At 51.7% G+C, this 172,292-nt stretch carries 136 protein-coding genes and 2 pseudogenes; 108 read left to right on the top strand and 30 right to left on the bottom strand.

What is annotated here, in order from left to right; genetic code table 11:
* Positions 1-17 precede the first annotated feature (17 nt).
* The 5 genes from CF651_RS33355 to CF651_RS05260 all read left to right on the top strand — a co-directional run bounded on the left by CF651_RS33355 (position 18) and on the right by CF651_RS05260 (position 4,578).
* Positions 18-167, top strand: a complete 150-nt coding sequence (locus tag CF651_RS33355; protein ID WP_425436207.1) for an FCD domain-containing protein — start codon at positions 18-20, stop codon at positions 165-167.
* Between the two features lie 125 nt (positions 168-292).
* Positions 293-1,369 (top strand): mannonate dehydratase, encoded by a 1,077-nt coding sequence (uxuA, locus tag CF651_RS05275; protein ID WP_094013808.1) that lies wholly within the window; start codon positions 293-295, stop codon positions 1,367-1,369.
* Positions 1,366-2,214: an SDR family oxidoreductase gene (locus tag CF651_RS05270; protein ID WP_094013807.1), complete on the top strand. Its 849-nt coding sequence runs from the start codon at positions 1,366-1,368 to the stop codon at positions 2,212-2,214. The genes uxuA and CF651_RS05270 overlap by 4 nt, the downstream gene beginning before the upstream one ends.
* 64 nt (positions 2,215-2,278) lie before the next feature.
* Complete coding sequence (locus CF651_RS05265; protein WP_094013806.1) at positions 2,279-3,439, top strand: Gfo/Idh/MocA family protein; 1,161 nt, start codon at positions 2,279-2,281, stop codon at positions 3,437-3,439.
* A 53-nt stretch (positions 3,440-3,492) separates the two neighbouring features.
* Positions 3,493-4,578 (top strand): Gfo/Idh/MocA family protein, encoded by a 1,086-nt coding sequence (locus CF651_RS05260; RefSeq protein WP_094013805.1) that lies wholly within the window; start codon positions 3,493-3,495, stop codon positions 4,576-4,578.
* A 34-nt stretch (positions 4,579-4,612) separates the two neighbouring features.
* On the opposite strand, the gene CF651_RS05255 is transcribed toward CF651_RS05260, so the two are convergent.
* A complete protein-coding gene (locus CF651_RS05255; RefSeq protein ID WP_094013804.1) occupies positions 4,613-5,494 on the bottom strand; it encodes an AraC family transcriptional regulator in 882 nt (293 codons plus the stop codon).
* 165 nt (positions 5,495-5,659) lie between these two features.
* On the opposite strand from CF651_RS05255, the gene CF651_RS05250 reads away from it, so the two are divergent.
* On the top strand, positions 5,660-5,989 hold the full coding sequence (locus tag CF651_RS05250; protein ID WP_094013803.1) for a hypothetical protein: 330 nt from the start codon (positions 5,660-5,662) through the stop codon (positions 5,987-5,989).
* Between the two features lie 264 nt (positions 5,990-6,253).
* On the opposite strand, the gene CF651_RS05245 is transcribed toward CF651_RS05250, so the two are convergent.
* On the bottom strand, positions 6,254-7,786 hold the full coding sequence (locus tag CF651_RS05245; RefSeq protein ID WP_094013802.1) for an MFS transporter: 1,533 nt from the start codon (positions 7,784-7,786) through the stop codon (positions 6,254-6,256).
* Between the two features lie 505 nt (positions 7,787-8,291).
* Here CF651_RS05245 and CF651_RS05235 point away from each other — a divergent pair.
* Complete coding sequence (locus CF651_RS05235; protein WP_094013823.1) at positions 8,292-8,753, top strand: GNAT family N-acetyltransferase; 462 nt, start codon at positions 8,292-8,294, stop codon at positions 8,751-8,753.
* An 11-nt stretch (positions 8,754-8,764) separates the two neighbouring features.
* Positions 8,765-9,940, top strand: a complete 1,176-nt coding sequence (locus CF651_RS05230) for a DUF4272 domain-containing protein (RefSeq protein WP_094013800.1) — start codon at positions 8,765-8,767, stop codon at positions 9,938-9,940.
* A 200-nt stretch (positions 9,941-10,140) separates the two neighbouring features.
* Here the strand turns inward: CF651_RS05230 and CF651_RS05225 are convergent, their stop codons facing one another.
* The 4 genes from CF651_RS05225 to CF651_RS05210 all read right to left on the bottom strand — a co-directional run bounded on the left by CF651_RS05225 (position 10,141) and on the right by CF651_RS05210 (position 14,106).
* Entirely contained in the window at positions 10,141-11,046 is a 906-nt protein-coding gene (locus tag CF651_RS05225) for an RraA family protein (protein WP_094013799.1), read from the bottom strand.
* 83 nt (positions 11,047-11,129) lie between these two features.
* Entirely contained in the window at positions 11,130-12,515 is a 1,386-nt protein-coding gene (locus CF651_RS05220; RefSeq protein ID WP_094013798.1) for a mandelate racemase/muconate lactonizing enzyme family protein, read from the bottom strand.
* A 40-nt stretch (positions 12,516-12,555) separates the two neighbouring features.
* On the bottom strand, positions 12,556-13,278 hold the full coding sequence (locus tag CF651_RS05215; protein WP_245855705.1) for an SDR family NAD(P)-dependent oxidoreductase: 723 nt from the start codon (positions 13,276-13,278) through the stop codon (positions 12,556-12,558).
* Between the two features lie 39 nt (positions 13,279-13,317).
* Complete coding sequence (locus tag CF651_RS05210) at positions 13,318-14,106, bottom strand: SDR family NAD(P)-dependent oxidoreductase (protein WP_094013796.1); 789 nt, start codon at positions 14,104-14,106, stop codon at positions 13,318-13,320.
* Positions 14,107-14,467: 361 nt separating this feature from the next.
* On the opposite strand from CF651_RS05210, the gene CF651_RS05205 reads away from it, so the two are divergent.
* The 14 genes from CF651_RS05205 (at position 14,468) to CF651_RS05140 (ending at position 29,404) form a co-directional block, all read left to right on the top strand.
* Positions 14,468-15,244: an ABC transporter permease subunit gene (locus CF651_RS05205; protein ID WP_094013795.1), complete on the top strand. Its 777-nt coding sequence runs from the start codon at positions 14,468-14,470 to the stop codon at positions 15,242-15,244.
* An 18-nt stretch (positions 15,245-15,262) separates the two neighbouring features.
* On the top strand, positions 15,263-16,033 hold the full coding sequence (locus tag CF651_RS05200) for an ABC transporter ATP-binding protein (protein WP_094013794.1): 771 nt from the start codon (positions 15,263-15,265) through the stop codon (positions 16,031-16,033).
* Positions 16,034-16,066: 33 nt separating this feature from the next.
* The gene (locus CF651_RS05195) at positions 16,067-17,701 is read left to right on the top strand and encodes an FAD-dependent oxidoreductase (RefSeq protein ID WP_094013793.1); all 1,635 of its coding nucleotides are present in this window, start codon (positions 16,067-16,069) and stop codon (positions 17,699-17,701) included.
* On the top strand, positions 17,701-18,042 hold the full coding sequence (locus CF651_RS05190; RefSeq protein ID WP_094013792.1) for a 4Fe-4S dicluster domain-containing protein: 342 nt from the start codon (positions 17,701-17,703) through the stop codon (positions 18,040-18,042). The genes CF651_RS05195 and CF651_RS05190 overlap by 1 nt, the downstream gene beginning before the upstream one ends.
* Positions 18,043-18,157: 115 nt before the next feature.
* Positions 18,158-19,201: an ABC transporter substrate-binding protein gene (locus CF651_RS05185; RefSeq protein WP_094013791.1), complete on the top strand. Its 1,044-nt coding sequence runs from the start codon at positions 18,158-18,160 to the stop codon at positions 19,199-19,201.
* A gap of 176 nt (positions 19,202-19,377) precedes the next feature.
* Complete coding sequence (locus tag CF651_RS05180; protein ID WP_179232693.1) at positions 19,378-20,112, top strand: HAD family hydrolase; 735 nt, start codon at positions 19,378-19,380, stop codon at positions 20,110-20,112.
* A gap of 49 nt (positions 20,113-20,161) precedes the next feature.
* The gene (locus CF651_RS05175) at positions 20,162-20,596 is read left to right on the top strand and encodes a VOC family protein (RefSeq protein WP_094013789.1); all 435 of its coding nucleotides are present in this window, start codon (positions 20,162-20,164) and stop codon (positions 20,594-20,596) included.
* 438 nt (positions 20,597-21,034) lie between these two features.
* On the top strand, positions 21,035-21,811 hold the full coding sequence (locus CF651_RS05170) for a DeoR/GlpR family DNA-binding transcription regulator (protein WP_094013788.1): 777 nt from the start codon (positions 21,035-21,037) through the stop codon (positions 21,809-21,811).
* A gap of 53 nt (positions 21,812-21,864) precedes the next feature.
* Positions 21,865-23,352, top strand: coding sequence for a sugar ABC transporter ATP-binding protein (locus CF651_RS05165; RefSeq protein ID WP_094013787.1), 1,488 nt, complete (start codon positions 21,865-21,867; stop codon positions 23,350-23,352).
* Between the two features lie 226 nt (positions 23,353-23,578).
* Positions 23,579-25,102 (top strand): sugar ABC transporter ATP-binding protein, encoded by a 1,524-nt coding sequence (locus tag CF651_RS05160; RefSeq protein ID WP_094013786.1) that lies wholly within the window; start codon positions 23,579-23,581, stop codon positions 25,100-25,102.
* Positions 25,103-25,119: 17 nt separating this feature from the next.
* Positions 25,120-26,154: an ABC transporter permease gene (locus CF651_RS05155; RefSeq protein ID WP_094013785.1), complete on the top strand. Its 1,035-nt coding sequence runs from the start codon at positions 25,120-25,122 to the stop codon at positions 26,152-26,154.
* Between the two features lie 3 nt (positions 26,155-26,157).
* Complete coding sequence (locus CF651_RS05150; protein WP_094013784.1) at positions 26,158-27,150, top strand: ABC transporter permease; 993 nt, start codon at positions 26,158-26,160, stop codon at positions 27,148-27,150.
* A 120-nt stretch (positions 27,151-27,270) separates the two neighbouring features.
* Positions 27,271-28,353, top strand: a complete 1,083-nt coding sequence (gene rhaS, locus CF651_RS05145; protein WP_094013783.1) for a rhamnose ABC transporter substrate-binding protein — start codon at positions 27,271-27,273, stop codon at positions 28,351-28,353.
* 172 nt (positions 28,354-28,525) lie between these two features.
* Positions 28,526-29,404, top strand: coding sequence for a radical SAM/SPASM domain-containing protein (locus tag CF651_RS05140; RefSeq protein ID WP_094013822.1), 879 nt, complete (start codon positions 28,526-28,528; stop codon positions 29,402-29,404).
* Positions 29,405-29,725: 321 nt separating this feature from the next.
* On the opposite strand, the gene CF651_RS05135 is transcribed toward CF651_RS05140, so the two are convergent.
* Together CF651_RS05135 and CF651_RS05130 are read right to left on the bottom strand one after the other, a co-directional pair.
* Positions 29,726-31,405: an ABC1 kinase family protein gene (locus CF651_RS05135; RefSeq protein ID WP_094013782.1), complete on the bottom strand. Its 1,680-nt coding sequence runs from the start codon at positions 31,403-31,405 to the stop codon at positions 29,726-29,728.
* Entirely contained in the window at positions 31,402-31,746 is a 345-nt protein-coding gene (locus CF651_RS05130) for a phasin family protein (RefSeq protein ID WP_094013781.1), read from the bottom strand. Before CF651_RS05130 ends, CF651_RS05135 begins: the two co-directional genes overlap by 4 nt.
* Before the next feature lie 365 nt (positions 31,747-32,111).
* On the opposite strand from CF651_RS05130, the gene CF651_RS05125 reads away from it, so the two are divergent.
* Entirely contained in the window at positions 32,112-33,311 is a 1,200-nt protein-coding gene (locus CF651_RS05125; RefSeq protein WP_094013780.1) for an MFS transporter, read from the top strand.
* A 192-nt stretch (positions 33,312-33,503) separates the two neighbouring features.
* On the opposite strand, the gene CF651_RS05120 is transcribed toward CF651_RS05125, so the two are convergent.
* Complete coding sequence (locus CF651_RS05120; RefSeq protein WP_094013779.1) at positions 33,504-33,947, bottom strand: Lrp/AsnC family transcriptional regulator; 444 nt, start codon at positions 33,945-33,947, stop codon at positions 33,504-33,506.
* 169 nt (positions 33,948-34,116) lie between these two features.
* On the opposite strand from CF651_RS05120, the gene CF651_RS05115 reads away from it, so the two are divergent.
* Positions 34,117-35,283, top strand: a complete 1,167-nt coding sequence (locus CF651_RS05115; RefSeq protein ID WP_094013778.1) for a serine hydrolase domain-containing protein — start codon at positions 34,117-34,119, stop codon at positions 35,281-35,283.
* Between the two features lie 212 nt (positions 35,284-35,495).
* Here CF651_RS05115 and CF651_RS05110 read toward each other — a convergent pair whose 3' ends face one another.
* Positions 35,496-36,212: a DUF977 family protein gene (locus CF651_RS05110; RefSeq protein ID WP_094013777.1), complete on the bottom strand. Its 717-nt coding sequence runs from the start codon at positions 36,210-36,212 to the stop codon at positions 35,496-35,498.
* A gap of 2 nt (positions 36,213-36,214) precedes the next feature.
* Positions 36,215-37,819, bottom strand: a complete 1,605-nt coding sequence (locus tag CF651_RS05105; protein ID WP_094013776.1) for an ATP-binding protein — start codon at positions 37,817-37,819, stop codon at positions 36,215-36,217.
* A gap of 263 nt (positions 37,820-38,082) precedes the next feature.
* Between CF651_RS05105 and CF651_RS05100 the strand changes: the two genes are divergently transcribed.
* The 5 genes from CF651_RS05100 (at position 38,083) to CF651_RS05080 (ending at position 42,242) form a co-directional block, all read left to right on the top strand.
* On the top strand, positions 38,083-39,153 hold the full coding sequence (locus CF651_RS05100; protein WP_094013775.1) for a Bug family tripartite tricarboxylate transporter substrate binding protein: 1,071 nt from the start codon (positions 38,083-38,085) through the stop codon (positions 39,151-39,153).
* A 14-nt stretch (positions 39,154-39,167) separates the two neighbouring features.
* On the top strand, positions 39,168-39,644 hold the full coding sequence (locus tag CF651_RS05095) for a tripartite tricarboxylate transporter TctB family protein (protein WP_094013774.1): 477 nt from the start codon (positions 39,168-39,170) through the stop codon (positions 39,642-39,644).
* Between the two features lie 57 nt (positions 39,645-39,701).
* Positions 39,702-41,228 (top strand): tripartite tricarboxylate transporter permease, encoded by a 1,527-nt coding sequence (locus tag CF651_RS05090; RefSeq protein ID WP_094013773.1) that lies wholly within the window; start codon positions 39,702-39,704, stop codon positions 41,226-41,228.
* 3 nt (positions 41,229-41,231) lie between these two features.
* Positions 41,232-41,933, top strand: a complete 702-nt coding sequence (locus tag CF651_RS05085; protein WP_094013772.1) for a TerC family protein — start codon at positions 41,232-41,234, stop codon at positions 41,931-41,933.
* Positions 41,934-41,999: 66 nt separating this feature from the next.
* Entirely contained in the window at positions 42,000-42,242 is a 243-nt protein-coding gene (locus CF651_RS05080; RefSeq protein WP_094013771.1) for an HPr family phosphocarrier protein, read from the top strand.
* A 146-nt stretch (positions 42,243-42,388) separates the two neighbouring features.
* Here CF651_RS05080 and CF651_RS05075 read toward each other — a convergent pair whose 3' ends face one another.
* On the bottom strand, positions 42,389-44,257 hold the full coding sequence (locus tag CF651_RS05075; RefSeq protein WP_094013770.1) for a DUF2264 domain-containing protein: 1,869 nt from the start codon (positions 44,255-44,257) through the stop codon (positions 42,389-42,391).
* Positions 44,258-44,444: 187 nt separating this feature from the next.
* On the opposite strand from CF651_RS05075, the gene CF651_RS05070 reads away from it, so the two are divergent.
* The 6 genes from CF651_RS05070 to trxB all read left to right on the top strand — a co-directional run bounded on the left by CF651_RS05070 (position 44,445) and on the right by trxB (position 52,534).
* On the top strand, positions 44,445-45,995 hold the full coding sequence (locus tag CF651_RS05070; RefSeq protein ID WP_094013821.1) for an FAD-dependent oxidoreductase: 1,551 nt from the start codon (positions 44,445-44,447) through the stop codon (positions 45,993-45,995).
* 231 nt (positions 45,996-46,226) lie between these two features.
* Entirely contained in the window at positions 46,227-47,387 is a 1,161-nt protein-coding gene (locus CF651_RS05065; RefSeq protein WP_094013769.1) for a type III polyketide synthase, read from the top strand.
* Entirely contained in the window at positions 47,380-48,105 is a 726-nt protein-coding gene (locus CF651_RS05060) for a methyltransferase domain-containing protein (RefSeq protein ID WP_094013768.1), read from the top strand. Before CF651_RS05065 ends, CF651_RS05060 begins: the two co-directional genes overlap by 8 nt.
* Complete coding sequence (locus CF651_RS05055) at positions 48,092-49,255, top strand: NAD(P)/FAD-dependent oxidoreductase (protein ID WP_094013767.1); 1,164 nt, start codon at positions 48,092-48,094, stop codon at positions 49,253-49,255. The genes CF651_RS05060 and CF651_RS05055 overlap by 14 nt, the downstream gene beginning before the upstream one ends.
* Before the next feature lie 21 nt (positions 49,256-49,276).
* Positions 49,277-51,418, top strand: coding sequence for an MMPL family transporter (locus CF651_RS05050; RefSeq protein ID WP_094013766.1), 2,142 nt, complete (start codon positions 49,277-49,279; stop codon positions 51,416-51,418).
* Between the two features lie 165 nt (positions 51,419-51,583).
* Entirely contained in the window at positions 51,584-52,534 is a 951-nt protein-coding gene (gene trxB, locus CF651_RS05045; protein ID WP_094013765.1) for a thioredoxin-disulfide reductase, read from the top strand.
* Positions 52,535-52,697: 163 nt separating this feature from the next.
* On the opposite strand, the gene CF651_RS05040 is transcribed toward trxB, so the two are convergent.
* The 5 genes from CF651_RS05040 to CF651_RS05020 all read right to left on the bottom strand — a co-directional run bounded on the left by CF651_RS05040 (position 52,698) and on the right by CF651_RS05020 (position 57,960).
* The gene (locus tag CF651_RS05040; protein ID WP_094013764.1) at positions 52,698-53,636 is read right to left on the bottom strand and encodes a LysR family transcriptional regulator; all 939 of its coding nucleotides are present in this window, start codon (positions 53,634-53,636) and stop codon (positions 52,698-52,700) included.
* A 35-nt stretch (positions 53,637-53,671) separates the two neighbouring features.
* Positions 53,672-54,652: a nucleoside hydrolase gene (locus tag CF651_RS05035; RefSeq protein WP_094013763.1), complete on the bottom strand. Its 981-nt coding sequence runs from the start codon at positions 54,650-54,652 to the stop codon at positions 53,672-53,674.
* Between the two features lie 21 nt (positions 54,653-54,673).
* Positions 54,674-55,411, bottom strand: a complete 738-nt coding sequence (locus tag CF651_RS05030; RefSeq protein WP_094013762.1) for a GntR family transcriptional regulator — start codon at positions 55,409-55,411, stop codon at positions 54,674-54,676.
* Between the two features lie 165 nt (positions 55,412-55,576).
* Positions 55,577-56,941 (bottom strand): amidohydrolase family protein, encoded by a 1,365-nt coding sequence (locus CF651_RS05025; protein WP_094013761.1) that lies wholly within the window; start codon positions 56,939-56,941, stop codon positions 55,577-55,579.
* 11 nt (positions 56,942-56,952) lie between these two features.
* The gene (locus tag CF651_RS05020) at positions 56,953-57,960 is read right to left on the bottom strand and encodes an ABC transporter substrate-binding protein (protein ID WP_094013760.1); all 1,008 of its coding nucleotides are present in this window, start codon (positions 57,958-57,960) and stop codon (positions 56,953-56,955) included.
* A gap of 710 nt (positions 57,961-58,670) precedes the next feature.
* On the opposite strand from CF651_RS05020, the pseudogene CF651_RS32620 reads away from it, so the two are divergent.
* From CF651_RS32620 to CF651_RS04975, 9 genes and pseudogenes are all read left to right on the top strand, one after another.
* A pseudogene (locus tag CF651_RS32620) lies at positions 58,671-59,264 on the top strand (3-keto-alpha-glucoside-1,2-lyase-like domain-containing protein); the annotation flags it as partial.
* A gap of 126 nt (positions 59,265-59,390) precedes the next feature.
* A pseudogene (locus CF651_RS32615) lies at positions 59,391-60,578 on the top strand (right-handed parallel beta-helix repeat-containing protein); the annotation flags it as partial.
* A gap of 155 nt (positions 60,579-60,733) precedes the next feature.
* Entirely contained in the window at positions 60,734-63,952 is a 3,219-nt protein-coding gene (locus tag CF651_RS05010; RefSeq protein ID WP_094013759.1) for a phospholipid carrier-dependent glycosyltransferase, read from the top strand.
* 18 nt (positions 63,953-63,970) lie between these two features.
* On the top strand, positions 63,971-65,044 hold the full coding sequence (locus CF651_RS05005) for a glycosyltransferase family 2 protein (RefSeq protein WP_094013758.1): 1,074 nt from the start codon (positions 63,971-63,973) through the stop codon (positions 65,042-65,044).
* The gene (locus CF651_RS05000; RefSeq protein ID WP_179232691.1) at positions 65,028-65,447 is read left to right on the top strand and encodes a GtrA family protein; all 420 of its coding nucleotides are present in this window, start codon (positions 65,028-65,030) and stop codon (positions 65,445-65,447) included. Before CF651_RS05005 ends, CF651_RS05000 begins: the two co-directional genes overlap by 17 nt.
* 111 nt (positions 65,448-65,558) lie before the next feature.
* The gene (locus CF651_RS04995) at positions 65,559-67,646 is read left to right on the top strand and encodes a pectate lyase family protein (protein ID WP_245855704.1); all 2,088 of its coding nucleotides are present in this window, start codon (positions 65,559-65,561) and stop codon (positions 67,644-67,646) included.
* A 232-nt stretch (positions 67,647-67,878) separates the two neighbouring features.
* The gene (locus CF651_RS04985; protein WP_094013755.1) at positions 67,879-68,355 is read left to right on the top strand and encodes a hypothetical protein; all 477 of its coding nucleotides are present in this window, start codon (positions 67,879-67,881) and stop codon (positions 68,353-68,355) included.
* Positions 68,356-69,065: 710 nt separating this feature from the next.
* Positions 69,066-70,064: a phosphotransferase enzyme family protein gene (locus CF651_RS04980; RefSeq protein WP_179232690.1), complete on the top strand. Its 999-nt coding sequence runs from the start codon at positions 69,066-69,068 to the stop codon at positions 70,062-70,064.
* A gap of 187 nt (positions 70,065-70,251) precedes the next feature.
* Positions 70,252-71,580 carry an MFS transporter gene (locus tag CF651_RS04975; protein WP_094013753.1) on the top strand — a complete coding sequence of 443 codons (1,329 nt, stop codon included), beginning with the start codon at positions 70,252-70,254 and terminating at the stop codon, positions 71,578-71,580.
* A gap of 145 nt (positions 71,581-71,725) precedes the next feature.
* Here the strand turns inward: CF651_RS04975 and gcvPB are convergent, their stop codons facing one another.
* The 3 genes from gcvPB to gcvT form a co-directional block, all read right to left on the bottom strand.
* On the bottom strand, positions 71,726-73,186 hold the full coding sequence (gene gcvPB, locus CF651_RS04970; RefSeq protein ID WP_094013752.1) for an aminomethyl-transferring glycine dehydrogenase subunit GcvPB: 1,461 nt from the start codon (positions 73,184-73,186) through the stop codon (positions 71,726-71,728).
* Positions 73,183-74,547: an aminomethyl-transferring glycine dehydrogenase subunit GcvPA gene (gene gcvPA, locus CF651_RS04965; RefSeq protein ID WP_094013751.1), complete on the bottom strand. Its 1,365-nt coding sequence runs from the start codon at positions 74,545-74,547 to the stop codon at positions 73,183-73,185. Before gcvPA ends, gcvPB begins: the two co-directional genes overlap by 4 nt.
* 111 nt (positions 74,548-74,658) lie before the next feature.
* Complete coding sequence (gcvT, locus tag CF651_RS04960) at positions 74,659-75,768, bottom strand: glycine cleavage system aminomethyltransferase GcvT (RefSeq protein ID WP_094013750.1); 1,110 nt, start codon at positions 75,766-75,768, stop codon at positions 74,659-74,661.
* A gap of 165 nt (positions 75,769-75,933) precedes the next feature.
* Here gcvT and gcvH point away from each other — a divergent pair, with 165 nt between their 5' ends.
* Positions 75,934-76,332: a glycine cleavage system protein GcvH gene (gene gcvH, locus CF651_RS04955; protein ID WP_094013749.1), complete on the top strand. Its 399-nt coding sequence runs from the start codon at positions 75,934-75,936 to the stop codon at positions 76,330-76,332.
* A gap of 213 nt (positions 76,333-76,545) precedes the next feature.
* Here the strand turns inward: gcvH and CF651_RS04950 are convergent, their stop codons facing one another.
* Entirely contained in the window at positions 76,546-77,598 is a 1,053-nt protein-coding gene (locus CF651_RS04950; protein WP_094013748.1) for a LacI family DNA-binding transcriptional regulator, read from the bottom strand.
* 482 nt (positions 77,599-78,080) lie between these two features.
* On the opposite strand from CF651_RS04950, the gene CF651_RS04945 reads away from it, so the two are divergent.
* The 20 genes from CF651_RS04945 (at position 78,081) to CF651_RS04850 (ending at position 104,497) form a co-directional block, all read left to right on the top strand.
* On the top strand, positions 78,081-79,397 hold the full coding sequence (locus tag CF651_RS04945) for an ABC transporter substrate-binding protein (RefSeq protein WP_094013747.1): 1,317 nt from the start codon (positions 78,081-78,083) through the stop codon (positions 79,395-79,397).
* A gap of 56 nt (positions 79,398-79,453) precedes the next feature.
* Positions 79,454-80,404 carry a carbohydrate ABC transporter permease gene (locus tag CF651_RS04940; RefSeq protein WP_094013746.1) on the top strand — a complete coding sequence of 317 codons (951 nt, stop codon included), beginning with the start codon at positions 79,454-79,456 and terminating at the stop codon, positions 80,402-80,404.
* A gap of 1 nt (position 80,405) precedes the next feature.
* Positions 80,406-81,248: a carbohydrate ABC transporter permease gene (locus CF651_RS04935; protein WP_094013745.1), complete on the top strand. Its 843-nt coding sequence runs from the start codon at positions 80,406-80,408 to the stop codon at positions 81,246-81,248.
* A gap of 29 nt (positions 81,249-81,277) precedes the next feature.
* Positions 81,278-82,768: a DUF5060 domain-containing protein gene (locus CF651_RS04930; RefSeq protein ID WP_094013744.1), complete on the top strand. Its 1,491-nt coding sequence runs from the start codon at positions 81,278-81,280 to the stop codon at positions 82,766-82,768.
* A gap of 17 nt (positions 82,769-82,785) precedes the next feature.
* Positions 82,786-84,222 (top strand): L-fucose/L-arabinose isomerase family protein, encoded by a 1,437-nt coding sequence (locus tag CF651_RS04925; protein ID WP_094013743.1) that lies wholly within the window; start codon positions 82,786-82,788, stop codon positions 84,220-84,222.
* Between the two features lie 20 nt (positions 84,223-84,242).
* Entirely contained in the window at positions 84,243-85,076 is an 834-nt protein-coding gene (locus CF651_RS04920) for a transketolase (RefSeq protein WP_094013742.1), read from the top strand.
* Positions 85,069-86,010, top strand: a complete 942-nt coding sequence (locus CF651_RS04915) for a transketolase family protein (RefSeq protein ID WP_094013741.1) — start codon at positions 85,069-85,071, stop codon at positions 86,008-86,010. Before CF651_RS04920 ends, CF651_RS04915 begins: the two co-directional genes overlap by 8 nt.
* 18 nt (positions 86,011-86,028) lie before the next feature.
* Positions 86,029-87,534 carry a glycerol kinase GlpK gene (gene glpK / locus CF651_RS04910; RefSeq protein ID WP_179232689.1) on the top strand — a complete coding sequence of 502 codons (1,506 nt, stop codon included), beginning with the start codon at positions 86,029-86,031 and terminating at the stop codon, positions 87,532-87,534.
* Positions 87,535-87,580: 46 nt separating this feature from the next.
* Positions 87,581-89,050 carry a DUF5605 domain-containing protein gene (locus CF651_RS04905; RefSeq protein ID WP_094013739.1) on the top strand — a complete coding sequence of 490 codons (1,470 nt, stop codon included), beginning with the start codon at positions 87,581-87,583 and terminating at the stop codon, positions 89,048-89,050.
* A gap of 26 nt (positions 89,051-89,076) precedes the next feature.
* On the top strand, positions 89,077-90,513 hold the full coding sequence (locus CF651_RS04900) for a DUF5060 domain-containing protein (RefSeq protein ID WP_094013738.1): 1,437 nt from the start codon (positions 89,077-89,079) through the stop codon (positions 90,511-90,513).
* A 26-nt stretch (positions 90,514-90,539) separates the two neighbouring features.
* On the top strand, positions 90,540-93,209 hold the full coding sequence (locus tag CF651_RS04895; protein ID WP_094013737.1) for a glycoside hydrolase family 78 protein: 2,670 nt from the start codon (positions 90,540-90,542) through the stop codon (positions 93,207-93,209).
* A gap of 69 nt (positions 93,210-93,278) precedes the next feature.
* Positions 93,279-95,099, top strand: a complete 1,821-nt coding sequence (locus CF651_RS04890; protein ID WP_094013736.1) for a cache domain-containing sensor histidine kinase — start codon at positions 93,279-93,281, stop codon at positions 95,097-95,099.
* Between the two features lie 122 nt (positions 95,100-95,221).
* Positions 95,222-96,559 (top strand): ABC transporter substrate-binding protein, encoded by a 1,338-nt coding sequence (locus CF651_RS04885; protein ID WP_179232688.1) that lies wholly within the window; start codon positions 95,222-95,224, stop codon positions 96,557-96,559.
* 23 nt (positions 96,560-96,582) lie between these two features.
* On the top strand, positions 96,583-97,455 hold the full coding sequence (locus CF651_RS04880) for a carbohydrate ABC transporter permease (protein WP_094013734.1): 873 nt from the start codon (positions 96,583-96,585) through the stop codon (positions 97,453-97,455).
* Positions 97,452-98,273, top strand: a complete 822-nt coding sequence (locus CF651_RS04875) for a carbohydrate ABC transporter permease (RefSeq protein ID WP_094013733.1) — start codon at positions 97,452-97,454, stop codon at positions 98,271-98,273. The genes CF651_RS04880 and CF651_RS04875 overlap by 4 nt, the downstream gene beginning before the upstream one ends.
* 24 nt (positions 98,274-98,297) lie before the next feature.
* Positions 98,298-99,095 carry a response regulator transcription factor gene (locus tag CF651_RS04870; RefSeq protein WP_094013732.1) on the top strand — a complete coding sequence of 266 codons (798 nt, stop codon included), beginning with the start codon at positions 98,298-98,300 and terminating at the stop codon, positions 99,093-99,095.
* 101 nt (positions 99,096-99,196) lie between these two features.
* Entirely contained in the window at positions 99,197-100,930 is a 1,734-nt protein-coding gene (locus tag CF651_RS04865) for a glycoside hydrolase family protein (RefSeq protein WP_245855702.1), read from the top strand.
* A 30-nt stretch (positions 100,931-100,960) separates the two neighbouring features.
* Positions 100,961-101,668 (top strand): aspartate/glutamate racemase family protein, encoded by a 708-nt coding sequence (locus CF651_RS04860; RefSeq protein WP_245855701.1) that lies wholly within the window; start codon positions 100,961-100,963, stop codon positions 101,666-101,668.
* A complete protein-coding gene (locus CF651_RS04855; protein WP_094013730.1) occupies positions 101,665-102,993 on the top strand; it encodes a ribulose-bisphosphate carboxylase large subunit family protein in 1,329 nt (442 codons plus the stop codon). Before CF651_RS04860 ends, CF651_RS04855 begins: the two co-directional genes overlap by 4 nt.
* Complete coding sequence (locus CF651_RS04850; RefSeq protein WP_245855700.1) at positions 102,980-104,497, top strand: four-carbon acid sugar kinase family protein; 1,518 nt, start codon at positions 102,980-102,982, stop codon at positions 104,495-104,497. Before CF651_RS04855 ends, CF651_RS04850 begins: the two co-directional genes overlap by 14 nt.
* A gap of 98 nt (positions 104,498-104,595) precedes the next feature.
* Here CF651_RS04850 and CF651_RS04845 read toward each other — a convergent pair whose 3' ends face one another.
* The 4 genes from CF651_RS04845 to CF651_RS04830 form a co-directional block, all read right to left on the bottom strand.
* Complete coding sequence (locus CF651_RS04845) at positions 104,596-105,486, bottom strand: family 43 glycosylhydrolase (protein ID WP_179232687.1); 891 nt, start codon at positions 105,484-105,486, stop codon at positions 104,596-104,598.
* A gap of 81 nt (positions 105,487-105,567) precedes the next feature.
* On the bottom strand, positions 105,568-107,082 hold the full coding sequence (locus tag CF651_RS04840; protein ID WP_094013728.1) for an extracellular solute-binding protein: 1,515 nt from the start codon (positions 107,080-107,082) through the stop codon (positions 105,568-105,570).
* 36 nt (positions 107,083-107,118) lie between these two features.
* Positions 107,119-107,958 carry a carbohydrate ABC transporter permease gene (locus CF651_RS04835; protein WP_094013816.1) on the bottom strand — a complete coding sequence of 280 codons (840 nt, stop codon included), beginning with the start codon at positions 107,956-107,958 and terminating at the stop codon, positions 107,119-107,121.
* Positions 107,959-108,012: 54 nt separating this feature from the next.
* Positions 108,013-108,870 carry an ABC transporter permease gene (locus CF651_RS04830; protein ID WP_094013815.1) on the bottom strand — a complete coding sequence of 286 codons (858 nt, stop codon included), beginning with the start codon at positions 108,868-108,870 and terminating at the stop codon, positions 108,013-108,015.
* A 410-nt stretch (positions 108,871-109,280) separates the two neighbouring features.
* Between CF651_RS04830 and CF651_RS04825 the strand changes: the two genes are divergently transcribed.
* From CF651_RS04825 to CF651_RS04785, 11 genes are all read left to right on the top strand, one after another.
* Positions 109,281-111,593: a helix-turn-helix domain-containing protein gene (locus CF651_RS04825; RefSeq protein ID WP_094013727.1), complete on the top strand. Its 2,313-nt coding sequence runs from the start codon at positions 109,281-109,283 to the stop codon at positions 111,591-111,593.
* A 206-nt stretch (positions 111,594-111,799) separates the two neighbouring features.
* Positions 111,800-111,937, top strand: coding sequence for a hypothetical protein (locus CF651_RS32175; protein WP_179232686.1), 138 nt, complete (start codon positions 111,800-111,802; stop codon positions 111,935-111,937).
* Positions 111,938-111,965: 28 nt separating this feature from the next.
* The gene (locus CF651_RS04820) at positions 111,966-112,241 is read left to right on the top strand and encodes a hypothetical protein (RefSeq protein ID WP_094013726.1); all 276 of its coding nucleotides are present in this window, start codon (positions 111,966-111,968) and stop codon (positions 112,239-112,241) included.
* On the top strand, positions 112,124-112,384 hold the full coding sequence (locus CF651_RS32170) for a hypothetical protein (protein WP_179232694.1): 261 nt from the start codon (positions 112,124-112,126) through the stop codon (positions 112,382-112,384). The genes CF651_RS04820 and CF651_RS32170 overlap by 118 nt, the downstream gene beginning before the upstream one ends.
* 308 nt (positions 112,385-112,692) lie before the next feature.
* Entirely contained in the window at positions 112,693-114,948 is a 2,256-nt protein-coding gene (locus tag CF651_RS04815) for an ArnT family glycosyltransferase (RefSeq protein WP_245855698.1), read from the top strand.
* An 18-nt stretch (positions 114,949-114,966) separates the two neighbouring features.
* A complete protein-coding gene (locus CF651_RS04810) occupies positions 114,967-115,959 on the top strand; it encodes a glycosyltransferase family 2 protein (RefSeq protein ID WP_094013725.1) in 993 nt (330 codons plus the stop codon).
* Positions 115,959-116,375, top strand: a complete 417-nt coding sequence (locus tag CF651_RS04805) for a GtrA family protein (RefSeq protein ID WP_245855697.1) — start codon at positions 115,959-115,961, stop codon at positions 116,373-116,375. Before CF651_RS04810 ends, CF651_RS04805 begins: the two co-directional genes overlap by 1 nt.
* 16 nt (positions 116,376-116,391) lie before the next feature.
* Positions 116,392-117,300 carry a UTP--glucose-1-phosphate uridylyltransferase GalU gene (gene galU / locus CF651_RS04800; RefSeq protein WP_281254443.1) on the top strand — a complete coding sequence of 303 codons (909 nt, stop codon included), beginning with the start codon at positions 116,392-116,394 and terminating at the stop codon, positions 117,298-117,300.
* A gap of 165 nt (positions 117,301-117,465) precedes the next feature.
* Positions 117,466-118,128, top strand: a complete 663-nt coding sequence (locus CF651_RS04795; RefSeq protein WP_094013723.1) for an SGNH/GDSL hydrolase family protein — start codon at positions 117,466-117,468, stop codon at positions 118,126-118,128.
* Complete coding sequence (locus CF651_RS04790) at positions 118,125-118,811, top strand: DUF1961 family protein (protein WP_094013722.1); 687 nt, start codon at positions 118,125-118,127, stop codon at positions 118,809-118,811. Before CF651_RS04795 ends, CF651_RS04790 begins: the two co-directional genes overlap by 4 nt.
* A gap of 178 nt (positions 118,812-118,989) precedes the next feature.
* A complete protein-coding gene (locus tag CF651_RS04785) occupies positions 118,990-119,481 on the top strand; it encodes a DinB family protein (protein ID WP_245855696.1) in 492 nt (163 codons plus the stop codon).
* Positions 119,482-119,656: 175 nt separating this feature from the next.
* Here CF651_RS04785 and CF651_RS04780 read toward each other — a convergent pair whose 3' ends face one another.
* Entirely contained in the window at positions 119,657-120,547 is an 891-nt protein-coding gene (locus tag CF651_RS04780) for a helix-turn-helix transcriptional regulator (RefSeq protein WP_094013720.1), read from the bottom strand.
* Positions 120,548-120,926: 379 nt separating this feature from the next.
* On the opposite strand from CF651_RS04780, the gene CF651_RS04775 reads away from it, so the two are divergent.
* From CF651_RS04775 to CF651_RS04760, 4 genes are read left to right on the top strand one after another with little or no spacing between them, the layout of a single operon-like run.
* Complete coding sequence (locus tag CF651_RS04775) at positions 120,927-122,114, top strand: LLM class flavin-dependent oxidoreductase (RefSeq protein WP_094013719.1); 1,188 nt, start codon at positions 120,927-120,929, stop codon at positions 122,112-122,114.
* Between the two features lie 31 nt (positions 122,115-122,145).
* The gene (locus CF651_RS04770; RefSeq protein WP_094013718.1) at positions 122,146-123,450 is read left to right on the top strand and encodes an ABC transporter substrate-binding protein; all 1,305 of its coding nucleotides are present in this window, start codon (positions 122,146-122,148) and stop codon (positions 123,448-123,450) included.
* Between the two features lies 1 nt (position 123,451).
* Complete coding sequence (locus CF651_RS04765) at positions 123,452-124,324, top strand: carbohydrate ABC transporter permease (protein WP_179232685.1); 873 nt, start codon at positions 123,452-123,454, stop codon at positions 124,322-124,324.
* Positions 124,325-124,345: 21 nt separating this feature from the next.
* Entirely contained in the window at positions 124,346-125,161 is an 816-nt protein-coding gene (locus CF651_RS04760; RefSeq protein WP_094013717.1) for a carbohydrate ABC transporter permease, read from the top strand.
* 233 nt (positions 125,162-125,394) lie between these two features.
* Here CF651_RS04760 and CF651_RS04755 read toward each other — a convergent pair whose 3' ends face one another.
* A complete protein-coding gene (locus tag CF651_RS04755) occupies positions 125,395-126,270 on the bottom strand; it encodes an AraC family transcriptional regulator (protein WP_144029017.1) in 876 nt (291 codons plus the stop codon).
* A gap of 126 nt (positions 126,271-126,396) precedes the next feature.
* Here CF651_RS04755 and CF651_RS04750 point away from each other — a divergent pair, with 126 nt between their 5' ends.
* From CF651_RS04750 to CF651_RS04680, 14 genes are all read left to right on the top strand, one after another.
* A complete protein-coding gene (locus CF651_RS04750; RefSeq protein WP_094013715.1) occupies positions 126,397-127,899 on the top strand; it encodes an L-fucose/L-arabinose isomerase family protein in 1,503 nt (500 codons plus the stop codon).
* A gap of 133 nt (positions 127,900-128,032) precedes the next feature.
* Positions 128,033-128,986 carry a D-2-hydroxyacid dehydrogenase gene (locus CF651_RS04745; protein ID WP_094013714.1) on the top strand — a complete coding sequence of 318 codons (954 nt, stop codon included), beginning with the start codon at positions 128,033-128,035 and terminating at the stop codon, positions 128,984-128,986.
* Positions 128,987-129,216: 230 nt separating this feature from the next.
* The gene (locus tag CF651_RS04740; RefSeq protein WP_094013713.1) at positions 129,217-129,507 is read left to right on the top strand and encodes a hypothetical protein; all 291 of its coding nucleotides are present in this window, start codon (positions 129,217-129,219) and stop codon (positions 129,505-129,507) included.
* 226 nt (positions 129,508-129,733) lie between these two features.
* Positions 129,734-130,501 carry an IclR family transcriptional regulator gene (locus CF651_RS04735; protein ID WP_094013712.1) on the top strand — a complete coding sequence of 256 codons (768 nt, stop codon included), beginning with the start codon at positions 129,734-129,736 and terminating at the stop codon, positions 130,499-130,501.
* 264 nt (positions 130,502-130,765) lie between these two features.
* Positions 130,766-131,647 (top strand): fumarylacetoacetate hydrolase family protein, encoded by an 882-nt coding sequence (locus tag CF651_RS04730; protein WP_094013711.1) that lies wholly within the window; start codon positions 130,766-130,768, stop codon positions 131,645-131,647.
* Positions 131,648-131,681: 34 nt separating this feature from the next.
* A complete protein-coding gene (gene gucD, locus CF651_RS04725; protein WP_245855695.1) occupies positions 131,682-133,160 on the top strand; it encodes an alpha-ketoglutaric semialdehyde dehydrogenase GucD in 1,479 nt (492 codons plus the stop codon).
* 24 nt (positions 133,161-133,184) lie between these two features.
* Entirely contained in the window at positions 133,185-135,203 is a 2,019-nt protein-coding gene (locus CF651_RS04720; protein ID WP_094013710.1) for a YjhG/YagF family D-xylonate dehydratase, read from the top strand.
* A gap of 899 nt (positions 135,204-136,102) precedes the next feature.
* A complete protein-coding gene (locus tag CF651_RS04710; RefSeq protein ID WP_094013708.1) occupies positions 136,103-136,750 on the top strand; it encodes a lysoplasmalogenase in 648 nt (215 codons plus the stop codon).
* Between the two features lie 279 nt (positions 136,751-137,029).
* Entirely contained in the window at positions 137,030-137,383 is a 354-nt protein-coding gene (locus tag CF651_RS04705; RefSeq protein ID WP_094013707.1) for a VOC family protein, read from the top strand.
* Positions 137,384-137,718: 335 nt separating this feature from the next.
* Entirely contained in the window at positions 137,719-138,846 is a 1,128-nt protein-coding gene (locus CF651_RS04700; protein ID WP_245855694.1) for a helix-turn-helix domain-containing protein, read from the top strand.
* A gap of 254 nt (positions 138,847-139,100) precedes the next feature.
* The gene (locus CF651_RS04695) at positions 139,101-141,389 is read left to right on the top strand and encodes a helix-turn-helix domain-containing protein (RefSeq protein ID WP_094013706.1); all 2,289 of its coding nucleotides are present in this window, start codon (positions 139,101-139,103) and stop codon (positions 141,387-141,389) included.
* A 425-nt stretch (positions 141,390-141,814) separates the two neighbouring features.
* On the top strand, positions 141,815-142,657 hold the full coding sequence (locus CF651_RS04690) for an ABC transporter permease (RefSeq protein ID WP_245855709.1): 843 nt from the start codon (positions 141,815-141,817) through the stop codon (positions 142,655-142,657).
* Positions 142,658-142,671: 14 nt separating this feature from the next.
* Entirely contained in the window at positions 142,672-143,544 is an 873-nt protein-coding gene (locus tag CF651_RS04685; protein ID WP_094013704.1) for a carbohydrate ABC transporter permease, read from the top strand.
* Between the two features lie 55 nt (positions 143,545-143,599).
* Entirely contained in the window at positions 143,600-145,168 is a 1,569-nt protein-coding gene (locus CF651_RS04680; RefSeq protein ID WP_094013703.1) for an extracellular solute-binding protein, read from the top strand.
* 3 nt (positions 145,169-145,171) lie between these two features.
* Here the strand turns inward: CF651_RS04680 and CF651_RS04675 are convergent, their stop codons facing one another.
* Positions 145,172-146,056: an AraC family transcriptional regulator gene (locus CF651_RS04675; RefSeq protein ID WP_094013702.1), complete on the bottom strand. Its 885-nt coding sequence runs from the start codon at positions 146,054-146,056 to the stop codon at positions 145,172-145,174.
* A 150-nt stretch (positions 146,057-146,206) separates the two neighbouring features.
* Here CF651_RS04675 and CF651_RS04670 point away from each other — a divergent pair, with 150 nt between their 5' ends.
* From CF651_RS04670 to CF651_RS04630, 8 genes are all read left to right on the top strand, one after another.
* On the top strand, positions 146,207-147,595 hold the full coding sequence (locus CF651_RS04670) for a family 4 glycosyl hydrolase (RefSeq protein ID WP_245855707.1): 1,389 nt from the start codon (positions 146,207-146,209) through the stop codon (positions 147,593-147,595).
* A 42-nt stretch (positions 147,596-147,637) separates the two neighbouring features.
* A complete protein-coding gene (locus tag CF651_RS04665) occupies positions 147,638-148,867 on the top strand; it encodes an oligogalacturonate lyase family protein (RefSeq protein WP_094013700.1) in 1,230 nt (409 codons plus the stop codon).
* 1,119 nt (positions 148,868-149,986) lie between these two features.
* Positions 149,987-150,430: a reverse transcriptase domain-containing protein gene (locus tag CF651_RS32755; RefSeq protein WP_094013698.1), complete on the top strand. Its 444-nt coding sequence runs from the start codon at positions 149,987-149,989 to the stop codon at positions 150,428-150,430.
* Positions 150,431-150,928: 498 nt separating this feature from the next.
* On the top strand, positions 150,929-156,166 hold the full coding sequence (locus CF651_RS04650) for an RCC1 domain-containing protein (RefSeq protein WP_094013697.1): 5,238 nt from the start codon (positions 150,929-150,931) through the stop codon (positions 156,164-156,166).
* Between the two features lie 26 nt (positions 156,167-156,192).
* Positions 156,193-157,863, top strand: coding sequence for an NBR1-Ig-like domain-containing protein (locus CF651_RS04645; RefSeq protein WP_094013696.1), 1,671 nt, complete (start codon positions 156,193-156,195; stop codon positions 157,861-157,863).
* A 20-nt stretch (positions 157,864-157,883) separates the two neighbouring features.
* On the top strand, positions 157,884-164,042 hold the full coding sequence (locus CF651_RS04640) for a S8 family serine peptidase (protein WP_094013695.1): 6,159 nt from the start codon (positions 157,884-157,886) through the stop codon (positions 164,040-164,042).
* Positions 164,043-164,074: 32 nt separating this feature from the next.
* Positions 164,075-164,587 carry a hypothetical protein gene (locus tag CF651_RS04635; protein WP_094013694.1) on the top strand — a complete coding sequence of 171 codons (513 nt, stop codon included), beginning with the start codon at positions 164,075-164,077 and terminating at the stop codon, positions 164,585-164,587.
* A gap of 568 nt (positions 164,588-165,155) precedes the next feature.
* Positions 165,156-165,896, top strand: coding sequence for a helix-turn-helix domain-containing protein (locus CF651_RS04630; RefSeq protein WP_094013693.1), 741 nt, complete (start codon positions 165,156-165,158; stop codon positions 165,894-165,896).
* A gap of 399 nt (positions 165,897-166,295) precedes the next feature.
* On the opposite strand, the gene CF651_RS04625 is transcribed toward CF651_RS04630, so the two are convergent.
* Positions 166,296-166,502: a helix-turn-helix domain-containing protein gene (locus CF651_RS04625; RefSeq protein WP_094013692.1), complete on the bottom strand. Its 207-nt coding sequence runs from the start codon at positions 166,500-166,502 to the stop codon at positions 166,296-166,298.
* 150 nt (positions 166,503-166,652) lie between these two features.
* Here CF651_RS04625 and CF651_RS04620 point away from each other — a divergent pair, with 150 nt between their 5' ends.
* The 6 genes from CF651_RS04620 (at position 166,653) to CF651_RS04595 (ending at position 171,906) form a co-directional block, all read left to right on the top strand.
* Positions 166,653-167,429, top strand: coding sequence for a recombinase family protein (locus tag CF651_RS04620; RefSeq protein ID WP_094013691.1), 777 nt, complete (start codon positions 166,653-166,655; stop codon positions 167,427-167,429).
* Between the two features lie 16 nt (positions 167,430-167,445).
* On the top strand, positions 167,446-167,691 hold the full coding sequence (locus CF651_RS04615; protein WP_094013690.1) for a hypothetical protein: 246 nt from the start codon (positions 167,446-167,448) through the stop codon (positions 167,689-167,691).
* Positions 167,692-167,928: 237 nt separating this feature from the next.
* A complete protein-coding gene (locus tag CF651_RS04610) occupies positions 167,929-169,164 on the top strand; it encodes an IS110 family RNA-guided transposase (RefSeq protein WP_094013689.1) in 1,236 nt (411 codons plus the stop codon).
* Positions 169,165-169,280: 116 nt separating this feature from the next.
* Positions 169,281-170,015, top strand: coding sequence for an RHS repeat-associated core domain-containing protein (locus CF651_RS32610; protein ID WP_218827831.1), 735 nt, complete (start codon positions 169,281-169,283; stop codon positions 170,013-170,015).
* Between the two features lie 18 nt (positions 170,016-170,033).
* Complete coding sequence (locus CF651_RS04600; protein ID WP_094013688.1) at positions 170,034-170,660, top strand: hypothetical protein; 627 nt, start codon at positions 170,034-170,036, stop codon at positions 170,658-170,660.
* A 631-nt stretch (positions 170,661-171,291) separates the two neighbouring features.
* The gene (locus tag CF651_RS04595; RefSeq protein WP_094013687.1) at positions 171,292-171,906 is read left to right on the top strand and encodes a helix-turn-helix domain-containing protein; all 615 of its coding nucleotides are present in this window, start codon (positions 171,292-171,294) and stop codon (positions 171,904-171,906) included.
* 201 nt (positions 171,907-172,107) lie between these two features.
* Here the strand turns inward: CF651_RS04595 and CF651_RS32605 are convergent.
* The coding region (locus CF651_RS32605) for a hypothetical protein (protein WP_218827830.1) at positions 172,108-172,292 on the bottom strand (185 nt) is incomplete at its 5' end.

The following is a 172,292-nucleotide window of genomic DNA, read 5'->3' as shown; positions in this document are numbered from 1 at the left end:
CCAATCATGATTGGCAGATCATTCTTGCCCAGCATCAGGAGATCGTGCATGCAATCAAAGAGAAGGATCCGGACAAGGCCGAAAGGGTGCTAAGGGAGCACTTGGAGAGGGTAATCATGGAGAAGGAGCAGCTGCTGCAAACCCATGCATCCTATTTTAAGGCTTAGCATGCCTTAACGTTAAATTGATCCGAAATAACGCAAGCCGTCCTGTGGAAGGGCGGTGAAGTCGTTAAACCTTAACTGGTATACTAGTTATACTAATCAAATAAGTAAGGTGGGGAGATTAGCTTATGAAAATGGTGTTCCGCTGGTATGGGGAGGGCAACGACACCGTCACCCTGCAGCAAATTAAACAGATTCCCGGAGTGGAAGGGATCGTATGGGCGCTTCATGATGTGCCTGCAGGCGAGGAATGGCCGATGGATAAAATCCTTGACTACAAGAGCAAGGCCGATGCTCACGGCTTTCATCTCGAAGTGGTCGAGAGTGTAAATATTCACGAGGACATTAAGCTGGGCCTGCCTTCCCGGGATAAGTACATCGAGAACTACAAGAAGACGATCGAGAAGGTAGCCAAGGTTGGAGCGAAAGTCATCTGCTACAATTTTATGCCGGTTTTCGATTGGATCCGGACTGATTTATTCCATCGGCTGGAAGACGGCTCCACGGCACTCTTTTATGAGAAAGCGAAAGTCGATGACATGGATCCGATGGAGCTCGTCCGGAAAATAAGCGATAATCCCGACTTTACGATGCCGGGGTGGGAGCCGGAGCGGCTAAAGCATTTGTCCTCCTTGTTTGAGGCTTATAAGAACGTTACGGAAGAGGATTTATGGAGCAATCTCCAATATTTCCTGGAGCAGGTCATCCCGGTTGCAGAAGCCAATGACATCAAGCTGGCCATCCACCCGGATGATCCGCCTTGGCCGATCTTCGGGCTGCCGCGCATCATGACGAGTCAGGAGAACCTTCGCAGATTATTGAAGCTGGTGGATAGTCCATCCAATGGAATAACGTTGTGCAGCGGCTCCCTTGGCGCCAACCCCCGCAATGACATCGTGGGAATGGTTCGGGAGTTTGCGGACCGGATTCCGTTTGCCCATATCCGGAATGTCCGGGTATACGAGAACGGGGATTTCATCGAAACCTCGCACCGCGCAGCCGACGGGACGGTAGATATATGCGGCATTGTTCAGGCTTATCACGAAAGCGGTTTTCAAGGCTATGCAAGACCGGATCACGGAAGGCATATTTGGGATGAACAATGCCGGGCGGGCTACGGTCTGTACGACCGGGCACTCGGGATCATGTACTTATGGGGCATATGGGATTCGCTGGAAAGAAACAAACAGGAGGTCGGAGCATGATTACTCTTAACGACAATTTAAAAGGAAAGGTAGCTGTGATCACCGGCGGAAGCGGGGTTCTCTGCTCGGCGATGGCCAAGGAATTGGGCAGACACGGCGTCAAGGTGGCGATTCTGAACCGGACGGCCGAGAAGGGCGAGCAGGTGGCCCGCGAAATTAACGAGGCCGGAGGCACCGCTATCGCCGTAGCCTGCAACGTTCTGGATGCACAGAGCGTGAAGGCCGCCGAGAAGGAAGTGACGGAGCAGCTTGGCATCTGCGATATTCTGATCAACGGGGCAGGCGGGAACCATCCTCAGGGAAGCACGACGAACGAGACGTTCCGGCTCGAGGATCTCGACAACAAGGAGATCAAGACGTTTTACGACCTCACCGAGGAAGGCTTCGGTTATGTGTTCAATTTGAATTTCTTGGGCACGCTGATTCCTACGCAGGTGTTCTCCAAGGGGATGATTCAGAGGCCAGGGGCGGTAGTCATCAACATGTCCTCCATGAGCGCTCCGAGTCCGATGACCAAGGTGCCCGCCTACAGCGCTGCGAAAGCGGCTATTGAGAATTTCACGCAATGGCTTGCGGTGCATATGGCAGACGCGGGCATCCGGGTCAATGCGATTGCCCCCGGCTTCTTTTTGACAGAGCAGAACAGAAGGCTGTTGACGAATGAAGACGGCTCGTTAACGGAACGTTCCAACAAAATATTAACCCATACCCCTATGCGCCGCTTCGGCAAACCTAGCGATCTTCTTGGTACGCTGCTATGGCTGGCCGACGAGAACTTATCAGGCTTCGTGACTGGCATTACGGTTCCGGTCGACGGCGGCTTCATGGCGTACTCGGGCGTATAAAGGTATAATAAATTTGTTTGTCTTGTATACAAGTGTGACCAGACCAAGTTAGGGAGCTGATGACATGATTCGAGCAGCCGTAATCGGTACAGGGAAAATTTCCGAGTCTCACCTGCAAGCTTATCGTTCATTTGGGGAACGCTGCCAGGTTGTTGCATTATCTGATATTTATCCGGACAAATGCGAGGAGCTACAGGAAAAGTTTCAATTGAACTGCAAGATTGTGAGCGATTACAAAATATTGCTTGACGATCCTGAAATCGAACTGGTTTCTATCTGTACACCGCCTTACATGCATGCCGAAATGGCTATTGCCTTTTTGCTGGCGGGCAAGCATGTGCTGGTGGAGAAGCCGATGGCTTCCTCGCTTGAGGAGTGCGACCGCATGCTGGAAGCCGCGAGGCAATCGGGACGCATCTTATCGGTCATCAGCCAGAACCGTTTCCGCGACCCTACGATGAGGCTGAAGAAGGTACTCGAATCCAACCTCCTCGGCAAGGTGGTTCATGCACAGGTCGAATCGTTCTGGTGGAGAGGGTATGTGTATTACGATCTATGGTGGAGAGGCACCTGGGAAAAAGAAGGCGGCGGCTGCACGCTGAACCATGCCGTTCATCACATCGATATGTTCCAATGGATGATGGGCATGCCGGATCAAATCCAGGCCGTCATGACGAACATCTCCCATGACAATGCGGAGGTCGAGGACTTATCCATCGCGATATTATCTTATCCTAACGGCGCTTTGGCTCAAATTACAAGCTCAGTCGTTCATCACGGGCAAGAACAGCAGCTCATCTTTCAGACAGAAAAAGCGAGAGTGTCCGCCCCGTGGAAAGTGTACGCCTCCGTATCCAGGGAGAACGGCTTCCCGATCCGTAATGAGTCGCTGGAGGCGGAGCTGGAAGCTTATTATACATCGCTTCCTGGACTCGAGTATACCGAGCATGCCGGTCAAATTGACGATGTGCTGAAAGCCATCGAGAACGGGCATCAGGATATTTTGGTGGATGGCCATGAAGGCAGGAAAACATTGGAGCTCATTACCGCAATCTATCAGGCCTCAACAACGGGCGTCTCAGTTAAGCTGCCTCTGCAGCCGGATAGCCCTTTCTACACAACGGAAGGTATTTTGGCGAACGCTCCGCGCTTTTATGAGAAGAAAAACTCTTTAATCGGCTTTGCAAATAATGAAATTACATTAGGAAGCGACTACAAGAAGTGAATGCTTGTGGAGCAACAAGAACAGCAGCGAAAAGCGGAAGGGCGGTACGTGGAATGAAAAAGCCTGCAACATTCAGCATCATTGGCGGCGGCGGATACCGCGCGCAATATTTCCTTCGCATTGCTCAAGCGCTTCCCGGGCATTTCCGCGTAAGCGGGATGGTAGTAAGGGACGAGGCCAAGGGCCGGGCCATGGAAGAACAGTGGGGTACGGCCTGCTACAGGAGTCTGGATGAGCTCCTGGCCAACGAGCAGCCTGATTTTGTCGTATTGTCCGTCAACGTTTCCGCAGCTGCGGAATATATGCTGCAGCTGGCGGAACGGGGCATTCCGGTACTGGCCGAAACCCCTCCGGCTGCGGACCTGGACGGCTTGCTGATGCTGCATGACAAGCTGACCCTGCAGGGGGCACGGATTCAAGTCGCGGAGCAATACCAATATCATCCGATTCAGGCCGCCCGGCTGGAAGTGATCCGCTCAGGGCAGCTAGGACGTGTGACCGAGGCCACCGTTTCGATCTCGCAAACGTATCATGCCGTCAGCCTGATTCGGCGGATGCTTGGTCTGCGCTTCGAGGATGTATCCATCCGGGGCATGCGCTTTGAAGCGCAGTGGGCTGCGGGACCTAACCGGAGCGGCCCGCCGACGGAGGACCGGTTGATTCCGCTGCAGCGGGATATCGCCTGGCTGGATTTCGGCGGACAGCTTGGCATCTACGATTTTACCAAAGATCAGCACCGCTCCTGGACGCGTTCGAATCATTTGTCCGTGAGAGGGGAACGCGGTGAAATTTTCGACAACCGGATCAGCCTTCAGCTGCCGGATTGCACTCCGGTTCATTCGGAATTGAAGCGGATTAACAAAGGCGAATATGAGAATCAGGAGGGACATTTTCTCAGAGGCATCATGGCGGGGGAACGATGGGTTTATGACAATCCGTTCGTACCCGGAAGGTTATATGACGATGAGATCGCTATTGCCGCCTGCTTGCAGAAGATGGCGGCATATGCTGCTGGCGGACCGGAGTTTTATGGCCTGCCTGACGCTTCGCAGGACCACTACCTTGGCCTGCTGATCGAGCAGGCGATCCGTTCGGGAGAGACCGTACGGTCGGTTCGTCAGCCGTGGGCGGACGTGTAACTGTTGTTTTGTATTGCTGTGAAGCAGCTCCAGGTTACCGGGAGCTGCTTCTGTATTGTTTGGGCGTGACGCCGGTTATTTTCTTGAATAAACGGCAGAAGTAGGCGAAATGGGGGATGCCGACCTTTGCACCAATTTGTTCAATGGAAAGCGGCTCAACTCTTAGCAGCCAGCAGGCCTGCCGGATTCTTCGTGCAATCAGATAGTCGGTAATGGTCCCCCCTGTTTCTCTACGGAATAGGTGGGAGACATGGTGTCGTGACAGATGGAGCTCTTTGGCCAGCTCATCCAGATCGAAGGGCTCGGTATAGTGCTTTTCAATCCACTGCATAATTTTCTCGGCATGGCGTTCCGTCCGGGGGGAGCCTTGGGGGAGCCCGGCCACGTTTAACGATTGGATATAATCAACGATTTGAATGATCATGAGCGCTGCGCTTTCCAGCTGCTCCTCCTCATCTCTCTCCGTAAGATAGTCATGGAAGCGTTCAAGTACAGCGTCAATAAAGACCGTTTGTGTGCCCATCTGAAACATTTGGCTGGCGAGATCCTCTTTCCACATATGCTCAAAAAATCGATGGACCGTTGGGAACATTCGGAAAAAAGGCTCGAATGAGGATGGCTCGAACGTGATAATCGTTCGCTCATACGGGGATTGCTCATTCACATCAAAATGAAGACGGTGCAGCTGGTACGGCTGAAAAAAAAGAATGCTGCCCGATGCAATCGAATGCATTCTGCGGTTTAAAACAAGGTGGCCTGTGCCCCGGTGTACGATGAGGATTTCAATCCCCCGGTGATAGTGGTAAAAGCCGGGATAATCTTCTGTCGTCAGATTACGGAATCGGTAATTCAACGCTTCATTTTGCCTTAATGCATTGAACAAGGACGGCACGGTAACAGCCCCTTTCCTTTCCAAGCCTGTTTATTCCATTATAACAATACAGTGCTATTTTTTCACAATAAAATAGAACTGTTTCGTCACCCTTTTTGATATGATGGAGGAAAATAAGCTGTTGGTATGACCGTATTGTGATGTGTTGAATGCTCCGTTTCATATCACTTTCGCAGTGGGGGGAAGGCCATGACGTTAAATGACCTTGTAACGGAAGCTGAGTATGGTGACGTCCTGAATGGCGTAAAGGATTTGTTGAAGGAAACGTACTGTATTACCGAGCATGAGGCCGATTCAGTGGTGAACAGAACATTGGACAATGTAGATGTATTTCTGGATGACTATATTCCCTATATTCAATCGCTCAAAACAATTCAAGGCGATTTGCGGGAGACGCTTGACGAGCATTTAAAGCAGGCGGTAGATAATGAGCATACATTGCAGCTGAAAATGACGAATGATGCAGCCATTTGGCTGGCCTACGAATGTATCCGGCGCTTTTGCAAGCGCAACTTCTAGCTTTCGGCACAACTTGGTTAACATGAAGCAGCACAAAAAACAGCCCCGCAGGTATGCGAGGCCACTGAAAAACGGGCGGAGTGGACGGAATCGTTCTGTAGAAGCGTAAGCGTTCGCCTTTGCCCCCGGATTTTGACCGCTATAAGCGGGTTGAAATTGAGGAAATTCGGGGACAACAGCGGTCGGAAGAACGATCCGTCCATGCAGCCGTAGCTTTTTCAGTGGCCTCCAGGTATGCAGGGTTTTTTTTGTGCTGCTCCGCGATTAATGAGCGGCGGCGTGCTGCTCCGCTTCGGCGGCAGGATCCAGCTTTTCCTTTCCCATCAGAAACGCGGCACCCAAGGCGAGAACAGCCGGAATGAGGCCAAAGGCGAAGGTGAACACAATGGAGGAGGAGAGGCCCTCCGTAATCGGACCCAGAGCCTGCTCCGGAATGGAAGAGCGGGCAGAGGGATCCATCAGCGCATGCGGATCGCTAAAATTCAGGCCGGCGGGTATGGCCGCCATTTCTTTTCCGGAGAAGGCAGCGCTCAGCTTGCTTGTCAGCGAATGGCTCTGGATGATGCCGAAGATGGTGATGCCGAGCGTCATGCCAAGCGATCTCAGGAACGACAGTGTGGAATTCGCTGCTCCCCGTTGGCGCATCGGAATGCCGTGGATGGCGGCATTGCTCAGTACCGAGAAGGATGCACCGATGCCGAGGCCAATCAGGATCATATACATGGTGACGATGAGACGCGACGAATGCGGTGTTAAGGTCGTCAACAGAGCCAACCCACCGACAAGAAGAACCAAGGTTGAGATCATGATCATCCGGTAAGGCAGCCTCGTCATCAGAGAACCTCCGACCGTCGCGGTCACGACAGAGGCGAGCATCATAGGGAGCAGCACCATCCCGGCATTGGTGGCACTACCTCCAAGCACGCCTTGGATAAATATCGGAATGTAGACGGAGGCCGTAATGAAGGCGGCACCGCTCAAGAACGCCAATGCATTGCTGGTAGCGAACAAACGGGTTTGAAACAGGGAGAACGAAATAATCGGTTCCTCCGCACGCTTTTCCACCATGAGAAACAGCAGGGCGAACACGACGAAACCTGCGAACATGCTAAGAATCGGCAGCGAACCCCAGGCGTATTGTTTACCCCCCAGCTCCATGGCGAACATGAAGCAGACGACGGCTCCGACAAGTGAGATGGCCCCCCACCAATCGATGCGTTGTTTGGCATGCTCCAGTGACTCCTTGTAAAAGAAGGCGATGAAGGCAAGCGAAAGCATACCGAGCGGCAGGTTGATATAAAAGATCCATGCCCAATGGATGTGATCGGTAATGTAAGCCCCGAGCAGAGGACCGAAAATGCTGGACATCCCGAAGACGGCTCCGAACAACCCGCCAAGCTTGCCTCTGTCCTTCGGTTCAACCGCATCGAACATAATGGTAAATGTGATCGGGACCAGCGCCCCGGCTCCGATGCCTTGAATCGCCCGGTACAGGCTCAGCTGAACAATGGAGTGGGCGGTACCGCATAGGATCGAGCCGAACATAAAGAGCACGATCCCGAAGACGAAGAAGCGCTTGCGTCCGTACATATCGGACAGCTTGCCGAAGATAGGCATCCCCGCCATTTCCGCTACCATGTAGGCTGAGGTAACCCATATAAATTTATCCAGCCCTCCCAGCTCGCCGATAATGGTCCCCATGGCTGTAGCCATGATCGTGTTATCCATGGATGCCATGAGCAGCGCCAGCAGCAGCCCTGCGATGACGAATCCTGTTTTTTGTTGAGCTTTGTGCATGTGTAGTTTCCTCCAAATTTATCTCTTGTTTATAGACTTATTATAGAGGGGGATAACTGACAGCAGTGTGTCAGTGTTGCAAAATGAAAAAGTTCTCATGACATGGGAACTTTTGTATAATTGGTTCGTCTAATGTAAGGGGAGGCAGGGATTATGGCACTACTCAAGGATAGTGAACAAGTTGCAAATATCCAACTAATACATAGTGAGATTTGGACAAAGCTTCAGGATCAAGATGAGTTGTACGCAAAGACTTTTCTTACCTATTGTTTAAAAATGCACGATAAAAAACAAGTTAAATACTCTTTAATAGAGTCAATAAAACATTACATGAAAAGTCGAATGATGTGGATCTCGATCCTAGTTGGACTTGTATCAGTCCCTACGTTTTGGGCAGCAATCATTTGGGTCTCATTGATTCTTGAATGAGCAGACGTTTCATTCGGTAGCTCAAAACCGATGCTTTATGGCTTGTCCATTTTATGAGGAAAGGGTTGAATAATTGGTGATTCACTCAATTGGTCCATATCAAGAAGAACATCATCAACAATTAGTTGATATCTGGTTCCGTGCCGTGAAACTTACCCATACTTTTTTGAATGAAAGGGATATTCAGTTTTATCACAATATCGTTCAAAATGGAGCATTGAAGGAAGTGGAGGTATGGGTCTATTTTAATGCAAATGAGAACCCAATTGGGTTTATCGGACTTGAGGGAGCTAAGGTAGAAATGCTCTTTGTCGATCCTAATTATCATGGACAGGGTGTAGGTACAAGCCTGCTTCAATATGCAGAGACAATAAAAGGCAGTCATCTCGAAGTGGATGTTAATGAGCAAAATGAAGCGGCACACAAATTTTATAAACGGTACGGCTTTGTTCAAGAAGGACGGTCGGAATTAGACTCTGCAGGCAGGCCATTTCCATTGCTTCATTTGACGCTAAAGAGTAAAAACGAAGGACTATAGGGGGGAATAAATTGAGGTTCTTTACAATATTTGCATCCAGAAATGATATCAATGATATAGATGGCTTTATTACACAAATTTTTCATCACGGATTCCATGTCGTGCGCAACAAAAATGAGTATACCATTAAATCGAAGAGGCTTTTTGGTAAAAATAATATGATCGTTCGGGTGGAGTCCGAAGATACGGCTCCCGATTATTTCTCCAAAAATATTCCCGGAATGATGCGTATGTACGATCAGGTGCCTTTTCAAGATGAACACCTCAAGACGCTGGTTTTGACACAGATTTCCGTAATCAATACGATGATCGCTATAGAGACTGGGAAAGATTATGGTGACGATTACGTCGACTTATTCCATAAGCTGCTCAATCAGGTGGACGGCATCGGCTTTATTCCTAACGGCACCCTCATCGGCAGAGACGGGCAAGTGATCGTTTTTCCTGATGGAACCTCCGGACCGTCGAAATTCACTCCCGTTTCTTGCACGAAGAAAATAAGGGGCCAGGATATAGATTCTTCTGAAGGGGAAGCAAGAAAGCGGAAAACGATAACCATCCTGCAGCATATGGGGATTCCCTATATCGAAGGGCTGCCTCAACTGCCTCCTTTATCCAATATTCAGTTGAGAAGCCGGGAGGAGGCGGCAAAGAGAGCGGTTGCGTTGCTGATTGTCATTCAATATGCCTGTGATGTTGCCCAAGAAGAAGATTTGAAAGCATCCAAGGAGTTCTTCTTGAAGCTGCTGAACAAATATGGTGTAGAAGATGTATTAACGGAGCAGGAGAGGGAGTTTCTACATGCAGAGGAGCCAGAGAAGCAAGAAGCCGTCCAAATAACATGGCAGTATGAGGCTCATTGGGTTTTACTTTGGGCATTAGGTCTGGTGAACACCTTGGAATTTCCAACAGAAGTCTGCAATAGCAGCTATGTAATTGAACTTGTTTCCAATTGCAGTTCTTTTGATGATTTTTATCAAAAGACAGCATTGCGTAGCGGGGAAGAGATTTTGGATGAGGCTGATCTTATTTATCGGCTCCATTGGGCTTGCGTGAACGATAGAGTACATGGCAGGGAAGTGGCAGCCGGGATGCAGGAAAGTATTGTTATAGAAAGGCGCAGAGGCTTGTTCTGGCTCATCGGCCACAGGAGAGAAAATTGGGATTGCGTCTCCATGGACACATAGCCTAGACAGAATAATCCAGCATAAATAACGACAGCGGCAAACCGGGATTTTTCATCTCGCCCCCGGGCTTGCCGCTGTTTTATTTTACCACATAAGAAATTATAAGTTTTGCGAAGCAAACGACATCCATTTCTTATTGGCGATAAAACCAACCGCTTAACGCGGTCGCTCATCTGTGAAAGGCATCGATAAAGGTTTTCTCACAACCGGACGTCGTTCGACGGTCCGCTTCCTTCAAGTTTACGGGCTTCCTCCAGCTCCTCGGACCATTCCAAATGACGGTATTCGGCGGCCTCTGAAGCACTTTCGAACCAGTGAATGAAATCCTGCCACAGCGCTGTATTCCAGGAAGCATCGATTTGCGCGGTCGTGTAGACGCCTTCCTTCAAACGGATGAAGCCGAACACATCGCGCACTTGCGATTTTTCGGCTCTGACCACGGTCAGCTCCGCAAGGTGCGGCGGAATAAAGATGACGCCCGCCGGTGTGCCGAGGACGACATCACCGGGAAGGCAGACGGCGCGCCCGATTCGGGTAGGGCCGTTCATGCTGATCATCGTGCAGTCCGCTATGGCTGTAGGGTCGCTGCCACGGTAATAGACGTTAATGTTCTCGATTTCAACAACCTGCTGATTATCGCGGATACCACCCCAAATCACGGCTCCGCCTCTTTGGGTCCGGGTGGAGATAGCGGTGGAGAGGTTGCCGCCTACATAAGTGCCTTGATAAATTTTGTCGTACATGTCGACCACAACGACATCGTCTTCCTCCAGGGAATCGATAACCCACTGGTTAAAAAAGCCTTTTCTGCCTTCCTGCTCATGCCCATAGCTTAACAAGGTGTCGTGCAGGTCGGGACGCTTCGGCACCATAACGGCGGTGACGGCGCGGCCGACCATCGTTTTGGCCGGATGAATGATTTTGAATTCACCCTCGAACTGGTTCGTGTACCCTCGGTTCCACAAAGGTCCCCACGCTTCCTCCAGCGTTATTTTGCGCATACGGCGGAGCAGTCCTTCAGATACCTTGGGACGTCCGTTCGGATAACGCTCGCCTTCCCACAACGGGGTCAGTTGGAGGATGTCTTCCGGATTATCGAATTTCATAGCTAACACCTCTTTTCAAAAGTAGGAGAGTCCGAGGCACCCATGCCTGCTGCACGGGGGCACGGGCGGATTATTTTTCTAGCCTAGCTCCACAGCCTGTCATTGCCGTAAAAATGGTTCCACGAATCGGTGCTTTCCCACAGACCGGGAATTTGCGGGTGCAGGTGCTGTGCGATCACCTCATCGTTCAGATCTTCAATCCCGAGACCGGGGGCATCCGGTACGGTAATAAAGCCGTTTTGCAGCAAAGGCTTCGGCAGCTTGCTGATAATAATATCGTCCCACCAATCGACATCATTGGAATGGTACTCCAGAGCAAGGAAGTTCTCTGTCGCTGCGGCGGCATGTACGGCGGCCAGACAAGCGATTGGGCTTTCGGCCATATGGATAGCCATCGCTACTCCATATTCTTGAGCCATGTCGCCGATTTTTTTGGTCTCCAGAATACCGCCGGTGCTCAGCACATCCGGGTGAATGACCGATACCCCGCCGGAAGTAATCAACGGCTTGAAGTTTTCCTTCAAATAAATGTCTTCTCCGGTACATATCGGGGTGGATACCGAGCGCGCCAAGCGGACATATTGCTCCGTATACTGCCATGGAATCAGATCCTCCATCCAGGCCAGATTGTATTTATCAATCCGGCGGCCGAGCTTAATGCAATCCTCCACGCCGATATGACCGAAATGGTCAATGGCAATCGGCACCTCGTACCCGACGACGGCACGGACATCGGCGACATACTGCTCCAGTACGTCTAATCCTTTTTCCGTAATATGAATGCCGGTAAAAGGATGGGCGATGTTGTGCAGGTCATAGACGCGGCTGCGCAGCTCACGAAGCTCCTGCTCGGTTTGCTGCGAGCTTTTGCGGTTGTACCATTCCCTGGCAACCGCCCGCATTTCATCCATGAAGCCGAGCGGAGCGCTGACCGTACCGGGCTCGTTGGCCAATATGCCGAGGCCCAGGTCCATTTTGAGGAAGGTGAAGCCCTTCTCCATTCTTCTTTTTAAAGCCTGCCCCATGGCTGTGCCGGTATTTTTGCCGTCCACGTCGGTATCGCAGTACATTCGGATTTTGTCACGGAATTTGCCGCCGAGCATTTGATAAATCGGAATATGATAAGCCTTGCCGGCCAAATCCCACAGCGCAATCTCAATGCCGCTGACCCCGCCGCCTTGTCTCGCGTGCCCGCCGAACTGCTTGATTCTGCGGAACAGCTTGTCGATGTTGCAGGGGTTCTCGCCAATCAATCGGCTTTTCAGCTGCAGGGCGTACAGCTTGTCGGCGCCGTCCCGAACCTCTCCGAACCCGACCAGCCCTTGGTTGGTGTACACCTTGATCAGGCTGCAGTGCATCGGTGCCCCGACGATATCGGCAAAACGAATATCCGTGATGCGAAGCTCGGACGGCTTGGAATACGTATTGACATGAGCCAGGGTAGCTTCGTACGATTCTTTATTCAACATGAACCAGGTCTCCTTCAGGGTTCTCCCGTTTATGGTTTGTTTACAGCAGCATGCTGGCGCCGTCCATCCGAATGGACGCTCCGCTCAAAAACTGCGCCTCATCGGAGGCGATAAAGCAGACAAGGCTTCCGATATCATGGGGACGACCCGTCCGGCCCAGAGGGAATTTTCGGATGAGCTCGGCGCCGGACGATTCCTCAGGCTCAGGCCGGATTCGGACCGCGCCCGGCTCAATGGAATTGACTGTAATGCCGTATTGGCCCAATTCGATGGCACTTTCCCTGACGAGCATTTTGACAGCGCCTTTGGTCATGGAATAAACGGTATCGAAATCGGTAGGGCGTTTACCGTGGACGGAACAAATATTGATGATTCGGCCCGCTCCGTTCCTTCGCATATGCGGAACAACGGCCTGAATACACTGCCAATACCCTTTGACATTAATGTTCATCATCCGGTCGTACGTTTCTTCGTTATGCTGAAATAACGTGTAGTTTAGCTGTAATGCGGCGTTGTTGACGAGAATGTCGATGCTGCCCCACCGCTCGGTGACTTCCTGGATCATTGCCTCGATCTCGGGCCTCAACGATACATCGGCTTTCACGAGCATCCCTTCGCCACCGAGGTCTTCCAGCTGGCGCAGCGTTTCCTTGGCTCCGTTGTCGCTGTCCTTGGAGTTATAGTTCACAGCGACCTTCACGCCGTGCTTCGCCAGCGCGAGCGTTGTTCCACGTCCGATTCCGGAGCCTGCTCCGGTGACCACAGCTATTTTTCCAGTAAGGCTCAGCGGGTCCGCCTCCCTTCAGGTTGATGCAGGCTTGTTCATTTTATGGTTCATGTAATGAAGCAGGAAGCCGCCGTCGAGTCGAAGGTCTGCGCCGTTTACATAGCGGGACGCATCCGTTGCCAGATACAGGATGGCTTCCGCCAAATCGTTGTACGTCCCCATGACCGTACTCGGTATTTTATACTGCACATCCTCATACAGCGTAGAAAGGGTGCTTCTGAATCTGTCCTCATCGCCCTCGACGGGACCCAGCTCGATGGTGTTAACCTGAATCCCATACCGGCCCAGCTCCAGAGCAGCTTCCTTGGACAGCATTTTTACGGCGCTTCGCGACAGGCTGTACATGAAGGAGGAGCCCGTAGGCTTTTCCGCATGGATGGAGCTGATAAAGATGATTTTACCGGCACGCCGTTTCGCCATGCGGCTGCCGACGCTCTGGGTGCATACAAAAGCCGACTTGGCGTTGTCATCCATGACTTGAACAAATAAGTCCTCCGCACATGTTTCCACATTGGCCGTTTCGACGCGATTGTTATTGTGAATGAGGATGTCTACCGGACCGATGTGCTGCTCAGCCTCATCCAGCATAGCCATCACTTCGGCGCTATGGCACAAATCGAGACGAACGACCTTGAGGTTGGAGCCTGCGTTCAGGCAGTAAACCCGTTGCGCTTCAATATCGACACCCCCAGACGTGCTGTTCACAAGGAGATGGGCCCCTTCCCCGGCAAGATGCTGCATCAGTGCTTTTCCGGACGGGCTGTCGGAATCTGTAATGAAGATCGTCTTATGAAGTAATCTCAATACCGGCCCTCCTTTCCTGCAAAATACGATGTTTAATGCATTACCATCATACAAAGGGAACCCTTCCGGGTTCGATGCCGTAAATTTATGATTTTGTTTAATTTTTTTGGCAACCGCTTTTTTTCATTTAGACAAAATGCTAAATCTGTATTGACGAGTCTCTTCACGGGATGTTATAGTGAGTTCACTTTATTAATCCGAGTAAGTTCATAAGAATTGTTGTTATTACAGTATGGGCAAGTCTACCCTACGAAGAGGAGACTTCCACCTTTTTTCGTTTCATTTGGAAAAGGCAGGAGTCTCTTTGTGTTTTCATTCATGCATTCATCAACTCCACTTCACCAAAAGAGAGGGATAACACATGTCCAAACAAAAAATTGCAACATCCTGGCAGCCCTGGGTTCTACCTGTATTGGTGCTCGCCGCCTGGCAGGCGTTTGGCGCAGCCGGGCTCTTATCCGGGCGAATCCTTCCGACGCCAATCGAAGTCGTGCAAGCACTCGTCGAGGTCGTTAAGGATGGTACGCTCCTAGAATATGTAGGGGCAAGCACGCAGCGGGCTTTTCTGGGCTTTCTGATCGGAGGAAGCATTGCTTTTTTCATCGGGTTATTGAACGGGATTTTCCCGGTAGCGGAAAGGTATATCGACACATCGGTACAGATGCTGCGCACCATCCCGCACTTGGCGCTGATTCCGCTCGTCATACTCTGGTTCGGGATCGGAGAAACCTCCAAGCTGTTTCTGGTTGCTCTCGGAGTCGCCTTCCCGATTTATCTGAATACGTTCCACGGCATCCGCTCCGTTGATCCCGGATTGATCGAAATGGGACGGGTTTACGGGTTAAAGGGCATTTCCTTATTCACGCAGGTCATTTTGCCTGGGGCGCTTTCGAATATTTTGCTCGGCGTCCGTTTCTCGCTTGGCATCATGTGGATTACGCTGATCGTTGCGGAAACGATTGCCGCCGATTCCGGCATCGGTTATATGGCCTCTCACGCAAGGGAATATATGCGAATGGACGTTGTCGTGCTGTGTGTCATCTTGTATGCGCTGCTGGGCAAGCTGTCCGATCTGGCGGCCAAATTCCTCGAGCAGCGTTGGCTGCAGTGGCACCATAACTACATTCAGAAAGCCTAAAAGAAGGGGGAACATGAAATGACAATGAAAGAAGACGGCGTCAGGCTTCATACTCGTAATCTGGGCATTTCCTTCGGAGGGTCGGATGTGCTGAAGGACATTCATTTTCAAGCGGAGCCGGGTGAATTCGTTGCGATCGTAGGTCGAAGCGGCTGCGGTAAAAGCACGCTGCTCCGGCTGGTCGCAGGCCTCGAGAAGCCGTCGGACGGCTTGATCATGATCGACGGTCATGCGACCAAGGGAATCCATCCGGATACGCGGGTGCTGTTCCAGGATTCCAGACTGCTTCCATGGCGCAAAGCGGTCGATAATGTCCGCATCGGCGTGAAATCCAGGGATAAGCAGCTCGCATTCGACGCATTGAAGCAGGTGGGGCTGGAGGAGAAAGCGAACGCCTGGCCTGCCGTGCTGTCCGGGGGGCAAAGGCAGCGGGTTGCGCTGGCCCGGGCGCTGGCGGGCAGTCCGCGATTGCTGCTGCTGGATGAGCCGCTTGGAGCATTGGATGCGTTGACGCGCATCGAAATGCAGCAGCTGATCGAACGCTTGTGGAGCGAGCAGCGGTTTACCGTACTGCTCGTGACGCATGATGTCAGCGAAGCGGTCGCACTGGCCGATCGCGTAGTGCTTATTGAAGGCGGGAATATTGCGATGGATGTCAAAATCACGCTGCCCCGTCCACGGGAGCGGGACAGCGGTTTTGCTTACTTTGAGAAAATCATTTTGGACCGTCTTCTTTTGAAGGAGCCAGGGGCGTTACAGGATCAGCGAGAGCTTTCCTACTCAATATGACAGTTGAATTCATGGACAAAGGCGGGGGCATAGATGACTCAATATGATGTGAGATTGACTGCGGATGTACTGGTAATTGGCGGAGGTCCTTCCGGCACGTGGGCAGCCGTTACGGCAGCTCAAGAGGGCGCAAAGGTCGTGCTGGTGGATAAAGGCTATTGCGGAACGAGCGGAGCTACGGCACCGTCCGGCACAGGCGTCTGGTACGTGAACCCGACACCTGAGGAGCGGGAGCAGGCGATGAAAAGCCGTGAAGCGCTGGGCGGTTATTTGGCCGACCGGGGCTGGATGCAGCGGGTGCTGGACCGCACCTTTGCCAATACGAATCAGATTGCGGATTGGGGCTATGTATTTCCTGTCGATGAGCAGGGCATTTCGCAGCGTAAAAGCCTTCAGGGACCGGAATATATGAAGCTGATGCGCCGGCAGGTGCAGAAGGCGGGCGTCAAAATTCTCGATCATAGCCCGGCGTTGGAGCTTCTCGCGGATGAGCACGGTGTTGCCGGTGCAACGGGAACGAATATTCAAACGAAGGAAACCTGGCGTGTGGATGCATCTGCGGTTGTCATCGCAACAGGGGGCTGCGCTTTTCTGAGCAAGGCACTCGGGACCAATGTGTTGACAGGTGACGGGTACTTGCTGGCCGCTGAGGCCGGGGCCGATTTCTCCGGCATGGAATTTTCCACGGCCTACTCGTTGTGCCCGGCGTTCTCTCCGGTGACGAAATCGGCCTTCTATTCCTGGGCCACCTTCTATTACGAGGACGGCAGGGTCATCGAGGGGGCCGGATCGCAACGGGGCCGCTCCATTATTGCGCGGACACTGCTGACGCAGCCTGTCTACGCTCAGCTGGATAAAGCCGATGATGAGCTGAAAAGGGCTATGCGTAAGGCGCAGCCGAACTTTTTCCTCTCGTTCGACCGTCTGGGCATCGACCCGTTCACGCAAAAGTTTCCGGTAACGCTTCGGTTTGAAGGTACGGTTCGCGGCACCGGCGGTATTCATATTATCGATGAAAGCTGCGCGACGAAGGTGCCCGGACTCTATGCCGCAGGCGATGCGGCGACCCGTGAGCTGATCTGCGGAGGCTTTACCGGCGGGGGAAGCCATAACGCGGCCTGGGCGATGTCCTCAGGCTACTGGTCCGGCGAGGGGGCGGCCCGCTACGCGTTGAAGCTGGGCGTCCATGCTGCAAGCCGGAATGCCCAGGGGTTATCCGAGCGAACGGGGATTGCTACCCAGCCGACGGAGCGGAAGGGGAGCACGGATACAAGCGAGATCGTGAAGGCGGTTCAGGACGAAGTCTTCCCGTACGACCGCAACTGGTTCCGTACGGGAGCCGGTCTGGAGAGCGGTCTGCAGCGGCTCGACCGGGTGTGGAACGAAGTGAAGGGCGGACTGCAGGCTGCCGACGGCAACGCAGTCCGGGTTCGGGAAGCCGCGGCGATGACGGCTACGGCCCGCTGGATGTTTACGAGCGGTGCCGCACGCCAGGAGACGAGAGGCATGCACCGCCGCGAGGATTTCCCCGGGGCGGATGCGGGCCAGCATTACCGGCTGCTGAGCGGGGGGCTCGATCAGACGTGGGCCAGGCCGATCACCGCTTCGGAGGCGGCTGCAGCTTCTGCGTCAACGGAATTTATCATCCAGAGGGAGGCTGTCATCTAATGATTGAAATCATAAGTCAAGACCGCTGCGTCAACTGCAATCAATGCGTATCCGTATGCCCGACCAACGTATTTGATCCGGCAACGGAGGAGGGCGGCATTCCCAGCATTGCGAGGAAATCCGATTGCCAGAGCTGCTTCATGTGCGAGCTGTACTGCCCAACGGACGCTTTGTTCGTAGCGCCGCTTGCCGAGCAGGAGGCGGAATTTCAAGAATCCGAGCTGATTGAAGCCGGGCTGCTCGGCAGCTACCGCGCCAATTTGGGCTGGACCCGGGGCAGCAAATCGACAGCAGCGGACGATGGCTCGTACATCGTGTTCCGCCGCATGCACGGACACTAACCATACAAGGAGCTGTCATGTGACGCCTTATTGACGGCCAGGGCAGTTTAACCTATAGAGCGGCGCGGGGGATCCCGGCAGCCACACACATACTAGACAGACAGGGGTTCTGACGATGAAAACTTTTCGCAAGCATTGGACGTTTACCGCACTTCTTCTTACTTCCGTATTCTCGCTGGCTCTCTCCGGCTGCGGCACAGCAGGCTCGAAGCCGTCTGCTTCAAGCGCAGCGGCGCCAGCTCCCGTGCAAGCCTCGGGCCAAGCCGCAGAGACCAAGCTGGAGCCCAAGCTGCGTATCGGCTATATCGCTCCTAACAATAAGGGAACCATTACCGGCGTAGAAGGCTGGGCACAGAAAAAAGGGTATTTGGAGTCCGAGCTGAAAAAATACGGCGTGACCGACATTAGCATCAAATCGTTCCCTAATGGGCCCAATCTGAATGAAGCGTTGGCGTCCGGTGCGTTGGACGTGGGCATTTACGGCGACACACCGGCCATTAACGCCAGATCCGTCGGATTAAAAACAAAAGTGATTAATATTACCCAATCCGGGATGAACGCTTGGCTTGTAGCCAAGGCCGACGGACCTCAGAAGATCGAGGATTTGAAAGGGAAAAAAATCGCCACAGCCGACGGCTCTTACATGAGCCGCTACTTGAAGGGTCTGCTGCTGGAAAAAGGACTGGATAAGGACGTGAAGGTCGTTCACCTGCTGCCGGCAGATGGTGAGGCCGCACTGGCCCGGGGAGATATCGAAGCCTACGCTTATCCGACCGGTTTCGGTCCGCTGGTCATCGGCAAGGGCTATAAGGCGATTGACGAAGCCAAGCAGCATCCTGATCTGCGCGGCTCCAGCGTAACCGTGGCGAGCGAGGATTATTTGGCCAAAAATGCCGGGTTCGTGAAGGTATGGAACAGCATTCGTCAAAAAGCGGCCCAGGAAATTCAAGTGAATGCCGATGAGTTTTACAAGCTGTACGCGGAGTCCTCCGAATTCCCGGTTGACGTGGTCAAGGCTTCCTTCGATATTAAGCAATGGCAGGTGGAGGACTTCTCCGCGGACAGCTTGAAGCTCCTGGAGGGCACCAAAAAATATTTGTTTGACAATGGCGTCATCAAAAAGGATTTTAATTTGAACGACTGGATTTATAAGCCATAATTTTGAATGAAAATTTCACTCTTCCGGTCTACTGGAGACATGCTTCCCCGATCATTTCAAGGGGCATGTCTTTTTTGTTACAGCTGCGGAACTACAGTTTATCCGGGGTTGTATATGCAAGCCGTGTAATATAGATGAGGACGGGGCACTGTGATAAACTGGAAGCAGGCATCAAGATGGGAGTAACGGCAGACTCTTTAAGCTGCTTGGGCTTCTTGGGGATTGACCGAAGGATAGGGGAATCGGAAGACGTGAATGGAATTCAATGGATCTTTTTTGATTTGGGGGATACGCTGGTGGATGAGTCGCCTCCCTTCGAGGACAGCATTCAACAGCTGGTCGATGCCGCCAAGGGGTTAGGTTATTCGTTCGGGGTCGCTGAGCTTAGGGCGGAGCTGCTTCGCGCTTATGAGGAGATGCATGTGCAGCCGATGAGGGAGGCGTTAGCCCGGCTTGTTCCATCGGAGGACGACAGCAAAACAATCCGGCAAAGCATGAAATACCGAAAGGACAAAGAACGGCCATTCCCTGAGGCGGCACAGATCGTGCACCAATTGTCGGAACGTTACCGGCTTGGTGTCATTGCCAATCAAAGCCTGGGTACGGCCGAACGGCTGGAGCGTTATGGCATGCGCTCCTGCTTTCAGGTGATCTGCTCCTCCGCGGAGCTGGGGGTGGCTAAGCCGGACCCCCGCATCTTCGAGCAGGCATTGGCTGAGGCCGGCTGCTTGCCGGGGGAAGCAACTATGATCGGAGACCGGATCGATAACGATGTGATTCCGGCAAAACAGATGGGGATGAAAGCCGTATGGATCCGACAGGGCTTTGCCCGCAACCAGCCTGTGCCGGCGGGTGGGCTTGAGCCTGATGCCGTGATTTGGCGGCTGGAGGAGCTGCTGCAAATCTTTTAATCGTATCTTGCTTCGGAGATAACCCAATTGGAAATGGAGGTGAGTACGGATGAGCGAGCAGTTCCTGTTTACGCGCGTAGGTTATGTTTATATACCGACCTCCGACCTCGACGGCTCCATCGCATGGTACACGCGCCACCTTAGCTTTAAGCTGGTCAATAAATTCGAGGACCGCGGCTCATTCCTTGCCGTGCTGCATCATCCGCATCAGCATGCCATCGCGTTGCTCCTTATCGAGACGGTGGATAAGAACCGCTTGGAAATTACCCGCAACGGGAAGCCATTTCCCATCATGGCTTTGAATTGCCCAAATATCGAAACAACACACCGTATCCTGATGGACAGCGGTGTGGAAGTGGAGAACCTGCATACCTTGGGCACAGGCGAAGCCAAATATTTTTATTTCCGCGATAACGAAGGTAACCTGCTGGAAGCCGCGTGGTCTCGATGGGATCGGGAAGACACGATTAAACGGGATTGGTGAATTTTACATTGGACGATGGAGACCCGGAAGTTCCGCCGCAGTTTGCATGCGAGGCAGGTGGGGGTGAATGTACCCGGAATATGACAAGGGCATTCACGGATGGGAATACCTGCTTTCATACCTGACTGGGAGTAAAGAAGTAGCACAAAGCACAGAGTAGAACGGAGGGAGTCAGGTGTGGGGTGGAGGAGCGGAGCGTCCGCCTTTGAAACTTGTGTTCTACCGCTGCTTGGTTGGATTCAAGGAACACGAGTTTCAACAGCGGCCGGAGCCCCACACCTGACTCCCTCCCCACGCACAAACGTATAGGGTTCACTCAACGACGCCGCAAGGCGTCTTTCTTGTGTGTAAACATCGAACACAATCGAAACAAAACATGGTATAATACAGCCAAATGACGATAATGGTATTTCGATAAGCTATAAGGAGTTTTTTATTATGTTTGCACTGGAACGTTTGAATAAAATAAAAGAGCTGGTTCTGAAGCAGAAGCGCGTTGACGTCTTCGAGCTGAGCGAAATGTTCTCCGTCACGGAGGTGACGATTCGCAGAGATTTGGACAAGCTGGAGCAAAGCGGCTTTCTGGTGAAGACCTACGGCGGCGCGGTGCTCAACGAGATTGTCGCTGCCCCTGCCGCGGCCGTTCAAGCAGAAGGGGATGCCAAGCAAGCCGAGGAGAAGCGGATGATCGGCAAAATTGCTTCCCAGATGGTGGAGGACGGGGAGGCCATTTTTCTTGGAGCGGGCAGCACTTGTATGGAAATTGCGAAAAATATTAAGGACAAGAAGATTACCGTGCTCACGAACGATCTGGCCACCGGACTGGAGCTTAAGGATGCGACGGGGCTGAAGACCATCGTGATCGGCGGAGATTTGGTACCTTCCACCTCGATGCTTGTCGGCGGCTTTGCATTGCAGATGCTGAAGGGCATATATATCAATAAAGCGTTTTTGGGTGTCAAAGGGGCTCAGTTCGATTCCGGCTACACGGTCAGCAATTACGAGGAAGCGATGATTTTGCAGGAGGTCAGTAAAATTTCCAGCGAGATCATCATTGCCGCGGACTATACGAAGTTCAATGCAAAGGGCTTTGCCCGCTTGGGTGATTTGACGATGGCGAAGAAAGTGATCACGAACAAACAGGTGCCGGGCGAGTACAAGAAATATTATTTCGAGCAAGCGGTGAAGCTGTATACGACCTTTGAATTTCAGTAGGCTACCCTGTTTTCTAACCGATCATTCTATAGAGAAGAAGAGGGGCATCAACAGTGAATCATTTTTTGGAAATGAGAGGAATTACAAAGCGGTTCCATGATCATGTAGTGCTGAACCGCGTTCATTTTAACGCCGACGCAGGGCAGGTGCACGCGTTGATCGGGGAGAACGGAGCGGGGAAATCTACGCTGATGAAGGTGCTGGCAGGCTTGTTCGAGCCGGATGAGGGGACGATTTATTTAAACGGCGAGCCGGTATCGATCCAGAGCCCGAAGCAGTCCCAAGAGCTTGGCATTGCAATGATCTATCAGGAGATCAGGCTGTTTCAAGATTTGGACATTACTGAAAACGTCTTCATGCGCAGGGAGCCCGTCAAGAAATGGAGCCGGCTCATTGATTGGGATAAAGCCTATAAGGAGACGCGCAAATATTTGGACGATTTCGGACTTGCGTTTCATGCCCGGACGCCTGTGAAGTCGCTTAGCAGCGGCCAGCAAAAGTTTGTCGAGATCATCAAGGCGCTGTCGCAGAACGCCAAGATCATCATTATGGATGAGCCTACCGCGGCTTTGACGGAGCAGGAAATTGAAACCTTGTTTAAAGTCATCCGGGATTTGAAAAAATGGGGCGTTGCCGTCATTTACATTTCCCATCGGATCGAAGAAATTATTCAGATTGCCGATCAGATGACCGTGATCCGCGATGGCGAAGCGGTGCAAACGTGCAACGTGAATGAAGTGGAGCTCCACGATATTGTGAAGGCGATGGCAGGCAAGGAGCTGGACGACCGGTTCCCGAAGCTGAAGGTGAAGCTCGGCAAGGAAGTGCTGCGGCTCGACAATGTCTCGTATTACGGCCGCATACGCAATATTCAATTGGGTGTTCGAAGAGGGGAAATCATAGGACTCACCGGCTTGACCGGCTCCGGCAGGCGGACGCTCGCGAAGGTGCTGTTCGGCATCAACGGCCCTTTTGAAGGGACGATCAAGCTGCAGGGCAAAACATTTACCTCAATGACGCCGAACCTGGCCAAAAAGAACGGGCTGTGCTATGTAACCGGCATTAACACGGAGGAAAGCCTGCTCCCGAACTCCCCGATCCGGGAAAATATTACGCTGACGAATCTTGAACGGATTTCGAGCTTCGGCTTTCTGAATGCGGAGAAGGAAAGAAAAGCGGCGCAGGATATGATCAACCGGCTCGAAATCGAAATCGACGAGGGCGAATCGGCGGGCAATTTGAGCGGCGGGAAGCAGAAGAAGGTCAATTTTGCAAAATGGCTGTTCGCTAACGCGCAGGTGCTTATTATTGAGGAGCCGACGGCCGGCATCGATATCGGCTCGAAGATTGACATTTACAACATGATGAACGAGCTCGTGCTGTCCGGAGCCTCCATCATTATAATTTCGTCGGATTTATCGGAAATTTTGGGCATGTCGGACCGGATTGCAGTTATGTATAACGGGGAAATCCGTAAAGTGTTCGAGCGCGAGGAGGCTACGCAGGAAAGCATCCTGTATTACGCCTCAGGCGGCAAATAAACCGGGCGAGAGGGCTGAAAGCTGTATAGAGGGGAACTTATCTATACGGCTTTTTTTGATGGACTCCGTGGCGGGAGCATGTTTATAAAAAACAGCTTGTTTTATTGAAAAGGACACAAACGAACATAAAGGATACAAAATGAAATAAAAAAGTGTGGTATTTTCTGAACGGTCGTGTTATATTGTTACTCAGAGAAACATACAACAACAGCGGGCAGGGGATAAAATGAGCGAGTTTGTTCTTGAATTGAGAGCGATTACAAAGACGTTCCCGGGAGTCAAAGCTCTTGACCGTGTGCATTTCCAGCTGAAGGCGGGGGAAATTCATGCGTTGATGGGAGAGAACGGTGCGGGAAAGTCCACATTCATAAAGGTCATTACAGGTGTCCATCAGCCGGATGAGGGTGAAATGCTTATCCGCGGGGAGAAGGTTTCGTTTCAGGGACCGAATGATGCCAAGAAGTACGGAATCGCCGCGATTTACCAGCATGTAACATGCTACCCGGACCTTAGCGTAACGGAAAACATTTTTATGGGGCACGAGAAAATACACAAAGGAACCAAACGCATTCTTTGGAACGACATGCATGCCGAGGCGGAGAAGCTGCTGCAATCCTTGGGCGCATCCTTCGGTCCCAAAACAATTATGGGAACCTTGAGCGTAGCGGAGCAGCAAATCGTCGAAATTGCGAAAGCGCTCTCAACGAATGCGAAGATCATTATTATGGATGAGCCGACAGCTGCGCTGACGCAAAGAGAGAGCGAGGAGCTGTACCGGATTACCGAGCAGCTTCGGGACAACGGCGTTGCCATCATTTTCATCTCGCACCGGTTTGAGGATATGTACCGTTTGGCGAGCAAGGTAACCGTGTTCCGGGATGCCCGTTATATCGGGACTTGGGGCGTCGATGAGATTGCCAACGAGGACCTCATCGTAGCTATGGTCGGCCGGGAGATCACCCAGTTGTACCCGAAAAAAGAAGCTGTCGTGGGGGAGGAAATCCTGCGGATCGAGGGACTGGGGCGCACCGGATATTTCGCCGACATCTCCTTGCAGCTGCGCAGGGGAGAAGTGCTGGGGCTTACGGGGCTCGTCGGCGCAGGCCGGACGGAAATATGCCAAACGCTGTTCGGGATCGAGCAGGCGGATCAAGGCGATATTTACGTGAAGCAAAATAAAACGGTCATCCGCAGTCCGCAGGATGCGATCCGGCTGGGCATCGGCTATTTGCCCGAGGATCGGCAGAAGCAGGGTCTGGTTCTGGACTGGGATATCGGGCGCAACATTACGCTCGCCGAGATCGATACGTACGCGACAGGCGGATGGCTTAACGAAGCCCGCGAAACGAAAGTATCGAAGTCATTGGCGGAGAAGGTCAGCGTCAAGGCTCAGAGCATTTACGATCTGGTCAGCTCCTTATCCGGCGGCAATCAGCAAAAGGTTGTATTCGCCAAGCTGCTGACAGCCAAGCTGGATGTGCTCATTCTGGATGAGCCGACCAAAGGTGTCGATGTAGGCGCCAAATATGCCATTTATGAAATTATTAACGACTTGGCCGCCCAAGGCTACGGTATCATTCTCGTTTCCTCGGATATGCCGGAGGTCATCGGGATGAGCGACCGGATCATGGTCATGCGCGAAGGCAGAATTACGGCACATCTGACCAAAGACGAGGTCACCCAGGAAGCGATTCTGGAAGCATCCATGAGCGACCGGCCCGCCGCCTTGCATGGCATGGGATCAAGATAGAGAGGAAGAATCCGGACATGAGTAATGAGGCTGTTACAAAAAGCTTAGCTGCCCCGGCTGCAGACAAAAGGACACTTGGCGCAAGCATTGCGAAGTTTCGCGAATTAGGACTATTGGTTTTTATTATTGTATTATCCGTGCTGGTACAGCTGAACAATTCCAGCTTCCTGACGCTGGAAAATATGAACGATCTGATCACGAACACCGCCATTCTCAGCATACTGAGCGTGGGGATGATGCTCGTAATTATTACCCGCGGGATCGATCTCTCGATCGGTGCCACGCTGGCCTTGTCGGGCATGATCTCGGCGATGACTGTAAGCGCTTATCCGAATTTGAATCCGGTTGCCGTCCTGATTCTGGGCACGCTGGTCGGTCTCGTCAGCGGGATTGTGATCGGGCTCTTGATCGCTAAAACCGGCGTCCTGCCTATCATTGCCACACTTGGGATGATGAATGTGATCCGGGGGCTCACCTTTACCGTAAGCGGCGGCAAATGGGTAAGCGCCCATCAAATGCCGGACAGCTTTAAAGCGATTGCAACCGGTTCGGTGCTGGGGATTAACAATTTAATTTTTATTGCCATAATCATCTATATCATGTTCTACTACTTCATCAATCATACGCGGACCGGACGTCAAATATATGCGGTCGGCAGCAACCCGGAATCGGCTAAAATCAGCGGGATCAACAATGAGAAAATTTTGTGGATGGTGTACTCCATCATGGGGGGCTTGTCCGGCTTGGCGGGTGTCCTCTGGGTATCCAAATTCGCCTCGGCTCAAGGGGATACGGCTTCCGGCTACGAACTGAGTGTCATCGCGGCTTGTGTGCTGGGCGGGGTAAGCATTGCCGGCGGTTCAGGGAAAATATCCGGAATCTTGCTGGGCTCCATCCTTCTCGGGATCTTGAACAATGCGCTTCCGCTCATTAATGTGTCCCCCTTCTGGCAAATGGCGATTCAGGGGACGATTATTTTGATCGCCGTACTCGTCAATGCCTTGGTGAAGCGCGGCGTGGACCGCAATCATCTCATGAGGAGGAAAGTGTAACGTATGGAACTCAGAACAATTCAGGACAAGAAGCCCTTCAGCTATCGTACGTTTTTCTTTCAATGGGAATGGATGCTGATTGTTATTTTTATCGCAGTGAATGTAATGAATGCAAACTTGTCTCCTTACTATATGAATTTGGATAGCTTGCGGGACGCCACGATGGGATTTCTGGACAAAGCGTTTATCGTTCTGCCGATGGTACTGATCATGATCTTGGGGGAAATCGACATTTCCGTCGCTTCCACCGTGGCCTTATCCAGCGTCATTATGGCCGATCTGTACAGTAAGGGCGTTCCGATGGGGCTGGCAATGGTCATTTGCCTTCTGGTCGGTACCGTATGCGGATTGATCAACGGCTTGCTTATTGTAAAATTCAAGGAGCTGTCCTCCGTTATCATCACACTGGCCACCATGATTATATATCGCGGTATTGCCTACATGCTTCTCGAGGATCAGGCCAAGGGCCAGTTCCCGGACTGGTTCAGCTTTTTCGGCTGGGAATATGTTGCAGGGATCCCGTTCATTCTTATCGTGTTTGCCGTTTTCGCGGTCATTTATACACTGCTGCTGCATAAAACAACCTTCGGCCGACGCATCTATGCGATGGGGAACAACCTTACCGCAAGCCGATTCTCCGGAATCCAGGTCGATAAGATCAAAGTGATTGTGTTCGCACTCGCCGGGTTGATGGCCGCAGTAACCGCAATCTTCCTGACCTCCCGCATGGGCAGCACCAGACCTAACGTAGCTACAGGCTATGAGCTGGATGTCATTGCGATGGTCGTGCTTGGCGGTATCAGTACTGCCGGCGGGAGGGGCAAAATGGTTGGAGCGATTATCGCCGTGTTCTTAATCGGCCTGCTCAGCTATGGACTCGGCCTGGTCAATGTACCGGCCCAGGTGCTGATGATCATTATCGGTCTGCTGCTGATCTTCGCGGTCGCGCTGCCGAAGCTGAAGATGAATAAGAAGAAGCTGCGAAAGGCTTCGTAAGCAGGTGTACTGCGGCACCGTTCGGCGGTAGCGCGGGACGTTCTTGGTTGAAATCGTTTTCGTCGAACGGCTGCCGATAGGTATAGATGAGTTTTCCAACAAAAAGGGAGGATGTTCCAAATGAGAAAAATGTGGACTACATGCTTGACTGCTGTGCTAAGTTTATCGCTTCTATCCGCCTGCGGCCAATCGTCGGCACCGGCCGGTTCCGGCAAAGCGGAGACACCGAAGCAATCGGAAGCCGCGAAGCCGGCGGACAGCGGATCGGGGGGCAAGAAGAAATTTGCCATCATCTTCAAAAATACAGGCAACCCGTACGGCGAGAAGCAGATGGAAGGCTTTAAAAATGCGATTACGGAGCTGGGCGGGGAGCCGATTCTGAAAGCCCCGGATCAGCCGACAGCTGAAGCGCAGATCAAAATGATCGAGGAGCTGATTTCCCAGAAGGTCGATTCCATCGCCGTTGTAGCGAACGATCCAGACGCGCTGCAGCCTGCTTTGAAAAAAGCGATGAATGCCGGCATCAAAGTACTGTCCTTGGACTCGGCTGTTAACTCGAAGAGCCGTCTGGTGCACATTAACCAGGCAGACCCGGAACGCATCGGCCGCGTACAGATCCAGGCGATCTCCGACATGATCGGCGGCAAAGGGGAAATTGCAGTACTGAGCGCGACAAGTCAGGCAACGAATCAAAATACATGGATCGAGTGGATGAAAAAAGAGCTGACGGATCCGAAGTATAAAGATATCAAGCTGGTCAAAGTCGCTTACGGTGACGATCTCCGTGATAAAAGCGTTTCGGAAACCGAAGCTTTGTTGAAATCGTATCCGAACCTGAAAGGGATCATCGCTCCGACAACGGTAGGTATCGCAGCTGCCGGTAAAGTATTGACGGATAAAGGCTTGAAGGATAAAGTACAGCTGACCGGACTTGGCCTGCCAAGCGAGATGGCGCAATATATCGAAAGCGGCGTCAGCCAATGGATGTACCTGTGGAACCCGATTGATGTAGGCTACCTGGCTGGCTATGCAGCCGATGCTTTGGTCAAGGGCACGATCACAGGCAAAGATGGAGATAAGTTCAAGGCTGGAAGACTGGGCGACAAAACGATTGTAAAAGACGGGGAAGGCACGCAAATCATGCTTGGAGATCCGTTCAAATTCGATGCGAAAAATATCGCAGAGTGGAAAAAGGTTTACTAAGGTCATAGCGCAGCTGCCTCGATGCGGAATCGGGGCGGCTGTTTTTTTGTTCGATTAAGGAGTTACCATGAGATGCAGCTAGATAATAGCTTGATTTTATGACATTATAGGATAAGGAAACCCTAGCGGATGACACTTTAGAAAATAGAAGGAACCTGATTATCCTATGACGATGAAAAAATTTAAAAAATTCTATATCGAAATTACGAGCGTGTGCAACTTGGCATGCACCTTTTGCCCCCCGACGAAGCGGAGCTCTACTTTTATTAAGGTGGAGGATTTCACCCGGATTTTGGATGAGGTGAGACCGCACACGGATTATATTTATTATCACGTCAAAGGCGAGCCGCTGCTTCATCCGAAGATCGACCAGCTGCTGGACTTAAGCCATGAGAAAGGCTTTAAGGTGAACCTGACGACGAACGGCACGCTGCTGCCGAAAAACAAGCATAAGCTGCTGGGCAAGCCGGCGCTGCGCCAGATGAATATTTCGCTGCACAGCTTTGACGGGCACCAAGGCTCAACGGATAAAGAAGGCTATGTCAGCCAAGTGCTTGCTTTCGCCAGAGAGGCGTCGGAGCAGCATAACATCATAATATCGCTGCGGCTGTGGAACTTGACGAAGGACAACGCTACGAATGCCGAGCGGATGCGGAACCGGGAAATCTTGTCGATGATCGAGAAGGAGTTCGGTCTTGATTATTTCATTGAGGAGCAGGTCGTGCGCGGCAGCGGCACGAGAATTGCGGACCGGATTTATATTAACCAGGATCATGAATTTCAGTGGCCGGATCTGAAGGAAGAGGAAGACGACGGCAAAGGCTTCTGCCATGCGCTGCGCAATCAGGCTGCGATTTTGTCCAACGGCACGGTCGTTCCGTGCTGCCTCGACGGGGAGGGCGTCATTAATCTGGGTAATATTCATGATAAGCCCTTTGCGGAAATTATCGAAGGGGAACGGGCCACCCGACTGTATGACGGCTTTTCCCGCCGGGAGGTTGTGGAGGAGCTGTGCCGGAAGTGCGATTACAGGAGAAGATTCAGTGTGTAGACACGATTCGGCTGCATAAGAAAAAAGCATAGTGGACGTGTGGAAGCCCCTTGAAAGCTTGAGGCCACTGAAAAACTGGCGGAGTGGACGGAATCGTTCTGTAGAAGCGTAAGCGTTCGCCTTTATCCCCGGATTTTGACCGCGATAAGCGGGCTGAAATTGAGAAAATTTGGGGACAACAGCGTATCAGAAGAATGATCCGTCCATGCAGCCGTAGTTTTTTTAGTGGCCTCGGAAGCTGGAGGGGCTTTTGAACGTGTAGAACAATGATAAGGAGCACTGTACGCGGAAGTGGAAGGCAGCATCCGAATCAGCCGAAGCTTAAAACCGTCCCGATCTAAAGATCGAGTACAGTAAAAACAGAAACATCAGTGTCGCCACGCAAAACCCGATTTCAATGACCGGGAAATCCCACAGCAGGGTCGACTGTCTTCCGAGCGAGGAGCCGATGATCAGCCCGACCATAATGATGCTGAACGCCAGCAGAACGATACTGAACGAGAGCTGGTTGCTGATCCGGTCCATTTTCTTCATCATGGCATCCAGCTCGGTGACAGAGATGTCGAGATGCAGCTTGCCCTTCTTGATGATGCCGAACAGCTCGCGCAGCTTGGACGGCATTTCCGTCAACAGCTCGGCATACTCGCTCAACTGCTGCCAGAGATTGTCCGCGACATGACGCGGATGGAACCGTTCGGCGAACAGCTTGCGTCCGAAGGGCTCTGCAATCTGCACGATGCTGAATGTGGGATCGAGTGCCGTCACGACGCCTTCAAGCGTTAGCAGTGTCTTGGCGAGCAGCGTTAAATCCGAGGGCACTCGAATTTGATGCTCGTACGCGACGTTCAACAAATCGTTCACGGACGCACCCAGACTAATGCGGCTGAGCGGCACGTCATAATATTTGTCCCGCAGCTCGTCGAGATCGCCGCGCAGGGCGTCCATGTCGACGTCCTCCGGGATGATGCCGAGCCCGTCGATGGCTTTAATCAATCCCTCCGTATGGTTGCGGCGAAGCGCAATGACCAGGGAGCCGAAATGATATTTCATCATCGGGGTCAGCCTGCCGATCATGCCGAAATCGATCAGTCCGACCGTTCCATCGGGGAGGATTAGAATATTCCCGGGATGCGGATCGGCATGAAACAGCCCGTCTACAAAAACTTGCTTGAATACGATCTGAGCGATGGTTTCCGCGAGCTGCTTCCTGTCGACGCCGAGTTCTTCCAGCCGGTCGAGCTCGTTTGTCTTCACACCGCCCAGGAAGCCCATCGTCAGTACGGTTTTGCTGGTATAGTCCCAGTAAATCGCCGGAAACCGGATACGGTTATCCTGCTCGAACGCTTTGGCGATCCGCTGTGCATTACGGCCTTCATTCGTATAATCGAGCTCGGAGCGAAGCGATTGGGACAGCTCATATACCATGTCCCTTACCTGGTACTTGGCAGCCCATTCAAGCCGATGTTCGGCAAGGCGGGCCAGGTTGTCCAATATCTCAAGATCCGTCTCCACGACGGAGCGGATGTTTGGGCGCTGAATTTTCACAGCGACCTGCTCACCTGAATGGAGCCGTGCGAGATGGACCTGCCCGATCGAGGCGGCAGCCATCGGGGAGGGCTCGAATTCGGCGAACAGCTGCTCCAGCGGCTCGCCGAATTCATGCTCCAGCACCTCGCAAACCTGCTCAAAGGGGAAAGCGGGCACTTGGTCCTGCAGCTTCACGAGCTCGTCGATAATGTGAGCGGGGAGCAGGTCCGGCCGGGTGCTGGCGATTTGACCGATTTTGACAAAAGTCGGTCCAAGCTCCTCCAGGAACAGGCGGATTCGCTCCCCGAGGGTGCGCGACCGGGCTTCCCGCCGCTCCTGCAGCCCGATACGGGAGCCGGACAGGAGCTCGGGCAGCCCGAGCTCTTTTACCAAAAACCCAAAGCCGTTACGTCCGAACGCTCTTGCAATCTCATGGTACCTCTGAAGGTGCCGGATTCTTCTTCCAAGGCTCATGATTCGCCGGGAGGTAAGCTATCTTGCGCCGCAGGCGATCCTTCCAGCTGCGCCACACGGAGCTCCAGCTCGGCGACGCGATTTTTTAACCGGACGTAGTCCTCCTTGGTGGTGAGATTCATCTCGTGCACCGCTTTATGCAGGTATTCGCGTACCTTGACCTCAAGCGCAGACTGCGCTTCCTGGCCCTTCTTGACCAGCTCGTCGACAAATTGCTGCGATTCCGCTTTGTTCAATTCGCCCTTCTTGATCAACTCATCTACAAACTTCTCGGCTTGCTCCTTGCTGGCAACGGCAAATCCCAATCCAAGCGATACGGCTTTGTCCAGAAAATCTCTCATCACGTCATCACTCCTTGTAAATGGATGTATAGGGCGATTTTACCATATGGCAGGCGAAACACCAAAATGGGCGTTCATGAAGATCCGCTTGCCGATAGTTCCAGGCCATCCATCCTCACAGCGGCAGCTGGATCTCCACCGCACGTCTCAAGCCCGTCGATTACGATTTATCATTAGGCAGCATCTTACGATACTGTCTTTTTTGCCTTTAAAATCATGGAATTTCTATGAAAATAAAAGTATTTTCCTCTTAATTTAATCCATCCTCCTTTAATCATCCATGTAAAGAAGTGTTTTATTTATATAAGCTTATACGGAAGCGAAAGCTTTTTTAAGCGAAAAAAATAAATAAAGGAGATTGTGTCGTGAACTCAAATACTGCTCTTATAGGAAAAGACGGTGCAAATGTGTCGTCTTCCAAACGTCTTCCGTGGTTCGGGCTGCTGGCCTTAGCTATGGCGGGATTCATCTGCATTCTTACGGAAAGCCTGCCTGCTGGTTTACTGCCGCAAATTGCTCGGGATCTTGGGGTCACAGAAGCTCTAGCTGGACAATTGGTCACTCTCTATGCGGTTGGATCTCTTCTGGCAGCCATTCCTTTGACAACGGCTACCCGCGGGTGGAGGCGCCGGCCGCTTCTGCTGCTGTGCATCATCGGCTTTCTTGTATTTAACACCATCACCGCGTTATCTTCGGTTTATGTGCTGACGCTTGTTGCGCGTTTCTTCGCAGGTGTCTCGGCAGGTGTTCTGTGGGGGATAACGGCTGGTTATGCGCGGCGCATGGTGCCTGATTCACTGAAAGGAAGAGCGATGGCCGTAGCCATGGTTGGCACCCCGTTGGCATTGGCACTGGGCGTTCCGCTTGGCACTTTTTTCGGTACCTATACAGGGTGGCGTCTCATTTTCGGAGCTGTATCATTACTGGCTGCAGCCCTTATTGGCTGGGTGCTCTGGAAGGTGCCGGATTATGCTGGCGAGCCTGCCGGTGATCAGCTCCCTTTTCACAAGGTTTTCCTGATTCCCGGTGTACGGCCGATTCTGTTCGTCGTTCTGTCATGGGTACTAGCTCATAATATTTTGTACACTTATATTGCGCCGTATCTTGCGGAAACCGCGTTTGCTCAGCGAGTAGATTTGGTTCTTCTTATTTTCGGAATTACCTCGGTTGTCGGCATTTGGGTGATCGGCATGCTGATTGACCGTTTTCTAAGAATGCTGGTTTTAATCAGCATCACAGGATTTGCTTTGGCTTCTGCAGCCTTGGGAATCGGAATGAATCAACCTGTAATCATCATACTTGGTGTTACGGCGTGGGGGCTTACGTTTGGCGGGGCGGCCACTTTACTGCAAACAGCAATAGCACAAGCTGGGGGAAAAAGCGCAGATATAGCCCAATCGATGCTGGTTACCGCGTGGAATGTGGCCATCGGCGGCGGAGGCATTATCGGCGGGTTTCTTCTCGAACTGCTTGGAGCCAGATTCCTTCCCGGCTCATTAATCATCCTGCTGCTTCCCTCCTTGCTTGCAGCTTGGCTAGCTAAAAAGCATGGCTTTCCTTCCTAAGGAATCCATGAGTATGTTCTGTAGAAGCGTAAGCGTTCGCCTTTGTCCCGGGATTTTGACCGCGATAAGCGGGTTGTAATTGATAAAATCCGGGGACAACAGCGATCGGAAGAAGGATCCGTCCATGCAGCCGTAACTTTTTCAGTGGCCTTCTGCAAGGAGGATTCATTTTTTGGATTATAGAATTACATCTTATGCGAGCAAATTCGTTTCTCCAATGAGATTTTTATATGCAATCGGTGAAGACATTACGATCAGAGTCGTATAGGTTCCGTATTGATCGCACCGGTTTTCAAACTCCTCCAGCTCCTGGGTTGTTTCCGTGAGGACCTTCAATAAATAATTATGCTCTCCGCTTATCCGATAACATTCCGTGACCTCCGGTGATGAACGACAAAAATCAAGGAAAGGATAGCAATTCCGGGTCCGAACAAGCATATAGGCTGTGCATTGCTTACCCACTTTTTGCGAAGAAATGACGGTTCGGTATTCCTCGATAACCCCCTTTTCTTCCATGCATTTTACACGTTCAGTTACGGCTGGCTGAGACAGTCCCACCAGCTTTCCTAAATCTGTCATTGACAATCTCGCCTGGTTCTGCAAATGGAGCAGGATGTTTTTATCGATTTCGTCCAAAAAAATCACTCCTTTAATTTAAAAGTCATTTTCTTTAAATACCTTTATAATCACCGAAAATTTCTTCGAATGACTTGATTGTTTTATGTAAGGATGCAGAAAATATTTATATAATAAACACACTTGCTTTAAATAATCAAGTAAATTACAGCAGGAGAGGATGAGAAGCATGAAAAAAATTGATCTGGAATGGCTGCATAAAAGCGTCGATGAGGTAATTGACCGCACACTTGAGGAAAAAAGGATCGTGGGTACCGTCGTCCAAATTGCATTAGGCGGAAACCTCGTTTACAGCAGGCCTGCTGGTTGGGCCGATCGTGAGCAGAAACGGGCGATGCAGGAAAATGCTTTGTTCAGATATGCTTCGGTAACCAAGCCGGTCGTGTCAACGGCAGCTTTAGTATTAATTTCGCAAGGGAGATTGCAGTTACACGATCGGGTAGAAAAATGGTTGCCCGCCTTTCGTCCCAAACTGCCAAACGGACAGTATGTTCCCATGACCGTTCACCATCTGATGACGCATACCGCAGGCTTAACTTACCGTTTCTTCCAGGAAGAAAAGGGAACTTATGAGCTTGCAGGGGTATCGGACGGCATGGATTTGGCGGGAATTACACTTGAAGAGAATCTGCAAAGACTCGCTTCTGTACCGCTTCTATATGAGCCGGGGAAAATGTGGAGGTATTCCATAGCAACAGACGTGCTCGGAGCGGTCATTGAAAAGGTTACTGAAATGCCGCTTAGTGAAGCTGTACGGATGCTTGTAACTCATCCGCTTTCCATGATGGACACGGATTTCAAGGCCGTGGACATGGATAGATTGACCACAGCTTACGCGGACAGTGCTGGAGAGCCCCGGCGTTTGCACGATTTGGATACCGTTCCTTTCGTGGAGGGGACGGCAGGATTCCTACTTTCACCCAACAGGTTTGCCGATAAGACAGCTTATCCTTCCGGGGGAGCCGGCATGATTGGCAGCGCAGAAGACTTTCTTAAACTGCTGGAAGCTTTGAGACAGGGAGGAAATCCGATTCTGCCAAGGGCTCTTGTCACGGAAATGACAACCAATCAAATTGGTGACCTTGTGATGCCCTATTGGCCGGGGAGAGGCTTTGGACTTGGTTTCACGCTGCTTAAAGACCCAGTGGCTGCCAATACACCGGAATCGCCGGGAACGTGGCGGATGGGCGGCACCTATGGTCACTCCTGGTTTGTTGATCCGAGTGAGGAGCTTAGTGTTGTAGCGTTCACCAATACGGCGCTTGAAGGAATGTCAGGCAGGTTTACAACGGAGCTGTGCGAATCTGTCTACAAGGGTATTCGAGGAGTGAAGTAAAGAGTAAGAACGTTATCTTGAACAAATATTCGGAGTATGCAGACCCATGATGGATATCAGATTACACTAATAAATCAGCCGCAGTCTAGGACTTTATTTTTCCGGTCCAAGGCTGCGGCTGGTTTTACCATATAAGAATTTATAAGTTTCCGATGAATCGGAAAGTCAGTCTATAAACTATATTTTCTTCGGACATCAGCTGCCGGTCAGGGCTATTTCTTATGCCGGTATACCCGCTCGGGCCGTCCCACCACACCGTAGGACAAATCGGCGTAGACGTCTCCAAGGCTGACCAAATGCTCAAGGTAGCGGCGGCCCGTCGAACGGCTGACACCGATAATTTTGGCGATTTGATCCGCCGTCAGTCCGTCCGTTGCATTGGAGATGGCCTGGACAATTTTGACGAGCGTGAGCTTGTCGATACCTTTGGGCAAGTAGGAGGCCTCGCTGTTGGTCTCTTTTTTGGCGGTTCCGGCGAGAAGCCGGTCCACATCGCTTTGGTTAATCGTGCCGCTCTCGTTCAGGCGCGTCAGCTCGCGGTGAAACTCCAGATAACGCAGCAGCGTTTCCTGCAGTCTGTCAAAAATAAGCGGCTTCATGATGTAGTCGAACGCGCCGCTGCGCACCGCTTCGCGAATCGCATCGACCTCCTTGGCTGCCGTAATCATGATCACATCGGTTTCACGGTAATGCTGACGTATGAATTGCAGCAATTCCAAGCCGCTCGCGTTCGGCAAATAAATGTCGAGCAGCACGAGATGCGGTTTCAAAATATCCAGCTGCTCTTTGGCCTGGGCCTCATCCGTCGCAATGCCCACGACTTGGAAGCCGTCCACCTTTTCGACAAACCGCCGGTTGATTTCGGCAATTCTCACATCGTCTTCTACGATCAAGACTTCAACGGTCGGTGCCTTGTTCGATATTCCCATGCTTATTGCTCCTTCTCCATGTGATGCTGATTTTTCGGTATGGCCACGGTGAAGATCGTGCCTCCGCTCGGATTTTTATGAAACGTAATGTAGCCGTTCAGCTTCCCCACGGCGTGCTGGACGAGCGATAGTCCGATGCCACGGTGCTCACCTTCCTTGGTCGAGAACCCTTTGGTAAACACGACGCTGCCCGCCTCGTCCGGAATGCCGATGCCGTTGTCCTCGCATTCAATGATCAAATCCTCCCCCAGATCCGTCAGGAACAGCTTGACGTGGCGATCCGGTGCGGGATCGCAGGCCAGGACGGCATCCATCGCATTATCGATCAGATTCCCGATGATGGTTATGAGCAGGTTGCGGTCAACTTGCTCGGGAATGTCCCGGAACGAGCTTTCGGGATCGATTTCGAACTGCAGCTTTAATTCCTGCGCATGATTATACTTGCCGATGAGCAGACCGCCAAGCATCGGGTCCGGAATTTCACGCATAATGAACTGCACGAAATTTTGATGCACGTCGGCCTCGCGTGAGATCAGCTCGACGGCCTCCTGATACGATTCCAGCTGAATCAAGCCGGAAATGACGTACAGCTTGTTTGAAAATTCATGAGTTTGCGCCCGCAGGGCATCGGCGAACCGTTTCACTTGAGACAATTCCTCGGCCAGGCGAAACAATTCCGATTTGTTGCGGAAGCTGGATACGGCCCCCGTCACCTGAGTATTCATATCCGTTATCGGTACCCGGTTGACGATGACCTCATGGTCGCCAATCAGCATTTCGTGATCGAATTCCGCTTTCCCCGTACGAACGACCTCCAGCAGCCGTGTGTTCGGAATGACTTCTTCAATATGGCGCCCTGTAATGCTCTCATGCTCCGGCAAGCCCAACAGCTGCAGCGCATAGCGGTTGGCCATCGTGATGGTGCCTTTGCGGCTGACGGCGATAATGCCTTCCCGGATCGATTCCAGAATGGCCTGCTTCTCGGTATACAGGGCACCGATTTCTTCGGGCTCCAGGCCATGGATGGAGCGGCGGACGTTCCGGGCGATCAGCACCGCTCCGACCAAACCGACGGCCAGGACGATGAGCGTAATCCATTCGATATTGGACTGATAGCTGTCTGTAATCTGATTGATATCTTCAAGCAAGAATCCGACGGAGATGATACCGACCACCTCGCCGTTGCTTCCGAAGACAGGCGCCTTCCCGCGCAAGGAGGGTCCCATCGAGCCGACGGCCCGGGAAATAATCGATTGCCCCTCAAGGACGGGACCGTTATCCCCGCCGACCATCTCTTTGCCGATCCGATCCGGAATCGGGTGGGAATACCGGATGCCCTCCTTGTTGCCGACAACGATGTATTCGGCGTCGATCTTTTCGCGGATGTGCTCTGCAATAGGCTGGATGATGGCGGACGGATTCGGATCGTCGAACGCCTGCCGGATTTCGGGCATAATGGCCATGGTCTCGGCGACCTTGAGCGCCCGCGTGCCGATTTGATCCTCCAGAACGGACGTGGTGACGTAATAAAATATGCCTCCAAGGCTGACGATGACTAGCGAAAGTAAGGAACAAATGATGAGAATGAGCTTGGTCTGCAGCCGCATTGTCTAGGGCACCCCGCTTATGTGAATCAGTTTGCTGCGGCAAAAGCCGCATGAAGGAATTCATCAAGATTGTAACATAAAGCGCTATCATTATGAGCGGAAGGAGGAGGCATATGCCGTGAACAATATGAACAAAATGCCCACAACCGTTTTAATCCAACTAATTTTGTTAAACTTCTATAAATTTTATTCAGGTGGTATTCTGAAAGCGCTCTAAAGAAAGCGGATACAAAAATAACAGATTATAGATGGAGGGGTTCTCATTGTTTACTCATTTGTTAACTAAGTCCTTGAAAGTGACTTCTATTGGTGTTTTGGCTATCAGCTTGGCAGCCTGTGGCAGTGCCGGCGGCGGCTCCAAGCCTGCTGCATCCGGCGGAGATAAAGGAAAGGAAGCGGGAACAGCCGCATCCGCGAGCAAGTATCCGGAGAAAGCGCTGACGCTCGTAGCTCCTTCAGGCGCCGGCGGCGGATGGGATATGACGGCCCGTACGATTGCCAAAGTGCTGTCTGAAACGAAGGCGGTCGATAAGCCAATGACGGTAGAGAACAAGCCGGGCGGCGGCGGTACGGTGTTCATGGCCGAATATGCGACCAAGGATTCCAAGGACAATTACAAGCTGTTCGTCAACTCGCCGCCGATTTTGATCAATAACTTGAAAAAAGAAGGCAACACGCCTTTCGGCTACAAAGATACGACGCCGCTGGCGCAATTGACCAAAGATTATGGAGCTATCGCGGTGGCCGCTAACTCCAAGTACAACGACTTGAAGTCGCTGCTGAACGACATGAAGGCGGATCCTTCGAAAATTACGGTAGCCGGCGGTTCTGCTCCGGGCTCGATGGATCATCTGGTTTCGATTCTTCCTGCCTTCAAATTCGGCATTGATCCGAAGAAGGTGAAATATTTGTCCTATGATGGAGGCGGCGAAGCGATCACTGCTTTGCTGGGCGGAAATGCCGATGTACTCGGTACGGACGCTTCCTCGTTGGATCAATATTTGAAGGCCGGCAAAATCAAAGTGTTGGCGGTAGCGGCTCCGCAACGTCTCGGCGGAAGCATGAAGGATGTTCCGACGATGAAGGAACAGGGTGTGGATGCAGAGTTCCTGATCTGGCGCGGTGTGTTTGGTCCGAAGGAAATGAGTGCGGATGCGAAAAAGTACTGGGATGAAACCTTGAAGAAAATGGTCGAGTCCGATCAATGGAAGAAAGAAGTTCAAGCGAATAACTGGGAGACTGAATACAAAAAATCGGATGATTTCAAAACGTACCTCGCTTCCCAAGAAACGCAAGTGAAAGACATCTTGACAGCTTTGGGGATGCAGAAATAAGGAGAGGGTCTTCCATGAATAAAACGTTTGACCGTTATGCCGGCATCGTGTTCCTGGCTATTGGCGCAGCGTTCGTGGTCGGGAGCCGAAGCATCTCGACCAGCGCCTACGGCAGCAATGTCGGGGCCAACATTTTTCCGATGGTCCTAGGCGTGTTCCTGGCCTTGATGAGCCTTCGGCTCATTTACGAGACGTTCCGCAAGCAGCAGCAACAGCAGCAGGCCGAAGGCCGCAAGAAGGAAGCGCTGGATTACAAGCGGTTCGGTATCATTTTCGTATCCGCCGTCTTGTACGCTTATTTTCTTGAAGATATCGGCTTTGTCCTTTCGACCTTTTTATTTTTGCTGATCGGCTTTCAAACGATGCAAAGAGGGCGCGTGGGAGCGTCCCTCTTGATCTCGGCCTGCTTCTCCGGGGGCGTATATTATTTGTACGTTTATGTGCTGGATGGTTCTCTTCCGGGCTTCCCGGCTTGGCTCGGCTTATCGTAAGCCCACGTTGTACGAAGTAAGTTTTGCTACCGGCAAGACTCTCAGGAGGTTTAGAAATTGAGCACGTTCGAATATTTACTTCATGGTTTAGGCACAGCGATGCAATGGCACAACTTAGTGTTCGTTTTCTTCGGCGTCTTGATCGGAACGGTTGTCGGTGTCCTGCCGGGCATCGGTCCGATGAGCGGGGTTGCGCTGCTGATTCCGATCACGGCGACAATGACCAGCGGATTAAGCCCCGAAGAAGCGGCCACAAGCTCTATTATTTTGTTGGCCGGGGTTTATTACGGCGCGATGTACGGAGGTTCGACGACCTCTATCCTGCTGAACACGCCGGGTGAATCTTCTTCCGTCGTCACTACATTGGACGGCTACCAAATGGCGAAGCAGGGCAGAGCCGGAGCGGCGCTGGCGATTTCGGCCATCGGGTCGTTCGCGGCGGGGATTGTCTCTTTGATCGGACTCATTTTCCTGGCGCGTCCGTTATCCGCTATTGCGATCAAATTCGGACCTGCGGAATATTTTTCACTGATGGTGCTTGGACTGCTCGCGATCAGCGGCTTGGCCGGCAAATCGATGGTCAAGGCATTGATGATGACGGCGTTCGGCTTGCTGCTCGCCACCATCGGGATCGATAGCGTATCGGGTGTAGGAAGATTTACCTTCGATATTCCTGAGTTGTACCAGGGTCTCGAGTTTTTGACGGTCGCTGTCGGAACCTTCGCGGTAGGCGAAGTGTTCAAGACCATTTTGGAAAAAGAAAGCAATGACGGCGAGATTGCCAAGATCCATCGCATTCTCCCGACGAAGAAGGATTTGAAGGACAGCGCAGCGCCGATCGCCCGCGGTTCCGTGCTTGGATTTTTTATTGGGCTTTTGCCTGGCGCAGGTGCCATTCTTGCTTCCTTCTTTGCATATATTGTGGAGAAGAAGCTGAGCAAAAATCCGGAAAAGTTCGGTAAAGGCGCTATTGAAGGCGTGGCTTCGCCCGAATCGGCGAACAACGCGGCTTCCGGCGGAGCGATGATTCCGCTGCTCAGTCTCGGTATTCCGTCCTCCGGGACAACGGCGATTCTGATGGGGGCTTTCATTATGTACAATGTGCAGCCGGGTCCATTGCTGTTCCAGGATCACCCGCAGCTGGCCTGGGGAGTTATCGCGAGTATGTTCGTCGGCAACCTGATGCTGCTTATTCTCAACATGCCGCTGGTCAAAGTGTTCGCCAAGGTCATCGAGACACCGACAAAATATTTGATTCCGCTCATTATCGTGTTCTCGGTATTCGGTGTATATGCCGTGCAGTATTCAACCTTTGACCTGCTGCTGATTATGGGCTGCGGCATCGTCGGCTACGTTCTCGCCAAAAACGATTTCCCGCTGGCACCGCTTGTCTTGGGACTAATTCTCGGTCCGATGATGGAGAACAACATGCGCCGAGCTCTGACGATCTCCAACGGCGATTTCATGATTTTCCTGCAAAAGCCCGTTTCGCTCGTGTTCCTGATCATCGGCGTATTGTGGATTACGATCCCGCTCATTCTCAAAATGAGAGGCAAAAACGTGCTGGTTAACGAGGAAGGATAAACGATGGACATCGAATGGCTGTTCGTAGGACTTGTCAAAATTATACTCATTAATATTGTACTGAGCGGTGACAACGCAGTTGTCATCGCTCTGGCCTGCCGCAACCTGCCTCAAGAGCAGCAGAAAAAGGCGATCTTTTTCGGCAGCTTCGGTGCGATCGTGCTGCGTGTTGTCTTAACCTTTGCAGCCGTATGGCTGCTGCAGATTCCTTTTGTTCAGTTCGCCGGAGGGATTCTGCTTCTGTGGATTGCCTTCAAGCTGATGAAGAACGAGGAGGACGAGGGCAAGCTGGAATCGAGCTCTCATCTGGGTGCGGCGATCAAGACGATTATGATTGCCGACCTGGTCATGAGCCTGGATAATGTACTGGCTGTAGCGGGTGCGGCCGGAGGCAATTATGTATTGATCGGTCTGGGCCTTGCCTTCAGTATTCCGCTGATCATCTGGGGCAGCAAGCTGCTGATGACCTTGATGAACCGGTTTCGCTTTATCATCCTGCTTGGCGTAGGCTTGCTCGGCTACACGGCCGGGGAAATGATCCTGGGCGACAGTCAAATTTCGCAGCTGACGGAATCGATGCATCCGGTGCTTCATACCGGAATCCCGGTGGTGCTGGGTGTGATGGTAATGATTCTCGGGAAAATCATCGAGAAGAAGCAGAGGGAGCAGCAGGTACAGGGCGAATGGGAGCATTCGTCTTTATAAAAAAATGGGCGTTTCCGTCCGGTGAGGAATGAGGAAAGGGAAAGCCTGATATAAGGAGATAGAAGCATGAGCGGATTGCCGACAAGAGTCATCGTAGAAATTAATCAGGCAGCCAACCAATTTCAATCGAGCATTGTTTTGAAGGTGGACAACCGGCACATTGATGTGAAAAGTATACTGGGCCTAAGTATTACGCTGCTCAGTAATCAGCAATACGAGCTGCAAATCCATGGTCCGGACGAGGCGGAGGCCCGTTCCGTGATGGTGGAGCTGTTCCGTAAGCATGAGCTTTCGGTCACCCTGATATGAAGAAAAAAAGCTTAGCTGGCGCAAGTGCCTGCTAAGCTTTTTTGTGCGTTGATATGAAAGTATAAGGTTCTCAACCCTCGTCTGCCTTGTCAAACGCATGCCACCTTGAACGACGGCGAAGCCGCGTATCCTTATTGGAAAATGAATTACAGCTTGATCCTGAAGGCAGGCTCGTCAGTTAGTCCAGCCGTAATAACCAGCTCCTCGCCGTCCTTGCGGAGCTGAGGGCAGTCGTTCCAACGGTTTTGCTCTGTGCTGCCTTCTCCGGCAGGCTCGCCATACACCGCTGTCACGAGCCAGTGCGAGCCCGGCTCAAACTGCGTGGTAACGGTCGGAATGACCGTACGGGGATGCATCAGATTCGTATTGGAATGAGGCTGGATCGACTCGATCCGTCCCGCACCGTACAATAATCGGATCCCGCTGGATCCGAGCAGATTGGAGACCCGCAGAGCCTCGTCCGCCTGCTCCATGTGTAATTCACCGGTGCCGGCTCGGCCTTGGTCCACACCTAGAGCGAAGCCGCCATCTGCAGCCTGCAGGCGACGATGGGATTGGATGTGATGAATCCGCACATGCCATGGCGTACCCGGAAGCAGCCAGGTGCGAACCTCGACATCATGCCAGGGCTTCCAGCAGGTGTACAGGCATCCGTTTTCGTCGATGGACGTCTCCTCGCACCGACGCTTCACCCGATACAGATTGTCCCCTTCGGAAAGCGCGAGCATGGAATCGAAGGCTCCCTGCGCGAGTCCCCATTCAGCCCGAGGCACACTAAAGCCGAACAACGTCGAGTAAACGAATTTCTCATATTTGGCCGACGTATGCGTGTGCTCATTTGAAGACGCGTGACCGGTATTAAACGCAAGCACATGGGCGCTTGCCTCATCCCGGCACAGCACCAGATGGGCGGGCCGCTGAATATTCAGCTTGTCCAACTGCGGAAGAGGAAGCTCCTCTGCCTGCCAAAACGGGTGCTCATCCGGGAGGGCGAGCGGAAGGAACGTTTTCATCGCCCAGTAGGGCGAGCCTGGGGCATTGTAATTTTCGGCCATAATCAGATTCGGATAGGCGTACCCGATCGTCAGCGTCCCATCTGCTTGAAAGATCGGCTGCTGGAACCACCAGCGAAGGTTGCGCAGAATCAATCCTTTCATGACGCCGGGAGGGAAGGGCTCTACGCCGGCATACACAAGGGCGCTCCAGAAAGCAGATTGGGAAAAGCGGTAAGCCAGGCTCCGCCCGTAAGGCAGAGCCGAGCCGTCCTCGGCGAACCAGTGAATGAACGAGCCGGCAAACGAAGCGGCGCGTTCTTTATACAAGCTGGAGCGATGCGGATCCTCCGTCTCCATGAGCTTCGCATACAGCAATCCGTAATAGTGCAGCGCGAAAGGAACGTAGTAATCGCTGTGCCCGTTGATGCCGTCGGCATACCAGCCATCGGCCAGATAGAAGCGTTCGATTTCGTCGAGCGTCTGCTCGGTGGCTTCCCGGTCATAGGGCAGCCCTGCCTTTTTGAAGCCCATTTGAACCATCACCCGGAAAAACAGCCAATTGCAATCCCAAAGCTTGCGGCTTGTAATTTGATTCAGCCATGCAAAAAGACGCTGAAATTCCGCTTCCGTAAGCTCCTCCTTCAGCTTGTCCGAAAGCAGCGCCAAAGCAAAGCCGAAGGCGGCCATTTCCACAGCTTTCTGATCGTAATCGATGACCTCTCCCCAATATTCGTCGTGCTCAGGGTTCGTCCCATTTCTGATCCCCTGTACGTACAGCGGCCATAAATCGGAGGAGCCTCCTCCGGCAAGCGCCGGAATCAGTCCCCACAGCACGCGGGAGAAGCCTTCCATCCCGGCCGTTTTGTCCGGGTAGCTCGCTCCTGTCCAGCCGACATAGAGATGTGCGCGGCCCTCGCTGTAATAAGGCAGTAAAGGCTCGCTAAGCTGCTGAAATGCAAGGAGCAGCTCTTGTTTGGTTTGAAGCAAGTTGTGAGTTACAGGCAAATTCCACTGATTCATGATGTAAAGCCTCCATTGGGCAAAATGATTTTTTCATTATACATCGTTTGGCATGGAAAAAACGGATTTCGGTACAACAAGTCAAAATAGGATGAAAGGAAATCAAAATAGCGTTAAAGCTTTGGATAAACGGAGCGAGCGCTGGTTATATTATGCAAATCATGAAATGAATGAAGGAGAAAGCAAGATGACACAACCACAGAATACTACGTCCGAGCTTCCTGTTGTTCCGCAATCATACTGGCTGGCTTCGACTGAAATTTCGGACTTTCCGGCACTTTCGGAGGATATCCATACGGAGGTGGCCGTGGTCGGTGCCGGCATGACCGGTATTGTCACCGCTTATCTATTGGCCAAACGCGGGGTTCAGGTTGCGCTGCTGGAAGCGGGGCATCTGCTGACCGGTACGACAGGGCATACGACAGCCAAAATTACGGCCCAGCACGATTTGATCTATGATGAATTCCTGTCCCATTTCGGCGAGGAGCAGACCCGGTTTTATTACGAGGCCAACATCGAAGCGCTTGAGTGGATCAAGGGCACGATCCGGGAGCACGGCATTTCGTGCGAGCTTTCCGAGGAGGACGCCTACATTTATGCGGCTTCAGAGGCGGATCAGGCGAAGATTGTCAAGGAGGCCGAAGCCTACCGAAGGCTAGGGATTCCCGGCTCCTACGTTGAGCAAATCCAGCTGCCTTATCCGACCAAAGGCGCCGTCGTGATGCATCATCAGGCGCAGTATCACCCGCTAGCTTTTCTTACGGTACTGGTGGAGGAGCTCAAGCGAAGAGGGGTTCGCATCTATGAGCAGACGGAAGCGATGACCGTAGAGGAAGGAAGCCATCCGGTCGTGGTCACCCGTCAGGGACATAAGGTTCATGCCAAGCATGTCGTTTCGAGTACACATTATCCGTTCTACGGGGCAGGCGGGTTTTATTTTGCAAGAATGCATCCGGAACGGTCGTATGCCATAGCCGTGAAAGCGAGTGCGGCCCTGCCCAAAGGGATGTATCTCAGCGCTGGAGACCCGAAGCGATCTTTGCGGACGGTCAAGGTGAACGGCGAAGATTTCCTGATCCTTGGCGGGGAGAATCACCAGACAGGCCAAGGGATCTGTACGATCAAGCACTATGAGGCGCTGCAATCGTTCGGGGAGCAGCATTTTGGCATTCGGGAAATCGGTTACCGTTGGTCGGCGCAGGATTTGATCACGTTGGACAAGCTTCCTTATATCGGTCCCGCGGCTTCGGACACTCCGAACATTTTTATTGCAACGGGGTACAAAAAGTGGGGGATGACGACGAGCGTTGCGGCGGCCTTGCTGCTCGATAAACAAATCTCCGGGATCGCAAGCCCATATACCGACCTGTTTCGTCCGTCCCGGTTTCATGCCGACCCGAGCCTGCGCAACTTTGCAGTTGAGAACGCGGATGTGGCCAAGCATTTGATCCAGGGAAAGCTGGAGATGGTGAGCCGAGACCCGGCAGAGCTGGGCAAAGACGAGGGGGCCGTCGTGAGGGTGAACGGGAAAAGAGCGGGGGCTTACCGGGACTCGCACGGGCAGCTGCATTTGGTCGATACGACATGCACCCATATGGGCTGCGAGGTGGAATGGAACGACGGGGAGAGGACCTGGGATTGCCCGTGTCACGGATCGAGATACTCGTATCAGGGGGAAGTACTGGAGGGACCCGCCAAAAAGCCTCTGGCCACGATACGGGAAGCCAGCAAGGTATAAAAGAAGAAACTTGAGAAGCAGCTCTTTTGCCTACCTTCAGGGAAAGAGCTGTTTTTTTTCAGCGAGTCCCGCTGTTCCTTGGAATGAATGATATGCTGCTGCATGCACAGGGGAGGCCGCTGCTCCTTGTATTCATATCCTGACAGGACAAGGAATACACTTGTCTTAACCGCCATTCTTTTGTTGTGTCTCAAGAGGAAGGCCAGTTGGATGAAGAGGGGGGAGCTAACCATGGAAATTGGAGCCGGAAGAGCGGCTATAATAGGAATAGGTACGGCCTTACCGCCTTTCCGTATGGATCAGGGCGAAACGGCGGCACGAATCGCCGAAGCGCTGCAGGAGCACCCGGATTCGATGCGGTGGGCCAAACGGATCTTCAAGCAGTGCGGGGTCGACTCCCGCTATACCTGCTTGCCGGAGCTTTTGGAGCCGGCGGCGGGCTGCCGCTACTCACCCGGTACGCCGGCAGATGCCGTGCCGACGACGGCCGAGCGCATGGCCGTATACCGCCGCGAAGCCGTGCCGCTGGGCCTGGAAGCGGCACGCAGCGCCTTGGCGGATGCGGGCGTGGAGCCAGCCGGCATCACCCATTTGATCACGGTGAGCTGCACGGGGCAGTTTCTTCCCGGGCTGGACGCCGTGATCACCGAGAGCTTGGGACTGTCTCGCCGTGTGCAGCGTATCCCGTTTAATTTTCTCGGATGCGCTGCAGGGCTGAAGGGGGTCTGCCTGGCGCAGCACTTGATAAGGCTGGATTCCGCTGCCAGGGTGCTTGTTGTCTGTGTGGAATTATGTACGCTGCATATGCAATCGTCCGCGAAGCGGGAGGATCTGTATGCCGCTTCCTTTTTCGGGGACGGGGCATCCGCATGCGTCGTAGCCGGCTCCAGCGGCAGCAAGGCTGACCGAAGCATGTTTCTGCTAGGGGACGACCGTTCCGTTCTGATGCCCGAGTATGCCGAGGAGATGGTATGGGAGGTCGGCAACCATGGCTTTAACTTGTATTTGTCACCGTCAATTCCCCGTCGGATCGAAGAGCTGATTCCGCCTCAAATTGAGGGTTGGTTCGCGGACGAGCCGCTGCCGAAGCTGTGGGCCATCCATCCGGGAGGCAAAGGCATCGTCGATGCCGTTCAGGCGAGCTTCGGGCTGTCGGATGAACAGGTGGATCCGAGCCGAACCGTGCTGATGCGGTACGGTAATTTGTCCTCAGCCACGATCCTCTTCGTGCTGCAGCAAATGCGCAGTCAGTTGATAGAGAGAGACATTCGGGCGGAAGAAGGGATCGCAATGGCGTTCGGGCCGGGGCTTACAGCGGAGCTGCTCCGGTTTCGCTACGTATCCGGCGAAGCCGTGGTGCCGGAAGAGAGGGTCGAGGACGCCTATGTTTGAATCGGCGCTGAAGGATAGATCGGTACGTCCCGAGCTGATGGACGATTTCTCGTCAGGGGGGCCGGAGCTGACGGAGGCGCTGCGTCAGCTTCGGAGATTAAACAGGCTATTCGCTGCGGCCGCACCGACACTGCATGGAGTCAGACTGCTGTGGGCAAGGGCCGGCAAGCCCCGGAAGCTGACCGTTCTCGATGTCGGCTCCGGCTCCGGGGACGTGAACCGCAAGCTGCTCCGGTGGGCGGACGGCTTAGGTTTTGACCTCACCATCGTATTGGTAGATAAAACGAAGGAAGCTTGTGCAGAGGCGAAGCTGTATTACGCGGACGAACCGCGGGTGCAGGTGGCCTGCGGCGATTTGTATGCGTTGGACGCCGGTTCGGCGGACATCGTTACAGCAACGCAGCTTGCGCATCATTTCGAGGCGGGGGAGCTGGTCGGTGCCGTCGAAGCTATGCGCAGAGCCTCCCGGCTCGGCGTCGTGCTCGGCGATATTCACCGCCATTGGCTGGCGTGGTCCGCAGTCTGGGTCGTGACGCACTTGATGTCCAGAAACCGGTATATCCGTCACGACGGACCGTTGTCTGTAGCCAAAGGATTTACCGGAGCCGACTGGCAGCAGCTTCGGGATGCTTTGCAGGCCGATTTTTTTTATTGGTCCTGGAGACCGATGTTTCGATATTCGGTCGTGATCGGAGCTGAAGACGATGCGCATACATGACATCGCGGTCATCGGCGCAGGGCTGGCCGGCAGCAGTCTGGCAAAAGCGATGGCCGATCTGGGGTGGCGGACCGTGCTTGTCGATCGTCAGACGTTCCCCCGCCATAAAGTATGCGGGGAGTTTTTGTCCCCGGAATCTCAAGGGATACTGGACGAGCTGGGTCTGCTTGAAGCGGTGCAAGAGCTTCAACCGCGAAGCGTTGAGCAAGCCAGTCTCGTCCTGCGTGGAGGCACACGTTTGGATATTCCACTGCCGGGCGCCGGGCTTGGCGTAAGCCGCCTCGTTCTGGACACCGCGCTGCACCGGGCGGCCTCGCAGGCGGGGGTCGAGGTGCTGACGGGAACGACCGTCACCTCGATGACCCCCCTGCATGGCGTGGGGGTTGAGCTGGAAACAAGACAGGGAGGCCAAACGAGGAGAATGCAGGCGAGGGCCGTGGTTGCCGCCTGGGGGACGAATCCGCGGATGGGATCCTCGTCTTTATCTTCTTCGCGGAGCATGAATTCAAGACAGGGTGCTGTCTATGTCGGTGTCAAATCCCATTTTACCGGAACGGCGGCAGACCCTGCTGTGGAGCTGTATTTTGTCCCTGGCGGCTATGTAGGCATCTCTCCTGTTGCGGAAGGGAAGCTGAACGTATGCGCGCTGTTGAAGCAGGATAGGCTCCCGGAGGAGGACAAGGACAAGTCCATCCTCGGCATATTGATGCACGCGGGAAGATACAGTCCTCCGCTTAAGGAGAGGCTCTTCGGCGCGGTTCCGGTTCCAGGCACCCAGGCTGCGGTCGCCCCGATCCGCCTCAGCCGCAGGCCGGTCCCATGGGGGGATTGCGCTCACGTAGGGGATGCTGCACTGATGGTGCCGCCGCTTTGCGGTGACGGCATGTCGATGGCGCTGCGCTCCGCTTTGCTTTGCGCCAAGCTTGCCGATGGGTATCTGGGCGGACGGCTCACCCTGGATGAATGGAGGCAAATGTATACCCTGTCGATGAAGCGGGAATGCAGCGGTCCTCTGCGATGGGGACGCATTCTTCATACGGTGGGAGATATGCCGCTGCTGTCGGGCTGGTTGATGCGGACGGCGAAATGGGCGCCGCAGCTGGTGCAGCGTCTGGTTCATGCAACCCGTCTGAAAGATACCGGCCGTTAGGCGGCGGAGTGGAGGATGAGCATGGGGTTCCGGTGGTTAACCTTCATTTCCCTTCGCTATCCAAGAACGATCCTGTTGTTATGGATCGCTTTTTTCATTGGGTTCGGTTTCCATGCATGGAAGCTTCCTGACGTCTTGAAAGACCATGGCTTAACCCCAACAGGTGGGGATTATGCCTATGTAGAGAAGACGATGTCGGCGGATTTTCGAATGTCCCATAGCCCGGTTATCGTCATGTTCGAGAAAAAGCGGACCGTCTCCGATGCGGTCTTCCGGCAGCACATTGCACAGACATTGACCCAAGCTGCAGACATCAAGGGATTGTCTGCCATTCAATCTCCGCTTGAGCAGCAGGGCATGCTGGCCGGCCGTTACGCCTACGCGCTGCTTTCCTTTGAGCAGAAGCCGTATCAAATGAAGCCGGTGCTCAAAGCGTTGCAGCAAAAACTGCCCCCGTCGCCGGACATAGCCGTGACCCTGACAGGCCAAGCTGTCGTTCAGGAGGAAGTGAACCGGTCCAGCGAGCATGATTTAAAGCAAGCGGAGCTGATCGGGCTTCCGGTGGCATTTTTGATATTATGGTTCGCTTTCGGGGGGCTGCGGGCTGCTGCGATTCCTGTCGTTACAGGGGTTGCAGCCGTTGCGGGAACGATGGGGATCATGTATGGAATAGGGACCCGGGTGGAGCTTTCTCATTTTGTCCTGAACGTTATACCGATGGCAGGGCTGGCGCTCGGTATTGATTTCGCTTTGATGATGGTCAGCCGGTTTCGTGAGGAGCTGCGCCGTGCGCCGGCCATGGTGAACCAAGCGATGGCCATGACGATGCGGACGGCAGGCAAGGCGGTAGCGGTGTCCGCCTGCTGTGTTATGCTGGGGCTGGTCGGCCTGCTATGGATACCGCTGCCTATCTTTACAACGGTTGCGTTAGGGGCTATGGTTGTGACCGCCCTGTCTGCGCTGATCGCGCTGACCCTTCTTCCTTCGCTGCTGGTGCTGCTCGGCCCGGTGCTTGAAGCAGAGCTGCGCCGGCGGCCCGTGGAGCGGAGCAAGAAGCATTGGGCGATCTGGGCCGACTTCGTCATGCGGCGCCCCAAATGCATATTGGCGATGGCCTGCCTGCTGCTGCTCGCTTGCTTGCTTCCCTTGGCCCGGATGGAGCTGGCTATTCCCGATGCCTCATCCTTACCTGACAGGAGCGTATCCCGACAGGCGATGGAGGCCTTTCAAAAGAACTTTCAGCCCCCGGAATCGTCTCGGGTCTATGTGCTTGCAGAGACGGCTTCAGGGCAGGCCTTGGAGCCGCGGCATTGGCGGGAGGCTTACGCTTTCGTGCAGCGGCTGGAGCGAGACCCCGGGGTGCTCCGGGTGGACTCGGTGTTCTCATCCCTCGGCATGCTGAAGTCGAAGCAGCTTGCAGTGCTTGCCTCCGGTCCGCAGCACCAGCAGGCCATTGCGCCTTATGTTCCGCCTCACCGGATGCTCATTCAAGTAACGCTGCAGGGAAAGCCGGATTCCAAGGCAGCAATGGCGTGGGTGCGAGACGGGCCCTATGAGATGAACGGCTCCGCGTTGACTTACCGATTGGGCGGAGAGGTTAAATACCAGCAGGAAATATTCGATGCGATAACAGGTCATGCGGGCAGTGTGCTTTTATTTATCATCATCGGCAATTATATGGTTCTGTTCCTCGCTTTTCGTTCGGTCCTTCTCCCGATCAAAGCCTTAATGATGAATTTTCTCAGCCTGGGAGCCGCCTTCGGCGTGCTGACATGGATTTTTCAGCAGGAGCTGCCCGGCCTGGAGCCCGGTAGAATCGCCGTGATGATTCCTATATTTATATTCGGCCTGGTATTCGGAATCAGCATGGATTACGGTGTGTTTTTGCTGGCGCGCATGGCGGAGGCTTACCGGCAAACCGGCGATAATGACCTCGCAGTCCGCGAGGGCCTTGTATCGACCAGCCGGATCATCACATCGGCGGCGGCCATGATGATAGCTGTTACCGTCCCTTTTGCCTTCGGCGACGTGATCGGTGTGAGGCAGCTGGGGATCGGCATTGCCACTGCCATCATGATCGACGCTACGCTGATCCGGCTGATGGTGGTGCCGTCTTTGATGAAGCTGCTCGGGCAATGGAACTGGTGGGTGCCGAAAGGTTAAGGCTGTTTGTTGGGCGCAATAGGGCATGGCAGCCTGGAATTCTCTATTCTTCATCAGACCTTCATCATAATTTCATCGGATCTTCATTCAAACTTTGCGCTGAAGCGTTATGATACTCCTATAAGAAATCATATCAATTGAGCGATAAGTAAGGAGTGGATTCGAATGTATAAATCCGTTATTATCGGAACCGGGCCTGCGGGCCTGACAGCAGCTATTTATTTGGCAAGAGCTAACCTAAACCCACTGATCATCGAGGGTCCGGAACCAGGCGGCCAGTTGACCACAACGACCGAGGTCGAAAATTTCCCGGGCTTTCCACAGGGCATTATGGGGCCGGAATTAATGGATAACATGCGCAAGCAGGCCGAACGGTTCGGCGCCGAATTCAAAACCGGCTGGGTGAACAAAGCGGACTTATCGAAACGTCCTTTTACACTAACGGTCGAAGGGCTTGGCGAAATTCAAACGGAAACGGTTATCGTTTCCACTGGGGCGTCCGCGAAATATTTGGGCATCCCGGGGGAAAAAGAAAATGTCGGCCGCGGGGTCAGCACCTGTGCGACATGCGACGGCTTCTTTTTCCGCAACAAAAAGATCATCGTCATCGGTGGAGGCGACTCCGCCATGGAGGAAGCGAATTTCTTGACCCGCTTTGCGTCCGAGGTCGTTCTGGTGAACCGCCGCAGCGAGCTGCGCGCCTCGAAAATTATGCAGGACCGCGCACGCGGCAATGCCAAAATCAGCTGGAGCCTAAACCGGACTCCACTGGAGGTCGTCAGCGGTGAGCGCGGCGTAACCGGGCTGAAGGTAAGAAATAATGAAACCGGGGAAGAGGAAATCATCGAAACGGACGGGATCTTCGTAGCGATCGGACATAGACCGAATACGGGGTTTCTCGAAGGTCAATTGACGACCGACGAGAATGGCTATCTGGTCGTCAATCCCGGTACGACAGAAACGAACGTTCCCGGTGTGTTCGCCTGCGGCGACGTGCAGGACAACCGCTACCGTCAAGCGATTAGCGCAGCGGGAACCGGTTGTATGGCTGCCCTCGACAGCGAGCGCTACCTGGAATCCGTAGAGCACCATGAAGCTTCCACAACGACAGTGTAATCCTATTCCCATCAATAAAGGTATGTCAGGTCGATGGACCCGGCATACCTTTATTTTTTCAACAATTTGGATGGCAGGGCTTTGATACGTATCGCGGCACTTTGAGCTATGCGTCATCTTCTTGCAGGTCGGCACAGCCGCTGCTTTCCGGCAGCATCCATCATTAGCCTGAGCCCGCGGCATAGCTTGCGTGCTTTAATGGGACTTCCTGTGCAGCCCGATTTTTATGAAAATAATCAATGACGTATTGAAGAAAATGTAAGGTTGAAGGGGACAGGGATCTTCCCTCGATCCAGGCAATGCCTATTTGTCTAGTGCATACGGGCCATGTGATGGGAAGCAGAGCAAGCTTTTTCTTGTCCAGCCCGCGCAACCCCGGTACGATAGCTACGCCAAGACCGGAAGAGACCAGACTTATAACGGTTTGCAGCTCATCCCCTTCGAATACAACCTGAGGGGCGACGCCTGCTTCCGATAGCACCCGATCCGCTTCTGTGCGAAGATCGTGCCCTGCCTTGAATGCAATCCATTGCTCTTCGGCGATCTCCTCCAGCCGGACGGCGGATTTTTTGGCCAGTCTATGGTCAATAGGTACAGCGATATACATAGGTTCACTCCACAGCCTCACCCATTGCAAGGAAGGGGAAGGGACGGATGGCTTCTCCACCATACATAAGTCAATTTCCTTGCGCCTCAGCTGCTCAAGCAAGGCCGCAGCATCATTCTGGTAAAATTGAAACCGCGGATCCGGGCTTTCCATCCGGTAAGCCTGCAATAGCTCAGGCAGGGTATGGGGGCTGATTGCCTGCAGGAAGCCGACCGCGATTTCATCTGACTCCGGCCTCGTCATCCACTGCAGCTCCTGCTGCGCAGCCTCAAATTCTCTCATCATACTGTCGACATGCTTCAAAAATAACCGGCCGTACCGGTTCAGCTTGATGGAACGGCCGTGTCTGTCGAATAAGGGAACGCCCAACTCCTTCTCCAGACGGGATATCGAACGGCTAAGCGCAGATTGGGTCACGGATAAATGCTTGGCTGCAGCCGTCATATGCTCCAAATGCCCGGCAAGACAAAAGTACTCCAATTGCTGCCATTCCATGCCGATTCCCCCTAGTATAATTAGGATCCCTTTCGTTACTCAAATTGTCCATAGCTGCCGCTTAGCATGGCCTCAAGCATGCGCACGAATCGCTTGTAGTCCACCTCCAGGCATACCTCCGCATTCGGCGGCCCGCCTTTCCAGAATGGGTTGGGCTCCGGATGCGGGCGGGTATCCATCGCGACATATCCGCGATTTTGCTCGCTATGACATTCCACCTCGACGTAGTATCGCGCCGACTTGGTCATTAATTCAGGGCGGATGCAGATCGCCGTCGTGATCGAATCCGGGTGCGTAATGCCGTCCAGACCGCCGAACTCCCGATTGAACTGCAGCGCGGATCGGTTAATTTGATGATAAAAATGGGAGGCCGGCGTATCGATCTGCTGCAGCATGTCCAAATCCTCCCCGCCAACCAGGCTGTATAGGCACGTAATATCCCAGCCCACCGTCGTAACCGGGAATCCCGCCTGGAGCACGATTTGTGCCGCATCCGGGTCCGCATAAAAATTAAATTCCGCCGAAGGCGTTATATTTCCCTGGAAATGCCTCGTTCCTCCCATGATCCATACATGCTTGACCTTGTGGACGATGGTCGGGTCGAGCTTGTAAGCTACCGCCAGATTCGTCAGCGGGCCGTGAGCGACGATTTCCAGCTCGCCGGGATACCGGTTGACCAGCCTCACGATCGCATTCGCACCATGCTCCGCCTCGGGCTGCAGTGTAGGATCGGGAAAATGGCTTTCTCCCATTCCATCGGATCCATGCACGAAGGAAGCGAGCAGCTGAGGGCGAAGCAGCGGCTTGTCGCAGCCCGGATAGACGGGGACAGGCGTGCCTTCCGCGAATTTCTCAACGGTCAACAGTGCGTTCCGCGTGCACAAATCAAGGGGGACGTTCCCTGCCACGGTAGTAATGGCCTCCAGCTTGACGCCGGGCCAGCGGAGAGCAAATAACAAGGAGGTGGCGTCATCTCCCGCCGTGTCGGTATCTATAAGCAATCGTTTCATTGTCATCGCAGATCCAGCTCCGTTTCATTAATATAGGTGGCGGCGCATAATGCCGAAATCGATAAGGCCGGGACAATACAGCTCGCTGGACAAAAATAACGGCGAATCGCTAGGGGCATAGCCTACGTTCTCCAATGCGAGAAGAGGCGTGCCCGCAGGAATCCGGAGCAGGTCGGCTAATGCGGCATCGGCACATCTGGCAATGAGATGAGCGACGCCGTAGGATACGGGACCGAGCCCGTTCTTGGCGAGAAAATGGAACGTATCCGACGTTTCCAGCAAGGCTGCATTGCAATCGGGAGGGAGCAGTGCCAACGGAATCGTATCCTGGCATAAAATAGCCGGCTGTCCGTCTGCCGTAAACAGCTTGCGAACTGTGACGGCGGGCTCGCCCGGCGAGCTTCCCAGTTTTTTCGCCTCGTCCGGGGAGAGGGGGCCTTTATGCAGCCCCAAAAGCTGTATGTCCGCTTCAAAGCCGGATTGCTCGATTAGCTTTTTGAATTCGATCCAGGCATCGAGCCGCGCGTGAATTTGGGAGGCAATCGGATTGACGAACGTACCTAATCCGTGCTTGCGGTGGATGAAGCCGCTGGACTCCAATTCCCCTAACGCTGCTCTCACGGTGGAGCGGCTGACACCGAACATTTCGGCAATACGCTCTTCGGATGGCAGTCTGCCTTCCTCCTTCGCCCATTGCTCCCTGATCATATGGACAATGAGTCTCCGGGTCTCCGAAACTCGGGAGGAGGCGGTTTTTATTTTCATCGCGATACCCTCCTGATTCAAGGTTTTGTACGATCCCTCTGTCCGCGATCGTTCCTGTTCGACGGATTCGATAGACGCTTTCTAAGCTGCATTGGTCAGACGTCCTACCTCTTAGAAGCCGGAAAACCCTGCTTGCTTGGCGTCTGACCGTTGAATGGAACGAAACTATAGACGGGAGCTTGGGAAAATGAAATCCTTCGGAATGAATGCTTCGCGACGAAGCAGTAATTGTTCCACGGCCTGCTGCGCATGGTCCATAATCCGATCCGTGTCTCCGCTAAGCAGCTGCTTTCCCCGGACCAGCACTTTGCCGTCCACAAGCACCGTATCCACATCGCTTCCCGATGCCGAATACACCAGATTGCTAACAACATTGTCATATTTCCCGGTCAGGAAAGGGGTTAAATGCGGTTTGCGGTAATCCAGGATCGTGATGTCGGCTTTCTTGCCTGCCTCAAGCGATCCAATTTCCCGATCAAGACCCAGCGCTTTGGCTCCTCCGATCGTTGCCATTCGCAATACCTCCTCCGCTTTCATGACTGTGGCATCCAGATGGCGTACCTTTTGCAGCAAAGGAACGAATTTCATTTCCTCCAGCATATCAAGGCTATTGTTTTCTTTGACTCCATCGGTACCGATGCCGACGTTGATCCCCCGTTCCAGCATGGACGTAATAGGGGAGATACCGGATGCGAGCTTCAAATTGCTGATAGGGCAATGAGCTGCGGAAGTGCCTGTTCGTGCCATCAATTCCAACTCGACCTCCTCCATCCATACACAGTGGGCCAGGACGGTACGGGGGCCTAGTATACCACGCTGATGAAACAGCTCCACCGGCCATACGCCAAACTTCTCATGCAGGTCTCGGGCCATTTGCTGCGATTCCTCGCCATGCGTATGGATGCCAACGTTATACCGTTCGGCGTAATCGGCGGCTTGCCGATAAGCTTCGGGCGTGCAGTAAGCGAGATGCTCCAAGCCTATCCATACTTGAATCCTTCCGTTCGCAGTATTGTTGCGTTCTTCAATGAGCCTTACGTTGTTCTCCAGCGTTTCGAAGTACAAGTAGGGCGGGGCATCCGCTACATAGGGGGACAATACGGCTCTCATGCCCAGCTGCTCGGCAGCGTCCGCGCTCCGGTGCATGTACCGGTACATATCAAGCACAGTGGTTGTACCGGAGAGCAGCGATTCCGCGTAGCAGAGCATGGATGCGGCATACGCCTCTTCCTCTGTCAAAGCGCGGTGCTTCGGATCCACATGCTTCGCCAGCCATTCGAACACGGGCATATCCTCGGCGGTCCCGCGGATTAAGCCGGAATGGAGGTGCAAATTGACGATTCCCGGCAGGACGACTTTTCCTTTCGCATCGATAACGGGCATGCCCGAATATTTGGCTTCCAGCTCGGCAGACGGTCCGACCTCCCGGATGCGTCCGTTTTCTACGACGACAGCTCCGTCATGCCAAATTTCATTTGTGCTATTGACGGTAAGCACGGTTCCGCCTGTAATCAAATAGTTGTTGTCCATGAACTCACCCCTTATTTAGTCGGTAAAAACTTGGTTGTATATGCTTTTTTTACATCTAATGAAGCATCGATCAAGCCTATGCTTACAAGCTGGTCTTTTAGAGTGCTCCAGCGCTCCTCGCTCATGTAGCCGAAGCCGTGCTCAGCTGCGTCCCCGCCATAAATGTAGTCCTTGGAGGCTTCGGCGCTGTATTGAAACATCTCAAGCGGAGAATCCGGATTAAAGGTATGGATATACTCATTGAGCTCCCGATAATGATCCTTGTAGTAATTCCAGCCTTTAACGGAAGCCTCCACATATGCTTTTACGGTGTCCGGCTGATCGGCGATATATTTTTCCGTCGTTACCAGCAGCATCGTGTAAGGATTAAATCCTGTCAGCTTGGAGATGGGGACGGCTTCAAATTCGAACCCGGCGGATTTCAGGCTATAGCCCTCGCTTGTAATATAGCCCTGATTGACGGAGCCGGGATTGGCCATGAAGGCTGCCATGGAGCCGGTATAAGCAAGTTCTTTGACATTTTGCGGGGCATATTTCTTCTTCATGTACTCCCAGTAAGGAATTCCCGGCGTAACGTAAAAGGTTCGATTGTTCAGCTTGTCTACGGAACTGATCGGATCTCCTTTATGGCTGAAGATCGTCAGCGGTCCTTGCTGGAACACGGAAGCTACGGCAACAATCGGCAAGCCTTGTTTCCTGGCGATGAGCAATTCGTCTGCGCTGGCCATTGCAAACTGATATTTGCCCGATGCAACCAGCTGCAAGCCCGAAACCTGAGGCCCCCCGGGATCCAGCGTCATATCGAGGCCGGCTTCCTTGTAATACCCCATTTTCATTGCGGTGTATTGTCCGCCATGCTCCGCTTCGGCAAACCAGTTCGTGACCTGGGATACCTTGGTCAATGGTTTGGTCCCGGCTTCCTTAGCAGTGCTTTTCACTGCGTCTGCGTCACTCTTGCCGCACGCAGAGAGGAACAGCAAGCTAAGTACCACGATGCACTGCCCTACAGCCTTCTTCATGCAATCACTCCTTTTCAGAATTAATGGATACCGTTTTTTTTACAAACGATCCCTCGTTTACGTAAGTATTAGTAACATCAACGTGACGCTCATGCAATGAGGTTTTAAGGCAATTGGCATGCTGCATAATAAAATAGCTTTGCTTTGATCATTGGGCACATATGAACTTATAAATAATCCCATATATAGGTATTTGGTGGGGGTATTTCGAAGTCATATTGTTGTCAGCTATACCTGTTTTTTATGTTATCGGTTATATAGCTTTAATGTAATGTTAGGTTTGTGGTATGTAGATGGAGCGGGATAGGCTCGTACCTCGAAGGGTCCTGTTGCAAAGAAACCATGGGTCAATTTCAACTCCCGTTAGTGCTCAAAAATGAGGTCATCCTTATGGGAGAACGAGAAGTGGAAGTGAATCCAAATATAAAGGCACTATTTTACACTAAATATGGCAAAAAAATGATCTTATGATTACTATTCCAGTTGATGGTTCATCATCAAATTGACTAAATAGTTAAATAATGTTTATTGATGTAACCTTATCCAAGCGTTAGATTGAGAACAGAAGACGCGAGGCTATTCCACCTTGCATGTTTTCAATAAGAACAGGAGGTGAATATCGTCCATATCCGTTTGGTCATGATGTGTGTTTCACGCTTTAATGTCCGGATTGCATGCAACTAAATCGCAAGAGGAGGAAAAGTTAACAAATGATGAAAAAGAAACGATTGAAAGGTCTTGCAGGGATCTTGAGCTCCACATTACTCTTCGGATCACTGATGATTGCTCCGGTTTCAGCAGCCAGCTTGTTAAATGATAACTTCGACGATGGCGATGCCAGCGGATGGGTTACACAGAATGGAACCTGGTCCGTTGTACAGGACGGCGGCTCCTATGTTTACTATCAATCCAGCACGAATGAAGGGCGAGCCTCGGCAGGGAGCCAGTCCTGGACCGATTACAGCGTGGAAGCCAAAGTGAAGGTTGATAATTGGAATGGATCGAACCGGACGTATGTAGCCGGTCGTTATCTGGACGGCAACAATTTCTATGCTGCGTCCTTATACAATAGCAGTGGCGGTACTTTGGAAATACGGAAAAAAGTAAGCGGTTCCACGACGACTTTAGCAACCAAAACGAACTTTGGTCTTGCTGCCGGAACCTGGTACACGGTCAAGCTTGAGCTTTCCGGCTCAACAATTAATATGTACGTGAACGGAACGCTGCAGCTGACGGCTACGGACACAAGCCTCGCTTCCGGGGGCGTAGGCCTCGTCGCTTACAAAACGGTCGCGAAATTCGATGACATCGTCGTTTCGGATGCATCCGGCTCAACACCGACGCCGACACCGACACCGACACCGACGCCAACGCCGACACCGACACCGACACCGACACCGACACCGACACCAACACCAACACCGACACCAACACCAACTGCGGGTACGATCTATGCGGCCCCAGACGGTTTGGACAGCAACAGCGGCACTTCCGTCAGCAGTCCGACCAGCTTTACCTCCGCCCTCACCAAAGTCGCGGCAGGAGGAACCATTTATTTGCGTGGAGGCACCTACGCTTATTCCACCCAAGTGACGATTGACCGGACGAACAGCGGCACGGCCAGTGCCAAGAAAACGATCGCGCCTTACGGCTCAGAGAAGCCGGTACTCGATTTCTCGTCCCAGTCTTACAACGCTTCCGATGTTTCGCTGAATGCCAGAGGCTTGCAAATCAACGGCAGCTACTGGTACGTGAAGGGTCTTGAGGTCAAAGGCTCCGCAGATAACGGCGTATACGTTGCAGGGAACAACAACCGCATCGAAAATCTCGACATCCACAATAACCGGGATACCGGGCTGCAAATCGGCAGATACGCTTCCTCCGCTCCGAATAGCGAATGGCCGGCCAATAACGAAATCATCAATACGTATTCCCACGATAACTTCGATCCGGATAACGGCGAGGATGCCGATGGCTTCGCAGCCAAGCTGACAGTAGGTCCCGGCAACGTGTTTGACGGCTGCATCTCCGCTTACAATACCGACGATGGCTGGGATTTGTATACAAAATCGGAAACCGGCGCTATCAGTCCTGTAACGATCCGAAACAGTGTGGCCCACCACAACGGGCAAACCTCGACGGGAAGCACTACGAGCAACAGTGACGGGAACGGCTTCAAGCTGGGCGGGGAAAAAATCGCCGTCAACCACATCGTCACGAATTCGGTCGCCTATCTGAACAAAAAGCACGGCTTCACATACAACAGCAATCCAGGCTCCATTGTTCTGACCAACAACACTTCCTACAGCAACGGACAAAGTAACTTTGCCTTCGATGCAGGTACACACCAATTTACTAACAATCTGTCCTACAAAGGCTCCTCCAGCGATAAAACAAGCGGAACTGATGTACAGAACACGAATGTTTGGTGGAAAAACAATGCAAGTACAAATGGAAAAGGCTTGGTCGCCAGCGACGCCGATTTTGTCAGCTTGACGCCGACATTGACCCGCAATGCGGACGGTTCCCCGAACTTCGGCAATTTCCTGAAGCTGGCTCCGGGTAGCGATTTAATTGGCGCGGGAACGCCTAGCGGTACGAATATCGGGCATCAGTAATGCTGCAATTCACCCTATAAAAGGGCGGCTTATGTTGTAAAAAGGGATGCCCGGAGAAGAGATGCATACGCTCCGGGCGAATCCCCAAATTCAACCGTCCACTGTAAGACGGGTAATCCGATAATGTGTTCATAAACCGGGAGGAGGCATAAGCGATGGCTACGTTGATCTATAGCTTGCTCTTTACAAGCTTATTCTTCTTCGTTCACCGATGGATGCAAAGGGGGGAATTGATTTCCGATTCACTTGTTCAACGGGGCCGGATCCTTCCCGTGCTATTAGCTCTCGGTGCTTTGCTGCGCTGGGTCATAGCCGGAACGGTGTATGGCTATGACATCGATGTCCACACCTTCCAGGCCTGGGCTGGCCATGCGGCGGCAGCGGGGCCGACGGGCTTTTACTCGCAGGATTTGTTTGTTGATTACCCGCCTGGGTATATCTATGTTTTATTCATCCTCGGGAAGTTACGCACTCTTCTGTCTATACCCTTTGATTCGACGCTGTTTCTAATTTTGTTAAAAAGTCCGGCCATCATTGCCGATCTGCTCACTGCTTACCTGCTGTATCGCTGGGCCGCCCGGCAGGTCACTGTTTCTGCGGCTGCAGGTGTTTCGGTCTTGTATTTGTTCAATCCTGCCATTGTAGTGAATGCAGCAGCATGGGGGCAGGTCGATTCTTTCTTCATGCTGTGGGTTTTATTATGGCTTGAAGCGCTCCGACGCGGAGCAGTAAGCAAAGCGGCAATCTTGTATGCAGCTGCTCTTCTCATAAAGCCGCAGGCGCTGTTGTTGGCGCCGCTGCTGCTGTTGTACCTCCTGCGCCGGCAAAGCTGGCGGAGCGGGCTGCAATGCCTGGGCTGGGGTGCGGGAACCTTCGCCGTGCTGGCGCTGCCTTTTACTCTTCATCAAGGGCCGTTTTGGATCGTGAAGCTGTACTTCGGCACTTTGGCCTCGTATCCTTATGCGAGCCTGAATGCTTTTAATTTGATGAGCCTGCTCGGAGGGAACTTTGTTTCGTTAACGGACAGAGTACTCTTCTTCACATACCAGACCTGGAGTATTGCTTTGATGGCTGTCGTGCTGGGCGGCTGCGTGGTTCTTTATTTCAAGAGCCGTCGAGACGAATCGCAGCTGGTCCTGATCGCCGGCTTGTTGATGGCCGGAGCCTTCCTGGTGCTGACCAAGATGCATGAACGGTATTTGTTCTATGCGCTTCCCCTAGTGCTCGTCAGCTTCATTCAGCTGCGGGACAGAAGGTTGCTTTACCTATTTATCGGGCTCAGCCTGACGCACTTCGTCAACGTCAATCAAGTGCTCCTAGACAGCATGCGCCAGTCGTATCACATGGCCTCACAGGACCCGCTGCTTCTTGTTAGTTCTGCCGTTAATACATTGTTTTATGCCTATTTCGCCTGGGTATCCTGGTGTGTGGTTGTCAAGGGAGAGCGGCGAGAGCTGACGCTGACAAGGGCCGGGAATGCAGCGAAACCCCAAGTGAAGGCGAGGGGGAGCTCCGGTGTGGCCAGAGCTCAAGTAAGCGCCGCCAAGGAAAGCGGAGCCCTGCCCGCCCGGCCGCCTGAGCTTATGCAGGAACAGCCGCTGCCATGGAAGCGCAAGGATCTTGTGCTGCTAGGCATTCTGGTTATCTGCTATTCGGTGCTCGCGTTCTGCAACCTCGGTTCGCTGCAGGCTCCGGAAACCGGCTGGCAGGCAACTAGGGCAGGGGAAAGTCTTGTTTTTGATCTGGGTGCAGCGAAGGAAGTTGAACGCATCAATAGCTTCTCCGGCATCGGAGACGGCAGCTTTACCTACGAGCTGAGCGAGGATAAGCAAATGTGGAGTCCTCCCGTTACAGTGAAGAGCGACGCCTTCAAAGTATTCATGTGGCAGGTTGTACCGATCAACGCTAGCGGCCGTTATATGAAGCTGACGGTGGTTAAGCCGCCATTCCAGCTTCAGGAGGTTGCCGTCTATGAGAGGGGAAGCGAGGTTCCGGTACCGATTCAATCGGTGAGTAGGGATACCGTGAATCCGGCAACTGCAGGGGATTTGGCATGGCTGTATGACGAGTCTTCCAAAGCCGCTTATCGGGCGACGTTCTGGAACGGGGCGATATTTGATGAGATTTATCATGCGCGCACCGCTTACGAGCATTTGCATCAGCTGGAGCCTTACGAATCCACACATCCCCCGCTCGGCAAAGTGTTGATATCCTGGGGAATATCGATCTTCGGCATGACCCCGTTCGGGTGGCGGTTCATGGGCACGCTTGCCGGGACCGGCATGCTGCCTGTGATTTATGTAATGGGCAAGCGGCTGCTGGGCCGAAGTGAGTCTGCTTTCATCGCTTGTTTTCTTCTCGCTTGCGACGGGCTTCATTTTGTACAATCCCGTATTGCGACGATTGACGTATACGCTGTGTTTTTTATTATGCTGATGTTTTATTACATGCACCGTTTCAGCTCGACGAGCTTGTTCGCCACGTCCTGGAAGCGGGCCTGGGTGCCGCTCGGTTTATCCGGGTTGTGCTTCGGACTCGGTGCCGCTTCCAAATGGATCGCCGCCTATGGCGGGCTCGGATTGGCCTGCTTGTGGCTGCTGTGGCTGCTCACGCAATACAGGCTGTACCGGCAGGCGGGAGAGGCTTTGGAGGTCAAGCATAAACAGGATCGGCAGACGCAGGCCGAGTGGCGGCATATCCGGGATGTTTTTCCGTATAGAGCTGCCGTTACTGTTGGGTGGTGCGTGCTCTACTTCATCGCCGTTCCGATGATCGTTTATATACTGGCTTACATTCCGTTCATGCGGGTACCGGGTCCGGGTCACGGGCTTGCCGATGTGCTGAGCTATCAGAAGCATATGCTTTCATACCACAGTCTGCTTACCGGCACGCATCCGTTCAGCTCCTCCTGGTGGCAATGGCCTCTCATGAACCGGCCCGTCTGGTATTACGGCGCAGCCGAGCTGTCACCCGGCACCATCTCCAGCATTGTTGCGATAGGCAATCCGCTTATTTGGTGGGTGGGGTTCGGAGCGATGCTGCACCTGACCTACAGAGCGATTCGGACGGGGGAACGCACGGCGGTATTTCTGAGCGTCGCATATGTTTCGCAATATATTCCATGGATGCTGGTGCCGCGTATGACGTTTCTGTACCACTACTTTGCGATGGTTCCTTTTCTTATCCTGGCTCTCGCTTATTATTGCAAGCAGTGGATGCTTGAACAGCCGGTTAAACGTCGCCGTTTAACGGTGTATTTGGCCGCCGTCGCCGTATGCTTCATCTTGTTTTATCCGGTGCTTTCCGGGCTGGTCGTGGATCGGAGCTATGCGGAGCATGTGCTGAAATGGTTCCCGCGTTGGCAGTTTTTTTGAAAAGTGAGGAGGAAGCTCATGTTGTTCGAACCCATCCGTTATTCCGTCATCGTTCCGATGTTTAATGAACAGGAAGTTATTGTGGAGACATATCGCAGGCTGAAATGTGTCATGGACACATTGGGCGAGCCGTACGAGCTGCTGCTCGTAAATGACGGGAGCCGGGACCGTACAGCCGAAATCGTCAATGGCATTATTGAAAACGACGCCAATGTCAAAATGATCAGCTTCGCCCGCAACTTCGGACACCAGGTCGCTATTTCCGCAGGAATGGACCACGCCCAAGGGCAAGCTGTCGTCGTCATTGATGCCGACCTGCAGGACCCTCCGGAGGTCATTGTCAGCATGATCGGCAAGTGGAAGGAGGGCTATGATGTAGTTTACGGCAAGAGGGTGGAACGAAGAGGGGAAACGTGGTTCAAAAGGGTGACGGCCCACGGTTTTTACCGGCTCCTGAAAGCGTTAACGAGTGTGGATATTCCCGTCGATACCGGTGATTTTCGGCTGATCGACCGCAAAGTATGCGATGTGCTGAAATCATTGACCGAGCGGAACCGGTATGTCCGCGGATTGGTCAGCTGGGTGGGCTTCCGGCAGACCTCGGTGGAGTACATACGCGAGGAAAGGTGGGCGGGGGAAACCAAGTACCCGCTAGGCAAAATGCTCCGGTTTGCCTTGGACGCGATCACCTCGTTTTCCTATAAGCCTTTGAAATTGGCCGGTTATCTTGGCTTCACGCTATCGGCTGTCAGCTTCCTATATTTAATGATTATCATGTATCAGAAGCTGTTTACAGACACGACCATTACGGGCTGGGCCTCCATCGTGGCGGTCAATTTATTTTTCAATGGCGTCATGCTCATTATTTTGGGGATTATCGGCGAATATATCGGACGTATTTACGACGAATCCAAGGGCCGGCCGCTTTACATTATCCGGGACAAGTCGGGGTATGGAGCCGGAACGGGAGCCAGGGGGAATCCGGGAAGCGATGCAGGCTATCCTCTCCAGGGGGGAATCCATTCGAAGCCGGAATCCGCTGCCGTTCCCGTCCCCGCGGCAGCCAAGGAACGTTATGAGATATTCAGCTGAGCTGAGGAGGACGGCTGTAGAAGCCTTCAAGTTTCATACGGTGGGATTGATGAACACGGGGATCGATGTTTTTTTGTTCATTGCCCTGGTTCATCTCGGAGTCCTTGCTTACGCAGCTCAGCTGCTCGCATATAGCGCAGGGATGCTGAACAGCTACTTCTGGAACGGGAGATGGACGTTTCGGGAGAGAACGGCCGGGGGCAAGTATGTTTGGCTGAAATTTGTGCTCTGGAACATTGCCTGGCTCGGGCTGTCTTCAATCGGGCTCTTCCTGCTTGAACAGAGCCGTCTTCTGCCCGTCTTCTGGGCGAAGGGGGCGGTTACAGGAGCAACGCTTCTGCTGAATTACGGAGTAAGCCGAAGCTGGATTTTTGCCGTGAGGAAGCCGGATGAAAGGGGGTGACGCCTACTGTTGAGAGGCTGCAGGGCACCAAGGACAGGAAGAGCTTCAAAATGGTTTATCGGTAAATGCAAGCAGGACCAATAGCAAGCTACATATCATGGGAGGTTAGTCATGAACAAAGTACAACGCTTCAAACGGTGGAAACAAAATACGGCCTTTGCGCTATGCTTAGCTTTAGTCATGTCCCTTATCGTCGTTTATCCTGCCAGTGCCGCTACCTTGTTCAGCGATAATTTCGACGATGGCAATGCTAACGACTGGACCGCAACCACAGGCACATGGTCCGTCGTTCAGGACGGGGGCAGCTACGTATATTATCAATCCAGCACGAGCGAGGGCCGCACTTCGGCAGGCAGCCAAGCCTGGACGGATTACAGTGTAGAGGCCAATGTGAAGGTGGACAATTTTAACGGCTCGAACCGCACCTATGTGGCGGGCAGATACGTGGACGGCAACAACTTCTATGCGGCCTCGTTGTACAATAGCAGCGGCGGTACGCTGGAAATCAGGAAAAAAGTAAGCGGTTCTACCACCACGCTGGTGAGTAAAACGAATTTCGGCCTGACTACAGGTACATGGTATACGGTCAAGCTGGAAATGATCGGCACCACAATTAACATGTACGTGAACGGAGCTTTGCAGCTATCCGCAACGGATAGCAGTTTGACCGCAGGAGCAGTCGGTCTGGTCTCCTACAAAACCGTAAGCAAATTCGACAATGTGACGGTCTCGGATACAGCCTCTTCGACACCAACACCAACACCAACACCAACACCAACACCGACACCAACACCGACACCAACACCAACACCGACACCAACACCAACACCAACACCAACACCAACGCCAACACCGGCTCCTGGTGCTTTAAGCGAGTACAATCTTGCGGGCTTCTCGACCGGCAATACGGGCGGAGGCAACATTCCCGAGACGGATGCACGTTACAAAAAAGTATACAATGCGACCGATCTTGCCGTGGCATTGAAAAAAAACTCCGGCTACAAGGTCGTCGAAATTATGAATGACCTGAACCTTGGCTGGAATGAAATCCCGACAGGGGCACAAGTCATGCCTTTTGTGGCTAACAATAGCCCGCTCACGCATCCGGTACTGCTGACAACCGGTGTGAGCAAAATTTATATTGACGGCTTCGACGGTCTGACGATTTTCTCCGCTAACGGCGCCAAAATCAAGCATGCTTCGCTGGATATTAAATACGTGAACAATGTCATTATCCGCAACCTGGAATTCGATGAGTTGTGGGAGTGGGATGAGTCGACCAAAGGCAATTATGACAAGAACGACTGGGATTACATTACGGTGGAAGGTGCGAGCACCAAAGTATGGATCGACCATTGTACCTTCAATAAAGCTTATGACGGATTGGTTGATGTGAAAAAAGGCAGCAGCGGCGTCACCGTCTCCTGGTCCACCTTCAAGGGAGACGATCAAAGCGCGAACAGCTGGGTGACTCAGCAAATCAATGCGATGGAAGCGAACCCGTCCGCTTATCCCATGTACGCTTATTTGAGAAGCAGTGCGATCGGACTCAGCAAAAGCGATATTATCGCCATTGCGGCAGGTCAGAAAAAGGGGCATTTGGTAGGGGCTACGGAATTCGCCTCGGACAATGCCAATCTTCAAGTAACTTTGCATCATAATTACTATAAAGACATTCAAGACCGGATGCCTCGTCTTCGTGGGGGCAACGCTCACGCGTACAACATCGTGATGGATAATGCGAGTGCTTGGGCGGCCAAGCAAAAAATAACCTCTGCAATGGAGACAGCTATTGCCTCTAAAGGCTATCATTTCGGCGTAACCAGCAATGGTGCCATTTCTACTGAGAGCGGCGCTGTACAGTTGGAGAAATCGGTCATCATTGATGTGGCTTCTCCGATCCGCAACAACCAGGCCGATCCGGCAGATGCAAGCTACACCGGGAAAATCCGCGCGCTGGATACGATTTACTCTCTGAACGGAACGACTTTCAGAGGAGATAGTGATACGTCAGGAAGTCCGTTGGCCCCTGTACCGGCTCCGGTCAAGGCGTTCTCGTGGAACGGCTTCACTGCGCTGCCATACAGCTACAGTCCTGATGATCCGTCTACGCTTAAAGCTAGATTGAGCGCCTCGAACGGCTCAGGTGCCGGCAAGCTCACCTGGTCCAAGGTCAACTGGCTGTTGACCAGCTACTAATTGTTGAAAGAATTCACTCTCCCATGGTTGAGGCATGGGGGAGTGTTTTTTCTACTAGGGATAAAAGGGCAAGGGAAAGGAAACGGTTGTGTTCAAGCGTCAGTTCGGTATGGTAAAGTATGGATATATTGGGAATGGGGGAATGAGGGCTTGGAGGGGATAAAGATGTTGCATCGTGCAAAAGAATTTGTATATAGAAGAATTTATTATGTGAAAGAAGGAAAGTGTTAAATTGAAAAACAAAAAAACAATAGTTATAGTGGCAATTATTATTTTATTTATTGCTGTATTAATAGGTCTAATAAAGAAAGATATATGGGAAGTTAATGCAGATTTATTGAAAGAAGAAGTGTTATCTATTGAACAATTTGTTAAAACGGTGAATTTAAACGATATAACCCCATTTGAATGGGATGTAGTTTACTCTTTTGACCCCTATACAACAAAAGATACGATATACGAAACAGTTGGATATAAATGGGATAACATCAGTGAAACAGTAAATGAAGGAATGAACCAAATAGTATTTATGAGGAATGGAAAAGTAGTTTGTTATTTGTATGGATACCCTGAAAACAATGGGTATGGCATCTATTTTACGGGTGAAAATGGAACAGAAGTAACCTCTGCATCTGTGCTTAATGCAGAAGAAGATTTAACTTTTCAAGTGGAAAGAAGTGATAAAGTTATATATTTAAAGAACTATTAAACACCAAATATAACTTCAACTATTTAGGTGATTAAGAATAAAAGTGAGGGATTCCTCAAAATGGAATTCCCTCATTCTTTCATCACAATAATCAACATTAAAATTTAACAGAGCCTTGTTTTAAAATGTGCATATGCGTATCCTCATCCTCCGTGGTGGAAAAGAGAAAACAACAAACAGCCCTTGAAAAATGTAAAGTATATTTGGGATTATTTCGAAAAAAGGGCTTCCAGCAGGTTTTCATGACCTGGTCCAAATCATTGCTTTTTTGGAGAATGCCCCCAAAGGCAGCGCGAGAATTGAGCATTGGAGGCGTTTGGATGCTTGGATAAGCAAACCGGAGGTAATTGAACGAAATCCACTTGCAGAAGGATATGTTCACAAAATACTAGATTGGTGTCCCACATCTACGAGCTATTCAAGAAAATTTATCTCAAATGAAGACATCAAAAGCCATATTGCTTTTCTCATTAACCAGCAACAAGAAGATGGGGGATGGCCGATTACCTGGGCTACACTCTCCCCGGCTATCGAATCGGAGTGGCGTGGATGGATTACTTTGGAAAGACTACGAACTTTAAAGTCATACGGTGTTATTGACTAGGCTCCAATAGGCTAAGGAGGAAGATTTACCGGAATGGTTTTAGTTTGACGTTACTTACTGGACAATTATCAGCAAGCTATTAAGCATGGAAAGGAATTTCCGCCTTATGACTGAAGATGTGAAAGAACGCTGGGCAGCAGAAATCGCAGCGCATCTTAAAGAACGGTTCGGATTTTCTGTGATGGAAGTGGCAAGTGTCGATAACGGCTGGCTCAACGTCAAGTGGAAGATGGTCACGGACCGCGGAATCATATTCGTAAAATACTACCATCCGGATCGGTACAAATTAAATTCAAACCCGGAAAGAAGAAGGTCAATTGAGAGGACGCTGCAGCTCCAGCACGGACTTTGTCTAGCCGGAATACCCTGCCCAGATGTATATCTTGGTGAGGGGTATTTTATACAGGAAACACCGTCAGGTTTACTTTATACGGTGCAGGATTGGATTGACGGCTCCACCGGGCAGGCCGGCAGCTTGAATGCAGCCCAAATGTATGAGCTTGGCGCTGCGACGGGGCGAATGCATAAGTGGCTGCGTTCTGTGCCGCCGTTAAGTCAATCGGCCTGGAAGCCGGACAGGGGGGCCTATTTGCGAGAGTGGAAGGGCAACTGGGAGAAAGCCGAAGCAGCGGGGGATGGGACTGTCATGGAATGGCTGCGGCGTTCACACGCCATTGTTGAATCCACTGATTTTCGTATGTTTGAATCCTTTCAAACCGGCTGGCTGCATTGGGACTTATGGGTGGACAATATTTTGCTGCATGAGCAGGGATTGGCCGGTATTGTCGATTTTGACAGAATGTCGATGGCTTATCAGGAAATTGATTTGGTCCGGGCTTTATTATCTGGTGCTTTACAAGGAGGCCAAGTGAAAGTAGAGATCGCCCGGGCGTTGGTGGAGGGGTACCGGGAGCATGTGGCAGTGCCGAGGGACAAGCTGGCTAAGGCAATGAAGATGCTGTACTTGATTGAATCGATCTGGTGGCTTCGTACGGAAGTGCGGATGGAGAGCGAGTTGCGCGGATTGCTCGGACGGTTCGTTGAAGAAATGCATTGGATTGAGCATCATTGGGTGGAGCTGCCGGATTTATTGGAAAGCTTGTAACTCCCCCAGAATTCCCCGTAATTCCCACCCGTGTCGTATACAACGGACCTTTAGCGATTATGGGATGGATTTAGTAACCAAATCGGCGGTTTCTGCGACTTGAACTTCGGTAACAAAAGTGGGATTCTAGTTAAGAATTCATCCATTTTACGAAGTTAACCTGACGATACTAGGAGCCGGACGCCGAATGAAAACAGAGAGGTACGTTACTTTTTTGGGGCTGCAGTTGAATCAGACCACCTGGCACAATTTTCGCTGGGATTTATTCGGGGCCGCATTGTTCAGCTTGTTTAACGTGGTGTTTAACCAATTTTATGTGCCGATTTCGATTCGCAATGGCGCAAGTGATTTTCAAGTTGGCCTGCTGACCGCGGCCCCGGCCATCGGGCTGCTTTTCTCGCCGTTGTGGGCGGGACTTGTGGAGCGGGGGAATCCGAAGCCTTACGTGGTCATCCCCCAACTGATCGCCAGATCATTAATTCTGGTTCCGGCTTTTTTCACGGCGCCCTGGGTATTCGTGACCGTAGCCCTGGTATTTCAGCTGTTGATGGGCATTCAGGCTCCGGCCTATGCAGCGGTGATCACGCAAATCTACCCTCCTTCGCTGAGGGGAAGGCTGATGGGAAATGTACGCGTGGTCATGGGCATATTGATGATCCCGATGGCGTACCTTGTCGGTCTGTGGATAGACCATAGAGGCAGCTCCGAGATTATCATCGCAGCCTCTGTGTTGGGCATTCTGTCCATTCTGTGTTTCCAGCGGGTAAAAGAGCTGGAGCCTGAGGCGGTCTCCAAGGCCAAAGCGGCCCGAAAAGAAAGAATGACGTTTTTCAAGCAGCTGCAGCTAATTAAAGGGAATAAAGCCCTGGTGCTGTTCTTATCCGCCACGACATTGGCGGGCTTCGGGAATTTGCTGGCCAATCCGTTGTATTTTATTATCCAGGTTTCCATGCTCAATTTAAGCAATCTGGAAATCGGTTACATTCGTGTAGCGTACTTTACGTGCTTGTTTCTGGCTTACTTGACCATGGGCTGGGTCATTGACCGCTATTCCCCCAAGACGGCGCTGACGTTCGGATTTCTCGGTTATGTGCTGGTACCGCTCTTGTATGGCTTTGTCGGGAATTATCCGGCTGCGATTATTGCCGGAGGTCTTCAGGGCTTTGGCGATGCAATTTGGGATATCGGCTGTCTGACGTATGTGTTCCGCATTGCCAAAGGCAAAGAGGCGGTCGTCTTCGGCCTTCATTTGATGCTGTTCGGCATTCGGGGGACGATTGGGCCGCTGCTGAGCACTGCACTCATGAACAGCGTGTCCATGCAGCTCATTCTCGGAGTCGCTGCGCTGTTTGCGCTCCTGGGGCTGCTGCTGCTCCGTTCCGAGAAGAAGGAAGCGCAACAAGATCTGGAGCAAGAGCAAGAGCAAGAGCAAGAACAAGGGCAAGGGGCAAATCCTGCAGCAGGGCAGCAGCCTTCATCGGCGAACCCTTCCTTAAGCGAGGCGAAATCAGGCTGAGGCTTGGCAGGAACAACAACAAGGATAAGCGCAGCAGCTTGTCCGTATGCATACCCTCCATAACCTCCGGTTCGATGCTGTCGTAAAGACAGAACGAGCCGGAGGTTGTTTGTTATTGGACACAAGTAGATTAGAGAGGGCGGACTTACCCGCCGCACGAGCAGTTCAGCACCGGCTTGCGTGCAGCGGTCGTTTCATCCAGCCTCCGAACGGCTGTCCCATGAGGGGCATTCAGCAGAAGGCCGGGGTCGGTTTCCGCTTCCTTGACAATGCGGATCATCGTGTCGATGAACGCATCCAGCGTTTCTTTGCTTTCCGTCTCCGTCGGTTCGATCATGATGCATTCCTCTACATTGAGTGGAAAATAAATAGTCGGCGGATGGTAGCCGAAGTCCAGCAGCCGTTTGGCGAGGTCCAGGGTCCGGACGCCGTATTTTTTCAAGCTGCGCCCGGACATCACGAATTCATGCTTGCAGACGCCGGGGTAAGGAAGCTCGAAATAAGGGGCCAGCCGGTGCATCATGTAGTTTGCGTTCAGAACGGCGCATTCGGATACTTGCCGCAGCCCTTCCGGCCCATAGGTGCGAATATAGGTGTAGGCACGGACGAGGATGCCGAAGTTGCCGTAGTAGGCCTTCACCCTGCCGATGGAATGGGGACGTTCGTAATCGAGATAAAAGGTGCCGTCGCTCCGCTTGGCTGCAACGGGCTTAGGAAGAAAAGGAATCAGCTTCGTCTTCACCCCGACCGGACCTGAGCCCGGCCCGCCTCCGCCGTGCGGGGTGCTCATCGTTTTGTGCAAGTTCAAATGCACGACGTCAAAGCCCATATCGCCCGGGCGGGTAATGCCCATAATCGCATTGGAATTGGCGCCGTCGTAGTAGAGCAGTCCCCCCGCCTCATGAACGATAGCGGCAATCTCTACAATGTGTTCCTCGAATAAGCCAAGGGTGCTCGGGTTCGTGAGCATGAGTGCCGCGGTCTGCGGCCCCACAGCTTCGCGCAGCGCTTCGAGGTCGACGAGTCCGCGCTCGTTCGACGGAATCGTCAGTGTACGGAAGCCGGCTGCCGTGGCGCTGGCCGGGTTCGTGCCGTGCGATGAGTCCGGGACGATAACCTGAGTTCGCTGCTCGCCGCGGCTTTCGTGATACGCCCGGATCATCATGAGCCCGGTCCATTCGCCATGGGCGCCGGCCGCAGGCTGCAGCGTGACCTCGTCCATGCCGGTGAGCGCAGCCAGATCGTTTTGCAGGGTGAACATAAGCTCCAGTGCGCCTTGAACACTGGATTCGGGCTGGTACGGATGAATGGCGGCAAAGCCGGGGAATCGGGCGGTATCTTCATTAATCTTCGGATTGTATTTCATCGTGCAGGAGCCAAGGGGATAAAAGCCGTTGTCCACACCGAAGTTGCGTCGGGACAGCTCTGTGTAATGCCGGATCACATCGACCTCGTAGACCTCGGGGAGCTGTGCCGGGACGCTGCGAAGCAGATGCGCCGGGATCGTCTCCAACGGGTCGGTTTCAGGGACATCGCACTCAGGCAAGGAGTAAGCGACGCGCCCCGGCTGGCTCAGCTCGAAAATAAGCGCTTTGTCCGGTTTCATAACCATTCCCCCAATATGGCTGTAAAAGCATCGATTTCGTCCTTCGTCCGTTTCTCGGTAACGGCAACCAGCAGGTGCTGATGAAGCTCGGGATACAGACGGCCAAGGTCCAATCCCCCGATAAAGCCGGCCTCAAGCAGCTGTTCATTCAGCTGATGCAAGTCCGCTTCCAGAGGAAGCTTCAGCACGAATTCGTTGAAAAAGGGTGCTTGAAACGGAAGCGCCGCACCGTTCAGCTTTGTTGAAAGCTCACGGGCGGCATAATGGGCTTTATGCCAGTTTAGTGCGGCAGCCTCCTGCAGCCCCTGCTTGCCCATGACGGACAAATAAACCGATGCGCACAAGGCAAGCAGCGCCTGGTTGGAGCAAATGTTCGACGTCGCCTTCTCCCGGCGAATATGCTGCTCCCGGGCCTGCAGCGTCAAGACAAAGCCGCGCTTGCCGTCCCGGTCCACGGTTTGCCCGACGATGCGGCCGGGGATGCGGCGCATGAGCGGTTCAGTGACCGCAAAAAAACCGCATGTCGGCCCGCCGAACGCCGGGTGGATGCCGAGCGGCTGGGCATCGCCCACCACAATGTCGGCCCCGAGCCGGCCCGGGGCTTCCAGAAGTCCGAGGGAGAGCGGGTTCGTGCTTACGACAAGCAGTCCCTTTTGTCCGTGAATGATCGGCTCTATCGCTTGAAGGTCCTCGATGCAGCCGAAGAAGTTCGGCGATTGAATGAGAACGGCGGCAGTATCCTCCGCACGTACGGCGGCCTGCAGCTTGTCGAGATCCGTTACGCCGTCGGCGTAATCGATTTCGGTCACCTGCAAATTCAAGCCCCGGGCCATGGTCCGCACCATCTCCCGAGCCTCAGGATGGACCGTTCGGGAGATCACAAGACGCTTCCGCTGTGCAGCTGAGCAGGCCAAAGCACCCGCTTCGCCGAGGGCCGTAGCCCCGTCGTACATGCTGGCATTAGCTACCGCCATGCCGGTCAGCTCACAAATGTACGACTGAAACTCGAAAATAGCCTGCAGCTCGCCTTGGCTAATTTCCGGCTGATACGGCGTATAGGCCGTATAAAATTCAGAGCGTGACGCCAGATGCTGAATGACGACAGGCACATGGTGGTCATAAATGCCTGCCCCCAGAAAGCTTGTATACTGCTCCGTGTCTGCATTCCGCTCGGCAAGCCCCTTCATATGCCGGAGCAGCGCTCTTTCATCCAGCCGACCGGACATCGGCAGCGTTCCGTTGTAGCGGATCGCTTCGGGAATATCGCGAAACAAGGCTTCGACGGATTCGACGCCGATGGTTTTCAGCATGTCGGTCCGGTCCTTATCGGTCATAGGCAAATAACGGTGGGAAGTGCTCATCGACGAATCACTCCTTATAGGCATGGTGGGAATGGAAGGTTGGGAAGATGCTTATACAGGCATAGGGACGATGGGGTCAGATGGAGGAAGTGGAAGTGGTATGGATAACATTTAAGGGGTGCTCGCATTTTTGCGGTAAAAGGGAGTTTGGACTACAACAGCCCTCAGCCGATTGCCGCGGATGTCTACCGTGCACTCGGTGCCGTGCTTGGAAAATGCGGTTTGGACCAGCGCCAGGCCAAGCGCCCGCTTAAGTGTCGGCGATTGCGTCCCGGTCGTCACCTCGCCGATGAGTTGACCGTCGGCATAGATGGGGTAATGCGAACGGGGAATGCCGCGCTCCAGCATTTCAATGCCTATGAGCTTGCGCGGAATGCCCTTCGCCTGCTGCTCCAGCAGCGCTTCGCGCCCGATGAACTCCCCCTTCGCCAGCTTGACGAAGGGGCTCAGTCCCGCCTCGAGCGGCGAGATGAACGGCGACAGCTCCTGGCCGTACAGCGGCAGCCGTGCCTCGAAGCGAAGCGTATCGCGTGCGCCGAGACCGGCGGGCACGAGGCCGAGCGGTTCCCCGGCTTCCAGCAGCGCGTTCCAGACCGTGACGGCAGCCTCCGCCGGAAGGTAGAGCTCGAAGCCGTCCTCGCCGGTATAGCCTGTGCGGGAGATTAGGGCCGTGGTACCGCCAATTGAGGCCTCATGAAGGAAATGAAACGGCGGCAGCTGCACCGCCCGTGCTTCGGAGCTGCGAGCTAGAATATCCGCTGCGAGCGGTCCTTGAAGCGCCAGAAGGGCGGTCGTATCGGACTGGTTTTCCAGCGTCACCCCGTCGATGAGCTGGTCCTGCAGCCAGGCCCAGTCTTTATCGATATTCGATGCATTCACGACGAGCAGGTATCGGTCCTTTTTCAGCCGGTATACGAGCAAATCGTCGACAACGCCCCCGTCTCCATAACACATTAGGGAGTACTGCGCTTGACCGTCGGATAAACGGGCTGCGTCATTGGTAGTGATCCGCTGTACAAAGGCTTGGGCCTGCCGTCCCGTGACCAGAAATTCACCCATATGCGAAACATCGAACAGGCCGGCCCGTTGACGAACGGCTTCATGCTCCTTTTGAATACCCGAGAATTGAACCGGAAGGAGCCAGCCTCCAAAATCGATACAGCGGACACCGGGATACCCGGCATATAGTGGGAATAACGGCGTTTTTTTCAACCCGGTCATGAGGGTCACCTCCGTTAGGGGACAGTGGAATCACCAGCCCTCTATAGTTTCATTAATACGCTGTGGGACAAACGGATGTCAACAACATTTTGTCTTTTTCCATTTGTCCCGGCGTACAATGAACATATAGGCTTCATTGAAGTGAACAAAGGAGGGGGCTCGCTGATGAGTCGCATTCAACCGGATTTGAGATATACGGAGGAGCATGAATGGGCGGAGAAGGGCGAGGGACAATCTGTGAAAATCGGGATCACCGATTTTGCCCAGCAGGAGCTTGGGGACATCGTCTTCGTAGAGCTGCCGAGCCTTGGAGCAAAAGTTGCGGCAGGGGAATCGCTGGGAACGATTGAATCGGTCAAAACCGTGTCGGATTTGTTTAGTCCGGTGAGCGGCACTGTTACGGCGGTCAATGATAAGCTGCTGGATTCCCCGGAGCTGGTGAACGGCGAGCCTTACGGTGCGGGCTGGGTTGTAGAGGTTGAAGTGGCCGGGGATGCGGATGAGGCGCTTGCCAGTCTTCTCACGGCCGAGGCTTATCGTCGGCTGACGGACAGTTTGGCGTAGGAGGGCACGCTTGCAGCTCTTATAGTCGGGCCGCTCTCTGGCCGGCTGGAGGCTTGAATTGCATACAAAAAGCATGGATTTCGTTGAGGCCATTGAAAAACGGGCGGAGTGGACGGAATCGTTCTGAAGAAGCGTAAGCGTCGATAGAACGATCCGTCCATGCAGCCGTAGTTTTTCAGTGGCCTCGATTTCGCGTCCATGCTTTTTCCTTTGTTATACCCTCACGCTCAGATCGACGGCTTTGCACGAATTGCGGATGACCAGATGTGTGTCGATAAATGATTTGATCTTCACCTTATCCTCCTGCTCGACGATATCCAGCAGCTTGGAAACCGCCAGCTCGGCGATCGTACCTTTCTCGACATGAACGGTCGTCAATTCGGGGGTAATGATGGTCGCTTCATGAATATTATCGAAGCCGATGACGGACAGCTCCTCGGGGATGCGGATGCCGAGTTCGATGCATGACTTGATGACGCTGATAGCGATATAATCGCATTCGCAAAAGAGCGCCGTAGGCAGCTGTCCCTTGAGCTCCAGCAGCCGCTGCTTAAAATCATCCTGTGACGATACAACGGTAGGGGACACGGAGAAATGGTGCGCCTCGTCAAGCGTGACATTCCATTCCTCCAATGCCTGCAGGAAGCCTCGGCGGCGCGAATCGAAGTTATACATGCGGGAGTTCGATTCTACATAGCCGATACGGCGGTGGCCAAGCTCCAGCAAATGCTTCGCGGCCTGATAAGCGCCCATTACATTATTCATGACGATAAAATTAACGTTCAACGTCTCGAAGCAGGTGTCCAGAACGACGAGGTTCGGCTGCTTTCGGGCAATAAACTCAATTTGGCCCTGGGTCAAATTTGTCCCTAGCAAAATCATGCCGCTCGATTCGTTCTCGCTTTCCATCGTTTGGATCGCGTCCTCCAGCTGTTCGGTCGGCACGGAGGAAAAGAACAAAGAGTACCCTCGGGCACGGCACTGCTCCTCGATATCGTGAATCAGCTCCATGAAGAAGGGCTGCTTGTAAAACTGCTCCAGCACAATGCCGGAATTGGTGCATGCAACGAACCGAAGCGTGTTGGACACGCTGTTCTTCTTGTCTGCTCTTACCATAGCCCTGGGCAGGTAGCCGTTCTCTTTGACGATCTGCAATATTTTGCTGCGGGTCTCTTCGCTAATGCCTGGTTTGCCGCTCAGGGCAAGCGAGACCGCAGATTTCGAAACGTTGGCCAGCTTGGCTATATCTTCCATTTTAATTTTCATCAGGGGTGACACTCCTTTGGAGTAGCGAATTGCAACTGAACTAAACAAATTTAGTTTACTATGACCTCATATAGAATACAAGCATGAATTCGCATTTTACGGAATTGAGCAGTTTTAGCTACGTTTTTAAACAAAAACAGAGTGGTTTCGCCCCATAATGACTCCGTTTTACATAGAAATCACTAAATTGTTTAGATAGATTTAGTCATATTTAATAAATTAATTTACTAAAATGTATTGACTGGTTTAGAAAACGGATGGTATGATCTGGGTGAAGAGGAAAGAAGGGCCGCGAACTGCCGAGTGCTCGTTCTTTCACGCTTCAACAGGATAAAAAAGCTTTAGAAGCAGTAAAGAAGGGGGCCGGTGCAGCTTAACAACCGAGAAATGACAGCGTTTACAGAGAGAGGTTTTCTGCTTGTTGGCTGGCTAATTAAAATGGTAAATAAGTTTAGTTCGATTAAAAAGGGAGGCAAATGAAGATGAAGAAAACAAGAAAAGGTACGGCTCTGATTACTTTTGTCGCTTTAACTGCCATGCTGTCGGCCTGCACACCAGGCGGAGGCGCTCCTGCCGAATCCAAGAACGGAACGGCAGCGGGCGGAGCCGATAAGAAAGTGGAGCTGCGCATGACTTGGTGGGGCGCACAGGCACGTCATGATGCCACATTGAAAGTGATCGAGCTGTTCGAGAAGAAATACCCGAACATTAAAATAAACGGCGAATATATGGGAAGCGACGGTTACTTCGATAAGCTGAACACACAGATTGCGGGCGGCAATGCTCCCGACTTGATTCAGCTCGGCAACAACTACCCGGACTATGTTGCGCGCGGGGCGCTGCTCGATATCAACCCTTACATCGGTAAAGAAATTCATATTGAGAACTTTGACAAATCAAATATTGATTCGGGCGGAATGGACGGGAAGCTGTACGGAATCATTCTTGGCTCGAACGCTTACGGTATCGCTTACAACACCGAGCTGATCAAAAAATCCGGTCTGAAGCCGCCTAGCGGGCAATGGACCTGGGAGGAATACGGCAAATACGCACAGGATTTGACTAAGGCTCTGGGCAAAGGTTATTACGGCGCGGTGGATGAATCCAAGCTTCCTCTCTATTTGAACTACTTCGCCCGCCAATCGAACAAGACGCTTTACAAGGACGGTAAGGTAGGGCTGGATAAGGATGTAATCGCCTACTGGTTCACGATGTGGGACAACTACCGCAAGGCAGGCAGCACGCCTCCGGCGGAGTTCACGACAGCTTACACCGAAGCGCCGGAGAACTCCTCCTTCGTGGAAGGCAAGACGGCAATGCATTTGATTTGGTCCAATCAGTTGAACGCGTACCAGAAAGCGATGAAGGATGAAATTCAAGTCGTTCTGCCGCCGACCGGAGGCAGCGGAGCGCAGCAAGGCTTGTGGCTGCAGCCGAGCCAATTCATGAGCGTCAACGCCAAAACAAAAAATCCGAAGGAAGCGGCCATGTTTATTGATTTCATGGTGAACGATCCGGAAGCAACAATGGTGCTGGGCAGTGAGCGCGGGGTGCCAGGCTCCTCCAAGGTACGTGAAGCTTTGAAGGCTAAAGCGACCCCTGTGGATAAGAAGGTATACGACTATATCGATCTTGCCGCCAAAAATTCCCGCACGCCGGACCGCGAAATTCCGAACGGCAAAGAATTTGAAACGACGCTGATCAACATGAGCCAGAAGGTGCTGTTCGGTAAAGAAACGATTCCGAACGCTTCCCAGGAAGTGCTGTCCGCAGCAGAGAAGGTTGTGAACAAGAAGTAGGAAAGCTGCCGTAGCAGCAAGAGGAGTACATTCTCGCAATCATAAGGGGTGGGCATATGAATCGGGTAGCCGTCACGAACAACAAACGTACAGCCGCAACGGTCGGTACCTATATAGTAAAGCTCTGGAAAAAAAATGCGATCGCCTATTTGTTTCTGCTGCCATGGTTCATCGGGCTGTTTGCCTTGACCGTAGGGCCGATGATCAATTCCTTCTATTATTCCCTGACGAAGTTCGACGTCATGACGCCGCCGGAGTTCGTTGGTCTGGATAACTACAAAACCATGTGGACAGCAGATCCCCGTTATTTCACATCCTTGAAGGTGACGTTCATCTATGTATTTACATCGGTGCCGCTAAAGCTGGCCTTCGCGCTATTGGTCGCCTCTTTGATGAACCGGGGCTTACGCGGCCTCAGCTTTTACCGGACGCTTTACTACCTGCCGACCCTGCTCGGGGGAAGTGTCGCCATTGCCGTGCTCTGGCGCAAAATATTCGGCGCCTCCGGCGTCGTGAACAAGTTTCTGCTGCTGTTCGGCATTCACGCGCCGGATTGGGTCGCCAACCCCGACTATGCGCTGTATTCTATCGTGGCGCTCTCGGTTTGGCAGTTCGGCTCATCGATGATCATTTTCCTCGCCGGACTGAAGCAAATTCCGATGGACTTCTACGAGGCTTCCCAGGTCGACGGAGCGAGCAAAATCAAGCAGTTTTTCTACATTACGATTCCGCTCCTGACGCCGGTTATATTCTTCAATCTGGTCATCCAGCTGATCGGCTCGTTCCAAGCCTTTACCCAGTCGTTTATTATAAGCGGCGGGCTTGGCGGGCCGATGGATTCTACTCTGTTCTACACGTTGTACTTATATATGAAGGGCTTCGCTTTCTATGAAATGGGCTATGCCTCGGCGATGGCCTGGGTGCTGCTTGTCATTATCGGATTGTTTACCGCAATTATTTTCGGATCATCCAAGTTCTGGGTGCATTACGGGGACGGGGGGAAGTAAGATGGCTCAGTCGAACCGGATTCAAAAAATGCTGCTTCATGCCATGATTCTCGTCCTCGGCGTCTTTATGCTGTACCCGATCCTGTGGCTGATCAGCAGCTCGTTCAAGCCGTCGAACCTGATCTTCACCGATCTGAGCCTGTGGCCGAAGGAAGTGACGCTGGACAACTATATCAAGGGCTGGGCCGGAATCGCAAGGGTGCCTTTCATCACCTTTTTCACGAACTCCTTTATTATTTCGATCCTGTGTGTTCTGGGCAATTTATTGTCCTGCTCCATGGCGGCCTACGCGTTCGGTCGTCTTGATTTTTCCTGGAAAAAGGTCTGGTTCTCCATCATGCTGGTGACGATTATGCTGCCGCATCATGTGACGATCATTCCGCAGTACCTGCTGTTCAAGCAGCTCAATTGGGTGGATACGTATTACCCGTTGACCATACCGAAGTGGCTTGCGACCGATGCTTTCTTCATCTTCCTGATGGTACAGTTCATTCGAGGTCTGCCCCGGGAGCTGGATGAGTCGGCCACGATCGACGGCTGCGGCAAGGTGCAAATTTATTGGCGGATCGTGATGCCGCTTGCTTTACCCGCATTGATCACAACAGCCATCTTTACCTTCATCTGGACATGGGACGATTTCTTCAGCCAGCTGCTTTATTTAAACACGGCAAGACTTTACACCATTCCGCTCGGATTAAGGCTATTCATGGATTCGTCCGGTGAATCGGCCTGGGGTGTCCTGTTCGCCATGTCGGTGTTGTCGCTCGTGCCGAGTCTGGTCATTTTCTTCAGCTGTCAAAAATATTTCGTCGAGGGCATCTCGACTTCAGGTATTAAAGGCTAGCTAAATAAAATCGTTAGGGGTGACCCGTGTTGGGAAACGAACATCAGCAAAATGCTTGTGAGGTCGAGCGTTGGGGGCTTTTTGAAATTACGGTTGCAGGTCCTTCCGAGGGAAATCCGTTCCAGGACGTGCAGCTGTCCGCCCGCTTTGAGCATAAGCACCGGACTGTGCAGGTGGAAGGCTTTTATAACGGCGAGGGTCAATACAAAATCCGCTTTATGCCCGATAGCGAAGGCCAATGGTCCTATTCGGTAAGCAGCAGCAGGGAGGAGCTGAATGGAGCTTCAGGCAGCTTCTCCTGTGTTCCGGCATCCGCCGGTAATCACGGGCCGGTCCGGGTACGGTCGGCGTACCATTTTGCCTATGAAGACGGCACGCCTTACCGTCCGTTCGGCACGACCTGCTATGTATGGACGCATCAGGAGGCGGCGATTCAGGAGCAGACGCTGGCATCGCTGCGCACAGGCCCCTTCAATAAAATCCGGATGTGCGTCTTTCCGAAGCGCTACAGCTTTAATACGAATGAGCCGGAACGCTTTCCTTTTGAAGGATCGCAGGCGGAAGGATTTGATTGGACCCGTCCGGATCCTATCTATTATGAACAGCTGGAACAGCGTATTGTTCAGCTGCAGGAGCTGGGCATTGAAGCCGACCTGATCCTGTTCCATCCCTATGATAAGGGACATTGGGGCTTTGACCGGATGGACGCAGAGACGGATGCCTTTTATTTGCGGTATCTGATCGCGCGCCTGGGCGCCTACCGCAATATTTGGTGGTCGCTTGCCAACGAATTTGATTTCATGCAGACGAAAACGATGGACGATTGGGACCGATTTTTCCGCATCGTGCAGGAAAGCGATCCGTACCAGCATCTGCGTTCCATCCATAACGGCACAAAAATGTACGATCCATCGACCCTAGTCCTGTATGACCACAGCAAGCCATGGGTTACTCATGTCAGCATGCAGTATTGGGAGCTGTCGCCTACGAATGCCTGGCTGAAGCAGTACGGCAAGCCGGTCGTGGTGGACGAATGCTGCTATGAGGGCAATCTGCCGCAGCGCTGGGGCAATATTACCGGCATGGAGATGACCGCACGATTCTGGGACGGCTTTGCGCGGGGCGGCTCCGTAGGTCATGGGGAAACGTTCCTGAATTCCGAAGAGGTGGTATGGTGGTCCAAAGGGGGCGAGCTGCGGGGTGAGAGTCCTGCGCGAATCGCGTTCCTGAGACAGATTCTCGAGGAGGCCCCAGGGCATGCCGAACCGATCGACCGGCTGCGGGATGCGCCAACTCTTGGTGTCGAGGGCGAATATTATTTGCAATATTTCGGGATTCACTGTCCGGCGTACCGTGAGCTGCCGCTCCCGGAGGAGAAGTCCTTCCGTATCGATATTATCGATACATGGAATATGAAGGTAACCCCTTTGGAGGGGACTTATAAGGGATTGTCGCGCGTTGATTTGCCGGCCGCGCCGTATATGGCTATCAGGGCGGTCGCAGTCGGGGAAGAACAATAATAAGGAGGCTTTGTTGAATGAGGAAGCTGAAGCTGGGCTATGCGCCTACAAGACGATTTGTATTCAGCGCGGAGGATGCGTTCAAATATAAGGTACTGATCCGGGAGAAGATGGAAAGCTTCGGACTGGACATCGATATCGTCGATTTGGAAAGATTGAATAAAGAAGGCTTGCTTTATGACGATTTGTACAATGCGGAAGAAGTTATTAAGCATTTTCAGCGGGAAGAGGTGGATGCGGTATTTTTCCCGCACTGCAACTTCGGAACCGAGGACATGGTTGGCCGTGTAGCCAAGGCGCTGGGGAAGCCGGTGCTGCTGTGGGGACCGCGGGACGAGGCGCCGCTTGCGGACGGGATGAGGCTGCGTGACACGCAGTGCGGCCTGTTCGCCACCGGCAAGGTGCTGCGCCGGTTCGGCGTACCGTTCACTTACATTACGAACACCCGGGTGGACGATCCGGTGTTCGAGCGGGGCTTCCGTAATTTCGTAGCAGCCGCCAATGTGGTGAAGGCGTTCCGCAGTCTGCGCATTTTGCAGATCGCCCCAAGGCCAGCGTCCTTCTGGACGATGATGTGCAACGAAGGCGAGCTGCTGGAAAGATTCGGCATCGAGATTTATCCGATCACGCTGGAGGATATCAAGAATGCGGCCAAACGGACGGAAGCCAAAGGCGGTGCAGAGCTTGAAGCGGCTGTAGCGTATATCAAAGAGCATCTGGATTATGCCGAGGTAGGGGAAGAGGCGGTTACGAAAATCGCGGCGCTTAAGGTGGCGATGAAGCAGTACGCGGAGAAAACCGCCAGCACAGCCATCGCGATCCAGTGCTGGTCCTCCTTGCAGGATGCGATGGGCATCATGCCGTGCCTGGCGAATGCGCTCCTCACGGATGAGCAAATTCCGGTTACCTGTGAAACGGACATTCATGGCGCGATCACCTCGATTATGGTGCAGGCGGCCTCAATGAACACGAAGCCGACCTTTTTCGCCGATCTGACGATCCGCCACCCGGATAACCCGAACGGCGAGCTGCTGTTCCACTGCGGTAACTTCCCGGTCTCGCTGAGCGTGGAGGAGAAGCCGCAGCTGCGCAAGCATTTCCTGTTCGACGATCATTCGCCGGGTACGCATGAAGGGGAGATCCGCGGAGGCGAGATGACACTGGCCCGCTTTGACGGGGATCATGGCGAATATTCCATTTTCCTGGGACGCGCCAAAGGCATCGAAGGCCCATATACACGGGGCTCATACGTATGGGTGGAGGTGAACGACTGGCCGCTGTGGGAAGAAAAGCTGGTCAAAGGGCCCTATGTTCACCACTCGGTCGGCATTCATGAAAATGTCATCCCGGCTTTGTACGAAGCCTGCAACTATATTCCCGGGCTGAAGCCCGATCCGGTTGATCCGACGGAAAGCGAAATTCAAGCTTGGCTGCGCGGCACTGACTGGAAATAAAGATGAAGGAGGAGTGGCGGATGAATACTGTGGATCTTAGAAAAAAAGCGGCGCAAATCCGGATGGATCTGCTCCAGATGATTCACCGTGCCAAGACAGGACATACCGGGTCTTCTTTAAGCAACGCCGATATTTTAACGGTCTTGTACTATGATGTCATGAAGGTGGATCCGTGCAATCCGAAATGGGAAGATCGGGACCGGTTTATCGCGAGCAAAGGGCATGCGGTGGAATCGTTGTACTGCATTCTTGCGGATAAAGGCTTTTTCCCGAAGGAAGAGCTGCAAACGTTCAGCCAATTCGGTTCGCGGTTGATCGGACATCCGAACAACAAGGTGCCGGGTGTTGAGATGAATACAGGCGCGCTTGGGCATGGGCTGTCCGTTGCCGTAGGCATGGGCCTGGCCGCCAAAATGGACGGCAAGGACTACCGTATTTTCACCTTGATGGGAGACGGAGAGCAGGCCGAAGGGTCCATATGGGAGGCTGCCATGGCGGCGGCTCATTATAAACTCGATAATGTTATCGGTATCATTGATCGGAATAAGCTGCAAATCAGCGGAAGCACGGAAGATGTGATGGGTCTGGAGCCGCTGGAGGACAAGTGGAGCAGCTTCGGCTGGAATGTCGTCGCTTTGAATGGTAACGATGTCAGCGAGCTGTCGGCAGCGCTGCATGCCGCACCGACGGCTGCCGGCAAGCCGACCCTGATCATGGCGTATACGACGAAAGGAAAGGGAGTCTCGTTTGCCGAGAATGTTCCGCATTGGCACCATCATGTGCCGAGCGATGCGGAGCTTGCGCAAGCGTTGGATGAATTAGCCAAGGAAGCGCAGGTGGTTATCCATGAATAAGGTTGCCAATCGTCAGGCATTGTGTGAAACGCTGCTGGATCTCGCACGGTCCGATAAGGATATTCTGGTGCTGGCAAGCGATTCGAGAGGCTCGGCTTCGATGCTGCCGTTCGTGAAGGAACTGCCCGAGCAGTTCGTGGAAACAGGCATTGCCGAGCAAAATATTGTCGGCATCGCCGCCGGTCTCGCGTCCTGCGGGAAGAAACCTTGGGTAACCTCTCCGGCGTGCTTTCTCAGCATGAGAGCGATCGAGCAGGTGAAGGTTGACGTTGCTTATTCCGGGACGAACGTGAAGCTGGTTGGGATTAGCGGGGGCGTAAGCTACGGGGCGCTCGGGATGTCTCATCATTCACTCCAGGATATTGCAGTGACCCGTGCGATTCCGGGGCTTACGGTTATTTTGCCTGCGGACCGCCACGAGACGAAAAAAATGACGGAAGCCTTGGTGCAGCATGAGGGCGGCGTCTATGTACGGATCGGCCGTAATCCGGTGCAGGATGTTTATGCTTCGGACGACTATCCGTTCGAAATCGGTAAAGCGGTTACGATGCGGGAGGGTAGTGACCTGACCCTGATCGCCGCCGGTGAAACGGTGCGTGTCGCATTGGACACTGCAGAGGCGTTGGCGCAGGAAGGCATTCATTGCCGGGTGCTGAATATGCACACGATCAAGCCTCTGGACCGGGAGGCGATCATCCGGGCGGCGGAGGAGACGAAAGCCGTTGTTACGGTGGAAGAGCACAGCGTGCATGGAGGATTGGGGGCTGCCGTTGCCGAAGTCATTATACAGCATCGTCCCGTTCCCATGCGGATTATCGGCATTCCGGATGAACCGGCCGTTACGGGCAATACCGCCGAAGTGTTCCGGCATTACGGTATTCATACGGAGCAGCTGTGCAGTGTCGCACGCAGCCTGCTTCAGTCGACCGAATAAGCGAGGGAGCGGCTGCTGATGGGTAAATCCTATATTTTAACGATAGATCAAAGCACCTCAGGGACGAAAGCGCTGCTATTCGACCAATCCGGCTCGATCCTCGGCAAAACGGCGCTGGATCATAAACAGCAGTATCCACAGCCGGGATGGGTAGAGCATGATCCGATGGAAATTTACGGGAATGTTCTCCAGGCCGTGCAGAGGGTACTGCAGGAGACGGGAACGTCGCCTGAGCAGCTGGCTGCCTTGACGGTGACGAATCAAAGGGAAACTGCAGTGGTGTGGGACCGGGAAACCGGCCTGCCGGTATACAATGCGATTGTATGGCAATGCCGGAGAACGGCGGCCTTGTGCGAGGAGCTGAAGCTCAAAGGCAAGGAGCCTGTGATTCAGGAAAAAACAGGCCTTGTGCTCGATCCTTATTTTTCCGCCAGCAAGTTCCGGTGGATTCTCGATCATGCGGAAGCGGAAGCGGAATCCAACGCCGGCAGACGTCGGGCAGAAGGCCGTCTGCTGGCCGGTACGATGGACAGCTGGCTGCTGTGGAAGCTGACCGGCGGCAAGGTGCATGCTACGGATTATACGAATGCGAGCCGCACTTCCTTGTTTAACATTCATACGCTGCAGTGGGATCAAGAGTTAATTGAGCTGTTCGGTGTTCAGGGTCTGCAGCTGCCCGAAGTCAAGTCAAGTAACGAAGTATACGGCTGGACGGCCGATCCTGCCTTGTTCGACGGGCGGGTCCCAGTGACCGGCGTTATCGGGGATTCGCAGGCCGCACTGTTCGGCCAGCTGTGCCACGCGCCCGGCATGGCCAAGGCCACCTACGGGACCGGCACCTCGGTCATGATGAACATCGGACCGGTGCTGGCCGCCCAGCCCGGCAACGGTTTAGTGACGGCCGTGGCTTGGGGCCTCGATGGGAAAGTCGATTATGCGCTTGAGGGCATTATTCATTGCACAGGGGACTGCATGAGATGGGTCCGTGATCAATTAGGGCTCTTCACCGACTATGCCGAAGCCGAGAAGCAGGCTGCTTCGCTCGGAGACAACGAAGGGGTGTATGTCGTCCCTGCATTCGTCGGCCTGGGAGCGCCTTATTGGTCGCCCCAAGCGAGAGCCGCTGTGATGGGGCTCAGCCGGAGAAGCGACAAACGGCACGTCATCCGTGCCGCACTCGAGAGCATCGCTTACCAGGTACGCGATACGGTAGAGCTGATGGAGGCCGAATCCGGCATCCGTCTCCGGGAGCTCAGGGCGGACGGGGGCGCGGCGGACAATCGCTTTCTGATGCAGTTCCAGGCCGATCTGCTGCAGGCATCGGTGAAAAAGCCGGTCATGACGGAGCTGTCGGCTCTTGGCTCCGCCTACATCGGGGGTCTGACCGTCGGATTCTGGAGCAGCAAGGAGCAGCTTCTTACCTTGTCCCGGGAGCCGGTCATGTACGTCCCAGCGATGGATAAAGGGCTGACTGAGCGTTACTATGGCGGTTGGAAGACGGCGGTTTCGGCTGTCATTTCATAGGAAAGAACCACAATCAGGATAGCAAACGAGGTGAAAGTGAAACCCGATGAAAGACGAATCGATACAATCTTCCCAGCCTCTTCAAGTGGAACGCTGGAATATGGCAGAGCTGAGTCTGGCTGGCCTTGGTCTCCCTGAAGGGAGCGCGTTGTCGGACCTCGGGATGGATGGGATGAGCTTACCGGCACCGGGAGGACCTAGATACCGCGTCCTATTCACCCATGGAAGCCGAAGCATCGAAGCGGCTCCTTATCTTGACAGCAATGGAACATGGAAGGTCCGGTTCATGCCCGACGAGGAAGGAGATTGGCGTTATGAGATAACAGGGGGCTTTTCCTCGTCTGCTGATGCCGATAGGCTCTCTTCCTTGCCTGCGGGAACCCTTCAATGTACATCGCCTGGTGCGGGCAATCATGGCCCGGTCCGGGTGCTGGACGAACGGCATTTTGCCTATGCCGATGGAACCCCTTATGTACCAATCGGTACGACCTGCCAATATGGCTGGCTGGAGGAGTATCAGGAGCAGACCTTAGCGGCACTACGGGGGGCGCCTTTTACGAAGGTTCGGCTGTATGTGCCCGCCGCAGCTGCTGCGTACGATACATTGGACCGGTTTCTCCGGGAGCTGATGGATATCGGGCTGGAGGCCGAGCTGGTGCTGCAGTGCAGCGAAAATACAGCGCAAACGCTGCAATCCGTTCATCTTGCTGCAGTCCGTTTCTCGGCGTACCGTCATGTGTGGTGGTCGCTCCAGGCTCCAGCGGAGCAATACGCTTTTCAGGACACGCTGCTTCAGCTGCTTCACGAGTCCGATCCGTACGGACGGCTCCTTACTCTGTTTAGTTCGAATCTGTTGATGAACTATGGGGATCATCGGATCTCACACGTCAGTCTCCGGCTGCATGAAGCGTTCCAGACCTCATATGCCGCCAAGCTGCATCGGAAGCCGGTCATTGCAGACGAATGCGGCTGCGAAGGAAATGCGCCGACGCTGTGGGGCAGTCTGCCGGGAGAAGAGCTGATGCACCGGCTGTGGGAAAGCATTTGCCGTGGCGGCTATGCCGGGCATGGCGAAATGCTGCTGCGGACGGAAGGACGCAGCTGGCACACGCACGGAGAACAGCTTGGTGGAGAGGTGCAGCCACGCATCGCGTTTCTGCGTGCCTTGTTAAATGAAGCGCCAAGCGAGCTTCACTATATGCCTGAATTTTACGATGCCGCGACCATTGGGCTAGACGGCCGGTACTATTTGCAATATTTCGGAATTCATCATTATCCCTCCAAAGACTTGCGCGTGCCTGAAGGACGCTATCTGGTGGAGATTATCGATGCATGGAACATGACGATTCAACCGCTTCCTGAAATATATGGGGAAAAGCTGGATATCCGCCTGCCTGCGCGTCCTTGGCATGCGCTGCGGGTTCAACGGCTGGATGGCGGCTCCTCCGCGGGTCCGCTGCGTAAGGATGCGGACGCGCTGCGCCGTCAGGCCGAGGATAACGACAATTTCATTTAGGTGAACATGGAAGATGGAGGATGAAGATGCGTAACGAGGAAGCAAGCCGGGCTTCAGCGCCCGTAGAACGCTGGGGGCGGTTCGAGCGCAGCTTTGACGGACCCGCGGAAGGCAACCCGTACCGGGAGGTCACGCTGCGCGGGGTGTTCCGGCATGGCAGCCGCTCTGTGGAAGCCGACGGCTTTTACAATGGAGAGGGAACCTACAAGCTTCGGTTCATGCCGGATGCAGAAGGGACCTGGACATATACCGTGGCAAGCAGCTCTGCGGAGCTGGATGGACTGCAGGGGAGCTTTGAGGTTGTGCCTCCTCAACCGGGGAACCACGGTCCGGTGCGCGTGAAAGACCGGTACCGCTTTGAATATGCCGACGGTACGGCCTATTTGCCCTTCGGCACGACATTGTACCATTGGTGTCACCATGGCGATGAGGCCAAGGAAGAGGCGACGCTCGCGTCCCTGGCGGAGTCTCCTTTCAATAAAGTTCGCATTTGTGTGCTGCCGACAGGGGATATGGACCCTCCATCGCTTGCTTTTGCAGGCAGCCTGTCGGAGGGAGCGGATGTGAACCGGATGAATCCGGACTTTTTTGCCCATCTGGAAAAAAGGCTGGACGATCTGCTTCGGCTCGGCGTGGAAGCGGACCTGATCCTGTTCCACCCCTATGACCGGGACGTGTGGGGGTTCGAGCGTCTGGAGGCGGAGACGGAGGACTTTTATATCCGTTACGTGCTTGCCCGGCTGGGCTCCTTCCGCAATGTATGGTGGTCGATTGCCAACGAGTTCGATTTCAACAAGCATAAGACGATGGAGGATTGGGACCGGCTGTTCCACGTTGTCCAGCGGCATGATCCGTACAACCATCTGCGTTCTATCCATAACGGGACGAAAATGTATGATTATACCCGGACCGCCACCTATGATTACTCCAAGCCTTGGGTAACCCATCAAAGCGTACAGCACTGGGAGCCTTCCTTAACAAGCGCTTGGCTCGAGACACACCGTAAACCGGTTGTGTTGGACGAATGCTGCTACGAAGGCACGGCGGAACGGCGCTGGGGCAATATTTCAGGCGAGGAAATGGTCCGGCGCTTCTGGGAGTGCATGGTGCGGGGCGGTTATGCTGCCCATGGTGAAGTGTTCGGGCGAGGCTCATGGGTTTCCAGCGGAGGCACCTTGGTGGGGGAAAGTCCGCAGCGGATCGCCTTTCTTCGGAAGCTGATGGAAGAAAGCTTGCCGGAGCTTGGCAGGGCAGAGGCGGAGCGAAGCTGCCTGTGGGTTTATTTTGGCGTCAGCCGTCCGTCGTATTGGGAGCTGAGCTTGCCTGAGGGCAACGATTATTTTGTAGATGTAGTGGATACGTGGGGCATGCGGGTTGAACGGCTGAAGGGCACGTTCCGCGGCAATTGCACCATTGAGCTGCCGGGCATTTCCTATGCTGCGTTAAGAATGACCGTGGTTTAATCATAGCGGTAGGGAGGAACTTATTCATGAGTATCAGCATTCGCCGCCCTCGGGTGGAATCGATGGACCGCCCTTTGGGCCTGGATACCCAGCGCCCGCGGTTCAGCTGGCTGCTGGAGTCGGATGTGAGGGGGCAGGTTCAGACGGCTTATCAGCTTTTGGTGGCCTCGTCGAAGGAAAAGCTGGAGCAGGACGCCGGCGATCAATGGGACAGCGGCAAAGTCGAAACCGATCAATCCGTGCAGGTGGAATATAGCGGTCCGGCGCTTTCATCCGGCCGTTCGTATTATTGGAAGGTGAAGATTTGGGACGGCGAAGGCACTGCTTCCGCTTGGAGTGAGACCGGTGAATGGTCTATGGGGCTGCTGGATGAAACCGAATGGAAAGGGCAATGGATCGGCCGGAGGGTGGATGAAGATTCGGAGCTTCCGGCAGGCCTCTATGTCCGTAAGGAGTTCACGGCAGCCAGCGCGGTCAAGCGCGCCATGCTCTATGGAACGGCACTGGGCGTCTATGAGCTGCATCTGAACGGAAGCCGCGTCGGTGAAGATTATTTTGCTCCGGGCTGGACGGATTATAACGTTCGTACCCAATACCAAACCTATGATGTGACCGCAAGCATCCGTCAAGGAGCGAATGCATTGGGCGCGATTGTTGGCACCGGCTGGTATGCCGGGCATGTCGGGATGATGGGGCGCCGTATTTACGGCACGAACCCGGCTCTGCTGCTGCAGCTGGAGCTGGAATTCGAGGATGGCACCACCCGGATCATCGCTTCGGATGACAGCTGGACGATGAGTACGGGACCGCTTCACTATTCCGACCTGCTGATGGGGGAAACGTTCGATGCCCGGTCCGCATGGCCGGATTGGGCACGGCCTGGCTTCCAGGAAGCAGGTTGGATGAAGGCGGAAGCGTTGGAGCCATATACAGGGAAGCTCGTATCGCAAATCGATCCGCCCGTTCGTGTGACGGAGTCGCTGCAGGCGCAAAAAATATGGCGTACCCCGCGGGGCACGCACCTGTTCGACCTGGGTCAGAACATGGTAGGCTGGGTTGCGTTGAAGGTGGCGGGCCCTGCCGGAACCCGGATCAAGGTAAGCCATGCGGAAATGCTTCAGGACGACAACACGTTGTATACGGAAAACCTGCGCAGAGCCGTACAGGAGGATATTTATATTTTACGCGGGGAAGGAACGGAGACGTTCGAGCCGCATTTCACCTTCCACGGCTTCCGCTATGTAGAGGTGGAGGGGCTTCCAAGTGAACCGCAGCCGGATACGGTCATCGGCCGGGTTGTCCATTCGGACACTGCGCCGGTCGGATCGCTGGAAACGTCCGATCCGATGGTCAACCAGCTGATCAGCAACATTCGCTGGGGCCAACGCGGCAATTATTTGAGCGTTCCGACGGATTGCCCGCAGCGGGACGAACGTCTCGGCTGGACGGGGGACGCGCAGATTTTTATCCGCACCGCCTCGTACAATATGGATGTGGCGCGCTTTTTCGCCAAGTTTATGGTGGATATGACCGATTTTCAATCGCCGGAAGGAGCCTTTCCTGACGTTGCTCCCGATGCCAATTGGTTCGAATTCAAGCAGGAGCATGTGGAATGGTTCGCGCCGGATAATGCCGGCTGGGGCGATGCGGGTGTCATTATCCCATGGACGCTGTATTTAATGTACGAGGATCGCCGAATTCTGGAAACGAATTATGACGCCATGAAGCGCTGGATTGCTTACCTTCAGGCGAATAGCAATCAATTGGTGCGTCCGGATTACGCGAACTACGGGGATTGGCTATCGATCAACGCGGACACGCCGAAGGATGTACTGGCGACTGCCTATTTCGCTTACAGCACGCTGTTATTCTCCCGCATTGCAGAGGTGCTGGGGCACGAGGAAGACGCACGCCATTATTTTGAGCTGTACGGCGAGATCAGCCGTGCCTTCGTCAACGCTTACGTGAATCCGGCGACGGGCATGATCCAGGGGGATACGCAAACCGTCTATGTGCTTGCGCTCTATTTCGGGCTGCTCCCCGAGGGCTTAAAGGCACTTGCGGTGAAGCGCCTGGAAGAGCTGATCCGCAGCAATGGCGATCATTTATCCACAGGCTTTCTCGGCGTCGGCTACCTGCTGCCCACTTTGACGGAAAATGGGCTCGATTCGCTGGCGTATACACTGCTGCACCAGGATACGTTCCCTTCCTGGCTGTATTCAGTCAAGCACGGAGCGACAACGATCTGGGAGCGTTGGGACGGTTGGACCGATACGGAAGGCTTCCAGACGCCGGAAATGAATTCGTTCAACCATTATTCGCTCGGCTCTGTCGGGGAATGGATGTACCGGTATATGGCGGGGATTGATGTCGATCCTGCACAGCCCGGGTTTAAACATATTTTGTTCCAGCCGCATCCGGGAGGCAAGCTGTCTTCGGTCCGAGCCAGTGTTGAATCCGGCTACGGGCTGATCGAATCGGCCTGGACGCTCGAACCGGAGGGACGCTTTACTTTACGTGTGACCGTACCGGTGAATACGCATGCGACCGTTATGCTGCCGGGTCAGGCAACTGGAGTTCCTTCGGAAGCGGAGGAGCTTGGCTTGGCGGACGGCAGCCGTGCGTACCGGATCGGTTCGGGTACCTACCAATTTGAAAGCAAATGGATGGCACCGTCATTGCCTGTCTCAACGTGATTGCACACATGCTGAAAGCTTAGGGTCCCGCTAACCGGCGGGGCTCTTCCATAAAGCGGAGGGAATCGGATGAAATCGGTTTTTTGGCACAAGGCAGCGCTTCGACTCAACTACCCGTTTCGTACGATCCGTAACCAGATGTTCGTCACGTTTCTTCTGATTACGATCCCGAGCATTCTCTCCATCGGAGTGGTCTCCTACTACTATGCTTACACATCCCAGAAAGACAAGGTGGAAGCAGCCCACAAGCAGTCGGTGTCGCAAATTCAGCGCAACCTGGATTTCCAGCTGGAGCAGGTGAAGAACAAGCTCTTGTCCCCTTACTACAACACGGAATTTATCGACAATATCAATCAGTACGACGAATTGGACGACGCTCGCAGGTTTCAGTTTCAGCAGAGCATGCGGGATTTTTTCTCCAAAAACTTCTATGTGCCGCCGCAGCGGGACTTAGCGGGTTTTTATATTTTTCTGAACAACGGGGAGCTGATTTATCAAACGGCGGGCCTGAACCCGGACCAGTTGAAGCGCAGCTTTCGGACGGAAGATTGGGTTCGCCGGACGGTGACGCAAAGCGGACGGGTATATTTTAGCGGAGCTTACCCGGATACGTTCCGGGGGGAGAACCGGTATTTGTTCGGAGCCTCCATCATGGTGAGGGATCTATCCAGCAACCGCAACTTGTTCAGTATTATTCGGGCGGAATATACCTTCGATTCGATCGCCGAGATCAGCCGATTATCGAGCCAAGGGAGCTCCAGTCAGGTCGTGCTGCTGGATGCGGAAAAGCGGGTGCTGTACTCCACAGGGGAGGCACAGCCGGGGACGCTCTGGACGCAAACGGCGGTTCCCGGATCGACCGATGCGGAAAATGTGTGGCTCGACGTCAACTCGCAGCAATGGCTTGTGACGGGTGTCCGTTCAACGGTAGCCGGCTGGTCCATTCTGATGCTGACGCCGGAGCGTGAGGTATTCGAAGCCTCGATCAAAATACGCCAGTCGATCTGGGTTATCGCTCTGGCTGTCCTGGTTGTAACAGCGGGCTTGTCGGTGCTCTTCTCCTCGTATTTAACCAAGCCGATTCTTGCTTTGTACCGGACGGTCAGCGCCGTGAAGCAGGGAAATCTTGCTGTCAGGGCGCAGGTAGGGCGGGAGGATGAGATCGGCAAAATCGCGCTCAATTTCAACGCCATGGTGGATGAAATCGAGCACTTGATCAAGACGAAGTACGTGTACCAGCTGAAGCTGCGCGAGGCCGAGCTGGCAATGCTCTACTCCCAGATCAACCCGCATTTTCTGTACAATACGCTCGATAGTATCCGCTCCATGGCCGATTATTACGACGCGGAGGAGATTGTGCTGATGACGACATCGCTTGCGGATATGTTCCGCTACAGCACGACGAGCAGAGAGATGGTCACGATCCGGCAGGAGCTTGCGCATATTCAGGACTACTTGACGATCCAGCTGCTTCGATTCGGATCGAAGATCGCGGTGGAGTGGGACATTGCAGAGGAGCTGCCCGGCCACCCGATTCCGAAGATGACGCTGCAGCCGCTGGTGGAGAATGCCATCTATCACGGCTTGGAGAAGAAGCGGGAAAACGGTGTGCTGCGCATCCGTGGCTGGACGGAGGACAGCTCGATTTGTTTTGCCGTGACGGATGACGGCGTCGGGATGGAGGCACAGAAGCTCGAGCAAATCCGCGAGGCTTTGGCGGCGGTGGAGCGCGACCACGAAGCGATGCATGGGATTCGCTCGATGGGGATCGGGCTATTGAATGTCCATGCCCGGCTGGTCTTGAAGTTTGGCTCCGGCTACGCGATGCATTTCTCTAGTGAACCGGGAGCCGGCACGACGGTGAGTATCCGGCTGCCTAGAGAAGCCTAGCAGGTGAAGCTCCACAAATGTCAGAACCGCAAACAAAAGAAGTCAGATTCATGGATTCAACCTGAAAACGCTTACCATTACACTAAAGATGGAAGCCAATACAGTTCAGGGGGATGAATGAGATGAGATGGAAACGGTATGGAGCTGCGATACTTAGCGGCATGATGGGATTATCTTTGGCGGCATGCGGCAGCGGGGATCCGACCTCGCCTTCGCCGGGCAGCACAAAGGGCGGCACAGCCTCAGGTACGGCCAAGAAGGCCGAGCCGGTGACGCTAACCTTCGTTGTGCCGAACACGACAACAACGCAGCCGTACGTCGATATGTTTAAGAAATACGAAGAAAAAACAGGCAACAAGGTGGAGATCCAGGCGCTCCCAAGCGGTGAGGATTACGGCAGACTGCTGCTGACTCGGTTTTCCACGAAGGACTATCCGGATTTGTTCTATATGGATCCAGGGACGAAGCAGTATGTGAAGTTTCGTGCCGATGAGGAGCTGTATGACTTTACGAACGATGAGGTGCTCGGCCGGGTAACCGACAGTATCAAGCAGTTCCAGACGCTGAACGGCAAAGTATACGGGATTCCATGGGGCTCCTCCGGGGGGATGGGCTTTTACTACAACAAGGAGCTGTTCCAGAAGCTCGGCCTTCAAGTGCCGAACAACTACGCGGACCTCTTGACTATCATGGATAAGTTGAAGGCGGCGGGTGTGACGCCGATGTATGAAGCGGTCAAGGACGCTTGGCCCGTGCAGGTATTTTCGTTGGCGGCCTGGTCGACCTTCGTGGACCCGGCCATCGGCAAGGACGGGGCCGACAAGCTGGAGCGCAACGAGCTGAAGCTGGCGGACATTCCGCAGCTGAAGGACGTGTTCCAAAGACAATATGATCTGAAGAGCAAGGGTTACTACCAGAACAACCCTCTCGCCGGAAGCTACGATGAACAGCAGGATTTATTCGGCAAAGGACAGGTAGGGATGGTGCTCCAGCTGGAAAGCATGCTGCCGGCGCTCGCCAAAAAGTTCGGCGACGATTTCGTTCGCACGAAGGTCGGATTTTTCCCGATGCCATCCGATAAGGATCAGGGCGTAGCCACCATCACGCCGCCGAACCAGCTGATGGTGCCGAAAGACGGCAAGAAGGTGAAAGCTGCCGTAGAGCTGGTCAAGTTCATGACGTCCAAGGAAGCGCTCGACATTTGGTACAAAGCGAATCCCGGCGTACCGGTGTATAAGGAAGCGACAGCCCAGCTGTATCCAGCCCAGGAGGATGTCGTGAAGTATACGCAGGCGGGCAAGGTACAGGTAAACATCAAGAACCGTCTGACAGCGTCCATGGTGGATTACGATAAAATACTGCAAGGCATGTTTATTAACGGCAATGTGGCGGACGCAGTGAAGCAGATTGACGAGAAATACCGGAAGGACGGCGCCAACAAGAAGCTTCCTGGCTTCTAAGAAGGACGCAAGGGACTAAGACCATGGCAAAAGCATTGAAATACCCTTACTATTTCGTCCTTCCTGCACTTCTGATTTACTTGCTGCTCGCCGTTTCACCCAAGCTGATGGGCATTTACTACAGCTTCACCGACTGGAACATTCACGCCAAGCAGATTCAATTCATCGGCTTGGATAATTACAGGACGATGCTGGCGGATAAGGAAATGATCGGTGCCTTCGTTCACACGATCGTGTTTGCCTTCTTCGTCACGATTTTCCAAAATGTGTTCGGGCTTTCGCTGGCCCTGCTGCTCAATGCCAAGCTGCGGCTGCAAAATGTGCTGCGCACCGTATTTTTTCTGCCTTATGTGATTGCGCCGATTGTGACCGGCTATATTTTTACAGCGCTGTACCACCCGGACAACGGCTTGGTCAATGATGCGCTGCGGCTGCTGGGGCTGGGCGCTCTGGCCCAGGACTGGTTAAACGATCCGACCTACGCGCTGTTTTCGGTCATTGTGACCGACATATGGCGGCTATCGGGCTTCGCGATGGTCATTTATTTGGCTGGACTCCAAATCATTCCGAAGGATTTGACGGAGTCGGCGCAAATCGACGGGGCGAGCTTTTGGCAGCGGTTCCGAAATATTACGTTTCCACTGCTGGCTCCCTCGTTCACGGTCAATTTCCTGCTGTCGCTGATCGGCTCGATGAAAGTATTCGAATTGGTCATGGTATTGACACGGGGTGGCCCGGGCTACTCGACACAAGTGTTTAATACGTATATTTTAAGCGCATTCAGCTCAGGGATTTACGGGTACGGTACAGCCGTGAACGTCGTCTTGTTCCTGCTGATCACAGCGGTCGGCATCCCGGTTCTGGTCGGTCTTCGCAGAAGGGAGCTGGAGATGTGAAATCTGCAAAAACGACGCGTCTGGCTTTGGAGCTGACGGCAGTGCTGCTCGCCTGTCTGGTCATCGTACCCTTCCTGATGATTTGCATCAACTCGGTCAAAAATGTCCGGGAAGCGGCGCTATTCTCGCTGTCGCTTCCGTCGGAATGGGTGTTCGGCAATTATGCCGAGGTATTGAAATCGGCTCACATTGCCAGGGGCTTTTTTAACAGCTTCTTCATCTCGGGCCTGGTCGTGCTGTGCGTGAATATATGTGCCTCCATGGCGGCCTTCGTCATTCAGCGGCGGAACGATAAGCTGCTGCGCGGCGTGTACTACTTGTTCATTATGGGGCTGATCGTTCCCGCATCGATCATTCCGACGATCAAGCTGATGATGGACCTGCACATTCACAATACGTACCCGGGTATCGTGCTTTACTATGCTTCGGTGCTGCTGCCCTTCGCCATCTTCCTGCTGACGGGCTTCATGAAGTCCGTCCCCAGGGAGCTGGATGAATCGGCCGTTCTGGATGGCTGCGGCTACTTCCGGCTGTATACGTCGATCGTGCTGCCGCTGTTGATCTCGGTGCTGGTGACGGTAACCATCGTCGTGATGATGTCGGTGTGGAACGATTTCTTCGGGCCGTTTTATCTGATCACCGACAGCACGAAATGGACGATCATTTTATCTATCTATAGCTTTGTGACGCAGTATAACACGAATTGGGGTCTTGTATTTGCGTTTATGGTGCTGGTGATTTCGCCGGTATTAGTTATTTATTTATTTCTTCAAAAGTATATTATCGACGGCTTGACGGCCGGTTCGTTGAAAGGCTGATTTTTCGTTTTGGAGGGTGAGGGCATGCCGAAGCTGATGATCGTGGATGATGAAATATGGGTGCGCAAGGGCATCGTCAAGGCCGTCGATTGGCAAGGACTCGGGCTGCAGCCGGCGGGAGAAGCGGCGGATGGCGAGGCTGCGTATACGCAGGCGCTGATCGAGAAGCCGCATCTGATGCTGATGGATATGCGGATGCCGGGGATGGACGGGCGGCAGCTGCTGCGCCTCCTGAAGGAAAAGCTGCCTGACCTGCTGATCATCGTGGTCAGCGGCTTCTCGCATTTTGAATATACGAGAGAAGCGATCCTGTACGGGGCCTTCGACTACGTGCTCAAGCCTGTCAAAAAGACGGAGCTGACGCAGGTGCTCGCAAGGGCCATAGAGGAGCTTCGGCGAAGAGGCATTTGTACCGAAAGTATGGAATCTAGGGCTTCGGGTACCAGGACCCGCGAGGAGCTGGGCCGGGAATCGTTGTTATCCCAAGCTGCCGTGTCCAGACTTTTGAGCATCTCGGAAAGCATCGTGCAGGAAATCGTATGCGGCTATGATAAACCTTTGGCGCTGAGTGACTTTGCCAAAAAATACCACATGCATCCCGATTATTTAAGCCGGCTGATCAAGAAGGAAACAGGCAAAAACTTCAGCGATCTTCTCACCGAGTACCGGATCGAAAAAGCAAAGGAGCTGCTCGAGCGTACGAATTATAAATATTTTGAAATTTCGACGCTTGTCGGCTACGAGGATTATCGTTATTTCAGTCAAGTGTTCAAAAGATCTGTCGGCATGACGCCGGGCGAATATAAGCACCGGACGGGTTAAGGCAAAGTCGGGGCGGAAGCCGAAGCTAAGGCAGCGGCAGAGTCCTTCCTGAATTTCGCCTTGGGCTGTACCGTTGGGATAAGAGAAAAGGAGCTGTAGAGATGAGTCAACTGACCGATAAATGGATTCCGGATACCTTGCTGCTGGAGGACCGGGCGAAGCATGTTTTGAACGCGATCATCCGTATTGCGGATGAGGACCATGGGGGCATCCCGTTTTTTAGCGCGAATCTGATGGAAAGTCCCGCTTTCATGCGGCATGGCGATTGGGACTATGGCTCAAGCCATGGACGCCTGGTGGATGCCTTGGTGCTGGCACGCCATATGTCGGGAGTTACAGACGGGTTGGAGGTAGAGGAACGCTACCGCAGCAACCTGCTCAGCTTTTTCAAGGAGGATGGACTCAGCTACCGTCAACTGAATCCGAAGACGAATTGGGAACCGAATGCCAATATGATTGACCAGCGTGCGGTTATTTTGGCGCTGACCTCCTGGTATATGGCGACGGGCGACCGCAAGGTGAAGGAGGCGGCTGACAAGCATGTCGCTGCGTTGAAACGGATCGCGGTGAAGGAGCGGGACGTGTGGTATTACCCGAACTCCGAATACAAGGAGGGCGGATGGCCCTCCAATAATGCGATCCAGCTGAGGCTTGCGCCGGATCCGGCGGCGTTCTGCGGGCGGCTCGTGATGCCGCTGCTGAAATACTATGAGGTGACGGGCAACGGGGACGCCTTGGAGCTGTGTGAGTTTTTCTCGGCGATGATCGTGCACCGCAGCGGCGTATTCAACTCGGACGGCAGCTTCAACGATTCGCTAGCTTACCGCAGCGGCCATTTCCATACCCGGATCGGCACGCTTGATGCATTGGCCCGGTTCGGCTATCACACGCATGATGCATCTCTGATCCAGTTCGTGAAAAAAAGCTACGACTGGGCTCTGACCTGGTGCACCTCCTTCGGCTGGACGCCGGGAGACATGCACGAGCAGGCGTACGAGCACGAAACCTGCTCGCTGGTCGACCTGATCGCAACAGGAATTACCTTGGCACGCAGCGGCTATACGGAATATTGGTCCGTTGTCGAGCGGTTCCTGCGCAACCATTTGACCGAATCCCAGCTGCTGGATCTGAGCTGGGTACGCGATAAGGATGACAAGTCGCTGGACGATGTCGGCCTGATGTCGCACTTCCACGTGGCAGACCGGGTGCGCGGGGCTTTCGCAGGCTATTCGGCGCCGAACGATTTCTGCTGTGATGTTGCCCACGGCCGGGGACATACAAGCGATTTGCAAACGTGCTGCATCGGTTCAGGGACACGCGGGCTGTTTATGGGCTGGAGCCATATCGTAACCGAGGATAAAGGTGAAGTAAGCGTTAATTTCCTGCTGAGCCGAGGCTCGCAGTGGCTGGATGTTCACAGCTACTTGCCGTACGAGGGCAAGATTGTCCTGGACATTCGCCGTCCGGTGGAGCGGCTGAGGGTGCGCATTCCGGAATGGGCCGGCTATGCGAAGGTTGAGGCCGCGCGCGAGCTGAACGGCGAGGTGAGGCACCAATCGGGCGCCGAGCCGAGCATGTGGGTGAAGCAGCGGTACTTGTCTCTGGGGGCTGCAAGTGAAGGGGAGCGCATCACGATTACATTCCCGCTCAGTCATCAGCAGACGGTAGAGAAGGCTGTAGGACAACAGTTCATTACGCAATGGCGCGGGGATGATGTGGTCCACCTGTCGCCGGAAGGCGTGGTGCATCCGTTCTACAATAACCGTAAAATCTTCGATACGGCTCCGATGCGCCAGGGGGATTACCGCCGGTTAGAGAAAGAGCTGTATTGGTAGAAGGAAGGGCTCTAGTGGAGTCGAGGCCAAATGCCAAAACGCTTATCCAAGGAGGAATGGAAGATGAAAACCGTCGTTGCAGTGTATACGGGGCAAGGCTTGGCCGACCCGGTAAAAAATTTGTTTACTCAGCTGATGCCGGAGTACCGGCTTATTAACATTATCGATGACGGGCTGATCCACGATGTCATTCGGGAAGGCACCGTATCCAAGGCCATTACAAGAAGACTGATCGGCTACTACCGGCAGGCGGCGGATATGGGGGCCGACCTCATTCTGAACACCTGCTCCTCCGTGGGAGAGGTGGCTGATTATGCCCGCCCGATGTTTGATATTCCGATTATCAAAATTGACGAGAGCATGGCTTCCGAAGCGGTCAGCCGGTTCGGGCGCATCGGCGTTATCGCCACACTGCCCTCCACGCTCACGCCGACGGTGCGGCTGCTGCAAAGCCAAGCGGAGCGGCAGGGGCGCGCCGTGCAGGTCGTGGACGGGCTGGCGGACGGCGCCTACCACGCCTTGATCAACGGTCGTCCGGAGGACCACGACCGGCTCATTCTTGAGACCGCCGAGCGGCTCGCGCCCGACTGTGATGCGCTCGTGCTCGCCCAGGGCTCGATGGCTCGCATGGAGCGGGCGCTTGCCGACCGGATCGGCAAGCCGGTGCTCTCGAGCCCGCACCTCGGGCTGCTCGCCGTGAAGGCGGAGCTTGAGCGGAACGCGGCGGTGCAGCCATGATCCGGCAGCAGGAGCCGTCGCTCGCGCATGTGGAGCCGCTTGGGCGCGAGGAGGTGCTCGCGACGTATCTGATCGAGACGCCGCTTGCGCCGGAGCGAGCCGCTGGGGTGATGGCCGGCGAGCAATCAACCGGGACGTTTACGGCGGTGCCGGGGGAGACCGAGACGCTGCGCAGCCGTCATGGCGCGCGGATCGTGAGCGTAAAGCCGCTCGGGACGGTCGATGCCCCGTCGCTGCCGGGAGCCATACGGCCTACGTCCAGCCCGTTCTCCGGGGGCGGTTACAATCGGGCGGAGGTCGTGCTGGCATTCCCGACCCACAATTTTGGGCCGTCGCTGCCCAATCTCTTGTCCGCCGTAGCGGGGAACCTGTACGAGCTGCAGGAATTTTCCGGATTACGGCTGATGGACCTGGAGTTTTCCAGCTCCTTCACCTCCGTTTATACCGGCCCCCGCTTCGGCATCGAAGGGACGCGGAGGCTGGCCGGTGTGGAGGGCAGGCCTTTAATCGGCACAATTATTAAGCCGAGTATCGGTCTTTCGATCGACGAGCTTCGCGTGATGGTACGCGATTTGGCGGATGCCGGAGTCGATTTCATCAAGGATGATGAGCTGAATGCCAACCCTCCCTTTGCCCCGTTGGAGCAAAGAGCGCAGGCCGTGATGGAGGAGCTGGAACGGGCCGCGGACCGTAACGGCAAAAAAGTGATGTACGCCTTCAACATTACAGGTGACATTGAGGAGATGAAGCGGAACCACGATCATGTCGTTCGGGCCAAAGGAACGTGCGTGATGGTCAGCATCAATAGCATCGGCTTCACAGGGCTGGCTTATGTGAACCGGTTCAGCGAAGTGCCGATTCACGGGCACCGCAATCAATTCGGCTATATGACGCGCAGCCCGCTGCTCGGCATCGATGGTATGGCCTACCAGAAGCTGTGCCGATTAGCCGGTGCGGATCATTTGCATGTGAACGGCTTGAACAGCAAATTTTATGAGAGCAACGAATCGGTGATCCGCTCTGCACAAGGATGCTTAACCCCGATGCTGGGGGAATCCGGTTACTTGACGATGCCTGTGTTGTCCTCAGGCCAGTCGGCGCTTACCGCAGGGCCGACGTACCGTGCGCTGCAAACGACGGATGTGATTCATTTGGCTGGCGGCGGTATTTTGGCCCATCCGGGCGGAACGGCTGCAGGGGTAGAGAGTATGAAGCTCGCCTGGGAAGCCGCGCTGGCTGATGTGCCACTGGAAACGTATGCCGGGGAGCACGCCAGCCTGCAGCAGGCAATAGATAAATTCGGCGGCAATCATGGGAAAAAGTGAGGTGCTGCCTGCGATGGAACAAGAAGCTTCCGCCCCAAGAGAAGTTATGACGTCCGCAAGCTTGCCGCAGGGCGTGCTGCTTGCCTTTTATGGGGACGATTTTACCGGCTCGACCGATGCGATGGAGGCTCTCGCCAAATCCGGCGTCAAAACCGTTCTGTTTCTTGAGCCTCCAACGCCGGAACTGCTGGTTGAACGGTTTCCGCACGTCGAATGTGTCGGCGTCGCGGGCATCAGCCGCTCCTTATCGCCGGAGGCGATGGAGCAGGAGCTGATTCCGGTGTTTGAGGCGCTGCATAAGCTCAAGCCCCGCATGGTGCATTACAAAGTATGCTCGACCTTCGATTCATCGCCCCAAACCGGCAGCATCGGCAAGGCGATCGAGCTGGGGCTTGCCGTATTTGGCGAGCGCCGATTTGTTCCCGTGCTTGCCGGGGTCCCGGTACTGGGACGGTACACGGTGTTCGGCCATCACTTTGCCTATTCCATGGGGGATGTGCATCGGCTCGACCGGCACCCGGTCATGTCGCGGCACCCCGTCACGCCGATGGCCGAAGCCGATCTGCGGCTTCATTTGGCGAAGCAAACGGACAAAAGGCTCGGCCATCTGTCTGTGCTGGATTTGCAAAGCAAAGAGCTGACGACGGTGCAGCAGCGACTGGAGTCGGTGCTGAACACAGGAAGCCGCGTGGTGCTGTTCGATGTGATCGACGATGCGATGCAGCTTCGGATCGGCGAGCTGCTGTGGCACGAAGCGATGAGGGAGGAGGAGGGGAGCGGGCAAAACCCGGAAGCTCCGCCTCTGTTCGCTGCCGGATCTTCCGGCGTGGAATACGCGCTGGCCGGTTATTGGAAGGAGCAGGGCCTGATCGCTCCTGCCCCGCCAGCACCGGCGGCTGCCGGCAAAGGGGACTTCAGCGGGCAGAACCCTCAGCCGCTGCTTGTGCTTTCCGGAAGCTGCTCACCGGTAACCGAAGGGCAGATCCATTATGCGCTGGACCACGGCTTTATCGGCCTGAGAGCGCCGGTGTTGCAGCTGGCCGATACCGATACATCGGTGGCTGAGGAAGTGGAGAGCAGGCTGATGGATCAAGCTGCGGAAGCGCTGCGGACAGGGCGGAATGTCATCATCTACACTTCCCTCGGCCCGCAGGACGATACGATTCCGCTGCTGAAGCAGCAGCTGGCAGACGCAGGAATCGAGCCGTCGGAGTCGGGCAAGCTGCTCGGAAGCAGGCTGGGGCGCATGGCACGGAAGCTGATCGGCCTCTGCCAGCTCCGCAGGCTGCTGGTGGCGGGAGGCGACACGTCGGGCTATTTGATCCAGGAGCTCGGGATCATGGCGATGGAGCTGCAAGCTCCGCTCGTACCGGGCGGGCCATTATGCAAGGTGTACGCAGAGGATGAAGCGCTGAATGGTCTGGAGCTTTGTCTGAAGGGCGGGCAGGTCGGCCCGCCGGATTTTTTTGTGAAGGTAATGGAAGAAAGAACGATAGGTCCTTAATTAAACAAAGCTGCAGCAACCTGTCGCCTGATAATAGGTGACAGGTTGTTGCAGCTTTGCGTTTTTTTGCTCAGCAGTTGGGTTAGCGAATGTCCGGGCTATTCAATTACTGGGCGAATGCGCAATGACGCATCGAATTCGATTTTCAAAAGACCCGGGCGTTCCTTGTAAGGCGCGTTGTCATTGTTCCCGAAAAACGTGCTCCACCACTGGCCTTCCTTGTCTTGAAAAATCATGTTATGGCCTCCATGCGGAATGGCCAGGTAACGGTCGCTGTAAGGACCGTAAATGTGGTCCGAGCTTGCTGCGTAGCAGTGATAATCGCCATCGAGGAAATCGGCCCCGACCAGGTGATATTTTCCGTGGGCTTTGAACAGATAGGTTCCCTCGAAGCCGACATGCTCCGCATTCGCAGGACTCAGCTGCCGAAGCTCCTCGACCAAGCCGCTCATGTCATCGTTCATCCGGGCGATTTTTCCGTTATCGCATATAAAATAGACAGTGCCGTCCTCCTCCTGGAACAAGGTCGCGTCAATATGCGGGCTGAGCGGGGCATTAGCCGTAATTGCGTCCTTGTAAGGGCCTTCCGGCCATCCGCTGGTGCTCTTCAGCAAGCCGTTGCCGAGCCTCGGCAGGCTGTAGGTTAGCCAGTAGGTGCCGTTGATGTAATGAATTTCAGGTGCCCAAAGCGGTCGAAACGGAGCGCTGTCACGTAGAGTAATGGAACGCTGCCACGTCCCGTCCCGGTCTACGTTCCAGACTGTTGTTCTTTTGCGCGGCTCGGTAATTAACGGTGTCCAATCGATCAAATCAGGAGATTTCCATATTTGCAAATCGCCTGTTACTGCCCACCAATCCGGGAAGCCGGTTGTTCCAGTCAAGTAGTACATCCCGTCGGGGCCAAGACAAATCGAGGTATCACGGAGCGGATAGTCGAACAAAGGCTTCATGGCTTGCGGTAATTGGACTTCCAAGGGGTGGGTTTTCAAGTTCATGCACGTCCTTTTCTTGTGGTCTGAAAAATAGGAACCCGCCTCTAGGCTTTGGCGGATTCCATTGTGAAAGCTGTATTATTTCGCGTTGCTCTTGTTATAATCGGCGGTGAATTCCTCGATGATTTTGTCGCCGCCGCCTTTGCGCCATTTATCCAGAGCGTCGTTCCAGCCTTTGTCGTCCAGCTCGCCCAGCACATATTTGGTCTGCGCGTCGGTGATGCCTTTTCTCAGATCGTTTCCTTTTTGCGTGTTCGTGTCGGACAACAGGTAGGCCGACAGATCGACGACAGCCAGCTTTTTGTTATCGGCAAATGTTTTATCGATTTTCTGCTCCAGCTCTGTTTTTGTAATTTTAACTCCGGCCGCAGGATCGTCCCATTTCAGGTTAATGACATCGCCGGAGCCTTTGGTGCCTGCGACCTTCTTGGCGACACCGTTTTCCAGCGTGTAGTCGGTTCCCTCAATCCCGTAGTTCAGCAGCGTTTGCATAGGCTCCTCGCCCAATTTATCCAGGAAGCCGATAATTTGCTTCACCTTGTCCTCCGCTTTCACGCTTGATTTAGGAATTGCGATCAGGGAGTCGTAGCCAACGGTTCCTCTTACTTTTTGGCCTTGCGGTCCGTCAAAGTTTTGAGCGATATCAACTTGAACCTTGGCATTCTGCTTCATCATGTCCAGGTGGCGTGTTGCCGCATCGTCAATAACGGAGAAATATATGCCCGCTTTGCCTTGATTGAAGTAATCGTATTTTTTGGCGATAGGGAAGTCGCCGCTGATCAGCTTTTCGCTGACCATTTTCCTGTACAAGTCCAGCGCCGTTTTGAATTCCGGGTACAAGAAGTCCGGAGTGACTTTGCCATCCTTCAAGCCCCAGCCGTTCGGGCCGCCGTTATAAATCGTCAATTGCTTGAGCAGCTCCATCGTCGCATCCTCTTGAATGCCGAACGTATTATTCTTGCCGTCCTTGTCCGGGTCATTCAAGGTAAAGGCTTTCGCCACATTGTAAATGTCCTCTGCCGTTTTAGGCGTTTGCAGCCCCAGATTGTCCAGCCAATCCTTGCGGAAAATCATCCCGTAGCGGGAGAGCACCCGTTCCCGGGGAATCCCGTACAGCTTGCCGTTGACGCTGGCATTTTTGACCGCCGCCGGGCTCATTTTGCTTAAATTTTTCGTGTCCTTGAGGAAGGGGGTCAAATCCCAGAATACCCCGGTCAGCTGGGCGTTCAGCATCGCCGTTTCTTTCGTTTTGCGGATCAGAATGACGTCAGGCATATTGCCGGAGGCGATTGTTGCGCTGACCTTGTCGTCGTAAGACGTTCCTGAGCCCGGGACCCAGGTGATATCCAGTTTGGTATTCGTATATTCTTCGATTTTTTTGATGTACGGACTGTCCTTCTTGGGAGGCTCGGCACCCTGCTGAATCATCATCACGTTCAGCTCCAGCGGTTTTTGGGCGGATGCCCCGTTCGCTCCATTGCCGGCTTCTTTCTTGGAGCCTGAGCTGCAGGCGGCCAGGAAGGACGCGGACATGCAGGTAACGCAGACTATGGCGAGTAATTTTGCAGACTTACGGGTTGAGTTCTTTTTCATCGTGAAATCTCCTCTTTATCCAGTATTATTGGCAAATTAACCTTTTACGGACCCCAATAGTGCGCCTTTGGCGAAATGCTTTTGCAAAAACGGATAAACGATCAAAATTGGCAGGGTTGAAATAATAATGACGGCCATCTTGACGGTTTCCGCTGGCGGTGCGACAAAGTCGTCGCTGAACTGCGCCGAATCTCCGATCCCCCCCTCAGATAGTATCACAATTTGACGCAGCCAAACCTGAATCGGCCAGTAGGTGTTATCATTAATGTAAAGAATCGCGTTAAAGTAAGCATTCCAATGACCTACGGCATAGAACAGAGCGAGGGAAGCGAGGACAGGGGCTGACAAAGGAAGCACGATCCGGAACAAAATGCCGATATCGCTGCAGCCGTCGATCCGTGCCGCCTCTTCAAGCCCTTCGGGCAGCTGTTGAAAAAAGTTGCGCATAATAATCAGGTTAAACGCGCTGATGAGCCCCGGGACAATGAGCGCCGCCGGGCTGTCCAGCAGCCCGGTGTACCGGACAACCAGATAAGTGGGGATCATCCCGCCGCTGAACAGCATGGAGAACACGATCAGCTTCATAAACAGCTTGCTCCCCATCAGGTCCTTTTGAGCGAGCGGGTACGCCATAAGAGCGGTGAAAAATAGATTGGCCAAAGTGCCTGCGACGGTGATGAAGATCGATACGCCCAAGCTCGATAAAATAATTTCGGTCGATAAAATGTATTCGTAGCCGACCAGTGAAAATTTGGTAGGGATCAAAATAAACCCTTTTTGGAGCAGCTCCTCGGGAGCGGTTAATGAAGCGGCGAGGATATAAAGAAACGGGAGCACACAGACCGCCGCAACCAATCCAAGCAGCAAATAATTCATGCCATCCAGCAGTCTGCCTGATAAACTTCTGTCCACCCTGGACACCTCCTTCAATTAATAGATGCCGTCTTCCCCGAAGCGCTTGGCCAATCGGTTTGCCACGACAACCAGAATCAGTCCGATCATCGATTTGAACATGCCTACTGCTGTACTGTAGCTGAACTTCCCTTGGGAAATCCCCGTACTGTAGACGAACGTATCGAATACCTCACCGACCTGGCGATTCAACGGATTGACCATCAAGAAAATTTGCTCGAAGCCTGTGTCGAGGAATGTCCCGATCCGCAGGATGAGAAGAATAACGATCGTGCTCCGAATGGCCGGGAGGGTAATGTGCCACATCTGTCTCCAGCGTCCCGCACCGTCGATCTTCGCCGCTTCATATAATTGGGGATCGACTCCAGCGAGGGCGGCCAAGAAGATGATCGTGCCCCATCCGGTCTCTTTCCATATTACCTGCGAAGTGATGATCGTACGGAACCAGTCCGCGCTGAGTAAAAAGTTAACGGGCTCCTTCCCGAGACTTACGAGCATCGTATTGAAGATGCCGCCTTCCTTGGAGAAGAAGAGGAAGCTGATCCCGACAACGACCACCCACGAGACGAAATGGGGAATATAAATCAAGGTTTGGATCAGCCGCTTGAACATTTCCTTGCGGACCTCGTTCAGCATCAGTGAAATAATGATGGGGAGCGGAAAAAAGAACAAGATGTTATAGATTGCCAGAACAAATGTATTTCGAAACAGCATCCAGAACGTTTCATCGCTAAAGAAGGTTTCGAAGTGCTTGAAGCCGACCCAGCTGCTCTTGAAAAAGCCGAGGAACGGCTGGTAGTCCTGGAAGGCAATCAGAACCCCCCACATCGGAACATACTTATAAATGAGGAAGTACAGCAGACCCGGGGTCAGCATGAGATAAAACCATTTGTGTTTTTTGAGCCGTCGTTTGAATAGGCTCAGCTTTGATTCGGCTATCGGTTCGTTTTTTATAGAAACAGCCTGCACAGCGTATCCCTCCCAAGTTAAGTTTCCCTTCGCTTTCGTTTACGGGATACTTTTACCTTACCGATTCGCCGTATTCCTGTATATAATCATGACGGCATACCTTGTCCGCGGAATCGCTTGGAAATAGCCGTTCAGCCCTTGTTCGACGACTTCATAATCATTGGGGAAGGTAGGATAATCAATAGAGCGTACGCTGTTTATACCGAATTTGAAGAGGTAAATTGAGCTTTCATTGAGTTTATACTATAATGACTGCATGCTAGAGTTGAAGCGATTACAATAGAGTATAACTAGAGGGTTTTTGGGAGTGAAGCGCTTTGCCTAAACTATTTTCATCCAAGTACTTAGTCCGGCTTCTGCTCTTCAGTCTGCTCATCGGTACGATACCCGTCGTCATTTTGGGCAGCCTGTCTTTTCTGCGCACCAAGCACAGCCTTCAGGAGAAAGTGAACGACAGCCATATGAAGCTGCTGCAGCAAGCGCAGTTCAACGTTGAGCAGCAGCTGATGCTGTTCGAAAATTTAATGACGCAGTATATGTCCTCATCCCTCATGAACGAGGCATTGCAAACGCCGCTTTCTTCCAAATATTTTACAATGATCAATGAATTGAATGCGGGCCTGAACAAGCTGCAGCCTTTTGAGCTGGGTGTAAAAAATATTTATGTGACGAGCCTGCGGTTCGGCTGGGTGCTTTCCAATGAAGGCTTTACGACACTAGAAGACTCAAGAATGAAAGACATGATTGCGGAATACGCCAAGTCCCCGGAAGCCTCCTTTTGGACTGCGATGCCGCCGGAAACTGCTGCCAACGGGGGGGAAGCGCAAGAGCGCTTGTCGGATGCCGCTGTTCCGGGCGTTCGTCTGGTCAAAAAGCTGCCTGTGAATTGGTCGAATACCTCAGGGCTCATTATTGGAGAGTTTCCGGCCAGCAAGCTGGAGAAGCTTGTCTTTAATGAAGCGGAGGATCGGGAAACGATCATATTGGATAGCGAGTTCCGCACGCTGACACAGCCGGCCGGACAGGTGCTGCAATCTGCCGATGCGCTGAAGCAGGCGGTGGAGAGCATACGGCAAGCGGCTGAGCCTGCACAAGGCTACGTGACCTTCAAGTCCCAGGGCGAAATGATCGGGGTCATGTACAACAAGTCCAAATACAACGGCTGGTACTATTTATCCGTTTCCTCCCTGAGCGATATTACAAAGGATTCACGTTCGATCGGCTGGTACACGCTGTATGTTTCCGCCGGGGTGTTCGTGATGATTCTGTTCCTTGCCTGGATTGGCTCCAAGCGAATGTATTTGCCGATCCGGAGTGTGTTCTCCCTGGCTGTAGGGGATGGCAAGCCTGGGGAGCGCGAAGACCGGGATGAGCTTCAGGTGATCGGCGATCATATTTCCAGGCTCCGCACCTCCGAGCTGCAGCTAAGCAATCAATTGAGGAAGCATTCGAAGCAGCTGGAGGGATTTTTTATCCGCAGGCTGCTGCAGGGGGAAATCCGGCCAAGCGAGACGCGTGAGAGGTGGGCGCAGTTCGCCTACGATTCTATAGACGGCAGCTACGCCGTCATGACCATCCAGATCGATACGTTGGATAAAACAAGGTACAGCGGACACGATAAGGATCTGCTCTTATTCGCCATCGGCAACATGGTGAGCGAGCTTGTTCCACGGGAGCAGCGGCTGGAGCCGGTGGTTATGGTCAATAACCAGGTGACGATTTGCCGAAGCCGGGTTGAGCAGGAGGAAGAGCTGGAAGCGGCTGTGTATGCGTTCGCCGAGCAGATTCAAACGACGGTATGGGAGCTGCTCGATCTCAAAATCAGTATCGGTTTGAGCCGTCCTTACAAGGATATCCAGGAGACGCCGCAGGCTTACAAGGAAAGCCTGGAATCGCTCAAATACAGGGTGCGCTTCGGGGAGCAGGTCATTCTGCCGTTTCAGAATGTGCTGCCGGATACGCAGATTGCGATGGCTTATCCCGAATGGATGGAAAAGGAGCTTGTCGACGCCATCAAGATGGAGGATCGGGAGAAGGCCCGGGGCTTGCTGAATGAATTGATTCGGCATGCGCTTAAAGAAAATCCGAGATATATTGACTTTCAAATGGTGTTGATCCGGCTGCTGGTCGATTTGCTGAGGGAGTGGCAGGAGGCCGCGGGGCTGACCGTCAATCCGATGTCGGCGTCAGGCAAGCCGATGCACGAGCAGCTGCTGGACCTGAAGACAACGGAAGAGATTGAAGCGTGGTTTTATCAATACATTATTGATCCGATGATTGCTGCTCTGCATACGAAATGGGAGCATCAGAATAAGAAAATATCGGAGCGCATGCTCGATATGATCCACGAGGAATGCGAATCCGACCTTACGCTCGAAATTTGCGCGTCGCGGCTTAATTATCATCCGAATTATATTAAAAATGTGTTCCGCAAAGAAACAGGGACGAATTTCAGTGATTATTTGTCCCAGCACCGGCTGACCTTAGCGAAGCGTTGGCTGGTGGAGACCGATATGAAAATCAGCGAAATCGCGGAACGGCTCCGCTATCAAAATTCGCAAAATTTTATCCGGTATTTTAAAAAAGTGATTGATATGACGCCCGGACAGTACCGGGAGAAGCATAAGTGAAAACATGCTCGAGATTTCTCCCTTTATGCACCACCCTCATACAGATAAAACCTGGCCACCTGGCGAGGTTTTTTTCGCTTCAGGGCGATTCACGCAACATGCGCCGCAATGATTATGGACAGGAATCCGCAGGTTCGGTACTTTTCAATTAGGCACCTGAAGAAGGCCACATTGGAAAAGGCCGCATTGGAAGGAGAGAACGATTCATGAATTCAATACTTGCAGCGACACCGCCAATGGGGTGGAACAGCTGGGATTGCTTCGGTGCGAGCGTCACCGAGGCGGAGGTCATCGCCAATGACGATTATATGGCGGATCATTTGAAGCCGTATGGCTGGGAATAAGAGGGTTCGCGCCCGCGCAGGAGACCGGATGACCCGATTTACGAGAGATGAGCAGAGAACGATGATGACACTCTGGTGTCTGTTCCGTTCCCCGCTCATGTTCGGAGGGCATTTGCCGGATAACGACGAGTGGACGCTTTCGTTAATCACCAATGAAGAGGTACTCCGGCTGTTGAAGCACAGCTTCTGGAACCGTCAGCTGTTCGTCAGGGCGAGCAAGCGGCTTGGACTGCGAAGGATGAGGATGGCGGCACCTATGCAGCTTTATTTAATCTGGGAGAGCAGGAGACACTTGTTTCAGTAGAGCTGGGGCTTCTCGGCATGAAGGAGGCCAAGCTTTATCCAGTGCGGGATGTGTGGGAACGGGAGGATCTGGCGCCTGTGTCCGGTAAAATCGAGGCGATGGTTCCGGGTCACGGCTGCAGATTGTATAAAATAACAGAATAAGCAGCATCAAAAAGGTATGGATGTACGGAGATTTCGTACATCCATACTTTTTTTGTTGCAGCGAACAATTGCTTCCACGACGCCGGGCCGTAACTTTTATCAACCGCCGATTTGTCGTCGGGCGGGGGATGCTAGCTGCAATATTTTCAGGCAACATTCAGGAACTACTCAAGTAACGCTCAGTTGGGCTTAAGGCTGAGTTCAGTTTGCGGGGGTAGTATGGAACTAAGAAATCATATTGCATTCACTCGGAGTCATGACGGACTGTAGGTCCTGCTAAGGCACGATTGAAATAAAGGAGGAGTACCATGACAACGGGCATGAAACAAGCTCAACGATTTGACTTCATCTTACTGGGAATAACGTTCCTTTCCGCTTTCCTGAATATGTTTAACATTTGGAACGATTCCTATGCAAATGGCTACTATACCTCAGCCGTAACCAGCATGGTACAGAGCTTTCACAATTTTTTCTTCGCATCCTTTGACCCGGCCGGGTTCGTTACGGTGGATAAGCCGCCTGTCACGTTCTGGGTGCAGACGATATTTGCCAAAGTACTCGGTGTTCATGGCTGGAGCGTTATTTTGCCCCAAGCGCTAGCGGGTGTAGGCTCCGTTCTTCTCATGTACCGCCTGGTGAAACCAAGCTTCGGAATCACAGCTGCGCGCTGGTCGAGCTTGATTATGGCATGTACGCCGATTGCCGTAGCTGTGGCAAGAACGAACAATGTCGACGCTTTGCTGGTGTTCACCTTGCTGCTGGCCACGTCAATGCTGTTTAAAGGCATTCGCTCCCGCAGGGTGGGCTGGATTTTGGGGGCTTTTGCGATGATAGGCGTCGGCTTTAATGAGAAAATGCTTCAAGCTTACATGATTGTCCCTGCATTTTACTTGTTTTATCTGCTTGCTTATAAGGTGCAATGGAAAAAGAAATTGGCTGTGCTTGCCGCAGCCACCGCCATTATGGTTGGCGTATCGGTCTCCTGGGCGGTTGTCGTGGATTCGATTCCGCAGCAGAATCGTCCTTACATGGGCAGCAGTCAAACCAACTCCGTGCTGGAGCTGGCTTTTGGCTACAACGGCATCTCCCGTTTGACGGGGAACAAGGGCATGGGAGGCGGCGGTGGCGGCCAAATGACTGGCCAGCAGCGCGAGGGCGCAGGCCGGTCGCAGGACGGCAGCGGCACGGCGGGCCAACCCGCGGCCAACGCGGACGGCGGGCAAGCGCAAGCCGCCCCGCAGGAGGCTGGCAGCGGTGCAGCCGACCTGGCGCCAACGCAGCCGGACGGCACAGCCAGCCGCGGCAATACCGGCACATCACAGCAGCCGCCGGGATTTGCCTCTGACGGCGGCGGTGCGCCGGGTCAGATGCCTGGCGGCGACGGCAGAGCCGGAGGCCCCGGCGGAGGCGGGATGGGCGGCGGTGCCTTCGGTACCGGCACCGCGGGACCGCTCCGCTTGTTCCAGACGGAGCTGTCCGGGCAAGCCAGCTGGCTGCTCCCTTTCGTAGCCTTCGCCTGCGTAGGCTTGCTGTCCGGCGTCCGCCGGAGAAAGCAGCTGACGGGCAAAGAAACGGAAACGTTGTTTTGGCTCGCGTGGCTGCTTCCCGTCATGGCATTCTTCAGCGTAGCGGGCTTTTTCCATCACTATTATTTGATTATGCTCGCTCCGTCCATAGCGGTTCTTGCCGGTGCAGGCTGGGTAGAGCTTTGGAGCCAGTACCGCAGCAAGGAAGGCTGGCGGAGATGGCTGCTGCCGACAGGGATTTTGGCTGCAACGGCATTCGAGCTGTATGTGCTGCAGCCTTACCAATCCAAGATCGGCATGGGCTGGTCCATCGGCATCGGTGCCGCGGGCGTTACGCTTGCGCTTATCTTGTTCCTGACGGCGGCCAGGCAGAAGCTGGCTTCAGCTGCTGCGGTCGCCGGCATGCTCGCTCTGCTCGTAGCTCCAACCTTCTGGGCGGCGACACCGATGATTTACGGAGGCAACAGTATGCTGCCTCAGGCTGGACCAGGCCAGCTGAGCGGCATGGGTGGAGGCATGCCTCCGCAGGCCATGGGCGGCAGCGCCGATGGAACGAATGCCGATCAGACCGGAGGGCGTCGTGCCAATGCGGATGGAACGCAGCGTCAAGGCATGGGCGGAGACATGAACGGAAGCGTCAACGAAAAATTACTTGACTACGTAACGAAAAACAATACAGGTGAGAAGTATCTTTTTGCAACGTCAAGAGCGACATCGGCTCAAGGATATATTATTCGCACCGGTAAAGCGGTGATGGCCATGGGAGGCTTTTCCGGCTCCGACCCGATTCTGACCGCTGCCAAGCTGGAGCAGATGGTGAAGAACAAGGAAGTGAAGTACTTCCTGATTTCTTCCGGCGGCGGGCCCGATGGCGGCAGCTCGGAGCTCACGGCCTGGATTAAGGAGCATGGCACGGAAGTCCCCAAAACCGAATGGCAGCAAACGCAAAACGGAGATCAAAGCCAGAATCAAGCCCAGGACGGGCGCGGCGGCGGACCTGGCATGGGCAACGAGACGCTGTACCAAATCAATCCATAAGGTCAGGAGGAAGGGAAGATGAATACACGCATTCGCTATTCCATCGTCGTTCCGGTCTTTAACGAAGAAGAAGTGATCACCAAAACGTACAGACGGCTGAAGCAGGTAATGGATCAAACCGGGGAAGGCTACGAGCTGTTGTTCGTCAATGATGGCAGCCGGGATCATTCCGCTGAGCTGATCCAAGCGTTAAGTGAAACGGACGATGCCGTGAAGCTGATTAATTTCTCTCGCAATTTCGGGCACCAGATCGCCATCACGGCAGGAATGGACTATGCCTCGGGCGATGCGGTCGTCGTCATCGACGCCGACCTGCAGGACCCGCCGGAACTGATCCTTGAGATGATCGGCAAATGGAGGGAAGGCTATGATGTCGTCTACGCAAAGCGCTTGGAGCGTAAAGGCGAGACGTGGTTCAAGAAGCAGACGGCAAGCTTATTCTACCGCATCCTGCGGGCTTCTACGGATGTGGAAATTCCGGTCGACACGGGTGATTTTCGCTTAATGGACCGCAAGGTGTGCGAGGAAATGAAGCGGCTGTCCGAGAAAAACCGCTTTGTCCGCGGGCTCGTCAGCTGGGTCGGCTTCCGGCAAACCTCCGTCGAATATGTGCGGGATGAACGGGAAGCCGGAGAAACCAAATACCCGCTGCGCAAAATGCTGAAGCTCAGCTTGGACGGATTGACCTCGTTCTCCTTTAAGCCGCTGAAGCTTGCGAGCTGGCTGGGAGGGGCATTATCCCTTTCCGGTCTGCTGTACCTGGCGATCATTCTGATCCTGAAGCTGTCAGCACATTCGATGATCAGCGGCTGGCATGCCGTAGCGATCATTCAGCTGTTTTGCACAGGGATGATCTTGATAGTGCTTGGCATTTCCGGCGAATACATCGGGCGCATTTATGACGAAGCGAGGGACCGTCCGCTGTATATCGTTCGCGACAGCTTCGGGCTGAACAAACGGGAGAACAAAGCGGACAGCAAATTCGAGAGCAAGCTCAAAGGAATCATTTGATGATGAACAAGACATTCATACAGCTGATCAAATTCGGGTTTGTAGGAGGCGTCAATACGACGATTGATTTCGGTGTATTTACGCTTCTGACCCTAGCCGGTGTGCCTTATCTGGCAGCCCAGTGCGTATCGTTCCTGTGCGGTAATCTGAACAGCTACTTGATGAACCGGAAATGGACTTTTCAGCAAAAAGGGAACGGAATCGGCAGAGAAGGGCTGAAATTTGTATCGGTCAGCTTGCTGTCGCTGCTTCTCACGACGAGCTTGTTGGTTTGGCTGCATCAATCGCTTCAATATCCGCTGCTTCTGAGCAAGCTGCTTTCCGCGACTGCCGGCATGATGGTGAATTATTTGGGCAGCCGGCTATGGGTTTTTGTGAAGCCGCAGGAAACGGTAGAAACGCCAACGCCACATTAATAGAGAAAAGGAGTGGATTGATATGAAAGTAAGAAAAGCCGTCATTCCAGCCGCAGGACTCGGAACAAGATTTCTCCCGGCAACTAAGGCGCAGCCGAAGGAGATGATGCCGATTGTCGATAAGCCGGCCATTCAATATATTGTCGAGGAGGCTATCCAATCGGGCATTGAAAGCATCCTAATCGTGACAGGAAGAAACAAGGGCTCTATCGAGGATCATTTCGACCGGTCGGTTGAGCTGGAGCAGACGCTGGAGGAGAAGGGCAAGTGGGACCTGCTTCAACAGGTGCGAAGCATTAGCGAGCTGGTCGATATCCATTTTATCCGTCAAAAGGAGCCGCTGGGCCTCGGACATGCCGTCCTGTGCGCGGAAACGTTTGTTGGAGAGGAGCCGTTTGCCGTATTGCTCGGTGACGACATTATGGTGTCCGAGCCTCCCGCGCTGAAGCAGCTGATCCATGCTTACGATGCATCGCAGAAATCCGTTATCGGGGTGCGTCAGGTACCGATGGAGGATGTGAGCAAGTATGGCATCGTATCGCACGGGGGGCAGCAGAATCGGCTTTATAAGGTGAAGGATTTGGTCGAAAAGCCCGATCCGCAGCAGGCCCCTTCCAATGTGGCGATTATGGGCAGGTATATTTTGAAGCCGACAATTTTCCAAATGCTCCGCACGATTGAACGTGGCGCCGGCAATGAGTATCAGCTGACCGATGCGTTGCGCCGTGTATGTCAACGCGAAGGACTGCTGGCGCTGGACTTGAAAGGGGAACGGTATGATATCGGAGACAAATTCGGCTACATGAAAGCGATTGTGGAGATGGGCTTGGCCCGCAAGGATATGCGTCCGCAGCTACTGGCTTATTTGACCGAGATTGTCAGAGCCGAGCATAGAAATGAAGAAAGGGTAAGGACTGTGATCTGATCGATGAGGCTCACTCGTTTATACAGGCCCGGTGGTGCGGAGCGCGCATGGTGCTCGGATCATCGGGTTTTCACATGCCCTTTTGGACTCAGGATAAAGCTCTTGTCTCCTTCGTGCCCAAGTGATACGATGGTTTTGGAAATCATAGGGAAGAAGGGGTAAGGCATGATATTTGGTCATCACGAAAAGCTGGTCATGATCGGCGATTCGATTACGGATGTGGAACGGAAGCGTCCGCATGGAGAAGGCCGCAACGATGCGCACGGCAAAGGCTACGTTTCGGCGGTCAATGCACTGATCAACACGATGTATCCGGAGCTTCACCTCCGTATTGTCAATATGGGGATTTCCGGCAATACCGTACGCAATCTGCAGGAGCGCTGGCAGACGGACGTACTTGATCTGGAGCCGGATTGGGTATCCATCCTGATCGGCATTAATGATGTGTGGAGACAGTATGATCAGCCGACCATTACGGAGTCTCATGTGTATATCGAGGAATACAGACAGGGATTGGAAGCGCTTGTAGAGTCAACCTTGCCCTCTGTAAAAGGTATCATTCTGATGGCTCCGTTTTATATCGAGCCGAATCCGCAGGATTCGATGCGCCGGACGATGGATGAGTACGGTCAGGTCGTTAAGGAAATTGCTGAGAAATACAATACGCTGTTCGTCGATACCCAAGCGGCGTTCGAAGGCCTGCTGGAGCACATCTACCCGGCGACGCTGGCTTGGGACCGCGTACACCCGAATTTGACAGGCCATATGGCGATAGCCCGCGCCTTTTTGAACGCAACCGGCTTTTCATGGGACGGTTCAGCGCAATGAGTAGAGCCGGAACAGCACAGACAAGACAGCTGATTTACGAGAATCGGCTTTCTGCTGCCGAGGATATAAGGGACTTCCGCATGGAAGGACAGGCGGCCTTTTCGTTTCCTTTAGGACGGCTCAGGATGGAAAATGCGACCGACCCGAAGGAAGGGCAAAAGTCCAATTTTGTCCTCTGGTGCCCGGAGACGTTTCCGGCGGATGTGTCGATTGAATGGGATTTTTGGCCGATTCGGGAGCCGGGGCTTTGCATTCTGTTTTTCTCGGCACGGGGCCGTCAAGGCGAGGATCTGTTCGATCCGGCACTGGCGCCGAGGACAGGGGAATACGATTTGTATCACCACGGGGATATCGATGCGCTGCATATCTCCTACTTCAGAAGAAGGTACCCGGAGGAAAGAGCCTTCCACCTGTGCAACCTGCGTAAGAGCTATGGCTTCCATATGGTCGCGCAAGGCGCAGACCCGATCCCGCCCGCAGCAGATGCGGTTGGGCCTTACCGGATGCGGGTGGACAAGCTTGGCGGCAAAGTGTCCTTTTACACGAACGAGCTGCTTATTTTCGAGTGGGAGGATGACGGCACGTCGTTCGGGCCGGTGCTTGGCGGCGGGAAGCTGGGCTTTCGGCAGATGGCGCCGCTCATGGCGGAATACGCGAATTTGAAAGTATACGCTTTGGAATAAGCGCAATGTACCAAAAGACAAGGGCTTGACCTGCGTGCTGAACGCGGTAGAGCCCTTGTTTTTTTTGTGGGAGCCAACCATCTGATACTGACAAAAATTCCGCAATCCGGAAGAAACGTTCGCGTGCATGGCGTGATAGGATTGAGATGATGAACGGCCTTGGCCAAAGGAGGATATTATGATGAACGTTATTGAGGATTGGAGCGCCGAATTGAAAAGGGAAGCCGAATCGACGCGGTCGCTTCTCGGAAGGATCCCGGAAGACAAATTCTCTTGGAGACCGCACCCGAAATCGATGTCTTTAGGGCAGCTCGCCCTACACGCTGCGGGAGTGCCCGGAGGGCTGGCTCTATTGCTGAACGAGGCGGTCAGCGAAGTTCCGGTCGTTCCGCTGCCGGAGCCGGCCACCCGGCAGGAACTGCTCGAGGCGCTGGAATGGAGCGTGTCTCTTGCCGAGAGCAAGCTACGGGAATGGGGAGAAGACGGGATAAGAGATACCTGGAAGCTCGTCAGCAAGGGGGAAACCGTCTTGGAAGCGCCACGGATCGACATGGTGCGCACGCTGATGTTCAATCACGTTTATCATCATCGGGGTCAGTTGACGGTCTACCTCCGACTGCTCGGAATACCGGTTCCAGGGATGTACGGCCCCAGCGCGGACGAACAATAACGATGATTCAGTGAATGACTCCAAATTAAATCAATAATCCAAAACTCCTTGCATAGCGGGGAGTTTTAGATTTATTGACGGCTCGAGAGGTGTCGGACGACCATAGGATCCAAACCAGTACCGATAACCCGGCCGTCTGAGCAGGCTTGTGCGCTTTGCTTCACTCAAGATAGCGTCAATCGTGCTGGGGGCCGCTTTGTCCTGCCTGAGCCCGGTAGCTTTTCGGCGGGAGTCCGACCTGCTTCTTGAACGCCTTGGAAAATGAAAACAAATCGGGATAGCCGACCGATTGGGCGATTTCCGTTAAGGTATAAGCCGTTTGCTCCAGCAGCAGCTTGGCTTCGTTCATTTTAAGCTGCTGCATATATTGAATCGGGCTCATGCCGACCTCTTTGCCGAACTGCTTGGTGAAATGAGTCCGGTCGACGCCGACATACTCCGCTACACGCTCCACAGTTATGCCTTCCGCATAATGGATCTGCATATATTCGAGCCCCCTTTGCAGCCAGGTCACTGAACGATGGACAGGAAGCTCAGCTGGCGGCACATGTGCCGATAACCGGTCAAAAAGCTGATGAAACAGGCTGAGCCGGGCCAAATCCATCATTCGCGACCCCGGCTCGCAGATGTCATTCATGAAATTCCACATGAGCCGGATGGCATCGGGGGAAGCACCTCCCCGCCTATGGGGCTGATCGGGCGACAGCCCGATCCGTTCGAGCAGCTGAAGCGGATGCTTGCCTTTGCCGTCGAAGGCCAAAATCATTTTTTGCAAGGGCCGGTCCTCAACCGTATAGTATTCGTGGGTCACTTGGGGAAATAAGCAGAACAAATCATAGGGACGCAAAGCATACGTCCGGTTGTTTTGAATGAATGTCCCCTCGCCGTCCAGCACGAGCAGCAGATAATAATAAGGGGATATCCGCGGGCCGATATGATAATTCGGCTTGGCTCTATTATGCCCGATCCGAATCGGCCATGCGGCACCTGCCTTTTCATATTCCGATGGGGTAAAATAATGAATTTCCAGAAATTCATGATGATCCTCACGCATAGCTGCTCTCATGACGCCACCTCTTTTTACCATGCCCAATCCGTCCGTTCGGTTCCTGGGCTCTTTGTTTTTCTCATTTTAACGGAGATGGAGGCGAAGAACAAGGGAGCTTTACGGGAATGAACACCACAAAATGACAAATGTTGAATGCCGCGAATTGACATTGATTGTTGTTCGGTTCCTTGCTATGATCTTAATGCAAACTATTCCTAGTAGTTTTATTGGAAATCTACCGGTTCAACCGGAGACAGGTTATTGAGCGCTCATGAATTTTTCAAATGCAATGTGATATAGCGTCTGCCGGACAGCTGGAGACCTTTGCTTGGCTCATGGAACGGGGATCTATATCACGATATCTCTTTAACTAGGATCATAAAAGGAGAGCCCGAAAATGAGTAATTTTAATCGAGATATAAGCTTTGGATGGTTTTTGCCTACGGCAGGAGACGGGAGATATGTCGGCGTGGCACCAGAACGGGAGCCGACGATGGACTACTTGATTCAGGTAGCCCAAACGGCGGAACGCGCCGGATTCGAGTTCGTGCTGATCCCGACCGGAGGCGCATGTCTGGATGCATGGGTTGTCGGCTCGGCGGTGATGAGCCACACCAAAACACTTCGTCCTCTGGTTGCCGTTAGACCGGGCTTGACAGCACCTGTATTGTCGGCCCGCATGGGTGCCGCATTGGATGTTTTGTCCCAAGGCCGCGCCATGATCAATGTAGTGACAGGCAGCTCCGTTCAAGATTTGGAGGAGCTAGGCGATCCGCTGGCCCATGCGCATGATGAGAGATATGAACGGGCCAGGGAATATTTGGAGGTTATGAAGCAGGCTTGGACGCAATCGGAAGGATTGGCCGCATCGGAGTTCGTCGAGGACGGCAATTTTCAACCGGATCAGCGCGGACAGGAGCCTTTCCAAGGCAAATACTATCAGTTTAAACGCGCGGTTAGCTCACCCATTACCGTTCAAAAGCCGCATCCGCCCTTTTATCTTGGAGGCAGCTCGGCGATTGCCAAACGGGTTGCCGTCGAATATGCGGATACGTACCTCATGTGGGGCGAGCCGCATGAATGGATTCGCGAGCAGATTGCGGAGATTGATGCGATACGCGCGGAATACAAGGCCGAAACAGGGAGTGATCGCGAGCTTCGCTATGGTCTGAGGGCTCAGGTTCTGGTGAGAGCTACCGAGGAAGAAGCTTGGGCCGCGGCATGGGATACGATCAGCAAAGTCTCTCCCGAAGCCATTGAGAAAGCGCAGGAAGCGTTTGCCAAAACCGATGCAACGAATCAGCGCAGGCAAAATGAACTAAGAGAGCAGTCCAAAAACGACAAATTCGTTGTCGGACCGAACCTGTGGACAGGACTATCGATTGTCCGCTCCGGCGGCGCGATTCTGATCGTAGGGACGGCTGAGCAGGTGGCGGACCGGTTGGTCGAATATGCTGAGCTGGGCGTATCGACTTTTATATTATCCGGGTACCCGCACCTTGAGGAAGCGGACAACTTCGGCAAAGAAGCACTGCCGCTCTTCCATCGCAAATGGGCTCAAAAACAAAAACAAGCTAATCTATAAGCCATGACCATATGATTTGGGGGGATAAACTGTGTTTAACAATCGCAAGCTTGGCTCCATCCTACTGCTTGGAGCACTATCATCCGTTTCGTTCTTATCTGCATGCGGCAGCGGCACGAACAGCGGTGCGGGGACAGGGGCCGACGCGGCCTCCAAGACCGCTCCAGCTTCAGTCTCTGACAAGCCGGTAACAATCAGCTTTCTGCATTGGCGCGGGGAGGATGTGAAGTCGTTCAACGGGATTATCGAGAAGTTCCAGCAGGAGAACCCGAACATTAAGGTTGAAATGCAGACGATGCCTTCAGAGCAGTATCAATCGACAGCACAGGCCAAGCTGGCGGACGGCTCGGTAGGAGATGTATTCACGTCGTTCCCCGGCGCACAATTCGAAGCGCTGAATAAAGCGGGGCTGTTCTCGGATTTGTCCAAGGAGAAATGGCTGTCCAACTTTAATGAGCCTCTGATCCAGGTGGGCAAAAAAGACGGCAAGCAGCTCGCCGTGCCTTACCAGCTCGTCTATAATGATCCGATCTATAACGTGAAGCTGTTCGAGAAATACGGCCTTACACCGCCAAAAGACTGGGAGGGCTTCCTGGCGCTTTGCGAGAAGCTGAAAAGCAACGGCGTCATTCCGATCGCCTTCGCCGGAGCGGATATCGGGCCGGGCCAGTTTATGAATACGATGGTTATGAATAATGAGCCAAGCGAGGATATTTTCACGAAGGTGGAAGCGGGGCAAGCGAAGCTGACCGATGAGTTCTGGGTCAAAACGCTCAGCCAGTTCAAGGAACTGAACGATAAGGGCTATTTGCAGCCGAATGCGCTGGGGACGAAGGATGCGGCGGCGGGTGCATTGTTCATTCAGGAAAAAGCGGCCATTCTGGCAAGCGGCTCCTATCAGCTGGCGCAAAATAAACAGCAAAACCCGAACCTGACACAAAAGCTGCTGGCTCCAATTACGGTATCGGCGGATAAGGCCAAATATGAAGGGATTCATACAAGCACGTTCCTGCTGGCCGTCAACAGCAAATCCAAGCATCCGGAGGAAGCGAAGAAATTCCTCGATTTTTTAAGCAAAAAGGAAATCGCTGCGCAGTACGCCAACGAGACCGGACAGAATGTTACCGTCAAGGATGTGCAATATACCAGTGCAGAGCTGCAGGTTGCCAACGAGTGGGCGAACAAAAAGACGCTGTTCCAGCCTCGCTTCACGATTACGAACGCGGAGAACCAGAAAGCGGTAACCAATTCCATTCAGGCCGTGCTGAGCGGCAAATCGCCACAGGATGCGGCTAAGGAAGCCCAGGCGATCGTCGATCAGCAAGTGAAGAAGTAAAATGCGCAGCCGTTTGATGCTGTGGCTGTTCCTGCTGCCGGGCTTGTTGCTGTACGGTACGTTATTCGTTTATCCAACCTTGTCCGGATTGTTCTACTCTTTTACCGATTGGGACGGCGTTTCGCCGTCCTATCATTGGATAGGAACCGGCAATTATGCGAAGACGCTGCAAAATATTGTTTTCCAAAAAGCGTTTCTCAACAACGTGAAATTTATGCTTGCGGTCGTTATGCTTCAAACGCTGCTCTCGTTGTCTTTGGCGCTGCTGCTTGCCAAAAATTCGAGAATCCATGTGTTCTTAAGGGCGCTTTACTTTTTCCCTGCGATCTTATCCTCTGTCTCCGTCGGCCTGATCTGGGCGTTTATTTACGATCCGACCATCGGGCTGTTGAATATCACGCTGCAGGCGGCGGGACTTCCGTCCTTGGCGCAAAATTGGCTTGGCGATGTTCATCTCGCGTTGTATTCCATTGCTGCGGTTCAAGTATGGGCTCATGCAGGACAGATGATGATCGTGTTCATCGCCGGGCTGCATTCTATTCCTGCCGAGCTGTACGAGGCGGCAAGGATGGACGGAGGAAGCCGCTGGCAAGTGTTCCGCCGGATTACTTGGCCGCTGCTGGCCCCGTCCGCAACGATTGTTCTGGCTTATACGACGATCCAATCGTTTAAAGCGTTTGATCTTATTTTCACGATGACAGACGGCGGTCCGAATTATGCAACGGAAATTTTAACGACGTATATTTACCATTTGGCGTTTGCCAATTATTCCTTCGGTACGGCCTCGGCCGGCTCGGTGTTGTTTCTCGTGTTACTGTCTGTGTTAACGGCACTGCAGTTCAAAGCGCTGCGCGCAGACCGTATCTCGTATTAAAATTCAAGAGGTTGAAGCCAAATGCTAATGAAAAGCTGGGGACGAATGGTTCTGCTCGTCTATGCGCTTATTATCGCGGCACCCTTATATTTCGTGTTCTTGTCGGCTTTCAAGCAGCCGCAAACGTTCTTTTCCAGTCCGCTTGGGTGGCCGAAGCCGTTCACGTTGGGGAATTTTGCGTCTCTGTTCAAGGAGCAGCCGATGTGGCGGTATTTGCTGAACAGCGTCGAGGTCACGTTCGGCACCGTGCTGCTGGAGCTGCTGCTGGGCAGCATGATCTCATATGCCATTTTCCGGCTTGGCGGCAAGCTGGGCAAAGTACTGTTCGGCCTGTTTCTGGGGGGCTTGATTGTGCCTTCGCAGGTCAATATGCTGCCGATTTATACGCTGGCGCACAAGCTGGGATGGTCGGATCAATTGCCCGGATTGATTTTGATTAGCGCAGCGATGCTGATGCCGGTATCCGTTTTTATGCTGGCCGGATTCATGAAGCTGCTCAGCAAAGAAATTTTGGAGGCCGGGAGTATGGACGGTGCGGGGGAGTGGACGCTGTTTACCCGGTTTGCCCTGCCTTTATCCGCGCCCTCGATTGCGGCGACAGCAACCTTTTTGTTCGTCATGGTGTGGAATGACCTGCTTATTCCGATGCTGATGATCAACGGGAAATCGAAGCTGACCCTGCCGCTAGCGATGCTGCAGTTCCGAGGGGAGTTCGTCACGAACTATCCGATGCTGCTTACAGGGGTCGTGGTCACGGCGCTGCCAATGGTGTTGTTATTTCTATTTTTGCAAAAATATTTTGTTGCCGGGATTACGGCGGGCTCTCTGAAAGGATGACCCGTATCAGCTGCGCGGGTGCCAGGGGGCGGAGAATCATTTTTTTGGACAGAGAGTCCTCTTCTAGTAAGGGCAAGCATACAATGGACTACGGGGGTCCCGGACACCAATTGCAGTCAATGAATACGCCCCGGCGCCCCTGAAGCTTTAAGCTTCAAGCTGCATTGAATATTGTGATGAGAACAGCATGTCACGCATGAGTTGTTGTTTTTATGAAAAATCCGGCAGTGTCCCTACTTGGGACGCTGCCATTTTTTGCGATAGGCAAGAGGGGTATGCTCGACGCGGTCTTTAAATAAATTGATGAAGTGGCTTACATTGTCGATGCCCACCTTGGCGGCGATATCGGCGACAGGGAGATCCGAATATTGCAGCCATTCCTTAGCATGATTGATGCGGCTGGTGATCAAATACTCATTCGGTGAATAGCCGGTATACCGCTTGAATTCCTTGGCCAGATGATACTTGCTGACGGCGAAGCGGGAAGCGAGTTGGTCCAGGCTTATTTTCTCGGCATACCGCTGATCCAGCTCCTGCATCATATCGGTTATATATCCGGGCCGGTCGGCAAACGGAAATTCGCTTTGCTGCGCGGTGAGCAGCAGCTCGGTTAAGATGTCGACGAGCAGCCGGGAGCTTCGCAGCTCGGTTTGCGTGCTGCGCTGCTGCTGCAGCCGGATCAGCTGCCGGAGCAGGGAGGGGAAAGGCGTGTCGGGAGCCAGGGTGAGCACGGGAGCAGCTTCGGAAGCAAATTGCTCGTAAAGCCCTTGTGTCGTGCACCCGTTCAGATGAACCCAAAGCAGCTCCCATGGCTCCGTCTCGTCTGTTTTGTAATATTGGTAGTGCATGCAATGGATAAAAAACAGTTGGCCCGGCAGCAGAGAATACGTCTTGTCCATATACGTCAGCTGTCCCCGGCCGGATACCGTATAGACGATGAGAAAGGAGTCCAGCTGCTCCCTCTCGGTAAAATACGGCGCCCGGGTCTTGAAATGCCCCGCCTCCTGGACGTAAAACAACGCGGATTTGGCAAAAGAGCTGGGCGTAGCCACCAGGCGGACGGAGTCCTCCGTCCACGCATGGGCGGCACGTTCACGGTATGCGGACAATCGGATCAGCTCCTCTAGCAAGATACTATGATTTTATACCAAGATTATTGGATGTTATTTATATTGTAAGCCATTACAATGGAGGAAGAAAGCTATTATTTTTGAGAATGAGCGAGGTGCTGTATCATGTCTTGGCTGCAACCGATTAAACCGGGCAAGAAGCCCCGTATCGGACTTTATTCCATTGGCTTGAAAGCGTATTGGGAGCAGTTTCCAGGTCTTCGCGACCGTCTTATCGAATACGGGCATTTTATTGAGAAGCAAATGTCGGCTTGGGGAGAGGTGTATAATTACGGCTTGGTCGATACGGAAGGCGAGGGCCGTCGAGCGGGAGAATGGCTGAATGGACAGCATGTGGATATTGTCTTTTGTCACTCCGCTACTTATTCGACCAGCTCTACCGTGCTGCCGGTGCATCAAATTTGCAAAGCGCCGGTCGTTTTTTTGAACCTGCAGCCGACGGAGCGGATTCAATACGATTTATCTACGACCGGTGAGTGGCTTGCCCATTGCGGCGCTTGTCCAGTCCCCGAATTTGCCAATGCGTTCAATCGGGCGGGCATTCCGTTTCGGGTTATTAACGGGCTGCTGGGGTTGGATTATACGCCTTCGATCTCGATGACCAATGAGGTTACCCACCAGCGCAAGGAAGCAATCCGCGCATGGCGGGAGATTGAGGAATGGTGCCGTGCGGCGGCCGTGCCTCGCAATTTGCAGCACAGCCGGTTCGGATTTCTTGGGAACACGTACAGCGGCATGCTCGACATGTACAGCGACTTTACGATGATTCAAGCCCAGACCGGACTGCATGTCGAGGTTCTTGAAATGTGCGATTTGGACCGGATGCTGAAGGAGGTCACCCCGCAGGAGGTGAAGGCGAAGATGGAGCAGGTGCTGGACATGTTCCAGATCAGAGGGGACTCTCCCTCGGACCCGATTGCCAAGAAGCCGACCGACGAGCAGATGGCATGGTCCTGCAAGGTGGCGGCTGCACAGGAGAAGCTCGTTCGGGCGTTTGATCTGGATGCTTTAAGCTATTATTATCACGGCGCGCCGGGCGGCGAATATGAGAAGCTGCAGAGCGGCTTTATCGTCGGCCATTCCCTGCTGACCGCACGCGGCATTCCGTGCTCCGGCGAGGGTGATCTGAAAACGGCCGTTGCGATGAAAATATGCGACCTGCTCGGCACGGGCGGCAGCTTCTCGGAGATCGTCGTCGTAGATTACATCGATGAGACAATATTGCTCGGTCACGACGGACCGTTCCATATCGCGATTTCCGACGGGAAGCCGATTTTGCGCGGTATGGGATTGTATCATGGCAAGCAGGGGACCGGGGTCTCGGTTGAGGCGAAGGTGAGAACGGGACCTGTGACCACTCTGAACGTGACCCAAACGGGGGACGGCAGGCTGAAGCTGATCAGCAGCGAGGGCGAGTCAACCAATGGACCGATCATGAAGATAGGCAACACCCAAACCCCGGTGAAGTTCCCTCTGCAACCTGATGATTATATGACCCGCTGGTTTGCAGAAGCTCCTACGCATCACTGTGCTATGTCGATCGGGCACAATGCGTCCTTGTTCGAGAAGGTGGGCGTACTGCTGAACGTCAACCATGTGAAGCTTTAGAGCCGCAAGGAAAGGAAGGCCCGGAAAAGAGCATTGGAAGGAACCCTGTATACTGCTGTATGAAGCGGTACAGGGTTCTCTGTATTTTTAACGCACGGGCGATGGTATAATGAGGCCAAAGGAGATGAGAACCATGCCCAAAATCGTTTGTTTTCATGCACTGTCGGAGGACCACCTGAAGCAAATCCGGCTGCTGGCGCCGGACTGCGAAGTGATTCACGGAAAAGAGAAGGAGGTATGGGAATCCCATCTGCAGGATGCGGAAATTTTGATGGATTGGAACGCATCCGCCGTGGAAGCCTGTCTTCGCCCGGAAAGCAAGCTGCGCTGGGTGCAGAACTGGGGAGCAGGCGTGGATCATATGCCTATGGAAGCTTTTCAAGAGCGGGGGATCACGCTGACGACAGCAAGCGGTGTTCATGCTTACTCCATATCCGAAGCGATCTTTGCCATGATGCTGGCATTCACCCGCAAGCTGCATCTTTCTATCCGTTATCAGCTCCAGCATAAGTGGGAGGGCATACCGCCCTACAGCGAAATGCACGAGAAGACGGTCGGCATCATCGGGGTCGGAGCGATCGGGGAAGAAACGGCCCGGCTGGCTCAGGCGTTCCGCATGAGGGTGCTGGGGGTGCGGAAATCGGGAGCCCCGTCGCCCTTCATAGATGAGATGTACGATAACAGCGGTCTGGATACGGTGCTGCAGGAGAGCGACTTCGTGATCGTGACCTTACCCAAGACAGCCGAGACGGCGCATTTGTTCGGCAAACGGCAGTTTAGTCTGATGAAACCGACGGCGGTGTTTATCAATATCGGCCGGGGCGGCACAACGGATACGGATGCGCTGATTGAAGCGCTCCGCAACGGTGACATTGCCGGAGCGGGGCTCGATGTGTTCGAGCAGGAGCCTTTGCCGGAGACAAGCCCGCTTTGGGACATGGATAATGTCATCATGACTCCTCATAATTCAGGCTCGACCGGCCGGTACGAGGAGCGGGCGATGAATATTTTTTTACATAACCTGAAGGAGTATATAGGGGGCAGCAAGCCTTCGCTTAACCGGGTTGATTACGGGAAGCAGTATTGATTTTTAGACGACAGCAGGGTATGCGTGAATGCTTCTATTAGACCTTCCTTGAACAAAGGAGGGTCTGTTTTTTGTTTGCGAAAAATGGATTGCATCCTCTCACCCCCTCGATACGCTTCAGGTAAGAAGAAAGTGATATAGACAAACATCAATAGCACCCGGGGTGCCAACTAATTTGTCATCACATGTTCGTCTGTTCCTCATAGTATATAGCAAGGTGGTGATCCCAAGTGACTTTTACGCTTGCAGACTGGATGATCTATACATTGTGGGTGCTGTTCGGCTTTATGATGCTGGACTTTCTCATTGCTTTTGCCCAATCGTTCTGGCGGGGCTCGCTGCACCCGAATGTGGCCCTTGTATATTTGAAGGATATGCTGTACTATGTGCTGCCGATGAACCTTCTCATGTCCTTGATCTCAATAGATCCGACAGGGTGGATTTTTGTCATTGGCTATTTTATCGGCGGCCTGGCCGTCATAAGCAAATATGTGCTGGACATCATCAGCCGATTCCGTTGAGAAAGAGGCATGAGGGAAACGGGAGTAAGCCTCCCGTCATGCGAAGCGGTAAACAACAGAGATAGGAGATGGGGATAGAGCCGGTCTGTGACTTGGTTTCTATCTTTTTTATTGAAAATCGTAGACAATACGATGGAATTCACATAAAATGACATTAGATAAAACAATATTGAACACGGTTTTATATTATAAAACAGATATAACCGATTCCCAGGAGTGTCCCATCATGCCAATCATTCAATCGCTAGACAGGGCTTTACAAATCATCGACCTGTTCGATGAATCGACGACCGAGTTGAAAATTACCGAAATTAGCACCCGTATGCAGCTGCACAAAAGCACCGTCCATTCGTTATTGAAAACGCTGCAATTGCACGGCTACATCGATCAGAACGAAGAATCGGGCAAATACAAGCTCGGGATGAAGCTGCTGGAGAAGGGCCAGCTGCTGCTGCAAGGCATGGACATACGCACGATCGCCCGTAAGCATTTGGCCTCTTTGTCCGCGCTGACAGGTCAGTCCACCCATCTTGTCATATTAGACGGCAAGGAAGGCGTATACATAGATAAGGTAGAGGGGGATAAAGCGGCCATCCGCTATTCCCGGATCGGACGCCGTGTTCCGCTGCACAGCAGTGCCGTGGGCAAAGTGCTGGCGGCCTTCCAGGGGGAAGAAGCGCTGACGAAGCTGCTTCATAACTATAATTACACGGTACATACGGCAGCAACAATCCATGACGAGGCTGCTTTTGTCCGTGAGCTGAGGCAAGCCCGTGCGGAAGGTGCTGCCTATGACCATGAGGAGAATGAGCCCGGTGTCCGCTGCGGTGCGGCCCCTATATACGATCATACGGGGGCGGTCATTGCGGCAATGAGCCTCTCCACACTGACTTCAGCGGTTGACGAGTCCCAGTTCGCGGAATATGTAGTCTTGCTGAAAAAGGAGGCTGCGGCGATATCGCAGCTTCTGGGCTATCGCCGGGCCCATGGATAGCTCCAAAGCAAGGCCCGGCAGGTAAAAGCGCCAAGGCTTTGAAATGAAGCACTCCCCGTCCTCAGGGGACGGGGGAGTCGTTTCCTTACCACATAAAACTAGTTTCCGATGAATCGGAAAGCAAAATTCTTATTGGTGATAAAACCTACCGCTTAACGCTTTCGCTCATCTTTGCAAAGCTTCGATAGAGGTTTTCTCATGTCCGATATTATAAACAGTGTTTTATAATATAAAACAAATACTTAAAGGAGAGTGATCGATCTTATGCGTATTATCCGATATTTGAAAGCGCTATCGTCCGTTCAGCTCGCTGCCGTGACCGATGAAGGGGAAATTTTTAACCTGCCGCAGGGAGATTTCCTCTCGCTGCTGAAGGAAGCGGAAGCCTCCGCTGCATCGCCTCTTGCGCTGGTACAATCGCTGATCTCGTCGGCCCGGCCGATCCCTGAAAGTCTGGAGCAGCTATCGCTGCTCGTACCTATCGAGGCTCCGGAGGTATGGGCAGCCGGAGTGACATACGAGCGCAGTCGGGAAGCGCGAAACTATGAGGCGACCGGTGGCCGGATGGATGCGTCTACCTTTTATGATAAGGTGTATGACGCCGAGAGGCCGGAGCTGTTCTTCAAATCGACGGCAGCCCGCACCGTTGGGCCCGGCGGAGCCGTACAGCTGCGCAGCGATTCCTCGTGGCAAATACCTGAGCCGGAGCTTGCACTTGTACTGGATGGGCGAGGCCGCATCGTCGGCTACACCATCGGCAACGATATGAGCTGCCGGGATATCGAGGGCGAGAATCCGCTCTATTTGCCACAAGCGAAGGTATGGAAGCGTTCCTGCTCGATCGGCCCCGCCATCCGGTTGGCCGAGACGGTGGAAGACCCGTACCGGCTGCAAATGACCTGCCGCATTTACCGCGAGGGACAGAAGGTTGTGGAGGGAACGGCCAGTACCGGACAGCTCAAGCGCAAGCTGGAGGAGCTCACCGGATTTTTGAAGCGAGACAATGAACTATTTGAGGGAACCGTCTTGCTGACGGGCACTTGTATTGTGCCGCCGAACGAATTTACGCTTGCGGCCGGTGACCGGGTGGAAATCGATATTTCCGGTATCGGGACACTGTTGAATCCGGTTGTTAGTGCAAGCTAGACCCATCCATATTTGAACAGGAGGAAGCTTAACTATGACGATGTCATCATCTGTATTTACCGGGGGACAAACCTATTTAAACTATATTCAAGGGGAATGGGCGGCTTCCGTTACGGGAGAGACTGTTCCCAGCCTGAATCCGGCGCAGCGCACGGAGGTTGTCGGTTATGTGCAGGCCTCCTCGGCGGAGGATTTGAATCGCGCAGTTGCTGCCGCCAAGGCGGCGCAAAAAGGCTGGCGCAAGCTGTCTGGAGCAGCCCGCGGAGATTATTTGTACCGGGTGGCGAACGCTCTGGAGCGCCGTTTGGATGAAGTGGCGGAAACGATGACCCGCGAGATGGGTAAAACACTGCCGGAGGCCAAAGGCGAAACGGCCCGCGGCATCGCGATTTTACGCTATTACGCCGGTGAAGGCATGCGCCGGGTCGGGGATGTCATTCCATCGACGGACGCGGAAGCGCTTATGTTCACGACCCGCACACCGCTAGGCGTAGTCGGCGTCATCTCGCCGTGGAATTTTCCGGTTGCGATTCCGATCTGGAAAATGGCACCGGCCTTAATCTATGGCAATGCGGTCGTGCTGAAGCCTGCCCAGGAAACGGCAGTCACCGCCGCCAAGATTATTGAATGCTTTGCGGAAGCGGGGCTGCCTGCAGGCGTGCTGAATCTTGTTACCGGTAGCGGCTCCGTGATTGGGCAAGGTCTGGCCGAGCACCCGGATGTCAATGGCATCACCTTCACCGGCTCGAATGCGGTCGGCAAGCGGGTCGGTCAAGCGGCCCTGGCGCGCGGAGCCAAGTACCAGCTGGAGATGGGCGGCAAAAATCCGATTCTGGTCGCAGCGGATGCCGACCTTGATTTGGCGGTGGACGCGACGATCAGCGGAGGGATTCGTTCCACCGGCCAGAAATGTACGGCAACCAGCCGTGTGATCATTGAACGTGCGGTATACGATGTATTCAAACAAAAGCTGCTTGCCAAATTGCAGTCGTTGAAGGTGGGGCACGGATTGGAAGCCGGGACATGGCTGGGGCCCTGCGCGAATGCAAGCCAGCTCGAAACGGTATTGTCTTACATTCAGAAAGGAAAGGACGAAGGAGCGGAGCTGCTGTTCGGCGGCGGACGTCCGGAGGATCCGTCGCTTGCCGAAGGGTTCTACGTGCAGCCGACCGTATTCGATAAAGTCACGCCGGACATGGCCATAGCCCGTGAAGAAATATTCGGGCCTGTGCTTGCCTTGATCGCAGTAGATTCAATGGAACAGGGCATTGAGCTCGCCAATGATTCGGATTTTGGCTTAAGCGCCTCGATTTTCACCCAAAGCATCGGTAACATCTTATCGTTCATTCAAGATATGGATGCGGGCCTCGTCCGCATTAACTCGGAAACGGCCGGCGTCGAGCTGCAGGCCCCGTTCGGCGGGATGAAGCAGTCGAGCTCCCACTCCCGCGAGCAGGGGCAAGCGGCGATTGAGTTTTTTACATCGATCAAGACTGTGTTTGTCAAAGCCTAGTTCATTGCAGAGGAGAGACGGAACATGACAGAGCAGCTCCAAGAGCTGATGGGCCAAGGCTCGGAAGCGTTGTATGACATTCGTACCCATGCGCCAGGGCCCGGCGGGTCGCTGCCTTTAACGCCGGAGCAGCTGCTGCATGCGCCGAGCGGCGAGCTGTTCGGGTTGACGCAAAATGTCGGCATGGGCTGGAAGCCCGGCAAGCTGAAAGGGAAGCAGTACCTGCTGCTCAGCACGCAGGGGGGAATTCGCAAGGAAGACGGAAGTCCTGTTGCGCTCGGCTATCATACGGGCCATTGGGAGGTAGGCCTGCTGATGCAGGCGGCGGCCCGGGAAGTGACGGACAGCGGCGGCGTTCCGTTCGCCGGGTACGTCAGCGATCCTTGCGACGGCCGCTCACAGGGTACGGAGGGCATGTTCGATTCGCTGCCCTACCGCAATGACGCAGCGATCGTGCTTCGACGTCTTGCCCGCTCCTTGCCGACTCGCCGAGGCGTGCTCGGCATCGCTACCTGCGACAAAGGGTTGCCGGCGATGATGATGGCTCTGGCAGGTCTTCCCGACCTGCCGAGCGTTATTGTCCCCGGCGGCGTGACGCTTCCTCCGACGGAAGGGGAGGATGCGGGCAAGATCCAGACGATCGGCGCCCGCTATGCCAATGGCGAGCTCTCGCTGGAGGCGGCAGCCGATTTGGGCTGCCGCGCCTGCGCCACGCCCGGCGGCGGCTGCCAGTTCCTCGGGACGGCGGCAACCTCCCAGGTCGTAGCCGAAGCGCTTGGCATGACGGTTCCCCACGCCGCGCTTGCTCCGTCCGGCCAGCCGGTATGGGAAGAGATGGCAAGGCAGTCGGCGCGGGCGATGATGGCTATGGAGGCGCAGGGCTTGCGCATGAAGCATATTTTGACGGATAAGGCGATTCATAATGCGATGGCCGTTCATGCGGCCTTCGGGGGCTCGACCAACCTGCTGCTCCATATCCCGGCCGTGGCTCATGCGGCAGGACTGCGGATCCCGACGGTGCAGGATTGGATCCGCATCAACAAGTCGGTGCCTCGTCTTGTCAGCGTCCTGCCGAATGGGCCGGAATACCACCCGACCGTGAGGGTGTTTCTGGCAGGCGGCGTTCCGGAAGTGATGCTTCACCTGCGCCGCCTCGGCGTGCTGCATCTGGACGCAGTGACCGCTTCAGGTGAAACGGTGGATGCGGTGCTGAATTGGTGGGAGTCGAGTGAGCGCCGGCGCAGGATGAAACGTCTGCTGCTTGAGCTGGATGGAATCGATGCGGATGATGTAATCCTGTCGCCCGAACGGGCCAGGCAGAGAGGCTTGACCTCTACGGTGACGTTTCCTATGGGCAATGTGGCCCCGGAGGGCTCGGTCATCAAGTCCACCTCGATCGATCCGTCGGTCGTAGGGGAAGATGGCGTCTACCGTCACCGGGGACAGGCCAAGGTGTTCACGTCCGAGAAGGCAGCCATCGCTGCTATTAAGCAGGGGGGGATTGCTGCGGGAGATGTTCTGGTCCTGATCGGACGGGGACCTTCGGGGACAGGGATGGAAGAGACGTACCAGCTGACCTCGGCCTTGAAGCACCTGCCCTTCGGCAAGTTCGTGTCTCTGCTGACGGATGCCCGTTTTTCCGGTGTTTCTACAGGGGCCTGCATCGGACATGCAGGTCCCGAGGCCTTGGCAGGCGGACCTATCGGGAAGCTGAGGGACGGAGATATCATCGACATTGTCGTGGACCGGAATGAGCTGGAAGGCAGCATCCATTTCATCGGCCGTGAAGGGGAGCTGCTGTCACCGGAGGAAGGGGCGCGGGTACTCGCGTCGAGACCGCCTCACCCCGGACTGGCTCCTGACCCGCTGCTGCCGCAGGATACGCGGTTATGGGCTGCGCTGCAGGCGGCAAGCGGAGGGACATGGGCCGGAAGCATCTATGATGTGGACCGGATTGTTGCCGTTCTGGAGGCGGGGCTGAAGGCGCTGGAGCCGAAGGTGTCAACGGAGCCGACGGAACAGACGGAACAGACGGATCGGTGAGCGGATGGCCTTATTCTCCTTGTCCTGGATTAAGGCTTCTGCGTGAGGTGAAAACCATAGGAATTGTAGCTGTCCAACCGGCACCCCTGATACGATTTCGGTATCAGGGGTTCTTCATTGAGCTGGGTCCAACCTACTACGAGGAACGAAAACGGGACGTAATCATCAAGCATTCCATTAAGAAATTAGAGTCATTAGGTGTATCAATTACTGTGAATACGTCAGCTTCCTGAACGTTTATTCAGACAGTACATTGTGGATGCCGCTGGCCATTTTTTGTTTGCCCAAGGTCACTTTTTTGCTGCCTTTTTTAGGTGTTCTACGGAGCGGTATTTTCAGGATGTCCGAGGAGTTTGAGAAGCATAAACAAAGAGGTATTGGTCTGCTCAACCTTCGTCATCTGACTCGACAGCACGAATCCATTAGTCATTCAAAGGTGATTGGATAAATCTTGATATTCCCTCTGTCTTTCCACCACATTCCTGTTTCTCCCGAAAACTAGGTAAAACAATTAAATCACAGATAAAGGCTTGGAGAATCCCATCTGATACAATTCGCCCATACCCGATAAGCTTTTCAGCTTTGTAAGCAGGTACAGTAAACCAACGATTTTCAATAGCTTGTATTCACTTATCTTCTCCTAACTGAATCCGAGCTTCCCATCCTGTTGTTTTATACAACTCAAAGAAATCACTTTTACTAGGGACTTGTAATTTTATTTCCATGAATGTTCATCTCCAATCAAATGCCGGAAGATCAGACAAACCCGGCACGTGCCGCCGGAGAGACTGCGGACAGCTAGAGCCATCTTGATTTTATTAAATCTATTTAAACGCATTTTAAACTGAAGGCTTTATACTGGTAAATGTTCTACAATTAAATAGCCAAGAGGGGTTATCATGTTTAAAAAATTTCTAATTGCAGCTATTCTCATTTCAGGCGTAGGGTTTCTATTCGCGTTAGCGGATGGAAACATGCTTTTGCGCTGGATCTTAAAGCCCGGAACCATCGTACTCATTATGTTACTGGCATCAACGGCCACAAGGGAGGTCCGAACCTACCGGAATCGGGTGATTGCAGGGCTGTTCTTTTCGGCTGTCGGGGATTCCTTTTTATTGGTGCATGGGACCCAATGGTTCATTTTCGGGGTGCTCTCTTTCCTGATCGCTCATCTCATTTACATTTCGGCATTTATCAGCCGTTGGCGGTATTCCCCGGCTCATCTGGCTGGTCTGATTCCAATCGCGATATATTCCTTTTTCCTATTGCGTGGTTTACATGAAGGAATGATTGCTAAACATGCCGGTGGCATGTGGCCCCTCATCTTGGTTTATGTGATCGTGATCTCCTTGATGATCTGGAGTGCGGTCATCAGCAGAAGCCCGGTTGCCATCACAGGAGCTATTCTGTTCTTCTTATCCGATTCGCTGCTTGCTTGGAACATGTTTTGTTATCCCATCCCATTAGCCGACTTTGGGGTTATGATTACATATTACGCTGCACAATTTATGATTGCAGCAAGTATCGATTTGCGGGAATGTAATTAATTTTTCTAACAACCGCTCGCTTCTGCAATCAGACCATAGAAGCACAAAAACCTGATAACTGCTTAGACGAGGGTCGACGCGTCCCACCCTTAAAATCCTGGATAAATCTTTCGAGTTGCCCGACGAACACGACCAGTTTTAGACTGGATTCGTTAATATGACACGGTTTCAGAGTTTGAGTAAACGGGGGATTTATTAATATCAAAGAAGAATTAACTGTTATATGTCGAATGTATTTCTATATTGAAGGAAAATCTGCTTAAGTCTGGGAGGTTTGAAATGAAGGTCAAACGAATCGTCGCCAATATAAATACGAAGGAGATCACGGCAGCTAAATGCTTTTACCAGGATGTGCTCGGCCTTGATTTAATGATGGATCATGGTTGGATTAGAACTTATGGTTCAAACGAGGAGATGAGCATTCAAATTAGTTTCGCCTCACAGGGTGGCTCAGAAACCCCTACGCCTGATCTATCGATTGAAGTCGATGATGTCGATGCTGCATTAGAAGGCATGAAGGGAGCTGGATTTCCAGTAGAATATGGGCTTGTTGATGAGCCTTGGGGCGTTCGTCGATTCTATGTCCGCGACCCGTTTGGCAAGCTTATCAACATTCTTGCTCATAAGCATTGATGCACTTATGGCCAGTCGATCGTAAAGAGACGCTGATTTGTTAAACGGGTACGTTCATTTAATGAAGACAGCGGCAGTCTAATGTAATGTAGCGCTTATAAAAATATAAATGGGCCCATCACCGTAATTTGGAAACTTCTTATTTCCAATTTTAAATGGCAATGGGCTATTTATGTTTAAGATACGAAGCCTATTTATTGAACTCCCTCAGTTCCCAGTTAGCTCAATGGCAAAGCTTTTTTGTAAAACAATGGCTTCGATATCATTTACAAGTTGATTGCATGATGTTATTATTTATTTACGTAATTACGTAATAACCGAATGAATAATATGAGGTGATTCTTTTGACTCGTGACTATGGTGTAGAACTGGATGGACTCAAGACACAGTTGGCTGAACTTCAAGAGATTGTTAAAGAGATCGTGAAAAACTCTTCAAGCAAAGAAACACGAATCAAAGAAGATTGCGACCAATCGGGCAAACTTCTTGCAGACATTAACACTGGACAGGGAGAATTGGGTGGTATATTTTTTTCAGGTCAATACCTTGGCGAGAAGTCGCGTTATAGATGGGAGCCACACGAACGGGATGTCAAACAACTGTTAGATCTCGATAGTGATAAAGTTGCGAAAATTTTATCTGCACTTGGTCATAAACAACGTATCGATATCATAAGAGCCGTCTTACAACAACCCTTGACGGGTACCGAACTCGTAGATCGCTTAAATATGGGTACCACAGGACAATTGTATCACCATATTAAAGCCTTGCTAGGGGCTGACCTCCTAACGCAAGAAGAACGCGGCGGTAACTACTCATTTCCTGGACATCGAGCACTCCCATTTTTGCTTTTATTAGCTGCAGTATCAGAGTTGCTTGATACAAGTGACTACATGGAGTTATCGGAAGCTAGAAATAACGCAGGTGATTATTTGGGCACCTCGCCAGAGGAATACGATCCACACCTTTTGCTTCGATCAGTATTGGAGAATACAATCCTTGAACATCAGGCGGGCTATTGTTCCGATGTTAGCGTGGTTTTTCATAGCGACGGCAGCGTGACTGTTGCCGATAACGGTCGAGGGATTCCTGTTCAGTCTTTTTCGAACTCGGAAAAGCCGCGTGTTCAAGCCGTTCTCACCGAAATAAGTCGTTTTTCTGCCTCATTCAATGCACCGAACAGCCAAAAGGGAATCACGATTCCAATCGTTAACACATTGTCACAAAGGCTTACGGTAGAAGTACGAAGAGAAGGTAAGGTGTTCCGTCAGGAATACAAGCACGGTATCCCTCAAACTCCACTTCTTACTGTCGGACTTACAAATGAAACAGGAACAAGCCTTACGTTTTTTCCCGACAAAGAAATATTCCATTCCGGTTTCGACCAAAGTCTGTTTGCCAATGAAATCGCCGACATTTCGGAAACATTTCCAAATCTGAAAATACATCTGCTCACTGATTGATTGGCAAGGTGGAGGCTCCTCTTTACAGGGAGTCTCTTTTTCTATACGAATCATTCAGGAAGACATCTCATCCTTCATCCGCCTTGCCAAATGCATGCCCCTTGAAAGATGGCGAAGCCGGTTATCCCTAGGTAGGAAGCACTCTTTTTATCGCGTAACCGGCTTTCCGCCATAATTCAACAACATATGCGCTTTTTCTGTAATAAAATAGGTATCAGAAGAAATTTGCCTTAACGCAGGGGGCCTGGTTTAGGATGAAGATGAGCTGGTACTATCGCATTTTGCTTTCGTACGCACCGATTTTTTTCGTGGTCATCTCCGTATTGATCTTTACATTCTCCACGATCTTGAATAATTCTGCCCAAAATCAGATTGAGCTGACGAACCAGGCCATTGCAATGAAGGTGATGCAATCGGTGGATACGAACCTGCGCGCAGCGGAGCGTATGGTGGTGAAGGAAATGTACACGAATGAAAAGTTAAGCGCTTTCTTTTTGGATGGGGATACCCAAACCGTTTCCGATTACTTCACCATTGCCCGGAAGCTGGATGATTTTTCTTCGATTCTTCCTTTTGCCAATTCTATTTATATATATAACGAGAAATCAGGAAAGGTACTGTCGCGGAGCGGCCTTTCTACCCTGGAGCAATTCGGAGACAGCGGTTTTCTGCGTCATGCCTATGAGGCAGGGGCGGGGACGGCCCAGGTTTGGACCGATCCGCGGGGGTTCAAGGAGTTTGCCCACGAAGAAGGGGAGGAACGGGTCATCACGCTGTTCAAATATTACCCGTTCTCCGGGGAGAAGCAGGGGGCCGTCGTGGTCAATATACGGGTCTCCGCGTTGGTCAGCTTCATTAAGGATTTAACCCGCTATGACGCCGGGCTGATCCAGCTGTATTCGACGGACCAGGAGCCGTTCGACCGAAATTACGCAGCCTCCAGGCGTGCGGGTTCTGCAGCGGCAAGCGTTGGCGTGATGAAGGATAATCATAGGACGATCTCCGATTATACGGGATGGTCCTACGCTGCCGATATGCGTCATAACAAGCAAATGTCGATGCTGTCGTTGTTCCACGATTCCTGGATTCTGGTGGGCCTACTGACCGTTGCAGCGGGCATTTTATGGTTTACATATGTAACCCACCGCAACTACAAGCCGATTCAAGCCATCGCCGGGCGCATTGATGCGTATACGAAACGGCGCAGCGGCGAGCTGGTCCGCCAGGGGCGCTCTGCCTTTCGATCCAATGAGCTGAAATATATTGAAGCCGCCATTGATGATTTGCTGGAAAGGTCAAGCGAATACGAGCAGAGGTACAAGGACGATCTGGTTTTGCGAAAAAAGCAGCGTTTAACCGAATGGCTGGAAGGAAGGACGGAGCTCAGCGAGCTGCAGTGGAAGCAGGAAATGTTAAAGCTGCAGGTACCGGTGCATGACCGGAGGCTGGCGACCGCAGTTATGGAGTTTGACCGCTACAACCGGTTCACGAGCCGCTATAACCCGAGAGATCAATATTTATTGAAGTTTGTGGTCGGCAATGTCCTTCAGGAAATCGCGCAGAGTGAGGGCATTGTCTTATGGCAGGAATGGCTGGAGCCTCAGCGGATGGCCGTTGTCTTTTTCATGAATGAGCTTGACGGGGATGAAGGGGATAAGGTGCAAGGGGCCATGAGAAGGCTGCAGGCCTGGGTAGCGGCGAACCTGGAATTTACGGTTTCGGTCGGGATCGGTCCGGATACGGAGGCGTACGACGGAGTCGCTCAATCGTACAAGGAAGCGAAGCGGCATCTCGGCAGCAAGCCGGTGTTCGGTCTGAACTGCTTTATCGGCAAAGGGGAGGTACGCCCGAAGGAAGAGGGGGGAATCTTTCCGTATGTGCCCTCGCTAACGATGCTGGCCAAATCGTTTCGATTGCAGGACGGACAATGGCAGGCCCATCTGCATCGGCTGCTGCAGGGGCTCCAAACGGGCGGCTGCTCCCAAGCCGATCTGCAGCATTTGATGGACTGCCTGCAGTATCAATTTCACAAGGAACTGCAGGAGAGCAGGGAACCCATCCCCAGTCTTTGGAAGGAAGAGTACGCGCACCAGCTGGGCGGTCTGGCCGAGGCAGCGGAATCGTTGGATGATTGGCATGACCGGCTTTGCTCTCTGCTCGTTTCGTTAGAGCCCCATCTGCAAGCGGCGCGGGAGAGCGGAAGCCATCAAGTACTGATGCTTCGCGTGAAGCAATATTTGGAGATGTATTACGCCGATCCGGAGTTGTCTCTGAACAAAATAAGCGAACATTTTGATATGAATTCAAGATATTTAAGCAAGCTATTTAAGGAACAGTTCGGCGAAAAGTTTATTGACTTCATGCTGAAGGTCAGGCTGGAGAAGGCGAAGGAACTGCTGCTCGAAACCGATCTTCCGGCACAGGTTATTGCGGAGCGGGTCGGCTATGTTCATGTCATTTCGTTCCATCGGGCGTTCAAGAACATGTTCGGCTGTCCTCCGGGAGATTATCGAAGACGGATGGAGGCGGCTTCAGACCGATAGCCGACGGCTGCATTGGCTGTTAGATGCGCTGCTGTTGCTTCGCTTCTATTCGGCACAGCTGCCGGTTGCCTCTGAAGCGATTGGCCGAAGCCGGAAGCTTGTCTTTTCGCAGGTCCGATCCTCCGGAGGCTTCTTCGCAATTGTAAAGTGGGATGACAAAACGTTAAGCTGAATCTTATTCATAAGGCTTCCTACAAAACGATAAGCGGCGATTCTTGTAAATTGACCGGTTCAGCCGCGGTAACTTACTGTATAGCTATGGAAAAGCAGTTCGTTCCACAGCTTCTGTGAAATGGAGGAGTCTTATGTCCGAGATCGGCAGCAAAACCGTTACGGAGTCATTGTCCCGCCCTGTAGCCAAGAGGCGAAGCCTCAAGCTGTTTGCCAATCAGGATTGGCAGCTGTATGCACTGCTGTTTGTCCCAATGCTGTATTTCATTGTATTCAAGTATGTTCCGATGTACGGCGTCACCATTGCATTCAAGGAATTCAATATGTTCCAGGGCATCTGGAATAGCCCTTGGGCAGGTCTGGATGCATTCCGCGAAATTTTCAAGATGAACGATTTCTACAAGGTACTGCGCAATACGATGCTGCTGAATTTGCTTGATCTGGTCATTTCTTTCCCGGCGCCGATCGTGTTGGCCGTGCTGCTGAACGAAGTTCGAATCAAATGGTTCAAGAAAGGCGCACAGACCATTCTTTACCTGCCTCATTTTATTTCCTGGGTCATTATCGGGGGCATTGTTTATCAGCTGCTGTCCACGAATACCGGGCTGGTCAATATTGTGCTGCGTTCACTAAATATGAAAGCGATTCCATTTTTAACGGATCCTTTCTATTGGGTGGTCACTTATGTCGGCTCAGGCGTCTGGCAAAGCGCAGGCTGGGGAACAATCATTTATTTGGCCGCCTTGACGGGCATCAACAAGGAGCTGTACGAAGCGGCGGAAGTAGACGGGGCGGGAAGGCTGCGCAAAATTTGGAACATTACCTTGCCTGGCATCAAGTCCACGATCATCATTTTACTCATCATTAATATCGGCCATATGGCGAGCATCGGCTTTGAACGGCCGTATGTGCTGGGGAATCCGCTGGTTACGGACGTTTCTGACGTCATCAGTACGTTCGTGTACAAAGTGGGGATTCAATCGGCTCGTTTCACGATTGCGACCGCAATCGGGTTGTTCCAGGCGGTAGTCGGCCTGATCTTTCTGCTGACTTCCAACTATATTTCCAAAAAAGTGACCGATCAGGGCATCTGGTAAAGGAGGCATGCAGCATGAAAGTAAGTACAGCTGACAAAATCATGGACGCGTCGATTATTGTTGTCATCATCGTGGCATCCTTCCTGGCACTGGTGCCCATTCTTCATTTGGCCTCTGTTTCGCTAAGCTCCAACGCGGCTATATTATCCAACAAAGTTACGGTGTTTCCTGTGGAATGGAGCACGATCGCTTATGAAACCGTGCTTCGCGACGCCAAGATGGTCGGCTCCCTGTTTTTCACGATTGTGCTTGTCGTGCTGTTTACTGTGATCTGTATGGTGATGACCATATGCGCCGCTTATCCGCTGACGAAGACTCGGCTGAAGGGGCGGGATGTTTTCCTGCTGATGATTGTATTTACGATGTTTTTCAGCGGGGGCCTGATTCCCGAGTATTTGCTGGTGAAGACGCTAAAGCTGACCAATTCCATCTGGGCGTTGATTTTACCCGGGATGATCAATGCGTTCTACCTGATTATCCTCAAAACGTTCTTCTCCTCCATTCCCGAGGAGCTTGAAGAATCGGCCCGTATTGACGGCAGCTCCCACTTCGGAACGCTGTTTCGGATTGTGCTTCCTCTCTCGCTGCCTGTGCTTGCTACCTTAAGCTTGTTTTATGCGGTGGGACGGTGGAACGGGTTTATGGATGCGTTGTTCTATATCACGGACCAGGACTTGTATCCGATTCAGTTGAAGCTGTATCAGCTGGTCATCAGCAACCAGATGAGCGACGCGACGGCGACCGAGGGCGTCAACTCCTTGGCTCCGATTCCGGAGAGCTTGAAGGCAGCGAGCATTATGTTTGCTACGATTCCGATTCTGGTGGTGTATCCTTGGCTGCAGCGCTACTTTATTTCCGGTATGATGATCGGCGCGGTCAAGGGGTAATATGCAGGACGAGATGTACAACCAAACCAAGAACAAAAAAGGGAGTTGAGCGTCAATGTCTTTATCTCGGAACAAGATCAAAACCGTATCTGCCATCCTTGCTGTGTTTCTCTCCGGATTATCGCTTGCAGCCTGTTCATCCAACAGCGGCTCGAGTCCTGCTGCAGGTGACGGCGGCAAGAAGGGCAGTCCGGTGACGCTGAAGATTGAGCTGTTCGACCGCGGGAACACCCCGCCGGGGGCGCCTCCGTTGACCGAAAGCTGGTTCGTTAAATATATTCAGGAAAAGTTCGGCGACCCGAATAACATCAAGGTCGAATTCGTTACCGTTCCCCGTACGGAAGAAGTGCCCAAGCTGAACGTGCTGATGGCGGCCAATGAAGCGCCCGATCTCATTTTTACGTACAGCGATCCAGCGGTGCAGAACTGGGTGAAGCAGGGCGGGCTAACCGATCTGGGAGATCTGATTAATCAGCACGGCCCGAATTTGAAAAAGTACCTCGGCGACCAACTGCTGAGCTACGGGGTAATTAACGGCAAGCAGTACACGATTCCGGCGAAACGGATTATTATTGCTTCCTCCACGCCAATCATCCGCAAAGACTGGCTCGATAAGCTGGGCATGCAGCCGCCGAAGACAACGGATGAATTCTACGCTACGCTTAAAGCGTTCAAGGAGAAGGACCCGGGGGGCACGGGAGGCAAAGTGATTCCTTACGGCATCCGGTATAACAACAACCTGGACCCGCTGGTGCGGACGTTCTGGAAGAAGATGACGGAGGAAGAATACTATTCCCTGCCGGATTGGCAGAAGCCGGGTAACAAGGACGCGTACCGGTTCCTGAACAAGCTGTACAACGAAGGCTTGATCAGTCCTGACTTCGCGCTCGACAAGGACGGGAAGAAGTTCCAGGCCGACCTGGTCAACGGTCAAATCGGGTTTGCGATTACGAATACGAATGAGCCGGTCTACCAGGCGTACTATTCCACCCTGCAAAAAAATGTGCCGAGCGCCACGCTGCTGCCCGTCGATCCGTTCACGAACTATGAGGGCAAGCATGTAAAGGCGATTTATCATCCGCTGTCCGCGCATTTGATGGTGCCCAAGTCGAGCAAACGCGCTGTCGAGGTCATTAAGTTCCTCGATTGGATGTCCGATTACAAGGTTATTTTTGACCTGCAGAACGGAACGGAAGGCGTGACGTATAAGAAGGGCGACGACGGCATTCCGGTTTTCACCGATACGGACGAAGCGAAGAAGGTGATGTACAACTATCTCGATTACAGCATGCTGATCAACGGGAAGGATATGGGGGATCCGGAGAAAACACTCAAAGCGAACGCCGCCGATCCGAAGTACAAGGACTTCACGATGGACAGCATCAAAGTAGGAGATAAGGACGGTCAGCTGCCGGCGCGTTTTAACCGCCCGATCGAGGCACAGATCAAGTACAACCAGACGCTGTCCGACAAGGGTGTCGAGATTACTGTCAAGACGATAACAGCGAAGCCTGCCGATTTTGACAAGCTGTATGACGATTTGGTCGCGGAATATATGAAGATCGGCGGCAAAGAAGTGATGGATGAGCAGCTGAAGGCGTACCAGGAAATGAAGAAAAAATAGCGCTTACACACGCCCCTTGCGGTATTGCAGGGGCGTTTTGCCGCATATTTTTTTGAATATCCGATAAAAATGCTGGGCGTTGTGGAAGCCGCAATCCAGTGCAATATCAAATATCGGTTGATCCGTGAGGATTAACCTTTTTTGCGCTTCAATAATTCGTTTGTACTGCAAGTATTCGACAACGGTGAATTGGGTCGTTTGGCTGAACAGCCGGCATAGAGTAAATTTGCTTTTCCCGATATGCCGCTCCAGATCCGCCAGCTGGACAGGCTCCCTGTAATGCTCGTCCAGGTAGGCGATCATCTCCTGCACGGGCTCTTCAGCGGATCGGATCCTTCGCACGCTGCTTGAGCTGCTGCATAATTTCTCGTATTCCAGCAGCAGGAGGGTCAATTGCAGCTTCAGTTCAGGCTCTGCGGACGCTATGGGATGATGACTGGAGGTGGCATGGAGCTGCTGCTGCTGCGTGTACAGCTCAAGAATAGTTCGATACAGCGCCTCAACCTTCAATCTTTGGCCGAGATCGAGGCGGACCCGTTTATTTCGTTTCTGCTGGATAGCCTCGAAGCGGTCCTCCATACCAAGCACAGCCAGCAGCTCGCGGATAAAGCTGCTTTTGAACTGCAGCACATAACGGGAGTAGTCATGATTCGGATTGTAAAAAATGCTGTGGATATCGTACGGATGAATCAGGAGCCAATCGCCGTCACGGATATCGTATTTGGTGTCCTTGACGAAGATATGAATATCGGCACGGATAAAGAAAGCGAGCTCGAACGTATCGTGAAAATGCTCCAACGGCTTCCGGTTTTCCTTCCCGCTATCCGTGAAGTCAATGAAGAAGGAATCGTACTGCAAGTAATCGGCATCGCCGGTTGGGCTCATCATACAGGCTCCTTTGCAAAAAAAGTAGAGCAAGATACGTTAATTATAAACCGTACGGCAATTTATTTGAAGACGTTTACATCATGTCGGAGATACAATGATGACGAAACGGAATCATGAACATGCCCAAGGAGGCGGAAGCGTGTGGTTACGATGAACTTAACCGTGATCGGCGGCGGCAGTGTGAACTGGATGCGTTACCTGATGCGTGATGTGTATTTGATGGATGAGGTGGAAGGCGGGGAAATCAGGCTGGTCGATCCGAACCGGGAGCACGTTGAGGCTGTGGCGGGGATGCTGAAGCGGTTTAACCATGTCCGCGGGAAATCGTACCAAGTGAAGATCATAGAGGACCGAAGGGAGGCATTGAACGGTGCCGACTTCGTTATGACAACCTTCAGCCCCGGGGCCATGGATGCCTTCTGGAATGATCTGGAGCTGCCGATCAAGTACGGCATCCGGCAGCCGGTCTCGATGACCGTCGGCCCTTGCGGTATTTCGGCTTCGCTGCGTACAGCGCCTGTCGCTTATGACATCGTAGAGGAGATGGAAACGGAATGTCCGGGGGCCTGGCTCCTGAACGTGACGAATCCGATGAGCGTGGTGACGGGAGCGATGAGCCGTGCTGCGGTGAAGACCACAGTTGTCGGGCTTTGTCATGAATTTCACTGTCTGCCTGCTTATTTGGGACCGATGCTGGGGCTGGAGAAGCCAGCAGGAATGGATACACTTGAGTATCTATACCGTTGGCTGCCGGAGCAGGGCTTTCAATATCAGGTGGCGGGGGTGAACCATTTCATATGGCTGACCGAGGCGAGGCTTCATGGCGAGGATGTGCTGCCAAAGCTTCGGGCTTATTGTGAAGCCCATTGGGAGCTTGGGGACGGCGGTAAACAGGAGGGAGGCTCAGACGGAAGCCGCTCCTTTCGTAACCGGGGTGCGGTGAAGTTCGCGCTTTGCCGCCAGCTCGGCTATTTACCGCTTGTAGGAGACCGGCACTTGGTAGAGTTTCTGCCGAGCTTATGCAACCAGCGCAACGGCTGGGCGATGAAATATGATGTTCAGAAAACGACAGTTGATGCAAGAAGATTTATGAAATCGGAACAGCTGCGCCAAATTCAGGCCATTGCAGCGGGGCAAGCCGAGATTTCCTGGGAGCGGTCCGGCGAAGAAATGGTACAAATAATCCGGGCGGTGACGACGGGGACGTCTACACCAGCCATTGTCAATATACCGAACCGGGGGCAAATCAGCAATTTGCCGGAGGGCTCGGTGGTGGAGACGTTGGCCACAGTATCCAGGGAAGGCGTTCAGCCGGTCTCCGCCGGTGCGCTGCCCGGCTCCATCGGCAGCTTATGCCGGCTTCACGCCGACATTCATGAGCTGACGCTTCGCGCTGCATTGGAGGGCAGCCGTGAGCTGCTGATTGAAGCGCTCAGCCTCGATCCGTTAAGCGCCGGCGCTGATTTCAGCGAGCTTCCACAGCTGGCAGACGAGCTGCTGCTTGCGAACCGCGAGTGGCTGCCGAGATTTTTTCGATGATGATGAGGAGCTTCACCATTTTAAACAAAGGGGTAATGCAATGTGAAAGGAAGCACAATACAACATGTTCCTGCGGAGCGCAAGGATGCGTTAACGGGGCGGACGGTCAGGCAGCTGACTTCGACGCCGGGGAACCACCATCACCTTTATTTTACAAGCAGCAGCTTTACCGCAGATAACCGGCATGTCCTGTTTATCAGCGACGGCGGTGTGCAGCAGCCCAATTTGTATAAGCTGTCAATTGAAGATGGGGTAGCTGTGCAGTTGACGGACAATCGGGACGGTTACATGAAAAGCTACGTGTATTACGACGGGGCACCGTACCGCGGCTTGGCCAAAGCGAGCCCCAGCTATAATCCCGCGACGAATACGCTGCTGTATATCCAAGGCAACGAGGTACGCCTGCTTCAACTCGACACCCTGGAGGAGGATACCGTACACACTTTGCCGGATGGCGTGATGACGGGATTTACCCATTTGTCCCCGGACGGAAGGTATGCATGCGTTCCGTATATTGATGCCGAGGCGTTTGAGGTAGGGCCAGCGGGCAACCTATTCACAGCAATCCGTGAAAAAGTAACCCGGGATCGCATCGAATCCCGGCTGCTTGTTATTGATCTGCAGACCCGACAGGCCGATATATGGGGATCCCAGGTGGGCTGGATTACGCATGTGCAGTTCCCGCCGGGGCAGGGGCGTTCCATTTTGTATAATCACGAAGGCGGCATGGTGGATCAGCGCATTTGGCTGTACGATCAGGGCACGATGAGCCGCATTCGGGATCAATCGAACGAGCGGGAGACGCTCTGGATATGCCATGAAATGTGGCTTCAGCAGGAGAACGGCATATTGTACCACGGGACCAAGGGCGTGCCGAATGATCCCGCGATGAAGGGGGAAGGGAAGCCGTCTTCCGATTCGTCGGCGGGTCATCAGGCAAGCTTTGTGGGACGGTATGATCTGGACAGCGGCAGCTATACGGAGCTTAGCTTCCCGGAGGAAATGACCGCCTATGGTCATTTTACCGCCAGCTCGGACGATCGGTTGCTTATTACCGACGGTATTATGGACAGCCGGACGCTTCATCTTTGCACACCGGATTGGGAGGGCGGGCGAATCGCATGGAGTCCTCTATGCTTGCATAACAGCAGCTTCAGCGTGCAGGATGTGCATCCGCATCCGATCTTCAGCCATGATGACCGCTCCGTTGTATTTACCTCGGATGTCCACAATGCGAAGGGGAAAGGCCATGTATATGTCGTAGAGGTGTAACGGTTCATGCGGATCAGGGTATGGGCACATCTCAAGTCCAAGGAGGTAGCATGGGTTAAGAGAAAAACAAAACGTGCGCAGGCGAGAATAGCCGGCGCACGTTTTGTTTTTTGCGCTTGGCAGCGCGCCGGCTAAGGGGCGAAAGTCTCTAGCATACCGCGGGGTGGCAGAAGTGCATAGCTGGAGCATAGTACATAGTCCGCGAGGATATGTGCGGAGGATGCAAAGGCAAAACCCGGAACAGGCGGCTTACCATGTTGGCTTGTGGAACCGGATGACCCTGCGAAATAAGGGGACGTCCAATACCATCAATGGTTTCGAAAGTTAGGAGGACTGGATTCGGGGGAAAAGTCGGTAGACGTGTCCCAAGGAGATTTCATCGTTTCTGTGCAAGCAGTAAACCTTGGTCTTGACCAAAGCTGCGAAGACTAAGGCAAGATGACGGATGGTGAGAAGTCTGACGTAGGGATAGTAGTGAGTAAACTTGCCGGAAAGGCCGCAAAGGCAAGTAAGGCCGAGACTTGTGCTAAGCCCGAAACCATGAAAGAAGAGCGATGGAGGGAAGCCATGTGCCAGTCAGGAGCCGGGGAGCCAAGAAGCGTGTAGAACCGGGGAATGAACATAAGGAGAAGCCGTCTGGGGCGAGTGCCGACAGGAAAACGGAGATTACGAAAGCTACAAACTGTTAACCTGAAAGGGAAGGAGAACGAGCATGGGGGACCAAGAGCAAGACCATCAATCTCGTAGGGAGTAAAGAAGCAAAAAGGACGTAGTGGTATAGCCTCATCGACAAGATTTGGGCCAAGGCCAACCTGAAGGAAGCTTTCAAGGAGGTCAAGTGGAACCGTGGAGCGGCAGGGATCGATCGAATGACCATCAAGGCAAACCAATCAGAGTTGGAACACCATCTAGAAGTGCTCCGGCAAGCGCTAAGAAGCAAAACAAACCAGCCGAAACCGGTAAGACGCGTCTATATCCCGAAAGCAGACGGAACGCAAAGATCCTTGGGCATACCAACCGTAGGAGAACGAGTGGTACAAGCCGCGGCAAGGCAAATGTTAGAACCCTTCTTCGAAGCAAACTTCATGGAGTGCAGCTACGGCTTCCGGCCAGGGAAAAGTGTGCACTTGGCGCTACTTGGCTGACGGGTACCGGTACGTCATCGACGCTGACCTCAAATCGTACTTTGACACCATCCCACATGAAAGACTCATCGGGTTGGTGAAGGAAACGGTTGTGGATGGAAGTGTCCTTGCTCTTCTCGAACAATTTTTGCGAACAGGAGTTATGGACGGAGGAAGCCATCACCTAAATAAACAAGGAACCCTCCAAGGAGCGAACATCTACCTGCACCCACTAGATAAAATCATGACCAAACGGGGACATCGATTGACGAGATACGCGGACGACTTATTCATTTGCTGCAAAACGCAAAAAGGAGCCGAACGGGTGTTGAATTCAGTCATTCGTCTATTGGAACAGGTCATGGGCTTAAAGGTTCACCCGGAAATATATTACGAGCTTAACGAACTGCATAGTCAGTCCGTACAAAAATGGCAATGAGATTCACTCTCAAAAAATCCCATACCCAAGATGATATTAACACCTTTCTCGGTTCTTATAGAATACATTTGAAGACGAATGTCGTATTTGAATCACCTATTTGTGTCTTAAGTGGTTAGCGCACATGGGCAGGTGGTTTTAATTTTCGTATAAAAAAAGAGGCACTTCTATTATGGACTTACCATATTCGACATTATTTAACACTGACATTGTTCTGCACATTCTGTTAACCAAGCTAGATGTGTTAATTTAGGACATTCAGTCTATGCTAAATTGAATAGTTTTAATTTGAAGACCCATATTCTTAATTCAATTTCATCAAAAACGACAAAATAAATGATTTCGACAACATAAATCGACACAAAACAACTTATTTGTAAGTTATACTTTCAAATGGATTAATGTGGTTATCAAAATAAAATTTGGAGGTGACTCGGACTTTGGAATATTCTCTGTAAATAAAGTATTTAATATAACAGCAAGAGGGGGGCATCAAGCATGTCATTTATGAAAACTAAAAGATTGATTAGTACGATAACTATTTTAGTAATATTATTTTCAATGTTATTTACGAATAATTTATTCGCAAAAGAAGGCATTCATTTACAAGAAAGTATTCCTACCACAGTAACTTCCAATATATATAAGCCATCTAGTAATAGTAAGATGACTGTTTCAAATCAGACTTACCAAAATGAAAGTATAGAGACAGGTTCACCTATTTATCCTTTGAATGGTTTTACATCAATAAGTGAAAACGTGTATGATAATGAACCAGTTAATCTGATGTTAGGCGAAGTAACAAGTACAAGTGTAAATTTAAAATGGGACAAACCGGGTAACAAAGAGAATTTGGGATATTTTATATACAACGGAACGGAGCTTGCAGGTACGGTTACAACGACTACCTATTCTGTATACGGTCTGACACCAAGCAATCAGTACCAATTCACAATTAGAGGTATAGACAAATATGGTAACTTATCTCAACCTAGTAATGTACTAACAGTCATGACTCTGGAAGATTCAATTTTACAACCTGCGATACCGATAGATCTGCAGTTGGTGGAACAAAGTGAGTCTAGTGTAACACTAGGTTGGAAAGCTCCAAAGGAACAAGAAGAAGTAACGGGCTTTGAAATATATATGAATAACTTACTGGTAGCTACAGTAACTCGTGAAACATTGGATTTTACTTTCAATGGACTAAATGCAGGAACTTCATACATATTCACTTTAAAAGCCATAAATGAATCTAGGAAGATCATAACGCAGAGTAATGAATTAGCTGTTCAAATGCGTTCAAGTAGGTCTGCGGCATTCAAAAGCACTTTAATGTCTATTGTATCTCCTAGTAAGATGTTATCAATGGGTGTGGATTATTCCGTTGGACTCAAAGACGATGGCACAGTATGGCAGTGGGGACATATGCTGAATGAGCAAAATGGTCTTTTCAAATCACAAATGACTCCTGAAAATGTCCGATTAATTACTGATGCTGTTAGTATAGCAAGTGGAGATTATTTTGGTCTTGCACTCAAAAATGATGGAACTGTATGGGGTTGGGGTAATGGACATAATGGCCAGCTAGGACCAAACGTTTTTGAGACATACGGAATTGCAAAGCAAATACCAGGACTTTCTAATGTTAAATCTATTACAACAGGAAGGGATTTTAGTGTAGCGCTTAAAGATGATGGTACCGTTTGGACGTGGGGAAATAATAATTATGGGCAACTCGGTAACGGAACAACATCATCTAATAGTCCTTCTCCTCAACAAATAGCCGGATTAACCGGAATTATAGCAGTTTCAGCTAAAGAGGCTCATACACTCGCGCTCAAAAATGATGGAACAGTATGGGCGTGGGGATATAACGATTCTGGACAATTGGGAGATGGTAGTACTCTAACAAGACTGACCCCTCAGAAGGTTTCAGGGATAACTAATGTATCCGAAATTGCAGCAGGTGGCAGTCATAGCTTAGCCATCAAAACTGATGGAACGGTGTGGGCCTGGGGGACTAATAGCGCGGGAATATTGGGGAATACATCCATTTCAGGTCAAAGTACTGTTCCTGTCCCAGTTTCTTTGACTGGCGTATTTCGGAAGATCAGTGCTGGTTTGGGCTACAGCCTAGCGATAAAGAATGATGGAACTATATGGTCTTGGGGAGACAATGCAGATGGTCAATTAGGTCTTGGATCCAAGGGGGGATACGGATCCGTACCTTCTCAAATACAAGGTTTTATCGGTATCAGTTCTGTTACTGCTGGATCTAGTCACAGTGGTGCTATCACAAGTACGGGAACATATTTATCCTGGGGATATAATTTTGATGGACAGTTGGGAAATGGAATAAGGTCTAGTGGAAGCGTTGTTCCTAAGGAACTTATAGGTCCCAACTTGAATGGACCTGATGTTGTACCTCCGACGATACCAATTAGTTTTTATGCTTCGATTAATTCGAATAAAGTAACATTGAACTGGACTTCTTCCTCGGATAATGTTGCAGTGCAAAGTTACAATGTCTATAACGGGAATGTATTATTAAAATCGAATACCTTTAGCGGCGACACTTACACATTGATGCCAGGAATGCCATATGCCTTTAGTGTATCTGCTATAGACACAAGTGGAAATGAATCTCCACGTACAAACGCCATTAACTTTCAACTTCCAGGGGTTGAACCAATCAAGGCTCAGATGGCACTTGGGGTTACTCATAGCCTAGTCTTACTCAATAATGGGACGGTATGGGCTTGGGGGAAAGGAGGCTTGGGGAATGGCATGGACTATATGTATGGTCCTGAGATTTCAATTAGGTCCGTCACTCCAGTCCAAACAAGAATTAATGATGTATTCAGTATTGCAGCAGGTTACGAACACAGCTTAGCCCTGAAAAATGATGGAACGGTCTGGTCCTGGGGGAGAAATGACTTTGGGCAATTGGGAAATGGAACTACGGCAAATCAAAGTTATCCAGTACAAGTAAGTGGATTGTCGAACATAAGCGCAATTGCTGCTGGTTGGTATAACAGTGTTGCTCTTAAAAGTGATGGGACTGTGTGGACTTGGGGAAGAAATCATAAGGGGCAGTTGGGGAATGGTACCACTAATGATAGTAATACTCCTGTTCAAGTAGCTAATTTAGTAGGAGTCAAGGCCATTTACAGCAGTGGGGAGTTTACACTAGCTCTCAAAAATGATGGAACTGTGTGGGCATGGGGCAGTAATTATGCAGGTCAATTGGGGGATGGAACTACTGTAGATCGTTGGAGTCCTGTTCGAGTCCTTGTTAGTGGAGAGATACAAGCTTTAGCTGTTGGTCGAGCCCATAGTCTAGTTCTTAAAAAAGACGGAACTGTATGGGGATGGGGCAATAATAATCAAGGTGAATTAGGAGATGGTACTAAAATCGATCGGTTGTTACCCGTTCAAGTAATTGGAATAAACAATGTTAAGGGAATAGCAGCCGGAAGTTATCACAGTATGGCTTATATGAATAATGGATCATTGTGGGCATGGGGGTATAACGACTATGGTCAAGTGGGTAATGACTGTTCCGTTGAATGTATAACGCCCATTAAGGTTGATGGAATTATCAATACTGTTGCTATAGCGGCTGGGGATGAGCATAGCGCGGCATTAACCAGTGATGGTATTTATTATACATGGGGTTACAACTCTGGAGGTCAGTTAGGAAATGGAACAGCTGGCACAGGGCATAACGCAGCCAAGCCAGGAATGGTAATTGGTCCTAACGTTAATCCTGCAGATACAGCATCTCCTTCTGCTCCATCTAATTTATCAGCAGAAGTGGGAACGGTCAGTTTGAAATTGTCATGGAACGCTTCCACTGATAATGTGGCTGTTAAGGATTATACTGTTTACTTAGGGAATACAGTTGTAAAAATTTTAAACTATGGTGAAACTTCATATACAATCAGGGATTTAATTCCAGAAACTGCCTACAATATAAAAGTGAAGGCAAGTGATGCAAGCGGTAATGAATCTAGCATGAGTGAAATTGCCGTTACTATGAATGCTCTGCCTGCTTTTAAAAATGATATCGTGGCTGGGGAAAACACGAGTTATGCTTTAAAAACGGATGGAACTTTGTGGTCCTGGGGAGAAAATAATTACGGTCAATTAGGGGATGGAACGACGATTGACCGGGTAGCACCTGTGTATGTGGACAAAAATATCATTGATGTAGCTGCAGGGGCAGCACATGGTATTGCATTGAGGAATGATAAGACCGTATTTACTTGGGGCTCGGATGAGTATGAGCAATTAGGAAATGGAGCGGGTATTTACTATACAGGTCCGACAGTGTCTGATTTATTTAATATAAAACAGGTGGCTGCAGGCAGGTTCCATAGCTTGGCTTTGAGTGATGATGGAACAGTCTGGAGCTGGGGGTATGTTTCGGGTTGGGAGTACTTATTGGGGTCTAGTGCGCCTGAAAAAGTTCCCAATCTAACGAATGTAAAAGCAATTGCAGCAAAAGGCAATTTCTCATTAGCACTTAAAAATGATGGCACAGTTTGGGCTTGGGGTTCTAACAGTGCAGGTCAAATGGGAGATGGCACTACAGTGGATAGTTTCGCTCCTAAGCAGGTTGTTGGTCTTCAGGGAATAAAAGAAATTCGTGCAGGGGCAGAGTTCTGTCTTGCATTGAAGAATGATGGCACATTGTGGACCTGGGGAGCTAACGATTATGGGCAATTAGGAAATGGTACCACCTCAAACGCTTTAATTCCTATTCAAGTACTAGGAATTCAAGATGTTAAGGGAATAGCTGCAGGATTTTACCATAGCATGGCTTACCAGGAGGACGGAACGCTGTGGACATGGGGAAAAAACAGTGGAGGACAGTTGGGGACTGGTAATTTAATAGACAGCACAACTCCTTTAAAAGTACAAGAAATAACGAATGCTGAGAGAATTGCTGGAGGGTATTCTCACAGTGCTGCATGGACAAGCGCGGGTGTTTTCTATGCTTGGGGGGTTAACGCAAATGGACAAATTGGGAATGGTACGAAAATAGAATCCAACATACCACTTCAAGTAATAGGTCCGAATGTCAATCCGGAGGATATAGTACCTCCGACAGCTCCATTGAATTTGGTAGCAGTAATCAAACCAACTTCGAAATCTCTGAATTGGAAAGCATCAGTTGATAATGTGGGAGTTAGTGAATACGTTATATATAACGGATCAACACTTGTCGCCACAAATACAAACGGGGAAACAACGTACATACTCGGTGATCTGCCTGAGGGAACAAGTTATTCATTCCATGTCGTGGCCAAGGATGCAACAGGAAATATCTCCCTGAGTAGCAATATTGTAACTGGAGTTGTTGATTTTCAAGTTCCAACACCTCCAAGAAATCTTAAGGTAACTGAGCAAGTAGGCGATGCCCTTACGCTTAGTTGGTCGGGGTCAACAGATAATAGAGAAGTTGCAGGTTATTACGTTTACAATGGTTCTGAAGTAATCGGAGAAGCATCTGCTAGTACTACGACTTATACAATAAAAGATTATATTAAAGGGGATATTAACTATACCTACACCTTTACTGTAAAAGCAATAGATACTGCAGGTAATTTATCTGATGCTAGTAATTGGGTAATTGTTGAAACACTAGCCGATACATTTAGGGATGGAGCGGTTATATATTATCAATACGATGGAAACGGAAATATAATCAAGATTAAAAACGATTAATTTGATAGAACATAGGAGGAACTAAGTTGGCTAGGAGAACTTTTAAAGTGCAGATCATTCTTCTACTTATCGGTATTATCTTGCATATGAACACATTTATATCCTATGCAAGTGAACCTCAAGATCTAAAAAATAAACAGAATGTATTCCAAAATAACATTCCTACCATCACGCAAAATATGTATAAATCAACCATCACAAACAATGTTTATGCAACTGTGGATCAAAGAAAGTTTATGAAAGAGTTAACTAATCTACGCACCAAAAAAAGTAAGACGTTTGTCAACAATGATGAAACCATGACTGTTCTAACCTCTACTTATTCTCTGCATTATCAGGTAGGAAAAGAGTGGAAAGAGATTGATACAACGATTCACGAGGATCCAAGTCCAGGAGCTACCACAGAAGTTGCTGATCAAAATCAATTTACAGTCATGTTTAATCGAGAGAATAATCCATCCGTCACCTACCAGGTATATGACGAGTCTGTAAGCTATGAAGCCATTAATACTAAACAGTCGGAAGGCCGTGTTGAAAAAAATAAGATTACTTATAGTAATGCATGGCAAGAGACAGACCTCGTTTATAAAGTAAATCCGGATGATCTTAAGATGGAGTTATGGCTTAAGAATGAAAGTGCTCCTAAAGTGTTTGAGTTCAACGTAACGACAAAGAACCTAGAGCTTATTCAAAAAGAGGATGGAAGTATCGATTTTGTGAATAAGCAGGGGGAAGTGCATGGTTCAATCCCTCAGTTATGGATTCGGGATGCTTCCAGCTCAAAAAAGCGTTATAACCATACTCGATTGTTTATTGATAAAAATGAAGATCAAACCATTTTGCGTATTGAGTTAAATGATGAGGGTCTTCAATATCCGATCATGATTGACCCAACGACAAGTAACAGCTCCGGTTACTATTTTGATATTGCACCTGATTTAGATTTAGCCAGTATTGTTCAGTTTTCTGCGTTTTCTTATGATGGGGATAGTGATAGTGGGTATTATGGACATCCCGCGGATATTTATTTAACCCGTCAAGAATATGGTAGCTTTAAACCAGAATACAATGCACCGCCGCCTGGACAGGACGGAAGGAACGTTATATTTATTGGCAGGACTGTAGTACCAGGAACAGGTAGTTATAATGATGCGGTATTAAATGTAACTGGGACACAAATCATCTCTCAGTACGGGAATAGCGGTACGATTTATGGTGGTGCATGTTATTATTCTGCATGCAATACCTACATAACTTATATTGCTCATAAATCTACCTTAATTGATCATACCATTCCAAGCACGATGGAAGCCGGCAAAACTTATCCCGTCACGGTAACGTATCGGAATGACGGAGATGAGCCTTGGACAGAAGTCAGTGCGTATCGATTAGGAGCTGTCGGTGATTCAGATCCATTTGCCAATGGAAGACAAACGATTGCCGGAGGACATTCGATAGCTCCTGGTCAGCAATATACTTTTTCGTTTACTATGATGGCCCCGAATACAGGCACGTACATTTCAGATTGGCGAATGGTGAAAGACGGCTTGACCTGGTTTGGACCATCACTGACTCGAACAATCCAGGTGGTCCCTCCAGTTGCTCCACCAGCTGTACAAACAAAATATAAAATACATTATGAGTATGATGCGGCCGGCCGCATCCAAAGCTCAACCAGGACTAAAATCAGCAACTAATTCACCATTTTGGGGGACTTATGAAAACTAAATTTATTTCATTTTTGTTGAGTGGTATCTTATTGTTTTCTTTATCAGCGCCTTCCGTTGAGGCAGCCGTTGCTGATGTTCAAGATCACCTTTCAGAAACCAATTATATTGTCAAATTTAAAAACCTTGACCAAAGTACTAAAGGCTTGCAAAAGCTAAATAAAGCTTCAGGTAAAACCATAAAGCGGTTATCTTCGAATCACTCTATTGTACGTTTGAAAGCATCTGAACTAACACAACTGAAAAGCGATCCTAACGTTGAATATATTGAAAGAGACGGCTACCTCAAAAAGGCAGCTGATACGATCACGCCTAATTTGGTACAAATCCATGCGGATACTGTGTCTGAGTCCACCTACCGTGGTAAAGGGGTGAAGATTGCACTTTTTGATACGGGAATCAGTTTAAGCTCTGATGAGCTGACTGTAAAAGAAGGGGTTTCCTTTGTGGAAGAAGACCCATCTTACGATGACTTAAACGGTCATGGTACACATGCAGCCGGTATTATTGCAGCTGCAAAAAATGGGAAAGGTGTTGAAGGGATTGCTCCTGATGCGGACTTGTATTCGGTTAAAGTTTTGGATAATCAAGGTGGAGGAAGATATAGTTCTGTAATCCAAGCTTTAGAATGGGCTATCGAACAGCACATGGATATCGTTTCAATGAGTTTTGTCGGAGAACAATATTCGGCAGCGCTGGAAGAAGCGGTAAACAAGGCATATGACCATGGTATTTTATTAATTGCCGCTGCCGGTAATGATGGAGAGGCCACTCCTCGCTACCCCGCGAGGTTTTCTTCCGTCCTCTCGGTAGGGGCAGTAGATGAACAAAATCAACATGCAGCTTTTTCAAACGGTGGAGTCGAAGTAGTTGCACCTGGAGTGAATATACAGAGTGTCGGTCTTGGAAATCAATACACTGTTTTAAGCGGCACTTCGGTTGCTGCACCTCATGTTACCGGAATTGCAGCTTTAATAAAATCTGAAATGCCAGGTATGAGCAACGAAAAAATTCGGCAAATCATTGATAAAACAGCTGTTCCATTAGGATCTCCAGATGTGTTTGGTTATGGATTGGTACACGCAGCATCTGCAATAGAACAAAAAAAGGGAGAACCTATTGCTTCAAAAATTACAAGTTCCTTAGATGGGGTCGTCGATACCTACGGAATTACCAGAGAAAGAGTAGTAGAACAATTAGGAAAAGGCTACACTCTAAATCAAATAGAATTGGCATTGAAAGAGAAACAAAAGAACGGAAACCTTACCTTAGAACAAGCTCTTACACAAGTTGCACCGAATACCCGAAATATTTCGGTAGAGAAAGACCCAACAGAACTGAGCCAAAATGCAGAATCTGTTCCATTAATCACAGATTTTACTATTGAAGCTGCTGCCGATGACGATACATTTGATGAAAGTGCGATTCAGCAGGTTCAAATGAAAACGGATCAAGCACCTTTTTCTATTGGTGGAACCAACGAGTCCATATCAACGCTAACCGGTTCATTAACTTTGTCACAGGACGAATTTACACTACCAGGACGAAACGGGTTGTCATTTACTCTAAAAAGAATGTATGACAGTTCCGATGCAGAATTTTTCAAAAAGGATGTAGAGAAAGTATTACAGTGTAGTTGTCATGTTTACTTTGATGGGTATAAGTACAATCAGACTATGAAAGACAATGTGATCACCTATACATCGCCCAAATCAAAAACATCTTTTGATTTACGGCACAGTTTCTGGGAAGATGCAAATGATAGGCAAGGTTGGGTTAAGGCCAATGCAGGTAGTGCGTTTAACATCACTGCCTGGGTTGGCCCAGACAACCAAGGGAACTATTATCGGACTGTAGAAGAAATTGCTCCCGCAAATGAATTAAAGGTTACTTCTGATTACTATAATATTGGAAGTCAAAAATATCGGAATGTGGCTTTGGAGAAGCCACCCCAAGAAAATAATTATCATATCGGTAAAGGATGGACATGGAATATTCCATTTATCTACCTTGATCGTAATAGCTATTATTACCATACGGGAGATGGAGCATCTTACCAAATTTACGGTTCGAGTTTTAAAAACTATCCATGGAATGACTATGAAGTAAAGAGCAACTTCCAGGGAACGGGAATGACATATGAAATCAAAAATAAGCTGTCCGGGATTACTGAAAAATTTGATATTGAAGGAAGGTTAATTGAGCGTAGGGACCAATACAATAATACCATTTCTTTTGTATATACATCAGATGTGAAATACGGAACAGTCCTTTCAGATATTACAGATGCCATAGGGAACACCATTAACTTTGCATATGGCGACCGTAAAGTAACGATTAGTCAAGGGGACCGGACGATAACGTACGAAAAAGATACGGAATTCACCTATGACACGCTTAATAACTATCCATGGAAAACAAGAGAGCATGAAAAACTACGTTCCGTAACGGATCCTGTGGGTCGTAAAACTTTATACAATTATCAAACCGGTTATGGTTCATTTTCCTTTACAACAGGTTCTGCAAATAACCCCTCGTCTTTGTTGAAAGAGGTTATTTATCCTACCGGTGGTAAAACCTTATACACATACAATTCAAATGTGCAAGCGTTAGGAGAACGTTCGTCCCAGACGCTCTTTACGGTTGCCTCTCGTGAGGATCAGATCGTATATGATAACGGAAGCAGTGAATTTGCAAACCGTAAAGAATTCAGTTTTGTAGTAGGCCCAACTACAACAAACTTGGAAAAGGATTATGAGTTCACTAACGTCATTTGTCAGGGAACGTTAGACTCGTGCGCCAACCGAACATATTATACGTACTTAAGGGATTATATCGACCCCAGGACAACCGATTTCTATAATAAATCGATCACTCGAAGTTTTGACAACAACCTTTATGAGAAGACCATTTTTACGTATGATGTACCAAGCAGAAGAACTGTCCCTACGCAAATAGATAAGACGATCACACTAAATGGCGTTTCTGGAGAAGCAACAACGATTAAACGAACCTATAACTCATTCGGTGAAGTGACATCAGAAACAGACCCACAAGGACAAACTACTTCCTCAACTTATGACGGTACAAATGGTTGGTTACTATCTGTTACGCAACCGATCAACGCCACACTAAAGAAATATACAAGATACACTAGAAATGACAGAGGGAAAGTCACACAAGTCGTCGTCAAAGAAAACAACGAGGACGGCAAGCTTTTAAAACAAATCGACATCCCTCAATACGATAATTATGGAAACGTACTTCAGACCGTTGTGAAAGATGATTCGCGAGACATTATTACTAATTCCGAATACAGCAGTGATTATACCTATGCCTTTCGAACCAAACAAACAACACGTGTATTGGATGTTAATAATAATGCTTCAGATGTCAGCATACAGGCGTTATACAATAAAGCAACGGGGCAGTTAACTAGCTATATTGATGGTAATGGGCAACCGTCGTCTTATATCTATGATCCATTGGGTCGTGTCAAAACAATTACACATCCTGACGGAACAACAATGACAGCCAATTACGATGATATGCAAAACAAAATTTCAAGGACTGATGAAACGGGGGCAACCGCATTTGCCAAATGGGACCCGCTTGGCCGAAAAATCCAAGATGGCATCGTGGATGGTACGGAAAAGGTTAAAATCAAGTATGGTTACGATGCTTTTGGACGGCAACTTTGGGCAGAGGATGCCGAAGGGAATCGAAGCACCTTCACTTATGATAACTGGAACCGCCCAAGAGAAGTCTTCTATCCTGATACGGGTAAGTCTGAGACCCAATATGATGATTTCAATCGATCCCAAACTCAAATCGACGGTGAAGGGAATGTAACCAAAACTGACTATGACAAGATGGGTCGGGTCATCCAAACAGCTGAATTACGAAACGCACAAACGTTTGTGCTAGGTTCTCTAACATACGATTTTGCTGGACATACGATCGCATCAAAAGATGCAAAGGGTTTTGTAACAAGCTTTAATTACGATGCACTTGGAAGGGTCACATCTATAACGGACCCGAATCAGGGTACGACCAAAGTTGCCTATTCATTGGCCGGACAAGCCATTCAATTGACATATCCTGACGAGAATAAAACTACAAAGACCTATGATGAATTAGGGCGCCTGATAAAAAAGATATCTCCATTACAAAATCCAGAAATCTTCATGTATGATGCAAATAATAATCTTATTAAGCATACGGATCCAAAGGGGCAAAACTTTACATCGATTTACTCCAATCGAGGGTTTCTAAAAGAATTGCAAGCGTCTGATGAAACGATTCGCTATACCTATGACAATGCAGGTCGACGCTTAACGATGACAGATAATATAACAGCGGCTGACCCCACTGGGAACACAACAGCTTATACGTATAATGACAACACCAAGGAATTGAAATCAGTGGAATTCCCGGATCATAAAAAGTTAGAGTACACCTATGATGTTCGGGGCAACAAGTATTCGACAATGGGGCCGTTTGGGCAGTTAGATTATTTCTTCTATGACAAACGGAATCGGCTCGAGATCGTTTCTAATTCTTCTGACCGCAATGCAACTAACAGCATGTACGGTAATTACTCCTATTTTAATAATAATCTTGTGAAAAAAATTATAGAGAACAGGTACAGCTCGGATTTTACGTATGAGGGAACGAGACTGGACTCGTTAACGCTTAGGGACATGAGTTCTCAATCCGAGATTGGTTTTTATGATTACACCTATGATGTAAACCAGAACATAACCCGATCGGAAGGAAGACGAGGAAACACACCGTTTGATAAAAAATATGCCTATGATGAACAAAACCGTATTGTAACGTCGAGTGAATTTCAAGAAATCTACGAATACAATAATAGAGGGAACCGGACTCAATTTGAGACCAGTCGGGAACTTAAGAACACCCCTGTTCAGTACGAGTACGATAGTTTTAACCGATTGCGGAAAGCAATAGTAGGTGGTAATACCGTTTCCTACAAGTACAATGGAGATGGAATACTGTATGAACGGGTAGAGAACGGTGAAACCACCCGCTACTACAACGAGGGAGATCAAGTTATAGCCGATGCATCGGTTCTAAGCGGAGGACCCGTGATGAAAGCACGTTACATACGCGGGTTGGGTTTGCTTGCCAGACAAGGAAATGACAATGGGTTAGCTTATTACTTGCATAACGGACATGGTGATGTCATCCAATTAATGGGAACGAATGGGTCTACATTAAATCGATATGAGTATGATTTATGGGGAAATCCTCTTCAGCAGAGTACGCTGGAAACCGTATCGAATCCATTCCGTTATAGCGGGGAACTATGGGATAGCACCACCGAATTGCAGTATTTACGTTCAAGGTGGTATGATCCTGATAGTGGGCGGTTTATCAATAAGGATACGTATGAAGGGGATATTACGAATCCGCTGAGTTTGAATTTGTATACTTATGCGCATAATAATCCTTTACTTTGGATTGACCCAACTGGTCACGAAGTAACTATGGCTGATAAACAGGCTCAAAGACAGGGAAAACTGTCCGACTGGGATATGCAGGCTATTGAAAATGCAACAGCAATTTTTAATGATCCGAACAGTAGTTACTATGAGCGGTCTTTAGCTAGGCTTGGAGCAGTTGAGGCAAGGTTAAGTTATGATCCTAATTATGAAGATGATTTTGATTATACATTTGGAGGAGCATACGACGATACAAAGGATTGGAGAGTTAAAGTCTATGCGAATATGGGTCCCGGAAGCTTCGATACAAGGGCTGAAGGTAACAAAGCTATCAGAGATGCCTTTTCCTCTGGAAGAAGTGGTAGTAATGCAAGTCAAGTAAATTGGAAAAGTGTTAAGCTATTTGGTCATACTTTCAGTACTCATGGTGCAGGTAGCAAAAATACTAAGAGTTTGACAGATCGTGCTGCAGGTACAGGGAATGATCAAGGACAATGGCTAAATAATCAAGATGCTGCTCTTTTGATCAACTCGCAGGGTAAATTAACAGGGGTCACAACTATTGATATCCCGACAGGTCTTGGACAGGTAATCACACCAACAGGTGAAGTTATTGCAGCAACTAAAGCAATAATTGTTCCTTCACCAACGGGGACTAAAACAGCATATCCCATTCGTTAAAAAATTATAGTAAGCATTGGGGAGATGTTTAAATGTTTAAAATTGAACTTAGAACAATAATACCAATTGAGAATGTTTATGTTGAATCAAGTGAGGAAAGAGTCTATGACCAAGATTTGGATGATGGACGTTCTGTAATTGCGGATATATGTAAAATATTCGGAAGTACTAATAAAATCGTTTTTTATGTGTCTGGATTTGGACAAGATATCTGGCCTGTAGATTGTACATTTGATCTTCCAGTAATTGTTGAGCAATTACCTTCAATAATCAAGAAAATTAAACAAGGAGATTTTAATTTTGAATTGGATTTTTATGAACAAGGAATAGAGAGTACCATTGATTTTATTGATCAAAGGGATAATGTCTTGGTTGTTTGTAAGAGTAGATCAAACTGGAAGCCAGATCCCATAAATCTACAGATGGAAAAGGATGATGTTAAATCATTAATACTGGCATTAAAAAATAAGTTTTTTGAATTTGGAATGGAACTATGTCCTGATTTAATTAATAATCAATTATTACTTGACTGGATGGAAGAGTAGATTTTGTACTAGAGACCACAATACGACTAACCCTCGCGTTGTGGTTCTTTTTTTGTTCGCCGCGGCGGCTTCTTACACGACCCCATCCAGTGCCGAATGAGTTACTATATCACATTCCAATGAACTTAACCCTCGTAAGCCCCATACTAAAATTTCTCTAATACCATTGTACGCACAGCAATAATGCTCTAAGAGTATCCCCTAATTGGTGAATCGTACTTGACCAAATCCACATTAATATTGCCAGATACCATCATCATTGAACGTAATTTCTTTAACTTCGCTTTATCACGATTTTTCCAAAATGAACGGAATCTGTACAATTCGCAACATCCCCACCGCGTACCGAGATATAGACGGTGAGCGACATCGCAACTATTCGTCAGGATAACCCGACTTAATATAATGTGGGGCGAAAAATAATGTTCATTTTGTCCGCAACAGAACTGACCATTGTAACGATGGTTACTATGTAAAGACAGTCTGGTGACGACCAGTTCACATAGAGAGTAGGTCATATGAGAAGGCTAGCCGCCCACTCTATCATGAATTTGAGGGGGAAACAGTAATGGACTTGCAATTAACGCATTGGGAAGAACTCCAGTCTAGCTTGTTTAGAAGTGCCAGTGCTGAACAAACGGATGAAGAACCGACAGAACTCCATGCAGTCAATACCACGTTTTATGCCAAAGTTCCCCAAGAAATCCGCCGATGCTTTTTCTTGGATGGCAATGCAGTTAACGTACTGCTTGAACTTGTATCGTGGGGGATGTTGGACAGAGGACGAAAACGGAAAATAACGGAGTGGTTTGCTATCAATCAGCAAGTGATGGCTCTCCATCTTGGACTTAGCGAGAATACCGTCTGCACCAAGCTAAAGGAGTTGCAGAAGAAGGACTTTATTGAGGTTCAAAGGCGTGGTCGAAGGAACTTCTATCGCCTGAATACGACGCTGAACCCTTACATCGTTCTGTCAGAAGCCCTTCATGGGTTCATCCGCCACGTCTACACCAAGTCCAACTATGATGTGGTGCTAGAGCAGATGGATGACTTAGACAAGGAAGTCTATCGCGACAAGCAAGATTTGTTTCGGGAAGCCGTCGTATCAGCCGTTCTGCCGACGATAAATGACAAGGACTTCTATCAGCCGTATGTGAGACGAATACAGGAAGATATACGTCATGCGGCGGTGAACGAGATAGGGATGCTGTCGTTGGTCAACTATCACAGCATTGTAGTGGATTTATGCACGGAATTGAGCGAAAAAATTGAGCGGCAAGCACGGCTGTTAGACGGAACTGCATCGTAAAGAGCCGCCCGATTCAGCGTGAGAATTAGCCCAAATAATTAGGGTTCATTCTCCAAAAATTTTGGATTGAGGGGATTCCCAGTCCCAAATATCTAGATTGAGAATCTTCTCAATCCCAAAATTTTGGTCTGTATATATAATAAATACTTAAATCTCTTTTGTAGCAATACCTGTAGAGAAGATTTGAAGGAATACCCTTGACTGCACGCACTCCTGCGGAGCGCGGCGGTTTTTCTCTCAAAACATTCTTTACGGGAGGTAGGATAGTTTACCACTAGAATTTGAAACGAGATTCCGCCGCTCCGCCTTGCTCGTCGGGCTTCTCGCTCAATGGCTCTCAGAACGCACAGAATCGTTTTACAGGTATTCCCATATGTAAGGTTACAACGGGCGGCGTTACTATTTATCTTCCATGTCAATTAACTCATGAATGTGTATGTTCAAGGCTTTACATATCTGCTCAAGGGTGCTGATGTAAATTCTATCCGTTGTTCCCCTACAAAGCGCATTTATTGTGCCGGGACGCATATCGACCATAAGTGCAAGTTGACGTTGAGAAATATTTCGTTCGTCTAACAGTTCTTGTAATCTAATCTTGATTTTCATAGCGTACTTTCCCCCAACGGTATATGAACTACTATACCATGCCTTATGAAAAAATACATTGCGTGTGACGTTGTAACGTCATATAATAGCTGTGTGACGTTGTAGCGTAACGGTAATTGAGATTATCGTAACGGTGGGGGAGGAAACAGCATGAATGTCATCGGTTATGTAAGAGTTTCGACAAGCGGACAAGCCAAGGATGGCTACAGTTTGGTTTATCAGCAGGATGAAATCCGCTCTTATTGTGAAGAGCAAGGATGGAATCTGATACACGTTTATACGGACGAAGGTATCAGTGGGGCTAAGGTAGACGAAGAAGCCCTAGAGGTTGACAGAATTGGCTTTCAGAACATGTTAGCCGCCCTGTCTGCTCATACCATTGATGCAGTTGTCGTACTCAATACAAGCCGTTTATGGCGGTCTGACATCGTAAAGGTGCTTGTGCATCGGGAGTTCAAGAAGCATGGCGTGGATGTGAAAAGCATCGAACAGCCGACATACAGTATCTATAAGAAAGACCCAAGCGACTTCCTGATTAACGGACTGATGGAACTGCTTGATGCTTACCAACGACTTGAAATCTCCATGAAGCTAAGCCGAGGACGCAACAAGAAAGCCCAACAAGGCGGCTATGCCGGAGGTCGGGCGGCGTTCGGTTACAAAGCCAAGAAAGGTCAGAAAGCAATTGAAATTAATCCCGATGAAGCATCAGCAGTACAGCGAGTATTTGAATTAAAGGAACTATTCCCCGACTGGTCATTGTCACAGTTGGCGTATCAGATGAACTATGACCGCTTTACTACGGCTCAAGGCAAGAAGTTTACGAAAGTACAGGTCAAGCGAATCCTTGACCGCAAGGAATTTTATCAAGGTCTGTACCTCTATGGCGACATTAAAGCCGATGGTCTGCACCAAGCGATAATTTAATCGAGGGGGCGGCAACATGGAGGATATAGCCAAGCAAAAGGCTTTACTCAACGAGGAAATGACGTTCATGCAACAAATTCAAACCTGTGAAGAAGTTCTCTTTACCATTATGAATACGGTTCGTCAACATGGTACTTCGATGCACTTACTAACGGTTGAGGATATCATAACCTTTATTCATCGAATGGAACTGGATTTTAGAACGGAATTGCTCCATGTCAACCTTGAGCAAGCCATAGAAGCAAGTAAGTACAAGCGATAATCCTGCCGGGACTTGATGGAAATGAGATTTTGCTAACGTGTCTTTGCGGCTCGTCCGCTCGAACTGAGGATGCAGGCTCATTTTTCGGTCAACGTTTCAAACCATCCGTATTGGGTGGTTACTCATGGGTTAGAGGTTTGCTTACGTGTCATTGTGGCTTGTCCACTTGCAGTCAGGATGCAGTTCTAACCCATCAGTAACCATTCAATTCTAACGACAACAAGGAGTGAAGGAAGCATGAAACAGCCGGATAAATTAATTTACGTGGGGGTAGACCTTCACAAACAGCATCATACAGCGGTCATCATCGACTGTTGGAGTCAAAAGCTAGGCGAAATCAAGTTTGACAACAAGCCGACAGCATTTCCACAGCTTGAGAAGGAAGTCAAGAAGTATACCAAAAAGGGCATTTCAGTCGTTTACGGCTTAGAGGACGTGGGCGGCTTCGGCAGAGCATTAGCCGTTTACCTGACCGAGAAAGGTTGTTGGGTAAAGGAAGTCAATGCAAAACTGGCGAATAACAGACGTAAGAGTCACGTCACGATACAGAAATCCGACTCGTGGGATGCGGAATGTGTAGCGAAGGTGCTACGGGATGAACTTTACAATCTGCCGGATGCAAAGCCGATTGACCTGTATTGGGCGATTGGTCAGCTTGTGACACAGCGCAAATGGCAAGCTAGAAGCCTGTCAGGGATGGTCAAGCGGCTTCATCAGCAGTTGGGCTACCATTATCCAAGCTACAAGAAGTTCTTCTCCGAGGTTGACGGTAAGACAGCATTAGCTTTTTGGCATAAGTATCCGTCTCCTGCTCGATTGTCAGGCGTGGAGGTCGAGGAACTGGCAACGTATCTCCGCAAGCTGAGCAACTATGCTTTATCGACCAAGAAGGCTGAGCAGATACTAACGCTAATAGCCGAGGATGGCGATACGAGCCGAGATTTCCAAGACGAGAGAGATTTTATCGTGATAAGTCTTGTCCGAAATATTCGCTTCTACGAGCGTGAATTGAGCCGTATTGAAAGGGAAATCGAAGGACTGATGAAACAACTGGGCTTCCAACTGGAAACTATGACAGGTATTGAAGTGGTTACGGCGGCTGAACTGGTAGCAGAGATTGGAGATATACACCGCTTCGCTACTCCTGACAAGTTGGCTCGGTTTGCCGGAATCGCTCCTATAGCCGTAGGTTCGGGCAATAAGCATCGAAACTACAAGAGCAAGCAAGGCAACAGAGAACTTCATGACATCATCAAAGCCCTTGCCATTCGTCAGATTGCCGTTACAAGGACGAAGAAAGAGCCACGCAATCCCTACTACCATGCTTACTATGAGCAGAAGATGGTGGCAGGAAAGACCAAGCAACAAGCGATAGTGTGCATCATGCGGAAACTGGTCAACGTCATTTACTTCCTGATGAAAACGAAGAAGGCATACGTTATTCCAACAGTATCCAGTCATGAAGCGGCATGATATAATCATAGAGTCGGGCGGCGATTGTACAAAAACAGTCTCCGCCCATTTTATCGCCCATAGTACGGTTTATTAACTAGGATACGTATGAAGGGGATATTACGAATCCGCTGAGTTTGAATCTTTATACGTATGTGGAGAATAATCCACTGGGTTATACTGATCCAACGGGACATTGGAAAGATGGGGATGAGTATATTCCTACTGATTCAAGCGCTTGGAGTAATATTTTCTTTTGGTCGGGTGTATGGGATAAAGCAAACAACGGCGAATATGAAGATAATGACTCGATGAAGAGGTTCGCAGAACAACAAGCAGAAAGTGCAAGAACAGGTTACTGGACTTCATTTGGAGAGGGTATTGCTAATAATATTGACCAAAGCCAAATGCCAATGTTTATTGGTGGGGTTGCAGGAACAACTGTTGCCGTTCCTAGGACTGGTACTATGCCAAGGACCGCAGGGCCGGGTACTTTAGGGCTTGGTCTTGTATTGTCAGAAAAAATAAGTGATAGTTTAGATAACACAGCTAATAACAACTCTCAATCGTTTATTTTCCGAGATGGTTCGGGAACAAATACTAACTTAACACCTAGACCCGTAGATACAACAGGATTGTCTTATTTCACTGCTCCAAAAACCACTAAATATACATTCACTACACTAGAAGCGGTTAATGCAACTGGAGTATTGAAGGCATATATTGATAATTCGTCTACGGGTCATGTAAGTGTAGTTGCAACAAACCCTGCTCATCAAACAGCTTGGATAGCATCTAGGGTAGATGCTGAGGCTAACCCTTACTACTTGACAACTATTTTGAAGTCAATTTCAATAAAAGGACCAAAATAAGAACCGTAGGAGGAAAGAATGAGCGAACACCTTTCTTTTATTGAATTATTGGATAGTAATAATACAGTAGTAGGTTCAAAGCTATTTGTAAATTTTAGGAACGATAGTACTGTTTATTTATCATTAACATCAGGTACTCTGTCTTATGAATGTCAAGAGAGTAATTATTTAGAATCATTAGCGACAATATTGAGTCAACTTCCAGAAGGTTACAAAATGAAACACCAAAATAGAGTTGCTGTAACCTCAGGAAAGGGAAATCAACTTGTTGATATTACTGAGTTTGTTTCATTAACATACCTTTCTTCGGTTGATGATAAAGTTTTGAAATTTGAATTACGGTGTTTATTTGATGGTAATATGTATTCCGTTGATTCTACTGAAGACTTTTCAATTGCATTACAAAAGCTAAAGAATAAAATGAATGTGGACTTTAATATCTGTGCATTTTGTGAGAATGGAGATTTTATGTCCACTGGGGGAGAGGATTTAAGGCACGGTTGGTATTGTTTAAGAGAAGTAATTCCAAGGAAAAGATTATTACCGTGGTTTGAAAGAGAAGATGAATTTAAGAAAGCAATACCGAATTTAAGTGCATTTCATTGGTGTCCAAAATTTAGTCTTAGTGATAAAGAGTTCATTTAGCAAGATGTTTTTACTAACCACAATGCGACTAACTCTCGTGTTGTGGTTTTTTCTTTTTCATTGCCGCCGCGCTAAAGCCAACAAGAAAATCGCTCAATATTTGCGCCGCGGCGGCTTCTCGAAAGCCCCCACCCAGTGCCGAATGAATCGGGCGGCTAAATCCAATTAAGTATAACCCTCATAAGACAAGTACAAGAAATTCTTATATTCTAGTGTGCGCACAAAAAGCTTGAATTTGTTACCCCAATAACGCTACATCGTTACATGAAACAGGTTGATTATGGTTAGATACCACCATGATTGACCTGTTTTTAGTTATCTTCGCTTTCTTGCGTTTTTTCTGAATTTAGCCACAACTGAATAATACCCTGTCTCGATATTGAGGATGAAAAGGTCATAAGTCGCATCTTCTAGGATGGTTAGCACGACAATTCATAGTAGGGGTGACAACTTAAAGGATTTTGATTCTGTCTGCAACTGAAATGACCTTAAAAGCGATTGATACTGCGTAAGAATGAATCCTGCTGACGAGCAGTTTACATAGAACAAGGTAAGGTGACGTATAAGGCTAGCCGCTTTCCTGACTTTATAGCCGCCGCAGGGCGGAACACTCAATAGGAGGGCAACGAAAATGAAAGACCTATGGTTGAAAAAGAACAATCAAGCCGCCAATACGTACATGGATGAAGTAAGTCGGGTGAATCAATTCACATCCCATCACAACGGCTATATCAAAGTCCCCTTAAAGATTCTACGGTGCATTGGCTTGACTACTTACGAGAAGCTGATTCTGATGGACTTAATTGCTTATATGAGCGATAAGACGTTGTGCTACCCCACCATCGAAATGATTGCCCGTGATGTCGGATGTAGTTCCAAGTCGATAGAGCGGCATATCAAGGAACTTGCTGACAAGAAGATGATTCTAGTCAGCCAAGACAGAAAGAACAATACGTATTATCTGCCGAATTATCTTCACTGCCACCCGTATTTGCTGATGAGCGAGAAGACACATGAGTTAATTGGCAGTGTGCGGAAGCAAGTCAATGAGCGAGAGTTGACGTTGTGGGTACAAGGGATTGTAAAGGGTGACGAGTTCCAAGCATTTACGGCCCAACTGCAACGACTTCATGAACGTCGTTTTCCTATGGATAAGTTCGCAGAAAAGGAGATACTGGAGAGCTACGCTCAATTCATAAAATCAGAATTAGCGAAGCGATTTCCTCCCGATGTCAACAGGAATTAACGCCCGGTCTGTTATTTCAAACGACTTTGTGTCCTAACAACCGTCAGACAGTCTGTTTAGGGCGGTCAAGTAGCCCTTGTAGACAAATTGTCTGCGATGTTGACAGATTGTCGGTTATCGTGGACGGATAGTCTGCAATGAGGACACGAAGTCTATCGTAAACAGACCGGCAGTCCCACTAATAAGAATCATTAACAATACTCAATAAACAAGAATCAAGAGAAAAATCATTTGAATAAGAAACAGCAGACACGCCGTTTGGCGGTCTGCATTTTCAGGGAGATTCTTGATTCTTGGAAGGTAAAGATGGCGGTTCTCTTTACATGAATGGAGACTGTCTCTTTTAACCATCTGACGCGGCCGAGCAAAAAAGAGGGTGATACTTG

It is taken from the genome of Paenibacillus rigui (genome assembly GCF_002234615.1).
GTDB lineage: Bacteria > Bacillota > Bacilli > Paenibacillales > NBRC-103111 > Paenibacillus_S > Paenibacillus_S rigui.
The sequence above is the reverse complement of the archived record's forward strand: the minus strand, read 5'-3'. Positions and strand labels throughout refer to the sequence as shown.

What these genes read in the sequence shown, in the direction of transcription:
- CF651_RS04840 (WP_094013728.1), bottom strand. Translation starts at nt 107,082, where the DNA reads ATGAAAAAGAACTCAACCCGTAAGTCTGCAAAATTACTCGCCATAGTC.
- CF651_RS04870 (WP_094013732.1), top strand. Translation starts at nt 98,298, where the DNA reads ATGCCGAAGCTGATGATCGTGGATGATGAAATATGGGTGCGCAAGGGC.
- CF651_RS04860 (WP_245855701.1), top strand. Translation starts at nt 100,961, where the DNA reads ATGCCAAAACGCTTATCCAAGGAGGAATGGAAGATGAAAACCGTCGTT.
- CF651_RS05140 (WP_094013822.1), top strand. Translation starts at nt 28,526, where the DNA reads ATGAAAAAATTTAAAAAATTCTATATCGAAATTACGAGCGTGTGCAAC.
- CF651_RS05150 (WP_094013784.1), top strand. Translation starts at nt 26,158, where the DNA reads ATGGAACTCAGAACAATTCAGGACAAGAAGCCCTTCAGCTATCGTACG.
- CF651_RS05160 (WP_094013786.1), top strand. Translation starts at nt 23,579, where the DNA reads ATGAGCGAGTTTGTTCTTGAATTGAGAGCGATTACAAAGACGTTCCCG.
- CF651_RS04735 (WP_094013712.1), top strand. Translation starts at nt 129,734, where the DNA reads ATGCCAATCATTCAATCGCTAGACAGGGCTTTACAAATCATCGACCTG.
- CF651_RS05040 (WP_094013764.1), bottom strand. Translation starts at nt 53,636, where the DNA reads ATGGAATGGCAGCAATTGGAGTACTTTTGTCTTGCCGGGCATTTGGAG.
- CF651_RS04680 (WP_094013703.1), top strand. Translation starts at nt 143,600, where the DNA reads ATGTCTTTATCTCGGAACAAGATCAAAACCGTATCTGCCATCCTTGCT.
- CF651_RS04925 (WP_094013743.1), top strand. Translation starts at nt 82,786, where the DNA reads ATGAGGAAGCTGAAGCTGGGCTATGCGCCTACAAGACGATTTGTATTC.
- rhaS (WP_094013783.1), top strand. Translation starts at nt 27,271, where the DNA reads ATGAGAAAAATGTGGACTACATGCTTGACTGCTGTGCTAAGTTTATCG.
- CF651_RS04710 (WP_094013708.1), top strand. Translation starts at nt 136,103, where the DNA reads ATGTTTAAAAAATTTCTAATTGCAGCTATTCTCATTTCAGGCGTAGGG.
- CF651_RS05265 (WP_094013806.1), top strand. Translation starts at nt 2,279, where the DNA reads ATGATTCGAGCAGCCGTAATCGGTACAGGGAAAATTTCCGAGTCTCAC.
- CF651_RS04705 (WP_094013707.1), top strand. Translation starts at nt 137,030, where the DNA reads ATGAAGGTCAAACGAATCGTCGCCAATATAAATACGAAGGAGATCACG.
- CF651_RS05030 (WP_094013762.1), bottom strand. Translation starts at nt 55,411, where the DNA reads ATGAAAATAAAAACCGCCTCCTCCCGAGTTTCGGAGACCCGGAGACTC.
- CF651_RS05035 (WP_094013763.1), bottom strand. Translation starts at nt 54,652, where the DNA reads ATGACAATGAAACGATTGCTTATAGATACCGACACGGCGGGAGATGAC.
- CF651_RS04640 (WP_094013695.1), top strand. Translation starts at nt 157,884, where the DNA reads ATGAAAACTAAATTTATTTCATTTTTGTTGAGTGGTATCTTATTGTTT.
- CF651_RS04945 (WP_094013747.1), top strand. Translation starts at nt 78,081, where the DNA reads ATGAAGAAAACAAGAAAAGGTACGGCTCTGATTACTTTTGTCGCTTTA.
- CF651_RS04805 (WP_245855697.1), top strand. Translation starts at nt 115,959, where the DNA reads ATGATGAACAAGACATTCATACAGCTGATCAAATTCGGGTTTGTAGGA.
- CF651_RS04730 (WP_094013711.1), top strand. Translation starts at nt 130,766, where the DNA reads ATGCGTATTATCCGATATTTGAAAGCGCTATCGTCCGTTCAGCTCGCT.
- gcvPB (WP_094013752.1), bottom strand. Translation starts at nt 73,186, where the DNA reads ATGAAACCGGACAAAGCGCTTATTTTCGAGCTGAGCCAGCCGGGGCGC.
- CF651_RS05105 (WP_094013776.1), bottom strand. Translation starts at nt 37,819, where the DNA reads ATGCGGCTGCAGACCAAGCTCATTCTCATCATTTGTTCCTTACTTTCG.
- CF651_RS04615 (WP_094013690.1), top strand. Translation starts at nt 167,446, where the DNA reads ATGGAGGATATAGCCAAGCAAAAGGCTTTACTCAACGAGGAAATGACG.
- CF651_RS04695 (WP_094013706.1), top strand. Translation starts at nt 139,101, where the DNA reads ATGAAGATGAGCTGGTACTATCGCATTTTGCTTTCGTACGCACCGATT.
- CF651_RS04895 (WP_094013737.1), top strand. Translation starts at nt 90,540, where the DNA reads ATGAGTATCAGCATTCGCCGCCCTCGGGTGGAATCGATGGACCGCCCT.
- CF651_RS05185 (WP_094013791.1), top strand. Translation starts at nt 18,158, where the DNA reads ATGAAAACTTTTCGCAAGCATTGGACGTTTACCGCACTTCTTCTTACT.
- gcvT (WP_094013750.1), bottom strand. Translation starts at nt 75,768, where the DNA reads ATGACCGGGTTGAAAAAAACGCCGTTATTCCCACTATATGCCGGGTAT.
- CF651_RS05115 (WP_094013778.1), top strand. Translation starts at nt 34,117, where the DNA reads ATGAAAAAAATTGATCTGGAATGGCTGCATAAAAGCGTCGATGAGGTA.
- CF651_RS04720 (WP_094013710.1), top strand. Translation starts at nt 133,185, where the DNA reads ATGACAGAGCAGCTCCAAGAGCTGATGGGCCAAGGCTCGGAAGCGTTG.
- CF651_RS04975 (WP_094013753.1), top strand. Translation starts at nt 70,252, where the DNA reads ATGAAAACAGAGAGGTACGTTACTTTTTTGGGGCTGCAGTTGAATCAG.
- CF651_RS04850 (WP_245855700.1), top strand. Translation starts at nt 102,980, where the DNA reads ATGGGAAAAAGTGAGGTGCTGCCTGCGATGGAACAAGAAGCTTCCGCC.
- CF651_RS04670 (WP_245855707.1), top strand. Translation starts at nt 146,207, where the DNA reads ATGAACTTAACCGTGATCGGCGGCGGCAGTGTGAACTGGATGCGTTAC.
- CF651_RS05205 (WP_094013795.1), top strand. Translation starts at nt 14,468, where the DNA reads ATGTCCAAACAAAAAATTGCAACATCCTGGCAGCCCTGGGTTCTACCT.
- CF651_RS05245 (WP_094013802.1), bottom strand. Translation starts at nt 7,786, where the DNA reads ATGCACAAAGCTCAACAAAAAACAGGATTCGTCATCGCAGGGCTGCTG.
- CF651_RS04815 (WP_245855698.1), top strand. Translation starts at nt 112,693, where the DNA reads ATGACAACGGGCATGAAACAAGCTCAACGATTTGACTTCATCTTACTG.
- CF651_RS04940 (WP_094013746.1), top strand. Translation starts at nt 79,454, where the DNA reads ATGAATCGGGTAGCCGTCACGAACAACAAACGTACAGCCGCAACGGTC.
- CF651_RS05270 (WP_094013807.1), top strand. Translation starts at nt 1,366, where the DNA reads ATGATTACTCTTAACGACAATTTAAAAGGAAAGGTAGCTGTGATCACC.
- CF651_RS04795 (WP_094013723.1), top strand. Translation starts at nt 117,466, where the DNA reads ATGATATTTGGTCATCACGAAAAGCTGGTCATGATCGGCGATTCGATT.
- CF651_RS04690 (WP_245855709.1), top strand. Translation starts at nt 141,815, where the DNA reads ATGCTGTATTTCATTGTATTCAAGTATGTTCCGATGTACGGCGTCACC.
- CF651_RS05025 (WP_094013761.1), bottom strand. Translation starts at nt 56,941, where the DNA reads ATGGACAACAACTATTTGATTACAGGCGGAACCGTGCTTACCGTCAAT.
- CF651_RS05220 (WP_094013798.1), bottom strand. Translation starts at nt 12,515, where the DNA reads ATGTTGAATAAAGAATCGTACGAAGCTACCCTGGCTCATGTCAATACG.
- CF651_RS05080 (WP_094013771.1), top strand. Translation starts at nt 42,000, where the DNA reads ATGAGCGGATTGCCGACAAGAGTCATCGTAGAAATTAATCAGGCAGCC.
- CF651_RS05260 (WP_094013805.1), top strand. Translation starts at nt 3,493, where the DNA reads ATGAAAAAGCCTGCAACATTCAGCATCATTGGCGGCGGCGGATACCGC.
- CF651_RS05170 (WP_094013788.1), top strand. Translation starts at nt 21,035, where the DNA reads ATGTTTGCACTGGAACGTTTGAATAAAATAAAAGAGCTGGTTCTGAAG.
- CF651_RS05175 (WP_094013789.1), top strand. Translation starts at nt 20,162, where the DNA reads ATGAGCGAGCAGTTCCTGTTTACGCGCGTAGGTTATGTTTATATACCG.
- CF651_RS04750 (WP_094013715.1), top strand. Translation starts at nt 126,397, where the DNA reads ATGTCTTGGCTGCAACCGATTAAACCGGGCAAGAAGCCCCGTATCGGA.
- CF651_RS04880 (WP_094013734.1), top strand. Translation starts at nt 96,583, where the DNA reads ATGGCAAAAGCATTGAAATACCCTTACTATTTCGTCCTTCCTGCACTT.
- CF651_RS04780 (WP_094013720.1), bottom strand. Translation starts at nt 120,547, where the DNA reads ATGAGAGCAGCTATGCGTGAGGATCATCATGAATTTCTGGAAATTCAT.
- CF651_RS04760 (WP_094013717.1), top strand. Translation starts at nt 124,346, where the DNA reads ATGCTAATGAAAAGCTGGGGACGAATGGTTCTGCTCGTCTATGCGCTT.
- CF651_RS04765 (WP_179232685.1), top strand. Translation starts at nt 123,452, where the DNA reads ATGCGCAGCCGTTTGATGCTGTGGCTGTTCCTGCTGCCGGGCTTGTTG.
- CF651_RS04980 (WP_179232690.1), top strand. Translation starts at nt 69,066, where the DNA reads ATGACTGAAGATGTGAAAGAACGCTGGGCAGCAGAAATCGCAGCGCAT.
- CF651_RS04620 (WP_094013691.1), top strand. Translation starts at nt 166,653, where the DNA reads ATGAATGTCATCGGTTATGTAAGAGTTTCGACAAGCGGACAAGCCAAG.
- CF651_RS05060 (WP_094013768.1), top strand. Translation starts at nt 47,380, where the DNA reads ATGTTTGAATCGGCGCTGAAGGATAGATCGGTACGTCCCGAGCTGATG.
- CF651_RS04745 (WP_094013714.1), top strand. Translation starts at nt 128,033, where the DNA reads ATGCCCAAAATCGTTTGTTTTCATGCACTGTCGGAGGACCACCTGAAG.
- uxuA (WP_094013808.1), top strand. Translation starts at nt 293, where the DNA reads ATGAAAATGGTGTTCCGCTGGTATGGGGAGGGCAACGACACCGTCACC.
- CF651_RS05135 (WP_094013782.1), bottom strand. Translation starts at nt 31,405, where the DNA reads ATGAGCCTTGGAAGAAGAATCCGGCACCTTCAGAGGTACCATGAGATT.
- CF651_RS04595 (WP_094013687.1), top strand. Translation starts at nt 171,292, where the DNA reads ATGAAAGACCTATGGTTGAAAAAGAACAATCAAGCCGCCAATACGTAC.
- CF651_RS05000 (WP_179232691.1), top strand. Translation starts at nt 65,028, where the DNA reads ATGAGATATTCAGCTGAGCTGAGGAGGACGGCTGTAGAAGCCTTCAAG.
- CF651_RS04785 (WP_245855696.1), top strand. Translation starts at nt 118,990, where the DNA reads ATGATGAACGTTATTGAGGATTGGAGCGCCGAATTGAAAAGGGAAGCC.
- CF651_RS05055 (WP_094013767.1), top strand. Translation starts at nt 48,092, where the DNA reads ATGCGCATACATGACATCGCGGTCATCGGCGCAGGGCTGGCCGGCAGC.
- CF651_RS05020 (WP_094013760.1), bottom strand. Translation starts at nt 57,960, where the DNA reads ATGAAGAAGGCTGTAGGGCAGTGCATCGTGGTACTTAGCTTGCTGTTC.
- CF651_RS04865 (WP_245855702.1), top strand. Translation starts at nt 99,197, where the DNA reads ATGAGTCAACTGACCGATAAATGGATTCCGGATACCTTGCTGCTGGAG.
- CF651_RS04820 (WP_094013726.1), top strand. Translation starts at nt 111,966, where the DNA reads ATGACCCGATTTACGAGAGATGAGCAGAGAACGATGATGACACTCTGG.
- gcvPA (WP_094013751.1), bottom strand. Translation starts at nt 74,547, where the DNA reads ATGAGCACTTCCCACCGTTATTTGCCTATGACCGATAAGGACCGGACC.
- CF651_RS05075 (WP_094013770.1), bottom strand. Translation starts at nt 44,257, where the DNA reads ATGAATCAGTGGAATTTGCCTGTAACTCACAACTTGCTTCAAACCAAA.
- CF651_RS04935 (WP_094013745.1), top strand. Translation starts at nt 80,406, where the DNA reads ATGGCTCAGTCGAACCGGATTCAAAAAATGCTGCTTCATGCCATGATT.
- CF651_RS05110 (WP_094013777.1), bottom strand. Translation starts at nt 36,212, where the DNA reads ATGGGAATATCGAACAAGGCACCGACCGTTGAAGTCTTGATCGTAGAA.
- CF651_RS05050 (WP_094013766.1), top strand. Translation starts at nt 49,277, where the DNA reads ATGGGGTTCCGGTGGTTAACCTTCATTTCCCTTCGCTATCCAAGAACG.
- CF651_RS04830 (WP_094013815.1), bottom strand. Translation starts at nt 108,870, where the DNA reads ATGCTGACCCCGGGTCTGCTGTACTTCCTCATTTATAAGTATGTTCCG.
- CF651_RS05085 (WP_094013772.1), top strand. Translation starts at nt 41,232, where the DNA reads ATGGACATCGAATGGCTGTTCGTAGGACTTGTCAAAATTATACTCATT.
- CF651_RS04775 (WP_094013719.1), top strand. Translation starts at nt 120,927, where the DNA reads ATGAGTAATTTTAATCGAGATATAAGCTTTGGATGGTTTTTGCCTACG.
- CF651_RS05180 (WP_179232693.1), top strand. Translation starts at nt 19,378, where the DNA reads ATGGGAGTAACGGCAGACTCTTTAAGCTGCTTGGGCTTCTTGGGGATT.
- CF651_RS05095 (WP_094013774.1), top strand. Translation starts at nt 39,168, where the DNA reads ATGAATAAAACGTTTGACCGTTATGCCGGCATCGTGTTCCTGGCTATT.
- CF651_RS04890 (WP_094013736.1), top strand. Translation starts at nt 93,279, where the DNA reads ATGAAATCGGTTTTTTGGCACAAGGCAGCGCTTCGACTCAACTACCCG.
- CF651_RS04915 (WP_094013741.1), top strand. Translation starts at nt 85,069, where the DNA reads ATGAATAAGGTTGCCAATCGTCAGGCATTGTGTGAAACGCTGCTGGAT.
- CF651_RS04600 (WP_094013688.1), top strand. Translation starts at nt 170,034, where the DNA reads ATGAGCGAACACCTTTCTTTTATTGAATTATTGGATAGTAATAATACA.
- CF651_RS05190 (WP_094013792.1), top strand. Translation starts at nt 17,701, where the DNA reads ATGATTGAAATCATAAGTCAAGACCGCTGCGTCAACTGCAATCAATGC.
- CF651_RS05010 (WP_094013759.1), top strand. Translation starts at nt 60,734, where the DNA reads ATGGCTACGTTGATCTATAGCTTGCTCTTTACAAGCTTATTCTTCTTC.
- CF651_RS05195 (WP_094013793.1), top strand. Translation starts at nt 16,067, where the DNA reads ATGACTCAATATGATGTGAGATTGACTGCGGATGTACTGGTAATTGGC.
- CF651_RS04900 (WP_094013738.1), top strand. Translation starts at nt 89,077, where the DNA reads ATGCGTAACGAGGAAGCAAGCCGGGCTTCAGCGCCCGTAGAACGCTGG.
- CF651_RS05225 (WP_094013799.1), bottom strand. Translation starts at nt 11,046, where the DNA reads ATGAAATTCGATAATCCGGAAGACATCCTCCAACTGACCCCGTTGTGG.
- CF651_RS04810 (WP_094013725.1), top strand. Translation starts at nt 114,967, where the DNA reads ATGAATACACGCATTCGCTATTCCATCGTCGTTCCGGTCTTTAACGAA.
- glpK (WP_179232689.1), top strand. Translation starts at nt 86,029, where the DNA reads ATGGGTAAATCCTATATTTTAACGATAGATCAAAGCACCTCAGGGACG.
- gcvH (WP_094013749.1), top strand. Translation starts at nt 75,934, where the DNA reads ATGAGTCGCATTCAACCGGATTTGAGATATACGGAGGAGCATGAATGG.
- CF651_RS05005 (WP_094013758.1), top strand. Translation starts at nt 63,971, where the DNA reads ATGTTGTTCGAACCCATCCGTTATTCCGTCATCGTTCCGATGTTTAAT.
- CF651_RS04675 (WP_094013702.1), bottom strand. Translation starts at nt 146,056, where the DNA reads ATGATGAGCCCAACCGGCGATGCCGATTACTTGCAGTACGATTCCTTC.
- CF651_RS05250 (WP_094013803.1), top strand. Translation starts at nt 5,660, where the DNA reads ATGACGTTAAATGACCTTGTAACGGAAGCTGAGTATGGTGACGTCCTG.
- CF651_RS32175 (WP_179232686.1), top strand. Translation starts at nt 111,800, where the DNA reads ATGAATTCAATACTTGCAGCGACACCGCCAATGGGGTGGAACAGCTGG.
- CF651_RS04835 (WP_094013816.1), bottom strand. Translation starts at nt 107,958, where the DNA reads ATGAATTATTTGCTGCTTGGATTGGTTGCGGCGGTCTGTGTGCTCCCG.
- gucD (WP_245855695.1), top strand. Translation starts at nt 131,682, where the DNA reads ATGACGATGTCATCATCTGTATTTACCGGGGGACAAACCTATTTAAAC.
- CF651_RS04920 (WP_094013742.1), top strand. Translation starts at nt 84,243, where the DNA reads ATGAATACTGTGGATCTTAGAAAAAAAGCGGCGCAAATCCGGATGGAT.
- CF651_RS04995 (WP_245855704.1), top strand. Translation starts at nt 65,559, where the DNA reads ATGAACAAAGTACAACGCTTCAAACGGTGGAAACAAAATACGGCCTTT.
- CF651_RS04685 (WP_094013704.1), top strand. Translation starts at nt 142,672, where the DNA reads ATGAAAGTAAGTACAGCTGACAAAATCATGGACGCGTCGATTATTGTT.
- CF651_RS04610 (WP_094013689.1), top strand. Translation starts at nt 167,929, where the DNA reads ATGAAACAGCCGGATAAATTAATTTACGTGGGGGTAGACCTTCACAAA.
- CF651_RS05070 (WP_094013821.1), top strand. Translation starts at nt 44,445, where the DNA reads ATGACACAACCACAGAATACTACGTCCGAGCTTCCTGTTGTTCCGCAA.
- CF651_RS04905 (WP_094013739.1), top strand. Translation starts at nt 87,581, where the DNA reads ATGAAAGACGAATCGATACAATCTTCCCAGCCTCTTCAAGTGGAACGC.
- CF651_RS04950 (WP_094013748.1), bottom strand. Translation starts at nt 77,598, where the DNA reads ATGAAAATTAAAATGGAAGATATAGCCAAGCTGGCCAACGTTTCGAAA.
- CF651_RS05200 (WP_094013794.1), top strand. Translation starts at nt 15,263, where the DNA reads ATGACAATGAAAGAAGACGGCGTCAGGCTTCATACTCGTAATCTGGGC.
- CF651_RS04630 (WP_094013693.1), top strand. Translation starts at nt 165,156, where the DNA reads ATGGACTTGCAATTAACGCATTGGGAAGAACTCCAGTCTAGCTTGTTT.
- CF651_RS04790 (WP_094013722.1), top strand. Translation starts at nt 118,125, where the DNA reads ATGAGTAGAGCCGGAACAGCACAGACAAGACAGCTGATTTACGAGAAT.
- CF651_RS05155 (WP_094013785.1), top strand. Translation starts at nt 25,120, where the DNA reads ATGAGTAATGAGGCTGTTACAAAAAGCTTAGCTGCCCCGGCTGCAGAC.
- CF651_RS04885 (WP_179232688.1), top strand. Translation starts at nt 95,222, where the DNA reads ATGAGATGGAAACGGTATGGAGCTGCGATACTTAGCGGCATGATGGGA.
- trxB (WP_094013765.1), top strand. Translation starts at nt 51,584, where the DNA reads ATGTATAAATCCGTTATTATCGGAACCGGGCCTGCGGGCCTGACAGCA.
- CF651_RS05130 (WP_094013781.1), bottom strand. Translation starts at nt 31,746, where the DNA reads ATGAGAGATTTTCTGGACAAAGCCGTATCGCTTGGATTGGGATTTGCC.
- CF651_RS04650 (WP_094013697.1), top strand. Translation starts at nt 150,929, where the DNA reads ATGTCATTTATGAAAACTAAAAGATTGATTAGTACGATAACTATTTTA.
- CF651_RS05065 (WP_094013769.1), top strand. Translation starts at nt 46,227, where the DNA reads ATGGAAATTGGAGCCGGAAGAGCGGCTATAATAGGAATAGGTACGGCC.
- CF651_RS04635 (WP_094013694.1), top strand. Translation starts at nt 164,075, where the DNA reads ATGTTTAAAATTGAACTTAGAACAATAATACCAATTGAGAATGTTTAT.
- CF651_RS04855 (WP_094013730.1), top strand. Translation starts at nt 101,665, where the DNA reads ATGATCCGGCAGCAGGAGCCGTCGCTCGCGCATGTGGAGCCGCTTGGG.
- CF651_RS04625 (WP_094013692.1), bottom strand. Translation starts at nt 166,502, where the DNA reads ATGAAAATCAAGATTAGATTACAAGAACTGTTAGACGAACGAAATATT.